Here is a 225383-nt window from a genome sequence, read left to right on the forward strand (position 1 = left end):
CCCCAAGAAGGACAGCGCGCTTTCGGTGATGATCGCGGTGGCAATCCCCAATGTCGCCGACACCATGATCGGAGACAGCACGTTCGGCAGGATGTGCCGCGTGATGATCTGGCTGTTGCTGGTGCCGATGGATCGGGCTGCCAGAACGAACTCTCGTTCCTTGATGGCCAAAACATCGCCCCGAACGATCCGGGCTGTCGGCATCCACGAGGTGATGCCGATGGCGCAGACGATCAGGATGAAAATCCCGCGTTCCAGCCCGAATGCGGCAGACAAGGGCTCGCGGAACAGCAGCATCATGACCAGCAGCAAGGGCAGCAGAGGTAGGGCCAGAAACAGATCGGTCAGGCGCATCAGCGGCCCGTCGAGCCGTTTGAAGAACCCAGCGACCACACCGATGAATGAGCCCAAGAACAGCGCCAGCAGCATCGCGGTGATACCCACCGAAACCGAGGTTTGCCCACCTGACATCATCCGCGCCAGAATATCGCGGCCCAACTGGTCGGTGCCAAAAGGGTGCGCCCAGCTTGGACCCTGATTACGCGACCGGATGTCGATCTGCGTCGGGTCGATGGTCCAGAGATACGGGCCCAGATACACTGCAGCGACGATGAAGATGAACAGGACCGCCCCAATCATCGCGCCTTTGTGTGTCTTGAACTGATCCCACACATCGCGCCACTGGCTGCGGGGGGGGGTGGTCAGATCGTCCATCACGCCTGCAGTTGGCAGGGCAGTAGACGCGGGTGCAATGCCTTCATCCGGGACCAGCGTATCGGTACGATCATGATCAGTCATAGCGAATCCTCGGGTCCAGGATGCCGTACAGGACGTCGGCGATCAGGTTGAACAGTACGATCAGCACGGCAAAGATGAAGGTCAGGGTTTGAACCATCGGCAGATCGTTGGCCTGAATGGCCCCGATCAGCAACTGGCCGATGCCGTTCACCTTAAAAACCTGCTCGGTGATGATGGCGCCGCCAAAGATGGCCGGGATACCCAGCGCGATCACTGTGACCACAGGGATCATCGAATTGCGCAGGACGTGGACCATGACGACGGTGTATTCGCTGAGGCCCTTGGCGCGGGCGGTGCGGACGTAATCCTGATTGAGGTTGTCCAGCATCGAGGCGCGCATAAACCGACTCAGCTGAGCGGTGATCTGAAGCGCCAGAACCATGACTGGCATGATCATTTGCTTGAGCTGCACGACAAAGCTGTCCCAACTGTTGACCACCAGCGTGGTGTCATAGATCGAAGGGAACCAGCCAAGCTGGACTGAGAAGATCACGATCACCAGAACGCCCGAGAAGAAGGGCGGGACCGAGAAACCAACCATCGACACGAATGTGCCCATTTGGTCGAACCAGGAATACTGGCGATAGGCCGAATAGATACCGATGGGCAGGGCGATCAGGATCGCAACTACATAGGCAGTGCCAACAACCCACAGGGTCTGTGGGATGCGCTGAACGACGATGTCCATGACCGGCGAACGGGTCTGCCACGAAATCACACGTAGATCACCTTCGGAAAAGGTGGTGCCGAACATGTGGTCAATCAGAACCTGCGGTTCGATCCAGAAGAACTGAACGATCCATTTCCAGAACCGGATATGCATCGGCTGGCCGAGACCAAGCGCTTCGCGCATCTTCTCTTTGACTTCGGGAGGAACGGTGAGCGGAACCTGTGCCATCGGATCGCCAGGTGCGAGTTCGAGGAGCAGGAAGATGACGAGGCTGATGAACAGCAGTGTAGGCACCGCCAATATCAGTCGTCTGATGGTAAAATTAAGCATTAAGAGGCGCCTTTATATGCGTCTTCTTGTTGGGGTGGTGTGCAAAGCACCGCGCCCCGAAGATCGGGGCGCGGCTTTGCAAGGCTAACGCTTAGGAACCGGTCTTGCGGTACCAGTCAGCGATATTCCAAAGTTCGCTGTCCCAAACGTTCAGGACAACGCCACCCAGGGTGTTTGCATGTGCCGACAGGCGACCACGGTGCACAAGCGGGATCATACCGCCGTTTTCAACCATGATGTCGTTCAGCTGTTTCGCGATCTCGGCACGCTGTTCCAGACCGGCAGTTTCGGCCAGCTGCGCATGCAGCGTATCGAACTCTTCGTTGCAGAAGCGGCTGATGTTTTCACCCTGCCACTGTGTATCGGGACGAGGAGCCTTGTCGCATAGACCGTTGCCCAGATAGGACTGAGGGTCGGTGCCGTTGAAGGTGTTGGCGTACATTTCAACGTCGGCATAGAACTTCTGGAATGTGTCGGGCGAGCCCGGGTCACCACCGAAGAAGACCGACGCGTTGATGTTGCGCAGTTCAGTTTCGATACCGATCTGGCTCCACCATTCCTTGATCAACGCCTGGAAGTCCTGACGGACGGCGTTGGTAGACGTTTGATAGACGACTTTCAGCGGAACACCGTCTTTTTCACGGACGCCGTCGCCATTTGTGTCAACGATGCCTGCTTCGTCCAGCAGGGCGTTTGCGCCCGCGATATCCTGCGTGTCACAGGTCATCGAGGTCGAGTTGAACGCAGCCGGGGCCGGAACCCAGTTACAGGTCACTTTGCCTGCCTGACCATAGCCGATCTCAACCAGTAGCGGGCGGTCGATGGCCATGGACATGGCTTTGTAAACGGCCGGGTCCTGCAGGAACGGGTGCGGATGCGTTGCGGTCGACCGCTCGCCTTCCGGCAGGTCAGGCGACGGGTTGGTCTGGTTCAGCATGATACGCTCGACCAGAGGACCGAAGCCCGCAACCGGGGTACCTTTGCCACCTTCTTGCATCTGCGCGATCACTTCGGGCGCCAGCTGCAGGTTCCAGGCATAGTCAAACTCGCCGGTTTCCATAACAGCACGACCAGCCGCGGTTGCATCGCCGCCACCTTTGAAGGTGACTGTCGCAAAGGCAGGTTTCGCCGGATCGCGATAGTTGTCGTTGGCCTTGAAGGTGATCACGTCATTTGGCTTGAATTCGGTGACAACAAATGGGCCAGTGCCGATGGGGTTAAAGTTCTGTTCGGTGCATTCGGGGGCCTTCGCGCCCATGCAATCCGCGAACTGAGCGGCCTGAATGATCGGGCTTTCACCACCCACAAACGGTCCGTAGGGGAAGGGGGTCGGTTTGTCGAAGGTGACTTTGACGGTCAAGTCATCCACCGCTTCGACATTGGTGACGCCTTCAAACTTGGTGACTTGCGCACAGCCACCTTCGGGGTCCATGCAATAGTTCGCGGTAAAGACCACATCTGCCGAGGTAAACGCCGAGCCATCCGACCAAGTGATTCCCGGTGCGATCTTCCATGTGATCGAGGTCAGGTCCTCGCTAACTCCACCGTTTTCAACGGTCGGAATCTCTGACGCCAGATAGGGCACCATGTTGCCATCTTGGTCGTAGCGCGCGAGTGGCTCGATCACCAGCGATGCGGATTCAACGTCCTTGGTTCCGCCCGACAAAAAGGGGTTCAGGATCGACGGAGCCTGCCAATAAATGATGCTGACATTGCCGTCCGATCCACGCTCGGCCAAGGCCATCGGGGCCATCGCCGTGCTTGCGATCGCACCGAGCAAAAGGGTTTTGATCTTCATAATAAACTCCCGAAAAGGACACTTCCGTGTCTCGATTATCTCCGCAAGGCCTGCGGATTTGGCGTTGCCGCTTTGGGTAAGGGTCTGAATTGTTGCCGCAAAATCTGCTAAGACCCACGGAATCCATGATCTCCCCATCACGGTTACGCGAGGTATCGAAACAGAACTCTGGAAAAAAGCAAGGGTTGCCGTCGGGAAAAATGGCAACGGGTTTGACTTTTCCTGCCTTGCCGCCTTAGCGTCGGGCATCCGAACAAAAAAAGACTACCAACGGGAGCGCGTGCGTGCTGGATCAACCTATTGCACAGATCAAGAAACTGCGGGTCGAGTTTCAAACGAAAGATGGCCCTGTAGTGGGTGTCGAGGATGTCTCGTTCGAAGTAAATCCCGGCGAAACTGTTTGTATCGTTGGCGAATCTGGCTCAGGGAAATCGGTTTCCTCGCTGTCGTTGATGCGCTTGGTCGAGTTCGGTGGCGGCGAAATCGCGGGTGGAGAACTGCTGTTTGACCGCCGCGACGGCGAAGAGATGGACCTGTCAAACGCCGATCAGGATCTGATGAAACAGATTCGCGGCAATGAGATTGGGATGATCTTTCAGGAGCCGATGACCGCGCTGAACCCGGTTTTCACCGTCGGACGTCAGCTGACTGAAGGGCTGCGCATCCACAAAGATATGTCCAAGGCGCAGGCCGAGGAGCGCGCGCTTGAGTTGCTGCGTCAGGTTCGAATCCCTGAACCTGAGCGCCGTTTGAAACAGTATCCCCATGAATTGTCGGGTGGCATGCGACAGCGTGTTGTGATTGCGATGGCGATGGCGTGTGAACCGCGCCTGCTGATCGCGGACGAACCCACGACCGCGCTGGATGTGACCATTCAGGCCGAGATACTGGCGTTGATGGACCGATTGAAGCGGGAAACAGGTACGGCGGTGATGTTTATCACCCATGACATGGCCGTGGTGGCGCAGATGGCGGATCGGGTTGTCGTCATGTTCCGTGGCAACAAGGTTGAAGAGGGCACCGTAAAGGAAATCTTCGAGAACCCGCAGCATGATTATACCAAAGCGCTGCTGGCGGCGGTGCCGAAGCTGGGTGAGATGCGCGGCAAATCTGCGCCTGAACCCATGAAACTGCTGGGGGTCGAAGGACAGAACATCGCCCCCATCCCGGGCACCGAAGAGGTTCTGCTGACCGTCAACAACCTGACAACGCGGTTTCCGGTCAAGGGTGGTTTGCTCCGTCGTACTATCTCGAACGTTCATGCGGTTGAGGATGTGTCCTTTACCCTCAACAGGGGGCAAACGCTGAGCCTGGTGGGCGAATCGGGGTGTGGAAAATCCTCGGCTGGACGCTCGATCCTGCGGTTGGTCGAGCCTATGGCCGGCGAGATCAATCTGGACGGCGTCGACATTATGAAACTGGATCCTTCCGGCCTGCGTAAGGCGCGGCTGGACATGCAGATGATCTTTCAAGACCCGTTTGCCTCGCTCAATCCGCAGATGCAGCTGGTCGATCAGGTGGCCGAGCCGATGCGCAACTATGGCGTCGCCTCAGGGTCGGAATTGCAGGACCGCGTCGCGCAACTGTTCGACAAAGTACAATTGCCTCGCAGCTTCATGCGTCGCTTCCCGCACGAGATGTCAGGCGGTCAACGTCAACGGATTGCCATCGCCCGTGCATTGGCCCTGAACCCTAAGCTGATCATCGCGGATGAGGCGGTCTCGGCCCTTGATGTGTCTGTGCAGGCGCAGGTTCTGAACCTGATGATGGAACTGCAATCTGAACTTGGCCTGTCCTACCTGTTCATCAGCCACGACATGGCTGTGGTCGAGCGTGTCAGCCATTATGTGGGCGTTATGTATTTGGGTCGGATCGTGGAACTTGGACCGCGTGCGCGGGTATTTGAGAACCCACAGCACCCCTATACACAGGCGCTGATGAAGGCGGTTCCAATTGCTGATCCAAATCAGCGAAAGTCGGAAAAAGACTTGAATTTCAAACCGATCCCGTCGCCCATTCATCCGATTGACTACAAGCCGGAACCGTCTGAGTACCGCGAGGTCGAGCCGGGGCACTTTATCCTGACCACGGATAGCGGATACTGACCCACATGGCACAGCGTCTGACGCCGCTTGAGATCATGACCGAACTGATCTCGTTCCCAACCGTAAGCCGTGAAAGCAACCTGCCGCTGGTCGATTGGGTCGAAGGGTATCTGGGCGAGCATGGGATCAAGGCGCATCGCTGGCCTGACCCGAACCAACCGCACAAGGCAGCGATCTTTGCGCATGTGGGTCCTTGGGAAGAAGGCGCGGTCGTTCTATCCGGTCACACCGATGTGGTGCCAGTCGACGGGCAACCTTGGGATACCGACCCTTTTGTTGTGACCGAGAAAGACGGCAAGTATTTCGGTCGCGGCACCTGCGATATGAAAGGATTTGACGCGCTGGCAATCTGGGCCCTGGTCGAGGCTCAATATGCCGATCTCAAACGCCCTCTGCAATTGGCGCTGAGCTTTGATGAAGAGGTCGGTTGCACCGGAGCACCGCCCATGATTGAGGCGATGCAGAAGGTTTTGCCCAAAGGGTCGGCTGTGATCGTCGGTGAGCCATCGGTGATGCAGGCTGTCACGGGTCACAAGGGAGGGTTCGGTTATGACACGCATATGATCGGGTTCGAGGTCCATAGCTCAATCATGCATACAGGCGTCAATGCGATCATGGAGGCGGCGCCTCTGATCAATTGGGCCAACGAACAGAACGCTCGCAACCGGGCCGCGACGCCAAGTGACACAGCGGCGGTGTTTGATCCGCCCTGGACCACCGTTCATGTGGGCATGATCGAAGGCGGTACAGCGCATAACATCACGGCCAAGGATTGCCATTTCATGCTGGATTTCCGCACAGTCCCGGATGAAGCTAAGGCCGAGTGGCGAGATGCGTATTTCCAGCAGGTGCGCGCGGTTGAGGCGCAGATGCAGGCCGTGCACCCTGAAGCCCGGATTGAGATTTCCGAGAATTTCTCGATCCCCGGTCTGGTGCCGGAGCAGGATGGTGAGGCCGAAGCTCTGGTGCGCGCTCTGACCGGTGACAATGCCAGCCATGTGGTCAGTTACGGCACCGAAGCGGGTCAATTCCAGGAAGCAGGGTATTCCGCGGTCATCTGTGGTCCTGGCGACATCGCGCAGGCCCATCAACCGAACGAGTTTATCTCGGTTGCGCAGTTCGAAGCAGGGCACGCGTTTATGCAGCGATTGGTCGAGAAACTGTCTGGCTGACCAGTCCTTTGGAAGGAGACATCAGATGCCGGTAAAAAACAGACTTGCCGAGATGCAGGATGAGATCACTAAATGGCGCCGCCACCTGCATATGCATCCCGAACTGATGTATGACGTCCACGAGACGGCGGGTTTTGTGATCGACCGCCTCAAAGAGTTCGGTGTCGATGACATCTCGCCGGGCATCGGTAAAACCGGCGTTGTTGCTGTGATCAAGGGCCGCACGGATACCAAAGGTCGCGTGATCGGGCTGCGCGCAGATATGGATGCTTTGCCGATCGAAGAGGCGACGGGATTGGATTATGCTTCGACAGTTCCCGGCAAGATGCACGCCTGTGGTCATGATGGCCATACCTCGATGCTGCTAGGGGCGGCGCAATATCTGGCAGAGACGCGGAACTTCGATGGTACCGTGGTGCTGATCTTTCAACCGGCCGAGGAGGGCGGGGCTGGGGGATTGGCCATGTGTCAGGACGGGTTGATGGACCGTTGGGCCATTCAGGAAGTATACGGGATGCACAATATGCCCGGCCTACCGGTGGGCGAGTTCGCGATCCGGCCCGGTGCGTTGCTGGCGTCGTCCGATGAGTTTGAGATCGTTGTCACAGGCAAGGGCGGCCATGCGGCAGCTCCGCATGACGCGGTGGACACAACACTCGTCGCTTCGCATATTGTTGTTTCTTTGCAGTCGGTTGTGGCGCGAACTGTCGACCCGATTAAACGCGTTGTTCTGACCGTCGGTACGTTCGAGACAGACAGCGTCGCATCGAATGTCATTGCGCATACAGTCAGGCTGAAGGGTACTGTGCGGACGCTTGATCCCGAATATCGCACCATTGCCGAAGAACGTGTGCGCCGGATCGCCGAAGACACGGCCTCGGCCTTTGGCGCGACTGCGCAGGTAACATGGACGCCTGGGTATCCGGTGACCGTGAATTCCGAGGTGGAAACGGGTTATGCCGCCGAAGCCGCCGCAGCCGTGGCAGGCAAGGTGAATGACAGCACCGATCCGATTATGCCATCTGAAGATTTCGCCTACATGCTTGAAGAACGACCCGGAGCCTACATCTTTGTTGGAAACGGGGATACGGCCATGTGCCACCACCCGGAATACAACTTCGATGACGACGCGATTCCGGCCGGCTGCAGCTGGTTTGCCGAGCTTGTGGAACGACGATTGCCCATCGCCTAACAAAGGGAGAATGCCATGCCGATCAGAAACCGCCTTGCAGAGCTGCATCAAGAGATCACCGGTTGGCGGCGTGACATTCATAAACACCCCGAAATCCTCTACGACACCCACCGCACCAGCGCTTTGGTGGCTGACAAGCTGAAAGAATTCGGTTGTGACGAGGTGGTCACCGGCATCGGTCGTACCGGTGTGGTTGGCGTAATTAGGGGCAAGACTGATACGCAAGGTCGGGCCATTGGGTTGCGGGCGGACATGGACGCGCTGCCCATGCAGGAGCAGACCGGGCTGGATTACGCCTCAAAAACGCCTGATGCGATGCATGCCTGTGGGCATGATGGTCATACAGCGATGGTTCTTGGGGCTGCGAAATACCTGGCCGAAACACGCAATTTCGACGGCACAGCAGTTGTGATCTTTCAACCCGCGGAAGAGGGTGGCAATGGGGCCGAGGCCATGTGTCAGGACGGGTTGATGGACCGGTTTGGCATTCAGGAAGTCTATGCGATGCACAATGTGCCCGGCCTGCCCACCGGCCAATTTGCCATCCGCTCGGGCCCGTTGCTGGCGGCGGCGGACGAGTTTGACATTCATTTGGAAGGTCATGGCGGGCATGCGGCCAAACCGCAGGAGACGGTGGATACTACGGTAATGCTGTCTCAGCTGATCGTGGCGCTGCAAACGGTTGTCGCGCGCAACGCGGACCCGATTGAACAGGGTGTTTTGTCTGTGACCTCAGTTGAGACATCATCGAAGGCGTTCAACGTGATCCCGCAATCGGCTCGTGTGCGAGGAACAGTGCGCACCCATTCCAATGAGATGCGCGCCATGATCGAAAAGCGGCTGACCGAAGTTGCGACCGGGATCGCAGCAACGATGGGCGGCACGGCGACCGTGACGTACAACAAAGGCGTTCCGGTCACGATCAACGCCGAAGAACAAACAGGCTATGCCGAGGAGGCCGCGATTGCCGTTGGTGGCAGCTGCGGCGAGGCTCCCATGGTGATGGGGGGTGAGGATTTCTCTTTCATGCTCGAAGAACGCCCCGGAGCCTTCATCATTCTGGGCAACGGCGACAGCGCCGGGCTGCACCACCCCGAATACAATTTCAACGACGAGATCATCCCGATTGGATGTTCGTGGTTTGCCGAAATGGTCGAGCGCCGGATGCCGGCGGCTTGAAATAGGAGAGAGAAGAGATGCCAGTTAAGAACCGCTTTGCCGAATTGCAGGCCGAAATCACCGAATGGCGACGGGATTTGCACGAGAACCCCGAAATTCTGTTCGAAACGCATCGTACCAGCGCAATGGTTGCGGAGAAGCTGAAAGAGTTCGGCTGTGATGAGGTGGTCACCGGAATTGGCCGCACCGGCGTTGTGGGTGTGATCAAGGGCAAGTCTGACAGCAAGGGAAAGGTCATTGGCCTACGCGCGGATATGGATGCGTTGCCAATCCACGAGGCGACAGGTCTGGACTATGCCTCAAAAACAGATGGAGCCATGCATGCCTGTGGGCATGACGGTCATACGGCGATGTTGTTGGGGGCTGCGAAGTACCTGTCGGAGACGCGAAACTTCGACGGCACCGTTGTCGTAATCTTCCAGCCCGCCGAAGAAGGCGGTGGCGGTGGGCGCGAGATGTGCGAAGACGGCATGATGGACCGCTGGAACATTCAGGAGGTCTACGGAATGCACAACTGGCCGGGTAAACCGGTTGGTAGCTTTGCGATCCGTCCGGGCTCGTTCTTTGCCGCAACTGATCAGTTCGACATCACTTTTGAAGGGCGCGGCGGACATGCGGCGAAACCGCAGGAAACCGTCGATACAACCGTGATGACAGCGCAGGCGGTGCTGGCCTTGCAAACCATCGCATCGCGCAATGCGGACCCGATTGATCAGGTGGTTGTGTCGGTGACCTCGTTTGAAACCTCGTCGAAGGCGTTCAACGTGATCCCGCAGACGGTGCAGATCAAAGGGACTGTTCGCACGATGAGCAGCGACATGCGTGATCTGGCCGAAAAGCGGATCAATGAGATCTGCAACGGGGTTGCGGCGACGTTTGGTGGCACCGCGGACGTGACCTATATTCGCGGCTATCCGGTCATGGTGAATAGTGACGAGCAGACTACGTTTGCCGCAGAAGTGGCCCGGTCTGTTTCTGGCGATTGTGAGGATGCACCTCTGGTGATGGGCGGCGAGGATTTCGCGTTCATGCTCGAGGAACGCCCGGGGGCGTATATTCTGGTTGGCAATGGCGATACGGCCATGGTTCATCACCCGGAATATAACTTTAATGACGAGGCCATTCCCGCCGGGTGCAGCTGGTGGGCTGAGATTGTCGAGCAGCGGATGCCGGCGGCCTGATGGCGAGGGTGGGGGCCCTGCCCCCACACCCCCGGGATATTTTTAGCCAGATGAAGAGGGATCCTGCGCCTTTGGTGCAAGGTTCAGGTGCGTGCAGAGCGTTTCGGCGACCTGGTTCAGCGCGTCTTTTTGAGTGCTGACGCAGGTTTGGGCAGCGCTGCGCGCGGTGGTCAGGGTGCTGTCATCGGATAGCCAGGTTGCAACAGCGTTGGAGAGCCCTTGTGCGGTTTGGATTTCGATTGCGCCTCCGCTCTTGATCAGGGGCGCGAAGGTTTCGGCGAAGTTGAAATAGCCCGGGCCGGTGAGGATGGCGGCCCCGGCTTGGGCGGGTTCGAATGGGTTATGGCCGCCGATCTCTTTCAACGATCCGCCAAGGAACACGATGGGGCAGAGCGCGTACCACGTGCCGGTTTCACCTAGCGTGTCGGCGACGTAGGTTTGAGTTTGCTCCGTGACCGGTTCACCCGTCGTGCGGAAAGCGGCTGTGAGATTGGCCTGATGTAGAAGTTTGGCGACTTCGTCACGGCGTTCCGGATGGCGCGGGATCAGAAGCAGGAGCAGATCGGGCCAGCGTTCAAGCAGCGTCTTATGCGCCGCGAACACGGTTTCCTCTTCGCCTTCATGGGTAGAACTGGCGATCCAGACGGGGCGGCCTGCGATTTGCGTGCGGATGTCGGATAGCGCCTGTTCGTCGATGTCCAACGGATCGGACATCGCTTTGAGGTTGGTGCCGGGTTTCACGTCCTCGGGTTTGGCACCCATCTCGATCAGATTGGCTGCGGTTCGGTCATTCTGGGTCAGGAAGAGATAAAAACTGTCCAATATGAAACGCGCAGTTTTGGGCCGCTTTTTCCAACCCTCGACAGATTTCTGCGAAAGACGGGCGTTCAGCAGGGCCAGTGGCACGCCGCCCCTGGCGCTTTCGACGATCAGCTGAGGCCAGATTTCACTTTCGACAAACACGCCTGCATCGGGTTTCCAGTGTGAGAGAAAGCGCTGTACCGGGCCATGCGTATCCAGCGGTGGGTATTGGTGTCGTGTCCGGGGGGGCAGGCGTTTCTCAATTAGCGCGGCAGATGTCGGCGTGCCGGATGTGATCAGAAACTCGGCGTCGGGCAAAAGCGTGCCCAACCGCCTGATCAGGCTGAGGACCGACAGGCTTTCGCCAACGCTGGCCGCGTGAAACCATATCAGACGTCCTGAGGGTCGCGGTAGGCTGGCATGACCCAGCCGTTCCTGCTGTCTTTTGTTTGGAACACCTGCAGATTCAAGTTTGCGGCGCACGGTGCGCCAGAACAAGGGCGCTGCCACAGCAATGATCCCGCAGTAGAGATGATACAGCAGTGTCGGACGACCGGGGCGATGGTCGGGCATCCTAGCCGCCCGTATGGCTCATATGGCGGGTCATCTGGCCATCAACGGCTTGGCGGGAATAGTCGAAATCATGGCCTTTGGGTTTCAGGTTGATGGCGGCGCGGATCGCATGCTCCAAGGGCGCTTCGCTGTCGGGGTGGTCACGCAGCGGGGCGCGCAGGTCAGCCATGTCTTCCTGACCGAGACACATATAGAGCTCACCCGTGCAGGTCAGGCGCACCCGGTTGCAGCTTTCGCAGAAATTATGGGACAGGGGTGTGATGAACCCAATCTTCTGCCCGGTTTCTTCCAACCTTACATAGCGCGCGGGTCCACCGGTCCGTTCGGCCAGATCGGTAACGCTGTAGTGGTTCTCATATTCCTTGCGAACGTCCTTCAGCGACCAGTACTGATCCAGACGATCCTCGTTGCCGATATCGCCCATGGGCATCACCTCGATCCAGGTCAGGTCCATATCGCGTTCGGCACACCATTCGGTGATGCGGGGCAGTTCGGGTTCGTTGAAGCCTTTAAGAGCAACCGCGTTGATCTTGACCCGCAAACCGGCCTTTTGCGCCGCATCAATCCCGTTCAACACCTGTTTCAGGCGGCCCCAACGGGTGACTTTGGCGAATTTGTCTTCATCCAGCGTATCCAGAGAGACGTTCACACGCCGCACACCGGCGGCATAGAGTTCGTCGGCAAAGCGATGAAGTTGCGAGCCGTTGGTTGTCAGCGTCAGTTCCTTGAGCGCGCCGCTGTCCAGATGCCGCGTCATGGAGTGGAAGAAACTCATGATGTTGCGACGCACAAGAGGTTCCCCCCCGGTGATCCGCAGCTTTTGAACGCCCAGCTTCACAAAGGTCGAACACATCCTGTCCAACTCTTCCAAGGTCAGAAGATCTTTCTTCGGCAAAAAGGTCATGTTCTCGGACATGCAGTAGACGCAGCGGAAATCGCAGCGATCCGTTACCGAGACGCGGAGATACGTGATGGCACGTGCGAAGGGGTCTATCAGCGGAGCAGTCATGCGTAATAGGTAAATCGGTAACCAGTCCGCGACAAGGGGCTAACATGCTTTGGGCTGGAACAGATCGATGCGTGGCTGTAAGTTTCGGGTATGAAATACGTTCTTGTTTTCCTGTGTGTTCTGCTTGCCGGCTGCGAAACGGTGCGGTCGACGACGGATCGTGTGTTTGGGCGCAGCGAGGCCGCGCCCGAGACAGAGGCCAATGCAGAACCCGAAGCCGCACCCGAAACTGAGCCGGTCACGACGCGACCGAACTGGGACGGCGCCAAATCCACTACCGCTGTTCTTGGGGACCCCTCAACGCCAGGGCGCTGGATGCAAACGCCGCTTGTGGATACCGAGGTTACGGCCCGCGTGGTGGTGCCCCGGACCGGGGCACAGGCGTATATCACGCTTATTCCGTCGCGCGGACCAGAAGGCGGCGGCAGCCAGTTGTCACTGGATGCGATGCGTACACTTTTGGTGCCTTTGGATGCGCTGGTTGAGGTTGACGTCTACGCCAACTGATCTTTCAGGTACTTCCCGGCTTCCCGCCGCGCAAAGGGTTTCATCGCCGGGCCATGCTGCTCCAAAAACGCGACAACGCGCGGGGCATCGTGTTTTGACAATTCGCGCAGCCACCAGGCAATGGCTTTCTGGATGAACCAGTTGCGATCTGGCACATACCTGGCAGCCCAGCCCAGTATGCGATCTCGGCGGTGCAGATCATCAGGTTTGGGATGGTTTTGCTTGGTCCAGGGCAGGGTGGCCACCAAGGCGGCGCGGCGTGTCCACATGTGATCTGATGTTGTCCAAACCTCGACCTGATCCAGCCGGGCGGGATCAGCCGTCAGCCGTTTTTGCATCGCCATAGCCGCATGATCGGCCACGGCCCATGCATCGAAATCCGGCAGCCAGCTTTGCAGCAGTTCCCAGACGGCGTCATCCGGTCTGATACGCGCCTGAGTGAGGAGTTTTGAGGCGGCGAGCCGGGTTTCGTGGGTGTTGAGTTGCCACAGCGCATCCGCCAACTGCACGCGTTGCGGCACGTCCAGCTCTTGCCGCCAAGCTTTGGTCAAATCATTCAGAACGGGGTTTGCGACGCCCAGATACGGGCGGTCAGCCTTGTGATAGGCTGCCATCTGGGCACCGCGTTCAGGATCGGCATGGGCCTTGATCTGGGCCAGATAGGGATCAACCAGTGGCATCTCAGGCAGGGACTCCTGTGGGTTTGCTGTCAATCGTCTGCTGGTTCTTGTCTGCCCAATAGGCGCGGATGTCCTCATCGGACTTGCCATCTACCCATTTCTGCATGGTGTCGCGTTCCGACGTGTATTCCATGAAGGGTACCGCGTAGCCGCAGGAGGTTTGAACCATATCGATGCTCAGATCATAAATCTGCCTCGCGCTACGATGGGCGGGGAAATGCTGGGCCAACCCCTCCCAGCCCGCATCGCCTGTGTGGAGTGTTTTGGCGGTACCATAGGCGCGCAGGATCAAAGGGCGGGTGGTGAAGGAACACCACATCAAAGTCATGCGATTGACGTCCAGTAGATGCCCAGCCGTTTCATTGCCGCTGCCGGTCAGGTTCATCCAGATGATCCGGTTCGGGCCCAGAACACGCAGGGAATCCATCCCCTTGGGCGAGATATTGACTCGCCCCTCAGACCCAGCGGTTCCGACAAAGAACATGTGCTGATCTTCTATGAAGGTCTGATGCGGCGGGTCGAGTTGCGGGAATTGCTTGGCCATGATGCGCTCCGAGTAAGGGGTTGCGGCAAAACTAAGCGCGTACGGATGGGCCGTCCAGCACTCAGGAGATTGAGCGCCGTTCTGCGAGCAGGGCATCCAGATGCCTGGGATAGGTTTTGTACCCTGTGAATATGAATTCGTCCTCATCCGCCGGGGCGCGCAATTTGGCCTCGTGATCCCAGATTCGGGCCCAATCCCGCAAATGCTCTTGCAGGTCTTCCAGCGCTGACATCAGTTCAGGGGCGGCTTTGAATGGAGTGTCTTCGATGAAATCCAGCACCTGTTGGTTGGTCGCGCGCAATGCCTGCGCCGGACCAAAGGTCTTGCCTTGTGCCAAATAGCGTTCGTACTCTGTGCGCGAAGCACGCATCAAGGACATCAGTTGCGCAATAGCGTCCTGCTGAACCATGTTCCCGCCTATTCCACCGTCACCGACTTCGCCAGATTGCGCGGCTGATCCACATCCGTGCCCTTGGCCACCGCTGTGTGATAGGCCAGCAGCTGTGCGGGGACAGAATACAGGATCGGGGCAAGGCTAGGGTGGATATGCGGCATTCGGATCGTGCTCCAAACCCCGTCCTCGGCCTCGGCGATGCCATCATCGTCTGAGACCAGGATGACCTTTCCCTTGCGCGCCATGACCTCTTGCATATTGGACACGGTCTTGTCGAACACGGTATCTTTCGGTGCCATCACCACAACCGGCATATGCTTGTCGATCAGCGCGATGGGGCCGTGTTTCAGCTCACCTGATGCATACCCTTCGGCGTGGATATAGCTGATTTCCTTCAGCTTTAGCGCGCCTTCCATGGCCAGCGGGTACATCAGGCCGCGCCCCAAGAACAGGACATCGCGCGCCTCGGACAAGCGCTGGGCGGATTTGCGGATGGCGCGATTTTGATCCAGCGCCGAGTTCAGAACCGAGGGCAGACCACGCAAGGCGGCGGCGTGATCGGCCAGTTCCTCATCGGTCAGGGTGCCCCGGTCGGCGGCGGCTTTGAGCGCCAGCATCAGCAAGACGCTGAGTTGGCAGGTAAAGGCCTTTGTCGAGGCCACGCCGATCTCGATACCTGCGTGGATGGGCAGTGCCACATCGCTTTCCCGTGCGATCGAGCTTTCGGGGACGTTAACAACAGAGACGATCTTGTCAGCCTTACCTTCGCAATAGCGCAGTGCAGCCAGCGTATCGGCGGTTTCGCCCGATTGGCTGACAAACAGGGCCAGGGTGCGGTCGCTGATCGGAGGTTCGCGATAGCGAAACTCGCTGGCGATATCGACCTCGACCGGCATTTTGGCCAGTTGTTCGAACCAGTACTTCGCCGTCAGGCAAGCGTAAAACGCGGTCCCGCAGGCGACCATGGTTAAGCGGTCAAGCTTGGTGAAATCCAGATCGATATCTGGCAGAACCACCCGATCCCCGCCGGTAGGCAGGTAAGACCGGATCGCTTCGGCCACAACAACCGGTTGTTCTGCGATTTCTTTGGCCATGAAATGTTTGTGCTCGCCTTTGTCGGCCCGCGCATGATCCAGCTTGATCTTGCGCATTTCCCGATTGGCCAATTCACCGGCCTCATTGCGGATTTCAAGCGAGGTGCGGGTCAATACAGCGCGGTCGCCTTCCTCTAGATAGGTGATCTTGTTTGTCAGAGGGGCTAATGCGATGGCGTCGGAACCCACAAACATCTCTCCATCCCCGTGCCCGATGGCCAAGGGTGAGCCCTTGCGCGCGGCGACGATCAGGTCGTCTTGCCCGTCGAACAGAAAAGCCAGCGCAAATGCGCCTTCCAACTGATCAATGGTCTTGAACGCCGCTTCGACCGGGGACAGGCCTGAATTCAGCAAATGTTCGGCCATCAGAGCCACGGTCTCGGTGTCGGTCTCGGTTTCAAATCCGATCCCGTTTTCGGCCAATTCGGCGCGCAGTTCGCGGTAGTTTTCGACGATGCCGTTATGCACAACGGCGACCGGGCCGGCCTTGTGCGGGTGGGCATTGTTGACCGATGGCGCACCATGGGTGGCCCAGCGAGTGTGGCCAATCCCGGATTTGCCAGGCAGCGGGTCATGGACCAGCAGGTCACTCAGGTTGACCAGCTTGCCTACCGCCCGGCGACGCCCCAGCGCCCCGTCATTCACAGTGGCAATGCCGGCGCTATCATATCCGCGATATTCCAGCCGTTTCAGGGCTTCAACCAGAATAGGGGCGACCTCATGCTGCCCCAGAACACCTACAATTCCACACATAAACTCAGGCCTCTTTATCGCGGCGAGCTTTTTTCGCCTTTAACATATCAAACAATTTGCGCGCATAGCCGGGTTTGTTTTCTTGTTTGGCCCGCGCAACGGCCAAGGCATCAGCTTCGACATCTTTGGTCACCACGGTGCCGGTCGCCGTCATCGCCCCATCGCCCACTGTCACCGGCGCAACCAGCATGGTATTCGAGCCGATAAACACGTTGTGACCAATCGTGGTTTTGTGCTTCATCACGCCGTCATAGTTGCAAGTGATCGTGCCCGCACCGATATTCGTTGCGGCCCCAACTACAGCATCACCGACATAGCTAAGGTGATTGACCTTCGCGCCCTCGGCAATCTCAGCGTTTTTGATCTCAACGAAATTGCCGATTTTCGCGTTTTCTGCGAGTTCCGCACCCGGGCGCAGGCGGGCATAGGGGCCGACGACGGCGCCTCGGCTGACATGGCAGCCTTCCAGATGCGAATAAGCTCGGATCGTCGCGCCGCTTTCTACGGTCACGCCGGGGCCAAAGACCACGTTGGGTTCGATTACCGTATCGCGCCCGATGACCGTATCGGCGGCCAGATAAACCGTTTCCGGCGCCATCAGAGTCACGCCCAGATCCAGCAACTCGGCGCGCGCCTGCGTCTGAAACACAGCATCCGCCGCAGCCAGATCAGCGCGAGAATTCACACCCAGTGTCTGGGCTTCGTCACAAGCTACGGCGGTTACGCTCAGACCACGGTTGCGAGCGATTTCGACCACATCCGTCAGGTAGTACTCGCCCGCGGCATTGCCATTGCTCACCGCATCAATCAGCGACAACAGTGTTTCTGCGTTACATGCTAAAAGCCCTGAATTGCAGAAACTTATCGCGCGTTCTTCATCTGATGCTTCTTTGAATTCGACAATCCGCTCCAGCGTGTCACCATTCATGACCAGACGCCCATAGCGTGCGGGATCTGCGGCCTTAAAGCCCAGGATCACAAGATCATTCTGCACGCGGGCCTCGATCATGCGTTCCAGCGTATCGGGCTTCAAGAACGGAGTGTCACCGTAGAGAACAACGACATCACCGTCGAAACCTTCGAGCGCGTCGCGCGCTTGCGCAACCGCATGCGCGGTGCCCAGCTGCTCCTCCTGAACTGCGATCTGCGCCGTTTCATCTTCGGCCTGCGCGACCTTGGCGACGGCTTCGGACCCGTGGCCTGTGACGATCACGGTGCGCTCGGGCGACAGCACCGACCCGGCGCGCATGGCGTGGATCAGCATCGGAACCTGGGCGATGGGATGCAGTACCTTTGGAATATCCGAATTCATCCGGGTGCCTTTTCCAGCGGCAAGGATGACAAGGGCAGTGGTCATGAAATCGTTTTCTCTTTGTGTTTTCTTGCCGACCGTTTTATCCGCTGAGGTCAAAGGCGCAAGCCGTACGGCCATCAAACAAGATTGCCGATTGCAACATGGTATGGCGGAAAACTGCCGAGCAAGGAGGCGCGATGCGCACGGTCATCTTCGATTTGGATGGGACTTTGGCGGATACATCCGGGGATTTGCTGGCCGCCGCAAACCATTGTTTTCGCGCGATGGGACACGGGGATGTGCTGGTTCATGGGCAGGATGCGGGTATCGCCGTGCGGGGTGGTCGAATGATGTTGACCCACGGTCTGAAACGGGTCGGAGCCTTTGATGAGGGCACAGTAGACGCCTATTATCCCGTGCTGCTTGAGGCGTATTCCAAAGACATCGACACCCATACACAATTCTATCCGGGCGCGTTGGACGCGGTCGAGTCGTTGAAAACCGCAGGTTATGGAGTTGGAATCTGCACCAACAAACCGGAACGGCTGGCAGATCAATTGCTGAGCCAGATGGGCGTGCGGGATCAGTTTGCCTCGCTGGTTGGTGCGGACACATTGTCGGTGCGCAAACCTGACCCTGAACCCCTGCGCGAGGCGGCGCGGCGGGCAGGTGGGCATCCCGACCTGTGCGTTCTGATCGGGGACTCTGATACTGACCGCAACACAGCCAAGGCCGCAGGCGTGCCATCTGTGTTGGTTACCTTCGGTCCTTCGGGGGACGATATGGCAGCGTTGCAGCCCGAGGCTTTGCTGCATCATTTTGCCGATCTGCCGGGTGTTGTGACCGATCTGATCGGTGCGGCGGCATGATCTCTTGACCCGACGCGGATAGAGCCCCAGAACTGAGCCATGACTGAGACATTCACTGGCAGTTTCACCCAGCAAGAACCGATCCCCGACGAGGCGATCGAGGCCGCGCTGGCCGTCCTGCGCCATGGGCGTCTGCATCGCTATAACGTCGCACCGGGTGAGCTGGGCGAGACCGCATTGTTGGAACAGGAATTTGCCGCCCAGATGGGGGCGAAATACTGTCTAGCGGTGTCCTCAGGCGGTTACGCTTTGGCGACTGCCTTGCGCGCGGTGGGTGTTCAGCCGGGTGACCCGGTTTTGACGAATGCCTTTACCCTTGCACCGGTGCCGGGGTCGATTGCATCTGTTGGGGCTAAACCTGTGTTTGTAGGCGTCTCGGAAAATCTGACGATTGATCTGGACGATCTTGAGACCAAGCTGGATCAGGCGCGGGTTCTGATGCTCAGCCATATGCGCGGTCACCTATGCGACATGGATCGGTTGATGCAACTTTGTGATGCGGCTGGTGTGGTCGTGATCGAGGATTGCGCACATACGATGGGCGCGGCTTGGCGGGGGCAATTGTCCGGTCGGCAGGGGGCAATCGGCTGCTATTCCTGCCAGACGTACAAACATGTCAATTCCGGTGAAGGCGGACTGCTGATCACTGATGATGAGGAGCTTGCCGCCAAGGCCACGATGCTGTCGGGCTCTTACATGCTCTATGAACGTCATCTGGCAGCCCCGTCGCCCGAGGTTTTCGAGCGCGTCAAATACACCACGCCCAATGTCTCGGGTCGCATGGACAATTTGCGCGCTGCCATCCTGCGCCCGCAATTGCGCGATCTGGATCGGCAGGTTGGGCGTTGGAATGAAAGATACCGGGCCATCGAGGCTGGCTTGCGCGGAACACCGGGGCTGACAATTGTGGACCGGCCAGAGGAAGAAACCTATGTCGGTTCGTCGATCCAGTTCCTGCTTCTGGACTGGGTTCCCGATCGGATCACCGAGGTTATTGATAGGTGCGCAAAACGGGGGGTCGAGTTGAAATGGTTTGGTGGGGCTGAACCGACAGGCTTCACCTCTCGCTATGACAGCTGGCGCTATGTCGAAAGCGAATGTATGCCGGGATCGGATCGTATCCTTACGGGTATTTTGGATATGCGTGTCCCGCTCACGTTCTCTTTGCAGGACTGTGATCTGATTGCTCGAATAATTCGGGAAGAAGTCGCGCGGATCCACAATCTGGCGACGGCCTGAAACAGCAAAATCCGTTGTCCGGACACGATTTCGCTTGCGTACGGACGTTATCATGCTGGCAAATTGAGGTGTCTTTGCTTCTTTGAGCGGGCACACCATCAGATATCATTGCGGAACCATGACCAAAGAGAAAAAATCTGAATCTCTGGAAGTCAGGCTAAGCCTGTCGGAAAAAAACGCGTTCGCCGCAAGGGTTGCTGCGCGCGGGGAAACCATGAGCGCGGCTTTGCGCCGCTTGATCGCTGAAGATGGAGTGCCTCATTCAAACTCGAAGGAGGTTTCGACCATGAAAAAGACTGTAGTTGCGGCGTCTCCAGTAATTCTGACGATCGCTATCTTAGCCGCTGTATCGATGTCTGGAGCATCTGCAAAAACCGATTTCGCTGGCAATTTTCGTGCCAAGGATACCAACGGCGATGGATTTGTCGATCGGATCGAAATGCTGAGTTACATGACGCAGCAGGCCGAGCAGGTGAACTTGCCTAGCGATTGTGATGGAACCGAACTGGCGAAAGTTTGGTCAATGTCGCCGGAAGAACTGGCAGATGATGCAATTGGCTTCTCAGATGCTGACAATGATGGCCGCATTACCTTGTCTGAAGTCGTAGCGGCAAACGAACGCTACCGGGCTGACGATTTCACATCCGCCGATACCAACGAGGACGGATTTGTGACCTTGGCAGAGTTGGAGTTCGGCTTTCGTGAAGACGAAGCCAAGGTCAGCGCGGAATGCAGAGCGGCCATTGGTATGCACAGCGCCGCCCGCGCTTCTGAGATTCTGGAGCAAATAGATACAGATGGTGATGGGCGGATCAGTTTGGGTGAGTTCGTAAACCACTAGACTGCATTCCAACTGGACAGACACTCTTCGCCTCGCTATAAATGAACGTGTGTTCAATTACTGAAGTATAGCGCAGAGGCAGACCTAATGTTCCAGGCGGCAATGACATTCGATCTCGGCGAAGATGTAAACGCGCTGCGCGAAATGGTGCATCGTTGGGCGCAGGAACGGGTCAAGCCGATGGCGGCCGAGATCGACGCATCCAATGCTTTTCCCAATGAGCTATGGGCCGAGATGGGGGAGCTTGGCTTGCTGGGCGTAACGGTACCCGAAGAATATGGCGGCGCTGGAATGTCCTATCTGGCTCATACAATTGCGGTGGAGGAGGTGGCGCGTGCCTCGGCCTCGGTTTCGCTGTCATATGGTGCGCACTCGAACCTGTGTGTGAATCAGATCAAGCTGAACGGCAATGAGGAACAAAAGCAAAAATACCTGCCACGCCTGATCTCTGGGGCGCATGTGGGCGCATTGGCGATGTCCGAATCTTCGGCAGGTTCGGATGTGGTTTCGATGAAACTGCGCGCGGAAAAGCGCAACGATCACTATCGGCTGAATGGCAACAAATACTGGATCACCAACGGGCCGGATGCGGATACGCTGGTCGTCTACGCCAAGACCGACCCAGAGGCCGGGTCTAAAGGGATCACCGCATTTCTGATCGAAAAAGAGATGACGGGTTTTTCGACCTCGCCCCATTTCGACAAGCTTGGAATGCGTGGGTCCAATACAGCAGAACTGATCTTTGAAGATGTCGAAGTGCCGTTCGAAAATGTTCTGGGCGAAGAAGGCAAGGGCGTTGCCGTTCTGATGTCAGGTCTTGACTACGAACGGGTCGTGCTGGCCGGGATCGGAACCGGGATCATGGCAGCCTGTCTTGATGAGATCATGCCCTATCTGGCCGAACGCAAACAGTTCGGCAAACCCATCGGCAGCTTCCAACTGATGCAGGGCAAGATCGCGGATATGTATACCTCGATGAACTCTGCCCGGGCTTATGTCTACGAAGTTGCAAAGGCCTGCGATCGTGGGGATGTGACGCGGCAGGATGCAGCGGCGTGCTGTCTCTATGCCTCAGAGGCTGCGATGACGCAGGCGCATCAGGCGGTTCAGGCGATGGGCGGGGCCGGGTTCCTGTCGGACGCGCCGGTCAGCCGGATTTTCCGAGATGCCAAACTAATGGAGATCGGTGCAGGCACCAGCGAAATTCGCCGGATGCTGATTGGCCGCGAGCTGATGAACGAGATGCAGTGAAGAAAACGCCCCGCTGACTTTGGGTCGACGGGGCGCTTTGGATTGGATCAGAACCGATGGACGTAGGACACACCGACCAGCCAGGGATCGATTTCGGCGGTGCCGATATCGGCGCCATCCAGGGTCACGTCCGAGTCGATGTCGAACCAGCGCACATTCAGTCGGACTGCCCCGTTTTGGGTGACCTGATAGTCCAGCCCGGCCTGCAGCGCGACCCCGAACGAGTTATCGACCTTGAGATCCCCCAGCGGAGAGCTTTCGTCGAAGAAGATCGTGTAGTTCAGACCGGCCCCGACATAGGGTTTCCAAGCGGTGTTGGTCGGGAAGTGATAGTTCAGCGACAGGGTCGGGGGCAGGTGCTTGACGCTGCCCGCATCAGTGCTGCCTCCCAGAGTGATGTCGTGGCTGAAGGGCGTTGCAGCCAAGAGCTCGATCCCCAGATTGTCGCGGATAAAGTATTCGGCGGTGAAGATCGGGCGGGTATCCGCGTCGATATCTGCGCTAAGCCCCGCAAGCGTTCCGTTGTCGGATTTCGGGTCCAGATATCCCACACCTACGCCAAGGGTCCAGTCGCCCTGCGATTGGGCAAATGCGGGCACGGCCAAAGCGGCCAGTGCGGTCGAGAATGTCAAAGCGGCGAGCGTTTTCATCATGATCTTGCCTTTGGTTTTGTTGATGCCCCTTGTGTGGCGGCAAAGGCCAATCCGCGCTCTGATCTGTATCAAGTTTTGCTTGGTTCTGGTTGCCTGCGTCCGGCGGGAAAATTCAATGAAAAAAGAGGCCTAGCAGATGCTTGACCCTAGGCGCATACCTGGTTTGCGCCCAGAGGGTGGCTGGGACCTGCCCGATCAGTTGAACATGGCGCGTCAGTGTCTGGTTCATCCCGATGATCGTGTTGCCGTGATTGATCTAACCGGTCCCACTGAACAGCGTGTGACTTATGAGCAGCTACATCATATGACCGACGGGATTGCTCGTGCTTTGCAGCAGAAGGTACAGCCAGGTGATCGGGTCGGTGTCCTGCTCAGCCAATCCCCATGGTGTGCCGCCGCGCATCTGGCGATCTGGAAGATCGGCGCGATCTCGGCTCCCCTGTTCAAGCTGTTCAAACAGGAGGCATTGCTGTCTCGTGTCAGTGATGCGGGCGCCAGTATTGTGCTGACCGATGTCGAGGGTGCCGGGCTGCTTGAAGGGATCGCAAAGCCTCTGATCGCATCTGAAGTAGGGGTGGCCGGCGCTCCACTTCCCTTTGCCGAGACTGGGCCGGATGATCCGGCGGTGCTGATCTATACGTCGGGCACAACCGGCAGCCCCAAGGGGGCCCTGCACGGGCATCGGGTGCTGACGGGCCATTTGCCCGGCGTTTCAATCAGCCACGATCACCTGCGCGACGGAGACTGCCTGTGGACCCCTGCCGATTGGGCCTGGATCGGCGGGCTGTTCGACGTGCTAATGCCCGGTCTGGCGCTGGGCATTCCGGTGGTTGCGGCGCGGCTGGATAAGTTTTCGGCTGAGGCCTGCGCGGACGTGATTGCGCAGGGTGGGGTGCGAAACGTGTTCTTCCCTCCGACCGCGCTGCGGATGCTGAAAGCAGCGGATCAGAGCATACCCGGCTTGCGCTCGGTCGCCTCGGGTGGGGAGCCTCTGGGGGCCGAGATGCTGGCCTGGGGACAGCAGACGTTTGGCCTGACGATCAATGAGTTTTACGGCCAGACCGAATGCAACATGGTCGTCTCTTCCTGTGCCGAGGATTTCCCGGTTCAGCCCGGTTGCATCGGCAAACCAGTGCCGGGGCATGAGGTGGCGGTGATCGACGACGATGGCAATCCGACCGGGGACGAGGGCGACGTGGCCATCCGGCGCGGCTCGGCCTCGATGTTGCTGGAATATTGGAACCGCCCTGACACAACTGCTGAGAAATTCCGGAGCGACTGGCTGATCACCGGCGATCGCGGCGTGTGGGAGGGAGACTATCTGCGCTTTGTCGGTCGTGATGATGACGTGATTACCTCCGCCGGGTATCGCATCGGCCCGGCTGAGATCGAGGATTGCCTGCTGACCCACCCGGCGGTGGCAACGGTGGGCGTGGTCGGCAAGCCCGATCCGCTGCGGACCGAGATTGTGAAGGCCTATGTGGTGTTGAAACCGGGTGCTGAGGCTGCGGAACGGGAGTTGCAGGAGTGGGTCAAGGATCGTCTGGCGCAGTACTCCTATCCGCGCGAGGTGGCGTTTTTGGAGGAACTGCCAATGACGGTCACGGGGAAGGTGATACGCAAGGAATTGAAGGCCCGAGCGGCCACAGAGGTGTTATGATACGTTTTATCGCCGTCTTGTCTCTGCTGCCCGTTCAAGCGGTGGCTGATTGGGCTCCTGACCCGGTAGCCGAGGCTGATATTTGGCATTGTGTGGCCGAGGCGGGTGAAGGCTGGCATGCTGGTGCAACGTGTGTCCGGAACTTTGCGAATGCCTGCATAGAAGAGGGCGGTTCCTATGACAGCATAGCGGTTGCACAGTGCATGGACGCAGAGACCAAAGCTTGGGATGCAGTGATGAACACAGCATACGGATCTTTGCGCCAAGATTTATCAGATCCAGAACTGCCGCCCGTTGCAGCTGAGGCTCTCAGGGACGCACAGCGCGCCTGGATCGCATTTCGAGACGCTGAATGCCTGTCGCGGGGAAATCTGACAACCGGAACGGGCCACTTCGAAGATGGGGCGGATTGTATGTTGCGGGTAACAGCAACGCGCGCGTTGGATTTGATCGGATATGGGGGCACACAATGAGTAAATTGAAATCCGCGTTCCTTCCTAGTTCGGAAGCCGCACAAACAAACCGCACCGCCCATCTCGACGCGCTGGCGCAAATCTCCGAAGCTGCTGAAGCAGCCCGTATCGGAGGCGGCGAGAAATCTCGCGCGCGGCACGTTTCTAGGGGCAAGATGCTCCCGCGGCGTCGGGTGGCGAACCTGCTCGACCCGGGCTCTCCGTTTCTTGAAATCGGCGCGACGGCGGCGCATGGGATGTATAGCGATGCCGCGCCCTGTGCCGGGGTCATCGCAGGCATTGGGCGTGTGCAGGGGCGCGAGGTCATGGTGGTCTGTAACGACGCCACCGTGAAGGGCGGCACCTATTACCCGATGTCGGTGAAGAAACACCTGCGCGCGCAGGAGATCGCCGAGGAAAATCAACTGCCCTGCATCTATCTGGTCGACAGCGGCGGTGCGAACCTGCCCAATCAGGATGAGGTCTTTCCTGATCGCGATCACTTTGGCCGCATCTTCTACAATCAGGCGCGTATGAGTGCGAAGGGGATCGCTCAGATCGCCGTTGTGATGGGGTCATGTACCGCGGGCGGGGCCTATGTGCCCGCGATGTCTGACGTCACGATCATCGTGAAGGAACAGGGGACGATTTTTCTGGCCGGGCCGCCTCTGGTGAAGGCTGCGACCGGCGAGGTCGTGAGTTCCGAAGATCTGGGCGGCGGTGACGTGCATACCCGCCTGTCAGGTGTGGCGGACTACCTAGCGGAAGATGACGCCCACGCTCTGGCTTTGGCGCGACGGGCTGTTGGCTCGCTGAACCTGCGCAAACCGCAGACGGTGGATTGGGCCAGCCCCGAAGACCCTGCCTATGACCCAGAGGAAATCCTCGGCGTTGTTCCGGCTGACTTGCGCACGCCCTATGACATCCGCGAGGTGATCGCGCGGCTGGTCGACGGCTCTCGGTTCGATGAGTTCAAGCCCAGGTTTGGGGAAACGCTGGTGACCGGCTTTGCCCATGTCAAAGGCTGCCCGGTGGGCATCATCGCCAACAATGGGGTACTGTTTTCCGAGGCCGCGCAGAAGGGCGCGCATTTTGTCGAGCTGTGCTCGCAACGCAAAACCCCGCTGGTGTTCCTGCAAAACATCACCGGCTTTATGGTGGGCCGTAAATACGAAAACGAAGGCATCGCGCGGCATGGGGCCAAGATGGTGACGGCGGTGGCAACAACTTCGGTGCCGAAGATCACGATGCTTGTCGGAGGCTCATTCGGGGCCGGAAACTATGGCATGGCCGGTCGGGCCTATCAGCCTCGGTTCCTGTGGACTTGGCCGAATTCACGGATTTCCGTGATGGGTGGCGAGCAGGCAGCGGGTGTTCTGGCCACCGTCAAACGCGACGGGATCGAGCGGCAGGGCGGCACTTGGTCGGTTGAGGAAGAGGCCGAATTCAAACGCCCGACACTGCAGATGTTCGAGGAACAATCGCATCCGCTCTACGCCTCGGCCCGCCTCTGGGACGACGGTATCATAGACCCGCGCAAATCGCGTGATGTGTTGGCCCTATCGCTCAGCGCTGCGCTGAATGCCCCGATTGAGGAGACACGTTTCGGCGTGTTCAGGATGTAAGATGACCGATCTGGAACAGCTAAAAAACCGCTACCCGGGCGCGCAGACCTTTAAGTTTGGGGACAACGCGGCACTGAGTGACGAACTGCTGGCCCTTGTGCGTGCTGGAAAGAAAACGGCGACCTGCGATGCATTGCGAAACTATCCCGAGGGCTCTCTCGACATGCCCGTGGTCGGGCGGCGCGATATTGCTCTGAACTGGGATGATCACCCGGTACTGGTGATCGAAACGATCGAGGTTACGATTTGTCGCTATTGCGATGTGACCGAAGGTTTCGCGCTGGCCGAGGGCGAGAATGAAACGCTTGCGGGGTGGCGCGATGATCACCGCCGCTATTTCGAGCGCAATGGCGGCTTCGATCCTGAGATGGAGTTGGTCTGCGAGCGTTTTCGTCTTGTCGAAGATCTGGCGGGCAAGCGGTAAATGGGGATGCTTACGGAAACGCGCCGCTCAGTTTGGTTTGGTTCCAGAAAACCGAACAGCGCTGCCACCTACATAGTAGGTCATTTCGACGTTCAGCCCTGCGGATTTAAGGGCTGTCAAAACGGTCTCACCTTTTCCGAAATTCCGTGTGTATTCACCGATCATGGTGAAGTCTTGCGCACCATTCAGAAAGAAACGCTCAACTTGCGGAAGCACTCCGTCAAGATAGAAACGGTAAACAGGCCGCAAAAACCAATCCACAGGGTCCGTTGCCTCGATCAACGAAAACGGAGCGCCGGGCTTGAGAATACGACAAAGCTGGTTGGCGAAAACCTGATGCTGCTGAGCGTTAAAGGTTTTCAATCCAAAGGTAGAAATTGCAAAATCCGCCGAGGCGGTTGGAAGGTCTGTCGTCAACATATTGGCACAGAGGTGGGTGATGCGGTCATCCCGGCTTTTGTGCAAACGGCTCATAGCATGCTTGTGCATCCCCGGGCTTATGTCGACCGCAGTAACGTTCGCGATTCTAGGAAACTCGGCAAGCAGATGAGGCCAAGCTTCTCCGGTGCCGGACATGAGATCGACTCCGGACGCTTGCGTGTCCTCGGACAAGGTCAGCCCTTTCACACATGCTCTGCGCCATGCGCGAACCAGGCCGAAGGAAGCGACTGCGCTCCAATTTCGGTAGGAATCCGAACACCTGTCGAACACGCCTGCCACAAAGTCGGGGTCATAGATGTCATTGCTCATGGTCTGGACCCTGCGGAGAGGAGAACCGGATTACAAGGGGTTACCAATGTTCAATAAAATCCTGATTGCCAACCGTGGCGAGATTGCTTGCAGAGTTATGGAGACGGCTCAGAAACTGGGCGTGTCCTGTGTTGCTGTTTACTCCGATGCGGATGGGTCAGCCAAGCATGTGCAGATGGCGGATGAAGCGGTTAATATCGGCGGCGCGGCTCCGTCAGAGAGCTATCTGAAGGGCGATGTGATCATTCAGGCGGCGCTGGATTCCGGCGCGCAGGCGATCCATCCGGGCTATGGGTTTCTATCCGAAAACCCGGAATTCGTGGATGCGGTTGAGGCTGCGGGCTTGACGTTCATCGGACCATCGGCAGATGCGATCCGGAAGATGGGCCTCAAAGACGCAGCAAAGGTTCTTATGGAACAGGCGGGCGTGCCTGTCGTGCCGGGTTATCATGGGGACAATCAGGACCCCGAGCATCTGGCCGAGGCGGCCGAAACTATTGGCTATCCTGTGTTGATCAAGGCCGTGGCAGGCGGCGGCGGCAAGGGGATGCGGCTGGTCGAAAATCCCGAGGATTTTCTGTCCGCTCTGGACAGCGCACGCGGCGAGGCGAAAACCGCCTTCGGCAATGATGCTGTGCTGGTTGAGAAATTCGTTGCGAAGCCTCGGCATATCGAAGTTCAGGTATTTGGCGACGGCACGCACGCAGTTCACCTATTCGAACGGGACTGCTCGTTGCAGCGACGGCATCAGAAGGTGATCGAAGAGGCTCCGGCCCCTGGCATGACAACTGAAATGCGCGACGCGATGGGACATGCAGGTGTCCGCGCGGCTGAGGCGATTGGCTACAAAGGGGCGGGGACGGTTGAGTTTATCGTCGACGCGTCCGAAGGACTGCGCCCGGATCGGTTCTGGTTCATGGAAATGAACACGCGCCTGCAGGTTGAACACCCTGTAACCGAGGCGATCACGGGCGTCGATCTGGTCGAATGGCAGTTGCGTGTGGCAGCGGGTGAGAGCTTGCCGAAACAGCAAAGAGACCTTTCGATCAACGGCCACGCGTTCGAGGCGCGGCTCTATGCCGAAGATGTACCCAAGGGATTCCTGCCAGCAACAGGTACCCTGACCCATCTGCGCTTTCCTCAAGGGTGTCGGGCAGATAGTGGCGTGAGGGCGGGGGATACAATCAGCCCCTGGTATGACCCGATGATTGCAAAGGTGATTGTGCATGGGCCGACGCGGTCGGTCGCTCTCGAACAGTTACACCGCGCGTTGCAAGGGACTGAGGTCGCCGGAACGGTTACCAACCTGTCATTCCTGGGGGCCTTGACCCGGCATACTGGCTTTGCCTCGGGCGATGTCGATACGGGGCTGATCGGGCGCGACCTTGACGAATTGGTGCAGGCGGTACCGCCACGGCCCGAGACCCTTGTGGCGGCAGCCATGCGGGCATCGAACTTGGTGGACATGCAGGCAGACGCTGGTTTCTCGCTTTGGGCGCCTCTGCATCGGGCGGTTCAGCTGATATCCGGTGAGGATCATATCGAGCTTGATGTTCAAGTTATTGGCGCCGAGCGGCAGGAGTGGCACGTGGGTGAGACGGTCGTCACGGCACAACGCCAGGACGGGCGCTGGCTGATCAACGGAAAACCGATGCCCTATGTCGTGGTCACTGGTCCCCGGATCACGGTCTTCGAGGATTATGGACAGAGTTTTGACCTGGTCGACCCACTGGACCGCGAGGCCAGCGCGGCTGGGGATACCAACCTGATCGAAGCGCCGATGCCGGGGCTTGTCAAAGCGGTCTTTGCAGTGGCCGGTCAGCCGGTCAATGAAGGCGACCGCTTGGCGGTGCTGGAGGCGATGAAGATGGAACATTCCCTGCTTGCTGCTCGGGATGGTGTTGTCGCAGAGGTTCTGGCCGAAGAAGGCGCTCAGGTCGAAGCCGGTGCCGCCTTGGTCCGGTTGGAAGATAGCTAGGCTGTTCGAAAGTCTGTGCATGTGTCACGATCAGTTTGGACACCTAAGGGAGATGAGGCATGGGCGAACGGGTCGAAATTTTTGAAGTCGGGCCTCGGGACGGGTTGCAGAACGAAACGCGCGACATTCCGGTGGCCGAGAAGATTGCGCTTGTCGATTGCCTGTCGGATGCCGGGTTCAACCGGATCGAAGTGGCCAGCTTTGTTTCACCTAAATGGGTTCCCCAAATGGCGGGAAGCGCCGATGTTCTGGCCGGCATAGCGCGCGCAAAGGGTGTGCGATATGCAGCCCTGACCCCCAATATGCGGGGGTATGAAGATGCATTGGCAACCAAAGCGGATGAGATCGCGGTTTTTGCCTCGGCTTCCGAGGGATTCTCGAAAGCGAATATCAATGCCACCATTGCCGAGTCGATTGAACGGTTCACGCCGATCCTGGACGCCGCGCGCCACATCGACCTGCCAGTGCGCGGCTATGTCTCTTGCGTGACCGACTGCCCGTATGATGGGCCGACACCGCCCGAAAAGGTGGCCGAGGTCGCGGATCTTTTGTTCTCTCACGGCTGCTATGAGGTGTCTTTGGGCGATACGATCGGGCAGGGCACGCCGGACAAGATCGCACGGATGTTGATGGCGGTGCGAGAGCGTGTTCCCGTGACCCGGCTGGCCGGTCATTTTCACGACACGAATGGCCGGGCGTTGGACAATATCGATGCCTCGCTTTCACTGGGCGTCCGTGTATTCGATGCCGCCGTTGGTGGCCTTGGTGGTTGCCCTTACGCACCCGGTGCAGCGGGCAATGTCGCGACCGAAGCCGTTGCGGCGCATCTGGAACGGTTGGGATATGCCACCGGCCTGGATGCCAAAGTGTTGGATAAAGCCGCGCAGATGGCGCGCGCCATGAGGGGCTAAGATGTACGAAACGATCTCGATCGTCACAGATGCACGCGGCGTTGCCACCCTGTGCCTAAACCGCCCGGAAAAACACAACGCGATGTCGGCCACGATGATCGCCGAACTGACGCGCGCAGCGCAGGATTTGGGGCAAGACCCCGCTGTTCGGGTCGTCGTGCTGACCGGGACTGGTAGATCCTTTTGCGCGGGCGGGGATCTGGTTTGGATGCAGGATCAGATGACAGCCGACCCTGCAACGCGTTTCATCGAAGCACGCAAGCTTGCGGAAATGCTGCAAGCGCTCAACACGATGCCGAAACCCCTGATCGGAGCGTTGCAAGGCAATGCGTTCGGCGGTGGCGTGGGTCTGGCTGCTGTCTGTGATGTGGCGATTGGTGTTGAAGCCCTGAAAATGGGCCTGACCGAGACAAAGCTGGGCCTGATCCCGGCGACGATTGGGCCCTATGTGATCGCACGTATGGGGGCGGCCAAGGCCCGCCGGGTTTTCATGTCTGCGCGTCTGTTTGATGCGGCCGAGGCCGTGAGGCTTGGGCTTTTGGCCAAAACAGTTGCGGTAGACGGGTTGTATCAGGCCATCGAGGACGAAGTTCTTCCCTATCTGAACTGCGCACCAGGGGCGGTTGCCTCGGCCAAGGCGCTGGTTCAGGATCTTGGGCCTAAGATTGACGATCAGGTGATTGACCATACGATCAATGCGCTGGTTTCTCGCTGGGAAACAGAAGAAGCGCACGAGGGAATTAACGCTTTCTTTGAGAAACGTAAGCCCAAGTGGATCAACGACGTTTAATTCTGAGACGGAATGCGGCGCTGTGCAGAATGACATGCGAAATTTCAGGATGGTCAACCCCAAGGTTGATGCCCCTGCGCGCTTGTGATCGGTTGACCCTCTGACCCCGCAGAGATAGAGAATGTCCAGTCAACTCGCCAATTGACCGCGCGCTCAATATGGATCGCGCAGGAAAGGAGCTACTCTTGGAAGAGCTGTTGCGGGAATATCTCCCGATCCTGGTGTTTCTGGCCGTGGCCGTGGGCCTTGGAATAGTGCTGATTCTGGCGGCTGTCGTTTTGGCCGTCCGCAACCCCGATCCGGAAAAAGTCAGCGCATATGAATGCGGCTTCAACGCATTTGATGACGCGCGGATGAAATTTGATGTCCGATTCTACCTGGTCGCGATTCTCTTCATTATCTTCGATCTGGAAATCGCCTTCCTGTTCCCCTGGGCCGTTGGCTTCAAGGACATCAGCGATGTGGGTTTTTGGTCCATGATGGTGTTCCTGGGCGTTCTGACCATCGGCTTTGCCTATGAATGGAAGAAAGGGGCGCTGGAATGGGAGTGATGACGGGTGCAAACACCGCTGGCGTCGACAAAGAAATCGCCACCCAGGCCTTGAATGCCGAGCTTCAGGACAAAGGGTTCCTGCTGACTTCGACCGAGGACATCATCAACTGGGCGCGCACTGGCAGCTTGCACTGGATGACCTTTGGTCTGGCTTGCTGCGCGGTTGAGATGATGCACACCTCGATGCCGCGCTATGATGCGGAACGGTTCGGCATCGCTCCCCGCGCATCCCCGCGTCAGTCAGACGTGATGATCGTGGCTGGAACCCTGACCAACAAAATGGCCCCGGCGCTGCGCAAAGTTTACGATCAGATGCCCGAACCGCGCTATGTGATCTCGATGGGCTCCTGCGCGAATGGCGGTGGCTACTACCACTATTCCTATTCAGTCGTGCGCGGCTGTGACCGCATTGTGCCCGTGGATATCTACGTACCCGGCTGCCCTCCGACCGCCGAGGCGCTGCTCTATGGCCTGATGCAACTGCAACGTAAGATCCGCCGCACCGGCACGATTGTACGCTGAGGGAGGGGCAGATGAGCGAAGCACTCAAAGAACTCGGCACACAGCTTGAACTGAAACGCTCAGATTGTGTTCTGTCCTGGGACGTGACCCATGAAGAATTGAACGTCGATGTTGCGCTGTCGAACCTTGTCGAATTCATTGAATTCCTGAAAAGCGACCGGTCCTGTCAATTCTCTACCTTGGTGGATATCACCGGCGTGGACTATCCCGAACGAGCCAAGCGGTTCGACGTGGTCTATCACTTCCTGTCGATGTACCAGAACCAGCGTATTCGCCTGCGGGTCTCGATCCGCGAGGAAGACATGGTGCCCTCGATCGTTGACGTACACCCCTCGGCCAATTGGTTTGAGCGTGAGGTGTTCGACATGTTCGGCATCCTGTTCTCAGGCCATCCGGACCTGCGGCGTATCCTGACCGACTATGGCTTCCGGGGCTATCCGCTGCGCAAGGATTTCCCGACCACAGGCTATACAGAAGTGCGCTATGACGAGGCGCAAAAGCGAGTGGTCTACGAACCCGTCAGCCTCGTGCAGGAATACCGTCAGTTTGATTTCATGTCCCCGTGGGAAGGTGCGAACTACATCCTGCCGGGGGATGAGAAGCAGGAGGCCGAGTGATGGGGGGTATCTGGTGGCTGATCCTTTCCGCGCTGACCATCATCCCGATGGTAAAGATTTTGCCATTCTTCGGGATCAACAAGGTCTGGTGCCTGCTATGTCTGGTCCCTTTTGGCACGATTGCCCTGCTCTGGTGGGTCGGGATCAAGCTACAGGAAATGGAGCGCCGTTAAGATGCTGACGATGTTGGGCGAACTGATCACATTGGGCGCGCTGGGTGTTTTGCTGGCCGGGGCTGCTGCCAAAGCCGTTGAGGCAAAAAAGGTCCGAGTTCGGGCTGAAGCAAAGAAAAGACGGGGGCGTTGATGGACGGCTCAAGATATGATGACGGCAGCACGGACGCGCTGAGCGGCGAGCAGAAGATCCGTAACTTTAACATCAACTTCGGCCCGCAACACCCTGCAGCGCATGGGGTTTTGCGCTTGGTTCTTGAGTTGGACGGCGAGATCGTGGAGCGTTGCGATCCGCATATCGGCCTGCTGCATCGTGGTACTGAAAAGCTGATGGAAAGCCGGACGTATCTGCAGAACCTGCCGTATTTCGATCGTCTGGACTATGTGGCGCCGATGAACCAGGAACATGCCTGGTGTCTGGCGATTGAGAAACTGACTGGTGTTGAAGTGCCGCGTCGCGGCTCGCTGATCCGGGTTCTGTATTCCGAGATTGGTCGTATCCTGAACCATCTGCTGAACGTGACCACACAGGCGATGGATGTTGGCGCGCTGACTCCGCCGCTTTGGGGATTTGAAGAGCGCGAAAAGCTGATGGTGTTCTACGAGCGTGCCTGCGGGGCCCGCCTGCACGCTGCTTACTTCCGCCCCGGTGGCGTCCATCAGGACCTGCCGCCGGAACTGCTGGACGACATCGAGGCTTGGAGCCACGAATTCCCCGCCGTTCTGGATGATATCGACGGTCTGCTTACTGAAAACCGCATTTTCAAACAACGCAACGCCGATATTGGCGTTGTGACCGAGGATGACATTCAGAAATACGGCTTCTCGGGCGTGATGGTGCGCGGATCGGGCCTCGCATGGGATTTGCGCCGTGCGCAGCCCTATGAATGCTATGACGAGTTCGAATTCCAGATCCCCGTAGGTAAGAATGGCGACTGCTATGACCGTTATCTCTGCCGCATGGAAGAGATGCGCCAATCGCTGCTGATCATCCGTCAGGCCATCGCCAAGATCCGCGAATGCCCCGGCGACGTGCTTGCTCGGGGCAAGATCACTCCGCCGACACGGTCGGACATGAAAACCTCGATGGAAAGCCTGATCCATCACTTCAAGCTTTATACCGAAGGTTTCCACGTCCCCGCAGGCGAAGTCTACGCCGCCGTCGAGGCCCCCAAGGGAGAGTTCGGCGTCTATCTGGTCGCCGACGGCACCAACAAACCCTACCGCGCCAAACTGCGCGCGCCGGGGTTCCTGCATCTGCAAGCCATGGATCACGTCGCCGGAGGGCACCAACTGGCTGATGTCGCTGCGATTATCGGTACCATGGATGTGGTTTTTGGGGAGATTGACCGGTGAGTCTTGTCTCCCTTTCTCTGATCTTTGCCGGAATTGGCGCAGTGTTTCTGCTGCTCTTGGGGTATCTGTTCTGGACTAAACCCGAGTTTGGTCTTGCTCAGACGGGACATCATAAGGAGAATCTGCCCAGCGTTATGGCAGATCGCTACTTTGCGTTTGCTCTTATTGGTGTGTTCGCCGCTCTGTACCAAGATTTGTACGTCATACTTGCCTTCTTTGCAGCATGCTCGGTTATGGCGTTTGTAGATGCGCTTATCTACTCGCGTGCTAAGAAAAACACCGCAAAACACCTGATAGCTGGCCTACTGTCGATGGTTGCCTTTGCAGTCACGGTTGTCGCCAAACTGACCGAAGGAGCCGCGTGATGCTGCGCCGTCTTCACCCCGAACAACCCGAGAGCTTTGCCTTCACCGCTGCCAACCAGCAATGGGCCGAAGCGCAGGTTACCAAGTACCCCGAGGGTCGTCAGGCCAGCGCTGTTATCCCGCTGCTCTGGCGAGCGCAAGAGCAAGAGGGCTGGCTGACCCGTCCGGCGATTGAATCCGTCGCCGACATGCTGGGCATGGCCTATATCCGCGTGCTCGAAGTGGCCTCGTTCTACTTCATGTTCCAGCTGCAACCGGTTGGTTCTGTGGCGCATATTCAGGTCTGCGGCACGACCTCTTGCATGATTTGCGGGGCCGAAGACCTGATAGCGGTCTGCAAGGACAAGATCGCCGCCAAGCCGCATGAACTGTCTGCCGATGGCAAGCTGAGCTGGGAAGAGGTCGAATGCCTCGGGTCCTGCGCAAATGCTCCGATGGCGCAGATCGGCAAGGACTACTACGAAGACCTGACGGCTGAAAGCTTTGGCAAGATCATCGACGATCTGGTAGCGGGCAAGGTGCCAACACCGGGCCCTCAGAACGGACGTTATGCAGCTGAACCGCTGGGCGGATTGACCAGCTTGACCGAGCATGACGCCGGAAAGCCAGAGCATAATGCCAGCGTGGCTTTGGCCACTGATCTGGGCGACACGGTCAAGCGCATTGACGGGACCGAGGTTCCGATCCTGACCCCATGGCTGGGCGAGGATGGTAAGGCCGCGGCGACCAAGTCGGCCCCGAAACCGCCCAAAGCGCCGAAACCGGCCAAACCTGCTGTGAAGCAGGCGGAGGAGGCGAAGGCCGCCAAGGAAGATCAGCCAGAAACGCTGACCGCAGCGCGGGGTGGTAAGGCAGATGATCTGAAAATGCTGAAAGGTGTCGGCCCGAAGCTTGAGCAGACGCTGAATGAGCTGGGTTTTTTCCATTTCGATCAGATCGCAGCCTGGACGCCCGAACATGTGGCTTGGGTTGATACACGGTTGAAATTCAAAGGCCGGATCGAACGTGACGGTTGGATCGCACAGGCGGCCAAGCTGGCGACGGGGGAAGAGACCGAGTTTGCCAAGCGCGCCAAGAAAGACGGTATGTACGAAGACTGAGATGGACACGGATAAGGAACAAGCTATCGCCCGCAAGGGTCGACATATTGGCATCGTCATTGCCGTGACGATGGCGATCTGGCTTGCCATGAACCTGTTCATTGGCCCCGCGTTGGGGCTGACCACGCGCCACGCATTGTTTTTTGACCTCGCCGCCCTGGCCGGGTTCATCTATGCGGGCGTCAACATATTTCAACTCTGGCGCATGCGTCAGGAAAGCCGAAGGTAACACGCGATGCTGAAGGATCAGGACCGGATCTTTACCAACATCTACGGGATGCATGAGCGTACGCTGCGCGGTGCACAAGCTCGCGGGCATTGGGATGGCACCGCTGGATTGATCGAAAAGGGGCGCGACTGGATCATCCAGACGATGAAGGATTCCGGGCTGCGCGGGCGTGGTGGCGCGGGTTTCCCCACCGGTTTGAAATGGTCCTTCATGCCCAAGGAAAGCGATGGCCGTCCGGCCTACCTGGTTGTAAACGCAGATGAATCCGAGCCGGGCACATGCAAGGACCGTGAGATTATGCGCCACGATCCGCACACTTTGATCGAGGGGTGCCTGATCGCATCCTTCGCGATGAATGCGCATACCTGCTATATCTACCTTCGCGGCGAATACATCCGCGAGCGTGAAGCCCTACAGGCTGCGATTGACGAAGCCTATGACGCCGGTCTTCTGGGCAAGAATGCTGCCGGTTCGGGCTGGGATTTCGATCTGTTCCTGCATCACGGGGCGGGCGCCTATATCTGCGGCGAGGAAACCGCGCTGATCGAAAGCCTTGAAGGAAAAAAGGGCATGCCGCGGATGAAGCCTCCGTTTCCAGCAGGCGCTGGCCTGTATGGTTGCCCGACAACTGTGAACAATGTGGAATCGATTGCGGTCGTGCCGACCATCCTGCGCCGGGGGGCCGACTGGTTCGCTGGCTTCGGTCGCCAAAACAACGCGGGCACCAAGCTGTTTGCGATCTCAGGCCATGTGAACAACCCCTGCGTCGTGGAAGAGGCAATGTCGATTTCCTTCGAGGAGCTGATCGAGACCCATTGCGGCGGCATTCGCGGCGGTTGGGACAATCTACTGGCTGTGATCCCCGGCGGTTCCTCGGTGCCTTGTGTGCGCGGTGAGAACATGCGCGATGCGATCATGGATTTCGACTATCTGCGCAACGATCTGGGCTCGGGCCTTGGCACGGCGGCGGTGATCGTGATGGACAAGTCCACCGACATCATCAAGGCGATCTGGCGTCTGTCCAAGTTCTACAAGCACGAAAGCTGCGGTCAGTGTACGCCCTGCCGCGAAGGCACAGGTTGGATGATGCGCGTGATGGATCGTTTGGTGCGCGGCGAGGCCGAGCTGGAAGAGATCGACATGCTGTTTGATGTTACCAAACAGGTCGAAGGTCACACGATCTGCGCCCTTGGTGATGCGGCGGCCTGGCCGATCCAGGGCCTGATCCGCAATTTCCGGGACGAAATCGAAGATCGCATTAAGGCCCAGAAATCAGGTCGTTCAAGCGCGATTGCAGCGGAGTAGGAAACATGGACCTATTCACAGATTATTCTCATGCTGTCGCTTCGGTTGTGATTTTCACACTGGTCGTGTTGTTGTTGTCGCCCCTCACGGCGATGGCGAAACAGAGCAAAGGGTTGGCACCGGGGGCGACGCCTGATCAGGACTATGCCGACCGGGCCTATCGTCTGAACCGGGCCTATCTGAATGGAACAGAAACGCTGCCTGCTTTTGTCGCGGTAACGTTTGCTGCGATTTTGTTGGGGGCGAGCCCGTTTTGGGTGAACCTATTGGCTTCGGTCGCTCTGGTCGCGCGGTTGGCGATGCTGGTGGTCCATATTCGCGGAACGGGTAAGCCAAATTCAGGCATCCGTTCGATCTTTTATGTGCTGAGCTGGGCCTGCATGTTTGTGATTGGGGTCATGGCTTTGGTGGCGGCGTTCTGATGGGGAGCAAGGATAAAGTGAACTGGTCGACGGTTGGGCGCATTCGTTCAGGTACCTGCGTTGCTATTGCAGCCGTAGCGCTTGTGTCGGCCTGTGGTACGATCACAAAGTCAAGTGACCGGGTTCAGTTCGAAGGCAATTTCTTCCGTGCCAAGGCCAAGCCTGTGGACAAGAAAAAGGCCCCGACAGATTTTACTGTTGTCGTGAACGGCGTCTCTAAGTCCCTGAACGGCGCGCGTGAAGCCGGGCGCTATGAGGGCACGAAGTACTGTATCGAGCAATTCGGCTCCTCCCGTATTGAATGGAAGGTCGGGCCTGATACCGAGCCAGATCAGCTTCAGATCAGCGACGACAAACTGTCTTTTGCAGGAACGTGCCAGCGACCATGATCTGTGTTTTTGCATATCAGCGCGTGAAAGCGTGTTTGCTATCGCATAGCAGGCCGTCAGGCCTTTGTTTTGGGGAACCCAAAACAAAAGGAAATAACATGTCTGTAGCAAAATCTTTAAGTCTGGCCGTTTTGTTTACATTGCCAGTTGCGGCCGAGGCAAAACCGCCCCTGCGCGATGTTCAAGAGATCGACAACGAGCTGTACTATATCGCCATCGCCAATGAGATTTCTGAATATTGCCCCTCGATCAGTGGTCGGCGCCTCAAGGCGATCAACGTGATGTGGGGGCTGCGGTCCAAAGCCCACAAGCTGGGATATTCCGACAAGGAAATCCGCGCTTATGTGGAATCGGACGCGGAAAAAGACCGGATGCGTACCAAGGGCGAGGCTTATCTGGCGCAAAACGGAGTGTCTTATGACACACCGAACTCATTTTGCACCTTGGGTCAGGCCGAAATTCAAAGAAATAGCGCCATCGGCGTCTATCTGAGGGCGAATTGAGGATGCGGTTCAGGGTAGCGCAAACGAATCTACTTGGCGGATTGCTTCTGCTTGTTGTGGCAGGATGTCAGACTACCACCAGCGAGTCCCCAGAGGTGGCGGCTGCACGTGCGCCGTTCCGTACTGAGATGCCGGAGAACCTGTATAATGTTGCCTTTGCCAATGCGATGGCCGAACAAATTTCAACTGGGTGCCCTTCGTTGTCGATGAACCGGCCACAGATCGCGAACAGCATGAAAGCGGTGGCTGACGATCTTGAAGCCAAAGGGTATCAGGAAAGCGACTTTAAATATCTTGAACAAAATCTGCCTCGGAAACGGATTCAGGACGATGCAATCCGGTACATCCAAAGCAACGGGATCGTCATCGGTGTGCCTGAAACCATGTGTTCGGCGGGCCGTCGCGAGATCGCCAAAGGCTCTGCCATTGGCACATTCCTAAAAGGGTAACGTCACAATGTCTGACCTCCGCAAGATCAATATCGACGGCCAGGAAATCGAAGTCGATGGCGCGATGACCCTGATCCAGGCTTGTGAGCAAGCCGGGGTCGAGGTGCCGCGCTTTTGCTATCACGAGCGTCTGTCGATTGCCGGAAACTGCCGGATGTGTCTGGTCGAGGTCGTGGGCGGTCCGCCGAAACCTGCGGCATCTTGCGCGATGCAGGTGCGCGATCTGCGCCCCGGTCCGGAAGGTCAGGCGCCTCAGGTCAAGACGAACTCGCCCATGGTGAAAAAGGCCCGCGAAGGGGTGATGGAGTTTTTGCTGATCAACCACCCTCTGGACTGCCCGATCTGTGACCAAGGCGGTGAGTGCGACCTGCAAGATCAGGCCATGGCCTATGGCGTCTCGGGGTCGCGCTTCAAGGAAGCGAAGCGTGCGGTGGATGATTTGGATCTGGGGCCGCTGGTTGGCACCGCGATGACCCGCTGTATCAGCTGCACCCGCTGCGTGCGCTTCACCACCGAGGTTGCTGGGATCACTCAGATGGGTCAGACCGGGCGCGGGGAAGATGCTGAAATCACGTCGTATCTGAACCAGACGCTGGAATCGAACCTTCAGGGCAACATCATCGATCTTTGTCCGGTTGGGGCACTGACCTCGAAGCCTTACGCCTTCACCGCCCGTCCGTGGGAGCTGACCAAGACCGAGAGTATCGATGTGATGGATGCTCTGGGCTCGAACATTCGCGTGGACACTAAGGGTCGCGAAGTTATGCGGTTCCTGCCGCGCAACCATGATGGCGTGAACGAGGAATGGATCAGTGACAAGACCCGTTTTGTCTGGGATGGCCTGCGCCGTCAGCGTCTGGACAAGCCCTATATCCGTGAAAACGGCAAGCTGCGGCCTGCATCGTGGCCCGAGGCGCTGAACAAGGCGACTGAGGCGTTGAAGGGCAAGAAAGTTGCGGCCTTAGTGGGTGATCTTGTACCGGTAGAAGCTGCCTTTGCGCTCAAGCAGCTAGTCGAAGGTCTGGACGGCAACATTGAATGCCGCGTGGACAATGCGCGTTTGCCTGCCGGAAACCGCTCGGGATATGTCGGGACGGCGTCAATCGAAGATGTCGATGACGCAAAATACATCCTTCTGATCGGAACCAACCCACGTGACGAAGCGCCGGTTCTGAATGCACGCATCCGAAAGGCCTGGTTGAACGGGGCCAAGATCGCCAATATCGGACCTCAGTCTGATCTGACCTATGACGTCTTCCAGATGGGCGACGGGCGCGGTGCATTGATTGATCTTCAAAAGCACGAGTTCGACGATATTCTGGAAAAACCCTCGGTGATCATCGTCGGAATGGGCGCTTTGCGTGAAGCAGATGGTGCAGCGGTGCTTGGACATGCCATGGAGGCAGCGGCCCGGACCAACGGCAAACTGATGATCCTGCATACTGCTGCGGGCCGTGTCGGAGCAATGGACGTAGGTGCTGTGACGGAAGGCGGGCTCGAGGCTGCAATTGACGGAGCAGAGGTGATCTATAACCTCGGTGCGGATGAGGTCGAAATCGATGATGGGGCCTTCGTCATCTATCAAGGCAGCCACGGTGACCGGGGTGCGCATCGTGCCGATGTGATCCTTCCGGGCGCGGCCTATACCGAAGAAAACGGTCTGTTCGTAAACACCGAAGGTCGCCCGCAATTGGCGATGCGCGCTGGGTTTGCACCGGGCGAGGCCAAGGAGAACTGGGCTATCCTGCGGGCCCTTTCCGCAGAACTGGGCGCAACGCTGTCCTATGACTCGTTGGCGCAACTGCGTACGGCCCTGATAGAAGCGGTTCCACATCTGGCCCGCATCGACGAGGTGATCGAAAACGAGATGCAGCCGCTGGAAGCCGGTGCATTGGGCGACGCGACATTCCGCAATGCGGTCAAGGATTTCTACCTGACCAACCCGATTGCCCGCGCCTCGCAACTGATGGCCGAGCTTTCGGCGCAAGCCAAAGCTCTAAAAACCGACAGGATCGCCGCAGAATGATCCGAACCGCTGAAATATCCCCGACGACCCACGGTGTGAGGACCAATGGCTGACTTCTTTAACACCCCAGGTGGCATCGCCCTGATCATCCTGGCCCAAGTGCTTGCGGTTGTGGCCTTTGTGATGATCTCGCTGTTGTTCCTTGTCTATGGCGACCGCAAGATTTGGGCCGCCGTCCAAATGCGCCGAGGCCCTAACGTTGTGGGCGCTTACGGCCTTTTGCAAACGGTGGCAGATGCGCTGAAATATGTGGTCAAAGAGGTCGTGATCCCGGCGGGCGCGGATCGCACGGTCTTTATTCTTGCGCCGCTGACATCCTTTGTATTGGCCATGATCGCCTGGGCGGTGATCCCATTCAACGATGGCTGGGTCCTGTCGGATATCAACGTCGCTATTCTCTATGTCTTCGCTGTCTCCTCGTTAGAGGTTTATGGCGTGATTATGGGTGGTTGGGCGTCGAACTCAAAGTACCCGTTCCTTGGGTCGCTGCGGTCAGCCGCGCAGATGATTTCCTATGAAGTCTCCATTGGCCTGATCATTATCGGCATCATTATCTCGACCGGGTCGATGAACTTTGGCGACATCGTGCGCGCACAGGATGGGTCCTTCGGCTTCTTCAGCTGGTACTGGCTGCCGCATTTCCCGATGGTCTTCCTGTTCTTCATCTCTGCACTGGCCGAGACCAACCGTCCGCCGTTCGACTTGCCCGAGGCGGAGTCAGAACTGGTCGCAGGCTATCAGGTCGAATATTCCGCCACGCCCTTCTTGCTGTTCATGGCCGGTGAATACATCGCCATCTTCCTGATGTGTGCCTTGACCACGCTGCTTTTCTTCGGCGGCTGGCTGTCGCCGATCCCGGGCCTGCCGGATGGGGTGCTGTGGATGGTCGCCAAGATGGCGTTCTTCTTCTTCCTCTTCGCGATGGTCAAAGCGATCACACCGCGCTACCGCTATGACCAACTGATGCGGCTGGGTTGGAAAGTGTTCCTGCCGTTCTCGCTGGTCTGGGTGGTGTTCGTGGCCTTTGCGGCGAAATTCGACTGGTTCTGGGGCGCATTTGCGCGTTGGAGCGTAGGAGGCTGATATGACCCAAATCGACTACACTCGCGCTGCCAAGTACTTTCTTCTGCAGGACTTCTGGGTCGGCTTCAAACTGGGCATGAAGTACTTCTTTGCCCCCAAGGCCACCGTGAACTATCCACACGAAAAAGGCCCCCTGTCCCCACGCTTCCGGGGTGAACATGCCCTGCGCCGCTATCCGAATGGGGAAGAACGCTGCATCGCCTGCAAACTGTGTGAGGCGATTTGCCCGGCGCAGGCCATCACCATCGACGCTGAACCGCGCGAAGACGGCAGCCGCCGCACCACGCGCTATGACATCGACATGACCAAGTGCATCTATTGCGGTTTCTGCCAAGAGGCTTGCCCGGTCGATGCCATCGTCGAAGGCCCGAACTTCGAATTCGCTACTGAAACCCGCGAAGAGCTGTTCTACGACAAGGAAAAACTGCTGGATAACGGCGAACGCTGGGAAGCCGAGATTGCCCGCAATCTGGAAATGGACGCACCGTATCGATGACTTCGACTGATCCAAAGACCAGCACTTACGCGCGCGGAAAGGCGTTGTCCGAACAGGTCAACCCAGGCATGGAGGATGCTCTGCGCGCCCGATATGATGAACTCGTGCCGGGCCTTTCACGTACGGTTGTGGATGTGGCCTATGGGCAGTTCTATGATCGCGGGGTTGTAGACGAAAAGACCCGATTGCTGGCGACCGTCGCAGCGTTGACTGCACTTGGCGGGCAGACCCGGCCGCAACTCAAGGTCAATATCGCAAGCGCGCGCGCTGTGGGTGCGTCACGCGAGGAGATCAGTGAGATCATCTTTCAGATGACCCTCTATGGAGGGTTTCCGGCGATGATTAATGCAATGAACGCAGCGATCGAGGTGTTTGAAGCGGAAGAGGCGACGGATGAATGACAGCCCGACAAATCCGTTCGAGCTGATGATGAAGCAGGCTCAGGACATGGCCAAGGCGATGAACCCGGCGATGGAAAGTTTCTCGCCCAAAGGGTTCGAGGCGCTGTGGCCGACCATGCCGAAAGAAGTCATGGAGATGATGTTCGGCAATACCGTCAACAAAGACGGGCTGGATGCCAAAACCCGCCTGCTGCTGACGCTGGCCGGGCTGACCTGTCAGGGCGCGCAGGCGGACCCAGCGGTGCGTCAGACCGTGCGCCACGCGCTGGAAGCGGGTGCCAAGAAACAAGAGATCGTGGAAACGATCGGTCAGATGTCGGTCTTCGCCGGCATCCCGGCCATGACCCGCGCGCTGGATCTAGCGCAAGAGGTCCTGGGCGACAACGAGGATGAGGATCAATGACCGTCTTTGCCTTCTACCTGTTTGCCATCAGCGCCATCACCGGCGGGCTGTTTACGGTGATCAGCCGTCAACCGGTGCATTCTGTGCTGTGGCTGATCCTGTCCTTCCTGTCTTCGGCAGGGCTGTTCGTGCTGCTGGGGGCCGAGTTCGTGGCGATGCTGCTGATCATCGTTTATGTTGGCGCGGTCGCGGTGCTGTTCTTGTTCGTCGTGATGATGCTGGACGTGGATTTTGCCGAGCTCAAGGCCGAGATGGCGCGCTATATGCCGCTGGCCCTGCTGATCGGTCTGGTGATCCTGATGCAGTTCGTCATGGCTTTCGGCGCTTGGGATAGCGCACAAGGTGTCGAGGCCAATCTGGCCCAGCCGGTTCCGGCAGACCGCCACAATACCGAGGCGCTGGGTGTCATCCTTTATGATCAATACTTCCTTCTGTTCCAATTGGCGGGCCTGATCCTGCTGGTGGCCATGATCGGCGCAATCGTGCTGACGCTGCGCCACCGTCAGGACATCAAGCGTCAGGACATCATCGGCCAGATGATGCGCGACCCGGCCAAGGCGATGGAGTTGAAGGACGTGAAACCGGGGCAGGGGTTGTGATGCGTGGAATATTCTTAGCATTTGCTTTTGTTCTGTTTGCCGGTAGCGCCTTTGCTTGTAGTCTTGAGGAAGACCCCACATGGAGAGATCAACCAATCTCGGTAGCACCGGATGGGAGCTTTCAGCACGCTGAAGACTATAAGTATCATAAGTCGTTCGGTGGAAAGATCGTTGATCTGGGCGGTAAACTAGTTGCCCAACGAGTCACCCTCACGACCACGTGCGGTGGCGTTTTTGAGAGTATTTTGTTTGCCGACTGCCATCGGGCAGAAGTCGTGTCGATCTTAGGAGCAGAAAATCTAGACCAGCCTTACGGATGGCGTGACGAACTCGTGGATTTGATACAAGTTCCCATTGGAGCTATCGACTTGCGGAAAATTACTTCTGCAGCTGAACTCGTATCGTTTGCTTACGAAAACGACTACAAAGTTTCTCTTAATGTTGAGCAAAGAGTCGCAAACATGAAGCGCCGCAACCGCTATGACCCATTTAACGGCTGCAAAATCTACTACCCAGAGTCCCGAGGAGCAGGTCTATGATCGGACTTGAACACTATCTTACGGTCGCGGCGACGCTGTTCGTCATCGGCATCTTCGGTCTCTTCCTGAACCGTAAGAACGTCATCATCCTGCTGATGAGCATCGAGCTGATGCTGCTGGCGGTGAATATCAACCTTGTGGCGTTTTCCAGTTTCCTGGGCGATCTGGTCGGGCAGGTGTTCACGCTGTTTGTGCTGACCGTTGCGGCGGCTGAGGCGGCGATTGGTCTGGCCATTCTGGTCTGTTTCTTCCGCAACCGTGGCACCATCGCGGTTGAAGATGTCAATATGATGAAGGGCTAAGAGAACTATGGAAACCACCATCCTCTTTGCCCCGCTGGTGGGCGCGCTGCTCTGCGGGTTTGGCTGGCGCTTTATCGGCGAGAAAGCGGCCATGTGGACCGCCACCGGCCTGCTGTTTCTGGCCTGTCTGCTGTCGTGGATCGTGTTCCTGTCCTTCGACGGGCAAACCCAGCAAATCGAGATCATGCGCTGGATCGAGAGCGGCTCGCTGTCAACAAGCTGGGCCATTCGCCTGGACAGGCTGACGGCTATCATGCTGATTGTGGTGACGACCGTCTCGGCGCTGGTTCACCTCTATTCTTTCGGCTACATGGATCACGACCCGCAATGGCGCGAGGGTGAGAGCTATAAGCCGCGCTTCTTTGCCTATTTGTCTTTCTTCACCTTCGCGATGCTGATGCTGGTGACGGCGGACAACCTGGTTCAGATGTTCTTTGGCTGGGAAGGCGTGGGCGTGGCGTCTTATCTGCTGATCGGGTTCTACTATCGCAAACCTTCGGCCAACGCGGCAGCGATGAAAGCGTTTATCGTCAACCGAGTGGGTGACTTTGGCTTTGCACTTGGCATCTTCGCGCTGTTCTTCCTGACGGACAGCATCAACTTTTCCGACATCTTCGCGTCGGCTCCAGCGCTGGCAGAAGAAAAGCTGCACTTCCTTTGGGGTGAGTGGACTGCCATCGAAGTGATCTGCGTACTGCTGTTCATCGGCGCGATGGGTAAGTCGGCGCAGTTGATCCTGCACACATGGTTGCCCGATGCGATGGAAGGCCCGACACCTGTGTCGGCGCTGATCCACGCTGCGACCATGGTGACTGCAGGTGTATTCCTGGTCTGCCGTATGTCGCCGCTGATGGAGTTCGCGCCGGGTGCGACCGGGTTCATCACCTTCCTCGGCGCTTCGACTGCGTTCTTCGCGGCAACTGTGGGGCTTGTACAGACCGACATCAAACGCGTCATCGCCTATTCGACCTGTTCTCAGCTTGGATACATGTTCGTGGCGGCCGGCGTCGGTATGTACTCGGCGGCGATGTTCCACCTGCTGACGCACGCATTCTTCAAGGCGCTGTTGTTCCTGGGCGCAGGCTCGGTGATCAATGCGATGCATCACGAGCAGGAAATGACTGAATACGGTGGTCTGCGGAAGAAGATCCCCTACACATTCTGGGCGATGATGATCGGAACGCTGGCCATTACCGGCGTTGGTATCCCGCTGACCACCTTTGGGTTTGCTGGCTTCCTGTCCAAGGATGCCATCATCGAAAGCGCCTTTGCAGGCGGAACGGGCTATGCCTTCTGGATGCTGGTGATCGCGGCGATGTTCACGTCGTTCTATAGCTGGCGGCTGATCTTCCTGACATTCTATGGCGAGCCGCGCGGGGACAAGCATACCCACGATCATGCGCATGAAAGCCCGATGACCATGCTGGTGCCGCTGGGCGTTCTATCGCTGGGCGCGGTGTTCTCGGGGATGGTGTGGTACAGCAGCTTCTTTGGTCACGCAGATAAGGTCGGCAAGTTCTACGGCATTCCGGTGGCTGAGGTGCATGCGGATGGGCACGATGCCGCCACCCATGCAGAGCATGTGGCCGATGGCACAGCAGAAGCTCATCACGGTGAGGAAGGGCATGGCGACGAAGCCCATGCCGATACCGCCCATGCAGATGATGGACACGCAGAAAAACCCGCGCATGGAGAGAAAGACGCTCATGATGGCGACCATCACTATGTCTTTGCCGGTCAACCGGGTGAGGGCGCGCTGTATATAGCACCGGACAACCATGTGCTGGATGATGCACATGCGGCCCCGAAATGGGTCAAGGTCTCGCCATTCGTGGCGATGTTGCTTGGGTTCATCGTGGCCTATTGGTTCTACATCGTGAACACCTCGCTTCCCGCGCGGTTGGCGGCGAACCAGCGTCCACTTTACTTGTTCTTGCTGAACAAATGGTACTTTGACGAGATCTACGACGCGATCTTCGTCAAACCCACCGTTGCGATTGGCCGGTTCCTGTGGAAACGCGGCGACGGCAACACAATCGATGGCTTCCTGAACGGAATAGCAATGGGCGTTGTTCCCTTCTTCACCCGCCTCGCAGGCAAGGCGCAGACCGGGTACATCTTTACCTATGCCTTCTGGATGGTGCTGGGCATCGCGGCCCTTGTGACCTGGATGTCGATCGGCGGAGGGGCGCAGTAATGGACAATATCCTTTCCATCGTTACCTTCATCCCGGCGATTGCAGCAGGCATTCTGGCGCTGTTTCTGCATGGCGATGATGCGGCGGCACAGCGGAATGCCAAGTGGATTGCGCTTCTGGCGACGACTGTGACCTTCCTTGTGTCCATCGGCATCTACACGGGCTTTGACCCCTCGAATACCGGCTTCCAGATGGTGGAAGAGGGTGAGTGGCTTATGGGTCTGAAATACAAGATGGGCGTGGATGGCATCAGCGTTCTGTTTGTCCTTCTGACCACATTCATCATGCCGCTAACCATTCTGGCCAGCTGGAACGTGACCGATCGCGTCAAGGAATACATGGTGGCCTTCCTTTTGCTGGAAACGCTCATGCTGGGCGTGTTCATGGCGCTGGACCTGGTGCTGTTCTACCTGTTCTTCGAGGCCGGTCTGATCCCGATGTTCCTGATCATCGGCATCTGGGGCGGAGCGAACCGCATTTACGCCAGCTTCAAGTTCTTCCTTTACACCTTCCTCGGCTCTGTGCTGATGCTGGTGGCGATGGTTGCCATGTACGCAGACGCGGGCACCACGGATATCGAGGCGCTGATGACCCACCAGTTCTCGTCCGAGGGGTTCAGCGTACTGGGTATCTATATCATCGGCGGTATGCAGACGCTGATGTTCTTGGCGTTCTTCGCCTCGTTCGCTGTGAAAATGCCGATGTGGCCGGTGCACACCTGGCTGCCGGATGCACACGTTCAAGCCCCGACCGCTGGTTCGGTGGTACTTGCGGCGATCCTGCTGAAGATGGGTGGCTACGGCTTCCTGCGCTTCAGCCTGCCGATGTTCCCGGTGGGCTCAGCAGTGATGACCGATCTGGTGCTGTGGATGTCAGCCATCGCTGTCGTCTACACCTCGCTGGTGGCGTTGGTGCAGGAGGATATGAAGAAGCTGATCGCCTATTCCTCGGTCGCGCATATGGGCTTTGTCACCATGGGCATCTTTGCGGCGAACCAGCAAGGCATAGATGGCGCGATCTTCCAGATGCTCAGCCACGGGTTCATCTCGGCGGCTCTGTTCCTGTGTGTCGGCGTGATCTACGATCGTATGCACACCCGTGATATCGAGGCCTACGGGGGCTTGGTGATCCGTATGCCCGCATATGCGTTGGTCTTCATGCTGTTCACTATGGCCAATGTCGGTTTGCCGGGTACATCGGGCTTCATCGGCGAATTTCTGACCCTGATGGGAGCCTTCCAAGTCAACACCTGGGTGACCGCAGTGGCGGCGACCGGCGTGATCTTTTCAGCCGGTTATGCGCTGTGGTTGTACCGCCGGGTTGTGTTTGGCGACCTGATCAAGGAAAGCCTGAAGGCGATGACGGACATGAGCTCACGCGAGCGACTGATCTTTGCTCCGCTGATCATTATGACCATCCTATTGGGCGTCTACCCATCTCTGGTAACCGATGTGATCGGGCAATCCACCGCCGCGCTGATCTCGAACTATGACACGGCTCTGGCCGCGGCAGAGGCCGCGACCCAGACAGCCGCCTCGCATTAAGGGAGCTTTGGAGACATGATCCAAGCTGATCTGACAATAATCCTGCCAGAGATCGTTCTGGCCGTGTATGCGATGGTGGCTCTGATCGGAGCCGTCTACACGACGAAAGACGGGCTGGCCCCGGTGCTGGTCTGGACAACGGCGGGCCTGATGGCGCTGTTGTCCTTCTGGATCGCCACCAATGGTGACGGCATGAATGTCGCCTTCAACGGCATGTTCATCGACGATGGCTTTTCGCGGTTTGCCAAGGTCGCGATTTTACTTTCTGCCGCCGCCGTTCTGGTCATGAGCCAGGACTACATGGCGCGCCGAGACCTGTTGCGGTTCGAATACCCGCTATTGGTCGCATTGGCGGCTGTTGGCATGATGATGATGGTCAGCGCGGGCGATCTGATGTCGCTCTATATGGGGTTGGAGCTGCAGTCTCTCGCGCTCTACGTCGTAGCTGCACTGCGCCGCGACAGTGCAAAATCAACAGAGGCGGGCTTGAAATACTTCGTCCTGGGCGCGCTCAGTTCAGGCCTGCTGCTGTATGGGGCCTCGCTGGTTTATGGCTTCACCGGAACAACCCTGTTCTCGGGTATCATCGGAACCGTGCAGGCCGGAGAGGTCTCAATCGGTTTGCTGTTCGGTCTGATCTTCCTGATCTCGGGGCTGGCCTTCAAAGTCTCTGCCGTGCCGTTCCATATGTGGACCCCAGATGTGTACGAGGGCTCTCCGACCCCGATCACCGCATTCTTCGCGACCGCACCCAAAGTGGCCGCCATGGCGCTGTTTGCGCGGCTGTTGCATGACGCCTTTGGTGGCATTGTAAAAGACTGGCAGCAGGTGATCGTGCTGCTGTCGGTTCTGTCAATGCTGTTGGGTGCAGTCGCGGCCATAGGTCAGCGCGACATCAAACGCCTGATGGCTTTTTCGTCGATCGCTCATATGGGTTACGCGTTGATCGGTCTGGCCGCAGGGACCGAGCTGGGTATCAAAGCCATGCTTATGTATCTGGCCATCTACGTGACGATGAATATCGGTACCTTTGCCTTTATCCTGATGATGGAGCGGGACGGTAAGCCGGTCACGGATATTGATGCCCTGCGACAGTATTCCAAACGTGATCCGGGCAAGGCGCTGGCGGTTCTGATCTTGATGTTCAGCCTTGCTGGCGTGCCGCCGATGCTGGGTTTCTTCGCCAAGTTTGGCGTTTGGCAAGCGGGTGTCAGCGCGGGGCTGACCGGTCTGGTCATCGTCTCGGCCATCGCCTCGGTCATCGGGGCGTTCTATTATCTGCGGATCGTGTTCTACATGTATTTTGGGGCGGAAAACGAAGAACCGATCGAGACGCGTTCGACGCCTGTTCTTTGGGTGGCCCTGATGGGCTCGGCCGCGTTGATGCTGGTGGGCGTATTCTACCAGTTCGGGGTTGAAGGCGCAGCGGCTGCCGCTGCGGCGACGCTTGTCAACTGATCCCTTCCGCAAGACCGGGCCTTTCCTGTCATGAGCAATTGGCCAGACGGATACGGCCTGCATGTTGTGCAGGAGGTCGACAGTACCCTGAACGAGGCTGCCCGTTTGGCACTGCAGGCGCGGGGATCCGTTTGGATCATGGCACATCACCAGACCGCCGCGCGTGGTCGGCGGGGCCGGGCCTGGACGCACCCAAAGGGTAATCTGGCGGCGACGCTGCTGATGCGTCCCAGTGGTGATCCCGAGCAGGCCGCATTGCGGAGCTTTGTGGCCGCGTTGGCCCTGTTTGATGCCTGTGTTGCGGTGACAGGTCGTGCGGCGGGTCTGGCGTTAAAATGGCCCAATGATGTGTTGCTGAATGGTGGCAAACTGGCGGGTATTTTGCTGGAAAGCACGGGGCAGGGTCGCAGTGTCTCTCATCTGTCGATCGGGATTGGCGTAAACCTTGTGGACGCTCCGGGCACAGATATGGTCGAGCCTGGCGCGGTACGCCCGGTCTCGCTATTGTCCGAGACCGGGGCACAGGTCTCGCCCGAGGATTTCCTGACCGAACTCGCCGCCGCTTTTGCAACCTTAGAGGCGCAATTCGTGACCTATGGGTTCGAACCCATCCGCAGCGCATGGCTGGCGCGTGCAGCCCGGTTGGGCGAGGTCATCACTGCTCGCACCGCAACGTCCGAAACAGTGGGAACCTTTGAAACGGTAGACGCGGGGGGCAACCTTGTCCTAAACACCGCGAAAGGCCGCGTCAGCATTCCCGCGGCGGATGTGTTTTTCTGAAGGGGGCTCAGATGCTTCTGGCCATCGACTGCGGCAATACGAACACTGTGTTCTCGATTTGGGACGGCGAGAAGTTCCTGTGTACGCTGCGCACCTCGACCCATCATTCGCGCACCGCTGACGCCTATTTCACCTGGTACTCGACGCTGGTGAAACACTATGGGATCGAGGCCGAGATCAGTGACGTCATCATCGCGTCGACTGTGCCGCGTGTTGTCTTCAACCTGCGTATCTTTGCGGATCGGTTCTTTGGTTGTCGTCCGCTGGTTGTGGGTAAACCCGATTGCCTGCTGCCCGTGCCTCCGCGTATCGACGAAGGCACTGTTCCGGGGCCGGACCGTTTGGCCAACGCCGTTGGTGCGTTTGACCGCCACGGCGGCAATGTGGTTGTCGTGGATTTCGGCACGGCCACCAATTTCGATGTTGTAGCCGCAGATGGCGCCTATGTCGGTGGTATCATTGCACCGGGTGTGAACCTCAGCCTTGAAGCATTGCACCAAGGCGCCGCGGCCCTACCGCATATCGACATCACGCGCCCGGACAAGGTGATTGGTACGAATACGGTTGGCTGTATCCAATCGGGCGTGTATTGGGGATATTCCGGTCTGATCGAAGGGCTGATTGCCCGCATCAAGACCGAATACGGAATGCCGATGAAAGTCGTTGGAACCGGAGGGCTTGCACCCTTGTTCGACCAGGCCGACGTAGGGTTCGACGCAATCGAAGATGATCTGACGATGCACGGGCTGACCGTGATCCATCGCTATAACAAGGAAAATGGCTCAACATGAGCAGCGAAAGACTGATCTACCTGCCGCTGGGCGGGGCCGGTGAAATTGGGATGAACGCCTATGTATACGGCTACGGCAAACCGGGAAACGAACGTCTCATCCTTGTCGATCTGGGTGTGACCTTCCCGGATATGGACACTACGCCTGGGGTGGATCTGATCCATGCCGATATCTCATGGCTGCGGGAACGTGCCGATCGGCTTGAGGCCGTGTTTGTCACCCATGCGCATGAGGATCACGTTGGCGCCGTTGCTCATTGCTATGAGGCGCTGGGGGCACCCGTTTATGCGCGCGCCTTCACGGCCAATATCGCGCGCCGCAAGATGGAAGAGCATGGCCACCCAGAGGACGCGGTCCATACGGCTTCGGCCTGGCCAGAACAGGTCTCGGCTGGCCCGTTCACGGTTGGCTTTCTGCCTGTTTCACACTCGATCCCTGAAAGCGCGGCACTGGTGATAGACACACCCGCAGGTCGGATTGTGCATTCAGGCGACTTCAAACTCGACGCGAACCCGGTGGTGGGTGAGGCGTTTGATCCGGACCTGTGGGCCGACGTCGCCAAATCGGGCGTCAAAGCGCTGGTCTGTGACAGCACGAATGTGTTCTCGACCCATGCCGGGCGTTCGGAATCCGAAGTGGGGCCCGAGATCACCAAGCTGGTCGAAAGCGCCGAAAGCATGGTTGTGGCGACCACCTTCGCGTCGAACGTGGCGCGGGTGAAAACCTTGGCTGAGGCCGGGCAGCGGGCCGGGCGCTCGGTTGTGCTGCTGGGCCGCGCCATGCGCCGGATGATTGAAGCGGCGACGGAAACCGGCATTCTGTCGGACTTTCCTAAAGTGATCAGCGCTGAAGAGGCGGTGGACCTGCCACGCCAGAACCTGATGCTGATCGTGACCGGCAGTCAGGGCGAACGCCGCGCTGCCAGTGCGCAGCTGGCACGCGGCAAGTATCGCGGTATCGAGTTGAAAGAGGGTGATTTATTCCTGTTTTCATCCAAGACCATCCCCGGCAACGAGCGTGGCGTGATTTTCATCATGAACCAACTCAGCGAAAAGGGCGTCGATGTGGTGGATGACAGCTCGGGGCTCTACCACGTCTCGGGCCATGCAAACCGGCCTGATCTTGAGAAAGTGCATGCGTTGGTTGATCCACAATTTGTGGTTCCGATGCATGGGGAACACCGTCATCTGCGTGAACATGCCAAGCTGGCTGAAGCTGGCGGACGGACGGGTGTTCTTGCTGTGAATGGCACCATGCTGGACCTGACTGGCAACGCGCCCAAAATAGTGGACTATGTCGAAACCGGACGCACTTATCTTGACGGTACCGTGAAGATAGGCGCGTTGGATGGGATCGTGCGTGACCGCATCCGTATGGCGCTGAACGGACATGTGACAGTGACCGTTATTCTGGATGAAGAGGATGAACCGCTGGGTGAGCCCTGGTGCGACACGATGGGTCTACCCGAGATTGGAACATCACGTGCGGCGCTGGTCGAGGTGCTGGAAGAAGACTTGAACCAGTTCCTGATGCGGGCCGAAGCGAAAACGCTGCGGGATGACGACAAGCTAGAAGAGGCGATGCGCCGGATCGTGCGCCAGACGGCAAAAACCGAGATCGGCAAGAAGCCCGAAGTGACGGTTGTGATCAGCCGGATGAAGTAAGCCGGGCGTCAGTCGACATCCGGCATCGGAACGCCCCTCAGGCGGAAAAACAGGCTCGCCTCGTCATTGTTGCTGTAGAATGGCACCGACGCGGGCGGGCTGGGGTCAGCGACACGGGTTTCGATTTCGGCCAGCACGACCTCGGTGATGAAGGGCAGGTCCAGATCGCGGGCGCGGTTCAGTTTGACCCATTGCAGATGCGACAGCTCATCCGAGGCGCGGCTGAAATCATCCAGATCTCCTTGAATCTGATCTGCATCCACCAGGAAGAACCGCGCATCGAACCTGCGTGGTCGACCCGGCGGGGTGACCGCGCGAAACACAAACTGCAGTGCATTGGCCGATGGCAGGAAACCGGAGCGGGCAAAGCCGGACCAGTCTGCGGGTACGTCGCCTTGCCAGTTGCCGGGCTGACCCAATATCAGCCCGGTTTCCTCCCACAGCTCGCGGATCGCTGCGGCGGCCAGCGCCGTTTGCAAACCGGGGTCGGAATGCTCGGCCAGGCGATTATGGCAGAGGGCAGGCAAGGCATTTGCAAGCGTAATATCGGCGTCTGCCGGATCAACCGCCCCACCTGGAAACACGAACTTGTTCGGCATGAACACCGCATTCTTGCCGCGCTGCCCCATTAGGATCGACGGATCAGACAGCCTGTCGCGCAACACGATGACCGTTGCGGCGTCTCGTATCGGGGTCTTGTCGATGCTCATGCGTGGGTGGTTCCGGCGGTAGGCGTCATCAGGCCTTTTCAAACCCGTTCATACGACGGGCCCATTGATAGGCCACGACTGCTCCTTTCAGCCGGGGCAGCAGGTACAAAGACAATGCCACACAAGCGATTGAGAGGCTGATCGCCATGGTCCAGGGATCCGGTCGCCAATGCACATACGACACATGCAGAACAGGTGCCAGCAGGTGACCAACCAGAAGGATCGTCAGATAGGCCGGGCCGTCATCGGCGCGGTGATGAAACAGCTCCTGCCCGCAATTTGCGCAGTGGTCGTTCACCTTCAGATAGCTGTGCAGCAGCTTGCCTTCACCGCATTTGGGGCATTTGCAGCGAAATCCCTTGACCAGCGCGGGCCAAGTCTCGCGCTCATCTGCGGTTTCAGTCGATTTGTCGATTGTCTGGTCCATAGCAATACTCATGCGTTCGCCTTTCGCAGATATTGCGCCCGAATGGTGCGAGTTAAAAGGGGGGTGCGTCGCTTTGCGCCGATGTGATTTTTAGGGCCCGCGCAAAAAATATGCGATCCAAGCGACGGAAATACCCGCGGGGTGCGTTTGAATGGGTATGAGCAGCGGTGATGAGGCCGCTTCAAAAAGGGGAAAGACCTATGAAGAACTCAATATTTATTTCGGGGATCATTCTTGCCGCGGTTGCAATCACAGGCACATCCGTTTTGGCAGCGGGTCCCAAAGATCGCCAGCCAGCTTCGTTCCAAGAACTGGACGCGAATGGGGATGGTCAGATCACCAAAGATGAAATGACGGCCCATCGCAACGCACGGTTTGCAACCGCTGATACCGATGGCGATGGTCAGCTGAGCGTGGATGAAATGCAGGCCGTAGCGCAGCAGAGATCCAGCGATCGTGTAACCAAGATGTTCGAAAAGCATGACGCAAACGGGGATGGTTTTCTGAGCGATGATGAGTTGCCGAAACCGCGCCGGGCTGACAAGATGTTTGACCGGATCGATGCCGATGACAGCGGCGGCATCTCGGAACAGGAATTTGCTGATGCAAAAGACAAAATGGGTCGACACAAAAAGCGCCAGAAGGCGGACGCCGACGATAGCTGATGCAGGATGGAGGATCTGACCTCCCACTCACAGACCGGTTGCGGTGGCACCTCCGCCGCAACCGAACTTGGCGACGATGCGTTGCTAAGGCGCTTTGCTGATGGCGATGCGGGCGCGGCACGGATTTTAACCGACCGTCTGGGCCCGCGCTGCTATTCGGTGGCATTTCGCGTGTTGGGAAACCGGGCCGAGGCTGAGGATGTCACGCAGGATGCGATGATGCGCCTGTGGCAGATGGCGCCCGATTGGGTGTCCGGCCAGGCCAAGGTTTCGACCTGGCTCTATCGGGTGACGCTGAACCTGTGCACGGATCTTCGGCGCAAGAAACGGCCCGAGCCTTTGTCAGATGTGCCGGAGCCAGAGGATGACAAAGTCGATGTTGTCGATCAAATGCAGGACGCGGCGCGCAAGGATGCTTTGCAGGCAGCTTTGGATATGTTGCCAGATCGACAGCGGCAAGCAGTCGTGCTGCGCCATATCGAGGAATTGTCCAACCCCGAGATTGCCGGGATCATGGAGATTTCGGTAGAAGCGGTTGAAAGTCTGACCGCGCGGGGAAAACGCAGTCTGGCCGCCTTTCTGGCCGAACGACGGGATGAACTGGGGTACAAGAATGGCTGATATGGATATGGAATTGGATCACCTGTTCGCCGAGGCCCGACAACGCCGGGATGCGTTGCCGGATGATCTGGTCGTACGGATACAGACGGACGCCGAAGCGGTTCGGCTGGAACGTCTTTCGAAATCATCGAGGCCGACGCAAGGCTTCTGGTCTCGCGTCACGGGTCAGCTTGGAGGCTGGCAGGGTTTGGGCGGTTTGGTCGCTGCAAGTGCAGCCGGGGTCTGGATCGGATTCTCAGCGCCTGCATTTCTGCCTGATACGGTCAGCTTTGTTGGGGGGCAGGATGCGGCCTATCTGGTTTCGGATCTGGGATTTGACACAAGTTTTCTGGAGGCTGCGGAATGAGCGCGGAAACCAAACCGAAGCGGCGTTGGATGCCGATTGTTCTGGTCATCTCGCTGGCCTTGAATCTGCTGGTCATTGGAATGGCCGCAGGGACTGCTTGGCGCCTGAAAGGAAGCGATCACGCCAAGGCGCCGCCGGGCTTCGGGCCTGCCTTGTATCGCGCATTGCCGAAAGGCGAGCGCAATGCCATGTGGCGGGAACTGTCTGTGCTGCACAGGAAGGGTGCCAAGGATCGGGCCGAGGATTTCGCCACCATGTCGCAAGCCTTGCGGGCTGTTCCGTTTGACCCGGCTGCGGTTGAGGTTCTACTGCAGCAACAGACCCGCTCGATGGTTGAAATTCAGGACGAGCTGAAAACTCGCTGGCTGGCCCGTGTGGCTGCGATGACGGATGCCGAACGTCAGAAATACGCCGATCGCCTGCAAGAGGTGGTCGCGCGTGGCCAGAAGGATAAAAAGAGGGGGGGCTAGGCCGCGCTTTGCCTGATCCGGACCTGGTTCCGCCCAGCCTTCTTTGCGGCATACAGCGCTTTGTCCGCCGATTTCAGAAGCCTGTCCACAGGTTCGGGCTGTGTGTCCCCGGATAGGTCTGCCGGCAACGCATGTTTAAGGCCGATGCTGATCGTGACTGAGACCGGGTGCTTGTGGTCGGGCAGGTGAAAGGGCCGGTCGCAGATACTGTCGCACAGGGCTTCGGCAAGCTTAAGCGCGCGGGCGCGCGACATGTTTGATGCGCCGATCATGAATTCCTCGCCGCCGATACGGGCGACAAAGCCTGCGTCGCCCAGCACCTGCTGCATACGCTCGGCAGCCTGCGTCAGTACCAAATCACCGCTGGCATGGCCAAAACGGTCATTAATGGTTTTGAAATGATCAAGATCGGCCAGCATCACGACAAACCCGCGCCCGGATTTGGAACATTGGCGCGCCATTTGCGCCATCGCGTGCATCCCATAGCGGCGGTTGTGCAAGCCGGTCAGAGGATCGATCCACGAATCCGCGATGCCGCGTTTCAATGAAGCGCGCATCTTGTCGATACGGGTTTTACGGGCCAGTTGATTGGCCAGCCGCAACTGGATCTCTTGCGCGCAATATCCTCCGAGGCAAACGGCATCTGCTCCACGATCCAAGGCCTCGGATGCCATGGCAGCGTTCTTGTCGGTCAGAACCCCGATCAGAACCGTATGACGCGTTGCACCGCGTGACCTGAGATCAGCCAGGATGTTCAACCCCGATGGGCTGGTATCCAGTTCGATGATAATCGCGTCAGACGGGGGGGCGGACAAAAGCGTCTGCAAACTTGATTGCGTGTGCCAGCCAACGGAATGCGGTGACTTGTCTGCAAGGTCTTTACACCAAGTGGCACCGGTCCGAGGGGACAGGGACAGAATGTCAACCCGCGCTGGTTCGAACGGTGAGAGGAAGGCGCTCGTTTCTTCTGCAAAGCCAATGCTTTGCGTCCCGTGATTGACGCGCAGATCCTGGGTGTCCGCGCGCGCGCGCAACAGGCTTCGAACGCGGGCCAGCAGCAACGTGTCCTTGAACGGGTGGGTCATGACGTCATCAAGACCGTCCTCTAGCGCGCGCAGGCGGACGGCTTTGTCATTCTGTGGGGCAAGGGCAATCACCGGCACATCGCCCAGGTCGGGTTCGCTCAGGATCAGTTTCTTCACATCTGCCGCCGTCCCATCTGGCAGGGAATGCGCAGTCAGCACCAGATCAGGCCGCGTCCGCCGCAAGAGTGCCCCAAGTCCTTTAAGCCGTTCCCCTTGTACTACATGGTACCAGGCCGCTGTCAGCTGAACCTTCAGCATGATGCGGTTGGTTGATACCCCGTCGAGGACAAGGATGGTTCCCTGCACGGACATTGTTGCTCACCCATTGATTGCATGCGTCAACAAAGTGTTTATGAGTCTGGTTAACAAACCCTTTCCAAGATCGTTTTCAGGGCCTGTTCATGTCACTTTCCGCCGATTCCGCCGAAACTCTGGCCCTAACCGTCTTGGGTTGGCTGGTCGGAAATGAGGAGCTTTTGCCGGTCTTTTTAGGCTCAACCGGCGCTGCATCCGAGGATTTGCGCGCCAGTGCGGGCGATCCGGCCTTTCTGACGTCAGTGCTGGATTTTCTGCTCATGGATGATTCGTGGATCGTTGCGTTTTGTGACTCGCATTCAATTCCCTATGAGCATCCAGCCCAGGCGCGCGCCGCGCTTTCGGGTGGCGAAATCCACTGGACTTGATCCCATCCCTGCAGGAGCATCTGATGCCAATTGACGCTATTGTCTTCGACAAAGACGGTACTCTGTTCGATTTCGCCAACACTTGGGGCGCGTTTGGGCGATCCCTTGTGATGCGCCTGACAAACAATGATGAAACACGGGCGGCTGCGCTGGGCGATGTGATCGGCTACGATCTTGCACAGGATCGATATGTTGAGGATAGCATCGTGATTGCCTCAACTGTCGAAGAGATTGCGGAATTCATGCTGCCACATGTCGATGGCTTCACGTTGACTGGGCTCATCGACGTTATGAATGTCGAAGCCGCCGCTGCCACGCAATCCCCAGCCGTGCCGCTCAAACCATTTCTAGAAGGCCTTCGAAAATCTGGGCTCAAACTTGGGGTGGCCACAAATGACAGTGAACACCCAGCTATGCAGCATCTGACGTCGGTCGGAATTCAGGATCATTTTGACTTTATCGCGGGCTATGACAGCGGCCATGGCTATAAGCCGGGGCCAGGTCAGTTGTTGGCCTTTGCCACGCATGTCGGGATCGATCCGTCGCGCATCGCGATGGTGGGGGACAGCCTGCATGACTTACAGGCCGGGCGCGCCGCTGGTATGGTCACCATTGGTGTGCTTACCGGGGTTGCCAAGACCGAGGCGTTGGCCCCGATGGCGGATGTCGTCTTGCCGGATATCGGGCATATCCCGGCCTGGTTGGAAAGAAACTGACAACACCAATTAGAAATTCGGCACATCGGGACTAAAAACCGACAACTTCTGTCGCAGATAGAACGGCTGAGATGCGGTCTTCAAGGCTTGCTTAGAAACTAGCAAAGCAGGAGAGGACTATGGCCGATACCAATACACGCAGACGTCGTGGCGGCGGTCGCGCAGGTGCAGCGGCTCGTCGTGGTAGTGCTGTGATTGATCAGATGCCATGGAATCCGCCGGTTAATATCGACCGCCCGACCGAACCTTTGGGTCCAGAGGGAGTGGAAGCGATCCATGATGGCGCGATGCGCATCCTCGAAGAGATCGGGATCGAGTTCTACAATGATGAGGCCATCGGCATCCTGCGTGAAGCCGGGTGTACCATCGATGGTGACAATGTGCGCATGGGCTGCGATTTCGTCATGGAGATGATCGCCAAAGCCCCCAGTCAGTTCTCGATCACGCCCAGAAACCCGGACCATACGATTCAAATTGGTGGCAAGAACCTTCTGTTTGGAAATGTATCGTCCCCTCCGAACTACTGGGATATGGAGATCGGCAAGAAGGTTCCGGGCAATCGCGAGATGTGCCGAAACCTGCTGAAATTGACCCAGTATTTCAATTGTATTCACTTTGCCGGCGGGTATCCGGTTGAGCCGGTCGATCTGCATGCCAGCGTCCGACACCTGGACGTGCTCTATGACAAGCTGACGCTGACAGACAAGGCGATGCACGCCTATTCGCTGGGCAAAGAGCGGGTCGAAGACGTGATGGAGATGGTGCGGATCGCGGGTGGGTTGAGCCACGAGGAGTTCGAGGCGACTCCGCGGATGTACACCAACATCAACTCGACCTCACCGCTGAAGCATGACTATCCGATGATCGACGGGTGCTTGCGTCTGGCACGGCGTGGTCAGGCGATTGTTGTGACGCCGTTCACCTTGGCTGGTGCTATGGCGCCGGTGACAATGGCGGGCGCTGTAGCTCAGTCGCTGGCAGAAGCCCTGTGCGCAATTGCGCTGTTCCAATATGTGCGTCCGGGCACGCCCTGTGCCATTGGAACATTCACGTCAAATGTTGACATGAAAACAGGTGCGCCTGCCTTTGGTACGCCAGAGTACATCCGTTCAACCCAGATGACGGGGCAGATGGCCCGGTACTACGATCTGCCGATGCGGTCTTCGGGTGTTTGTGCCGCCAACGTCCCGGACGGGCAGTCGGTTTGGGAGACGTCGAATTCCCTCTGGGCAGCTGTGCAGTCGGGTACGAATATGGTTTATCACGCGGCAGGTTGGCTAGAAGGGGGGCTAATCGCCAGCCCCGAAAAATTCATAATGGATTGTGAGGTTCTACAGCAAATTCAACGCTATATGGACCCCCAACTTGTGGCCACGGGCCCGGATGAAATTGCGCTGGACGCCATTCGTTCTGTCGGAAATGATGGCCACTTCTTCGGTATTCAGCACACCCAGGACCGCTATACCACGGCGTTCTATCAACCCTTCCTGAGCGATTGGAAAAACTACGAAGGCTGGGAGGTTGCCGGAGGTATCTGGACGGCTGAGCGTGCGCATCACATGTTCAAAGAGATCATTACCAGCTTTGAACCCCCGGCTTTGGACGATGGCATCCGGGACGAACTGGCCGATTTTGTTACCCGTCGTAAGGCCGAAGGCGGGGCGCCGACTGATTTCTGACTTGAAAACTATCGCTTTGATACTCGGTTGCATTCTCCGCAAACAGCGGTGGATTTTGGGTAATTGTTAAGATTTATCCGACCAAAGTGAGATGGAACCAAATGGGGCATCTTATGCATGGTCTGATAAATCGGGCGATCCAGTCTTTTGTTTGCGCGACCTATGGTCAATCGTGCTGGCTGCGTGTGACCGAGGCTGCGCGATTGGGCTTTGTCGAGTTCGAGGCCATGTTGACCTATGAAGACGATGTCCTGTTCCGGGTTCTGGAGGCGCTAAGCGCTGAACTTGGCCGCCCGCAGTCCGAAATACTCGAAGATGTCGGGACCTATCTGGTCTCGCATCCCAATATGGAAGGGCTGCGGCGCCTGTTGCGGTTTGGGGGTGTCAGCTATGTCGAATTCCTACACTCGCTGGATGATCTGCCTGATCGCGTCCGCTTGGCCGTCTCAGACCTGACCCTGCCCGCGCTGGAATTACGAGAGCTTTCGGTGACTGAATATCAACTGCTCTGCCATCCCGGTCTACCGGGCTATGCCAGCGTCATGGTTGGGGTACTGCGGGCGATGGCGGATGACTATGGCGCTTTGGTGATGCTGTCGGAGGATGGTCAACAGGACAGAGCTGAGGTCATATCCATCATGTTGGTCGAGACTGCTTTTGCCGAAGGACGTCACTTTGATTTGGGGGCGCGAAACGAATGACTAAGCCTCAGGATCTCGCACAGCTGCTCGAGACCCTTTGCCCGATGTTCATGCTGCTGGATGACAAAGGTCTTATCCAGAAGGTCGGACCGACATTGCAAAAGCTGCGACCAGATACGCCCCTGATCGGCAAAAGCTTTCTGGATGTGTTCCAGTTGATCCGACCACGGACCGTCACGACCATTCCGGCGCTGATGTCCATGGCCGGTGCCAAGCTGCATCTGAAGTTCCATGATGAGCCACGCACCGCTTTGAAGGGCCTGGTCGCCCCATTGCCGGATGGCGGCGGGGCAGTGATCAATCTGTCTTTCGGGATTTCAATTCTGGATGCGGTGCGGGATTATGCCCTGACTAGTGCCGATTTCTCGGGCACCGATCTGGCGATCGAACTGCTGTATCTGGTCGAGGCAAAATCTGCCGCGATGGAGGCGTCACGCTCGCTGAACCTGCGGCTGCAGGGGGCGATGCTTGCCGCTGAAGAGCAGGCGTACACCGACACATTGACTGGCCTGAAAAACCGCCGCGCGATGGATCACATGTTGGCGCAGCTCAGCGCGGCAAATGCGACATTTGCACTGATGCATTTGGATCTGGATTTCTTCAAATCCGTCAATGATCGCTTGGGGCATGCAGCCGGGGATTATGTGCTGCAGCAGGCCGCCCAGATCATGGTCGAGGAAACCCGGTCGAACGATATGGTGGCGCGAGTTGGGGGTGATGAGTTCGTCATCATCTTCAAGGGTCTGACCCAGGAAGAAATTCTGTCATCCATAGCCGATCGTCTGATCAAACGTCTTAACGAACCGATGATGTTCGAGCAACAACCCTGCCGTATATCCGCAAGCATCGGAACTGCGCTATCGACGCAGTTCGAGACGGTAAAGGCGGCTGACATACTGCATGCCGCCGATCTGGCCTTGTATCAGGCCAAACGAGAAGGGCGGTCACGTCATCGGTTGTATTCTAGCCTGTCACAGGCCCGCACCTGATCTGTGCTACGCTGCTGCAAAGACCGCTTCGAGCTTGCGGGCGATCTGGCGTTGAATGGGTGGAAGCTCTCCGACCACCGGCAGGGTTGCGCCTTGAAATCCTGCGCGATCCAGCTCCTGTGGGACATCTTCCAGCACATGGCCTCCGGTGCAGGCGAAAAAGGGCAGACAAAGAGACTGCGCACCGGCACCGCTTGCCGCATCTGCGATGGATGGGGGTTCTTCAACAAACCCGGCTTTCAGGGTCCTGAAAGGCAGCAGCCCGCCCAAATTTTCGGCGAACTCCAATGTCACAGCGGATGGATTGCGGCTGCGCCCAGATCCATGGGCGGCGATCACCAGATCTGTATCTTCGGTGACCCAGTCCTTTGACGTCAAAGCCTCGCGCAGGGCGGTGCACACCAAAGTTGGCAACTCAGGATCGACGCCAAGCGGGTCCAGAATCCGAAGCCCACGGTTGCCGACGCGTTTGGGCAAGACACTGGTCACAAACCAGCCTTTGGCCATGAACAAAGGATAGATCACCGCATCAGATGGCAGTTCGTCCATCACCGCCTCAAGCCGGCCAGGGGCTGCCAAGGTGGCCGAATGCACCGAGACAGTCTGGGTCAGAGCATCGACCTGAGCCGCAAATCGGGCAAGAGACGCCTCTGCCGGATCCGGGTCCGAGGGTTGACCATGGGCAACGATAATGGCCTGCGGCATATGTGGTTCCTTCTGTTTGCCCGATAGGTGTCGCGCCGGACGTGTAAGTCAAGGCGGGGATTATCCCAAAAGGGTCAGCCAAAGCCAGACGGTTATGATGGACGCTGCAGTTCCGATCAGTACAGATGACGCGGCGACCCGCTTGGCCCGGCCATACATATTGGCAAAGATATAGGCATTAAAACCCGGCGCCATCGCTGCGTTTAACACGCCCGAGCGAAACAGGTCCTGTGGCAGGCCTGTGGACGCGCCAAAGATCCAAACCAGACTAGGATGCAGCATAAGGGAAATGCAACAAACGTAAGCAATCGTCCTTAAATCGCCCTCGGGTTTGTACTTAACCAGCACGCCCCCCAGCGCAAACAAGGCGCCGGGCAAGGCCGCACGGGTCACAAGGCCAAGGGCCTCATCGACCACCCGAGGTATGACAATACCCGACAGGTTCACGACAAACCCAAGCGCGATACCCAGAATCAGGGCATTCTTGAACATCGCAGACAAAACCGACCGCGCCATGCGTATGCCGCCATGACCGCGATTTCGAACAATCTCCATCACCGTGATGCCGACGCCGTAACAAAAGGGCGAGTGGAAGGCGATGATGGCGTAATTGCCAGTCAGATTGTCAGGCCCGTAGGCGCGTTCCGTGATGGGCAGGCCCAACAGGACCGAATTCGAGAACAGGCAGCAGAAGCCGATGGCAACGCAATCCTCCCAATCGCGCCCAAAGACCAGCCGCGCGCCGAACAGCCCTGCGGTAAAGCACAGGGCAGCGGCAGAGTAGAAGCTGATCAGCAGGCGCGGATCGAAACTGGCGCTGAGGTCCAGATGCGCAATGGCTAGAAATAGCAGGCAGGGGATGGCAAACCCCTGCGTAAATTTCATCAAACCGTCGACATGAATTTCTTTGAAATAGCCAGACCGTGTTGCTGCATAGCCTGCGCCGATGACCAGAAAGACCGGAAGGATGACGTCGATCAGGCTTTGAAGCATATCGCCCCGCGGCTTGACGATATCTGGCTCGCGCAGAGCAGCGGCTTACAGCGCCTGTTCGATCACCATCCCGTCATAGGCGGGGGTGATATTGTCAGGTGTCTCGGCCTCGACCGTCGCATAATCCAGATCGATATGCATATTGGTCAGAACCGCGCGTTTCGGGCCAAGCCGCTCGATCCAACCCAGTGTCTTTTCGAGATGCGCATGGGTGGGGTGAGGTGACCGGCGCAGGGCGTCGATGATAAGGCAATCCAGCCCCTCCATCTTTGGCCATGCGTCGTTATAGATTTCCGCGACATCCGGTAGGTAGGCGAGGTTACCCATCCGGAAGCCCAGCGAGTCGATCGAACCGTGGTTCACCTTGAATGGCTCAAACGGGATCGGGCCGCCGGGACCGTCGATTTCGAACGCGCCATCAATGGATTTCAGATCGAGGATCGGCGGATAGGGTGAGCCTTCGGGCTGGATGAACGCATACCCAAACCGACCCAGCAGGGCGTTTTGCGTATCACCATCGGCCCAGACTGGAACGCGGGTTCGCATGTTGAAGACGATCATTCTCAGATCGTCGATCCCATGCATGTGATCCGCGTGCGAGTGGGTATAGACGACCCCGTCCAATCGCCCGGTTCCCGTGTCCAGCAACTGGCTGCGCATATCCGGCGTGGTGTCAATCAGAACCGATGTGGTGCCATCCGGCCCGTCCCGTTCCACCAGCAGAGAGCAGCGGCGGCGGATGTTGCGCGGGTTCGCAGGGTCGCAATCGCCCCATTGTCCGCCCAGGCGTGGCACGCCGCCCGAAGATCCGCAGCCCAGAATGGTGCAACGCAGCAAGTTCATGCAGCGGCCTTAAACTGGCCGACCTTGGAAAATAGGCGGTCAAAGTTCAACTGAGTTTGTGCGGCGAATGCGGCGTAATCCATGCCGAACACCTCGGCCCCTTTGCGGGCTGTATGCGCGGTATACGCGGGTTCGTTGCGCTTGCCGCGATAGGGTGGTGGGGCCAGATAAGGCGCGTCGGTTTCCACCAGAATGCGATCGACAGGGGCTGCAGCAAAGATGTCGCGCAGCTCCTGGCTTTTGGGGAAGGCAACGATGCCGGACATGGACAGGTAGAACCCCAAATCCAAAGCGGCGCGGGCCAGTTCGGCTGAGGATGAAAAGCAGTGCATGACGCAGGAATAGGGCGCGTTGCGGTATTCCTCAGTCAGGATGCGGGCCATGTCATCATCGGCGGCGCGGGCGTGGATGATCAGCGGTAGGCCCGTGCGCTGCGCGGCCTCGATATGGATGCGCAGCGATTGTTTCTGCACCTCGGCACTGTCGGCGGTGTAGTGGTAATCCAGTCCGGATTCACCGATGCCTACGAATTTCGGGTGCTGTGCAAGCGCGACCAGTTCGTCAACTTTTGCCATCGGCTCATCCGCCGCGCTCATCGGATGAGTGCCTGCGGCGTAAAAGACCGGCACGTGGGCCTCGGCTATGGCGCGGACGTTGGGTTCATTGCGCAGGCGGGTACAGATCGTGATCATCCGGGTTACGCCTGCATCGGCGGCGTTGGCGATGATCTGGTCCAGCTGCCCTTCGAAATCGGGGAAGTCCAGATGGCAATGGCTATCGGTGATTTCGGGCGTATCGCTCATCTGCTCTGACCGGCGGTTTCCTGTATCTTGAAAACCGTATCTAGAACCAAAGCGGCAGGGTCAAGGTTAACGGCCTGACCATGACGTGCGCGGGCTGTAATCGTCGCGGCAACCTCGGCCCAGCGGCGGGCCTGATCGGGTGACGCAGACAGGTGCGCGAGCGTTGCGGCTTCGTTTGGGGCAGCTTCAGGCGCGGGCGGCGCCCCGGTTGCCCCGGTCAGAGTCAGGCGGGACAGGGCGATGTCGATCAGAGTCAATAACAGTTCGAACCGCTCGGCCGCGCCGCGCTGGGCGGCGGTTTCGGCCAGCTTCAAAGCGCGTTGGCGATCCATGCGGGGCAGCGTGCCCAGAATAGCGATCAGTTCTGTATAGAGGTCCAATCCGCCGAGGTTGATCAGACGCACCGCATCGCCGACCGATCCCGCGGCCAGTGCGGCCAGATGATCCGCCTGCGATGGCGGTTCCGCCCCGGTCTGCGCCAAGGCGGCCTGCATGTCTTCAGGTCTCAGCGGTGACAGGCGTAAGGTTCGGCAGCGCGACCTTATCGTCGGCAACAGGCGCGAAGGCTGGTGCGAGATCAGCAGAAGCGTGGTTCGCGCGGGTGGCTCCTCAAGCATCTTCAACAGAGCATTTGCGGCGCTGACATTCATCTCATCAGCAGAGTCGACAATGACCACGCGCCGCCCGCCATCTGCCGAGGACAGGCCGAAGAACTTGCCCAGCTTTCGGATGTCATCCACAACAATCTCACCGCGCAACCGCCCTTGATCGTTCAGCGAGCGTGTGATCGCCGCCAAACCGGGCTCTGCCCCCACCATGATACGATGCGAGACCGGATGGTCCGGATCAATATCCAGTGTTTCAGGGGGTGGAGGTGCGCCGAATAACCCACCGTCCTCAGCCGGAGGCGTTGCCAGAAGAAACCGCGCAATCCGCCACGCCAGAGTGGCCTTCCCAACCCCGCGCTGGCCGGTCAGAAGCCAGCCGTGGTGCAACCGGTCCGAGGTATAGGCAGTTAGAAACGCCTGTTCCGCCGCGTCTTGTCCGAAAAGGCACAAGGTTTCACGCGGATGCGGCGCGCCGGGCGCCTGATCTGGGGTTGGGGTGTCGTCGCTCATCGTCTATCGCAAAGCTGCCTGGACGATGTCTCTCACATCCTGTGCGACGCTGTCCATGTCGCGATTGCCATCGACGACGCGGAACCGGTCGGAAAACTCGTCGGCCAAAGCCAGAAACCCGGCGCGCATCTGTTTTTGCAAGGCAGGGCCAAAATCTTCAAACCGTTCCTCGGTGCCCTGGCGGCCTTTGGCGCGGGACAGGCCGGTTTCCGGGTCCATATCGACCAGCAGGGTCATGTCGGGTTCGCGCCCTATCATGAGACTGTGTAACTGGTCGACAATGCCCCTCAGATCACCGCGCGAGAGGCCCTGATACATGCGGGTGCTATCGGCAAAACGGTCGCAAATCACCACCTTGCCATCGGCCAGCGCTGGTTCGATGGTGCGTTCCAGGTGGTCGCGGCGGGCGGCGGTGAACAGCAGAATTTCGGTTTCAGCCGACCAACGATCCGGGTCGCCTTCCAGCACCAGCCTGCGGATTTCCTCAGCTCCGGGCGATCCCCCAGGTTCGCGCGTCAGAATAACCTGGTGGCCCATCTCGCGCAGAAACTCGGCCAACATCCGGGCCTGAGTTGATTTACCTGATCCGTCAATGCCTTCAAAGGTCAGGAATAACCCACGTTTCGTCACATCGACTCCAGCGGGTTATTGATCACGTCTTTCAGAACAATACCGCCCACGGTCATCATGCGCACCATGAAACCACCCAGAGGCACATCTTCGGCTGCAACCAGCGGGCGGCGAATTTCGGGCAGGCCTTCGGGTTTGATGACCAGTTCCGCCAGTTGATCACCCTTGGCAACAGGGGCGTTGATCGGGCCGTCATAAACGACCTCTGCCTGAACGTTCTGAGTGCCCAAAACCGGGAACAACACGTTCAGATCACCCTCGGGCATCAGTCCAACGGTCTTCTTCTCACCCATCCACAGTTTGGCTTCGGCTATCGGCGTTTCTTCGGTGGCAACTGTCCTCTCGACAAAATTTCGAAACGACCAGTTAACCACGGCCTCAGCCTCCTCTGCCCGCTGCGCGGTGCTATCGAGACCGGTGAGGACAAAGATTACCCGGCGGTCGCCTTGTTTGGCCGATCCGACCAGACCGTATCCCGCTTCTTGTGTGTGGCCGGTTTTGAGCCCATCGGCCCCGATGTCCAGCCGCAGCAGAGGGTTCCGGTTGCGTTTGTTCGACGGTGCGCGCCCGTCGAATTCGAATTCTTCTTCTGCAAATAGCGGGTAGTATTCCGGGAAGTCGCTGATCAGGCGATCCGCAAGAACCGCCAGATCATGCACCGACATCATATGCCCTGCGGCGGGCCAGCCGTTTGAATTGGCAAAGTTGGAATTGTCCATGCCCATCTGTTTGCCGCGTTGGGTCATGTAACGGGCAAATCCCGCCTCGGTCCCATCGGGGCTCAGCGCTTCGGCGATCACTACACAGGCATCATTGCCCGACAGAACGATGATACCGCGCAACAGGTCCTCGACCGTCACGCGATCTTGTGTGTTCAGGAACATGGTCGAGCCGCCATAGCTCATCGCGTGTTCAGATACGGGCAGAGTTTCCTGCAAAGTCAAACGCCCATCGCGCAGCGCCTCGAACGCGACATAGAGCGTCATGAGTTTCGACATCGACGCGGGCGGCAGCGGTTGATCAGCGTCTTTCGACAGAAGTACAGTTCCGGTTGACTGATCGATCACATAGGCGGCACGCGCCGTGGTATCAAACGCGTGTGCGGGCAGGGCCAGGACAGCCATCCCGAGGGTAAATACGGATGTGCGAATTGCGGATAGCACGAGGCGCCTCCTGTTATCAGTTGGACACGGTGAATGCGTCGGTAAAGCCTAGGTCTTTGACATCGGTCTGAATCGCCTTGCGATCAGCGCGTGTAGCGGCAGGGCCGACTAGAACGCGCCAGACGGTTTTGTCTTCAGCCTCAAGCGCACGGACCTCGGCAGCCATACCATTCTTACGGATTTTTTCTGCGGCTGTGTTTGCATTGGCTTCAACACTAAACGTGCCGATCTGAACATAGGGCTTTGTCAAGTTCGATGCAGCAGGGGCGGCAGCTGCGGCCGCTGCCGGAGTGGCCTCGGCCGCGTCAATCGCGGCGGCTGCCCCTTCGATCGGGTCCAGCGGTGTGGCTGTTATCTCTTCGGGTTGCTTTTTCTGCCACCATTTGCGTTTGGCGGGCTTATCAGCCGGGGCTTCTACAGGGGCGTCTGAAAGGCCCGGTGCGGCGGCGCCAGCGGCTGAGGCGCTGTCTACCCCAGCTTCCGCAGCCTCTTCACTGGCCGAGCTAGCCGCCGCTGCAGCAGCGCCCGCTGCGCCCGCGGCAGCAGCCGGTTCTTTCTTTTGCCACCACTTGCGCTTGGCCGGCTTTTCCGGTGCAGCAGCCTCGGTTTCTGTTTCAGGCGCAGCGGCTGCAACTTCGGTTTCTTCTTTCGGAGCTTCGGCCTCGGGCGTCTGTTCCTCAGCGGGTGGTTCTTCTTTAGGTTCTTCCCTGCGCAGGGCTACAACGCTGACCCGCGTCGGCGCACCGGCCAGCATTCCCAGTTTTTCCGCCGCGGCAGAGGAAACCTGCAAGGCAGGCCCCGGCAAGTTCGCCTGACGCCGGAACAGGGCGCCAGTGACGCTTTTGTTGTTCGCGGTGTTCTTGATCAAAACGCGTTCTGGTTGGTTAACATCAGGATGCGCCACCCAGATGCCGCCCAGCGAAGGCCGCCCATCCCAAAGCCCAGCTTCGGTTACCGAAAACACATCCGGTGCCTCAACGTCGCGCTGCGAGCTGTTGGTGACCTGAGGTACGAGTTCGATTGTCGAATTGTCCGCGCTGTCGCTCCTGGGCTTCGTTGATCCGTCCTGAGATTGAAGAACGTCGTCACACCCGGACAAAACTGTCAAAGTCACAGCTAGTACAGCCAGTCCTCGCGGATTTGCGCGTGTCTGTGTCGCTCGCTTCATCTCTTGTTCCCTTGCCTGAAAGGGCTTCGTTTTTTTCCAGCCCCGCCGAATGACCGGTTCTAAGCGCCAGTCTGCTGCGATCTTAAGGCCAGATCATAACGTGGCTGAAGGTCCAAGGAAAGGCTGCTGCGCAGGCTTGAGCAAGATTTCCCGATTTCGGCTTGCCTCTGATCTCAGTTGGGCTTAGACCGGGCCTCCGACGGGGAGGTGGCAGAGTGGTCGAATGCGGCGGTCTTGAAAACCGTTGAACGTGAGAGCGTTCCCAGGGTTCGAATCCCTGTCTCCCCGCCACTTGGCCTTTGCAATCCAATCACTCCAAGAACGGTTCTGGCAACTATTGCGACTTCAGGTCACGCGACCTGAGCCGAGAGTTGAAGCTGCGTGAACTCCGCATGGCCCTGAGTTTATCAGTTTGAGGGAAGCGTAAAATGAAGCGAGTTTTGCCTCCACCGGATACAACTGTGCTCGCTGTGTCGAAGCACCTTTCCCATCGTCGCACAATGATTGCAATGACAAGGACGTTCACTACATTCTAGGTAACTAGGATTCGCGACAGCCAGCGCGACGACTGTTTGTTTTGGTGTGCTGACTAGCTCCAGGATTTGACAGAGACAACAACTCTGCCGTCTGGGCCGTCATCCAGTTCCACGCCAAGCGCTTCGCCGACATTCACCATCCCAAGTCCTGTTTTTGCCAGAGTGTTCAAGTGTAGAAAACAATCGCGGGGATCATCAAACACATTTACGAACCCGTATTGCTTTTTCTCGCAGAACCATTTGACGCGTGCGGGCAGGTAAGTTCTACCTTCCCGTTCGCTGGTTCCGTCAGGCAAAAAATCTGGCACCGGTTCAGCCTGCAGCTCAAGGATCTCGACGATTTGTGTGCCCTTGGATGTGCGGCGCGCAAGCGCCTTGATTTCGCATCCGGGTGCTATGGATGTTTGGCCAAACTCGTTGAGCGTGTTCTGATGGAGCAGTGCATCTTTGCCAGTCTCGTCGCAGGTGACAAATCCGTATCCGTGTTTGGCAGCAAACCATTTCAAAACACCTGAAAACTGGACCAGAGCGGGATCGCCAAGCGTCGAACCATCCATAACAAGCAAACCTTTGAACATCACTGTCTTGAGCTAAACCCTTCATAGTAAATATGGTATTTATTAGTCATGTTTTAGGAGACTTGTGGTAAACCACAGATTAACACCCGCGGCGTTCGCAGCTGTGTATCTACTAAGATCAATGGCGCCTCAGCCCGCCACCACCATCTGTCGTTGAACGCCTAAGCCTTCGACACCAAGTTCAAGGATGTCTCCGGGTTTCAGGTAGACGGGAGGATTTTGCCCCATGCCAACACCGGGGGGGGTGCCGGTTGAAATCACGTCACCCGGTTGCAGCGACATGAACTGAGACAGGTGAGATACCACCGCCGCCACGCCAAAATGCATCGTTCGGGTTGAACCATCCTGATATCGATGGCCGTTCACCTTAAGATAGATCGACAGGTTTTGTGGGTCTGGAACCTCATCCCGGGTGACCAGCCACGGGCCAATGGGGCCAAAGGTGTCGGCTGATTTGCCTTTGGTCCATTGGCCCGAGCGGTGTAGCTGAAAATCACGTTCGGACACGTCGTTGACCACGCAATATCCGGCAACATAGTCTAATGCATCAGCCTCCGAGACATACTTGGCTTCTTTGCCGATGACGACGCCCAATTCGACTTCCCAATCGGTTTTGGTCGACCCGCGTGGGATCTCGACCGAGTCATTGGGCCCTGAGATGGCCGAGGTCGCTTTGAAAAAGATCACCGGTTCGGCGGGCAAATCCATCCCGCTTTCCGCCGCGTGATCGGCATAGTTCAGGCCGATGCAGATGAATTTTCCAACCTGGCCGACGCAGGCCCCAATGCGCGGATTGCCGGTAACAACGGGCAGAGTTGATACGTCAAGCGCACGCAGCCGGTCGAGGGAGGCTTTGTCCAGCATCTCACCCGTGATGCCATCGACCATGGCAGATAGGTCCCGAATGGCACCGTCGTCATCCAGCATCCCCGGTTTTTCTGAGCCCTTTGGGCCGTAGCGAAGCAATTTCATAGTTTGCGGATATCCTGATTGGTAGTGGCGTCGAGCGTCGGCTTTCGAAGCCTGCAGCCTGTAGGACTTTGGGTCAACCGCTCAGTACGCTTTGAAACCTTACAGGCTTAGGGGTGAGATCCCCCCTGCAAAAGCCGCAAGAATGGGCGCGGCCAGCGCGATGCCCGCACGCATGAAATCGCCGGGCCCATCTGACAGACCGTGTGTGGATCGCCAGTCATCGACATCGAAGTCGTCCTCTGTGTCGTCTACCTGCCGGGCCGCAATGGCCAATTGTGTCACCCGACCATCCAGGATCAGTGCCACCGGCAGATAGAAGCTGAGCATCAGCAGACAGAAATAGGTTCCGGTGAACAAAGCCGATGCTGTGACCAAAGAGCTGAATGCGGCCTTTTCGGCCTCTGCAATGACGGGTAAGGGCCAGTACATCCAACTTGACGCAAAGAACATCCCAAAGGTCAGGATCAGACTGGACAGATACAGCTGTTGCTTCATTTGGCGGATGCTGCGGGCCAGGCTGGCGGCCGTATCTTCGAGATCGTCACCGCCGCCAAATGACAGGCACAAGATCATCCCAGCAATCAGCGCGCCTATGGCCAGACCGGCCAGTGCGGTGACAATATCCATCACCCGCCGAAAAAGCGAGAAGACGGGGATATCTCCACAGGTGCCCAGGGCCCAAAGATCATCAGGGCCATCGCAGCCCGGCAACGTGCCTTTGGACAGGGCCATCTCAAATAACTCTTTGCCGACTTGCCCATAAATCTGCGGTGGCGTGCCGGTCATATGCTGCTGAATGACCGGGATCATCGCAAGGCAGAAAACCGTGATAACCGTCAGAATTGCGGCCAGTCTGGTAGCACGCTCCATCGGTCTCCTGAGGTTGCGTACCAATACCGCGACCGGAAGAATAGCCAGCGCGACAAAGAACCATGACGCGGCAAGGAACCGGTACCGGCCAACGGTTTCCAACCAATCCTGATCTGCGATCAGAATGCCAACAGACAGGTCCAGGTCTTTTGGCAGCATGTGAGTCTGGACAAACTCATGGACCAGAAACACGCAAATCGGCAGCGCGACGATCGAAAAGTAATGTAGTTCTACGCGACGTTCGGACACGAGGGCGCCCCCTTGCGAGAAAATTCCATAAAAAACTTAGCATAGCATGGAATGAGGTTGGTTTCACTGGGTGGATGGATGCTGGCCGCAGAACCCCCGCATCCGAGGTGCCCGGCCAAACTGCGCTGGATGGCGGTTTTTAGCCAACAGAGACGTGGGATGTGATAAGATCAGGCGCAAGAGATGTTTTGGTGGGGCCATGATTAACCCAGTTCAGAACTATCACTACAACCAACAGCGCCGCGCCGGACCCCGGCCTTTGTTATGCTACAGCCCGTCGACCAGCCTGTATTTTGGGACCGAAGGCAAGGTTTCAAGCTGTTGCTATAATCGTGAACCGCTGGGCCGATATCCGGATCAATCCATCCGCGAAATCTGGCAAGGGCGTCCAAGGCAAACTCTGTGCCAGCGCGTGGCGCAGGGTGATCTGGGCGGCGGGTGCAATGGGTGCGGGTCGCAGATTGAAACCGGGAACTATGGCGCTGTCGTCGCACAGCATTTCGATCGCTGGAGCGTTGATCCCGATCACCCAACCTCGTTTTCATTCGAGCTCCACAATGCGTGCAATCTGGAATGCATCATGTGCAACGGGGAACTGTCTTCGCGTATCCGGCGCTACCGCGAGCTGCGCCCGGCGATGCCGCAGGCCTATGGGGGCGAATTTGTTGAGGAATTAGAAGATTTTATTCCGCATCTTGAAGGCACAACCTTCTATGGGGGCGAGCCCTTTGTGATGCGGCTCTATTATCAAATTTGGGAGAGGTTGATCGCCCTGAACCCAGAGTGCGAGATTACCATTCAGACCAATGCAAGTCTGCTGCCGGATCAGGCCCTGTCTGTGCTTGAGCGGGGCAATGTGCATATTGGCATATCTCTCGACTCTGTCCGGCGTGAAACCTATTGCTCGATCCGTCGCAACGCGGATTTTGATGAAGTGATTAAGAACACCCGCTGGCTGGCCGAATATTCGCAGTACCATGACCGCCCATTCGGCATTTCGGCCTGCATCATGACGGTGAACTGGCAGGAACTGGCAGAGCTTATGGCTTTTGCCGACGATCTGGGGGCGGTATTATATTTCAATACGGTCTGGGAGCCTGAGCACTTGTCGCTGGCCTATGCTGCACCCACTATGATTCATCAGGTAATCGACCTGTATGGCAGGCTTGCCGTTGAACGGGGCTTGCACGGACCAATGAATGCGGCGGGTGCTGTGACATCGACCAATTTGGCGGGGTATATCGCCTTGCTGGGCACTTGGTATCAGGCCGCAATTCGCCGGGAAAGCGAAGCGAAATTGGCGAAATTCAAGAGTTTGGTGTAAGCTGTCCGCAACAGTGACCGAAGCGAAACCGCAGCACAAAAGGGGCTGAGATGGCTAAGGCAACCCGCAAACAACCCGCAAAACGCGCGCGCCCCAAGGCGAAACCAGCAACGCCAAAGCCGCAGCCAGAACCCGTTGAACCAGTCCAGGAGGTATATGACAACAGGGCCAGCTCTACGGGCGGGCAAGGTACGCCCCATGGCCTGGGCAAGCAGGCCGAATTGCAGGCCGCGATGGAGGAAAGCTATCGCCAGTTGCAGTCCATCTACACGGCCTTCACGCAACAATACACGGATGCTGGGACCCAGTATCAGCACCTGACTGAACAGGGCTATGTGCCGGAAATGGCCGATCTGTACAAAGAGTTCACCGAGACGCGGGGGGCCGAGATCGCGCAGGAGGGTCTGCAGCTTGCGATCCGTTATGCAGCATCAGCTCAGGTTCTGTCGAAGCGCTATACGGATGAGCTGTTTCAGTTTCTCAACAGTCGTGGCGTGAACGGATATGCAGCCGAAGGGGCAACCACCCCGCAAGCCGCCGCAATCACATTATCCGGGCCTGCTGGCAGCACGCTTTCAGCCAGTTTCGAGGTCGAGAACAGCACGGCGGTTAGCGTCAGCCCGCGTGTGTCGACCACGCCGGTTCTGGATGAAGATGGCGTTGCGATAGAAGGGGCCATGATCGATGTGATCCCGGACCTGATCAATCTGGCGCCGGGGCAGAAACAACTGGTCAAGGTGATGGTGCCTGTCGATGCTGATCTGTACCGCGCCGGGCATTGCTATTCGACGGCGCTGGTCATCGTTGGATTAGGACAGGCGCGTAATCAATTAATAACGCTGGAAATTGATATCAGTTGATCGGGCGTTTCAAGCGCCATATCCGATAGCTCCATTCACCGGATTTCATGGATTCGTAGACCGCTGATCCAGGGGTTGCCAGGAAATTGCTCATCTCCTGATCGCCTCCGAACGCGCCCAGACGCGAGGCCGCGATTTCATCGCAAGACAGCAGCACGTTCTGCGTGATATCACGCTCGTCTTCGAGCTTAAAACCTAGGTCCTTCAACAGTTCGAGACATTGGTTCAGCTTTCCCAAAGGTAAAAGGTCGGTGTACAGAAACGCCCCGCCGGGTTTGAGGACCCGCATGACCGAGGCATAGAAGCGCTGTATCGCGGGGTAGGTGTGTGAGCTTTCGATATTGGTTACCGCGTCGAATTGCCCATCATCGAAGGGCAGGTTTTCTGCATCACCCTGAACAAAATTCAAACGCGGATCTGTATGCGTCTTGCGGCAAAACTCGATTGCCGCGCCGGACAGGTCCAACCCGGTGACAGCGGCGGGATCGAAGAACTCAACCAACGTGCGGGCAGTGCCGCCGCGCCCGCAGCCCACATCCAGAACCGACGACCCATCAATGGGGTGGGCACCAATGACCTCAAGCGCCAGTTTGACCGAATTCCGGTTCATCATCTTATCGCTCAGGGGAACATCAGACGCCTCGGGCGCTCCGTTCGGTGTGTAGCCATAGTTCAGAAAATGCGCGAAGGTTCCGAAGCCTGAGCTGTCCAGCTGCTTGGTGACACCATCATACATGTCCTGAAAGCTCTTCTTCGTGCCCTCTAGGTTCAGGTCGGGCTCTGGCGGCGGTGGTGGTTCAACCTCAGCTTTGACCGTTTCAACAGTGGATGCCCCCATATTGGCCTCGATAATCGGGGCTAGCCCCGCAATGGTCGGAGTGTCGAAGATCTGGCCAACCTCGGGGTTGTAGCCAAACCTCTCTTCGATCCGCATGGTCATTTCAATGGCCAGCAGGGAATGCCCGCCCAGCTCAAAAAACTTGTCGTTTATGCCAACCGGGGACAGGCCCAGCAGGTCTTCCCAAATCCCGGCAAGGATGGTTTCCATGTCCGTTTTCGGTGCTTCGAACGGATTGCTCAGGTTGGGGCGGCTGTGGCCTGTTGGTGTGGCTTCCGTGGCTTTGGGGGTGGCGGTGAATTCGACCCATTCCGCAAGCCTAGTGTTCAGCGGTGTGGTCGATATGGCGATCTGATCGGTATCCAACGCGGATAGGCGGTTCAGCGCCTCAACCCCATCTGCGGGAGAGATCGCATCTTCCCCATGCGTCTGATCGGCAAAGGCCCATTGATCCCAGTTCACGCTGATCCAGCGCGTTGGTGTCGGCTGCGACGCGGCAAATGTGTCCAGCATCTGGTTTGCCACCGCGTAGTAGCCAAGGTTCAACCCGCCCAGAACAGCCGACAGGGATGAGCCCAGCAGGACAAAATCCGGGGTATGGTCCTGCAAGACATGTGCAAGTGCGCGGGCACCGTTGATCTTTGGGGCGATATGGCTGTTTAGGTCTTCGGTCGTCAGGTCGCTGAGTTTGCCAAACCCGCTACCCACATTTCCAGCCATATGGAAGATGCCGTCTATGGGGCCGAAGGCTTTGGTGGCTTTCGACATCGCCACTTGCAGGGCGTTTGCGTCACAGACGTCGGTCTTCAGAACCAAGAGATCTGTCTTTCGATCCAAATCCAGCAACCTGCGTGCCAGCATCGCCGTTTTATCGAACTCATTGGGACCGGCGGCCAGCGCCTTCCAGTCGGGTTTTGCAGGCGCACCCGAGCGAGACAGAAGTACCAGCTTGGCCTTGTAGCGCTCCGCCAACATATCAGCCATCGCCAGCCCGATATTGCCTAAACCGCCAGTTATGACGTAGACGCCACCGGGCTTGAACAAAGTGGAGGTTTCGACCGGTTCCAGTGGTTGCGCCTGATAACTGAGGCGATGCCGTTTCCCTTTGATGTAAGCAACCGAAGGAACGAACTGTTGCGCTTGCAGCTCGTTTATAAGCCAGCCTGCAAAGTGGTCCGCTGAGGGCTTACTTCGATCGCTTTCCGCGATGTCGACCGAGGTGACGCGCAGCGAGGGAACCTCCTGTCCCAACACCTTCGCCAGCGCAAGGGTGGCCGAGCTTTCCACCCCCATCGTCTTGTCGGACCGTCCGGGCTGCGCCTGCGCAGTCACCGAAATCATCCGAAGCTTGGCAAGCCCACTGGCTTTGGTGACAGCCATGGCCGCATTCTGCATCGCAACCACGTTGGCCTCGGCGTCCTCAAGCGCGAGAGGCCACAGGTAAACGATGTGCGAAATAGGGTTGTTATCGTCCCGCAGCGCGCTGGCGAGACGGGTGAAATGCTCTGAAACTGTTGGATCGACCGAGAATGCGCCATCCTTGCGGTGCATGAACCGTGATGAGGCCGTGATGGTGGTAGCTGCGATGCCCTTGTCCCTAAGCGTTTTTTGCAAAACTCGGGCTGCTGGGCTCTTGTCGCTCAAAATCAGAACGCGCGCGTTTGCGGGCAGGTCTTCGATGTCCCTAATCGGAGCGTTTTTCCACTTTGGTACGTAGCCCCAATCGACCATCGCCTTGCGTGATGCTGCGGCGTCCACGCTGGGATCTTCCGCGCCGCCGACCCAATAGCTGTCCCGCTCAAACGGGTAGAGGGGCACCGGGACTTTGCGTCTCACCTCCTCGGCATAGTATCGATGCCAATCGATCTCAGCCCCATGCGCCCAAAGCTGGCCCAGCGTATCGGTCGCCAAATCAGCCTCAACCTGCGGGCCAGACTTGCTGTCTATTGAGGGCAGGGCGACCGAACCGCTCCCACTCAATTGCAGCCCGGCAAGATTGGTAAGCGATCGACCGGGGCCGACTTCAAGGAAAATCGCATCGGGCAGATCCAGCCCAGCTTTGACGCAATCGGCAAACCGCACCGCGCTGCGCAGATGCATCGCCCAATAAGCGGGATCGGTTGCGGCGGTTTTGGTCAGGACGGTGCCGGTGAGGTTCGAATAGATGTCGATCTGCGGTGCGCGCAGGCGAATGCCCTGAAATGCACTAATGAAGTCGTCCAAAATTGGATCCATCATCGCCGAATGGAAGGCGTGCGAGGTGCGCAGAAGCGTGGCTTTGATCTTCTGGTTTTCCAGCCGCTTTGCCAGCCGTTTGATTGCCGGGCTTGGTCCGGCCACAACTGTCATTCCTGTGGCGTTCACAGCGGCGATCGCGATGTCATCCGGCAGCAGCGGGCGCAGATAGGCTTCCTCTTTCGGAACGGCGAGCATCGAGCCCGGCTTACATGAGGCCATGAGCGCCCCGCGCTGCGCCACCAGTTTTGCGGCGTCCTTAAGTGTCATCACTCCCGCCATCGCGGCCGCAACATATTCGCCAATGCTATGCCCGATCATGGCTCTGGGTCGTACGCCCCACGACATCCACAGCTGCGCCAAGGCATATTCGACAGCAAACAGTGCGGGCTGTGTGAACTGCGTCTGTTTGAGCTTCTCAGCCGCGCGTTCACGATCCACTTTCTTGGGAAAAACTATCGGTTTCAGGTCTAACCCGCTGCCATCCCGAAAGGCGCGGCAGCACCGGTCAAAGGCCTTGCGGAAGACGGGCTCTGATCGATAGAGACCCCAGCCCATATCCGGATATTGGGCACCTTGGCCCGAGAACATGAAAATGACGGGCCTATCCTCGCCACTGGCTTCTATGGTGCGCACCTTGTCGCTGTTATGCGCCAGCAAGGCCAACGCGCTGCCTGCGGGGTTGTCGGCGTCTACGCGCACGTAACGCCGATGCGTAAAAAGCGTGCGGGAGGTTTTTGTTGTGAAAGCAATGTCGGCCAGTTCAGACGGCGTGGCAGTCATAACACGACGTGCATGGGAAAGGGCCAACCGGTCCAGCGCAGCCTCATTGCGGGCGGACATAACGATCAGATGCTGCGCGCGCCCCGGCCTGGATGGAGCCGGTTCGGGAGGTTCTTCCAGCAGGATATGCGCGTTGGTCCCACCAACACCGAATGAACTGACACCGGCGCGTCGCGGACCGTCACTTGCCGTCACGTTAGTCGCGTCACGGTTGACGTAGAACGGGCTGGTGGGGAAGTCGATGCCCGGGGCGGGCACGTTAAAATGAGGGTTCGGGGGAATTGTGCCGGTCTCGGTTACTAGGGCGGCCTTGATCAGCCCCGTGACGCCTGCGGCGCAACTCAGGTGGCCCACATTGGCTTTGACGGAACCGATGGCGCAGAACTGCGTATCCTCGGTCGATTTGCGGAATACGCGCGATAGTGCCGCGACCTCGATCGGGTCGCCCAGCATGGTCGCGGTTCCATGCGCTTCGATATAGCCGACCGAGCGGGGCGGGATTCCCGCCATCTCGAACGCGGTCTCAATCGCGCGCGCCTGACCTTCGGCGCTGGGCGCGGCATAGCTGACCTTGTTGGACCCGTCGTTGTTGTGGCCGAACCCCCGGATCACGGCGCGAATGCGGTCGCCATCGCGCAGCGCCTTATCCAGCCTTTTGAGGACAACCAGACCCACGCCGCTGCCAACAATCGTGCCCTGAGCCGCCGCATCGAAGGGGCGGCACTGACCGTCCGGGGACAGGATGCCACCTGCGGCGAACAGGTAGCCGCGCCGCTGCGGAACCTTGACCGTGACACCCCCAGCCAGCGCAATGTCGCAGCTTTCCTCCAGCAGGCTCTGGCAGGCCAGACAAGTTGCAACCAGCGAGGTCGAGCAGGAGGTTTGAACCGTGATCGCTGGACCGGTCAGGTTCAGCTTGTAAGCCACCTGAGTGGCCATGTAGTCCTTGTCATTGGTGATCATCAACTGCATGCCGTCCAGAAAACCCAGGCGGTCAATGTTGCGGTTGATAAGGTACAAATAGCCCGACAGTTCACAGCCCCCGAAGACACCGATATCGCCTTTGTAGCGATCGGGCACATAGCCCGCATCCTCAAGCGCATGCCAAGCGCATTCCAGAAACAGGCGGTGCTGCGGGTCGGTCAGTTCCGCGTCACGGGGGCTGAACCCGAAGAATTCGGCGTCGAACTTATCGACGTCCTCCAGCAGGGTGGCTTTGTTGACGTAATTCGACAGCTCGTGCAGCTCTTTCGGAACCTGCGCGCCTTCCATTTGCTCGGGTGTCAGAGTCGTGACCGCCTCGTGCCCCGTCAGCAGGTTCTGCCATAACTCATCGACACTGGCCGCGCCGGGAAAGCGGCCCTGCATGCCGATAATGGCAATCGACGCCTCATCCGGCGCGATAGAGGTCCTTTGAGTGTTCATTCAGGGCATCATCAACGTAGTCGAAAAGGGTGTCGGCGAAATCCGGGTTGGTAAAAGGAAAGAAATGATCACCTGCAAACAGGCGGCATTCAAAACGGCTGCGCGTGCGGTGTCGCCAACCCAGAATGCTGTGGAATGGCACCTGTGGGTCATTGTCCGAGCCGATCGCAAGGATTGGGCAGGGCAGCGGAGGATGCTTGCTGACGTGGTCAGCCTCATAGGTTTCGAGCAGCGCAAAATCAGCGCGCAAGGCGGGTAGCATGCGGTCCATCAGATCGGTATTGGCTAGCACTTCGGGCGGCGTGCCATTTATGGCTTCAATCTCAGCCAGAAACGCGGACCGAGGCAATCCGGATACATTGCGATCACGCCGTGCCATCTGCGGGGCAGGGCCTGCTACGATCAGCAGGTTGGGCGCATGTCCCTTGGCCGCCAAAACATGGGCAACTTCATAGGCCAGCAGAGCCCCAAAACTATGACCGAAGATGGCAAATGACCGGTCTGTCAAAGGCTGAATCTCGGCAACAATCGACTTGATCAGGTCCGGCCAACTCTCCACGGGCGATTGATCCAAAAGCCGCCCATGTCCCGGCAGGGTGACAGCCCGCACATCCAGAACCGGCGCAAATCCGCTCATCCAGTCGTGAAAGCGCTCAGCCGCGGCGCCTGCATGCGGGAAGCAGACCAACCGACCCGACAGCCCGGCATGGGTAGGGTTCTGCGGAGTCAATGCGATTTCTACACTCACAGCATCTGTCACCTCTGGTGATACCCACATGCGCGGCGCGCACCCAACCACTGATCTGGCCCAATCATAGCATGAAATCAGCGTTTTGGCGTGGCCCGCCCTGTTCCACCCAGGTTCTGGCGTGAATTGGCGGGTAAAATATGCTACCCTAGCGATACTTTTTGCACAGTTTTCGTGCCAAACGCTTACTCAGGTGCAGCCCGCACCAGAATGGATTTGGAGGTGACTATGCCAGGCGGCGGCAAAGGTGGCGGTGGCAGAAGCACCGTAAACGTCAACAACGGACCTATTAACATCGACTCTGACACAGACGCGGATGTCACAATCAATGGTCTGGACGATATCGGTCTCACGCTGAATGGCGGGCAACGCCCGATTAAGACCGAGACGAAGCTGGAAGGTGGCGATCCGATTAAGACGGAGAGCATTCAGGACCTGAAAATCTCGGAGCCGATTGTCAGCGAAAACACCACCGACCTGACGCTTGAGATCAAGCCTCTATCGGTTGATCTGAAACCCGTAGCGTTGGATCTGTGCACGACTGTCAACTACGGTAAGCTTCCAACCGGCATCATCCGGCAGCCCTATCATCACCATATCGGCGTGACCTATATGGGCGTCGAGTATTACGGCGTGACCTATAGCGGCGAAAGCAAACAGGTCTACGAAGAACTGCCCTTCCGCCCCTCGGTACAACTGCCGGCGCAAAGCGCGGCCCCTTCGGGTGGCGCAGCTGCGGCCAAACCGAACCCATCTTCGGGCGGCGTGAAAATCCACATCAAATAGGGATGCAAGATGGCGACGGCTGCAAAGAAAAAGACCCCAGATGTCTCACTTCTAGAGCCGCTTGTTCTGGTAGGCGCACCCAGCGCGCTGCATGGTACCTTAGCTCTGGCGAATACAGGTGCCGAACGCAAAGCCCTGCGGGATTTGAAGCTGATAGAGGTTAAGCCCAAGACGCGAGGCGCGAGGGCCCAGCCACTGCTCTCAGCAGATTTGCCACGGGTCAAACTGCGTGCTGGTGCCACTAAAACTATTCCGGTCACTGCAGCGCTTAACCCATCAACCCCGCCGGGGGTCTATAAGATGTCCCTGCCGGTTGATGGCACAGACCATCCAGTCGAGGTGATCGTCACCGAGGTTGTCGATTTCGAAATCACACCGGATGAGGTGTTTTTGGTCGGCAAGCCGGGGGCCAAGATCAAAAAACTGATGGTGTTCCGAAATCACGGCAACGTTCCGATCGATGTCCCCGCAATCGGCGCGATCCAATTGGATCTGGACCTGCTGCATTGTCGGGCGCAGCGCGAGATGCTCAAGAAGCTGCGCGATACGGACCGGACATTAGACGACGCGATGCGCGCGATGTCGTTGAGCTATGATGCCGAGTTGGAAAGTTTCACGCCGCTGAAGGTCAAGAACGATGCTGCGACCGTTGGCGCGGGAGAGACGGTCTCACAAATCTGGGAATTCTCGATACCGGGCACCATTCCAAAAGGCGTCGATGCCACGGCGATGATCCGGGTTTCGTCAGAAACAGTGACCGTACACATCTTGGCGGTTTGAACGCTCTGCCCGTTACAAGGAGGCAAGACCATGCAAAGGACGATGACACGACATTCCGACGGGTACGGCAAAAAGCCCGAAGTCTTTTACGGGTACTGTTATAAGACGCAGGGTATGCGCATGATGGATTTGGACGACTACTTAGGCAATTTGCGGGAAGGATATGTTCAGCTTCAGGCCTACACGCAGGGATACTATCGGGCGCCGGATGGCCGGTATTCGGGCGTTCCTATGGGGAAAGGCTGCGGTTGCGAATGCGATACCAAGTCTTATGACAGTTGTTGCGATTGCTGCATCTGTGAAGGTGATGTGCTGATCGAAGCCCGCTGTTCGGAACGCCGGGTGATTTCTCTGACTTTCGCCAATGATACACGCCGCACGCGCGAGGTGACGCTATCGCTGAGCAGTTTCACCACCGCCAGTGGGCACGATCTGGGGTGGACGGCCGCCCTGTCTGACACAAAGTTCGAATTGGGCCCCTGCGAAGAAAACGTGGTGCAGTTGGTGGTCAATGTCGATTGCGCTGCCTTCCACAAAAACGGTGGCTCTGGATCCGCGGCGGCGGGGCGAGGCGACAAGAACAAGGAAAGACATCTGGATGTCGATCGATGCGAGGTGGCATATGCCCGGGTCAGTGCGGATGGCTGTATCTCGCGCCCTGTTTTGGTTGCTGTTGCTGTCTTGCCGAACCACTGCGACAGCTATGTCGCTGCATGCAAGTGCGGGTGCTGCTAGGCGGGTATTGCTGGCACCGAACAGGTGCCTTGCCCGTTCGTCGGGCGAAGTCCTACATGTATTTCGGAAAAATCATAGGTCTGTTTGGATAAAGTAGAATCTTACCGATTCCGGCTATGTCGACCTTGAAGCGTGATAGCTTCGCATGTTTGTCTTTTGGAACATGTGTTTTGCTCACAATCAAACGCTAACAATCTGAGAACGCACATGTTGTCAATAGAATAAGCGCGCGCGCCGGGACGCCCTGGAAGACTGCGCGCTACATGTCCAACATGGAGAGACCTGATGAACAAATTTTCGATGCTACTGGGTGGCGCATCTGCAGTGGTCGCTTTGCCCGCATTTGCGGCCGACATTGTGATCGGCGTTCCAAACTGGGCCTCGGTCAACGCAACGGCGCATATCCTTGAGGTTGTGATCGAAGAAAACCTGGGGCTGGATGTCGAGCTTCAGAATGGAACGAACCCGATCGTGTTTGAGGCGATGGACAGTGGGTCCATGCATGTCCACCCCGAGGTTTGGATGCCAAACCAGCAAAACCTGCATGACACTTACGTAAAAGATAACGGCACGGTCGTTATGAACCAAAACCCGGTTCAGGCCGAACAAGGCATGTGTGTCCCAACCTATATTGCCGAACAGCATGACATCAAATCAATCGATGATCTGAGCGATCCGGACAAAATGGCCATTTTTGACACTGATGGGAACGGAACCCCAGAAGTGTGGATTGGTGCGCCTGGCTGGGCCTCAACCGTGGTCGAGAAAATTCGTGCAAAATCGTATGGCTACGACCAGATCTTCGACTTGACTGAGTATGAAGAGACCATCGCCTATGCCAACTTGGCCAACGCCACCAAGGCGGGCGATCCCTGGATCGGCTTCTGCTACAGCCCGCACTATATCTTTGTGACGCAAGAGCTGACCGTTCTGGAAGAGCCGCCGCATGATCCGGCAACCTGGACCATCGTGCAGCCCACGGATGATCCCGATTGGCTGGCTAAGTCTGAGGCGTCCTCGGCTTGGAATGGTGCGACCCTGCACCTGCACTATGCCAAGGAACTGGAAGAGGCATATCCCGAGGTTGCGGCTCTGTTTGCCAACTATCAGATGCAGGGCGATGACCTGAGCGCGATGGGCAAGGCGCTGGCCGTGGATAACGTCGAAGCGGCAGATTTCGCGCGCCAATGGGTGTCTGACAACGAAGACACTGTGATCGGCTGGTTGACCAACTAAGCCAAACACACCCGGGCCGTTGCGAAAAATCGCAGCGGCCCATTTCCTATCTGCCTGGCGCAACGACGCCTTCATGGGGGGCAAATGGACGAATCTGTCGTAAAACTTGAAAATGTCTGGAAAATCTTCGGCAATCGCGCTGCCGAGGCCATGGACGCCGTTCTGAAAGAAGGGCTGACCAAAGCGCAAGTCCTGGAACAATATGGCTGCGTGGTTGGTGTGCAGGATGCCAGTTTCGAAGTCTCGCGCGGTGAGATATTTTGTATCATGGGTCTGTCTGGTTCAGGCAAATCCACTCTGGTCCGGCATGTGAATCGCCTGATCGAGCCCACCGCGGGCAAGATCGAAATTCTGGGTAAGGATGTTTCCGCCATTTCCGAGAACGAATTGCGCCGCATCCGGGCGCAACAGATTGGAATGGTGTTCCAGCATATGGCGCTGATGCCGCACCGGTCAGTGCGCGACAATGTCGCCTATCCGCTGGAAATCCGCAAAGTTTCCAAGTCCAAGCGCTGGGCGGTATCGGATCACGCACTGGGTCTTGTGGACTTGACAGGGTACGAAGACCGCCTGCCCAAAGAGCTGTCAGGCGGGATGCAGCAGCGTGTGGGGATTGCAAGGGCGCTTGCCTCGGACCCTGAAATTCTGCTGATGGACGAACCTTTCTCGGCCCTCGACCCGCTGATCCGGTTGCAGTTGCAAGATCAATTCAAGGCGCTAGTGGCGCAGTTAAAGAAGACAACGCTGTTCATCACGCATGACCTGGACGAGGCCATTCGCATCGGCCATCGGATCGCCATCATGAAGGATGGTGTCATCGTTCAGATCGGCACCCCGGAAGATATCGTGATGAACCCGGCAGACGATTATGTGCGCGAGTTTGTGCAAGGCATCTCGAAACTGAAACTGGTCAAGGCGCATTCAATCATGGAGCCGGTCGCCAGCTATTCGGGGTCGCTGGATGGTGCCCCCCGCGCGGATGAGGGCGCAGATCTCGATCAACTGATTGATCTGGCCGTCAACACCGAGATGCCAGTGGTCATCACAGACGCAGGTGCAGACGTGGGTGTTGTAACCAAACCGCGTCTGCTGCGCGGAATTCAGGGGGGCAAAAATGACTGATACAGCCATGGAAATGAAAGTCACCGCCGCCTCGGATATCGAAGTCGACCGCGAGACGCTGGATCAATCGATCCACGAGTTCGCAGGGCCGAACGGCGACTATTACGTCAATGCGTTTCACAAGATCCACGACGCAACCAGCCCGGTCCCGAATACGTTCAACCTTTGGGCTGCCGTTCTAGGGCCGTTCTGGTCGGCCTCGCGGGCCATCTGGGGTATGTTCTGGACCTTTCTGATCCTTGAGATCATCGCCTGGGTTCAGATCGGACGCGGTGCCTGGGGCAATCCCGGCGCGGATTTCGCCGACCGGGCCGCGCGCCAGCAGGAACGCGCGGACGAGTTGCTTGGTCGGGCCGCTGAAGCGACCGCGCAGGCTGATATCGATCGTTTCACCAAATTGGCTGAGAACATCCAGAAAGCGGCAGACACCAGCCTTGAACGCGCGCTTGCTGCGCAGTCTGAAGCGACGGGTATCCTGTTGACCGGACTTCTGATGCTGCTTGTCTTCAAGGTGGTTCAGGGGTTCTATGCCGACCGTATTTACGAGAAGCAGTATTCCAACTGGCGGATCAATCCGGACAGCGTTGAAAGCGGACGTTCGACCCGAAACATCATAATGGGGGCGATCCTGATTGCCGCGATCGGCCCGCTGATCGTTTATAAGTTCACTGTAAATGCATCGCTGCCATTGCTTGATGCCTTCCCAGAACAGGAAGTGTCCGCTGTGTTCTTGGGTGAGGGCGGAGGCACCTTGTTCTCAGCGCTTGCCAACTGGATGGAGGCGCGGATCGATGCTGCTGCCGCCGCTGGGGGCGATGTGTTTGACGGGATCGTTGCAGGTGTCCGTTCGGTTCTGGATGCGCTGACCATTGCGCTGATCGGATCACCTTGGCCGGTGGTCATGCTGGTCATTTGCGTGACCGCGTGGCGCGCGGCTGGTCCTCGGGTCGCGATCTTCACCGCGGCGTCGTTGGCGTATATCGCACTGCTGGGATACTGGGATGTAGCGATGGAGACGGTTGCGCTGGTGGGTGCAGCGGTGATCCTGTGTGTCGTGTTCGGCATTCCACTGGGCATTTGGTTCGGCAAGTCGAAGCGCGCCTATCGCGCAGCTGAGCCGGTGTTGGACCTGATGCAGACACTGCCCGCTTTCGTCTACCTGATCCCGATTATCGCTTTCTTCGGCACGGGCAATCCGCCGGGCATTCTGGCCACGATCATCTTTGGTATGCCCCCCGTGATCCGCCTGACGGCGCTGGGGATGCGCGGAGTGCCGGACAGTATCAAAGAGGCTGCAGTCGCCTTTGGTGCCTCGAAATGGCAGTTGCTGAAGGATGTGGAAATTCCGCTGGCCTTGCCCTCGATCATGACAGGGGTAAACCAAACCATTCTGATGTGCCTGTCGATGGTCGTGATCATCTCGCTGATCGGTGGCGGAGGTCTGGGCAAGGAAATCCTTGAGGCACTGCAATACGCCGCCAAGGGTCCGGGTCTGTTGGGCGGCTTTGCCATCCTGTTCTGTGCAATGGTCATCGACCGGATCGTACAGGGGGCCTTCCGGCGAGAAGACGAAAAAATCTGAACATGCGCGCCCCCGGTTCCCGCCGGGGGCGTTTTTCTGTGAGGGAGAGCGAAATGGTGGATCGTTACGAACAGTCCATGATGGACAACCTGTATTGGTGGGGCGTGCCAACACTGTTTCGCTGCCCCAATATTGGCCCTGAAGGTCAGGATATCGCTCTGGCGGGTGTGCCCCATTCCACAGGCAATGGCACCACCGAACGGGACCAGCACCTGGGCCCGCGCGCGTTGCGCCATGTCTCGGCCGTACAGCGTAGGGTTCATTCGCTGTTTCAGATCGACCCGTGGACCAGTGCGAAAATCGCAGACGTGGGCGATGTGCCGTTTCCGCGAGCCAATGATAACGAAGCCTGTATCGAGCAGATCACCAAGTTCTACAAAGATATTGATGCAGCAGGTGCGCGCCCGGTTTCGATTGGTGGCGATCATTCGATCACCGGTGGAATTGTTCAGGCGCTAGGCTGTGGCAAGCTGGCGGGGGGCGAGCCGGTGAGCTTTCTGCATTTTGACGCGCATACCGATGTATTTACCAAAGTGGATCACTTCCTGGGCGCCAAGAAATCGGCCGCGCATTGGGGCGCGTATTTGGCTGATCAAGGGCAGGTTGATCCAAGCCGATCCATGCAGATTGGCTTACGGGGGCATCCGCGCAGTCTGGACTGGCTCCAGCCATCTTATGACTACGGCTATAACATCGTGACAATGCGCGAGTTTCGGCAGCGCGGTCTTGCTGATGTGTTGGCGCAAACGCGCGAAGTGCTAGGCGACCGTCCGGTCTATATCACCTTCGATCTGGATTGCCTCGACCCGACCGTTGCGCCTGCGGTATCCAATCTGGAACCCGGCGAGAAGGGTTTCGATATTGATGAGGCTGTGGGCCTTCTGCATGCCGCGCGCGGCTTGAACATTATCGGAGGAGACGTGGTCTGTATGATGCCCACCAAGGACAGCCCGAACAATATCACCGCGCTGACAGCGGCGGCGGTGATGTTCGAGATGATTTCGATGATTGCCGAAAACGTCAGTTAGCGGCGCGCGTCCACGGCCTGTGCCAGAACACAGAGCAATTCGAACATCAGCGAAATCCCCAACCACGCGGTGCCTCCGTTTGGATCGAACGGGGGGGCGACCTCGACCAAATCCGCGCCCATAAGGTTCACGCCGGACATTTGGCGAATGACCTGTTGCGCCTGAAAGCTGTTGGGGCCGCCGATTTCCGGCGTGCCGGTGCCAGGCGCATAAGTCGGATCGACAAAGTCGATGTCATAGGTGCAGTAGGTTGGTGCAGTACCGACAATCTGTCGAACCTCGGCCATGACATCGTCGATGCCACGGTCGAACAGCTCTTCGATGCGAATGATGCGAATACCCTGCGCCTCGCCCCATTCGATATCCTCGGTGTTGTAGGCGGTGCCGCGAATGCCGATCTGCACAAAGCGTTTAGGATCGACCAGACCCTCCTCGACCGCGCGGCGGAACGGGGTGCCGTGGGTGAATTTGTGACCGCCGAAATAGGTATCGAACAGGTCGGTGTGACTGTCGAATTGGACCAGCCCCAGCGGGCCAGACGATGCCAAGGCGCGCAGGACGGGCAGGGTCGTCAGGTGATCCCCACCAGCGGTAAGCGGGGTGATGCCATCTGCCACCAGACGACTGTAGAAGCTGGTCACGCGACCCAGCGTGTCGTCAATGTCCACCGGGTTGGGCGCAACATCGCCCAGATCGGCGCAGTTCACCAAGGAGAACGGGCTGACGCCGGTGACCGGGTTCATGGCGCGGATCATGGTGGAATAGTCGCGCAATTGCCGGGGACCATGCCGCGCGCCGGGCCGGTTTGTCGTGCCGCCATCCCAGGGGATGCCGACCAGTGCCAGATCGACGTCTTTGAATCGCTCGTGTTCGGGTGTCAGGTTCGGCAGGCGCATGAAGGTTGGAACACCCGCAAATCGCGCAAGCTCCATCGCTGATACCGGTTGAAAAAAAGCGTCTGCCATGGTGACCCCTTGATCCTAATCTTCCTGCGACCCTAACCGGCTGGCGGCGTGCCGCCAATCGATTGTTTGGGGTTAGTAGAGAATGTGAAACCGTTTGCGGATCTCCGCGTCCTGCTCGGGCGTCAGATAGGCCGGGCGGTGCGTTTGAAGGGTTTCGATCGCCTGTTCGCGGGCGTTGGTCCAGGCGTCCTTTGCACCGTCCTCTTGCCATGTGCGCGGCTCGGTTCGGTCTGCAAGGGCAGGGTAGAAATAGTCCCGCTCCATCGCCTCATATGTATGAGAACTGCCAAGAAAATGACCGTCGCCCAGAACCGACTGGCAGATCGCCTCGAAGCCAAGGTTTTCTTCGGTGACCTCGATCCCCCGCAGCGCGCGATAGGTGTGAGAGTGCATTTCGTTGTCCAGCACAAAGGCTTCAAAACTCGCGCCCAGCAGCGATGCGGTCATGCCTGAGCTTTCATAGATCAGATTGCCGCCCGCCAAAGCCGCCGCCAATGAGGTCATGCCCTTCTCGACACCATATTGAGCGTCAATCGCCTTCGCATCGGTCATCGAGGCTGCAACGCCCGAGGGCAGGCCCAGCCAATTGATGATCTGGGCCGAGGCGGCGTTCAGGATGGCGGTTTCGCCGCTGCCGCCCGCAAAGGCCCCAGTCCGTAGGTCGACGATGAAGGGCCAGTTTGAAAACACCATGGGAAAGCCGGGCTGGATCGTGTTGACCATCACAAGACTGGCCAGGGTTTCCGCCAGTGATTGTGCCAGAAACCCGGCCAGCGTAGCGGGTGCGGTTGCTCCGGCCTGCGCGGCAGTGATGCAAGACATCGGGATGTTGTGACGGGCGCATTCATAGACAACGTCTACCGCATCTTCACCATATCGCAGCGGAGAGATCACGGGGCTGATATGTGCCTTCAGGAACGGTCGTTTGGAAAACGCACCGGGGCCTCCTGCTGCGATATCCAATAGCGAGACAATCGGGGCCACATGCTCGGCCAGGGTGAATGAGGTTGCGACGGGTTTCGTGGTGTTTTTGACCAGCGCATAAGCGGTGTTCACGTCCAGATCGAACACATCAGGCACATCCGTTGCCACGCAGCATCGGGTGAACCAACTGACATTGGCCAGTGTGTCCTGTAGCCGGGTGAAATCATGCAGGTCGGCAAGAGTTGACGGGCGATAAACACCGCTCTCAAGGTCCAGTGTCTGAACCGCAGCGCCTCCGGTTCCAAAAAACACCCGATCACCACCGACTTCGATAGAGCGGGCCTCGTCCCGCCCATGTAGGGTGAAGGTTTTGGCGGCTGTGCCGATTGCGTTTTCAACCATGCTGCGCGGAAACCGAACGCGGTCTCGTTCAGTCTTCAATGCGCCCGACGCCAGTAGATCCCTGCGCAGCCGATCCGGAACTTCGCCCATTCCGAGTGTTTCCAACAGGCGAAGTGCGGTGTCATAAATCCGGAAAATCTCGCCCTCGGTCAGTGGTTTGTAATACCCCCCAACCTGACCGGGAGCGCAGGGATCAACCTCGGGCTTGGCTGCCCGTTGCGCATGGCGCGCCTTGCGGCCGCTTCTTCTGTTTCCATCCGATGCCATGCGGGGGCGTTCCTTTGTCTTATCTGGACCCACCGTAAAACTCACATATTGTTTCCCGCAAAACCAGAAATCAGCCTTTTGAAATCTAAAACCATAGTTTCGATTTTTTCAAACTCGCAAAACCTGCGTTGCTGACAGGTCGGGTTTGTCGCCACCATCTGAAAGACGCAGGAGGGAGCGCGCGATGAAATCACGCACAAAAGTCGTAGTGATCGGAGGGGGGATCGCCGGATGTTCGACCCTGTACCACCTGACGCAGGAAGGCTGGAGCGATGTGGTTCTGGTCGAGCGGGATGAGCTGACCTCGGGCACCACCTGGCATTCTGCCGCGCAGGTGACGAATTTCGGCATGAACCAGACGATGGTTGGGCTGAAATCCCACTCGATCCGTTTGTACAAGGAATTGGCTGACGATCCGGATTATCCGATCAACTACCACCACGCCGATGGGGGCATTCGGCTGGCCAATACCGAAGCGCAAATGCAAGGCTATCGCCATTTCGCCTCGATGGCGCGGGGTATGGATGTCCATTTCGAGGTGATCGATGCTGAGGAATGCGCCCGCAGGCATCCTTTGATTTCGACCGACAATCTGGCCGGAGGGCTGTGGGATCCGCTGGATGGCGCTATTGATCCGGCGCAACTGTGTCAGGCTCTGGCGCGGCGTGCCCGCAAGGCAGGGGCTGAGGTCTATCGCAATACACCGGTGACAGGGCTGGTCCAGCACAGCGATGACACCTGGACCGTGCAGACAGAACATGGCGATATCGACTGCGACATCGTCGTGAATGCCTGCGGCTATCGCGTGAACGAAGTCGGCGCGATGATGGGGGTTCAGCACCCGGTCGCATCGATGGAGCATCAGTATTTCCTGACAGAAGAGATCGCAGCCATTCGCGATGCAGGCCACCGGATGCCGCTGCTCAGATGTCCGATCAGCGACTACTATTGCCGTCAGGAAAAGAACGGCTTGCTGGTTGGGTTTTACGAACAAGATTGCAAAACCTGGGGCATGGACGGGATTGATCCAAATTTCGTCAACGCCTTATGCCCAGATGATCTGGACCGCGTAACGGACGTTCTGGAGGGGGCCTTCGCCCGGATGCCCGCCCTGATGGAGGTTGGTATTCATACTGTCGTTAACGGCCCGATCACCTACACGATAGATGGTGCGCCTTTGGTTGGGCCGATACCCGGCAAGCGCAACGCATTCTGTATTATCGGCCTACGCGCTGGCCTGGGCGAGGGGGGCGGGCACGGCTGGCTGTTGGCTCAACAGATCGTGCATGGCGAGGCCTGCTATGACACCTGGTGTCTCGACCCGCGGCGCTTCACCGGTCATGCCAATGTCGAGATTACGGCGCTGAAAGCCATTGAGGACTATCAAAACGAATTCCGATTTCATTTTCCACACGAACATCGCCCCGCGGGACGTCCGGCCAAAACCACGCCTTTAACCCCGGTTTTGGCGGCGGAAGGGGCGGAATTCACTGTGGTGAATGGGTGGGAACGCGTCGACTATATCAAACCCCATCCTGAGTTCGAACCGACCCTCGGTTTCGACTTTGACGAAAGCTTCGACATCGTCGCATCCGAAGTCCAGAACGTGCAAACCAATGTTGGACTGGCGGAGGTGAATGGGTTCAACCGGATCGAGATCACCGGATCGGACCGCCATGCCTTTCTGGACCGCATGTTCTGCGGCACGGTGACGAAACGCGAAGGCCGGGTGGGGCTGGGATACCTTCTGAACCATCACGGAATGATCAAAGCTGAGGCGACGGTTGCAAACCTGCCCGCCAGTGATCGCGGCCCTGCGCGCGTCTGGTATGGCTCGGCGGCGGCCAGCGAATATCATGACATGGATTGGCTCAACCAGCATCTGCGCGCGGGCGAAGATGTGCAGATCAGAAGCCTGACCAACGACCAGACGATCCTTGTTTTGGCAGGCCCAAATGCCCGCGCGGTCTTGGCCGGATGTGCCCGGGGTGATTGGTCAGCAGACGCGTTTCCATGGCTCAGCGTGCGGGAGTGTTTTGTCGGTATTGCACCCGCGACGGTAATGAACTTGAGTTTTTCGGGCGAGCTTGCCTATGAAATCCATGTACCCAATTCATCGCTCTATGCCGCATACTTAGCTTTGCGCCAGGCTGGGCGCGCGTTTGATATGCGCCTGTTTGGCGCGCGCGCGGTCGAGTCGATGCGAATGGAGAAAGGCTTTCTGCATTGGAAAGCCGATCTGATCACTGAATTCGATCCTTATGAGACCGGTTTGGCCCGGTTTGTAAAACCTCAGAAAGGTGATTTTATCGGGCGAGAGGCCTTGGTAGAGCGGCGCGAAAAAGGGCCGTCCAAATGCCTCGTGACGCTTGCTGTGCAAACCGACCAAGCGCCAGCACATGGCGGGGCCTCCGTGATGCAAATGGGGCGTGTGGTCGGGACGGTGACGTCGGGCGAATGGGGGCATCGGACAGGGCTGAACCTAGCCTATGCCTTTGTCGAGCCCGACTGTGCCGACATCGGCACCAAACACGAAATCGACATGTGTGGAACGCGAGTTGACGCAATGATCATCGCGCCTTCGCCCTATGATTCACAGTTTGAGCGAATGCGGAGCTAGGCACTAAATTGCGCAATTTGGCAATTTAAGCCGCCTTCTTGCCCTCAAATTCAACTTCCGCATTGCCGTCTCTGCGATTCTCTGTTTCGGTTTTTCCGAAACAGAGAGGCGGGAGGAGACACGCGGATGTCGAAATCGCTAAGTTTGCGCTGGCTGGAGGTGTTCCAGTTGATCGCCAAGTCCGGATCCATCCAGCAAACGGCGTCTGAAACGGGGTTGTCGATCAGTACCGTTTCGAACCATCTGCGCAGTCTGGAAACCGCGCTGGGGATCGATCTGGTTGATCACGGGCGCCGCCCGATGGGCCTTACCCCTGCAGGCGAAGTGTTCGCGCGATATGTGCGTGAGGGGCTGACCGTACTGAAACGGGGCGAGGCGGAAATCCGGTCTGGGAACTGGCTGCACGCCACATCTCTGCGATTGGCGTTGGTTGATGATTTTGACAACCAGGTCGCGCCGGAACTGTTCCGCTATCTGGCGCAGACGCTTCCCCGGTGTAACTTTCGGCATTTCACCCGTCCGAGCCATGAAATCATTGTTAAGTTGCAGGAGCATAAGCTGGATGCCGGTGTTGCCACACGCCCACCGGGCCGGACAGACGGGCTGATCGAATACCCGTTGCTACGCGATCCGTTCCTGGTCATCCTGCCAAAGACCTATTCCGGCACGGTAGAAGACGTTCTGAAACCAGATGCTGATTTACCGTTCCTGCGGTATTCCCGCGACTACACGATCGGAAAGCAGATCGAAATTCAGCTGACGCGCAGTAAAATTAATCTGCCCAACCGGTTCGAGCTAGAGTGCAACCAGTCCATCGCCGGTCTGGTTGCCGAAGGCAGTGGATGGGCCGTGACCACCGCCGCCAGCTTTCGACGTGCGCGCAGGTTTCACGACAACATCAACGTGCAGCCCTTTCCCGGCAGAAACTTTGCGCGCACCGTGTCTTTGTTCACGACCGAAGTCTATCCGTCCTCAACGTCGATGCTGATACACCGCGTGCTGAGCAAACTGATCAAGCAAAACTATTGTGACCCAATCTGCACCAGATATCGCTGGATCGAACAGGACTTTCGCGTTTTGCCGCTCGAATCCGCATAGCAAGAGCAGGCGCAGAACCGAACAATCCCTTTGTCCACGGCTTGGTTCGTGCCAGACTGACACGCATACGCAGCGGGATGGCGCAGATGTCTGAACCGAAGTTGAAAGGCTGGAACCATATCCCAGAGGTTCCGATACAGGTTTCCCCCTTTTTCAGGTGGCCGCTCAGACCGCTTTCTATGCTGCGCTGGGTTTGGGGATCCTGGCTTCTGATTTCTTAGAAGCTCATCATCCTTGCAATCTCCTGTGCCTGCTATCTGTGGCTCAGCCCCAGCTTGGAGGATGCGGCGCAGCTAGAGATCGGGTGGATCGCGCAGATTTATGTTCGAAATCTGGTTCTGATCTTTTGTATCGCGGGGCTGCTGCATTTGTGGTTCTACAAATACTCGGCGCAGGGGGACCAGCTAAAATATGATCCTCGGCCTTTGATGCTGAAGGGTAAGCAATTTACCCTGGGCGGGCAGGTGCGCGACAACATGTTCTGGACGTTAGGGTCAGGAGTGTTCTTCTGGTCTGCCTACGAAGTGTTGATGTATTGGTCGCTGGCAAATGGCTATGTCCCGCTGGTGACATGGGGGGCAAATCCGATCTGGTTTGTGGCGATCTTCCTGCTGATCCCGCTTTGGGAAAGCTTCTATTTCTATTGGATTCACAGGCTGATCCACATCCCTTTTCTGTACAAACACATCCATGCGGTCCACCACAGGAACGTCAATGTAGGGCCATGGTCCGGGCTGTCTATGCATCCGGCGGAACATGCGATCTATCTGGGCTCGGTGCTGATCCATTTTGTGGTTGGCGCGCATCCGCTGCACATCATCTTCCACCTGCAATACTACACGCTGACAGCGGTGACGACGCATACGGGCTTTCAGGGGTTGGTGATCAAAGACAAAAACAGGCTGGCCCTGGGCACGTTCCACCACCAAATGCACCATCGATATTTCGAATGTAACTACGGCTCGCTTGAGATACCTTGGGATAAATGGTTCGGATCGTTCCATGACGGCACGGTTGAGGCCAATGAGCGTATGCAAGAACGCCGCAAGTCGATCATGGGCAAATAGTCAGACAGCCGGGCCCAATGACTCGCGGTTGATCACATTGGTTTCCAACCGCAGCGATTGGCCGGTTGAGCCTGTTTCGATCATATCAATCAGTTCGATTGCCGCTTTGCGACCCATTTCACGATGGGGGACATGCACGGTGGTCAAAGATGGGCTTATGATCCGCGCCAATTCGATGTCATCGAACCCGGTGATCGAGACTTCATCCGGTATAGAGATGCCCATCTTTTCTGCCTGACGTACTGCACCGACGGCCAGAACGTCATTGCCGCAAAGAACGGCGGTCGGGCGTTGGGGCAGGGACATCAGCTGTTCGAAAGCAGCAGCACCATTTTCGATTTCATAGGTGGTTTCGATCACGGACAACGACGCCTCGGGCAGGCCCTTTGCCTGCATTGCGTCCCTTATCCCATCGATCCGGAACCGCGCGCGGTCATTGCCTTGCGTAAACGCAGATATCGCCGCTAAGCGCGTGTGACCAAGTTTTATCACCTGTTCTGCGAGGGTTTGCATTGCCTCACGGTTGTCGAATCCAACCGATGGGGCGCTTTGGTTCGGGGCAAAAGACCAGGCGACAACGACCGGAATTTTCTGCCGATCCAGATAGTCGAATATGCGCGGATCACGATCATGGCCGATCAACAAGAGCCCATCTGCCCCGCGCGCGACGAGGGTGCGAATTTGCTCTTCTTCAGCCTCGGGCTGATAGGCCGAACTGGACACCAGAAGGGTATAGCCCTGGTTGTGAATTTCTTCCTGAAAAGCCTGTAACCCTCTGGCGAATATTGCATTTTCCATCGTTGGGATGATAGCGCCGATGGTGAAAGATCGTTTTGCGGCCATCACCCGTGCTGCGAAATTTGGGGTATAGCCCAGTTCTGAAACCGCAGTCATCACCCGGGTGCGCGTCGCCTCAACCACGCGCTTTGGGTCGTTCAGGCATCGGGACACCGTGGCCGTAGAGACGCCTGCCTTTTTAGCGACATCATCCAAGGTAGGCGCTGACCGGGTTTTTGGCATTTTCAAACTCAAACTTCGATTTCTTTGAACTTTATCCTGTTCGAGGGTCTGGGGGAAGCATCAATGTAAGCGCTTGCATTTGCGATGTAAGCGCTTACAAATGAAGATGGGCCGATTCTATAGGGAGTCCCGGAAATGTTCCTTGCAGCCTCGATTGTCGTGTTCGTCATCTATTTTGCGAACGTTGCCTTGGGGGCCTTCGCCAATGCTGCAGTTTTCGGAGATGTCGGAGAAATGTTGGTCCTGTTCGCGGCGTCGATCCTGTTCGTTGTCGCAATTCTGAAAAAAGAGGCTGACCGCGATACCGAAAACGGCGGCTGAATTTTCTGCTTGGGAGGGCACTTAATGCACAACGACAAAAACGATCTGGCGTCCGCGGAGCGCCGCAATTTCCTGAAACTGAGCGCCAGTGGCGCATTCACAGCCGCCCTCGTCGCGGGCGCTGGCGGGGTGCTTTGGTCATCCGAGGCCGCAGCACAAACCGCCAAGGAAGAAAGCGAGCGTGAAAAGGCGGCCGATCATGTGATGACCGTTGCAACCGCTTATGTGCTGGGCGCGTCGCGCAGCTATCCGATCATGCAGTTGGACCTGAAGGAAAACATCCAAAATGCAACCAACGGCAAAGTCTATGTCAAATTGGCGCCGGGTGGTCAGCTGGGCGCAGGTGGCTCACTTGTACAGAAAGTGCAGGGTGGAACCATTCAGGCCGCGCAGCATTCGCTGTCGAACTTTGCGCCGTTTGCCTCGACGGTTGACCTGATCAACATGCCGTATCTTTGCGGCTCGAACCAGCGCTTTACCAATCTAGTACACTCTGACACCTGGAAGAATGAGGTTCACCCGAAAGTCGAGGCTGCGGGCTTTAAGGCGCTGTTCTATGTCGTCATCGATCCTCGCGTGGTTGCAGTGCGTCAAGGCGGCGATGCCGTGATCACGCCCGGCGATATGAGTGGGATCAAGTTCCGCGTGCCAGGCTCGAAGATGCTGCAGCAATACTACCGAATGGTCGGTGCCAACCCGACGCCTGTCGCCTGGGGCGAGACCCCCTCGGCCATCAAGCAGGGCGTGGCCGATGCGCTTGACCCATCGGTGGGCGCGCTGTTTGTCTTTGGCTTCAAGGACATCCTCAGCCATGTGACCTTTACGCAGGCAGTTCCGGACAGTCAGGTTTATTCTTGTAACCTGGAATGGTTCAACTCGATGCCCGCCGATGTGCAGGAAGGCATCATGTGGGGTTCGGAAATGACCAGCCACCAGAACCTGTCCAAGGTTCCTTCAGCGCGCGCCTATGCCATGGCCGAGCTGAACAAGGCGGGCGTTCAGTTCCACTCACTCAGCGACGATCAACTGGCCGAATGGCAGGACGCAGGCGGCTATCAGAACGCCGACTGGGATCCGTTCAAGACCGAGCTGGCCGGATCGATGGACAACTTCGAGAAACTGGTCGAAGCAGCCGGTACGCAGGGCAAATACTACGTCCACGACGCCTAAGGCGATCTAAACGGGTGCGCCGCAGCGCACCCGTTTGCACCACAATAAGCAGCATATTGAAGCGGTTATCGTGACCGCATTCTGAAGTGCTGCCAAGAATTGGAACCGGACATGACTGTACTTCAGAAAATAGACCGGGACGCCGAGCGTTGGCTGTTGCTGGTGTTCTACGTGATGCTGGTCATCACCATGGCAATCGAGGTGCTAAGACGCGAGATTTTCGCCTATTCCTCGATCTGGGGCGAAGAGATCGTCCGGTATTCCTTTATCTACCTCGCATGGATCGGAGCCGCCGCCGCAGTGAAGGAACGCGCGCATATCCGCATCGATGTGATCATGCATTACCTCGGGCCGCGCCCTAAGGCATTACTGTATATCTTCGGCGATCTGGTGATGTTCGTTGTGGCGATCATCGCCCTTTATTGGTCATACGAGGCGGTGCATGTCTCGGCGAAGTTCGGCTCGGTCACTGATGGGCTGCGTATATCGAAAGTCTGGTTCCTGATGGCAGTGCCAACCGGATTTGCGCTGATGATCTGGCGTCTGATCCAATCCCTGATGCGCGACCTGAAATCCCTTCGTGACGGTACGCCCGTCTTCGAAGGCGACAAGCTGTTTGACTGAGGAGATCTGAGATGCTTTGGAATACCCTCAATCAAACGGTCGAATTGGGCTGGGATTTTTATCTGCCCGTGATCCTGTTCGTGGGTCTGATCGCCATGGCAGTGCCCGTCTGGGCGGCGATCGGGTCTGCTGCGATCCTGATGCTTGTCATGTCCGGCGACCTGCCGCTGAGCCTCGTGGGCGAAAGCCTGTTCACCGGCATTGATGCCTTTGCCCTGACTGCTGTGCCCTTGTTCATTCTAACCGGGGATGTGCTCGTGCGCACCGGGTTATCGCGCAAGTTTCTGGACGTGGCCGAGGCGCTGACCTGTTTCGCCAAGGGCGGCTTCGGCTCGGCCACCGTGCTGGTCTGCGGCATGTTCGCGGCGATCTCGGGCTCGGACGCGGCAGGTGCTGCTGCCGTGGGCCGGATGACGATCAACCGTCTGGTCGAAAGCGGCTACCCGCGTCCCTATGCCTGTGCGCTGGTTGCGGCGGGGGCCTGTACCGGCATCCTGATCCCGCCGTCGATTGCCTATATCATCATTGGCCTTGTGCTGGGTATATCTGCCTCGACATTGTTCCTGGCTGCGCTGATCCCCGGTCTGGCCATTCTGGTTTCGATCCTGATTACCAATATCATCATGAACCGTCTTTACGGCTACGAGGGCGGCGGCATGATGACGATGGGTGAGTGGCTGACCAATCTGGGCAAGGCACTGAAATCCGGCTGGTACGCCTTCATCGTGCCGGGCATCATCTTCTACGGCATCTTCTCGGGCCGTCTGACCCCCACCGAGGCCGGGGCGACCGCCGTTGTCGTTACCATCATCATGGGCTTCATCCTGCGCACGCTGACACTGGCCGATTTCCCGTCAATGCTGGTCAGCTCGGCCAAGGTCAACGGGGTGATCCTGCCGATCATCGCCTTTTCGGCCCCATTGGCCGAGGCGCTGGCGATCATGGGTGTGCCGCAGGGATTTGTGACATCTGTTACCAATCTGACCGATGACCCGTACTTGCTGATCTTGCTGATGATCGGCATCCTGATCGCGGCAGGCTGTGTGATGGAAACAACGCCGAACATCGTGATCCTTGCGCCGATCCTGAAACCTCTGGCCGACAATATCGGCATGAACGAGATTCAGTTCTGCATCATGATGATCACCGCCCTGGGCGTGGGCTTCATCACCCCGCCGCTTGGCCTGAACCTGTTTGTTGTTTCCGGGATAACCGGAGAATCAATCCTAAAAATCGCAGCCCGTGCCGTTCCCTTTGTCTTGACCATGCTGATTGTGGTTCTGTTGATCGCGTATGTACCCGCAGTTTCAACCACATTGCTCCCTGAAATCTACCAATAGGATTTGCTGAATATGCCGCGTGACTATCTGAAAAAGGCAACCCTGACGGCGCAATCTCATGCGTCCGAGGTGCACGATACGGTCAAAACCATCCTGTCCGATATCGAGGCCGGGGGTGACGCCAAAGCGCTGGAATATGCCGCCAAATTCGACAAGTTCGAAGGCAATGTCCTGATGACTCAGGACGAGATCGACGCGGCCATCGCCTTGGTGCCCGAGAAACTGAAGGCCGATATCCGATTTGCCCATGACAACGTGCGCCGCTTTGCTGAAACGCAAAAAGCCACCGTGTCGGATGTGCAGACCGAGATCGTGCCGGGCGTTGTCGCGGGGCAAAAAGCCATCCCTGTAGATGCGGCAGGGTGCTATGTGCCTGGTGGACGCTACAGCCATATCGCCAGTGCGATTATGACGGTAACCACAGCCAAAGTAGCAGGGTGTCGCCATATCACCGCGTGCTCTCCGCCCCGTCCGGGCGAAGGCGTCGCACCTGCGATCGTCTACGCCGCGCATATCTGCGGAGCCGACAGCATCTTGGCGATGGGTGGTGTACAAGGCGTGGCTGCCATGACCTATGGCCTGTTCGGATTGCCACGCGCGAATATTCTTGTCGGGCCTGGCAACCAGTTCGTGGCCGAGGCAAAGCGTATTCTCTACGGCAAGGTCGGTATCGACATGATCGCGGGCCCGACGGACAGCTTGATCCTGGCCGATGGCAGCGCAGATGCACATGTGGTCGCGACCGATTTGGTCAGTCAGGCCGAGCACGGGTATAACTCGCCCGTCTGGCTGGTGACCGATGATCGGGAGTTGGCAGAAAAAGTGATGGAGCTTGTGCCCGCGCTGATTGAGGACCTGCCCGAACTTAACCGTGAAAACGCATCTGCTGCTTGGCGTGACTATGCCGAGGTGATCGTTTGTGCGGATCGTGAAGAAATGGCCGCCTGTTCCGACGACTATGCGCCTGAACACCTGACCGTTCAGGCTGAGGATCTGGATTGGTGGCTGAACCGGCTGACTTGTTATGGCTCGCTGTTTCTGGGTGAAGAAACCACCGTGTCCTACGGTGATAAAGCCACCGGGACCAATCATGTTCTGCCCACTTCAGGCGCGGCCAGCTATACCGGTGGCCTGAGTGTTCATAAATATATGAAAATCGTGACATGGCAGCGGGCAACGCGTGAAGGGTCCAAGCCTATCGCAGTCGCAACGGCGCGTATTTCGCGTCTGGAGGGGATGGAGGGTCATGCCCGTGCCGCTGATGTGCGTCTGGCCAAGTATTTCCCGGATGAGCAATTCGACCTGACCGCAGATGGATGACCCACGCGCGCTCTTTGATCTGACAGGGCGCGTGGCCTGTGTCACTGGTGCAAGCTCGGGACTGGGGCGACGGGTGGCTTTGGTTCTGGCGCATGCCGGGGCCAGAGTTGTGGGTGTTGCACGGCGGGCCGATGCGCTGTCTCAACTATGCGATGAGATCGGGGCAAATGCCGCCGCTGTGACGGGCGATGTCGCGGATCGTGAGAATATGGGCGCGTTGGTGGGCGAGATTTCATCCCATTTTGGTGCACCCGATATCATCGTCCACGCCGCAGGTGTGAATACCCGTGAGGCGGCCGATGACGTGACCGGGCAGGGGTGGGACGCGACATTGGCCCTGAACCTGAGCGCGCCGTTCTTCTTGAGCCAGGCGATGGTGCCCGCGATGAAGGAAAAAGGCTGGGGTCGGGTTGTGAATTTTGCCTCGCTGCAAACCACACGCGCCTTTCCCGGCGGCATCGCTTATGGCGCGACCAAGGCCGGGATCGGGCAATTGACCCGCGCGATGGCCGAGGCATGGTCGCCCTACGGCATCACCGCCAATGCGATCGGGCCGGGGTTCTTCCCGACTGAGCTGACGCAGGCTGTGTTTGATGACCCGGATCGTGCCGCCCGAAACGCCGCTCAAACCTGCATCCAGCGCAACGGCCGGATGGAAGATATGGACGGGCCGATCCTGTTTCTGTGCTCGAAAGCCTCGGATTATGTCACTGGGCAGGTCCTCATGGTTGATGGGGGGTTCACCGCGAAATGAAAGCGCTTGTGTATGAGGGGGTCGAAGAGGTTGCGTATCGGGATATGCCCGACGCTGTACCCGGCATGGACGAGCATCTTATCCGTGTCCAGGCGGTTGGCATCTGCGGCTCGGATATGCATGCCTATCTCGGGCATGATGCCCGGCGTCCGGCACCGCTGATCCTCGGCCACGAGGCCGCGGGTGTAATCGTCGGCGGCCCGCGTGATGGTACGCGCGTGACGATCAATCCGCTTGTGTCCTGCGGGCTGTGTTCGGCTTGCATCTCGGGCCGGGAAAACCTTTGCCCGCAGCGCCAGATCATCTCGATGCCTCCACGCGAAGGGGCCTTTGCGCAATATGTGTCGATGCCCAACCGAAATCTGGTTGAAGTGCCAGATGGTGTGCCATTGGACAAAGCCGCCTTGGCCGAACCCTTGGCCGTTAGCTGGCACACCGTTCGACTGGCCGTTGAAGCATTGCATCCGACCAGCGAAAAACGCGCATTGGTTTTGGGCGGCGGCGCCATTGGTCTGGCTGCGGCATTGGCTTTGAGAGCGATGAGCATTGAGGATGTGACGCTGGTTGAGCCGAACTCTGGACGACGCACATTCTTGCAAGGGCTAGGATTTCGCGTCCTAGATGAAGCCGCGGGAACCTATCCGATTGTGATTGATGCGGTCGGTTATGCAGCCACGCGCGCGACGGCGTCGGCCTGTGCAGAACCTGGTGGGGTGATTGCGCATGTCGGCTTGGGTGAGGATACAGGCGGGCTAGATATCCGTCGCATGACATTGCAGGAAATCACCTTTATCGGCACGTATACCTACACCGCCGAAGATTTCCGCCAAACGGCGCAGGCCATATTCGATGGGCGTTTGGGTGCCTTAGACTGGACCGAAGCGCGCCCTCTGTCCGAAGGGGCGCAGGCGTTTCGCGACCTGCGCTCTGGCGTGGTTACCGCGCCAAAGATTATCCTGGACCCGTGGGAATAGACCGGGCTGAAAAGGAGATTGATATGTATAAGAAAGTTCTTGTTCCTATGGCGCTGGATCACGGCATCTCGCAGCACACGCTGGAGGTTGCCCGCGCCCTGTCTGAAGACGGGGCCGAGATCGTTGCCTTGCATGTCTATGAGATGCCTCAGGGCTCGGTCAGCGCCTATCTGGACAAAACACTGGTCGCCGAAGGGTTCGAGCGTGCCCGCCGCCAGTTGCTGGACAAGGTCGAAGGGCTGGATGATGTGACTGCCGAGATTGTCAAAGGACACACGGCACGCACCATTATCGACTATGCCGACAGCAACGGTATCGATTGCATCGTGATCGGCTCGCACAAGCCGGACCTGAGCGACTATTTTCTTGGATCGACCGCCTCGCGCGTCGTTCGCCACGCACACTGTGCAGTGCATGTGCATCGCAGAACCTGAATATCGTCAATCGCGCATACCGCGCCCTAAACAGGACCAAAAGCTGGACCATGAACATAGACAAGAAGATCACTGACGATCTGGTGGCGAACGACATCTCGTTCGTGACCACCGTCCCCTGCAAGCAATTGGCTGGAGTGATAGAAGAAATCGACCAGCGCGATGAGATTTTTCACATCCCGTCGAACAAGGAAGACGAAGGCATGGGCCTGTGCGCCGGTGCCTGGATGGGCGGCAAACGCCCTGCCATCATCATGCAGAACACGGCCATTGGTGTGACCATCAACACGCTGGCAACGCTGATACAGTACTATCGGATGCCGCTGCCCATGCTGATCTCATATCGTGGGGAATTGCGTGAACCGGTGGCCTGTCAGGTCGAAATGGCTGTGCACACCAAGGCGTTGTTGGCACAGATGAACATCCCTACCTACCACTTCCACAAACAATCTGATGTCGAAGAACTCGACATGATCCTGAAATACACATTCATGTGCAACAAACCGGTTGCCATTCTAACCGATGCGAACTTCTGGGGAGGCTATGGCGACCAATGATCCGTTCCGAGATTCTGAAAGAAATCGCCCCAATCTTGCGCGACCAACTGGTGGTCTGCAACATTGGCATCCCCAGCCAGGAACTGCACGCCATCGATGACCAGCCGACGAATTTCTACATGCTGGGCACCATGGGTCTGGCTTCGTCCATTGGTCTGGGGCTTGCACTGGCGCAGCCAAAACCGGTGATAGTGATTGATGGGGATGGCTCGGTCCTGACCAATCTGGGCACGCTTCCGACCATCGCCAATAACGTGGCGGATAACTATATCCTGCTGATCGTCGACAACGGCTCTTACGGCTCGACCGGAGACCAGCCAACCTATGCGGGCCAGAAAACCTCGCTGACGAAAATGGCGCAAGCTGCCGGGTGTGAGCGGGTAATCGAATGTGCCGCGGAAGATACCGGTCGCGTCTTACAAGAAGCGCTGGACAGCAAACAGATGACCATTATCGTCAGCAAATGTGAAAGCGGCAACGCCAAGATGCCAGTTATCACAATGGACCCGGTGGTGATCCGTGACCGCTTTATGAAAGCTGTCGAGGCCTGATGGCCGCAAGCGACATTCACAGCGCAGAAGACGCCCGCCGCCTTGCGCGGCGGCGTTTGCCGTGGATGGTGTTCGACTATATCGATGGTGCTGCGGGGGCTGAGGTCGGGGCCACGCGCAATCGGGACGCCTTGGATGCGATGACCCTTCGCCCGCGTATTCTGCGGGATGTGAGTGAGCGGTCATTGGCAAGCTCTGTCTTTGGCAAATCCACACAACGTCCCTTTGGCATTGCGCCCATGGGGATGTGCAACCTGTCGGGCCCGGGGGCTGATCTGATGCTGGCGCGTCTGTCTGCGCGCTATTCCGTACCGTTGGGCGTATCGACTGTGGCCTCCACCCCGATGGAAAAGATGCTGGAGGTGTCTGAGGGCAATGCCTGGTTTCAGCTATATTTCAGCGGGGATGGATCAGGAACCTCTAAGCTTGTGGATCGGGCGAAGGCTGCGGGATACGACACACTTGTTCTGACTGTCGATGTCCCCGAGGTTGGGCGCAGGCCCCGAGAGTTGCGGCACGGGTTCCGCATGCCGTTCCGGTTGGGTCCACGTCAGTTTCTGGACTTCGCGCTGCATCCGCGCTGGTCCTTGTCGACCCTCGTGCACGGCAAGCCGCAAATGGCCAATTTCCTGATGGACGGGTACGAGTTTGACCGAACCGAAAGCCGCGCCAAAGCAAATTGGGACACGTTGGCAAGCCTTCGGGATCGGTGGTCGGGGCATCTGGTGGTCAAAGGTGTATTGGATGTCGAAGACGCGGTTGCTCTCAAGGCTGCCGGGGTGGATGCCATTCAGGTCTCCAGCCACGGCGCCCGGCAACTTGAAAGCGCGCCCGCCCCATTTTCCATCCTGCCCGAAATCCGCGCCGCAGTCGGAGAAACACTTCCGCTGTTCTATGATAGCGGCCTACGTTCCGGCGAGGATGCGTTGAAAGCCCTTTTCACAGGCGCGAACTTCACTTTCTTCGGCCGGATCCTGCAATTCGCCATTGCAGCGGGGGGTGAAGAGGGGCTGCACCAGCTGTGGCAGGTTCTCAGCGATGAGATGAGCATCGCCATGGCCCAGATCGGTGCCACTCAGATCGCACAAGCGGCAGGTCAGAACGCCCGTCAGCCTTAGATCAAAGGGCGGTCGTTCTTAAGGTGTCGCTGCACCATATTGCGAACTTGCCGACCTTTGGATGGAATGTGTCGCGCGGATCTTACCATATACCCAGGCAGCCTAAGGTCGGGGAATAGCTCAAGAATCTCGTCGCGCGCAGCTTGGGGTAAGCAGTCCATGGCCTGCGGGCCCGTAAACAGGCTTTCTGACGGAGCTCCTTCAGCAAACACAACCTCATGGCGGTCAAATAGCATGTGGTAGTAAGTGACCGACTGGGCGTTGTCTTCACGGTTGATACCCGGCAGGTCGGTTAGCATATGAGCCGGCACCAGAACCTCTGTGGCATCGAACATCCGGGTGGCAATGGGCGAACGCACCAGCATTCTGTGTTGAGGCGACACCAAGAGGTCGCGATGTGGCAACCCTCGGCCCAAAGCACCAGCCTCAATCCGTATCGGTTTGAGCTTGGGTTTAGCCGCCAGCGCTGCCCGATCCAGTTGAGTTGACCCAATCCAGCGAATGATCTGATCCCCGTGATCAGCCGTGTAAACCAAATCACCAGCACTTAGGGAGTCGATCAGTTTCAGCCCCGACGGCGTTGCAATCAGAGTGCCAGCGGCAAAACAGGGCACATCGATAATGGAGGTTGGGTCGGTCGTGTCAGGCGCGTTTGTCGGCGTGACATTGACGACCTGGATGTTGTAGGTCAGGCCCGGGTCCAGTGGCTCAGACGTGATGTATCCGACCAGAGTGCCCTCTACTTCAACGGCATAGACGGTGATGCTGCCGCCACCGGGCACCGTCAGGATATAGGATTCCTCGAGATAGATGTCACCGCTGGCAAAGGTGGTCGACCCGTCCAGATTGGTAACAACGCCTGTTTGCGTCGCGTCATCCCCGTTTTCGTTGCTGAACCGATCGCCGTTAAACACGGTTCCCGTGTCGGGCAGCGGGTTGCCCCCGTTCAAAATGGTGCCACCTGCCGCGTCCTCGACATCAAAGATCCTGCGATCAGTTGCCGGGTCATAGCTTGTGGATAAGGTGATGGTATCCTGACCAAAAAAATTTACTGAAATGACACCCGGCGCGTAGCCGATATATGAATAGTTCGCCATGACTAAACCTGAAACTCATCCACTGGGTAAAACTTTGTCATTGTTTGGCTCTCTAAGATGTTGCGGGATGACATCCAAAAGCAACCAAGCAGCGCCACGCTTACAGCTTGTTTAAGGCGAATTATAGGCGGCGCTCCTTAAAAATTGGGCGGGTCGGTCAGAAATCCCATAACAATTTGTAAACAAATTGAGATCGACGACTGCGATCCTGGACCCTCGAGTGGGATGGACTGGGTAGAAATCACTCACGCGTCACACGCTGGCGTAAAAACCTCACACTGAGGGTTCGGATTGGAATTTGTGTTTCACATCGCTGGTGTTTCGGAACACGATTACAAAACCGCAATAACAGGACGGGACCTTGGCCGAGACTTCTGCACGTGAGGCAATATTTCTGAACGGCAGTCTGATGCGCCACGTGACGCGCATGTCGCTGACCACCAGTATCGGATTGATGGCCATTTTCGCCGTTGATTTCGTCGACATGATCTTCATTTCAATGCTGGGAAATGACGCCTTGGCTGCGGCGGTGGGATATGCGGGTACGCTGCTGTTTTTCACCAACGCGATCAATATCGGGCTGTCTATTTCAGCAGGCGCGCTTGTCGCGCGTGAGCTTGGTGCTGGTCAGCCTGAACAAGCCCGCAATTATGCCTCCAGTGTGGCTGTGATTGGTCTGATCCTGGGGTTGGCAGTCTCTGCTCTGGTGCTGTTAAACATCAGCTTTCTGCTATCTTTGCTTGGAGCCGAGGGCGAGGTTCTAAGGCTGGCAACCCGCTATGTCTCGATCATTCTGCCCACGATGTGGGTGATGTCGATTGCGATGGCATCCATGGCGGTTCTGCGAGCGCACGGGGATGCGCGCCGGTCGATGATGGCGACGATCTATGGCGGCGTGGTGAACGCGGTTCTTGACCCGATCCTGATTTTCGGGGTCGGGCTTGGGCTGGATGGTGCGGCGATTGCATCCGTGATCGCGCGTGTTTGTATGCTGGCCGCCGCCTTGTGGCCCGCCTTGCGCGTGCATCAGGCCTTTGCGCGACCCTCATTGAGACAAGTGGTACAGGATATCCGGCCTGTTCGGGCCATTGCGATCCCGGCGGTGTTGACCAATGTGGCCACACCAATCGGCAATGCCATTGTCGTGCGCGAGATTGCACAATACGGAACAGACGCCGTCGCCGGTATGGCAGTGATCGGGCGGTTGCTACCCGTGGCGTTTTCGGTGATTTTTGCGCTGTCGGGCGCCATTGGTCCCATTATCGGACAGAACTACGGGGCCGAGAAATTCGACCGTGTTCGTGCAGCTTATCTGGCGGGTATCAAATTTACTGCGATCTATGTTCTGGGTATGGCTGCGATCCTGTTTCTGCTGCGCGCACCGATTGCGGATTTGTTTGCAGCCCAGGGTGAAACCCGCACGCTGATTTACCTGTTCTGCGGCCCGCTGGCCCTCGCATCGTTCTTCAACGGGGTCATCTTTGTCGCAAACGCCAGCTTCAACAATCTGGGTCATCCGGTTTATTCAACCTGGATCAACTGGGGTCGTCACACGGTGGGCACCTGGATATTCGCGACGCTGGGGTCAAGCCTTGCCGGGGCATCTGGTGTTCTGCTGGGCCAAGCATTCGGTGGTGTCATTTTCGCTGTGATCAGCTGGGGTCTGGTCATGCGCGTGGTGTCCGGCCTGCAGCGGACACAAACGGCCGAGCCCTTCGCGGATCAGAACCGCATCCATTCGCTATTTGGTCGACGGGGCTGGTAGCGGGGTCTCAGTTCCCCTGATTGCGCGCTTGCAGCCGTTCTAGGTTCACAACGGTCGACAGCATCAGCCGATCATGGCTCCAGTCGTGCCTTTGCTGAACGGACGCCGACCCAACGGCTAGAAGACTGGCAAAGATCAGCGTCATACCCAGGAAGAAAACGGGCAGGGGGGCCACGGCCTGCGGCGCTTCGGTCAGGGCCAGAACCCTCTGACGCAACACATGTTTGGCTTTGCCGCCGCTGACCAGGGCAACGTTCAGGACACGTGGGTGGCCGACTGACACGGTGCGGGCACAATAGTCCAGCAAACAGGTGGTGTATTCGCGCGAGTCGATCCGTTTGCGTGCGACCACGGACTGATCACAGGCCAGCTCGCGCAGGCGATCAAACTGGTATTTCAGGACCAGATAGGCCGGGTTCCAGAACAGAAGTGGACGCAGCAGTTCGAACCCAAGCTCCCACTCTACATCTCCCGCGCGGATGTGCTGAAATTCGTGTGCCAACGCAAAGCGTAACTCGCGGGGGGTATCCAGTAGATGGCTGGGAAGCACCACGTGACGACGGCGCAGGCCGCGCACGGCGAACGGAACGGTGATACGATCAGATAGGCGGATATCAACCTTGTTTGACTGCCGCCAGAGAAAGCTGGTCTCGACCGTGGCGCGAATGGCAAGCGCGTCACGTGTGACACGCAGCGCCAGCACAACTGCTACACAGGCCAATACGGACAACACAAAGGTGATGGCGGTCGATTGACCGGACAGGACCTGATCCAACCAACGCTCGCGGGTGTTCAGCAACGCTTCGAATTGGGTAGCGGGCATTGCAATCTCGCCGCGCAGATAGGCGGCTACCGCAATATCGCCGAGTGCTACAGCCCGATCCGGCCAGATGAGGCTGGCCATGGCGGACACGCCAAACGCCAGCAGCGGGCTGGCCAGAACGCAGAGACACAACACCTTGAACGCGCGCAGCTGAGCGATATGGCCGCCGCGCAGCGATGTGCGGGCCAAAGCAGCGCGTGCGATCACCCAGATCACAGCGGACAGGCCCAAAACGATATTCATTTCTAGATAAGCGTCGAGTACCGGTTTAACCGCGGTCATGTTGCAGTCTCCTCTCTACCAGTGCTCGAATCTCCTCCAGATCGGTTTCGCTCAGACCTTCATCATCCACCAGTCGCGCGACCAGTGAGGCGGGCGTGTTGTCAAACAACGTCCGCGACAGGTTTTGAAGTGAGCGTGCCTGATACCTGTCCTTGTCCAGAAGCGGCCGGTAGATCAGGGTCTTGCCATCCTTGCGACTTTCAACAAATCCCTTTTCGTCGAGAATGCGCAGGATCGTGGCGCCTGATGTATAGGCCAGATTCCGTTCCGGGGGCAGGCGACCTAAAACATCACGCACCGAACCTTGCCCAAGCGCCCAGAGCTCGTTCATGAACTCCAGTTCAACCTCGGTCAGCAGGTTTGTCGTCTTTTTCTTACGCATTGATCTCGGTGTCGTCATGTTTGGTCTGCCTGTCAGACAAGCATCCTTTCGCTGTTTCGCAAAGCTTAAACTTTCCAGAAGACGAAGATGCCCCAGCCAATAGAGAGGAAAAGCGGGGTCCAGACGGGCTGACCGACCAGCCCGAGCCAGGCGAGGAAGATATAGGCCGAACCTAATAGCGTGATGAACAGCCTATCGCCCAGCGTGGTTGTCAGGCCCAACACGCCACGCCGTTCGATCCCATCGCGGTACTTGAACCCTTCGAGCAGGCCGATCAGCGCGATGGCCGAAAAGATGCCGACGAACAGGGCCAGAGTGGCCGGTGTCCAGGCCATCCAGAAATCGGGCCACAGGGGGTCGGTCCAAGAGAAGCCTTTTTCCTCTTGCTGGCCGACGCTGCCCCAGCCAGCTTGCTGGGCGACGGCTATAGTTGGGAAGAAGGGGAGGGCAAGAAGAAGTTTGCGCATATCGAACCTCACACGCGTCCCATCGCGAAACCACGCGCGATATAGTTGCGGACAAACCAGATGACGATGGCACCGGGGATGATGGTCAGTGTTCCGGCGGCGGCCAGCAGGCCCAGCTCATACCCCGCGCTCGAGGCGGTGCGGGTCATCACGGCGGCGATGGGTTTGGCCTCGACCGCGGTCAGCGTCTTGGCCAGCAGCATCTCGACCCACGAGAACATGAAGCAGAAGAAGGCCGCGACACCCACGCCCGCTTTGATGTTGGGCAGGAAGATCGTCACGAAGAAGCGCGGGAAGGAATAGCCGTCGACATAGGCGGTTTCGTCCAGTTCCTTCGGGATGCCGCGCATGAAGCCTTCCAAAATCCATACCGCCAGCGGCACATTGAACAGCGTATGCGCCAGAGCCACGGCCAGATAGGTGTCGAACAGATGGATCGACGAATAGAGCTGAAAGAAGGGCAGCGCAAAGACTGCCGCCGGGGCCATCCGGTTGGTCAGCAGCCAGAAGAACAACTGCTTGTCACCCAGGAACCGATAGCGCGAGAACGCATAGGCGGCAGGCAGAGCCACACAGACCGACAGCACCGTGTTGATCGTCACGTAGATGATCGAGTTGATGTACCCCCAATACCATGTTGGGTCAGTGAAGATGGTGATGTAGTTCTCCAACGTAAAGGTCTGGGGGAACAGGGAAAAGCCCGACAGGATCTCGTTCGTGGTCTTGAAGGACATCGCCACCAGCCAATAGATCGGCAGCATCAGGAACGCGATATAGAGGATCGGGATAAGGGACCGCTTCTTCATTGCGCGTCATCCTTTGTCATCAGAGTGTAGAAGACCCAGCTGACCAGCAGCGTGATGGCGAAGTAGATCAGGCTCATCGCAGCCGCTGGACCGAGGTCGAACTGTCCCAGCGCGATCTTCACAAGATCGATCGACAGCAAGGTGGTTGAGTTGCCGGGGCCGCCGCCAGTCAGAACGAAGGGCTCGGTATAGATGTTGAAGCTGTCCATGAAGCGCAGCAGAACGGCGATGGTCAGGACGGTTTTCATCTTGGGCAGTTGGATATAGCGGAACACCGACCATGGGCTGGCACCGTCGATCTTCGCGGCCTGATAGTAGGCATCCGGGATCGATACGAGGCCCGCATAGCACAGCAGGACAACCAGCGACGTCCAGTGCCAAACATCCATGACGACGACCGTGATCCAAGCCGACAGAGGCTGTTGCGTCATGTCATAATTGATGCCCAGAACGTCATTCAGAAAGTAGCCAAGCAGGCCGATCTTGGGCAGGGTAAAGATGTTCCACATCGAGCCGACCACGTTCCACGGGATCAGCATCGGCAGGGCCATCAGGACCAGACAAACCGGCACCCAGAAGCCTTTGCGCGGCATCGACAGGGCGACGATGATGCCCAAAGGCACCTCGATCAGCAGGATCAGGAAGGTGAACAGGAATTGCCTTCCCAGCGCGGCCTGAAAGCGGTCGGACCGCAGGATTTGCTCGAACCAGCCCAGCCCTTCCCAGAAGAACTGGTTGTTGCCGAAGGTTTCCTGCACCGAGTAGTTAACCACCGTCATCATCGGCACCAGCGCGTTGAACGCGACCAGCGCCAACACAGGCAAGACAAAGAACCAGGCTTTTTGGTTTTCCGTTCTCATCAGCTGCGCTCCTCGGTTGCGATCCAGCCGTCGCGGTAAACGCGGGATTGTTCTGGTTTGAATTGCAGGAAGACCTCTGAGCCCGGTTCAGGCACACTATGTTCGGTCACGGCCTTGAGGGCCGTATTGCCGACCATCGCGCTGACCACATAGTGGCGGCCGATATCGGACACTTTGGTAACGTGCGCCGGAATACCTGTATCGCCGAAGCCCACATATTCCGGGCGAATGCCCAGATCGGTGCGTCCTCCGTCGCCATTGGTAGGGCCTTCCAGCACCACTTCATGGCCCTCAAACACGGCCCGGTCGCCCTTGGCCTCGCAGGGTAGAACATTCATGCCGGGGGAGCCGATAAAGTGGCCAACAAAAGTGTGCTGTGGGCGCTCGAACAGCTCAACAGGTGTGCCGATCTGCACGACCTCGCCGTCTTGCATCACGACCACCTCATCCGCGAAGGTCAGGGCTTCCGTCTGGTCGTGGGTCACGTAGATCATCGTCGCTTTGACGCGCTGGTGCAGCTCTTTGAGCTTCGAGCGCAGCTTCCATTTCAGATGCGGGTCAATGACGGTAAGCGGTTCGTCGAACATCACCGCGTTCACGTCATCACGGACCAGACCGCGCCCCATCGAAATCTTCTGCTTATTGTCCGGGCTGAGGCCGCTGGCGCGGGTGTTCAGCATATCCTTGACGTCCAGCATCTCGGCAATCTCATCGACGCGGCGCTTGATCGTCGCGGCATCGACGCCTCGGTTCTTCAGCGGAAAAGCCAGGTTTTCGCCCACGGTCATCGTGTCGTAGATCACCGGGAACTGGAACACCTGCGCGATGTTGCGCTGATCGGGTGGCAGGGCTGTAACATCCTGACCGTCAAACAGAATCTGCCCCTCAGACGGCGTCAGCAGCCCCGAGATGATATTGAGCAGAGTGGACTTGCCGCAGCCCGAGGGGCCCAGTAGCGCATAGGCTCCGCCATCACGCCAAGTCACGTCGATCTCTTTCAGCGCATAATCCTCGGGGCCTTTCGGCGATGGCATATAGCTGTGTCGCAGGTTGGAAAGCTTGATCTGTGCCATGTCAGGCCACCCTTTGGCCGTCTTGGCCGAAATACCGGCAATGGGCCGGGTTCATGTAGAAACTGTGATCTTCGCCAACTTCATAGGGATGCACACCTGCCGCGAGCGAAACCCAGTCATCCGAGCCATGCTGGAAATGCGCGCTGGAGTCGGAACCCGACAGTTCTGTCACGATCACGCGACCCGTCAGTTCCACATCAGCATCCGATGTGCGGAACGGTGTCACTCGATGTGGGCGCACGGCGACCATGTAGTCTCCGTCGGCCATGTCCGAGACCGTCCAGCCTCCGCCGCCTGCCAATTGTGCCTGCGCTCCTGATACGGTGATGTGGGCAACATTGATCGGCGGGTCCGAGAAAACGCGGGCGGCCGCGATGTTTTCGGGATTGCGATAGATGTCTGCGGTCGGACCGAATTGCCTGACGCGACCGTCTTCCATCAAAGCCGTGTAACCGCCCAAAAGCAGGGCTTCCTCGGGTTCCGAGGTCGCGTAAACGACTACGGCACCGCGTCCTGCAAACAGGTCAGGAAGCTGTTCACGCAATTCCTCACGCAGCTTGTAGTCCAGATTTGCCAGTGGTTCATCCAGGAACACAGCCCGGCTCTCTTTCGCAATCGCACGCGCCAGGGCGGTCCGTTGTTGTTGGCCACCCGACAGCTCATGCGGGCGGCGGTGCAGCATCGGGAGCAGTTGTAAGAGGTCAGCAGCCTCTTCCACGCGGCCTTCGATTTCGGATTTCGCCATGCCAGCCACGCGCAAAGGCGAGGCGATGTTTTCAAAAACGGTCATATGCGGGTAGTTCACAAAGAACTGATGAACCAAGCTGATCTGCCGCTTTTGCGTGTTCAGCTTAGTGACGTCCTGCCCATCCATAAAGACCTTGCCCGAGGCAATTGGGTCCAGCCCCGCCATCATCTTGATCAGAGAGGTCTTGCCCGATCCGGTCGCCCCCAAAAGCACATTGAAATGGCCGGTGCGCAACGTCAGGGTGGTGGGCTTGATATGGATGTTGTTGCCAACCCGTTTGGTGGCGTCTTGTAGTTCGATCATGTCCGTGGATTCCGGTCCTTCAGTGCACGCACTGGTCTTGGGAAGGAGGTGCCGAAAACGGCACCTCCAGTTCTTTCGAGCTTACTGAGACTGCCAGCGCTGAACCAGTTCGTCATAGTTGACGGTCTGGCCTTGCGGCTTTTCGTTCTCAAGCTTGGCCTTGGGCGAGCCCGGCTTTTCCAGCCAGAAGGCAGCATCCTGCGGCTCGTTCAGGCGTGGACCACAACCGCCATAGACGTTGGCGGCCTCATCTGCGGCCTGCATGCGGGACATGGTGATGTCCATCTCTTCGGCCAGACGATCCATCGCCTCTTGCGGCGTAAACGCGCCCGAGTTCACGTCACCGATCTGCTGCCACCAGATTTGGGCCAGCTTCGGATAATCCGGAACGTTGATGCCGGTCGGCGACCATGCCACACGGTCAGGCGAGCGATAGAACTCGACCAGACCACCCAGCTTGGGTGCGCGTTCTGTGAACGACTCGTGATTGACCGAACTGTCGCGGATGAAGGTCAGACCCACATGGGACTTCTTCACGTCAACAGTCTTGGATGTCACGAACTGAGCATAGAGCCACGCGGCCTGAGCACGATCCTCGGGGGTTGATTTCAGGAAGGTCCACGAACCCACGTCCTGGTAGCCAACCTTCTGACCGTCTTCCCAATACGGGCCATGCGGGCTGGGCGCCATGCGCCACAGCGGCGTGCCTTCGTCGTCGACAGTGTTATTGCCTTCGGATTTCGGCTTCACCATGTCTGCGGTAAAGGCGGTGTACCAGAAGATCTGCTGGGCCACGTTGCCTTGGCTAAGTGCCGGCAGCGACTGGTAGAAGTCATAAGACGCCGCACCCGGAGGCGCGTAGGCCCGCAGCCATTCATCCCACTTGCGGATCGCATAGACCGCAGCCGGACCGTTGGCCGCACCACCGCGCGAGACGGAGGCCCCGACAGGGTTACAGGTGCCCGCTTCCATGCGGATGCCCCATTCATCAACGGGTACGCCATTCGGTTCACCCACGTCACCAGCACCGGCCATTGACAGCCAGGCGTCGGTCATACGCCAACCCAAGTCAGGCGCACGCTTGCCGTAATCCATGTGACCATAGATTGTCACACCATCGACTTCCTTGACGTCATTCGTGAAGAATTCGGCGATGTCCTCGTAAGCGGACCAGTTGACAGGAACACCCAGATCATAGCCGTATTTCTCTTTGAACGCGGCCTTGTTGGCTTCGTCATCGAACCAGTCCTTGCGGAACCAATAGAGGTTCGCGAACTGCTGGTCGGGCAGCTGATACAGCTTGCCATCCGGACCGGTGGTGAACTGAATGCCCATGAAGTCATCCAGATCCAGCGTCGGCGAGGTTGTCGCCGCCCAGTCGCCGCCCATCATGTCGGTCAGCGGGTAGGCCAGCTGCAGGCGCGAATGCGTGCCGATCAGGTCGCTGTCGTTGACATATCCGTCATACAGGTTCCGACCGGTTTGCATTTGGGTCTGAACGGCCTGCACCACTTCACCTTCACCCAGGATCTGGTGGTTGACCTTGATACCGGTGATTTCCTCGAACGCCTTGGTCAGAACCTCGGATTCATACGAGTGGGTGGGGATGCCTTCGGACAGGACGTTAATCTCCATGCCCGCATAGGGTTGTGCAGCTTCGATGAACCACTGCATCTCGGCCATCTGTTCGTCTTTCGACAAGGTCGATGGCTGGAATTCGTCGTCAATCCAACGTTGTGCTGCGGCTTCGTCGGCCCAAGCAGGACCGTGCCCCGCAATGACGGCAGCCGCCGCCACTGCGGAAAGTAGATGTCTCCGCATCTGTCTCCTCCCAAAGATTTTGGTTGCGTCCGGCGCAAACCGGATGAGGGGAAGCATCAGCGATTTCTTGCGTATGTGTCAAACTAAATTTTTAGTAATTGATCTACGGGCATTCTGAGATGTGAAAAATGATGAGGTTGGAATGGTAAAGAGGTGCATATAATTCATTGATTATAAATTGAAAAACCTGGTATTTTGCTTCCGGCTGGATGGGAGTGGAGACGCATTCCTACGATACTACCCAGCAAGGTCGGTGCACGCTATCAACCACGACCCTCGTTGATCCTGCTGTTGCCAAAACAACCAAGGCTTGAGCCTAGAATGATCAAAAAAGCCAAAATGCTGGATTTACCAACCCCGATTTGTAGTTTGTGCGCCAGTTCGATTCTTCGGAGCGGAATGTGAAAAAACACGCACTCAACACCCATCGGGAACTTGAATTGCTTGAGGCGTTGAAGCGTCTTGGTGGCACCGCCCGAAACACTGAACTGGCCACAATGCTGGACGTATCGGAAGAGACCGTGCGCCGTACGATCAAAGCCCTGTCAAAGGCCGGTACTGTCGAGCGCGTCCATGGCGGCGTGTTTTTGGCCGGAGCGCAGGGCGATCCGGGTTTCTTTCGTCGTATTTCGCAGCACGCCGATGAAAAGCGCGCTATTGCTCGGCATGTTGCGACCATGGTCGAGAATCAAATGACTGTCTTCCTGGATGTCGGATCAACGACCGCCTTTGTCGCGGAAGAATTGCGCCAGGCCCAGAACCTGACAATCGTTACAAATTCAATCGTCGTGGGGCTTACATTGGTTGGGGTCAACGGTAACCGGGTTCATCTGTTAGGCGGTGAGATGCAAAGCGATGAACGCGGCACGTTCGGGCATGTCGCGCACAAGCAGGTGCAGCGCTACGCGTACGATTTGGCGGTCCTCAGCACCGATGCGATCTCGGACAGTAAAGGGTTTTTATACCAAAGCGCGGCTGAGGCTGATTTAGCGTCCACAGTTGCCAATCATGCCGATCACGTTGTGATGGCAGCGGATCAGCACAAATTCGATGCGTCCGCGCCTTATGTTGGGCCAGACCCACGGATGGTTCATGTGTTGGTCACGGACAGCGCGCCGAAGCAGGCATTTGCTGACCAGATCGCGAAATGGGGGATCAAGCAACAGGTTGCATCGTCGGGATAGCCTGCGTGGCAAGGTGCCTAAACTAGGTCGAAGAAGTTTCACCGATTGGTAGCCCGTAGGGGAATCGAACCCCTCTTTCCAGGTTGAAAACCTGGCGTCCTAACCGATAGACGAACGGGCCATTTGGTATCTGGCGCAAGCACAAGTGGTAGCCCGTAGGGGAATCGAACCCCTCTTTCCAGGTTGAAAACCTGGCGTCCTAACCGATAGACGAACGGGCCACGCTGGCTTGTGGAGGGCCTTTTACGGTTTCACCCCGACCCCCGCAAGCCGAAAAATGCAGGGATGTGAAAGTTTTTGAACGGCTGAAAGGGCAGACAAAATCCTTATCAGTTGGCTTCGGCTGCGTCCTCCAGCCGAAGCTGCACATTTTGCCGTCCGCCCCAAGTGTTCACCTCGAGCCGACCGGCAAAGTGAAACCGTGCACCGCCATGATTTGACAGCCGTTCCCCAAGCGGTCCGTCGAAGGCGCCAAAGGCGATGGCATCCAGCCCGCCGCCCATTCCATCCGACAGGGATAGTTTCAGATGCGTCTCGCCTACACGCTTGGCAAAGCGCACCTGCAGATCAGGCAGAGCATAGCGTGGGGCAGGAGCGCTGGCCCCGAAAGGCCCTGCCTTTTCAATCTGTTCAATCAACTCCACCGTTGCTGCGCCGGGCATCAGGGCACCATCTAGCCTGACATCAGCTAGTCCACCTTGCCCTGCACCCTGCTTTTCAAGCAACTCCGAGAGGCGCGTCATTGCAGGCTCCAACTGATCCCGCATCACCGTCAGGCCTGCCGCCATCTTGTGCCCGCCGCCTTTGATCAATAGCCCTTCGGCTACCAGACGCTGGATGGAAGCCCCTAGATCAACGCCCGAGACTGACCGGCCTGAACCCTTGCCCTCGTCACCGTCAAATCCGATCACAATCGCTGGCCGGTTTGCCGCCTCTTTCAGCCGAGAGGCGACGATACCGACCACGCCGGGATGCCAGCCTTCGCCAGCCGCCCAGACCAAAGGCGCATCCAGACCACGATCCTCGGCCTGTTCCAAGGCGGCGGTACGCACGGCGTTTTCGATGTCGCGCCGCTCGGTGTTCAGTGCGTCCAACCGTTCGGCCAGTGCTTCGGCCTCGGACGTCGAGTCGGTGCTGAGCAGCCGGGCGCCCAGATCGGCCTGACCGATGCGCCCTCCGGCATTGACCCGAGGGCCCAGCAGAAACCCAAGATGATAGCTGTTTGGGGCGGCATCCATTCGGGCGACATCGGACAAGGCCACCAAGCCGGGCCGCTGCCGCTCGGCCATAACCTTCAGCCCCTGACGCACCAGCGCCCGGTTGGCCTCGATCAACGGGGCAACGTCGGCCACGGTGGCCAGCGCGACCAGATCGAGCAGAGAGATCAAATCCGGCCCCTTGAGGCCCGTCTCGCGCATTTGGCGCCCGGCCTCGACCAGCATCAAAAAGACTACCCCAGCCGCACAGAGATAGCCCAGATCACCGCTTTCATCCTGCCGGTTTGGGTTCACGACAGCGACGCAATCCGGCAGCGTTTCCGCGCCCAGATGGTGATCCAGCACGATCACATCTGCACCCTTGGCTGCTGCGATGGGTTCGTGGCTGAGGGTGCCGCAGTCGACGCAGATGATCAGGTCATGTGCTGCCGCCAGTTCCTGCATGGCAGGCACATTCGGCCCATATCCTTCGTCGATCCGGTCCGGAACATATAGCGTCGCTTGCAATCCCATCTGATGCAGCCAGACCAGCAGCAAAGCCGCTGAACTGCCGCCGTCTACGTCATAATCTGCGAAAACCGCGATCCGCTGCCTTTCGCGCACCGCAGTCAGAAAGCGCGCCGCCGCGACCTCCATGTCTTTCAGGCTACGCGGGTCAGGCAACAGCTCCTTCAGCTTTGGTTCCAGAAACCCTGCTGCTTCCATCGGAGGCACGCCGCGTCGTGCCAGAACCTGGCAGACTGCGCGCGGCAAGTCGGCCTGCTGCACCAGCATTTCAGTCGCGCGCTCAACCTCGGGCGAGGGGCCGACCCATCGGCGACCTGTCAATGACTGCTCAACCCCTAGAAAGCTCATCCTGCCCCTCATATGCCAAGGCCGGATCCGCTTGGATCCGGCCTCTTAGGCTCTTTACAGTTACTCTTGTCGAATGTCGCGGCGCAAGCCGCTTAGGCGTCGGCGTGTGACCACATTGGTGTGCGGTATGACATGCGGCGCACTGATCCGGTTTTGGATCGCATCAGCAAGGTTGTTGTCTCAAGCCAGCCTGGCTCGCGCTTGATACGCGGCAGAAGCGATCCGCCGGTCACGCCAGTCGCGGCAAAGATCACATCCGCTGTCACCATCTCATCGCGGGTGTAGATGCGGTCTAGGTCAGAGATGCCTGCCTTGGCGGCGCGACCGCGTTCGTCGTCATTGCGGAACAACAAACGACCAAAGATCTGACCGCCCATACATTTCAGTGCAGCCGCGGCCAAGACACCTTCGGGTGCACCGCCTTGACCCATATACATGTCGATGCCTGTGGTTTCGCTTTCGGCGCAATGCATCACGCCGGCCACATCGCCATCAGTGATCAGGCGGATCGAAGCGCCGGTTTCACGGACTTCGGCAATCATCGCCTCATGGCGCGGACGTTCCAGAATACAGACTGTGATGTCAGCTGGCTCACAGCTTTTGGCTTTGGCCAGGGCTTCCACACGCTCACGCGGGGACATATCCAGCGAGACGACGCCTTCGTCATAGCCCGGACCAACGGCCAGCTTGTCCATATAGACGTCGGGTGCGTGCAGCATCGAGCCGCGCGGGCCCATGGCGATGACCGTCAGCGCGTTGGGCATGTCTTTGGCGGTCAGTGTGGTGCCTTCCAGCGGGTCCAGTGCGATATCAACGCCGGGGCCATTCCCGGTGCCAACCTCTTCACCGATATACAGCATCGGAGCTTCATCACGCTCACCTTCGCCAATAACGACGACACCTGCGATATCCAGCAAGTTCAGCTGTTCACGCATTGCATTAACAGCGGCCTGATCTGCGGCTTTCTCATCGCCGCGCCCCACCAGCGAAGCCGAGGCAAGCGCTGCCTGTTCTGCGACACGCGCAAGCCCCAATGACAGCAGGCGGTCGTTAAAATCGGTTTTGGCAGCGTTCATGCGATGTATTCCTTTGGTCGGCAATGACGTTACGTCTGGCATAGCCTGCACTAGGCGCAGGCTGCAAGGGGTCAGACCTGTTCGATCCGCAGTGCGACGGGCTCGCCCGCAACAACATCGGTTGCCCGGAACCCATCCAGGGCCACGTCCAGTGTCGCCCGCGTTGTCTTGTGCGTTACAATCAGAACTGGTGCGGTGCTTTCACTGTGCCCATACTGGCGCATCCGATCGATCGAGACACCCGCATCGCCCAGAATGGCGGCAATCTTGGCCAGCGCACCGGGTTTGTCCAGCAGGGCCAGGCGCAGATAATAGGGCGCAGGCAGGCCGGTAACGGCGGGGGTTGCGGCCTCAAGCGAGCTTGCGGGTCGGCCAAAGGTCGAAATCTGAAGGCCGCGTGCCAGATCGCAGATATCGCCCATCACTGCACTGGCGGTAGGGCCTTCACCGGCACCGGGCCCGCGCAGGACAACCTGATCCACTGCGTCGCCTTCAATCACCACCATATTGGTGCCGCCTTCCAACTGACCCAAAGGCGAGTCGCTGGGGACCAAGCAGGGCTGCATCCGCTGTTCAAGACCGCGCGCGGTGCGTTGTGCCACACCCAGCAGTTTGATGCGGAAGCCCATGTCATGTGCCTGATCTATGTCATCCAGGCTGATCTGTTGAATACCTTCAATCTCGATCCCGTCGAAATTCGGCTTGGTGCCAAACGCAATTGACGACAGCAGCGCCAGTTTATGCGCCGCATCGATACCGCCCACATCCAAGTTTGGATCGGCCTCAAGATAGCCCAGTTCGGCACATTCATCGAACAGCGCGTTATAGCCCTGACGCTGAGACTGCATCCGGGTCAGAATGTAGTTGCAGGTGCCGTTCATAACTCCCATAACGCGTGTAATCTCATTGCCCGCCAGACCCTCGGTCAGGGATTTGATAACGGGAATACCACCAGCAACAGCCGCTTCAAAACGGATCACACGACCTGCAGTTTCGGCCTGTTCGGCAAGCGCCTGACCATGGATGGCCAGCAGGGCCTTGTTTGCGGTGACAACGTCTTTGCCACCGGCCAAAGCGGCCTCGACCGACGCTTTTGCCGGGCCGTTTTCGCCGCCCATCAGCTCGACATATACATCGATATCATCGCGCTGGGCCAAGGCGACCGGATCGGTCTCCCATGCATAGTCAGACAGGTTCACGCCCCGGTCTTTGTTCGGGTCGCGTGCGGCAACAGCCACGATTTCGATCCGACGCCCCGTGCGTGCCTCAAGCAGATCGGCATGACGACGGATGATCTTGACGACACCCACGCCAACTGTTCCCAAGCCCGCAATTCCAAGCCGCAGCGCCTGTGTCATTCCGTGGGTTCCTTTCCGCTCGATCTATTCTGAAACCGGACGTTCATCCGGTCAGCGCTGCCTTAGCGGGTTCGGGCCGAGGGTGCAATCCGTCACGGCGGCGCCACGGCACCGGGTGTCAGTTGGTTGGCGCGTTTTGAAGCGCTTCGGCCTTTTTCCTGAGCGCTTCGGCGCGCGCGTTTAGGTCTTCCTCGACCTCGGTGGCTTCGCTGGCCGGATCAATTGGCGTACCAAGCGAGTCCTGCAGCGGGATCAGGGGCGGATAAGCGGCCTTTTGCACCGAACGCGACTCAGAGCCGTCCAACTCAGGAATATCCGCGCAACCCATCAAGGTCAGCGTCAGGATCAGCAAGGGCAGGGCTTTGGTTGGCATAGGGTCTCGCGGTCACAGTGTGATCCTGTGATGCACGTTTTAACGCATTGGTTCAAGCGGGCTTCTATCTGAACATTTGTTCAGATACGGTGTTTGCCATGGCACGTACCCAGGGTTCTCATTCCGATATTACAGGCCCGCTTATTCGCAGCGCGGCGCTCAGGCTTTTTGCCCGCCACGGCTATGCGGCGGTGTCGATGCGCCAGATCGCCAAAGAGGTCGGCGTGCAGGCCGGGGCGCTGTATAACTATACGCCGGATAAGCAGAGCCTGCTGTTTCGTCTGATGCGCGAGCATATGCAGGACCTGTTGCAGGCCTATGCCTCGTTGAATTCATCCTCTGATCCGCAAGAGGCATTGCGCGGCTTTGTCGGCTTCCATATCCGTTTCCATCTGGAGCGCCCGGATGAGGTTTTCATCGCCTATATGGAGTTGCGCAACCTGACCCCTGAGAATTTTGCAGAGATCGAAGATTTGCGCCGAAGCTATGAGAACGCTGTGGAAAAGATCCTGCGTGATGGGCAGCAGGCCGGGCTTTTTGCCATTTCGGACACCAAGATCGCCACACTCGCTGTTATCGCCATGCTGAACGGTGTGATGACGTGGTATCGCGCTGGTGGGCGCTTGTCGCTTGATGAGGTCGAGCAGGTCTATTGGGATATGGTTCGCCGTGCGGTGACGGCCTGACGGGGATCAGGCCGCCCCATTGATCAATGCGCCGGACGAATGAAGGTTCCGTTGCGCAATTCCTTGAAAGCCTGTTCCAGCTCGGCCCGCGTATTCATCACAATGGGCCCATGCCAGGCGACTGGCTCACCAATAGGCGCGCCTGAGATCAGCAGAAAACGTACACCCTCAGGCCCGGCCTGAACTGTGACTTCGTCTCCTGTGCCAAAGCGGACCAGCGTACGATCTCCGGACATGTCGCGGATGTTTACTTCTTCCCCGGCGACCTCTTTCTCTAGCAACACGCCAGTTGGCTGTGAGGCATCGGCAAAGGCAGCTTGTCCTTGAAACACATAGGCAAAAGCGCGGCGATAGGTGTCTATGCGAAAGGTCTTTTTGACGCCGGCCGGTATCTGGATGTCCAGATACTGAGGGTCCGCCGCGATGCCATCCACCGGCCCGGTTTTGCCCCAGAACTCTCCGACAATCACCCGCACGATTGTGCCGTCATCATCGATGACCTCGGGGATATCCTTGCTTTGCACATCCTGATAGCGGGGCGCGGTCATTTTCTGGGCCGAGGGCAGGTTCCCCCAAAGCTGGAAACCGTGCATCTGGCCTGTGCTGTTTCCGTGTGGCATCTCCTGATGCAGAATACCGGACCCGGCAGTCATCCACTGCACATCTCCTGCGCCTAGCGTGCCGCTATTGCCCAGCGAATCTGAATGCTCGACCGATCCGGCCAGCACATAGGTGATCGTCTCGATCCCGCGATGGGGATGCCAGGGAAAACCGGCCTGATAGTCCTGTGGGCGTTCGTTGCGGAAGTCATCAAACAACAGAAACGGGTCCAGTTCGGACGGATCCTGAAAGCCAAACGCGCGGTGTAGTTTGACGCCAGCGCCCTCCATTGTTGGCATGGCTTTGCGGGTTTCCAATGTGGGTCTCAGGGACATGGGTGCCTCCTATTCCTTTGCCCAGCATGTAACCTCTGCTCGGTAGTGGTCAATTCGCATGGATTCACCGGCTTTGTGCAATTTTGTTTAGAGGTTTCAGCCCCTGTTGTTCAGCGAAGAAAGCGGATAAACGAAGGCCCAGGCTGACAGGAGACAAGAATGCAGGACGAAGTACTGGCCACAATTGAGGCCTCAGCGCCAAGACGTTGGATCGGGGTTCTTATGCTTGGTACGGTTGGCGTTTTGGTTCTGTACGTTGCGCTGTCCACGCCGCCTGAGCTGGTCTGGCAGGTGTTTTTGATTGTTGTCGGTGGGGCGGCGCTCTGGCTGGCCTATAGTGTCTGGCAGGCGACCCAAGATCGGATCGAGCTGACGCGCACGGAACTGCGCACAGGGGCAGGGTGTCTGATTGCGCTTGTCGAAGAGATTGAGGCTGTCGACCGGGGAGTGTTTGCCTTCAAACCGTCGAACGGGTTTCTAGTGCGTACGCGGGCAAAAAAATCGAACAGCTGGGCGCCGGGACTTTGGTGGCGCCTCGGACGCCGCGTTGGCGTAGGCGGCATGACTGCCGCCTCTGAGGCCAAGTTTATGTCAGAGATACTCTCGGCCCTATTGCTTGAGAGGGACGAGGCTTAGCAGTCGTCTGGGTCGGCCACTGTGATATTGGTCAGCCCACGCGGCTGAGTGAACATGAATTTGTTAATCGCAAAGGAATGGTCTCCGTAGCCGATCTTGAACGGACGAGTGTACCAGTCTTTTGTTTCAACAAGGATCATCACCGCTCTGTCGGCCATGACAGGTATTCTGTCTTTGTATTCGTTCAGCAGTGTCGCATTGTCGAGTTTCTCAAAGCTCTCGCCGCGCGGGCAAGTCCAAAGCACAAAATGGCGATCTTGGTCCTGATCATACCGTACGAATGAGATACGCATCGATACTGCCGAGCGGTCAGAGATCATGAACTTTTGAAGTTCGTACAGGTTTGTAATGTACTGCTTCGTGATCTGCTGATCTTCACGAGAGATAATATCCGCAACAGCAAATGCAGCTTTGAGGTTGCTGGCGCTTTGCCGATAGCTGTCAAAATAGGTGTAAGATGTCCACATCGACCAGAACAGAAGCGGGAAAACCATGACCGCTTCAATACTGACGACGCCATCTTCCTTACGCCAAAAGCGACCAAGCCAACTGGCGGCGGTACGGGGCAGGGATAAGTTAAAACGGTTCATGGACAAACACCGTTGCTACATGCAGTTCATACTGGTCATCAATCGGATCAAACCGGGTCAAACGGCCCAAAGTCGTTCCAAAGAACAAAGGATCGATTTCAGCACAGGCCCGGATGATCATCAGCTGGTTTGAGGTCCCGGGATCAAAAAATGGCTCATCATCATCACCACCACGAATTTCTTCGGGCGTATCGACGCAATAGGGCTGCTGAAAGCTGCCGTTTAGAACCGTGCTGGCGGCGAATGGATTGATCGAGGTCATCTCGATTGCCAAATTGTCAAAGCACTTCGGGATCGCGCCGGCCTTATCACAAACGACCTGCTTCAACAGAGTATGAGTCCACTGCGCGCCGGGCGTTTGATCATAGACTTCGATCCGATTCATGCGGACATCTTGGATGGTTTCATCCAAAGCACGCTCAAGGTTTGCGTGGTTGTAGGCCACGATGCCGATTTCGACGCCTGAATAGGTGGTGATCATGAAGATCGGGAACCAGAACACGAACTCGATCGTGGCCATACCATCTTCGTTACGGCGAAACCGGCGCAGTTTTTGGGTCAGGCGTCTGATCATTGCGTCAACCTCAGATTCCGGATGCTCGACGTAATCGAAGCAAAGACATCAGGCAAATCGTCTGGGCTGGCCTCGTAGTAGGTCGCGTCGGTTGTTTTGCAGTGTTGCATGATAGCGCGGCCAGCGGATGGCGCTTCCAGCGAGATCGTAAAGATCACGACACCCATCTGCTGTTTTGCATAGTCGCACATCGACCTTACGCGCGGGTCCTTGATGCTACGACCGGCTGACTCAACGGCATCATAGTAGAAGTCATACGCCCAGCTTGAACCGTAGCGGTCATAGAACTGCTGATAAAGCTCGTAGCGCGTGGTCCGCTCCCAAAGATCCGCCCATGTCAGGTGTTCAGAGGGTTCTACGTCCAGCTCCAGATAGGTTTTGACGCGTTTGGTATCCCGATCAACGTTGTAGCAGGTACCAGAAGAGAACGACAGGCAACGATATTGAATGTACCCGCGCACATAGTCACCTGTCGGGTCGCCAACCAATGCCTCGTCGACGCTGGCGACGTTTTCGTAGGTGACGGTGGCGTTGTTGACAATCGTGTTGCCATACCCGCTAGGTTGGAATTGGTCTCTGACCCAGTAGTTCCCGCCATCCGACGAGTCCCACTCGATCATGTCCACATCTGGCCAGATGTAGTCGGTACCAAACTCGATTGTGATTTCATCATTGGAATCAAGCTCGGCGTAAGACACATAGTCGTTGATGCGCTCATTCCACCAAACCCCAGACTTACCGTCGCGATACGGGTCATTGGTCCAATACTGAGTCGTATTCGCACCATCAGTCATCAGGATCATGACTTTCAGTGTGTCGCCGCTGTGCGGGTTGTCCGGGCGCGTGGCGAACTCGGCTGGTACGTCACCCGCGGCTGCCATCTGGGCGATCACAGGCTGCATACTGTCATCAAGCAACGCCATGCCCCACTTAACGCCCAGGTCAATCGACGTGTTGCCCGCCGCTTGGAACGACGCGATTTTGTCTTTCAGAAGATCGGCGTCCTTCTGAAACACCATTGCTTCGCGGTTCTCGTCAGACTCACAGATTTCGCTATAGACGAGGTTGTCGTTTACCGGACGCTGGTCGTAGTCGCCCCAAGCGGTGAAGTGAAGCGTGCGATCATAGACAAGGTTCAGATCAAATTCGCCGTCCTGGAACTGGCTGCTAGTAAAGTTGATGCAGTTGGCATGCGGGTTCACACCGGACGTGTTGATATAGTCCATCATCGAGTCGGGCAGGGCGACCTGTGTCGCGTAAGGGACGATCGAGATCGACATTTTGCCGTCTTCGGATTTGTCGACCATTTCTTGCACGAATTCCTGCGCGGCAAGCTTCAGTGTGGTCAGTCGGCTGTTGCTGTTCATCGAGCCCGAAACGTCAAGAACCATCGAGATCTCGACATTGCCCAAGGCTTCTTCTGCTGCGCTGAATACCGAGGTCGTGATGAAGTCTACATCCCACCACTGCATGAAGTGCATCGCCACGTCCATTTCCGCACGCGCCTGCACACGGCGGAAGCCTTCGATGGTCACGGCACTCGAACCACACAGATTGGCAGGTTCGATAACAATTTCGTCCTCGATCAGATATTGAGCAAGGTTCTCTTTCTCGAGATAATCTTTGATAACGACTGTCGGACAAAGATCTTGCCGAAGATCGGTGGCCGCAAGCACCGCACGGTCTAGGGAATATTGCAGTCGTGCGCGTTCATGATCAAAGCGCTGGATATCTACCGCGAAACCACCGACCGCAAAAACGACCATAATCAAGCCTAAGGTAAAGATGGTCATCGTGCCATCCTCGGACCGGACGAAACTGTGTGACGGCAAACGACACGCGTCTGCTCGCTTTGATTTTCCCAGAATCGACTTCGCTTTAAATATCTTCATACCGCGTTCCTCTACCGGTCAGGCACACTGATTCCAGTCGTTCCCAACTTTATTTTTTTAGACGTGGAACGTGGCGAGATTTGGGCACCTTCGTCACTATGATGCTATTATTGAATGAAAATCGGCCTCAGTTTTGGGGTGTCGTGAGGCTTTGTTTCGCCCGTGTGGACAATTTGGCCAAAAGTCTTAACGGGCCGACTCAGGGGCGGGCTCGGTAATCCTGCGTTCATAAAGTGGTGAAAAAAAGTGCACTTGAAGATTGCAGCCCGCTGCAAGTGGTGCGACAAAACGTCATGACGTTTGTCAGTTCCCGGTATGGAGGATTTTATGACCGGTATCAAAGAACCCAGCTTTCGTGAAAGTGTTGATCTGATGTTCAACAGGGCGGCGTCCCTGATGGATTTGCCCCCGGGGCTGGAAGAGAAGATACGGGTCTGTAACGCAACCTACACAGTTCGCTTTGGTGTGCGCCTACGGGGCGACATCCATACCTTCACCGGCTATCGCTCGGTCCATTCCGAGCATATGGAGCCGGTGAAAGGCGGTATTCGCTATGCTTTGGCGGTGAACCAGGACGAGGTCGAAGCGCTGGCGGCGCTGATGACGTATAAATGCGCGCTGGTCGAAACGCCGTTTGGTGGTTCGAAAGGTGGGCTTTGCATCGATCCGAGAAAATACGAAGAGCATGAGTTGGAACAGATCACCCGTCGTTTCGCCTATGAACTGGCTAAGCGTGACCTGATCAACCCATCCCAAAACGTACCCGCGCCTGACATGGGCACGGGCGAGCGTGAGATGGCTTGGATGGCCGACCAATATGCGCGGATGAATACGACTGACATCAACGCGCGGGCCTGTGTGACAGGCAAGCCCTTGAACGCTGGTGGGATCGCCGGGCGTGTCGAAGCCACTGGGCGCGGTATCCAATATGCGCTGCGCGAATTCTTCCGTCATCCCGAAGACGTAGCCAAGGCGGGTTTGACCGGTAAACTGGACGGCAAGCGTGTTGTGGTTCAAGGGCTCGGCAATGTGGGTTATCACGCGGCTAAATTCCTGAGCGAGGAAGACGGCTCGACCATCGTGGGTATCATCGAATGGGATGGGGCGCTCTACAATCCCGACGGCATTGATGTTGAGGCGGTGCGCCAGTGGATCATCAAGCACGGTGGTGTGAAAGACTATCCTGATGCGACGCACTCGGCCGAGGGTGGTGACGTACTGGAAGCGGAATGTGACATCCTCGTCCCGGCGGCTTTGGAAGGCGTGATCAATCTTGAGAATGCCGAGCGTATCAAGGCCCCGCTGATCATTGAGGCCGCGAATGGCCCCGTGACCGCTGGTGCAGATGAGATCCTGCGCAAAAAGGGTACGGTAATCATCCCCGATATGTATGCCAACGCCGGTGGTGTGACAGTGTCGTATTTTGAGTGGGTCAAGAACCTCAGCCATATTCGCTTTGGCCGGATGCAGCGGCGCCAGGAAGAAGCGCGGCATGAGCTGATCGTCAGTGAATTGGAGCGGCTGGACCGCTATCTTGGTGATGCCTGGACGATGTCTCCGGACTTCAAAACAAAATATCTCAAAGGGGCGGATGAACTGGAGCTGGTCCGGTCTGGCCTAGATGACACCATGCGGATTGCCTACCAGTCGATGCGCGAAGTCTGGCATAGCCGCGATGATGTCGAGGATCTGCGGACTGCGGCCTATATAGTTGCGATTGACCGCGTTGCGAACAGTTATAGGGCCAAAGGTCTTTGAATGTATTTGGATGGGGCGGGCTTCTCGCCCCATCCTGTCGGACCGGCCCGAAATGGGCAATGGCAGGTCCGGAGCAGGGCGGGTAAGCTACCGCCAGTTCAACGATTCCCCGGAGACTTCAATGTTGCGTATCGCCATCGCTGCCGCCGTTCTTGCCACACCTCTGGCTGCGGCAGAAACCAAAGAACAAAGCTGCCAGTATCAGGCAGATGTGGTGGCCGCGATCCAGCAGGCGCGCCTTGATCGGGTGAAAGAGCGAGACGTTCCACAGGCGGTTGCCGATAGCAGCCCCACCTGGCCTGAAAACTACAATGCAGCGGTCCCATTGATCACGCCGTGGGTATATGAACAGAAGATGCGCGATGTCCGCAAAAAGGACCTTGGTGCGGCTTGGCTGGAGCTGTGCCTGCAGCAATAATCCACAGCCGGATCATTTCGCTGTGGAAAAGCGCGCCATCCCCTTGGCGCGCGTTTTCATTTCTGGCAGGTTTGGTGAATGTCTTTGCCCCCCGGATTTCTGGATGAATTACGCACCCGGCTCAGCCTGTCTCAGGTCGTTGGGCGCAAGGTCATGTGGGATCAGCGCAAGTCCAATCAGGGCAAAGGGGATATGTGGGCGCCATGCCCGTTCCATCATGAAAAAACGGCCTCATTCCATGTAGATGATCAGAAGGGGTACTACTACTGCTTTGGTTGTCATGCCAAAGGTGACGCCATCACCTTTGTAAGGGAGACTGAAAACGTATCCTTTATCGAAGCGGTTGAAATACTGGCGCAAGAGGCCGGGATGCCCATGCCCGAGCGCGATCCAAAAGCGCAGGAAAAGCAGGACCGCCGCGCGGAACTGGCCGAGGTGATGGAACAGGCGGTGAAGTTCTTCCGTTTGCAACTAAAGACCGGGGCAGGTGGCGCGGCACGCGATTACTTGTCCGGTCGCGGGCTGGATGCACAGGCGTTGGATCGTTGGGAGATTGGGTTTGCACCTGACGGCTGGCAAGCGTTGTGGGATCACCTGCGTGGTAAGAACGTGGCCGAAGACTTGATCCTGGACTCCGGGCTGGCCAAACCATCAAACAAGGGCAAAAAGCCCTATGATACGTTCCGCAACCGCATCATGTATCCGATCCGCGACCCGCGAGGGCGGTGTATCGCTTTTGGCGCTCGGGCGATGGACCCGAATGACAACGCGAAGTATCTGAACTCACCCGAGACTGCGTTGTTCGACAAAGGCCGCAGCCTCTACAACCACGGCCCCGCGCGGCAAGCGGCGGGCAAGGGGCAGTCTTTGATTGTGGCCGAAGGCTACATGGATGTGATCGCGCTGGCTGAGGCCGGGTTCGGCGCGTCTGTGGCTCCGCTGGGAACCGCGATAACCGAACATCAATTGCAGCTTCTCTGGCGCATTTCCGACGAACCGATCATCGCGTTGGATGGGGATACGGCGGGCCTGCGTGCCGCGATGCGGGCAATTGATTTGGCCCTTCCTTTGTTGGAGGCCGGGAAATCCCTGCGTTTTGCGCTGATGCCCGAGGGCATGGACCCGGATGATCTGCTGCGCGCCGAAGGGGCAGGGGCGGTTCAAAAGGTGTTGGATGGCGCCATTCCGATGGTCAAGCTGCTGTGGCAACGTGAGACCGAAGGGAAGGTCTTTGACAGTCCAGAACGCAAAGCGGCATTGGATAAGGTGCTGCGCGACAAGATCAAGCTGATCCGCGACACATCGATCCGCTCTCACTACGGGCAGGAAATCAAGGACCTGCGTTGGCAACTGTTCCGCCCGCAGCGTCAGACGCAAAGCCGGACCTGGCAACCGCGCGGCAAGTGGCAGCCGCCGAAACAGCCTGCGTCAGCGGGTGCAAGATCGTCATTCCTTGCGTCCTCAGACAATGCCGATATCCACCTGCGCGAAGCGGCCATACTGGCCATCTCCGTTCTGAATCCACAGGTCGTGGTTCAGTTTGAAACGCAGCTGGAAGACATGGATTGCCATGACCCGGATCATGCGGCGCTGCGCCAGGCCATTCTGCGCCATGCAATCAACGACCCGGACAACCTGAAAGACCACATCGTTGAAACTTTGGGACCCGAGCCCCTTGAAAACCTTCTGGGCCTTCGCCATGTCGCTGTGATCCCCTGTGTGTTCAAACCAGGCGACGTTGAAAAGGCTCAGATGACGCTGGCCGAAGAACTCGCAAAGATCAAAGCGCTCCGGGGGCTGGATGCTGAGATTGCCGAAGCGACCGAGGAGATGTCCGACTTGGCTGACGAGTCATTGACGTATCGGGTGGGTCAGGCCGCCGAAGAGCGTAACCGCGCAAGCCGCAGCCAGAACGAGGACAAAGCCCTTTTCGACATCGCCGACAACGGCGCGCGAATCAACCGCGACGAGAAGGACGCGTTCGAGGCAATCATGTCCGGGATCAAATTCGAGCGGAAACGTCGATAAAGTGATGTTTTCATAAAGCACTGGAAAAGAAAAACGGGTAAACGGGTGGCCGAATCACTTTCACGCGCTAATGATTCGGTTCCAACGAATCACCCATCCCTGCAGGAGCATTGAATGGCCGCCAAGGATACAAACGAAGATCGCAAATCCGACGAGCAGGAACAGGAAATCTCGCTGGACATGAGCCAGGCCAACGTCAAGAAGATGATCGCCGAGGCCCGCGAGAAAGGTTACATCACTTACGATCAGCTCAATCAGGTTCTGCCGCCTGATCAGGTCAGCTCGGAACAGATCGAAGACGTGATGTCGATGCTGTCCGAAATGGGCATCAACATCATCGAAGATGAAGAGGCCGAGGAAGAAGAAAACAAAGGCTCGACCGAACTGACCACGACAGACAGCAACCGTGAGGTCGCGCTGGCCGGTGCCGCCACCGAAAAACTGGACCGTACCGACGATCCCGTCCGCATGTATCTGCGTGAGATGGGCAGCGTCGAGTTGCTGAGCCGCGAGGGCGAGATTGCCATCGCCAAGCGGATCGAGGCAGGTCGAAACACGATGATCGCAGGGCTCTGCGAAAGCCCGCTGACCTTCCAGGCGATCACCATCTGGCATGATGAATTGCTGTCCGAAGACATTTTGCTGCGCGACGTCATCGATCTGGAAACCACCTTTGGCAACCAGTTGGACGAGGACGGCGATGTTGAGGAACCCGTCGTTGATACCGCTGTAGTACAGGCTGCCAAGCCAAAAGAAGATACTGGCCCGGAACTGGATGCGGACGGTAACCCGATCGCCAATGACGACGATGATGACGAAGACGATCAGGCCAACATGTCGCTGGCCGCTATGGAAGCGGCGCTGAAAGATCAGGTTCTGACCACGCTGGAGCGAATCTCGACCGACTTTGCGATGTTGTCGGAAATGCAGGACAGCCGGATTTCGGCCACCCTGAATGAAGACGGCACGTTCAGCGCCAAGGACGAAGAGACTTATCAGAAGTTGCGGTCCGAAATTGTTGAGCTCGTGAATGGCCTTCACCTGCACAACAACCGGATCGAGGCGCTTATTGACCAGCTTTACGGCATCAACCGCCGCGTCATGTCGCTGGACAGCTCGATGGTGAAACTGGCGGATCAGGCGCGGATCAACCGTCGTGAATTCATCGACGCCTATCGTGGTCGCGAATTGGATCCGAACTGGATGGCGGATATGGCCGAAAAGCCAGGCCGGGGCTGGCAGATGTTCATCGAACGCTCGACCGACAAGGTGGAAGAACTGCGCAACGATATGGCTCAGGTCGGTCAGTATGTCGGTCTTGATATCTCAGAATTCCGCCGCATCGTACAGCAGGTTCAGAAGGGCGAAAAAGAGGCGCGGCAGGCCAAGAAAGAAATGGTTGAGGCCAACCTGCGTCTGGTGATTTCGATTGCCAAAAAGTACACGAATCGCGGCCTGCAATTTCTTGATCTTATTCAGGAAGGCAACATCGGGCTGATGAAGGCGGTAGACAAGTTCGAATACCGCCGGGGCTATAAGTTCTCGACCTATGCGACATGGTGGATTCGCCAGGCGATCACACGCTCCATCGCTGATCAGGCGCGGACCATCCGTATTCCGGTTCACATGATCGAGACGATCAACAAGCTGGTTCGGACCGGTCGCCAGATGCTGCACGAGATCGGTCGCGAACCGACGCCCGAAGAACTGGCCGAAAAGCTGCAGATGCCGCTGGAGAAGGTCCGCAAGGTGATGAAAATCGCCAAGGAGCCGATCAGCCTAGAAACACCCATCGGCGACGAGGAAGACAGCCAGTTGGGCGATTTCATCGAAGACAAGAATGCCGTGCTGCCACTGGACAGCGCCATTCAGGAAAACCTCAAGGAAACGACCACTCGGGTTCTGGCCTCGCTCACTCCGCGTGAAGAGCGCGTTCTGCGGATGCGCTTTGGCATTGGGATGAATACGGACCACACACTGGAAGAGGTGGGTCAGCAGTTCAGCGTAACGCGCGAACGAATCCGTCAGATTGAGGCGAAGGCGCTGCGGAAACTGAAACATCCCAGCCGGTCGCGAAAACTGCGATCATTCCTGGATCAGTAAAGTGAAAGGCGCCGGGCACACGGCGCCTTTTTTCTTTGTCCGTCAGTTGAGTCCGAGCGGGAACGTTCGGTTTTCTTTCATGTCGCATTGCCCAGCAGTAAGATGCATGACACCGTTACCTTGCGCGGTTTGACTGAGAGAAACCAATCTATGCAAGCGTCTGAAATTTCAAATGAATGGGATGCTGGAAACCTGATCGTCTTCGATGGGGAATGCGTTTTGTGTTCCAGTTTCTTTCGGTTCATGCTGCGGCATGACCGGGCGCATGTGTTTCAGTTTGCGACGGCGCAATCACCTTTAGGGCAAAGGCTGTACCGACAGCTTGATCTGCCGACACAGGATTTCGAGACCAATCTGGTGATCATCAACCAAAAGGTGCATCAGCGCCTGGATGCGTTTGCCGCGGCGATGGCGCAGCTACGGGGCCCTTGGCGCGCCATGTCGCTATGCCGCTATCTTCCGCGCCTCATCAAAGACCCGCTCTATCACGCCATCGCGCGCAATCGCTATGCGATCTTTGGACGGACGGACAGTTGCATGGTTCCGGATGCAGAGGTTCGGTCACGTTTTGCGACGCAGGGGTTCTGACGCGAATGGACCCGTTTCTGCAGGCGTTGCCGCCGCAATCAGACCTGCCACAAGCAGTGCAGATCTTGCATAGCGACCCGGGCGTTTATGAGGGGCGCTGCAATGTTCAGCGGGGGCAGGGGCGTTTAGTGAGCTTTATATTAAACTTTGCCGGGTTTCCTCGGACCGGACATGACGTACCGGTTCGGATGACGGTGGTACGCGACGGTCAGCATTGGTTTTGGATCCGTGAATTTGCGGGCCATGTCACGCGCTCTCGCGTGTGTTATGACCCCAAGACGGGGTGCGTGCGAGAGAGGTTCGGCCTTGTGTCCATCTGGCTGAAACCCGTGATTGTTGAGGACAAGTTGCAGATCGACATCCAACGTTTGGCTCTGTTGGGGCTGCCCGTACCGACCATTCTTTTGCCGCGCTCGTCGACGTTCGAGATGCAGGATGATCGGGGAAGGTACGTCTTTGATGTGTCCGCTGAGGCCCCATTTCTTGGGCTGCTAATCCGATATCACGGCTGGCTGACGCCTGTTCACGACGCAGATGAAATCGACTAAATTGATCGTGAACCCAGCAGCTATTGGTCCACCGGGGCCTATCTTAAGCCCATAGGCAACAACGAAAAGATAAAACGATGAAACAGACGATCTTATTTGCACTGTCGGTGGCTGCAACCCTTGGCTTGGCGGCTGAGACAAGTGCGGCGCCGAACGGGTATCGGACCGAGCCGATCAACAGCACCGATTTCGAAGTCATACCGCGCGCTCAACAATTCACAGATGGCTATTGGTGCGCGGCGGCAGATTTTGCGCGTCGAAAGCTGGGCTTGGGCTGGCAAGACCGCATTTATGTTCTGCGTGGCTATGGCCCCAGCGTCACCACCGGACGCAGAACAGCGGTACAGTTTACAATCAAAGAGCCATCAGAGACCCCAGTACAACCCAGCTTTGTCTTATCAAGCTTTGCCGTAGGCTCCAGCATGTCCGTCCAAGGGGCAAATGCGAAATGCGATATCCGCCCGTTCTTTAGATAATAAGGTCTGAGCCAGTTTCGATGCAGACTGAATTCACGATGCAAACTCAAGGGGCAGGCCTCTATGAATTCACCGACAACGTGCATCGCTGGCTTGGCCCATCTTTGAGGGATGGCGTTCTGACGCTGTTCGTGCGCCATACTTCATGTTCGCTGCTGATACAGGAGAACGCTGACCCCGAAGTTCAGACCGATCTGAAGGCTTTTTTTGAAAGGCTGGTGCCGCCCTCGGATCATCCGGCGATGTCGTATCTGCGCCATACCTATGAAGGGCCGGATGATATGCCCGCGCATATAAAATCCGCGCTTATGCCCGTCTCACTGTCGATCCCTGTCTCGGCGGGTCGCATGTCTCTTGGGACATGGCAGGGGATTTATCTCTTCGAACACCGCTCTGCACCGCATTGTCGCTCGATCGCAGCGCATCTTGGGTAACCCTTTATCTAGGGGTTGAAAATTCCGACTACCCAAATCCTAGCGGCTGCCCTATAGTTGTGGATAAGTAAGCCGAAGTGCTTACAAAAGAGGCCGAACAAGGGACGAGGAGACGGCGGATGCGCTGCCCGTTTTGCGGAAATATCGACACTCAGGTGAAAGATTCACGCCCGGCAGAGGATCACGTTGCGATCCGCCGACGCCGGTTTTGCCCGGCCTGCGGGGGCCGGTTTACCACCTACGAACGCGTGCAACTGCGCGATCTGGTTGTGATCAAGACCAACGGAAAACGCGAAGATTTCGACCGCGACAAGCTGGAGCGTTCGATCCGTATCTCGATGCAGAAACGGCCCGTTGATCCCGAACGGATCGATCAGATGATCTCGGGCATCGTGCGCCGGCTGGAAAGCATGGGCGACACCGATATTCCGTCCAACAAAATCGGCGAGATCGTCATGGAAGCTCTGGCGCGGATCGACACCGTTGCCTATGTTCGCTTTGCAAGCGTGTACAAGAATTTCCAGGCGGCCGATGATTTCGAGGAGTTTGTCCACGAGTTGCGCCCGCCGCAACCTCCGACGGACGAGTGAGCGAAACAGATAAGCGATTTATGGCGCTGGCCCTGTCATTGGGGCAGCGTGGTCAAGGGTCGTGTTGGCCCAACCCGGCTGTCGGGTGCGTTATCGTGCGCGAAGGGCGCATTGTTGGGCGGGGCTGGACCCAACCGGGCGGGCGTCCCCACGCCGAACCTGTTGCATTGGCGCAGGCCGGATCGGCCGCCAAAGGCGCCACGGCCTATGTAACGCTGGAACCTTGTTCCCATCATGGCAAAACCCCCCCCTGCGCGACCGCTTTGATCGAGGCCGGGGTGTCGCGCGTCGTGGCCGCGCTTGAGGACAGCGACCCGCGTGTGTCAGGGCAGGGTTTCGCGATGCTGCGTGAGGCCGGGATCGAGGTCGATACAGGTGTTTTGGCCGATCAGGCCGCGCAGGAGCTGGCCGGTTTTTTTCTGAAAACGGAACAGAGCCGTCCCTTTGTCACCCTGAAACTGGCCAGCAGTTTCGATGGGCGGATTGCAACGCAAACCGGCCATAGCCAGTGGATCACAGGCCCAACCGCCCGCCGCGCTGTGCACGCAATGCGCGCGCGCCATGATGCGGTGATGGTTGGCGCAGGAACGGCGCGTGCGGATGACCCCTCGCTGACAGTGCGGGATTTGGGCGTCTTACATCAGCCCGCACGGATTGTCGTATCGCGCCATCTGGATTTACCTCTGATGGGCCAATTGGCACGCACGGCTAAGGATATTCCCGTCTGGATATGCCATGGTCCGAGCCCCGATCCGGATCGCGCTCGCACGTGGGAAGGGCTGGGCGCCCGTCTGATCCCTTGCGCGCTGCGGGATCACCATATCGATGCAACCGATCTGTTGCTGCAATTGGGTCAGGCCGGTCTAACGCGGGTGTTCTGCGAAGGCGGTGCGGCCCTTGCCGCATCACTGCTTGAGGCGGACATGGTGGATGAACTGGTCGGTTTCACCGCTGGTCTGACCATTGGCGCCGAAGGGCTTGCTGCGGTCGGCCGATTGGGTCTTGAGACACTTGAGGCCGCACCACGGTTTGAACTGATCGAAACACGCACGATTGGTCCGGATATCCTGCACCGCTGGCGACGATCCACACAGTGACTTAGCGCCATAAGCGCGCATGCGTGGCAAAAACACCCTGCAGTTTTGACAGAAGGCGGTTCAGCGGTCCTGTTGCTGCTGGTACGCCATCCGCCAGACGCTCAACCGCGACTTCGACGGGGCAGGGTTGCCCTGTCAGCGGGTCCATATAGCGCGGATAGTCTATCAGCGTTGCGTGAACCAAGCCCATCAGCGATGGCCGTGCGCCCCTACGCGCCGGGACCGTACCAAGATCATGAGTCAGACCCCATCCGGCATAAAAAGGTGCACCCAATGTCGTGACCTTGACGCCACGAAGCAGGGCCTCGAACCCCAGCAGCGAGGTCATGGTCCAGACCGCTTGCACATGCGGCAGTAGCGAGGCCGGATCGCAATCGTCCAGAATCAGATCGGCCAGACCTTCAGCCTCAATCTTGCCCTCTCGCAGCCCCGCCTGGACGTCTGGGTGGGGTTTGTAGACTAAGACGGCGTCCGGATTCGCATCCCTCGCGGCGCGCAGCAGTTCAAGATTGGTGCGAATGTTGCTGGTGCCCAACAGGATTGAGGCGTCGTCCTCCACCTGCCCAGGCACCAGAATGCGACGCCCCTCGGGCAAGGTCGGAGCTGGTTGTCCGATGTTGTATTTGCTGAGACCACCCGAGAGCAACTGCGCCACCAAATGCTCTGCTCGCAGTTCCTGATCTGGACGCAATGTCTCGCGTTCGGAAATCAGTTCTTCCAAACGGCTCGGGCACGTGGGGTCATAGTAAATTCCCAGATCATCGGTCACCAGCGACAGGGGAGGGATCAGCTCTGCGCCCAACCCGCGTGAACGCAAAAAACCGTCTTCAACGCGAATGACCCGTTCGATATCTCTCGATTGACTGGCCCAGACCATATGCGGCTGATCGGGGGCCGTCGGCATAGTGGTTTTGAATTGAACCTTGCGATGTCTGCCGAACATCTGTTGAAGATGTTTGCGCTTCCACAGCCGCATGCCCGAGGCTGTCCAGCCAAGCCGATCCTGACGCCAGGCGCGGGTCGTGGCCTCCAGCGTGTCGAGAACGGTTTCCAACTCGCACAACCTATCGCGATAGGGGTCGTACCATGTGGGATAGAGCAGCATGGCCGCTGCAAATAGCTGCGCGCGCGTCAGGTTCCGGGATCGGCGCGAGATTGGCACCTCATCTTGGGTCAAACCCCAACCGGCATAAAAGGGCTGCCCGAAAACGCGGGGTTTATGACCGGCCAGGATTGCCTCGAACCCGAGTTGCGAGGACAACGTGTAGACCCCAACCGCCCCATCCAACAAAGTCCACGGGCTGTGCGCATCGTGCAAAAACGAGACACGATCAGAGAGGTCCTGATCAGTGAAGTATCCCGGACGATGGCCCGCTTGTGTTTCAGGATGTGCTTTGATCAGGACGCGCGCGCCCGGGTTCTCCTCCTGCGCGATCACCAGCATTTCGCGGAACCTGGCATAGTCGCCTCCGCTCGCCGTAACGGCGGCATCACCCTGCGTTTGATCAACGACCAGAACATAGCCGGGATCAGGCGCCGCGATGTCAGTGTCAAAAGCCGAGTACTTGCTGAGATGCAGGTCCTTTATCCGCGCAATAGCACCGCGTGCGCGGTTTATCAGCGCCGTATCGTCCAGCGGGTGGGTCGCCAGGAGCGTTTCAAGGTCCGATGGGGTGGACGGGTCGAAATGCAGCTCGGTTTGATCCAGTAGTAACCCCAAAGGTGCCTCGCCCGCGCGCCCGGGATGGAGAGAGCGTAGAAACGCGTCTTCGACCCTCAGGATCGGGGTGCCGTATTTTTCGGCTATGCTCAGGCCGCGATGGGCGGTTGGGCTGTTGCCCCAGACCCCAACGGTATCGCCCTGTTTGGGCAGGCCAAGGCGCATGTCATAGCCGGCCAATGACAGGATGCGCCGTATGCGACGGTTGGTCAGAAAACCCCCATTATAAACAAACAGCCGAGTGCGATCTGCCCCGGCTGCTGTGTCCGCTTCTGGATACACGGGTTAGTTTCCGGTCAGTGTAGCGACGTTTGCGACCGGTGTAAGACCACCCGCAATAAGCGAGATCGATTTGCTCCACTGCGCATAGGGGGCTTCGGTCACATAGATCGTGTCATCATCGCGGATGACAAAGTCGCGGGCAATGAACAGACCGTTGGGCGCGGTCAGATTCAGCAAGTAGATCATGCGCTGATCCCCTTGCAAACCCGCACGACCTGTTACGCTGCGGGCGATGTCCTGACCTTCTTTCCGAAGGATGAAAATCCCTGTCGGATCCGAGGAGAGACCTTGCAAACCACCCACCTGCGCCAGCGCTTCCAGCGCCGATAGATCCTGACTGTCAAACGCAATCCGCGATTGTCCGCCCGTCGCACCCAGCGCGATGTAAGAGCGGCTGTCAGCCTCAACCAGGATGCGGTCACCACCGCGCAGGGCGACATCGAGATTGGGGTTTTTGAACAGGTCTTCATACCAAACGGTGCCTTTCTGGTCTCCTCGAATCAGGGTCACCAGTGCGATGTCCGATCCAACAGCTACCCCCCCCGCCTGGGACAACATACCCAGCAAGGTGCGAGTCGGACGTTCGATCGGGTAAATACCGGGCGCGCCGATTGTGCCAGTCAGCGAAACCGTCGAACCGTCACCGGCAACGCGCCGCACTTCGACTTGTGGATCAGGGGTCTGTTCTTTCAGCTCGTTTGTAATCAGCACACGCAGTTGTTCTGGCGTATTGCCTGCCGCGCGCAAGCGCCCGGCATAAGGGACGAAAATGAACCCGTCACTGTCGACCTGAACCTCTTCCAAGGCGGTGGCGGCACCGGTTTCGCCCGACAGCAAGCCATCATCCACGTTTTCCCAAACCGTCAGGCCCAGAACGTCACCGGGGCGCACGGTATCTGCCGCAACACTCGATGCGCTGCGGAAGGATGAGGAAAACCCAAATTGCGGGATGCTGGACGTGGCTTTGGTGACGCGGTCATCCACTTCGACCACGAAGGCGTTACCACCATTTTCGACCGATCCGGCCAAAATCTCTGATTTATTCGGTCCGGATTTGGGAAGCTGGCACGCGGCAAGAAGGCCGCAAAGAGCCAAAATGGTAACTCCCCGTCGTGCTCGGGTAGAAAAGCGCTGCACTGCCTCTGATCCTCAAACTTCTTTTTTGTTGGGGGCAAAGTACCCCGATTGGGCAGCAACATCCAGCAGAGGATGCCTTATTTCATTCGACAAGTCGCAACTGTGGCGTGCGTGCCTCGTTGTTTTTCAACACCGCCTGATAGGGGTCATGAGCACGCAGGACCATATCTGCCGCGCGTCGCAGTAATTGTCGGCGTCCCCTTCGCGAATAAAATCCGCCGGGAACTTGGCTGGTTTCAAGAAGGAACTGACGGTAGATGCGATAGGCTTTTGCATCCGGCATTTCGGGTTCGGCAAAAAACTCATCAATCGGCTGCTGAGAGACAAATTCGGGCTTATCGTACACTGATCTGCCGAAAATCCGCAGCGGAATGCCCCGCCACAGTACCTGCTGACCTGCGGTTGAATTGATGGTGACGGCCGAGTTCGCTTCATCCAGCAATTTGGCCAGTTTGCCACCGGGGACGTAATGAACGCGACCCTCGATCCCGTACTTGCGGCACAGATCGCGGACTCGGCGGCGCAGCGGTTCGCGGTGGTTTTCCAGCGGGTGTTCCTTGATCACCAAGCGGTGATGGCCCGGTGCACCCTTGGCGAAGCCTTCGACCATCTGTTCCAGAAACGCACTCATGCTATTGTAGTCGGAATGCGATTGGACCGAGCTGTCGTGACCCAGTTGAAGCAGTACCAAATGGTATGGGAACGCGCCGCGGCGTACCCGCAAAGTGGACCAGCCGCGCTGGAGCCGGTGAAACGGCATCAGGGCCAAGCGCTTGAAATACAGTTTGAATTCCTTGGCGACCGAAAGATCACGATGTGGGCGGAAGTTGCGGTAGCGGCGGTTCATGAACAGAACGAACCAATGGTATAGCGCGCCATAAAAGATGTGCTGGCGCATATCTCCCCAATGTGACGGTGGAGGCGGAGATGCCGTATCAGACTGCTCGAGCGCCTGATGCATTTCCGCGACATCCAGTGACATCAGTTGAGAGTTTCCGTTGGACCCCCAACGCTCATAAGTCACCCACCAGGGCCGCAGATACCCTTCCTCGAAGACATGGATCGTTATGCCACGGGATCGCGCGATTTCAACGGCGCGGGCATGAACCGGGCGTGTGTCACCGTACAGAACGATATCGGTTACGTCCTTGCGGATGATCAGATCGATCAGCGTTTCAGGCCAAAGTTCTGGCTTGTCGCGAAACGGAATATAGGTGGATGTGTCAGACCAGAACGCCCGATCCCCGGCATTGAACCCGACCCGCCAGACCTGCGCGCCGGCCTCTTGCAGCATACGCCCCAGCGCGCTGAAGAATGGGCCATGTGGCCCCTGTAGGAACAGAAAGACGCGATCGCTTGATGGGGTGGCAGAGTGGGTCATCCTCGTCATCTTATCCAATCTTCTGGGCGAAACTATGCCTGATTGTCTCAGTTTTTTACTCATTTATGCCTTAATTTAGCTGCCGGTCCTTGCCCACGCTTGGTGAAGGTCGTACCCCAGCGAATAAAGTCAGGATCAGGTTAGGGATCGAGGGTTAACAGAATGTTTACAGGGATCGTCACGGATATCGGCACCGTTACCGAGTTAGAGCAGCAAGGCGATCTACGAGCGCGCATTCAGACAGCCTATGAAACCGCTGGCATTGATATCGGTGCCTCTATTGCCAGCGACGGTGTCTGCCTGACAGTGATTGCACTGGGCGATGACTGGTATGATGTGCAAGTCAGCGCCGAGACGGTGTCGAAAACAAATCTGGACAGCTGGACGCCTGGCAAACGTGTCAACCTGGAACGCGCTCTGAAGGTTGGCGACGAACTGGGTGGCCATATCGTTTCGGGCCATGTGGATGGCGTGGCCGAGGTTGTAGCGGTTCAGGATGAGGGCGACAGCACGCGGGTCACATTGCGCGCGCCCAAGGAATTGGCACGCTTCATAGCCCCCAAAGGGTCGGTTGCGCTGAACGGAACATCTCTGACCGTGAACGATGTTGAGGGGTGCGAATTTGGCATCAACTTTATCCCTCATACCAAAGAAGTGACCACCTGGGGCGATGTCACCGTTGGGGATCAGGTCAACCTTGAGATCGACACGCTGGCCCGCTATGTCGCGCGCCTGGCCGAGATGTCCTGAGGCAAATATTCGTCGCGTCCTGACCCGTGCACGCCGTTTGCGCTCTGGCCTTTGGGCGCGGTGTGGTCTATCCCGCGTTGCAGAAATGCTCTTGTGAAAGGCTGCCCCATGAGCTTTGAAACCCCCGGTCCGGTCGAGGCCCAGCTGCGCGATGCGATCAGCCCGATTGAGGAGATCATCGAAGAGGCGCGCAAAGGCCGGATGTATATACTTGTCGATCACGAGGATCGCGAAAACGAAGGCGATTTGGTGATTGCCGCTGAATTCGCGGATGCCGAGGCGATCAATTTCATGGCCACCCATGGGCGCGGGCTGATCTGTCTGCCGATGACGGCGGAAAGGATCGACAATCTGGGCCTGCCGATGATGGCGGTGAACAATTCATCGCGTCACGAAACTGCGTTCACCGTCTCGATTGAAGCGCGCGAGGGAGTTTCGACGGGTATCTCTGCCGCCGACAGGGCGCTGACCGTGGCCACCGCGATCAACGAACAGAATACGATGGCCCATATTGCCACCCCGGGCCACATCTTCCCGCTGCGGGCCAAGCGGGGCGGGGTGCTGGTGCGCGCAGGCCATACTGAGGCTGCTGTCGATATCTCGCGCCTGGCGGGGCTGAACCCGTCGGGCGTGATCTGTGAGATCATGAAGGCTGACGGCACCATGGCGCGCCTGCCGGATCTGGTCGAATTCGCGCAAGAACATGATATGAAGATCGGCACCATCAGTGATCTGATCGCGTACCGGTCGCGCAATGATAATCTGGTGGTTGAAACCTCACGCGAAACCGTAACCTCGGAATATGGCGGCGAATGGGAAATGCGCCTGTTCACCGATCAGCTTTACGGCATCGAGCATGTCGTCATGATCAAAGGTGACATCACCACGCCTGAGCCCGTTTTGACCCGCACCCACGCTTTGCACGAAGCGCCGGATATTCTGGGCCTCGGACCCAAATCTTCGCGCGAATTGCCGCGCGCGATGGAGAAGATCGCGGAAGAGGGTCGGGGGGTCGTCTGCCTGTTCCGCCAGCCGCGCAATTCGCTCTATGCGGTCGAAGATGAAGGCCCGCGCACCATCAAGCAAACGGGTCTCGGGTCTCAGATCCTGTCCAAGCTGGGCGTTCAGGAACTGGTTCTGCTGACAGATTCACCTGAAACCGTATATCTGGGGCTCGACGCGTTTGGCTTGTCCATCGTCGGCACCCGCTCGATCCTGAAGGAAGACTGATCATGGCTGCTCAAGACGAACATGGCATCCTGCCGACACCCAAATTTGACAAGCCGGTGAAACTGCTGATCGTGGCGGCCCCGTTCTATCGCGCCATTGCCGACAATCTGATCGCAGGTGCTAAGGCTGAAATCGAAGCGGCAGGTGGCACTTTCGAAGTTGTCGAGGTTCCCGGCGCGCTGGAAATACCAACCGCCATCGCCATGGCTGATCGCCAGTGCAATTTCGATGGTTATGTTGCACTGGGTTGTGTCATTCGGGGCGAGACCACGCATTATGAAACCGTCTGCAACGACTCCAGCCGCGCCATTCAGCTGATGGGTCTTCAAGGCCTGCTGATCGGCAACGGTATCCTGACGGTTGAAAACAACGAACAGGCCGAAGTCCGCGCCAACCCCGAAAAGATGAACAAAGGCGGCGGAGCGGCTGCTGCGGCCTTGCATCTGATCGCACTCGGCCGTAAGTGGGGCTCTTCCAAAAAGGGCGTGGGCTTCAAGCCGCCGTCCGAGTCCATCCTTGTGGCGGGCGACAGCAACGGATCCACGACAGTATGACCCACACAGATGCGCCGAAACCGGCCAACCAGAAACGCCTGATGAAATCCGCCGCCCGGCTTTATGCCGTGCAGGCGCTGTTCCAGATGGAGCAATCGGGGCAGACCACTGAGGCGGTCGTGAATGAGTTTCTGGATCACCGGTTCGGTGCCGTCTATGAGGGCGAGGAAATGCTGGACGGCGATATCAGCGTCTTCCGGTCGCTGGTCGACAATGCGGTGAACTATCAAGCGCCAATTGATCAGATGACGGACCGTGCGCTGGTTGCGAAATGGCCGATTGCTCGGATTGACCCGACCTTGCGGGCGCTGTTCCGCGCGGCAGGTGCCGAGCTGACCCAAAGCGATACGCCGCCCAAAGTGGTCATCACTGAATTCGTCGACGTGGCGCGCGCCTTTTTCCCAGACGGCAAAGAGCCCAAATTCGTCAACGCCGTGCTGGATCACATGGCGCGCGAGGCCCAGCCCGAGGCGTTCTGACGCCTTTACCGCAGGCTGAGAGGCGCTAGACTCACGTCCGTAGCGCAAGGAGGTCTGCCATGCCCAAATTGATCCGTTTGTATATCACGCAGGTTGCCTGGGGGTTCGTTATCTCGGCGGTGTTTGTCGGGGTGTTACTGGTCTTCAACGTGGCCAATCTGCGCAGCCTGATGATCGGATCGGATGTCGGTCTGATCGCGTTGCTGATGATCTGGTTCATGAACGGGATCGTCTTTGCGGGTGTCCAGTTTGGCTACAAGATCATGTGCATGGCCGAGAAGCCCAAAGGCCCACGCGGGGGCACGCCGGCCGTACATGAAATTGAGCCGGTCGTGATCAAGCAAGAGGCGAGTGTTTCACGCTGAATCGGGTGTTAGGCCAGATCACCCGGAGCCCCTCATGATCTTTCTGATCGAGAGGTAACGATGGCACTGGAATTGTCCGTTCTGAGCCCAAATTACCCTATGCCGCGACCCGAACGAATGTCGGTGAAACGTGTGAAAGCAGACCGTGGACGCGCTGGTGACAACAGAAAAGGTGACATGATGCTGTGTCAAAGGCTGTTGTGCGGCGTTCTCGAATGCGAATCTCGGTGAAGTGAAGGCGATCAGGCAAGATCAGCGGTCATCATTGTCAAAATATAACCCAACAAACTCAAGATGCCTCAAAATAGCCTTCAAAGTACTGCAGCCCTTGCCACGTCCATGGCGTATACACGACCCTGAGGAGCATTCATGTTTAAACGATACCGGCTGAAGGCGCTTGAATATCTGTTCTATGTGATGGCGGGCATTGCTGCTGTCGAGTTGATACGAATCCAGTCAACTCAACCCGATAGGGCCAATGATCTGATAGCGATTATCTTCATGCTGGTTGGTACCGGCATCTTGTTGCCCCGGATCATTGCCTATGCGCGTTGGCAGACCGTAACTGCCAAAGTAAGCGCATATAAGAGTGATTGGGATGGCGATCGATCTGCCTCTTACAGTTATGAATTCCGCAACCAAACGTATCGAGGTAGCATTCGTTCGCTTCACGGTGGACCGACGCATTCCAGTCTGCAAGTATCCGTGAACCCGTCGGCTCCCTCGGTCAAATATGCAGTTTTGGGGAACGTTTGGTTTGTTGGAGCGGCCATGCTCGGCGTTGGTATATTCGTTATTCTGAGTGAGCAGAACATCTTTGGGTGACATCCAAAGAGACGCCCCCTACACATTTCCGGGTCGATGTGTCCAAAATGCAAACACCGCGCTTGGCGCCGTACGCAGCGTCCGCTGGACACGCTAAGCGGACTGCGTTCGCCGATGTGTGAACGGCAGCTTCGTCCCGAAAGCGGTTGTTGAAGTAGGAAGTACCAGGCGATCAGAGTGGAATCGTTGAACCTGTCGCTAATTCAGCCTGAAATCCGAGCCCTAAGAGGCGAACGTGAGTGGCGTTCTTAGCCAGTTCTGGAATGCGGCGGGACCACCAGTCAACCGTGCGGTTTGATTCCCGAGGACCTGTATGTACAGGTGGGCGCCAGATAATCAGGCCAGGACCTGAACAGAGCCAGCCCCCTCGGAATTGCTTAAGGCCACCAGAATGCTACCAGTCACAAGAAGGGCAGAACCCGCCAAGCGCTTAGTTAGGGCGTCGGGCGGGTTCGTACAAGGGGTTTGTCGACAGATCAAGCGTCGACCGGCTCGTGCAGGGCAGCGCGCATCTTGCCGAAATGCTCGTCCCAGCCATTGTCCAGCGCCAGGATCAGGCCAAAGGCCTCGGCGGTTTGGGGCAGGCCTTCATGTAGCAGGCTCAAGCGTGTGCCACCCGCTACGGGTGTCAGGGTCCATTTGACTACGCTGACAGCGTCGCCCATCGGTTTGACGGTGAACGTGTATTCCAGATATTCTGGCGCGCGCGCTTCCCGGACTTCACCCCAGATCAGCAGATCGCCGCTGGTGGTTCCGAACATCTCAAGCTTCTGGCCTTTGGCCAGTTTTCGTTCGGGTTTGTGAAACCACTCGGCAAGCCGTTCGGGCTCGGTCAGGTAGGCCCAGACCGTGTCCGGCTCGGCCCGCAGGAAAATGGATTTTTGCAACACAGCATTGCTCATTTGTTTTTCCTTTCAATTGCTTCTTTAAGAGAGCTAAGGCGATCATCCCAGAACTGGTCAAAATAGCTGAACCAGTCCAGAACAGGCGCCATGCCCTGTGGTTCTATTCGGTTGATGCGTTCCCGGCCGCGAGCTTCCACCGTGATCAACCCGCCATCAGACAGGACTGTCAGGTGCTTTTTCACGGCGGCGCGGGTCATGTCGAACCGGTCGGTCAACTGGCCGATCGTCATGTCCTCGGACGCCAGCAGTTTGACGATGTCTCGACGGGTTGGATCGGCCAGCGCACGAAACGCGTTTTGAGTTAGGTTCTCCATCGGTGCCTCATAAGTAGTACCTTTCGGTGTCATATTTATTGAGTACCAAAAGGTATCATGTCAAGCCTGGATCTGTGCTTTACATTTGTTCACTGATTGTTCACATTTTCTCATGACCTTGGATTTGCAACCTGGACAGAAACTCGCACGCGGCGTCGCGCGCCACCTTGCGGCGCATGGGTTTGTTTCTGTTGAGGAATTCGTGCCAGCCCGTGGTTTGCGGGTCGATGTTATGGGGCTGGGCCCCAAAGGTGAGCTTTGGGTGATCGAGTGCAAGTCCGGCCGCGCGGACTATCAGTCAGACGCAAAGTGGCAGGGGTATCTGGAGTGGTGTGATCGATTCTTTTGGGCTGTCGATACCGATTTCCCGACGGAATTACTGCCGCAGGAAACCGGTCTGATCATTGCCGATGCCTATGATGCCGAGATCATTCGAATGGCGCCCGAGGACAAACTGGCCCCGGCGCGGCGTAAGAAGATGATCCAGAAATTTGCAACCGATGCGGCACGGCGTCTGCACATGCTGCGTGATCCACGACTTTAGAAAGGCTCAGGTTCCGACGGCGCGAGCGGCTTGCGCTGCGGCGCGAATTTCTTCGGCGATTTCTTCGGCTTCTTCCGGGTCGAAATCCATCGGGACTTCAAGGCCATCAGCCTCGATGAACAGACGCACCATACCCTGATCAGTTGGGCCGATCTGCAGGTTGGCCTGAATGTCGCGTTCGGTGTTGATACCCATATTCGCCTCCGGGACTGAGCGTTTGTGCTAGCGTGCAAAGGGTTGAGAATCAAGCCGCCTTTGCGTTCAGATAGGGTATGGATGATGTAGTTCTCAGATCGTTTCGGGCCGATGATGCGCCCTGGCTGGTCGAACGTCACGGCACGCTTTATGCACGTGATGAAGGGTTTGATGACAGTTTTGCTCCGTTGGTGGCAAGCATCCTTCGAGAGTTCATTGCGGACCATGATCCATCCTGCGAACGCGGTTGGATCGCTGAGCGTGTAGGTGAAAGGCTGGGCAGTATCTTCTGTGTCAGGCTGGATGCACAGACTGCGAAACTGCGGCTGTTCCTGTTGGTGCCTGAGGCGCGCGGGCTGGGGTTGGGCAAGCGTCTTTTGGAGACCTGTATGGGCTTTGCCAAGCGGGCCGGATACCAGCAAATGCAGCTGTGGACCCATGAAAGCCACCGTGCGGCCTGTGCGCTGTATCGGGCCAATGGATGGCAGCTTACGGGTAGCAAACAGGTGCATTCTTTTGGGGTCGATCTTGTCGAGCAAAGCTGGAAAATTCAGCTTTAATCCTCTTGCAATCCCTGGACGCGTTCGGTACATCGCCCTTCACGAGTGCCGCCTTAGCTCAGTTGGTTAGAGCGCTGGATTGTGGATCCAGAGGTCCCCTGTTCAAGCCAGGGAGGCGGTACCAAATCCCCAACATAGCAATCGAATAGATGAGCTATTGTGGCGTGATCAAACCTGTTTGATCTGCTGAACGTCGCGCGCGGGATCAGCGCGCGAGGTTCAGTCTGAATTTCATCTTGCTTTGTCTTGCGGCCGGCAGATGGCGGTTCAGGCGCTTGTTCACCTGCCCAAAGGCCCACACGATGACTAGGGTCAACAGGATGAAATAAAAGGCCAAAATCGGGTAGGGCACAAACGGGTTGAAGGTTTTGTCCGCAAAATAGCTGGCATAGTACAAGGCGTCTCCGCGCTGCTGCCAGGCCGGGAAGGCCGAGAAAAAGACCAGCGTTGTAGACTGGAACACAAAGATCGCTTCGTTTGTGTAGGCGGGCCAGGCCAGCCGCAGCATGGTCGGCCAGACGATGCGGCGGAACCGCGCCCAGCCGGACATGCCATAGGCATCGGCAGCCTCAAGATCGCCCTTGGGGATCGAGCGCAGCGCGCCATAGAAGATCTCACCCGAATAGGCGGAGGTGTTCAGGAACAGTACGATAAGCGCCCCCAGCCAGGCCGAGGTGAACGCGTCGAACATCGGATAGGGTTTCTTCAACGACAGGAAGAAGAAATAGGCAAAGAAGAACTGGATGAACAGCGGCGAGCCCCTGAACAGAAAGATGAACCATTCGGACGGTTTGCGCAGCCATTTGTTGGGTGATGCTTTTCCGACCGCCAGTGCGGTGGCCAGAAAGAAACCCGTGACCATTGCCATGATGCCGAAATAGATATTCCAGATCATGCCTGAACCGATCAGGGTGAAGTGCTCGCACAGGGTAAAGTCAGTTTTGGGCAGAAGCCGTTCGCCATAGCCCAGAGACCGCAGGCCGTAATCTTGAATAGTTTGCAAGCAGCTCATGCCGTGGTCTCCTTGCGCAGAAGCTCTCCGCCCGAAGTGGCCTGACCATGCGACAAACGGCGCATCAGTTTCTCCAGCCCGATCTCAGACACACGGGTCATGCCAAGGTAAAAGACCAGCAGGGCCAGAAAGTACCACATGCGCCAGTCGCCATGAGGGTAGTCGGTGAAGCGCGATGTCTTGGTGCCACCCAGTTCGCGGGCCCAATAGACGATGTCTTCGACTCCCAGCAAGAACAGCAGCGGCGTGGCCTTGATCAGAACCATCCAAAGGTTTGACAGGCCGGGCAGAGCGTAGACCCACATTTGCGGCACAAGGATGCGCCAAAAGGTCTGGCTGCGGGTCATGCCATAGGCCTCGGCCGTTTCCAGCTGCGCATGTGGCACGGCGCGCATTCCGCCGAACAGGACATTGGCAGCGAAAGCGCCAAACACGATAGAGAATGTGATCACTGCAAGGAAGAAGCCGTAGGTCTCATGCACCCATTCTGGCGAGGTCCCAAGCGGCAGCTTGGCGGCCTGACACACCAGAAAATCGTTGCCCTGACGGATCGGATCTGTCCAGTCCGGGCAGAGGATCTTGTGGCGGATCCATTCAAACCCCTGATCCAGAGCGATGACGAAGAACAGGAAAAAGGCAATGTCGGGCACGCCGCGCACAATCGCGATATAAGCCTTGCCCAGCCAACTGAGAGGTAGAAAGTGCGACCGTGCGGCCATCGCGCCTGCAAAGCCAAAGCCGAGCGCGACGGGCGCAGTCACGGCCAGCAAGGCCAGAACCTTGATGAAAGACAGGTAGAACGACCAGTGGACGCCATTGGTCAAATAGCACGAGAACCAGCGGAACGTGCCCAGCGTGTCAGGATCAGCGCAGTAGGAGAACATAAGGCGTCTTTCGAACGTCTGGTCCGGCAAGGCCGGAACGGGCCCGGCGCAAGGACGCCGGGCCGGGACAGGTCAGTATCAGTTGGTGACGACCGAACCGTCAGCGCCGTATGTAGCGGTGCCTTCACCGAACCACTTGATCAGCATCTCGTTAAGCGTGCCGTCAGCTTTCATCGACGTGATGGCTTCGTCGAACTTGCCGCGCAATTCACCGTCGCTTTCACGCAGGCCCATGCCGACGCCACCGCCCAGCGGAACCGGATCGCCGACAAAGACCAGCTCACCGCCCGATTCTTCGACCAGCGGCACCAGATAGTCGCGGTCGGCCAGAACAGCATCGGCTTCGCCGTTGCGGACGGCTGCGATGGTTTCTTCCGGGGTCGCGAATTCAACCAGAGTCGCGCCGGTTTCGGCGACGTGGCCCGCCTGAATGGTGGCGGTTTGCGCAGCAACAACACCACCGGTGACATCGGCTGCGTCAGAGGTCGCGACATAGGCCGACGCGGTTGGCGGATAATAGTCCTGTGTAAAGTCGATGACTTCATCACGTTCGTCGGTGATCGACATGCCCGCGATGATGGTGTCGTAGTTACCCGATACCAGGTTCGGGATGATCGAATCCCAGTCGTTCTTAACCCACTCGCATTCCAGCCCGGCGCGTTTGCACAGCTCGTCACCTACGTCCCGCTCGAACCCGTCGATCTCACCGGCATCGTTGATGAAGTTATACGGAGGGTAGGCGCCCTCGGTGCCCATGCGCACGGTGTCGGCCATGGCCATCCCGGCGGTCAAAGCCAGCGCTGCAGTGGTCAGAATCAGGTTTTTCATTGGTTACTCCCCAGTTTGGTTCTGTTCTTTGAAATTATGCCGCTTTGGTAGCGGACAGAAAACCCTGAAGTCGCTTAGACTCAGGGGCGGTAAAGATGTCTTCGGGCGTGCCTTCTTCTTCAATCAGTCCTTGATGCAGGAATACGACATGGCTTGAGATATCGGCGGCCATCTGCATGTCATGGGTCACGATGATCATGGTCCGGCCTTCTGCGGCCAGGTCCTTGATCACTTTGATCACTTCCTGTTCCAGCTCGGGATCCAGGGCCGAGGTCGGCTCGTCAAACAATAGCGCTTCGGGCTCCATGCACAATCCACGCGCTATGGCGGCGCGCTGTTGCTGACCACCAGACAGTTGCGCGGGGTAGACGTCGCATTTGTCGCCAATGCCAACCTTATCAAGATACCTGCGGGCGCTGTCTTCCACTTCGGCCTTGTCACGGCCCAAAACGGTGACCGGAGCTTCCATGACATTCTGCAGGATGGTCATATGTGCCCAAAGGTTGAATTGCTGGAACACCATAGACAGGTTAGTCCGAATGCGCAGAACCTGCTTGGGGTCCGCGGGGTGGCGGCCATGACCTTTGCCAGCCCATTGTACGGGTTCGCCTTTGAATAGGATCTCGCCTTGCTGGCTGTCTTCCAGCAGGTTGCAGCAACGCAGCAGGGTTGATTTTCCCGATCCGGATGATCCTATGAGCGACACCACATCCCCGCGCCTTGCAGTGATGTCGACACCCTTGAGCACCTCGAGATTGCCGAAGCTTTTGTGAAGGTTCTTGATCTCGATGACGGCTGATGGGTCTGACACGAAGGATCCCGTTGTTGCTGGTATTGATGCGCTAATAGGACGGAAAATCCGGCACAATGCAATGCGCAAATCACAGAATCAGGGATCGAATCTGCCGAATTGACCAGAGGTTATTGTCAAAATGAGTAGAGACTGTGCAATCAGGCTCCAGGTGGAGGAGGGGTAGGAACGGCCAGATATTCTTCGGCGGGAATACTGATCAACCCACGGATGTGAAGGAGGCGCTTGTCTTCTTCAGAGAGAGCGGTGATGGCCGTATGAACGGCATCTGCAATTTGATCCGGGTCCTGGGTTTGCGCAGTGATGTAGGGCAGCGCGGGGGTTGGCGTTGTGCGGGCAACCTCGCGCAGGTACTGGCCCAGATCCGTATGCTCCTTCAACAGCGCCCATGTCAGCGCATCCAAAGCGGCAAAATCTGCGTCGTGGTCGGCAACGGCCTGGGCGGAGAAGGCGTGACCGCCGGTTCGGATAAGTTCGGCGGGTTTCAAACCCAAATTTTCCAGATGTGTGATCGGCGCAGCCCAACCGGATTGCGACAGCGCCTCGTTATAGGCGAACCGTCCCATCGCTAGATCGGCAAGCTCGCGTGGGTCGTCGCATCGCGCCACAAAGACCGAGCAATAGTGACCAGCCGGACACCCCGGTAGTCGATAGTCTGGCGTTCCGACCAGTTGAACGTGGCCATGAAGGCGGGTGCGGTAGGGCATGCCACAGGTCTGGGCGAAAACAAGATCGGGGTCTTGCCAGATATCCCAAACATCTCGATGTCGATCCAGTTGCGCCGGGCCAAATCCAAGATGGCTGCGGATCAGTGACCAGAATCGATTATTGGCGGCCTCCAGGGCAGGCATGTCATACATGCCCAGCATCGCTGTCACGATTGTGCAGCCTTTTGCCGGGCCAGCGCCGAATCCACATCGCTAACGCCCAGCAAGCTAACCACAAGGCGCAGCAGGGAATCTTCTTCACCTGTCCGCTGCCCATCCGCCAAGGCGACCGACCACATGGCCTGCACGACGGCCAGCCGATCCTCGTAGGCAACGGCCTCCTTAATGGCGCGGGTAAAGCGGACGGTATCGGGGGCCTCAGCCTCAAGATCTTCGGCACGTGCGCGCAGTCCGGCTGCTTCGAACGGAGACAGTCCATAGCGTTGGGTCGAGATCTTATCGATACGCGCCATCTCGGAATCGGCATAGTCATTGTCGGACCGCGCGATGCGCACCAGCAAGGCAGTCAGCGCCAGGCGTGCGTCACCATCAGGAAGCGGGTCGGGAGCGGGCTGTGTCAGCCGGGACAGAAAATCACTAAACATGACACAGATATAGACGCGGGCTAGCTGGCTTCCAAGCGGCTTTGCACCCGTTCACGCGCAGCCTTGCTGTCATTGAAGCTAAGGCCCATCGCAGCGCGCGCCTCTTCAACGATCTTAATCTCACCCTCATCCGAGTCGCCATCGGCCAGAACGACCTCCCACAACGCATCCAACGCGGCAAGGCGTTCCTGAAGGTCAGTGGTTTCTCGGATCAGTTTGCCAAACGTATCCGTTTCTGGTGCGGCGGCATGTAGTTTCTCGCAGGTGGCGCGCACTTTGGCGGCCTCAATAGCATTATGCTCGTACAAACGTGCCAAAATCCGGTCGATCAGGCTGATTTCTTCCAGCTTATAGTCCCGATCCGCCTGCGCCACGCGGACCATCAAAGCGCCCAACGCCAGTTCGGCATCAGGATCGGGCAAATGCTCGGTCTGTGGCGGTCGAAACGCCTGAAAGAACTTCTTCAACATAAGGGCAGATTATCCCATATTTTGTGGCGCGCCAAGCTACGACTACCCGTCATAGCCCTGAATGATCACAAGATCGCCATTCGATACCGGATCACGCAGGCTTTTGGCGTATTGATAACCCTCACTTTCATAGCAGGCCAGCGCGTCTTCGTAGCTGGGAAATTCGATTACCACTGTGCGGGCACGCGCGGCGCCTTCCTTAAGCTCTCGCGTGCCGCCGCGCACCAGAAAGCGAGCGCCAAAGGCGGCGAATGCCTCACCATTTGCTGCGATATAGTCTTTGTACCTCTCCATGTCGTCTACATCGACATGGGCCACCCAATAGCCTTTGGACATCAAAGCCTCCTGCCCAGTTTCCCGGGCAAGGTGCTTAGAATTGACGAAAATAGCAATCCCGATCCGTAAGGGGGTCAGCCGTAGTTGATTGCCGCGCGCGCCTGTTCCGTGAGCCACGCGATCATCTGCCGGTAGGGCACGGGCCCATAGCTGACCCGCGCGACCCCAAGCTCTGCAAGGCGTGGGGTGTCCGGCGTGCCGGGCAGGGCGATGATGTTGACGGGCAGGTCGGTTGCTGCGCAAAGCTGTCCGATCATCGCCTCATCCTTCAGGCCGGGGGCAAAGAAGCCGCTGGCCCCTGCGGATTGATACGCGGCGGCACGTGCAATCGCATCGTCAAGCATGGCTGCGTCATGGGTTTCAGCCGGGGCTTTCAGGAATATATCGGTGCGGGCGTTGATATAGGCCGGAATGCCAGCCTGATCGCAGGCTTTGCGTACAGCTTCGACCCGCGCGGCTTGGTCCGCAATAGGGTAAAGACCATCTCCGCCAATGATCTGATCCTCAAAGTTGAACCCAACCACGCCGCAGTCCAGCGCGCGGACAACGTTGTCGGAAATTGCTTCCGGATCAACGGCATAGCCGGATTCGAAATCCAACGTCACGGGCAGGTCAACCGCTTTGACAATGCGTCTGACATTGTCCAAGGCGGCTTCCATAGGGAAATCCTGCCCATCGGAATAACCCCGCGCCATGGCGACAGGGGCGCTGCCCGTTGCGATGGCTTGCGCGCCTGCGTCGCGCACCGCACCGGCGCTGCCAGCGTCCCAGATGTTGAAAAGAATGACGGGATCACCCTTTTTGTGCAGGCTGGTAAAGGTTTCGGCGCGTTGGGATTGGGTGGTCATGGGGGTTCTCCTGTCGAAGCTTGTTCAACAGTTAACCCCATGCCACGCAATCGCTAAGCGCTTAATTGTGTCGGTACATCACTTTGCAGAGGTCAGCTCAGACCAGGCGTGAGGTGTCCTTGGCCGCGCGTACAAAGTCGCGGAACAGCGGATGCGGATCGAAGGGTTTGGACTTCAATTCAGGGTGGTACTGAACCCCGATGAACCAAGGGTGATCCGACCACTCGACGATTTCCGGCAGACGCCCATCCGGCGACATGCCCGAGAAGTTAAGCCCCGCGCCTTCAAGCTGTTTGCGATACTTGATATCCACCTCATAGCGGTGACGGTGACGCTCCTCGATCTGAGTGCCGCCGTAAACCTCGGCCACTTTCGAGCCTTCAGCCAGAACCGCGTTATAGGCCCCCAGACGCATGGTGCCGCCCTTGTCGTCGCCGACTTTGCGTTCCACCTTGTGGTTGCCCTGAACCCATTCTTTCAGATGGTAAACCACCGGCTCAAAACGTTTTTTCCCGGCCTCGTGGTCAAATTCCTCAGAACCGGCCTCTGTGATGCCCGCCGCATTCCGCGCCGCTTCGATCACCGCCATCTGCATGCCAAGGCAAATACCCAGATAGGGCACTTTATGCTCGCGCGCATATTGCGCTGCCTTGATCTTGCCTTCGGTGCCACGCTCACCAAATCCGCCCGGCACGAGGATTGCGTGGAAGCCTTCCAGATGGGGCGCTGCGTCTTCGGTGTCGAAAATCTCTGCATCCACCCACTCGACCTTGACCTTGACCCGGTTGGCCATGCCGCCATGAGTCAGAGCCTCAGCAATCGACTTATAGGCGTCTTCCAACTGCGTGTATTTGCCCACGATGGCGACTTTCACCTCGCCTTCGGCATTGTGGATACGGTCGCTGACGTCTTCCCATTTCGCCAGATCGGGCTTCGGGGCAGGGCTGATCTGAAACGCGTCCAGAACTGCTTGATCCAGACCTTCACGGTGATAGGCCAGCGGGGCGTCGTAGATTGTGGACAGGTCTTGGGCCGCTATCACGCTATCGGGGCGGACGTTACAGAACAGCGCCAGTTTCTCGCGTTCCTTGGTCGGGATCGGCCCTTCGGACCGGCAAACCAGAATGTCAGGTGCCAAGCCGATTGAGCGCAGCTCTTTCACCGAGTGCTGGGTTGGTTTGGTTTTCAATTCACCCGAGGCCTTGATGTAGGGCAGCAATGTCAGGTGCATGAAAATACACTGGCCGCGCGGCTTATCCTGGCTGAACTGACGGATGGCTTCAAAGAACGGCAGGCCTTCGATGTCACCCACGGTGCCGCCGATTTCGCACAGCATGAAATCAACCTCATCCTCACCAATGGCGATGAAGTCCTTGATCTCGTTGGTGACGTGCGGGATCACCTGAATGGTCTTGCCCAGATAGTCGCCGCGACGCTCTTTCTCCAGCACGTTGGAGTAAATCCGCCCGGAACTGACCGAGTCGGTCTTGCGGGCAGCCACTCCGGTGAAGCGTTCGTAATGACCGAGGTCCAAATCGGTTTCGGCGCCATCATCCGTGACGAAAACCTCGCCATGCTCGAACGGAGACATCGTGCCCGGATCGACGTTCAGATAAGGGTCCAGCTTACGCAGACGCACCGAATACCCGCGAGCCTGCAACAAAGCACCCAAAGCCGCCGAAGCCAGCCCTTTGCCCAAGGATGAAACCACACCACCAGTGATGAAAATAAATCGCGCCATGTTTTTCGGCTGCTCCCGTGAGACGTCATTATCAGCTGCCCGGCGGTTTGAAAAAACCGCAGCACCACGGGACTTCACATATAAAGGATTCGCGCCCATAGCGCAAGAGAACCGCAAGATGCTGTTGCAGTTCTCTTTCAGATTTCTAGGTTTTGTGTATCAGTCGGCTTGCGGGATCAACGGTGCGTTGTCGCCCTGCGCCGGAGGCAGCAGGTCATCCGCCGACGGAACGGCCGGTGTGCTTTCTTCGGTCGCGGCCGGTGCCGGAACACCCAAACGGTCAATCACCGAGCTGCCTGAAGACTTCTGCGCTGCTAGAATCGTCAGCGTGATCGAGGTCACGATAAAGCACGCGGCCAGAATCCAGGTCAGTTTACCCAGCGCCGTTGCCGCTGCGCGCCCGGTCATAGCGCCACCACCGCCGCCGCCCATCCCAAGGCCACCGCCTTCGGACCGCTGCATCAGCACAACGGCGATCAGGCCCAAAGCCAGAAGAAGATGGATGATGAGAACGACGTTTTCCATGGTGGTCCCGAACAGCGTAGCGTGTATCGCGTGGTACTTATGCAAGTTTGTCAGCGGGGGCAAGTCAGGAGTTCGCATCACCCTGCGTGATGTCTCATATCACAGCAAAGGGACTGGACAGAACGCCAATACGTGACGCAGGCTGCGGCCTATGCCTCATGACGATCCTGACCACCCGCATGCTTTGCTCCCGCCTGAACCCGCATTGCGCGTCAAAGCGCTGGAAACGATTCTGACCCGTAAGGGGCTGATAGATCCGGCTGCGCTGGATGAGATCATTGATACATATCAGAATAAAATCGGTCCCCAGAACGGTGCGCATGTTGTGGCGAAAGCCTGGAGCGACCCGGCATTCAAGACAGCACTTCTTGCGGATGCAACGTCGGTCGTTGCGGATCTCGGTTACTATGGGCGGCAGGGCGAACATATTGTCGTGGTCGAAAATACGCCCGAGCGGCACAACATGGTCGTGTGCACCTTATGCAGTTGTTATCCATGGCCGTTGCTTGGCATTCCGCCGGGTTGGTACAAATCCGACGCCTATCGTGCTCGCGCCGTACGCGAACCCCGTAAAGTGTTAGCTGAGTTCGGTGTTGCCTTACCTAAAGACACCGCAGTGCGGGTCTGGGATTCAACCGCCGAGATTCGCTATCTCGTGCTGCCCATGCAGCCCGAAGGTTCGGATGGTTTGGAGGAACAGGAACTGGCGGCGCTGGTCACACGCGACAGCATGATCGGCACAGGATTGCCCAAGGTGCCATCATGACCCGTGTTCACGATATGGGCGGGCGCTTCGGCGACGGCCCTGTACAGCCTGAAGGTGAAGACGCGCCGGTATTTGCTGAAGACTGGCACGCACGGGCCTTGGCGGTCACTTTGGCGGCAGGGTTTCTGGGGCAGTGGAACATAGATATCTCGCGCCACGCGCGTGAGCGGCTCTCGCCCAAGGACTACGCGCGGTTTTCTTACTATGAGAAATGGATATCCGGCCTGACCGATCTGTTGGTTGAACAAGGCGTGCTATCCTTGGACGATCTGAAAAGCGCGAGCGAAGACCAACCGCATTCTCTTGCCTCGAAATGCCTGCGGGCGGACGCCGTCGCAGAGGCGCTCGCCAAGGGCGGGCCCGCGGACCGCCCTTCGACCATCGCCCCCCGCTTTGCGCTGGGGCAGGATGTTGTCACTGCGCATCCATTTGCGAATCGTCTGGTTGAAGGCGGCCATACCCGTCTGCCTGCCTACGCTACTGGAGCTCGGGGACGAATCCTGCGCCTGCACGGGGCCCATGTCCTGCCCGATTCAAATGCGCATGGGTTGGGTGAGGCACCAGAACCGCTTTATGCCGTTCTGTTTCCCGCATCAGAACTGTGGGCCAATCCAGAGCATCCCGAGGATGAGGTGGTGCTGGACCTCTGGCAAAGCTATCTGGAGCCCACATGAGCACATGTCTGGACGTCACGGCTCCCGAACCGGTCTTTGCGGAACCGTGGCACGCACAGGTCTTTGCGGTGACCGTGGCGCTGAATGAAGTCGGCTGGTTCGATTGGCCCGACTGGGCGGGGCGCTTTTCGGATACACTGAAACGCAACGGTCTGAGCCGCGAATTGGATGGTGGGGATGACTATTTTCACGCCTGGCTTGAAACACTTGAAGCTTTGCTGGCCGAACGCGGTGCTGCCACGCCAGATGTGGTGCAAACCCTTCAGCAGGAGTGGGAACAGGCCTTTCTGACCACACCCCATGGGCAGCCGGTGCATTTGCGACAAGGCGGGTAGGGGGCGCTGCCCCCGCCGCCCGTTCCGGGCGACTCCCCCGGGATATGTCTGGCCAGATGAAGCAGGGGACCCGATCTTCATCTGGCTACAAATATCCCCGCCGGAGGCATCGCGCGGCAGCGCGATTTCCGTCTGCGGCGAAATACCAGTTTCCCTGCCGCCAGAGCCCCGCTATACGAGCCGAGTTTGATTACTCAGCACGAAAAGGACCGGATATGGCCAACGTGGTTGTTGTCGGCGCCCAGTGGGGTGACGAAGGAAAAGGCAAGATTGTCGACTGGCTCAGTGAACGAGCGGACGTCATCGCGCGTTTTCAGGGCGGGCACAATGCCGGGCATACTCTGGTCATTGATGGTGAAGTCTACAAACTGCATGCTCTGCCTTCGGGTGTCGTGCGTGGCGGCAAGCTGAGCGTCATTGGCAATGGCGTCGTGCTGGACCCCTGGCACCTGCTCAAGGAAATCGGGACGATCCGGGCACAAGGTGTTGAGATCACGCCAGAAACGCTGATGATCGCCGAGAATACGCCTCTGATCCTGCCGATCCACGGTGAATTGGACCGCGCGCGCGAGGAAGCGGCGAGCAAGGGCACCAAGATCGGGACCACCGGTCGAGGTATCGGTCCGGCGTATGAAGACAAGGTCGGACGGCGTTCTGTACGCGTCGCTGATTTGGCGGATGAAGCGACGCTAGAGGCTCGGGTAGATCGCGCGTTGCAGCATCATGATCCGCTGCGCAAAGGCTTGGGCATCGAACCTGTCGACCGTGATGCGCTGATTTCGCAACTGAAGGAGATCGCGCAGGAGATTCTGCCGTTTGCGGCACCAGTCTGGAAGGTGCTGAACGAAAAGCGCAAAGCGGGTAAGCGCATCCTGTTCGAAGGCGCCCAAGGCGCCTTGCTGGATATTGACTTCGGGACCTATCCGTTTGTGACCTCATCGAATGTGATCGCAGGGCAGGCGGCCACGGGTGTGGGCATCGGGCCGGGTTCGATTGATTTTGTGCTTGGGATTGTCAAAGCCTACACCACCCGTGTTGGCGAAGGCCCGTTCCCGACCGAGCTCGAAGATTCAGATGGGCAACGCTTGGGTGAACGTGGTCATGAATTCGGAACGACCACAGGCCGCAAGCGCCGTTGCGGTTGGTTCGACGCCTGTTTGGTGCGTCAGACCTGCGCTACCAGTGGGGTCAATGGTATCTCGCTGACCAAACTGGATGTTCTTGACGGGTTCGAGACGCTGAAGATTTGCACCGGCTATGAGTTGGACGGTGAGCACTTGGATTATCTGCCAACTGCGGCCGATCAGCAGGCCCGCTGCAAACCGATCTACGAAGAAGTGCCGGGATGGAGCGAATCCACCGAAGGTGCGCGCAGCTGGGCGGATTTGCCCGCCAATGCCATCAAATATGTGCGTCGCGTTGAAGAACTGATCGAATGCCCTGTGGCCCTTTTGTCCACAAGCCCGGAGCGGGATGACACCATTCTGGTGACCGACCCGTTTGCAGATTGATGGGCGGCGACAAAAATACCGGCCTCAGCTACAAGGCCCGCCGCCGCTGGTCTCTGGTGATTCTACTGGTGGGATTGCCGCTTTACATCGTCGCGGTGGTGACCGTTGTGAACTGGCTGGATCGCCCCTCTATTCTGGTCGAGCTGCTGGTCTACATCGTCCTTGGCATCGTCTGGGCCTTGCCCTTCAAATTTGTCTTCCGAGGGGTCGGCAAAGAAGACACGCAAGATGACTAAAAAAAAGGGCCGAGACATGTCTCGGCCCTTTGCGTCTATAGTTGATTGATCAGCCTGCCGCGCGTTCATTGTCGGGGCGGAACCCGATCAGGTTCGAGGCGGCAAATCGACCGCCACCGGCTTTCTGGATTTTACCATCGCGCAGCAACTGACCGAAGGAACGCAGGCTTTCTTCGCGATTGAACTCATCCTGTTTCAACGAACGGACCTTGTTCATCAATTGCGGGCGCGAGAACTGTTCCTGACCCTCGATGAAGGACAGATAAGATGCCGCAGCTTCGAGCAGGTCCAGAAGAGACTGTGCGCCTTGTTCCTGTGCGAACTGGGCGAACCCGCTTTCCTCTGCCGCGCTATCCTCTTGATCAGTTTTGACTCGGCGGGGGGCAATCGGGCCTGAAATCGCGTCGCTCTGATCGACGCGCTGTTCAGCAACAAGCTTCAAAGGCGCCGCCGCATCGGATTCGGGGCGCATGCTGGTGACCTGAATTTCAGGGCGGCGTGGGCTGACAGCCGAGGCCAGATCACCGCGATAGGGCTGATCCACCGAGGCAGTGTCGGTCTTGCCATCAACTTCGGCAGCCGCAACAGCATTGCGCAGATGCGAATAGGTTTCGCGCGTGTCGCTGGCCGAAGGATCGCCCATCTGCTGGTCGGCTTTTTCCATCAGGCGAAGTACGTCCTGATCCAAGGTGCTTGCTTCGTTGGGCGTTTCATCAGTGCCGCCAGCCATCTCGGCTTCGACACTTGAGATATCATCCAGAAGGTTCTTTTCATCCTCGGCGGACAGAACACCCAGCGCAATCGACTCGTCTGCTTGCTCCGACGCACCCTCATCTTTCATGATGTTCAGGATGCCATCGGAGACTGTGTCGTCCTGGACGGTGGTTTCGGGTTCGGTTGGCAAGGCGTCATCGGGCTGAATATCTGCTTCTGCCTCATCTTCGAAGAACTCAGCAACCGTGGAAAGACTATCTTCTTTCGCCTCAGGTTGTGCTTTCTCTGGCGCTGGATTCAGATCTTCCGCCTTCAGCGCACCGGCTTCAAACGCAGCTGCGACTGCATCGATAGGGGCCGGTTTTGCGCCAAGCAGAGAGGTATCTTCATCTTCCGCGTCGGTGATCGGAGCCGTGTTCGAATGCGTGACCACCGCGCGAATGCGCTGCAGCTTGGCTGAGATGCTGTCAGCCGCAAGTGGCTCGGCTTTAGCTGCGGGAGGTTCAACCGAAGAGGGGGTGGCAACGGTTGAAGGGGATGGGGGGCGGTGCGAGGACATGGCTGCATCCTTTGTGGCAGTCTCGGGCGCGGTGTCCGGCGCGGTTCTTGTCGCACGCAGCAGCAGACCGGATTCGTCTTGCCGGGCCTCTACGTGTTGGGCGTTGTCGCCCTGGGCAATGCGCGACAGCATTTCAGCATCCAGTCGTGGGGGTTCCGAACCGAAGTACCGATCATCTGCTGCGATTTCGCGGAAGTAGTCTGCAATGGCTTTGAGTGTTTCAAACGAATTGTCGAACCCTTCTAAAGTGCAGGAAAAGGCCCCATAAGAAACAGTTAACACCTTCTTATTCTGTACCATCAGACACACGTCCTCTACAAACTAACAAAGCCAACTTACCCAGAATCGAGCGCACACATTGGCTTACAGCTCTACATGAACCTATCAATTTGTGGTCTCAATGTGTCCAAATCCGGAAAAAATGATCAATCTGAGAAAAAATAAGCCAATTGTGCGTTCAAACGGCCCAATTGGCCTGGTTGGAGGGGGGCAAATTGGGGTTTCCGACCTGAGTTTGGTGCTGAAACGTGTCAATTCAGTGGTCGCTGCGGATGGCGGCGCATCGATTCTGGTTGATTCGGGCGTTATGCCCGAGGCCGTGATCGGTGATTTTGATTCGATAAGCATGGCTACGCGCGGGCATATACCCGCGGACCGTCTCTTTCAGATTGATGAACAGGACAGCACGGATTTTGATAAAGCCCTGCGCAGCATCGACGCCCCGCTTGTGATTGGGGCTGGTTTTCTGGGCGGGCGTCTGGATCACCAACTGGCGGTGCTCAATGCTCTGGTCACACGACCCAGCCCGGTTTGTATCTTGTTGGGGGAACATGAGGTGGTGTTTCACGCGCCTCCATCGATCATTCTGGATCTGACGCCGGGCGAAGTTATCTCTCTGTTCCCGCTGCGCCGGGTGACGGGACAAAGCCAGGGTCTGAAATGGTCCATCGATAAGCTGGTTTTTGAACCGGATGGGCAAGTTGGAACCTCGAACCAAGTGGTGTCGCAGGTTCAGCTGAGCCTGGATGGGCCCGGGCTGCTGGTCATGGTGCCGCGCGCCGCACTGGATCAGGTCATGCAGGCGTTTCTGTCGGGGCAGACCGGGCGGTGGCCCTCTCTCGCAAAATGACATACAGCCCGGCGGCCATGGTGATCAGAATGCCAAGCGCTGCGATCCCGTTGGGCAGATCGTAAAAGATCAGCCAACCAAACAGGGTTGCCACCGGGATTTCCAAATATTGCATTGGGGCCAGCGTTGCCGATGGCGCAAAGCGCAGAGACCATGTCATCAACAAATGGGCGACGGTTCCTAGAATGCCGATGGCCAGTAAAAGCCAATGGGCGTTGCCGGTTGGCATGACCAAAGACAGCTCCCAAATTCCGGATTGGGTTCCCCACAGGATGAGGGGGAGCAGAAAGATCGTAGCCATCACTCCGGACACCGCCTGCAAGGATACCGGATCGGTTTCCTTGGCAATCTGCCGGGTGACCAGCATGAACAGCGCAAAAACCACGGCCACGATCAGTGGTAGTAGGGCGGGCAACCCGACCTCGGCAAAGCTGGGCTGGATCACCAGCAAAGTGCCAGCAAATCCGACAACACATGCGATCAGACGCCGGTGGCCGACCTCTTCATTCAACACATACTTTCCAAGCAGCAGCATGATGAAGGGCATCACGAATGCTATAGCGACCGCATCTGCCAGTGGCAGGAATTGCAGCGCGCTGAACATCGCTGTGATGCCGATGATATGAAGACCGGTGCGGAACACGGTCAGACGAAGCACGCGCCCCCGCATGCGCCAGGGTCGTCCCGTTGCGGCCACCAGCGGGATCAGGATCACCGCTTGAATCGCAAAGCGGACCAGCACCAGCAGCCCTAGTGGGGTGGATTCGCCCAGCAGCTTGGCGATTGAATCGCCAAGCGGTGCGAGCACGCAGAAACCAAGCATCAGAACGATGCCGAAAACGGGGCGATCCTGTGTCATGGGGCGACGCTAACCGTTTCGGATCACGGTGGAAAGCGCTGTTCTCAGCTGTCGGGCAGCGGCTGAACTTTTGTGTAATCCGGTCCGATGCAGGTGGGCAGATCATCACCAAGCTTGAGCCAGCTCAGCTTTTCCTCATGCGCGACATGCAGGGTCGGCTGCAATGCCTCGGGGTTGTCCAGGGTTGCAACATATAGATGCAGCACGTCTGACATCTTGTTTGACCGAAACGAGATCGGGGTTCCGCAATGGGGGCAAAAGCTGCGCTCGACTCCGGGAGAAGAGTTAAAGCGTTTGGGCTCTTCACCGGTCCATCGCCACTGCCCGTCGCGGACCCCGAAATAAGTGGTCATCGGCGCAGCGCATTGACGGCGGCAGCTGTCGCAATGGCAAGTGACGCAGGACAGAACCGGAGGATCGACGTGGTAGCTGATTTTGCCGCACAAGCACTGTCCGCGCATAGTGTCCCCTCCGATACTCCGTCAGCAGTTTGGCACGTTGACGGCCAGGCCACCAAGCGATGTTTCCTTATACTTTTCGTGCATATCCTGGCCGGTCTGGCGCATCGTTTCGATCACCGAGTCCAGCGGTACAAAATGCTGCCCATCACCGCGCAGGGCTAGAGAGGCGGCCGAAACCGCTTTGATCGCCCCCAACCCGTTTCGTTCGATACACGGCACCTGCACAAGGCCTGCTACGGGATCACAGGTCATGCCCAGATGATGTTCCAACGCGATCTCAGCCGCGTTTTCCACCTGCTCGGGTGTGCCACCCATCACTGCGCATAGCCCGGCAGCTGCCATGGCGGAGGCGCTGCCGACCTCGGCCTGACAGCCCGCTTCCGCGCCCGAGATCGAGGCGTTGAACTTGACCAATCCACCGATCGCGGCGGCGGTCAGTAGGAAATCCTGGATATGGCTTTCCGATGCGCCCGGCACGTGGTCAAGATAGTAGCGTATGACCGCAGGCAGCACGCCTGCCGCACCGTTGGTGGGTGCGGTAACAACCTGGCCACCGGCGGCGTTTTCCTCGTTCACCGCCATAGCGTAAACGCTCATCCAGTCATTGATCGTATGCGGCGCGGTCAGGTTCATGCCACGCTCGGCCATGAGCGCATCATAGATGCCTTTGGCACGTCTTCGTACCTTAAGGCCGCCGGGAAGAATGCCATCGGTCGTCAGGCCGCGCTCGATGCAGTCGTTCATGACCTGCCACAACCGGGCGGATCCCTTGGCAAAGCTGTCTGGACATCCGCGCGCGACTTCGTTGTCGCGCTTCATCTGCGCGATGGTTTTCCCACTGGTCTTCGACATCTCCAGCATTTCAGCGGCGGATTTGAAGGGGAAGGGAACGGGCGGGGCACCCTCATCCGTGGCCTTGCCTTCGGCCAGTTCCTCCTCGGTTAGAACAAAGCCACCGCCGATGGAATAAAACACCTGCCGCAAGATCACGTCGCCTTGCGCATCGGTGGCCATCAGGATCATTCCATTGGCGTGGCCGGGCAGGGTGTGGTCATAGTCAAAGACCAGATCAGCCTTGGGGTCGAACGCCAGGGGCGGCAGGCCGTCAGGCGAAACCGTATGGGTTTCGGCAATTGAGGCGAGTGCAGCTTCTGCTTTTTCATTGTCATAGGTCTCGGGTACGAACCCTGCAAGACCCAGAATGGTGGCGCGGTCCGTGGCGTGGCCAACCCCGGTAAAGGCCAGTGACCCGTGCAGTGACCCGCGCAGGCCGGAGAATTCGAAGGGCGATGCGCGCATCATGTCCAGAAAACGCGCCGCGGCCACCATCGGGCCCATCGTGTGCGAAGAAGACGGGCCAATGCCCACCTTGAACATATCAAAAACCGAGAGGAACATGTCAGACAGCTGAGCCTTCTGGAGGAGTGGCATAGGTGGGCGAGGTAAACGGATTAGCCCCAAGCCCTTCGGCGGCGATGGCGGTGCGGGCTGCAGGGCGCGATTCCAACTGCATCAGTATCCTCTGCAAATAGGGCGTATCTGCCAGCTGATACCAGCTGCGATCCGCTTGTGCAGGATAAATCGCCATCCAGCGCATCATGCATCCCACGTAATATGTCAGGACCGAGGGTTTATCTGCGTTCAGCCAATCGGGGGCTTCTTTTGCGACAGCATCCAGCTTTTGCAGATGCATCCGCAAGCGAGGCCGCATCCCGGCACGCAGGGCCTCGGCCTGCGACGGGTCGATGTATTTCTCGGCATAGAACAGAATGCGCAGATCAGCGTGCAATGTGTTCGACGCAAAAAACAACCATTTCAGAAATGGCGCGCGATCCGGATGATCGGCGGCTGGGGCAAGGTGGGCGTGGGTATCGGCAAGCCACAGCAGAATGGCGGCGGTTTCGAAAATAGCCCCCTGCGGTGTTTCCAGAACCGGTATCAAACCGTTTGGGTTCAGCGCACGATAGGCAGCGCTGTCCTGTTCGTTCTGGCTGCGATCGACCAGCACGGTTTCATAGGGCAAGCCCATCTCTTCCAACACCAACCGGATCACCAGTGAGGCGTTGTCGGGGGCGTAGTGCAGGCGATAGGGCTGTGTCATGGCGCGTACTTATGATGCGAGGTCAAATTGGGAAGGCAAGATTGCGACGTATCCGACGGGAAACGCGTAGTCTAAGCGACTTTCATAGCGGTCTCGCATGAATTGGGTCTCGCCGTTGCGTTTTGCATTCCGTATAACTCAGAAAAACCATTCCGGGAAAGCTGCCGATGACCACAGAGATGTCGCCAATCGATACCGCAAAATATGTCGCGGCAAGGCGCGCCGCTGAAATGGTCGAAGATGGAATGCGCGTTGGATTGGGAACCGGTTCAACCGCCGCCTGGCTGGTGCGTCGATTGGGCGAGCGGGTGGCGCAGGAGGGTTTGCGGATCAAGGGTGTTCCAACCTCGACCCGCACGGCGCAGCTGGCACGCGAGGTCGGGATCGAGGTCGTCTCGCTGGATCAGGCCGGATGGCTCGACCTTACGATTGACGGGGCGGATGAGTTCGACGGTGATCTGAACCTGATAAAAGGCGGTGGTGGGGCGCATCTTCAGGAAAAGATCGTCGCAACGGCCAGCGATCAAATGGTAGTGATTGCCGATGCAGGCAAAGAGGTCGAAACCCTAGGCGCGTTTCCCCTGCCGGTCGAAGTGATCCCCTTTGGCTGGCAGACCACGCGCACCCTGATCGAAGAGGTTCTGGATACGATGGATGTGCTGGGCACCAATTGTGCGCTGCGTATGAATGGAGAGGCCCCCTATGTGACCGATGAGGGCAACCATGTCCTGGATCTGCACCTGCAACGGATCGGCAATGCCCGCCAGATGGCGCTGGTGCTCAATCAGGTGCCCGGTGTTGTCGAGAATGGTCTGTTTATCGATATCTGCGATAAGGTCGTCGTTGGCCATGGGGATGGCCGGGTCGAGTTGCGGGACATCAACGCAGGCACGATCGAGATGGATCAGCTGTCGAGTGGCGCGCGCGAGAACCTGTTTTCGGATCTGACGGATTGATCCGAACCCTTACGAAACTTGGCCCTATGAATGAAAAAACCGAGATTTGCGCGGCAAGGGGTTGGCAGCTGACTTTTTGCGCCCAGATATCCAAAGACTTTTTTAGACCGAACGAAGGAACCCGGCATGAGCTTTGACTATGATCTGTTTGTCATCGGAGGCGGCTCTGGCGGGGTGCGCGCGGCGCGCGTGGCAGCAGGAGAAACCGGCGCCAAGGTGGCGCTGGCCGAAGAGGATCGCTATGGCGGCACCTGCGTGATCCGCGGCTGTGTGCCGAAAAAGCTGATGGTCTTTGCCAGCGAATATTCGGGCATGGTCGGGGATGCGCAGGCTTATGGCTGGGACATTCAGCCGGGTGCCTTCGAATGGAACACCTTCCATAGCAAGCTGGTTACCGAACTGGATCGACTGGAAGGCATCTACCGCAACATCCTCAAGAACAACGGCGTCGAAAGCTTTGATCAGCGCGCGCATGTGGTCGACGCGCACACGGTTGAGCTGGCCGATGGGACCCGCAAAACCGCAAAGCACATTCTGATTGCAACAGGCGGTCGTCCGGTAGTGCCGGACTTCCCGGGCTCGGAACTGGCGATCACGTCGAACGAGATTTTTCATCTGCCGAAACTACCCGAAAGCATTCTGATCGTCGGTGGCGGCTACATCGCCAGTGAGTTCGCCGGGATCATGAACGGTTTTGGGGTCAAGACCACGCAGTTCTATCGCGGCGCGCAAATCCTGCGCGGGTTCGACGAAGAAGCGCGCGGGTTGATTTGTGAAGAGATGCGCCAGAACGGCATCGACGTGCGTCTGGGCACCAATGTGCTGGAGATGACGAAAGAGGGCGACAAAATCCGCGTCAAGGCTACGGATGGCACTGAGGATCAGTTTGACGTCGTGATGTACGCCACCGGTCGTGCGCCGAACGCGGACAATCTGGGTTTGGAAGCCGTAGGTGTCGAGCGCGGCCGCAAAGGTGAGATCATCGTGGATGAATACAGCCAGACCGGTGTGCCCTCGATTTACGCGATTGGCGACGTGACCGACCGGGTGAACCTGACCCCGGTAGCCATTCGCGAGGGCATGGCCTTTGTTGAAACCGTGTTCAAGGGTAACCCGACACCGGTGGATCACGACCTTATTCCCACTGCGATCTTTACGCAGCCTGAATTCGGAACGGTCGGTCTGAGCGAAGAAGAAGCGTCGGCTCAGGAACCAATTGAGGTCTATGCCACCTCGTTCAAACCCATGCAGAAGGCCTTCGCTGGTGGCACGCAGCGGGTTCTGATGAAGCTGATCGTCAGCCAGGCAACGCGCAAGGTGCTGGGTTGTCATATCGTAGCCCCCGGCGCGGGTGAGATGATTCAGTTGGCTGGGATCGCCGTGAAAATGGGCGCCACCAAGGAAGATTTTGACCGCACGGTTGCCGTTCATCCGGTGATGGCCGAGGAATTGGTGACAATGCGGCAACCTGTACGCACGGCTTGATTTGCAACTGCGCGCACACAAGTTACAAGGGACTCCGTGATCACACGGGCCAAGATAAAGGAATTGAGACATATGGCGGGCAACAGCGGTGGCCCCTGGGGGGGCGGAGGCTCCTCAGGTGGTGGAGGAAATCGGGGAAATAACGGGGATGGTCGAAAACCACCCGAAGGCGACGGCCCGCAGATCCCCGAGATCGATGAGCTGATGAAAAAAGGCCAGGAGCAGCTGCGCGTTCTGATGGGCGGTCGTGGCGGCGGTGGCCGTGGCTCCAATGGTTCAGGCGGCGGTGGCGGTGGCCCGTTGTTTACCAAAGGGACTGTGGCGATTGGTGCATTGGTTGCCGTTGGCCTTTGGGCGGCTGCCAGTTTTTACACCGTGAAACCCGAAGAACAGTCTGTAGAGCTGTTTTTGGGTGAGTTTTCCGCTGTCGGGAATCCGGGTCTGAACTTTGCACCTTGGCCGCTTGTGACCGCCGAAGTCATTCCGGTCACACGCGAACAGAACGAAGACATGGGTGGTGCTCGTGGCAGCGACGATGGCCTGATGCTGACAGGCGATGAAAATGTCGTCGATATTGACTATCAGGTCGTGTGGAACATCAGTGACCCTGCCAAGTATCTCTTTAACCTGCGCGACCCACGCCAAACGATTCGCGCCGTTTCGGAATCGGCGATGCGTGAGATCATTGCACAAAGCGAGCTGGCACCGATTCTGAACCGGGATCGTGGTGTCATTGCCGACCGCCTGCAGGAGTTGATTCAGTCAACGATGGACAGCTATGATTCCGGTGTGAACATCGTCCGTGTGAACTTCGACAAGGCCGACCCGCCGCAGGACGTTATCGCAGCCTTCCGCGATGTTCAGGCCGCCGCGCAGGAGCGTGACCGTCTGCAAAACGTCGCTGACGCTTATGCCAACCGGGTTCTCGCTGAGGCGCGTGGTGAAGCCGCGCAGGTTCTGGAAGAGGCCGAAGGCTATCGCGCCCAGCAGATCAACAGCGCGCAGGGTGAAGCCAGCCGTTTCAGCGCGGTTTTGGAAGAATATAGCAAAGCCCCTGATGTGACACGAAAACGTCTGTATCTGGAACGTATGGAGCAGGTACTGGGCGATGTTGACAAGATCATCCTTGACGAGAACTCGACCGGCTCAGGGCAGGGCGTTGTGCCTTATCTGCCGCTGAACGAACTGCGTCGCAGCCCTGCAGGGGAGAGCAACTGATGCGTAAGTCACCTATAATCCTGATCATCGTTGCTATTCTGGCCGTTGCCGGTTTGTCATCGATTTTTATCGTGGACGAGCGTGAACGGGCGCTGGTTCTGCAATTCGGCCGCGTTGTTACGGTGAAAGAAGAACCGGGCCTTGCGTTCAAAATCCCCCTTATTCAAGAAGTCGTGCGTTACGACAACCGCATCCTTTCGATCGACGTGCAACCGCTTGAAGTGACACCTCTGGATGACCGTCGTCTTGTTGTCGACGCTTTCGCGCGCTACCGGATTTCGGATCTGGAGCAGTTCCGTCAGGCCGTTGGTGTCGGTGGTATCCCCGTGGCCGAGGATCGTCTGGATCGCATCCTGCGGGCCGAAACCCGCGAAGTGCTGGGTTCGGTTTCGTCGCGTGATATCCTGAGTTCGGATCGTGCGGCACTGATGCTGCGTATCCGCAACAGCGCGATTGCCGAAGCGCAGGCGTTGGGTGTCAGCGTGATCGACGTCCGCTTGAAAGCCACCGATCTGCCGCAGGCCAACCTTGAGGCCACATTTGACCGGATGAAGGCCGAGCGGGAACGTGAAGCCACCGACGAACGTGCACGCGGTAACGAAGCGGCGCAGCGAGTTCGTGCGCAGGCCGACCGGACTGTGGTCGAATTGGTTTCGGACGCCAATCGTGAGGCCGAGATCATTCGCGGTGAAGCTGATGCCGAACGCAACGCGATCTTTGCCGAAGCGTATGGTGCGGACCCAGAGTTCTTTGAATTCTACCGCTCTCTGACCGCCTACGAGAACGCCTTGCAGGGCAGCAACAGCTCGTTGATCCTGAGCCCGGATTCCGAGTTCTTCAACTACCTGTCGTCGCCCACCGGGCGTCCGGCACCGGCTGCTCCGGCGTCTGAGTAATGGGGATGATCCTTCTGGCCCTTGGGCTGGTGCTGATCGTTGAGGGGCTGGCCTATGCGCTGGCCCCTTCGCTTATTGAACGGATGCTAGAGGCACTCCGGTCCCTTCCAGAACAGGCGCGACGGTTATCCGGATTGCTCTGTGTGGTCAGTGGGCTGGTCCTGATTTGGGGTGCCTATCAGGTCGGGTTTTGACTTCAGGGCTTCACGTGGCGGTGATTTCCCCGCGATCCTGAGTTGCGGGTTGCAGCAAACCGACTACATTGGTTGCCAAGAGGGCGGCCCAAGGGCGGTCCGCAGATAGTGACGACAAGGAGTTCCCAAGTGCAGGTACAAGCACGCAGTATGTCCGTCCGTCAGGACGAAGGGTTTAGTTTCATGCGGCTGATGTGGCTGGCATTTGCGGGAATGGTTCTGATCGTTGCGCAGACAGTGGCGGCATATGCGCGTGGCGAAAGCTTGGCACCGCTGGCGGAACAGATCAGCCCGGCTGTGGTGAACATCACCACATCGACCCTGATCGAAGGTCAAACCGGCCCGCAAGGCATTGTTCCCGAAGGGTCCCCGTTCGAAGACTTCTTTCGCGAGTTCCAGGATCGCGGCGACAATGGCGAAAACGTCCCTCGCCGTAGCAATGCCCTTGGCTCGGGGTTTGTGATCTCGGAAGATGGATTCATCGTCACCAACAATCACGTCATTGCCGAAGCGGATGAAATACTGGTGGAATTCTTCCCGGGCGATGGTCAGCCCAAGAAAGAGCTGCCCGCCAAAGTGATTGGCACCGATGAAAAGACCGACATTGCTCTGCTCAAGGTCGAAGCTTCTGGCCCGTTGAAATACGTCCAATTCGGTGACAGCGATATTGCGCGGGTTGGGGATTGGGTGATTGCCATGGGCAATCCGTTGGGCCAGGGATTCTCGGTCTCGGCCGGGATCGTATCTGCCCGCAATCGCGCGCTGAGCGGATCTTATGATGACTACATCCAGACCGATGCGGCGATCAACCGAGGCAACTCGGGCGGTCCGCTGTTCAACATGGATGGCCAGGTGATAGGCGTGAATACCGCGATTCTTTCGCCCAATGGTGGGTCCATCGGGATTGGCTTTTCGATGGCTTCCAATGTGGTGGTCAAAGTTGTCGATCAGCTGCGCGAGTTCGGGGAAACCCGCCGAGGCTGGCTGGGTGTCCGTATTCAGGATGTGACCGAAGACATGGCCGAAGCCATGGGCCTTGAAAAACCCGGTGGTGCGCTGATCAGCGATGTGCCCGAAGGTCCTGCGAAAGAGGCTGGCCTGCTGGCGGGTGACGTCATTCTCAGCTTTGACGGCGTCGATGTCGAGGATACGCGCGGCCTTGTCCGTCAGGTCGGTGAAACAACGGTCGGCAAAGCCGTCCGCGTCGTGGTCAGCCGGGATGGTAGCACCCAGACCGTCTTGGTCACGCTGGGCCGCCGTGAGGATGCGGAGCGCGCCGAGAATGGCGAAGAAGAAGCTGAAGACACGCCTGCTGATGAAAACACGGATATTCTGGGTCTGACTATTTCACCGCTCACCGACACGCTGCGCGAAGAACTTGGTCTGGACGCGGATGCCGAAGGGCTGGTGGTTTCGGATGTGGATCAGGCTTCGGAAGCCTATGCCAAGGGCCTGCGTGCTGGTGATTTGATCACCGAAGCGGGCCAACAGAAGGTTGCCACAATCGAAGACCTGGAAGACCGGATGGAAGAGGCAACAGTGGCTGGGCGCAAGTCTCTGCTGTTGCTGGTGCGTCGTGGCGGTGACCCACGGTTTGTAGCGCTCAGCCTGGAAGAATAGCACCGGTTTTGAACTTCCAAGCACTGATCTAAGAGGCTCCGATCCGGAGCCTCTTTTTTTGTCTGCTAAGCGGTGGTCAATCTTTCTGAACCGGGGCTGTAATCAATGTCTAACATCATGTCGCAAACAGAGCGGACCTGATCCGAAACCCGTGTTAGGGGCCGGATGAAAGGGAATATTGTGTCAGAAAACAAGATTTTACAAAACCCTACATTGGCTATCGTCTTTATCCTGATCGGAATGCTGGGGATTTCTCTCAATGACATGCTGATCAAGTTTCTGTCGGGCGGGTATCCTTTGCACCAAATGGTATTCACCCGTTCTCTGATTGGGATCGGCTTTAGCCTTGCTCTGGTTCAGTTGGAGGGGGGATGGAGTATCCTGAAAACCGATCAGCCGGGCCTGCATGTTCTGCGGGCGACGTTTCTGGTGATTGCAAACCTGACATTTTTCACCGCGCTTGCGGTTATGCCTCTGGCCGAAGCGACGGCTGTGTTTTTCGTGGCCCCTTTGATGATCACCTTGCTCAGCATCCCGATCCTGGGCGAAAAGGTCGGACCGATGCGCATTGGCGCGGTTCTGGTCGGGTTTGCAGGCGTGATCATCATGACACGTCCCTGGGAAAGCGGAGCAGAGCGCACGATTAGCCTGTGGGTTTATGTCCTGCCCATTGCAGCCGCATTCACCTATGCGCTGAACAACGTCATGACGCGATATCTGGGCGCCAAATCCAAGGCGTCTGCCATGGCGGTCTATATTCAATCTGCCTTTATTTTTGTCAGCATTATCTTCTGGCTCGTCGCCGGAGATGGACGATTTACTGAGGGTGTCGAGAATGAAAGCTTACTGTTCCTATTCCGTGCCTGGGTCTGGCCTGAAGGTCATGACCTCTGGTTGTTCGCAGGTTTGGGGTTGAACGCAGCTCTTATCGGGTATTGCCTTGGGCAGGCCTATCGCATCGCGGACGCGGCCACCGTGGCCCCTTTCGAATATGTGGGCCTGCCGCTGGCGATTTTTTGGGGCTGGGTGATCTGGGGCGAGCTACCGGGTTTGCCGGTTGTTTTTGGAATACTCTTGATCCTCGGTTCGGGTCTGTTTGTCTTCCTGCGGGAAAAGCAAAAGAACCGAATGGTTGTTCGTGGTAAACACGTGCATCGCAGGTACTGATACGCGCGAGCAAGGCCCGAGTTTGCAAAGAAAATGAGCCATATGTCGGGATGACATATGGCTCAGATACAGGGAGAGATCAGTGGACAGATATCGGGGATGATTCTCTGACCTCCTACGGTAACAAGCTCACCTTAGGTTAGGTTCGGCCTGTTCTTCTGTGAACCAGATCACACCAAACGACGAAATCGTCAGATCAGGTCGGATTCGGCTAATTCACGCAGGGCTTCGAAATCCTGAATCAGCAAACCTCCGCGCGAGGCTTCGACCACGTTGTCGCGCTTCCAGGTTGAGATGGTTTTTGACACCGCCTCGCGCGTGGCGCCGACAAATTCGGCCAATTCGCTTTGCGATAGCGTGATTCGTGCCGATGGGTCGTCCTGAAGATTGGACAGATGAAGCAATTTGCGGGCCAGGCGGATCGGCATGGGCAGAAAGACCTGCTCGTTCAGCTGGGAATCCATCCAGCGCATGCGTAAACCGGCCAAACGCACCATATCAACGGCCAGATCGGGATGCTGGCGGATTTGGTCCATCGCATCACGGCGGCGCACGCGCAGAACACGCGACGGTTCGGCTGCGGTGACCGTGGCGGTGCGCGGGCCACTGTCAAACAAAGCAATCTCGCCAAACACTTCGCCGGGGCGCATCAGAGTCAGCGTCAGCTTTCGCCCGCTCATGGCCAAAAACGACACTTCGAGCGTGCCTGAGAGTATCGCGTAAAGCGCGTCGCCCTCGTCACCCTGTTCAAACAGGGTTTCGCCCTGTTCAAGAGTCAGTTCAGAGGCAAGATCAGAGAGCATCTCTCGAAGCTCGTCAGAGGCTTCGGATAGAAAGCCACTAGAAGGAAAGGCCGTCATACGGGCGGTGAACTCCGGATTTAGGTGATGAGTGGTGCTTTAACCTTTCATAGCTTCGGGCTTAAGCCAAGTTCTTTTGCAGCGAGCGGATCACTTGGGCGGTGTGATGGTGGTGCATCAACGCAGCGCTGGCGCTTATTGCTGATCCGGATCTTCCATATAGTTTTGCAGTAGGCTGAATTGCAGCATCAGAAACGCCATCAAGGCAATCGGGAAGGCAAAGGTTTCGATCTTCACCCACAAGTCCGTGGACATGGTACGCCAGACGAGTTCATTGGCGATGGCCAGAACGGCAAAACAGGCACAGAGCCGACGGGTTAGTATCATCCAGCCTTCGTGTTTCATGGGCAGCATCTCATCCAGCACGTATGCCAGATAGGATTTTCCCTGAAGCAGACCGATCCCAAGGATGGTCGAGAAGACGCCGTAAACCAGCGTGGTTTTCATCTTAAAGAACCGCTCGTCATTGAACCAGGCGGTCAGGCCACCGAAGAAGATCACCATGAAGGCGGTGAAAATCTGCAATCTGCTGAGTTTACCGGTCAGAAACCACAGGATGCCCATTGCGGCCAGCATCAGGGGCACAAAAATGATCGTCGCGACGATAAAGCCGGAATATTCTGTACCGCCGATCAGGAAGCTGTCATCGCGCAGGCGCAGGTAAATGAAGAAAAAGGCCAGTGGCGGGCCAAGCTCCAGCACCTGTTTCAGAAACGGGTTGATGTCTTTTTTGCCTGTCATCGTATCTTCCTGCTGCTTACCCGCCCATTTCAACGATTACGGCGCCCAATGCAATCAATGCCATCAACGCAATGCGTCTGGGGCCGACAGTTTCTTTCAGAACAAGCCAACCGATCAAGGCTGCAAAGACTGTTGAGGTCTCGCGCAGAACGGCGGCTTCGCCCACTTTGTCGAGCCGTGTGGCCAGCATGATCGCCCCGAAGGACATGGGCGCGATGATACCGCCTGCAAGCCCACGCAGCATAAGGGGGCCAATGGCAGGAGGGTTGATCATGGCGCGCCATCTGAGGAAGGCGTAGATCGGCATGGCCGCGCCATCGATCATGAAAAACCACGCCAGAAAGGTGAACGGATCGGCGGTGGCACGGATGCCATAGGCATCATAGGTGGTGTAGAGCGCCACGAAGAGGCCGGTTGTAACCGCCAGCGCCAGCGCGATCCCAAGCGTTTCCCGGTTGGTTTCCAGAAAGCGCAGGTTGTAGAGGGCAAGGCCGAATATCCCGGCCAGCAGGACCGCAACACCAAACCACTGAGTGCCTTTGAAGGTTTCTCCGAACAACAGATAGGCGCCGATCACTGTAAACAGCGGGCCGGTACCGCGCACGACGGGGTAGACGACCGTGTAAGATCCTTTGGTATAGGCCATCGCCTGTAGTGTTTTGTAGGCGATGTGGATCAGCCAGACGACGGCAAAGATCGGCCACATATAGGGTTCGGGCCATGGCACGACGAAGAACGCAAAAGGGGTGGCCATTAGGCAATAGCAGGCGTCGATCGCTCCGCGCGAAAGCCAAGGATCGTGGCGGCCTTTCTGAAGTGCCCCGAAGACCGCGTGCAAAAAGGCGGCCATGAGAGCCAGTCCAAGGGCAAGCTGGTGGCCCGCTTCGGTGCCTTCAAGTGAGATCAGCCAGTCGCTCAAGTATCAGATCTTTTCGCTGGAGGGAGAGGCTGGGGGCTGTCTGCCCCCAGACCCCCGAGGATATTTATGGCCAGATGAAGGTTTGGATCAGCTTTGGTCCAGGCCCGTCAGGGCGGCGGCGAATTCTTCGGGGTCGAAGGGGGCGAGGTCATCAATTTGTTCGCCGACGCCGATGGCGTGGATCGGCAGGCCAAACTTGTCCGCAAGCGCCACCAGAACGCCGCCCTTGGCGGTGCCGTCAAGTTTGGTCATCACAAGGCCTGACACATCGGCGAGATTGCGGAAGGTTTCCACCTGGCTGAGCGCGTTCTGACCCGTGGTAGCGTCAAGCACAAGCAGGGTGTTGTGCGGGGCCGTGTCGTCGACCTTGCGAATAACGCGGACGATCTTGGCCAGTTCCTCCATCAGATCTGCTCGGTTTTGAAGGCGGCCTGCCGTGTCGATCATCAACAGATCGGCGCCATCTTCCTGGGCTTTGGAGAGGGCATCGAAGGCGAGGCTTGCGGGGTCCGAACCTTCTGGCGCGGTTAAAACCGGGACACCGGCGCGCTCGCCCCAGACCTGGAGTTGTTCAACGGCGGCGGCGCGGAAGGTGTCGCCGGCGGCGATGACAACCCGCTTGCCTGCGGCTTTGAACTGGCTGGCGAGCTTACCGATGGTCGTTGTTTTGCCCGAGCCGTTAACGCCGACGACCAGAACCACCTGCGGGCGTTTGGCATAAATCGGTAATGGGCGGGCCACAGGCTCCATGACGCGGGCGACTTCCTGTGCCAGCAATTGTTTGATTTCGCTCGTCGAGAGTTTGCGGCCAAAGCGACCCTCGGCCATGTTTGCGGTTACGCGCAGGGCGGTGTCGACGCCCATATCCGAGGCGATCAGCAGCTCTTCAAGCTGTTCCAGCATGTCGTCATCCAGCGTGCGGCGGACTACGGTTTGGGCATCGCCGCGGCTGAACAATCGGCCCAGCAGGCCTTTTGACTCCGGCACCTCCGGCGGCGTTGGTTCAGGCGTGGGGTCTGCAGGTGTAGGAGCAGGAGGCTCGGATGGCACGGGGTTGGGGGCCGGGCTGGGTACCTCTGGAACGGGTTGCGTTTCGGGCTCGGGCTGCGGGATCACCGGGTCGGGTGCGGTTTCCTCGCCGCCATCCTCGACAATCGCATCCAACCCCTCTTCGAGGCGCGAGGAGGATTTGAACAGCTTGTCCTTGAGCTTTGAAAAAAACGCCATTTTGGTCTCCGCAGGTGATCCTTTCACCTAATGCGGATTTAAGGCAGTTGCAAAGGGTCAGGTAAAGGCGATCAGGAACCCGGCTTGTGCGCCCCAATAGAGCGGCCAGATCAGATAGGGCGTGAGTTTCAGAGCCGGGTGGTTGGCAGGTAACAGGAATTTTTCAGTTGCGAGGATCAGATCTGAGGCGATGAAGGCCATCGCAGCGGGCATGGCCCAACGAAGGGCGCCTGTATCGGGCAGAGCGAGGACTGTGATGCCCATCCCGAGGATGATGGGGATATAAGCCAGCACCGGCACCTTGAGGTCTTCGGCGCGGGGGGCAAGGAGGGTGGCGGCGACAATGCCCAGCAAAATGAGGGGCCAGACATATCCGGGATGGTCGAAGATAAGTGTCGCATCGCTGCTGGGATGAGACAGGAAGAGAGCGACATAGGCAAGGTGGCCTGCCGCAAATGCGCCAACACCGGCCATAAAGCTGGTCTCGGACTCGCGGGAAAGTAGTGCGTCCCCGATAGCGCAAAGGGCCAAAGCAAGGATCAACAGGGTTGCGGACCCGCTGAGAGCCGCGAACAGGGCCAATAGGGCGACAGAGGCAGTTTTAAGCGCAGTGCGTATTGTGCTGGCCGGGCGTGGGGACAGGGGCAGATAGGCCAGGGCGCATGTGGCTGCGATCCAAATCAGGCTGTTCACTCTGGTTTCCTCCCACTCTCGTGGGTTTACTGTCGTTCGAAATCAGCAATTGGCACAACAGGTGACGTGGAGGCATGCGAACGTGCAGCACGCATAGCTTTGACCGCATGTATCTGACACTATGGCGCCATGCTGAAGTTCTTTGCGATTCTTCTTGTGCTTTCGGCCCATCCTGTGGGGGCGCAAACGGCGTTATCTGGGGCGGAATTCGATGACTATACGCGCGGAAAAACCCTGTTTTACGGCTATAGCGGCGAGGTCTACGGGGTAGAACGCTATTTGCCCAATCGTCGCGTGATCTGGTCGTTTCTTGATGGCAACTGCAAGGAAGGTGTGTGGTATCAGCGCGAAGATCAGATTTGCTTTGTCTACGAAGACAGGTCAGACCCGCAATGCTGGGTTTTCACGCGAATGGGCGGTGGTTTGGTTGCCCAGTTCGAAGGCGACCCACAGGCGACGCAGTTGTATGAGGCCGAAGATCTGGGTGAAGAGATGATCTGCCTTGGGCCAGAGGTTGGGGTTTGATCTCAGCTCACCCTTAGGTCTTCGTAGCTGATCATGACATGCTGTCTGAACGCGGGTCTTGCTGTGAGTTGAGTATAGTAGCGTTTAAGATTGGGGAACTGCGCGTGCGAAATCTCGATGTCGTAGTATCGGTACAGGATGTGGCCGAACTGGATGTCGGCCAGGGTCAGGTCAGGGCCGGTGAGGAATTCGCGGCTCTCCAAACGTCGATCTGAAATTTCTAGTTTTGTTTCAAGCTGTTCAATGGCGTTCCTGATGTTAACCTTGTCTCTATCGGCAGGTGCGGTTCGAACCACATGCCAGAACACCGGGACCGTGAAACCCATTGCAACATTGATCTTCGCCCATTCAGCCCATTTGTCCACGTCGGCGCGCTGAACCGGGTCTTTGGGCCAAAACGTGTCGGGCCCGTAGCGGTCGGCGAGATAGCGCAGAATGGCCCCTGTTTCCCATAAGGGTGGGTTGGTGCCATCCTGCAGGACGGGGATGGTGCGGTTTGGGTTCAGCTTGCCGAAGGCTTGCGTGTCCAAACCGCCAAAGTGATGGCCAACATCATGGCGGTGATACTCCAGTCCCAACTCTCCGACACACCACATGAGGGCTTGCACATTCGATGATGTTTTGCGCCCCCAAATCGTCAGCATGGTTTAGAAGAGAGAGCCCTGAGCGGGAGCATCTGTCTTAGCCTTTTTGGGGGGCGATTTGCTGGAACCTCCGGTCGTCAGGCGACCATCGGTGAACTCGATTTCCAGCACCAGGTGCTTGGAGGCTTGTGACTTGGTGGTAATCACGTCGCCCTCGGCCCGCACAACGGCATAGCCGCGTTCCAGCGTGGCTTTGTAGCTAAGCGTTTCGCGCAGGCGGTCTGTGGCATCCAGCTGTTGGCGCAGGCGATCCAATCGGGTGCTTTGAGCGGTGTCTAGTCGTTCGGCCAGTCTGTTGGTGGCTTGGCGCTGCTGGTCAATCTCGCGTTGGATCGGACGCACGGATAGGCGCGAAGACAGGTTGCGCAGGCTTTCCTGCCGAGATGCGACAACGCTGCGCAAGGTTGAGGGGCGCAGATGGGCCGACATCTCAACCAGTTGCAAGCGTCGGTTTTGCACGCCTCTGGTCAAAGCGGGTGTCAGTCGTTCTGCAATCAGATCAAGCCGTTGCCGGGGAGTGTTCAACAAACTATCCGGGCGCGGTAGGGCGCGGGCAATATCGCGCAAACGCTGGCTGCGGCGCTGGACCGCATCGCTGGCCGCACGGGACAGGCGTGCACCCTGTTCATTGGTCCAAGCCAGCAGCTCCATCCGGACGGGGACAGCCAGCTCAGCGGCAGCAGTCGGCGTGGGTGCCCGGCGGTCCGAGACAAAATCGATCAGCGTTGTATCCGTTTCGTGACCTACAGCCGAGATCAACGGGATGTCCGAGGCGGCAGCAGCACGCGCAACGCTTTCCTCATTGAAGCCCCACAGATCTTCGATCGACCCGCCGCCGCGCGCAACGATGATCAGATCAGGTCGAGGCAACGCGCCCCCGGGTGTGAGCGCGTTAAACCCTTCGATGGCGCGGGTCACTTCAGGCGCGCAATTGGCCCCTTGAACGGCAACCGGCCAGATCAGAACCTTACGAGGAAAGCGATCCCGTAGCCGGTGCAGGATATCGCGGATTACTGCGCCGGAAGGTGACGTCACCACGCCTATGATCTGAGGCAAATATGGCAGTTGCTTCTTGCGTTCGGGCGCGAACAGTCCTTCGGCTTCCAACTGCTTTTTGCGCTTTTCCAGCAGCGCCATCAAAGCACCTTGTCCGGCGACGGCGACCTCATCCACGTTCATGTTGTATTTGGACTGTGCGCCAAAGGCGGTGAGACGTCCGGTGACAACAACCTCGAGCCCTTCTTCGGGAACCACCGACAGACCCGAAATCTGACCTTTCCACGTGGTGCAGGCCAGCACGTTCCGATCATCTTTGATGTCGTAATAGAGGTGTCCTGAGCGCGCTTTGAACACCCGCCCGACCTCACCACGCACACGGATTCGGCCAAACGACCCTTCGAGCGTGCGTTTTACCTCTCCCGAGAGCTCGGAAACCGAATATTCGGGAGTGTTTTGGCCAGGAATGGGCTCGTCGAGCAGGTCAGACATTTCAGCGCCTTGTGTCAAATGCCCACCCAGCTTAGAACGCCGCGCAGGCAAGGCCAAGCAGATCGGAGAGCTTTCATGAACATCCTTATTCTCGGCAGCGGCGGGCGCGAGCACAGCCTGGCCTGGGCGGTAATGCAGAACCCCAAATGCGACCGCTTGATCGTTGCGCCGGGAAATGCCGGGATCGCTCAGATCGCAGATTGTGCTGCACTGGATATCGAGGATGGTGGCGCAGTGGTCAGTTTCGCCGAGGAAAACGCGATTGATTTTGTCATCGTCGGACCCGAAGCGCCATTGGCCGCAGGCGTTGCTGATCGGTTGCGAGAGGCTGGCGTACTGGTCTTTGGCCCCTCGGCCGCAGCGGCGCAACTTGAGGCCTCAAAAAGTTTTACCAAAGAGATCTGTGATGCAGCTGCAGCACCGACAGCGGCCTATGCAAGGTTCACCGAGGCGGAACTGGCAAAAGCCTATATCCGAGAGCAGGGCGCGCCCATCGTGGTCAAGGCCGACGGGTTGGCCGCAGGCAAAGGCGTGATCGTTGCGATGGACGTGCAAACCGCTTTAGAGGCGATCGATGACATGTTCGGCGGCGCTTTTGGGGGGGCGGGGGCCGAAGTTGTGATCGAGGAATTCATGGAGGGTGAGGAAGCTTCTCTCTTCGTGTTGTGCGACGGAGAGAACATCTTGTCGATTGGCACAGCACAGGACCACAAACGGGTGGGCGAAGGCGATACCGGGCTGAACACGGGTGGGATGGGCGCTTATTCACCCGCCCCGGTTCTGAGCGCTGAGGTTGAAGCCCGTGCGATGGATGAGATCATCCGCCCGACCATGGCTGAGATGAAGCGACGCGGGATGCCGTTTCAGGGGGTGCTTTATGCCGGTTTGATGATCAAGGACGGGCAACCACGTTTGGTGGAATACAATGTGCGGTTCGGCGACCCCGAGTGTCAGGTGCTGATGATGCGTCTGGGCGCGCAAGCTATGGATTTGATGCATGCAGCGGCCGAGGGGCGGCTGGAGGAGACCCGAGTAAATTGGGCTGAGGATCATGCAATGACGGTGGTCATGGCTGCACAGGGCTATCCCGGGGTGTATGAGAGAGGCTCTATCATCAAAGGTTTGGATGACCTGCCCGAAGACAGCAGCAACATGGTGTTTCATGCAGGCACCAAGGCCGTTGAGGGGCAGGTGCTGGCTTCTGGCGGTCGGGTGCTAAACGTCACTGCACGCGGGGAAACGCTGCACAAAGCGCGGGATCGGGCCTATGCGATGGTGGATGGTGTGGACTGGCCGGAGGGGTTCTACCGCCGCGATATTGGTTGGCGGGCGCTTTGAGCGACGGGCGGGCTAGGGGGCTTTGCCCCCTCGGCCTGCGGCCTCACCCCCAGGATATTTGTAGCCAGATGAAGTAGGGATCAGCATTTTAGGGCTTGGGTGAGGCTGTTGGGGCCGTTGAACGGGCCGAGAACGGTTTGGGTCCAAACGGATTGGTGCGAGACGCTGATGATCCGCGACCAATCGGCGTTGACAACGATCAGCTCCGCCTGGCCGTTGCAGAGGCGCAGGCCGCCCGAGATAAAATCCTCACCGATCTTGTGATTGGTCAGGCCCGGGATTGAGGCGATCTCGGTCAGCTGATCATCCTTGAAGCGCCAGATACGCAGGGTTTTTGCGAGGTGAGGGCGGTCGATATAGGCAATCTCGACATGGTCGTCGCCATCCAAATCAGCAGCTCCGATTGGGGCCAGCCAACGGAAGCGGGTGCCGATATGCGGGGTGGCGGCGATTTTTGTTCCGGTTGCATCGTAGATTGCGAGTTGTGCACCGCGCTGGTCTTGAGACTCAACGACGACAGCTTCGACATCGCCATCGGTATCGACGTCCCAAAGCCTGGGCACCAAGTCTTCGAAAACGCGATCTTCTGGCAGGGTAATGGTCGTGACCTTGGTGCCATCTTCACCTTTGACGCTTAATTCTAGCGCGCCGTATTCGATGTTGTCACCCAGGACACCATGCGCATAGCGCGTGGTTGGTTCCGTAAACCGGGCTGAGGTTATTGTGTTTGCGGTTACAAAGCTTGCTCCGGCAAGCCACATGCAACACGCTGACAGAGCGCCGCGGGCCCGAAAGTGCCAGAAGCGAGCGGGCGGGCGCGGCGCTTTGGTTGGCATCAGATCTGCTTTTCGGGCATTTGTACAACCAGACCATCCAGGGCATCCGTCACCTTGATCTGGCAGGTTAGGCGCGAACGGGCAGGGTCGGGCTCGTAGGCGAAGTCCAGCATGTCTTCTTCCATATCATCCTTGGCGGGGATTTTCTCGACCCAGTCAGGGTGGATATAGACATGGCAGGTTGAGCAGGCGCAGGCACCGCCGCAATCGGCCTCAATGCCTGGAATATTGTTGTCACGGGCCCCTTCCATGACCGTCAGTCCGTTGGCAACCTCGACTGTGTGTTCGATACCGCCATGCTCGACATAGGTGATCTTTGCCATTGCGTGCGTCTTCCTTCTGCAAGTGTCGAATTCTTCATTAGTGAAGGGAGCTATGCGTTTCCAGTGGCAATTGCGACGCATCGCGCCGCAGATCGGCACTAGATACCAAAGTTCAACTCGGATTTGAGGACGCCAACACGTGGGCGACCCAATTCAGATGAGTCAAAGAGCAAGCAAGGGCTTGCGCATCTGATGCTACCAGCGTCCGGATGCTCCGCCACCCCCGGATCGGCCCCCTCCGAAACTGCTGCTGGTGCCGCTGGATACTTTTGGAATAGTGTACGAAGTTTCTTCGGAATAGTCGCAATTAAGGCACTCAATCCGGCGAATTCCCGAACCGGGCATTGTTTTGTTTGCCGCGATTCTGACCCGACGGCTCTGCCTTAGGCTGCGTTTCCCACATTTTGGGCAGGTTTGAAATCGAGCCAAACCATCGCTTATTGTGCTGCGGAGATTGAACAAAAGCATCGCCAGCGCAAACGCTGCAAAAATCCAAAGACCGGGATCATCACTTGTTTTCTTGGCGGGCGCATCTTCTCCGGCGCGGAACGGGTATACCAGCTTTTCTATGATGGCTGTGGTTCCGAGTTTGATCCCGTTTGAATAGCTGCCTGCTTTGAATGCCGGAATGAACTTGCTGTCGACAATTTGTTTCGCCCGGTCATCCCAAGCGCGCCCATATGCAGCCCCAAGCTCTATTCGCATTGCCCTATCGTCACGCAGGACCATTACAAGGACACCATCATTTCGCGATGAGGCGCCAATCCCCCAATGATTAAAAAGTCCTGTGGCAAATTGCTCGAGCGTCCGGTTTGGCGCATAGTTGTTTTGAGTGTGCAGAGTGAGAATAGTCATCTCAACCCCGGTCTCCCTTTTGAGTTTCTGCAGTTGTTGTGAAACAGCCTGCTCATCCAGCGGGCTAAGCAAATCAGCGAAGTCGTTGACGGTCGTGTTTTTGTATTCTGGATAGGTCTGTCCCAGTGCGGCACTGGCCCAAGCCATCAATAGGATAAAGGCAATTCTCATGGTTGCTCACAGGTTTTTGTGAATCCTACAGCAGGATAATGGAACAGCAATTGCTAAATACTTAGTCCCCAATTTGGTGGGTTTATTATTGACTGATGTGGGTCTCTTGTCATGTTTAACGTTTGAACAAAACGCTTTGCGCTGTTTTGTCCTGATGGTCGCCTCGTAGCTCTGCATATAGGGCGCGACCTGCCTGTACCGCCGGGCGGGCACCGACTGCGTTGAGCCAGCGTGAGAAATGCGGTTTGTTTTCAAGCTGCTGCTGCTGGCCTTCCCATAGGCTGGCCCAACCCCAGATCGCCATATCGGCGATCGAGTAGAAGTCGCCTGCGACGTATTCATTTTCGGCCAGTCGTCGATCGAGCACGCTGTAAAGGCGCCCAACCTCGGCGCGATAGCGATCCTTGGCATAGGGCAGGTCTTGGGGTGGGTTCATCTGAGGGGCATATTTCAGGAAGTGATGCGCTTGCCCGGCCATTGGGCCAACTCCGCCCATCTGCCACATCAGCCACTCTTCGACGGTGATCCGGTCCCGTTCGGATTCGCCATAGAAACGCCCGGTCTTGCGCGCCAGATACATCAATATCGCGCCGCTTTCGAAGACCGAGACCGGCGCGCCATTCGGGCCGTCAGGGTCAACGATGGCAGGCATCCGATTGTTGGGCGAAATCTTCAGAAAGCCAGGATCGAACTGGTCGCCCTTGCCAATATTGATCAGATGGGTGGTGTAAGGCAGTTCCATCTCTTCCAAGGCGATGGATACTTTCCAGCCATTTGGCGTGGGCCAGAAATACAGATCGATCATGCTATCTCCTCAAGCTGAGGGGATCATGATGCTTTCTGAGCAAACGGCAAGAGGGCCTGCGGACGGGGGAGTGCAAAAAGCCGTGACCAACGCTTGTGCGGTGTTTGGGGGATACCGCGCTTAAGCGTATGTAGGCACAAGCGCTCGGTGTCGCGCAGCAAGGCATTATAGACCCGCAGCACCCCGGGGCGTGTATAACTGGACCAATGGCAGATGCGCCGCTCGGGCGATGCGACTGGGAATATCAGAGCCGACAGGTGGTCTACCGTTGCCGGGCAATCGATCTGCAATGTAACAGCGTTTGGCGCCGTCAGGCCCGCGCCAATGCTGAGATCCCCGCGACAGGGCGGCTGAATGAAGGTTTCGAACAGAAAGTCGAACAGGTCGTTCTCGCGGCTGATGATATTGATGAACTCGGCCTCGCGCCCGGCGGGCGTTGTCAGGGCTGCGGCTGTGCGGGATTGATAGGCGGCCCCGGTGAGGGAAACGATCCGGCTGAGCGCGCCCGATGGAATGTGATGAAGCGCCTCAAGCGCCAGTTCGGTACCCATCGAGTGGCCGATGAAATGGATCGGACGCCGAGGGTTCAAGTGATGGACGTGACGAATCACCTCTGCCAGGACCTTGCCTGCTTCAACAGCGCGACGTTGCGCCGACCAGAGCGGGCCGCGCGCATCCCAGCCAAAAGCGATGGCCAGACCTTCGTCTTCGAACCCGCTGCCAAAGCCCAGATGTTGCGGCCAGCTGGGGCTGTACCAGGGCATCGTCTTGGGATGCAGCGACAAGATATGACGGTGAGGGCAGGCATCGGCATCATCCGGCCGGTACTTGTACCCGTGGGTCATGATAATGACAGGTCCGTCTGACTGCTGGCTCTGCTGCAAAGCCCCGATCAGGGGGCGGGAACTTCCGTGCAACTCAGCACGTCCATTGACAGCATTGATCCTGACTATTGGCATATGCTCTGACTCACACAAGATGTTGTGGTGCCGCTTTGTCATAACGCTATGACGCTTCCGTGAATGAACGATTACAGAACCGTGACGTTGCAGGTGTCGGGCTTGACGAATTCGCAACTGCGGCGTATGGGCAACAACACCACGTGGCGATTTGTTACCGGATTGCGGGCCACGCTAAACAACACCGCTAAAAGGTCAGGATGAAAGGCCCCTTTCGCTTGACCGCGTCTGGGGGTTTTTTATTCGCCTCGGGGGTCGAGGCCGAAAGGAATGACATGAACGAGAGCTGGAACAAACGCACTCAGGCCGTCCATGGCGGCATTCGTCGCAGTCAGTATAATGAGGTGAGTGAGGCGATCTTCCTGACCCAGGGATTTGTCTACGACAGTGCCGAGCAGGCCGAGGCCCGGTTTCTGGAATGCGGCCCCGATGAGTTTATCTATGCCCGTTACGGCAATCCGACCGTGTCCATGTTCGAACAGCGCATCGCCGCGTTGGAAGGGGCTGAGGATGCCTTTGCCACCGCGTCTGGTATGGCTGCTGTCAATGGTGCACTGACCTCGATGCTGAAGGCTGGGGACCATATCGTTTCGGCCAAGGCGCTGTTTGGGTCCTGTCTGTATATTGTTGAAAACATCCTGACCCGGTTCGGGGTTGAGGTGACTTTTGTGGATGGCACAGATCTTGAGCAGTGGGATGCTGCAATTCGGCCAGACACCAAGGCGGTGTTCTTCGAATCCATGTCGAACCCGACACTTGAGGTGATCGATATCGAGGCGGTCGCCAAGCTGGCACATGCGGCAGGTGCTTTGGTCGTGGTGGACAATGTGTTCTCGACCCCCGTATTTTCGCGTGCGATCGAGCAAGGCGCGGATGTAGTTGTGTATTCGGCCACCAAACATATTGACGGACAGGGACGCGCCTTGGGCGGTGTCATCATCGGCACACGAGACTTTATTCGAGGCACGGTCGAACCCTATCTGAAACACACCGGTGGTGCGTTGAGCCCATTCAATGCTTGGGTCATGCTGAAAGGTCTGGAAACCATGGCGTTGCGCGTGAACGCGCAGGCGGCCACAGCCCAACACATCGCCGAAGCGTTGGAAGGACATCCTGCTTTGAAGCGGACGCTTTATCCAGGGCTGAAAACCCACGCGCAGAACGCACTGGTGCGGTCGCAATTGGGCGGAAAAGGTGGCACAGTTCTGTCGCTTGACATCAAAGGCGGCAAAGAGGCTGCGTTCAAGTTTCTTAATGCTATGACGATCCCCGTGATCTCGAACAATCTTGGCGATGCGAAATCCATTGCCACCCATCCGGCGACCACCACACATCAGCGCTTGAGTGACGAGCAGAAGGATGAGTTGGGCATCACCCCCGGTTTGATCCGGTTTTCGGTGGGGCTTGAGGACGCAAATGATCTGCTGACGGACATCCGCAACGCTTTGAAGGCGTCACAAACCTGAGGAGATTGGGGGCGAAAATACCTCCAACTTTTGGATAAGACGCGGCGTATCCCCGTGCTCGCCGTCGGTATCGGCCTAAAAACGCCGGTATTTTTCATTTCATTTCAATCCGGAATGGTATCGCGTCCGTAAAACGCTACACTGGCAAATGAACTGCAGTCATCTATATCAAGGATGACCAATTGAGGACCCTCAGCCAATGAACGTTCATCCGCGCGATATTGATACTCCGGACCGTGACGAGGCCGCCGCCGCCCTGAAGCTGCTGCGCAAATGGGCCGAAACTGCATCGTCTCTTGAGATTTCGCAGCTTGATCCGGCTGTGGCGCGGCTGATCCCGGGGTTCAATGCACAGAATTATCCGGCGCTCGCGCGGGAGTATCCCGAAGAATTTGCGGTGGATGCCGCCTATCGCGCCTCGCTACCCGATCTGCAAAACGGTCCCTCTAGTTTGATCCGTGGTGCAAAGCAGCAGATCCAGCACGTCGGAATTTCCAACTTCCGCCTGCCAATCCGCTTTCATCGCAAGGGCGGCGATTACCTGACGCTTGAGACCTCGATCACAGGCACCGTAAGCCTTGAGGCCGAGAAGAAGGGCATTAACATGTCCCGCATCATGCGCTCGTTCTACAAACATGCGGAAAGGACGTTCAGCTTCGAGGTGATTGAGGCCGCGCTGAGCGATTATCTGACCGATCTCGACAGTTTCGATGCCCGCATCCAGATGCGGTTTTCCTATCCGGCGAAGGTCGAAAGCCTGCGTTCGGGGCTGGAAGGCTATCAGTATTATGACATCGCGCTGGAATTGGTCGAACAGAACGGTGTGCGCCAAAAGATCATGCATCTGGACTATGTTTATTCCTCGACATGCCCCTGTTCGCTGGAGCTGAGCGAGCATGCGCGGTCGCAGCGGGGGCAACTTGCAACGCCGCACTCTCAGCGTTCGGTCGCGCGGATTTCCGTCGTGGTGGATTGCGATGCAGATTGCCTGTGGTTCGAAGACCTGATCGAGCTGTGCCGCCGCGCCGTGCCGACAGAAACGCAGGTCATGGTGAAACGTGAAGATGAACAGGCCTTTGCCGAATTGAACGCGGCCAATCCAATCTTCGTCGAAGACGCCGCGCGTCTGTTCTGTGCTGAACTGTTGGCCGACCATCACGTCGGTGACTTCCGTGTGATCGCAAGCCATCAGGAAAGCCTGCACAGCCACGACGCGGTTTCGGTTTTGACCGAGGGGCCCACCTTCGAGTCGGTCAGTCTGGACCCAAGACTGTTCACAACCCTGTTCCACGTCGGGTAACGACAGCGCCTAAGCGCCTGGATTTTCATCACAAAGAACGCGTATCAGCGCCCTATCGCCGCATTGCAGCAAAAATGCTGCACTTGCGTGATGTTGTAGTGTAAAAATGTTCGGGAATGCAGCTGCCGCATGATGGGCTTTGACCTGCGTGCTGCCCCGGAAGGACACCGAGACGTGCCACGCCTTGGACTGCAATACCCAAAGCTCTGCCCAGATGATCTGGGCGGACAGGGACACTCACCCTCAGATTTCAGGCTGCTTCGCTGTTACAGGAGAGACATGTAATGAATCCAATTACCCAACCGCTGGAGTTTCAGGCAGCGGCATTTCGCGTGGCTGGTTACGCCATGGTGAGCCAAATCAAGATCATGCAAATCGTTGCCCGCTCGGCAATGGAATTTCCATTGGCTCAGGTTCAGGCAGTGCAGACGACGGCACTGGGTTCGACCCCGGTAACCAAAACGCCTGCACCCAAGAAACCTGTCGCAAAACGCGCCAAAGCCACCCCGGCAAAAAAACCCGCTGCATCAAAGCCTAAGGCGGCAGCAACAGCGACGCCCAAAGCAGCAGCAGCGAAGTTCAAGGCCAAACCGCGCACAGCAGCTAAACCTGCACCTGCAGCAAAGCCCACAATAGTGGCCAAATCCGAGCCGGTGGCGAAGCCTACAGCTGCAGCCAAAGCGCCTGTCAAAGCGGAAGCTGCAATCCCCAAACCTGCAGCGCCCGTAACAAAGACTGCAACGCCAAAGCCCGCCGCTGCCAAACCCGTCGCGGCGAAACCAGCGCCGAAAGCGCGAGCTTCAAAACCGGTTACTCCTAAGCCCGCGCTCGCAAATGCCACTGCTACAGCAGCAAAAACGGCGACTGTCCCTAAAACTGCGTCCAAACCGCGGAAGGCGACTGCGGTGAAAACAGCGCAGGCGGCCGAAACACCGATACCTCAAGCCCGCCGTACACGCGCGCCGTCAAAACCGCCTGCAATGCCCAAGGCGACCCAGAGTTCCGACGAATAATCGCGGATCATCTGCTTGACACGGTCGGGTCGGCGCGCCAACGCTGCGCCTCATGATGGATCTTCGCCCGGTCGGATATGTGATTGGCTTGCTGGTCGCCATTCTTGGGGCGACCATGCTGCCGCCTATGGTTGCCGACCTGATCGAAGGACGCGGCGAATGGCATGTCTTTCTGGAAAGCGCCATTATTACCATGCTGGCAGGTTCGGTTCTGGCCATCAGTTGCTCGAACGGGGTGGGCGAAGGTCTGACTATTCGTCAGACCTTTTTGTTAACCACGGGCGTCTGGGTTGCCTTGCCAGTCTTTGGGGCGATCCCGTTTCTGTTTGGTGAAACCGAACTGCGCTTTGTCGATGCGTATTTCGAGGCGATGTCAGGGCTGACCACCACCGGTTCAACGGTTATTTCAGGCCTGGATGATCTGCCCCAAGGTTTGTTGCTTTGGCGTGGCATTTTACAGTGGCTGGGCGGCATCGGTATCATCGTCGTTGCCATGGTGTTCTTGCCCGAGCTACGCGTGGGCGGAATGCAAATCTTCCGTTCGGAAGGGTTTGAAACCATGGGGAAAATCCTGCCGCGCGCGCAGGAGATTGCGGGCCAGATATCCCTGATCTACGTGTTCCTGACGGTTGCCTGCATGTTGGTTTATGCTGCACTGGGCATGGGTTTTTTCGATGCGCTGGTGCACGCCTTCACGACAATCTCGACGGGCGGGTTTTCGAACTATGATGCTTCATTTGGGACGTTTACAGGGCCGTCGGAATATGCCGCATCGGTTTTCATGATTTTGGCGGCTCTGCCTTTTGTGCGCTACGTGCAACTTGCCAACGGGCATACGCTTTCACTGTGGCGTGACAGTCAGATCAGAGCATTTATAGCCACGATATTGGTTCTGGTCGTCGTCATGTCAGTGTTCCTGACATCTGTGTTTCCACACCATTGGGAACAGGCCTTCCGGGAATCCCTGTTTAACATCACGTCGATCATTTCAGGGACAGGCTATGCCAGCGTTGACTATATGAACTGGGGCAGCTTTGCTATCATGTTGTTTTTCTTGATCGGCCTGATCGGCGGTTGCGCGGGCTCGACCGCCTGTTCGATCAAAGTGTTCCGATATCAACTTCTTTTTGCGTCGATCAAAACGCAAATCCGGCGCATTCGATCACCACATGGCGTGTTTGTACCCTTATATGACGGCCGCCCTGTCAGCCGGGATGTTCTGACCTCGGTCATGAGCTTTTTCATGTTCTTTGTGCTGTCTATGGGCGTACTGTCTTGGGCGCTGGCTTTGACAGGGTTGGATTTTATTACCTCGGTTTCTGGCGCGGCCACCGCACTGGCCAATGTTGGCCCGGGCCTGGGTGATCAGATCGGGCCGGCAGGCAACTTTTCCGGGCTGAACGATACGGCGAAATGGTTGTTGATCATCGGCATGCTCGTGGGACGGCTTGAGCTGTTGGCCGTTTATGCAATCTTTACCGTTCAATTCTGGAGAAGCTGATGAAAAGACCCCTTGGCGCGCAACTCTCGCACATGCTCAGGGATCGAGGCGTTGATGTGATCTTTGGCATTCCCGGTGTGCACAATCAGGAACTGTACCGGGGTATCGAAGAGGCGGGGATCACCCATGTTCTGGCGCGGCACGAACAAGGGGCGGGGTTTATGGCCGATGGCTATGCCCGTGCGACCGGTAGACCGGGTGTGGCCTATGTGATCACCGGGCCGGGGCTATGCAACATCATGACGCCCATGGGGCAGGCCTACAGCGACTCGGTGCCGATGCTGGTTCTTTCATCCTGTCTGGATGAGGCGCAGGAGTATCGCGGCCAGTTGCATCAGATGAAGGATCAGCAAGCGGCGGCGGGAACTGTCGCAGACTGGTCCGCACAGGCGAATACGGCACAGGCTGCCTATGGGCTAGTGGAACGCGCGTTTGAGGAATTTGAGCTCAATCGCCCCCGGCCCAAGCATATTCAGGTGCCGATTGCCAAGTTGGAAGCAGATGCCGATCCAGCCCCGTTTCCCAACCAAACAGCGCTGCGCACCAAGGCACAGCCGCCCGATGTCGCGCCAGTTGTTTCGCTGCTGAACCTTGCCAAACGACCGTTGTTCATTCTGGGGGGCGGTTGCCGCTCGAACGAATGGCGGCAAATCCTGACACAGCTGGGCGCGGCCTGTTTCACCACCTATGCCGGGCGTGGGTTGGCGGGGGTGAACTATCCGCTGGATTTCGGGGCGATGCTGCCCCGACCCGGCAGCGCCGATGTCATCGCCTCGGCTGATCTGGTAGTCGCGGTTGGCGCAGAGCTTGGAGAGGTCGATCTTTGGCGGCGCGAGCTTGGGCACAAAGCCATCCTGATCCGCGTTGATCTGGACCCCGAGGTGCTTTCGGATCATCACCGGGCCGCCGTCAAAATTCAGGCGGATAGTGCAAGTTTCGCACGGACGCTATGGGCGGTCACCGAAGATGCCAAACCCGCCACGAGATGGACCGCGGAGGAGGTCGCCGAAACGCGCGCCCGCTGGCGGGCTGAGGTGGATGCCGAACGACCAGGCATTGTGCCGGTCGTCGACGCCCTGCGCGCCGCGATGCCTGCCGATACGATGATCTATTCTGACATGACCCAGTTCGCCTATGTCGCGAAAGAGGTCTGGGATATGGCTTATCCTCACCATTGGCACCACCCCACAGGCTTTGGCACGTTGGGATATGCTTTGCCTGCCGGGATTGGCGGGGCGATTGGGCGCAGGGGCAAACCAACCGCTGTGATCGCCGGAGACTACGGGTTCCACTACACGATGCAGGAACTGGGGGTTGCGGTAGAACTGGGTCTGCCTCTGCCCATCATCCTGTGGGACAATGGAAGGCTGAAAGAGATCGAGGACAGCATGGTCCGCAGCCAGATCGCGCCAAACGCAGTTGAGGCGCGCAATCCCGTTTTTTGCAAACTGGCCGAGGCGTTTGGCGCGCGGTCTGCTGCGCCCGCTACGCTGGATGGGCTGCAGGATGCGGTACGCGCTGCGTTTCAGGCCGAAGGGCCAACGCTGATCCACGTCACGCCCGATATCCTGTGAAACAAAAAGCGCCGCAGGAAACCGCGGCGCTTTCAGATTTACCAATGCGGTAAGCTTAGTCCCAGCAATGGACCAGAACAGTCATGCCAGTCGCCCGGCGGTTCAACTCATTGGGTGAGATTTGTGTGCTTTCCTGACTGGGCTGCCCGGACACACCGGCCTGGGTCAACACATCTGTCAAACGCGCGGCGGTTGCGGCCAGGCTGACCGAGGCGGGCAGGGTGCGCCCCTCGGTCGGGGTTGGCAGCAGCATGCCCACAACATTGCCGCTGTCGTTGAAGACAGGGCCGCCCGCATCACCAGGCTGGGCGTTCAGGGCCAGACGTTTCACACCTTCTTCTCCGTTCAGGCCACGGATATCTGCGATCTGCCCATAAGTCAGGGTCGGGGCGCCAAGTGCACCCTGATAGGAAAAGCCGGATACCGCGACCTCGGATTGAATGCGCGGGGTGTCCGCGCTGAAGGCGGCCACACTTATGGGCGCAAGGTTCTGGTTGGGGCGCAGCACCGAGACGCCCAGATCGGCATCGGTCCAGGCCACCTGAACCTCCTGATCGCCGTCCAGCGTAATCCGGGTGCAGTTATCTGCCGCCTCGGACACGGTCAGAACCGCCCCGCTGGTATCGGCAAAGAAACCCGAACGCGACAGGCGCGGTTTGCGCACTTGCAGGCCCGAAATCAGGTCGATCCGCTGATCCGCGGATGCGCCTGCTGCTGAGTCCAGAACCGCATCGGTGGTCGCAAAGCTCTGCGCCATGGCGGCCAGAACACGCAACCGACGCGCCTCGTCCCCTTCGGGCCAGACCAGAGTGAACCCTTTGATCTGCCCATCTTTCAGTGTCGCCTGTGTGAACGAGACAACGCCGTTGCCGCGCCCTTCCAACGAGAACCGATCACCGCGCAGTTCGCGCGGGCCATCAAGTGGTACGATTTCCAGTGACTGCATCACTTCATACAGCGCGCGCAGGGTGGATTTGTCGCCTTCCTGCGAGATCAACAGCGCCTGAGCCCCGATATCATCGCTTGATTTGAAATGGACAAACGGCGCCTCGTAGCGGTCAAATTCCAGGGCACCCAGCGGCATGTCCAAAGACACGCCCGCCTGATCGTCAGTATACGATCCCATCCCGACACTGATCAGCGGCGCGTTATAGTCATCCATCAGGGCCTTGCGCTGCAATGTTGTCAGAACGCCCGTCGGCTCATAGCCGTTGAAACGCTGCCAATCGCCCATCGAGCGGCGGGTTCCCTGACCAAATGCGCCATCGATGGACGAGTTATAGAACCCAGCGGCCTGCAAGGCGGTTTGCAGGTCTTTGCGTTCCTGTGCAGTTAGCAATCGTTCGGACTGTAGCGCTTCGGCGCGTGTTTCGTCTGCGTCCTGCGGGGTGACCTCTGACAGGTTCTGTTCCGGCTGTGGTTCCGATTCAACCGGGGGCGCAACTACCCCACGATCCAGAAGATTAACGCCTATAGGCCAAAATTGCTGACCCAGATCATTGGAAAACGCAATGAAGCTGTCGCGCGGGATTTGCCCCTCGGCGCGATAGACTCGAAGAACCTGTTCCGCGTCGCTGCGGGCATAGGGGCCGATCACAATGGCGTACCAGCCACTGTTCAGGCGGAACCCGTTCACATCGGGCAGGGCGCTGGCATAGGCCTGCGCACGATCCTGCGCTTCACGCAGCGATGGTTGGGCTTCAACCTGTACCCAGACGCCTTGGTCTTGCTGTGCAGATGCGGTGTGCACTCCCAATATAAAAAACAAAAGAAATGCCGTCAAAACTCGTGTCATATTCTGCCCGTTTTATGCAGTGTTGAACATTTCGCGCAGAATACGCGATTTCGCGGTCTAAATACCATGGCGCGAATACGCAGATTTCACTGTGTGGCTGTGCAGATACAGGATGTGCCGATTGGCCCGTTGACGCCCCTTGGCCCCTTGCATAGGAAGGGCGAAACCGACCGGAACCGGGTGCATGCAGCGCCCAAAGGGAATGTCATGACCGAACCGTTCAGCGCACCGCGTTCTTTTCAGGAAATAATCCTGCGGCTTCAGACCTATTGGGCCTCGAAAGGCTGCGCGATTCTGCAGCCTTATGACATGGAAGTCGGGGCAGGGACGTTCCACCCTGCGACCACATTGCGGGCGCTGGGGTCCAAACCCTGGGCTGCAGCCTATGTTCAGCCGTCGCGCCGTCCAACGGATGGACGTTACGGTGAAAACCCCAACCGGCTGCAGCATTACTATCAGTATCAGGTGCTGATCAAACCCAGCCCGCCGGACTTGCAAGAGCTCTATCTGGGCAGCTTGCAGGCCATCGGCATCGACATGGAGCTGCATGACATCCGTTTTGTCGAGGACGACTGGGAAAGCCCGACCCTTGGAGCATGGGGTCTTGGGTGGGAGGTCTGGTGCGACGGTATGGAAGTCAGCCAGTTCACCTATTTCCAACAGGTGGGTGGCCATGACTGTACGCCGGTCTCGGGCGAGCTGACCTATGGTCTTGAACGACTTGCGATGTATGTGCTGGGCATCGACCACGTGATGGACATGCCGTTCAATGACCCTCAGTCGCCCAGCCCGTTGACCTATGGCGATATCTTCAAGCAAACCGAAGAAGAATACGCCCGTTGGAACTTTGACGTGGCCAATACCGAGGTCTTGCTGCGCCATTTTGAAGAGGCCGAGGCAGAATGCGCCACCATTCTGGCGCAGGAACATGATGATCCCAAGACCGGCAAGCGTATCGTCATGGCACATCCGGCCTATGACCAGTGCATCAAGGCCAGCCACATCTTCAACCTGTTGGACGCACGGGGGGTGATCTCGGTCACGGAACGCCAAGCCTATATCGGCCGGGTTCGTGCGTTGGCAAAGCAATGTGCCGATGCCTTTGTCCAGACCGAGGCCGCCGGGTTCGGGGTCTGATGTGCGGCTCAGGCCAATCCGGGCAGCAACACCTTAAGGCCGTCGGCGATCATACTGATGGCGATGGCCGACAGGATCATGCCCATGAAGCGGCTCATGATCACGCGGGCATTGTCCGACAGCCGTTTGGCCAGCGCCGATGCGTTCCAGAACGTAATGAACAACATCGCAACGACGACCAGAAATACACCAGCATAAGCAATGGCTTCAATGGGTTTCTTTATGTGGCTTGCGTACAGGATCAGCGTGGTGATCGTGCCTGGGCCAACCAAAATTGGAAAGGCCAGCGGATAAAACGCCACAGTCTCGGGCGCCGGGTAAGATTTCTTTTCTCCTTCGGTCCCGTGGTGCGAACTGCTCTCGTTCCCGTTCAGCATGTTCAGCCCGATCATCAGAACCACCAGCCCGCCGGCCACGCGCAGGTCATCAACACTGATGCCAAACAGCCCCAGCGCCTGATTTCCGATCAGCGCAAAGGCCGATCCCAGGATCAGGCAGTAGGTCGCTGTTTTCGCGGCAACTTTGCGCTGGTCCGCAACGGGAAGATCCTGCGTGACACTCAGAAACACGGGCAGGTTTGTGACCGGGTTCATGATCGCAAACAGTGCGCCAAAAAAACCGACGGCAAGGGTGGTATCCATGCGGGTTGCCTCGTTTCGTCCTGTACAGCTGCGGACCCTGTCCTATTTTCTGCCAATATGAAAGAGGCGTCGTAGATGACCGGAAAATTGCTCGCTCTGATCCTATTGTTGTCGGCCGCTTTGGCTGGCGGAGGGATGTATTATCTGCAGGTCTATGGCTTCTATTACGAGGTCGCGCCGCAGCCCGGTCAGGATGTGCTTTTACTGGCGAAGGGGGCGGATCAACCCCAAGCGATTGCCTATAGCGCGTTTCAGGCAATCGATGCCGATAGCTCTCCGATTCGCTACCGGGCGTGTTTCGAGACGAACCTGACGCCAGATCAGATGACCGCTTTCACTCAGGTGGAAGACCCTGAACCACTGACAGCACCGGGTTGGTTCGATTGCTATGACGCGCTGGCCTTGGCGGATGCGCTGAAAGACGGGCGGGCGCAAGCGTTCATGGGCGCCAAGAATATCCACTATGGCGTTGATCGCATCGTCGCCGTGACTCAAGACGGCAAGGGCTATGTCTGGCACGCGCTCAACAATTGCGGCGAAAAGGCCTATGACGGTACGGTAGTGGGCGAAGAATGCCCGCCCAAACCGCAGGAATAGGGGAACGCTGTGAGCCATGTCGTCGAAATCCCCGATTTTCTGACGGCCACGCTGGGCTTTGCCGTCTATCTGATCGGGGCTGAGATCAACGCCCGGGTCGCTGCGTTGCGCAGCTTCAACATACCCGAGCCCGTGACAGGGGGGCTGCTGGCATCAATCGTCGTGCTGCTGCTCTATCTGCTGTTCGGGGTCGAGCTGTCCTTTGGCCTGACAGCCCGTGATTTCCTGCTGGTACTGTTTTTCGCTGGGATCGGTCTAAACGCACGCCTGTCGGATCTGATCGCTGGCGGCAAGCCTTTGCTTTTGTTGTTGATCCTGACATTGGCGACCATCGTGTTCCAGAACGTCATCGGCGCGGCAGGCGCGGTGCTGTTTGGTTATCCTGCACAGGCGGGGGTTCTGTTTGGGTCTGCTGCGCTGATCGGGGGGCACGGAACCGCGATTGCTTGGGCCCCCGAAGTGGCCCAGGCGACAGGGCTGGACGGTGCGACCGAACTGGGCGTTGCCGTTGCGACTTTGGGTCTGGTTCTGGCTGCCCTTGTAGGCGGCCCCATTGCGCGCCTTCTGATCGAAGGGCGAAACCTCAGCCCCAGTAGGCCCGAGGAAGAACACAGCGTCGGCCTGCCCGATGACGCCACTGATGCAAAAACCCAGATCAACCACCTGACGATCATGCGGGTGTTGCTGTATCTGAACCTGGCAATCATCACGGGATATGGGCTGGATCAGGTGATTAGCGCCGCAGGCCTAAAACTGCCCCTTTTTGTGCCTTGCCTTATCATGGGCATTGTCATCGCCAATCTGCGCTCAGCTGTCTTTCCGGGCGCGCCGAAAGTGTCACGGACCCCGTCGCTGGCACTCATCTCGGAATTCGCGCTGGGGGCCTTTCTAGCCATGTCGCTCATGAGCCTGCAACTCTGGACAATCGCCGAGCTGGGGCTTGCCATAGCAGTGATCATGACCGCCCAGACGCTGTTTGCGGTGCTGTTCGTGCTTTGGGTCCTGTTCCCCGTCATGGGCTCGAACTACCGTGCCGCAGTTCTGGCCGCCGGTTTCGGTGGCTTCGCCCTGGGGGCAACCCCCACCGCAATTGCAAATATGACAGCCGTAACCAAGCGATATGGTCCGTCGCCTATTGCCTTTATTGTGCTGCCCCTTGTATCCGCCTTCTTTGTGGATATCGCCAATGCCATCGTCATTCAGACGATTGTGAATTTCTAAGGACCGACTATGCCCGACCTGTTGATCGAACTGTTCTCTGAGGAGATCCCCGCGCGCATGCAAACCCGCGCCGGAGATGAGCTGAAAAAACGGATCACCGATGGTTTGGTCGAGGCCGGTCTGACCTATGCTGGGGCCGCCGCCCTGACCACGCCGCGCCGCCTGACGCTGGCGGTCGAAGGGGTGCTGTCCGAGAGCCCGACGATCCGTGAGGAACGCAAAGGCCCCAAGGTTGGCGCACCCGACAAAGCCATCGAAGGCTTCCTGCGTGGCGCGGGCCTGACGCGGGATCAGTTGGAGGAACGCGACACGCCCAAAGGCGCTGTTTATTTCGCTACCATCGAAAAAGCTGGGCGTCCTGCGGCCGAGATCGTGGCCGAAGTGCTGGACGCAACCATCCGCAACTTCCCATGGCCCAAATCGATGCGCTGGGGCAGTGGCCCGATGCGCTGGGTGCGGCCGTTGCACTCGATCCTTTGCATCCTCAGCGATGAGGCGGGCGCGCAGGTTGTGCATTTGGAGATCGAGGGGATCAAAGCCGGTGACACCACGGCTGGCCACCGTTTCATGGCGCCGAACCGGTTCTCGGTCACATCGTTCGAGGATTACGCAGCCCAGTTGAAACGCGCCTTTGTGGTCTTGTCGCCCGAAGAACGCGCCGAGCATATCTGGAACGACGCCCAGAACATGGGTTTTGCCGCCGGTCTTGAGGTGGTCGAAGACAAGGGCCTGCTGGCCGAGGTCGCCGGTCTGGTCGAATGGCCCGTTGTCCTGATGGGTCAGATCGACGAGGGGTTCCTGGAACTGCCGCCCGAGGTGCTGCAAACCTCGATGAAAGAACATCAGAAGTTCTTTTCGGTAAAGAACCCTAAAACGGGCCGGATCGAACGGTTCATCACCGTCGCCAACCGCGAAACCGCCGACAATGGCGCAACCATTTTGGCGGGGAACCAAAAGGTGCTTTCGGCCCGTCTGGCTGATGCGAAATTCTTCTGGGAGAACGACCTGCGCGTTGCCAAATCGGACATCGCCCAATGGACCCGCGCGCTGGAGAATGTGACCTTCCACAACAAGCTGGGCACGCAGGCCGAGCGGATCGACCGCATCGCCGCACTGGCCCGCGAATTGGCCCTGGTGACCGGCGCGGATGCGGATCAGGCCGAGAAAGCCGCGCGTCTGGCCAAGGCCGATCTGAGTTCCGAGATGGTCTATGAATTCCCCGAACTTCAAGGTCTTATGGGCCGCTACTATATTGAGGCCGCAGGCGAAAATGCCGCCGTGGCCGCCGTGGCGCAGGAACATTACTCGCCACTGGGACCGTCAGATGAGGTGCCGACCGCACCGATTTCGGTGACCGTGGCGCTGGCCGACAAGCTGGATACGCTGACCGGCTTCTGGGCGATTGACGAGAAACCGACCGGATCAAAAGACCCATTTGCGCTACGCCGCGCGGCGTTGGGGGCTATTCGACTGATCTTGGACAACGATTTGCGTATCAATTTGGACCGTTTCTTTGACAGCCAGTTGGTTCGCGCGGAGAGCGCTATTAATGAGGCGCTGCCGGATGCGAGTGTCCGCGACCTTTTGGAGGAGATCGCCGATCATGGCGTCTTTGGTGCTGCATTCCAGACAGTTAAGGACAAGGTCGGAGGATTGCCTGCGGCTGCTTTTCTGGAGCTTGAGAATAAGGTTCCTGACGCATCCGACGATCTCCTCTCCTTCTTCCACGACCGCCTCAAGGTCTTCCTCCGCGTTGAAGGCATCCGCCACGACATTATCGACGCCTGTATCGCGATGGACGGCAATGATGACCTCAACCTACTGGTCAAGCGCGCCCGCGCTCTGAATGCGGTGATCGTGACTGAGGATGGCGAAAACCTCGTGCAGGGCTTCAAGCGCGCCAACAACATCCTGACGCAGGCTGAAGAGAAGGACGGGGTCGAATACTCCTACGGCGCGGATGTGAAATTTGCCGAGACCGACAGCGAAAAGGCGCTGTTTGCGGCCTTGGATCAGGCGCAAAAGCAGATCGATCCGGCGTTGAAGGCTGAGGATTTCCCGACCGCCATGGCCGCCATGGCAAGCTTGCGCGGGCCTGTGGATGCGTTCTTTGAGGATGTGCAGGTCAACACCGACAATGACATCCTACGCCGCAACCGTCTGAACCTGCTAAGCCAAATCCGCACGATCTGTTCCAGCGTTGCCGATCTGACCAAGATCGAAGGATAAGCCAGATCGCCCTTGCGCCATTGGTGCAAGGGCTTATGCTGCGGCGAAGCTAAAAGGTGCCGCAGTGCAGAATAACCCGCATACCACGCTCATCACGTCCCAAGCACCCGTTGCCGCCAGCACCCATGGCGGGCGGGCCAAATGTTTGCAACGTCTGGTCCGGCTGGACCTGCCAGTACCCCGCACCGTGGCACTGTCCTTTGATCTTGTGCAACAGATTGCCGATGGTCAGGTGCCAGACATTACCGCGATTTTGGAACAGTTTGACGACACGGCGTTGCTGTGTGTGCGACCCAGTTCCGAAGACCCCGATTGGGGCGGGCCGGGTGCGGTTCTGAACATCGGGATGAACGATGCGCGCTATGTGGACCTGTCTGATCAGATGGGGGCCGAAGCCGCCGCCGCGCTGTATCTGAGATTTGTTCAAAGCTACGCCATCCATGTCGCGCGGCTGGATGCGGATGTGTTTGATGACATCGAAGCCGATGGCAGCGAAGGGTTAAAACTGTCTCTGCGCGCCTATGAGGAAGAGACCGACGAGGCCTTTCCCCAGGATCGCGGAGAGCAGTTGGTCGGTGTCTTGCGATCTATGGCGCGGGCGTGGGATGGTACGTCGGCTCGATTGCTGCGTCAGGCTAAAGGGGCCCCTGCAGATGCGGGGCTTGGGTTGGTCATTCAGGAAATGATACCCGGTGTCGGGCAGGGCGAATGCGGCTCGGGTGTATTGCAACTGGTTGATATCACAACCGGAATGCCACAGATCACCGGGCGGTATCTGAGCCAGAGCCAGGGGCGCGATGCGTTGGGCGAAGGTGTTGCGGCGCTGTACTTGGAAAAAGATCCGCGCGGGCAGTCGCTGGAAGAACTGGCACCCAAAGCCTTTGCCGATCTCAAAGCGCAGGCCGCGCTGATGCGCGAGAAACTACGCGAGGAAATGCAGGTCGAGTTCGTGATCGAAAACGGCCATGTGCATATTCTGGATGGCGTGCGGGTGCAGCGGTCCGCCCGCGCGGCGATGCGGATTGCGGTGCGGTTGGCCGAAGACGAAATCATCCCGCCGCAAGAGGCGGTGATGCGCGTCGATCCGCACGCGTTGAACGAGCTGTTGCACCGTCAGGTCCACCCAGATGCAAAGCGCGATATCCTGACGACGGGTATCGCGGCCAGCCCCGGAGCGTCAACGGGCAAGATTGTGTTCACCGCGGCTGAGGCACAGGCCAGCGCCGCGCGGGGCGAGGCTTGTATCCTGGTCCGCCGCGAAACCTCGCCTGAGGACGTGCGGGGCATGCATGCGGCAGTCGCGGTTCTGACGGAAAAGGGCGGTATGACGAGCCACGCGGCGGTGATCGGGCGCGGGTTGGGCCTGCCTTGCATCGTCGGGGCGTCGGGGATGCGCTTCCAGACCAAGAAAAAGCTTCTGACTGCGCCGGATGGACGGATGTTCAAAACCGGGGATGTTCTGACCATCGATGGGACGTCAGGACAGGTTCTGGCAGGGCAGCCCGCGATGCTGGAAGCGGCTTTGGACGATTGTTTTCAGACGCTTATGGGCTGGGCAGACGCCGAGCGGGATATAGCGATCCGGGCCAATGCGGATACACCGGCAGACGCCCAGACCGCGCGCAATTTCGAGGCGCAAGGAATCGGACTGTGCCGGACCGAGCATATGTTCTTTGACCCCGGCCGCCTGATCGTCATGCGTGAGATGATCTTTGCGCAGACCCCATCGGGGCGGTCTGCGGTACTAGAACGACTGCTGCCCATGCAGCGCGAGGATTTCATCCAGCTGTTCCGGATCATGGAAGGCCAGCCGGTTTGCATCCGCCTGTTCGACCCTCCGTTGCACGAGTTTCTGCCGACGACCCGCAGCGGCCAACGCGAACTGGCCGAAGCCTTGGACTTACCTGTTTCTGACGTCGAACGCAGAGTCGAGGCGATGTCGGAATACAATCCGATGCTGGGCATGCGCGGCGTGCGGCTTGGGGTGACCGTACCTGAGATATACGACATGCAGGCCCGCGCGATCTTTGAAGCCACGTTGGAGGCCAGCAAAAACGGCGCGCCGGTGGTGCCCGAGGTGATGATCCCGCTGGTCTCGGCCAAGCGCGAGGTTGAGCTGGTCAAATCCCGCATCGACTCGGTGGCTGCGGCAGTCGCGTCCGAAAAAGGCCACGAGTTTGAGTATCGGCTTGGGGTGATGGTTGAAACGCCGCGCGCCTGTTTGCGGGCGGAAGAGATTGCGCCACATACGTCTTTCCTGAGCTTCGGAACCAATGACCTGACCCAGATGACCTATGGCCTATCGCGCGATGATGCGGGCCGGTTTATGTCGGCCTATGTTCGGCAGGGGGTGTTTACCGAAGACCCATTCCATGTTCTTGACCCGGATGGGGTAGGCGAATTGCTGAAACTTGGCGCTGAACGCGGGCGTCTGGCCAAGCCTGATGTCACCCTATCGGTCTGCGGTGAACATGGGGGTAACCCCGAATCAATCGCCATTTGCCGTGATCTTGGGTTTGACTATGTTTCCTGCTCGCCGTTCCGGGTGCCCGTCGCTCGGCTGGCTGCCGCTCAACTGGCGATTTCGTCCAGACTTGGGGGTTGACAGCGGGCTGAAACCCAAGAAATGGTGGGTTACAGGCACTCTTGTGGAGAATTTTTTCTTCTCCACGAGCGATTTTCCACTTGCTTTTTCTTCTGATCTGGACGTTTGCGCCAGACTGCGCTAAATGCCTCGTCGCGCCCGCCGGGGGAGGGTTTGGTGCGTTAAGTGCCTGTGCGAGGTTATCTGATGCTACGTTACATAATGGCTGTTGCCACATTGGCAGCAACCATGCTGCCAAGTGCTTCCTTCGCCGAGAGGGAAGCAACCGATTCTGCTAAGCAAGAACTTGTCGCCCGCAATGAATTGCCGGCGCAAAGTTTCCGTGACTATTTCAAATTGTTCAAGCCGCGTAAGTCGGCCGAACCAATTCAAGTCTCCTATTCCAAGGACTGGCTGGACCAGCAACCGAAAGCCACCGGAGATGAGAACTGGCAATGCCTGGCTGAGGCGCTGTATTTCGAAGCCCGTGGTGAAAGCGTGCGCGGTCAGTTTGCCGTGGCCGAAGTGATCCTGAACCGGGTCAAAAGCAGCCGCTTTCCTGACAGCCTGTGCGGTGTGATCCGCCAGGGCACGGGCAAAAAATACCAGTGTCAGTTCACCTATACCTGTGATGGCCGCAAAGAGGTGATCCACGAACAGAAAGCGTTCGAACGTGTATCAAAAGTGGCGCGCGCGGCGATTGACGGGATCTCGAAGGAACTGACCGAGGGGGCGACCCATTATCACACAACCGCTGTGCGTCCGTCCTGGGCGCGGGTTTACAAACAGACGGCCAAGATCGGTGTGCATATCTTCTATCGCCACAACTACCGGACGGCGAGCAACTGATTGACGCACCCGCGCTGGAAGCTTGATGGCGCGGGGCGTGTTGCAGTCTATATTGCGGGTCAGGAGGCCCGCAATGCCATTCAATCGAAGACAATTCCTGCAAGCCGCGGCAGCAGTGTCGCTGCTACCGGGTGCGGCGAAGGCTGAGTTCCTGCAGCTTGAAGCGCGTGTTGCCCGCCAGCGCCTTGCACCAGAAGGGTTTCCTGAAACGGAAATCTGGGGCTTTGAGGGTACGGTTCCGGGCCAGACGCTGAAGTTCCGGCAAGGAGATCGAGTTCAACGCCGCTTTGTAAACAAGCTTCCTCAACCGACGTCGATCCATTGGCATGGTATTCGTATAAACAATGCGATGGACGGGGTGCCGGGCTTGACGCAAGAGGCTGTCGCGCCCGATGGAACCTTTGACTATGACTTTGTCGTCCCTGACGCTGGCACCTATTGGTATCATGCGCATAATCGCTCGGTTGAACAGGTTGCGCGCGGGCTCTATGGGCCCCTGATCGTCGAGGAAGCCGCCGGCCCCAAAGTAGATCAGGACTTAATCCTGATGCTGGATGATTGGCGTCTGGACCCGGAAACAGCGCAAATTACCGATGATTTCAACAATGGCCATGATCTGAGCCATGCGGGCCGTCTTGGGAACATCGTCACCGTCAATGGCGTGTTTGATCCGGCCTTCTCGGTGGGCCGAAACCAGCGCCTCAGGCTCCGCCTGATCAATGCATCAAACGCCCGGATATACGATCTGGACATCGACGGCCTGGCCGGATGGATCGTGGCGCTGGATGGGATGCCTCTGGAATTCCCGCTGAGGGTCGCGGACACTTTCCCGTTGGCCCCCGCGCAAAGGGTTGATTTGATTGTCGATGTACTTGCCGCGACCACAGCAAGTCTGGTCAGTGTCGAGCGAGACGGCGGCTTTGGTCTGGTGCGGTTCGATGTGAAAGAAAGCGCGGCCCGTGCCCCGCGCGATGGCATAGCATCCCTTCCACCCAATCCCGTGCCTGAGGTGACGCAGATCAGCACTGCCCCGTTGCACCAGATGGTTTTACAGGGCGGGGCGATGCGGTGGTTGCAAAGCGCGCAGCTTGGCGGTGCGGACTTGTCAGGGCGTGAACTGGCGCAGCTTGGGCGGTTCTGGGCGTTAAACGGTATCGCCGAGCGCCCATATGATCCGTTTCTGGATGCCGCGCGGGGCAGCATTCACCGGATTGCGTTCGTAAACGAAACCGCTTTCCCACATGCCATGCATCTGCATGGTCATCACTTCCGTCTGGTATTGGAAGATGGGTCGCTGGGTCCCTGGCGTGATACGGTTCTGATTGAACGCGGGCAGACCCGGCAGGTGGTACTGGTCGCGGATAATCCGGGTGATTGGCTGCTGCATTGCCACATGCTGGGCCACGCCGCCGCTGGCATGATGAGCTGGTTCCGCGTTACTTGACGCCGCAATCAGTGGTTGGAATGGCGTTTGCATGAATGTTATAGGCCCTCGAAACGCCTAGACTGGGCGAACTGTTTTACGAGCCGGAAAAGGCCTGATCCATGAGTTCTGAAATCCGCCTTGCCTTTGCGCACCCGTCTGAACGGTCCGAGGCGACCTCGCCCCGAGGGCCGCTGGATCGCATTTCGCTTCGCGATCACACCGTCGAAGTTGAGATCGGAGCTTTTCAGGCCGAGCGCGGCACGACCCAGCGCATCTGCTTTAACATCGTTGTCGAAGTCCGCCCGCTGACGGCGGATATTGACGATGATGTGGATCGTATCCTGTCGTATGACCGCGTGACCGAAGCGATTGCCTATGAATTGGCGGCAGAGCGTCTGAACCTTCTTGAAACGCTGGCCGAACGAGTAGCCGAGCGTATCTTGTTGGAACCGCAGGCAGTGCGCGTGTTTGTCCGGATCGAGAAGCTGGATCGCGGACCCGGAGCGCTGGGGGTCGAGATCGTGCGCGGCAAGGATGCGATTCACCACGATGTGGTCGAAGAAGAACGCCCGCATCCGCGTCTGGTTTTCCTGTCCAATGACGCCATTGCATCTGGCAACCTGAAAGGCTGGATTGACCAATTGGAAAACCGCCAGCGGCCATTGATCCTGTGTGTTGGCGCCTCTGATCTGGAAGTGCCGCAAACCGGCCACGCCATGACTCAGCGCCGGATCGACCTGCTGTCCATCGAACAAAACGCATGGGTTTTGGCCGCACGGGATCACCGCTGTGTCGTTGTTTCAACTCGAACCGAGTTGGATTGGGCGATGAAAAACGGCCAAATCTGCGTTTGGGCCCCGTCCAAGATCGTGTTGGATGCGGTTGACGGTCCATCAGCTGCGCCTTCGGACGCGGTTGCACTAGCCGCGTGGTTTGCCGCGACATTCGAGGCCAGCGAGATGATGGTCATCGGAGGCGAGTTGCCGAAAGAACCCAAGACGCCGCTGCGCTCGGTTGCCGTCGATCAGGCACAATTGTGAGGGATTACTACCGCCCGCTCGTTCAACATGGCGCGGCCCGGCCCGAGGACGCTGTGCCGTTGGCGGGTCAGGCGCTCTGGTTTACCCATGTCGAGGTTCTGTTGCGGGGTCGCGAGCCAAGTGTCGTCATGGCGGCAGAGGTCCCGGCTGATCAGTTGGACCGCCTCAGCCGTCCGCGCGCAGCTATTGCGGGCCTCGACATGGCACAACCTCAGATCATGGGCATTCTGAACGCCACGCCAGACAGTTTCTCGGATGGGGGTGTACATAGCACCGTCGACGCGGCGCGGGCAGGCGCGGTTGAAATGGTCGCTCATGGCGCAACCATTCTGGACATTGGTGGCGAATCCACGCGACCCGGCGCAGATTTTATCCCAGAAGACGAAGAAATAGCCCGGACACGCCCGCTGATCGAAGCGATCCGGGCCGAAACAGATGCTTTGATTTCAATCGACACCCGCAAGGCGGCGGTGGCCAAAGCGGCCTGCGCAGCCGGGGCGGGTTTGGTCAACGATGTGTCTGGCTTTACCTTCGACCCCAAGCTTGCCCCGTTCTGCGCCGGGCTCGGCGCGCCGGTTTGCGTGATGCACATGCAGGGCGATCCGGCCACGATGCAGGATGATCCGCAATACGATGACGTCGTGCTGGACGTTTACGATTTTCTGGAAAGCCAAATCGCTCGTCTAGAGGCGATGGGCTTGAGCCGCGACCTGGTCATCGTTGATCCCGGCATCGGTTTTGGCAAAACCGAGCAGCACAATCTGGCCCTTCTACGCAATCTCAGCGTGTTTCACGGGTTGGGCTGCCCGATTCTGTTGGGCGTGTCGCGCAAGGGCTTTATTGGATCAATCGGGAAAGAGCCGCAAAAAACCGCCCGCGCGCCGGGATCAATCGCCCTTGCTCTGGACGGATTGTCCCAAGGTGTGCAGATCATCCGGGTGCATGACGTGGCCGAAACTGCTCAGGCCTTGCGTCTATGGGCTGCGGTCCGGTAATCCGGTCTCAACGATTTTGGTGAGGGGTCATTGATGCGCAAGTTGTTCGGAACAGATGGTGTGCGGGGCACGGCCAATACCCATCCGATGACAGCCGAAATGGCCTTGCGTATCGGGGCAGCGGTTGGGCGGTATTTCCGCCGTGACGCCTCAGGCGTACACCGTGTGGTTATCGGTAAAGATACGCGACTGTCCGGCTATATGCTGGAAAACGCGCTGACAGCAGGTTTGACCTCAACTGGAATGAACGTGCTGCTGTTGGGCCCTGTGCCGACACCCGCAGTGGGTCTGATGACCCGGTCCATGCGCGCCGATCTGGGGGTCATGATTTCGGCCAGCCACAACCCGGCCATCGACAATGGGATCAAGTTTTTTGGGCCTGATGGATTCAAACTGTCCGATCAGGCCGAGATCGAGATTGAGCGCTTGATTGAAGAGGGCGTCAGCCCGGCCCAAGCACAGAATATCGGCCGCGCCCGCCGCGTCGACGATGCGCGTTTTCGCTATGGCGAGCGGATCAAATCCTCTTTGCCACGCGATGTGCGGCTGGATGGCCTGAAGGTTGTGATCGATTGCGCCAACGGGGCCGCGCACCGCACCGCGCCGGAAGTGCTGTGGGAGTTGGGGGCCGAGGTGATCCCGGTTGGCATTGCGCCGAACGGCAAGAACATCAACCTCAACTGCGGATCGACACAACCGCAATTGGCCGCAGAGACGGTGGTGGCGCATGGTGCGAATGTGGGGATTTGCCTGGATGGCGACGCGGATCGGGTCGTCGTTATCGATGAGACTGGAAAAGTAGCGGATGGCGATCAGTTGATGGCCTTGCTGGCCTCGGCCTGGGCTAAGTCTGGCCAGTTGAAAGGCGGCGCTTTGGTCGCCACCGTTATGTCTAACCTTGGGCTAGAACGGCATTTGCAATCGCAGGGTTTGCAGCTGGAACGCACCGCGGTTGGCGACCGATATGTGGTCGAACGCATGCGAGACGGTGGCTTCAACCTGGGTGGGGAACAATCCGGCCATATCGTGATGAGCGACTATGCCACCACCGGTGACGGGCTTATGGCAGGTCTGCATTTTCTGGCCGAAATGGTTCTGTCGGGCCGTAAAGCCTCGGATCTCGCGCGGCAGTTTGAGACCGTGCCGCAACTGCTTAAGAACGTCCGCTATGCTGCCGATCAGGCCCCACTTGAGGCGCAAAACGTTAAGGCAGCTATTGCCGATGCCGAGGCTCGCCTGAGCGGGCAGGGGCGTCTGTTGATCCGAAAATCAGGCACCGAACCATTGATCCGCGTGATGGCGGAGTGCGAGGATGACGCGCTTCTGTCTCAGGTGGTCGATGGCATCGTGGCCGAGGTCGAAGCGGCGGCCGGCTAGCGGCCGATCAGCAATTTACGCAGGCTGAACCACTGGCTGATCGCCAGCCCGGTCAGGATCATCGCCAGAGCGATGAAGAACCGCAGTGGCAGAGCCTCGGACAGAACCCATGCGCCGAACACCATCGACCAGATCGGAACCTGATAGTTCACCAGCGTCAGAAAGACTGACCCCGCACTGCGAATGATCGAGACCCGCAGAAGCGTTGCAAAGGCGGTCGGAACCAGCCCTAGGATGATGATGGCAAGACCCGAGCGCGCGCCTTCCCATTCCGGCAGCCCTTCTATGACCAGCATAAGCGGCAGCAAGCAGATTGCGCCGACCACAAGCGTTAGCGCGGCCAGAGTCACCGGGTCGATTGGCGGGCAGCGCCGGGTGAAGATCGAGGCCACAGAATAGCACAGCGCAGCTGTGATACAGGCAAGCTGGGCCAAAGGCTCGGCCCCTTGTCCGATCTGGGCAAGCCCCGGACCTATCAGGACCAAAGCGCCAGCAAACCCCAGAGATACCCCCAGCATTCTGCGCGCATTCAGCGGTTCGTCGGAAAAGAAATGGGCCAATGGTAGAACCATCAGCGGGATCGCTGCCATGGAAAGGCCTGCGAAAGCCGATGGAACATATTGTTGACCCCAACTGAGCAGCATGAAGGGCAGAGCGGTCGACAGCAACCCGATGATGACAATCGTCCCCCAAAGGCTGCGATCCGGTCCGGGCATCCGACGACCAGTGACAGCCATCAAACACAGCAGGGTGATCGCACCCAGCGTCGTCCGTGCCGTTGCGACGGTCACGGGTCCATATCCCTCTAGCGCCATGGCGACCACCATGAACGTACCACCCCAGATGAGGCCGAGTGAAATCACACCACTCCAATCGCGGTAGTTGGGGTCTTGAACCATAATTCCCCCTTATCCTTTGATTTTACAGATGTCACGTGGCTGAATTTGACAATACGTAAGTTGTAACTTACGGTAAGTTATGACTTACCATGATACATTTTCAGCCCTAGGTGATCCAACTCGCCTTAGGGTTTTCGAAGCGGTAGCGGCCCGGCCTTCTGCGGTCGGGGCCTTGGCGGAAACGCTACCCGTCAGCCGCCCAGCGGTATCGCAGCATCTGAAGGTTTTGTCTGACGCCGGATTGGTCGAATGCCGATCAGAAGGGACGCGTCGTATTTACTATGCACGTCCAGACGGGTTGGACAGCATTCGGGCATGGCTGGAAAGACACTGGTCGGACGTGCTGGGTAGTTTTGCAGAAGAAATCAATCGGGAAAGGCACGATGTATGACCAATCCAATTGTCAAATCTATTACCGTGAACGCTGCGCCGAGTAGGGCTTTTGATGTTTTCGTTCATCGCGTTGCAAACTGGTGGCCGCTGGACGGCCATGCAGTGTCGGCCTCCAAGGGAAAACCAGCGCTGGCGGTCATGATCGAGCCTTGGGTTGGAGGTGCGGTGTATGAAACGATGTGCGATGGCGAAAGGGCCGACTGGGGCGAGGTGCTTATCTATGAAGACGGGCGGCGCGTGGCGTTCACTTGGCATCCTGGCACGAACAAAGACTTTCCCACTCAGGTTGAAGTGCTTTTCGAAGAGAGCGATCCCGGCAAAACCCTTGTGACATTGACCCACTCGGGGTGGGAAGTCTGGGCTGCAGAGGCGCCGGAGAAACGTGGCGGATACGATACAGGCTGGGATTTTGTTCTAGGCGAGTGTTACGCCAACGCATTCACGAAATAAAAAGGGCGACCACTTGGGTCGCCCCAACTCTGACATCTGTCAGGCTTAGTTCTTTTCTTTGTCGACCATTTTACCGGCCGAGATCCAGGGCATCATGGCGCGCAGTTTTGCACCGGTTTCCTCGATCATGTGCTCGTCATTTGCACGGCGCGACGCTTTGATGGTCGGCTGGCCAACGGCGTTTTCCAGCATGAAGTCGCGAACGAATTTACCCTGCTGGATGTCGTTCAGAACCTCTTTCATACGTGCTTTGGTCTCGTCGTATTTCAGGATACGCGGGCCGGTGACGTATTGGCCGTACTCAGCCGTGTTCGAGATCGAGTAATCCATGTTCGCGATACCGCCTTCATAGATCAGGTCAACGATCAGCTTCACTTCGTGCAGACACTCGAAGTAAGCCATCTCGGGCGCGTAGCCCGCTTCGACCAGAGTTTCAAAGCCGCAGCGGATCAGCTCAACCAGGCCACCGCACAGTACGGCTTGTTCGCCGAACAGGTCGGTTTCGCATTCTTCGCGGAAGTTGGTCTCGATGATGCCCGAGCGGCCGCCACCGATGGCCGAGCAGTAGGACAGGCCGATTTCCAGCGCTTTGCCGGTTGCATCGTTGTCTACAGCAACAAGGCAGGGCACGCCGCCGCCTTTGGTGTATTCGCCGCGAACGGTGTGGCCGGGGCCTTTGGGGGCCATCATGATCACGTCGACGCCTTCTTTCGGCTCGATCAGGCCGAAATGCACGTTCAGGCCGTGAGCGAAGGCAATGGCCGAGCCCGGCTTGATGTTGTCATGCACGTATTTCTTGTAGGTTTCAGCCTGCAGTTCGTCGGGCATGGTGAACATGATGACGTCGCACCATGCGGCCGCTTCGGCGATACCCATGACCGTCAGACCTTCACCTTCGGCTTTCTTGGCCGAGGGCGAACCTTCGCGCAGGGCGACGACCAGGTTCTTCGCACCCGAGTCGCGCAGGTTCAGTGCGTGCGCGTGGCCTTGGCTGCCATAGCCCAGGATGGCCACTTTTTTGTCTTTGATCAGGTTGATGTCGCAATCGCGATCGTAGTAGACGCGCATTTCGCTGGTCCTTTCTGTTTCGATTGCTGTGCTTTTAGCCGGAGCTTTTGGTATTGGCGAGCGCGTCGGCATCAGATATTCACAAAAAACAAGAAGAAGTATTCGTGTTGGTGAAAGATTCTGGAAAATTCATGCTTGATGAGATTGATCGACGTATCTTGCGCCATTTTCAGGCCGAGCCCAGCCTTTCGACCGCTGAATTGGCCGAACGGTGTCGGATCACGCAAGGTGTTTGTTGGCGACGTATCGAAAAGATGCAGGCCGCAGGAATTGTCGAGGGCCAAGAGGCAGTGATTGACTGGACCGCTTTGGGCTACGCGGTCGAGGTGTCATTGCGTGTGACACTGGATAAGACACAGCCGCGCGCATTTGATGAGTTCACCGCTGCAGCCCGACAGGTGCCAGAAGTGATCGAGATACAGACCTTTCTGGGTAGGGTGGATGTGCGCCTGTCCATTCTGGCAAAGGATATGGCGCATTATCAGCAGCTGTATCGGGATCGCATCCTGACCCTGCCGCATATCGCTGATATCGAAGCGTTAATGCATATCGCGCGGGTCAAGCGGGACGAGGTGCTGCCGGTATGATCGAACTCGACGAAACTGATCGACAGATCCTGCGCGCCCTATGTCTGGACGCAACCCAAAGCGCGGGTGCCCTTGGTCGCAAACTCGGATTGTCACAGCCCGCCACGTGGCGGCGTATTCGCAGGCTCGAAGAGGCCGGCGTCATCAAGGGCCGCCGGCTGCGCCTGAATGCCGAGGCTTTGGGGTTCGGCGTTACGGTTTTCCTGGGTGTGAAGCTGGCCCGCAAAGGACAGGTCAGTCTGGAAGATTTCGAACGCGCCGTCAGTGCTATCCCCGAAGTGCAGACTGTCGAACATGTGTTGGGGCTGTATGATTACCGGTTGCGCGTTGTGGCGCGGGACTTGTCCGATTTCGAACGAGTGCTGCGCCGCCGGATCATGACCCTGCCGGGTGCAGGCGATGTTGAGGCGAATGTTCTGCTCAGCGAGGAACGGCTGCCCTGGCCGATTGGCTGACGGCGTCTAGTACTTTGTCCGGATGCGATAGCTCGGGTGATGCGTGATCCGCGCAAAACTTAACGGGGTGTCATCTTTCCATGTCGTCTTTTCCATCTGGATCATCGAGGTTCCCGCCGTCGTACCCATGAACTCAGTAAGGCGACTGTCAGCCGAGACTGCGCTGAACGAAACTTCAGCTTCGTTAAACGGCGCGGCGTTCAACAGCCATTCATGCGGACCACTATCGGTTAGGTTGGCATCTTCGATCTCGGGAACGGCTTCGATATTGATCCACCGCTCTTCCAACTGAAAGGGGCGGTTATCGGCATAGTGCATGCAGGTCAGATTCAGAACACGTGCGTCGCATGCTACGCCGAGCTGCGAAGCCAGCCATCCCGGGCTTAATTCTACATTCCGCTCGACCAGCGCATACCGATAGTCAGCGTTTTGGTTTTGCACCATCTGCCGGGCCAGCAAAAGCTCTAGCTTTGCATGACGGCTTGGTTCCTTTTTAACCCGCGTCCCGCTTTTGCGCTTGCGTTCGACAAAGCCCTGATCGGCGAGTTCGCGCAGCGCCCGATTCACAGTTGCACGGGCGCAGTTGAACTCTTCAGCCAGTTGCGTTTCTGTCGGTAAAAGCGAGCCCTGAGGCCAGATGCGGCTTTCGATACGGCGTTTGACTTCGTCACGAACGACCTGGAAGCTGATCCGCTTTTGAACATTCACCTGTGAAATTATCCCTTCAAGCAAAAAGTGTATGCATCTGGTCAGAAGCAAGCAAAAGTGTAAAGGGGAGCTGATACTAATTGGCGTCATTTTTGCTGTATTTGAAGCCTTTAGTACTGAATCCCAGGGATTGTTTCACTTGACCTTGGGTCAGTTTTGTCGCGCCGTTTTGACTTTACCCGCCCATGTAATCCCGCCAGTCTTTCAACCAAATGCTGAAGGGAAGGATTCGAAATGCCTGCATTGCTGGAAACCGTGGATCCAGACGGTCTTGAAGAGTTCTCGGTTGTCTTTACCGATCGCTCGTTGAATCACATGTCGTCTAGATTTCAGCAGGTCATGCGCGATATCTCTGACATGCTGCGCGAGGTATACAACGCCGATGGCGTCGCCATCATACCCGGTGGCGGCACCTATGGGATGGAGGCTGTTGCCCGTCAATTCGCCCGCAACGCCGAGGTTCTGGTCGTGCGAAATGGCTGGTTCTCCTACCGGTGGAGCCAGATCATCGAAAGCGGTGCTTTGACCAAAGCGGTGACTGTCCTGAAAGCCCGGGAAACCGGGAATTCCAGCCCATCGCCTTTTGCACCTGCGCCTATCGAGCATGTGATTGCCACCATTCGTGAGATCCGCCCAGATGTGGTCTTCGCGCCGCATGTGGAAACCTCGGCCGGGGTGATCCTGCCCGATGACTATGTGGCCGCTATGGCTACTGCTGCGCATGAGGTCGGGGCCTTGATGGTTCTGGATTGCATCGCGTCTGGCTGTGCCTGGGTGGATATGAAAGCAACCGGTGTGGACGTCCTGATCTCGGCCCCACAAAAGGGCTGGAGCGCATCGCCCTGCGCCGGTCTTGTCATGCTGTCCGAGCGGGCCGAGGCGCGGTTGCAAGAGACCGAGTCCGACAGTTTTGCAGTGGATCTCAAAAAGTGGCGTCAGATTATGCAGGCCTATGACAATGGGGGACATGCCTATCACGCCACCATGCCCACGGATGCGTTGACTGCGTTTCGCGATACGATGCTTGAGACGCAAGGTTACGGGTTCGAGAAGTTGCGCGATGCGCAATGGGCATTGGGCAATGGCGTGCGGGCGCTGTTGAAGGAAAAAGGTGCTGTCTCGGTGGCCGCGGATGGCTTTGGCGCGCCAGGCGTTGTTGTCAGCTATACGGCTGATCCGGACGTTCAGAATGGAAAAAAATTCGCAGCGCAGGGAATGCAGATCGCGGCTGGCGTGCCGCTGCAATGTGACGAACCGGCTGGGTTCAGCACGTTTCGGCTTGGTCTGTTCGGCCTCGACAAGCTGTATGATGTCGATGGCACCATCGCCCGCTTGAAACGCGTTCTGGATCAGGTTCTATGAACCTGTTGGGCCTTAGCGAACGCCGAGGCCCATCTGCATCAGCGTCTTGCGTACTGGTGCCATCGAATACAAGGCGTTCAGCCCCATAGCGCGGGCATCGCGCAACGGGCGCGCCTCGATCATCGAGGCGCGGTTCAGCAGGTCAATGCCTTTAACCCGCAGGTCAATCTCGGCGTGTCGCGCCTTGTGATAGGCATCCAGCATTTGCGCGTCGCCCAAACCATCGGGTCGGGCTTGCGCCAGATCCAGCAGCGACCGCAGATCACCCAGCGACATGTTCAGGCCTTGCGCGCCGATAGGGGGCACCACATGGGCGGCCTCGGCCATCAGCGCGATGCGCTCGCCCGACAGGCGCGCAGCAGATTGGCTGATGATTGGCCAGATCGTCCGGCGCGAGGCCAGTTTCAACGGCCCGAACAAACCGCAGGACCGCTCGGTCATCGCGGTTTCGAATGCATCGGTATCCAGGTTCAGCAACTCAATCGCACGTGGCCCGCGTTCCATCCAGACGATTGCAGATGAAGGTTGACCCTGCCAATCGGGCAAAGGCACCAGCGTGAAGGGGCCACCGGACAGGTGTATCTCGGTCGAGACGTTTTCATGCGCTATGGGATGTGTGACGGCAAAGGCAAGCGCTTTCTGGCCATAGCGTGTGGTGTGAACTGTAATTCCCGCGGCTTCGCGCATGGGAGAATTCCGACCGTCTGCAGCGATGATCAGTTTGCACTGGAGCCGGCTGCCATCACTCAGGCCGACACGCGCCTCAGCGGTGCGGGTGAACAGGCTGACGGTACCTGTTCCGGGGCGGAAATCGACGTTGGGCAACTCGGCCAGCCGAGCCACCATCTCGCGTCGCAGCAGCCAGTTGGGCAGGTTCCAGCCAAATGGCTGATCCGAGATGTCAGAGGCGTTGAAATCCCGCACCACGCGCGGTTCAGGGATGTCACCGCCCGCGTCAACGATACGCATAATCTGCAAGGGAGCTGCGTACGATTTCAGCCGGCCCCACAATCCACACTGTTCCAACAACGCCTGCGCGGGCTGAAGAAAGGCCGTGGTCCGCAGGTCTGACCCATCAACATCGCGTTCAGTGATCGGAGGGGTCGGGTCAACGCAGACCACATTGTACCCAGCTGTGCCAAAGGCCGCCGCCGCAGTCAGGCCCGCGATTCCTCCGCCGGAAATCAGAATGTCACAGCTGTTGATCATGGCGCTTACTCCGTTCCCGGCAGACCCTAGTGCGGTTCCGCCGCCTGCGCCAAGTGACATCCTGTCTCGTGCCCTATCCGCGTGAAATCAGGATGAGGATCAGGAACATGATTGGAACCATCAGTACCGCTGGGATGTAAAGACCCGGCAGACCGAATAGCAAAGCCGAGCACCCCCACATGCTGAAGATCGCCGCCGCGGTGTACACAAGGTCCTCAGGTTCGCCCTCTGCGGCGTCTCGTGCCAGCCAGCCAAGCAGGGGAATTCTATAAAACAAGCGCTGCCAAATCGGCAGGCGCCGAGGCATCTCGATCGCGGTCATCGGGGTCTCCGTTCTGTTCGTCGCAAAACGGGATATAGGGCTGATGCTGCAGGTGCAGAATGTGCAGATCGTCGCAGTGTGACAGCCTATCGCAGGCGTGCCAGAAAGGCGGTCAGATCATCCGTGTGATGGTGGATATGGTCGGCCTCATGCGGGTCTGGCGCGACGTGAACGGTGCGCATTCCCATCTCGTGCGGGGCGGCCAGATTGCGGGGGTCATCCTCGAACATGGCAGCCTTATCGGCCTGAATGCCATCCTGCACAAAGATCGTCTCGAAAGCTGCCTTTTCCGGTTTCGGGCGATAGCCTGCATGTTCGACGCCGTAGATCGCATCAAACAGTCCTGTCAGTCCACGCGCCTCAAGCACACGTTCCGCATAGGGCGCGCTGCCATTGGTATAAACGATGCGCCGACCGGGCAGGGCGCGGATATGGGCAGCCAGTTCGGCATCGGCGTCCATATGGCTCATATCGACCTGATGGACCGCATGCAGATAGGGATCAGGGTCCAGGTCGTGTTCTGCCATCAACCCTGCCAGCGTGGTGCCATATTCGCGCCAGTAATGGTTGCGCAGCCGGTCAGCCTCGGCCCGGTCCACGCCGATGGCCTGCACGACGTAATCCGTCATCAACACCTCGATCTGGTCGAACAGGCGCATGTGCGGCGGATAGAGGGTGTTGTCCAGATCGAACACCCATTGGGTGACGTGGCTAAAGGCAGGTTTGACCATGATGTGGGTTTAGGCTGCAATCTGGTGCTTTTCAATGCCGGGCTTGATTGCACGGCCCGGACACGGATAGACATGTCCGAACGAGGAGACGTAAGACACATGCCCCAATCCCGACAATCCAACAAGGACGCCTATAGCTTGATTTTGGAAGCGATTGACGTGGGTGTCTACAAACCCGGCAATCGTCTGGTCGAAAGTGAGCTGGCCGAGCGGTTTGGTGTCTCGCGTACTCCGATCCGCGAGGCGCTGCAGCGGCTTGAGACGCAGTCTTTGTTGGAACGGGACGGACGGTCGCTGATCGTGGCGTCTTTGGATCACAACCAGATGGCCGAGTTATATGTGGTACGGCGTGAGTTAGAAGGTCTCGCCGCCCGTCTGGCCGCCAAGCATGCGACGGAAGAAGAGATCAGAGTTCTGCAGGAAATGGTGGCCGAGGATGATGCTTTGGTCGATGACCCAACCGCCTTGGCGCGGGCAAACCGTCGGTTTCATGAGCAGATACATTTGGCCTCGCACAACCGGTATCTGGTGCAGCAATTGGATCTGGTGCACCGCACGATGGCCTTGATGGCAACGACGTCCCTGGCGGTTCAAGGGCGGGGTGAGATTGCGCAGAGCGAACACAAAGCCATTGTCGATGCCATAGCCGCACGGGATGAAGAAGCCGCAGGCCGCGCCCTGAAAGAGCATATCTCCGTCGCGTTTATGACACGCCTCAAACAGGATGCCGTGCGGCGGGAAAACTGACGCTCAGATCTGTTGCAGGTCCTCGGCAGCTTGGCCGTGTTGGGTTTTGTCCCAGAAAAACGGGTTGAACACCAACTCCCACAACGCCTTGTAGGCCGCAACGACGCCCAAGGGAAAATACAGCCCCATCGTCGGCACCCATGGCAGAAGGAACCGCCGCTCGCGTGCGGCGACGGCAAGCATCCCAACCGCAATGTTGATCGCTTCGGTTACAATGAACAACACCAGCAAAGGCGTGATGAGAGAAGGTGGCATGATGGTTTGCATCGGGTTCGACATTCCTAGTGTCGACAGCCAGAAAACCCATAGAACCGGGGCCAGCAGAAACTGGCCTAGCGTGCCCAGAAAGAATGCCTGAATCCCGGCAAACCTGATCGGGCCGAGATCCTGATAGAGTTTCGCAGGGCTGCGCATATGCACCAGATAGGTGACCATAAATCCCTTCAGCCAGCGCGAACGCTGTTTGACCCAGGGCCAGGCGCGGAAATTGGCCTCTTCATAGGTGGTGGTATCAACCATCTCAGTGCGGTATCCGGCACGGCTGAGGCGCACGCCCAGGTCTGCATCTTCGGTCACATTATGGGCATCCCAGCCGCCCAGTTCGACCAGCTTGTCACGGCGAAAGAAAAACGTGGTTCCACCTAATGGCACCACAAGGCCCAACCGGGCAATCCCCTGCAAAATAACGCGAAACCAGCTATTGTACTCAATCGCAAAACAGCGCGAGCGCCAATTGGTGCGAGGGTTGTAATAGTCCAGAACCCCTTGCAGGCAAACCACATCCGGTGCGGCTTGGGTGAAGTGTTCGACAACGCGTTCGATCTGATCCGGTTGAGGCGCATCTTCGGCATCCCAAACGCCCAGAATGTCGCCCCGGCAGAAATCCAGCGCATAGTTCATCGCGCGCGGCTTTGTGGTCAGGCCGTTCAACTCGGGAACTTCGACGGTTCTGATCCAACTGGGCAGATGGGCCTTGGCAACGGTTTCGCGCGTGACTTCGTCACTTTCTTCCAGCACCAGGATCACATCCAGCAGCGCCTTGGGATAGGTCAACCGTTGCAAGCGTTGGATCAAAGCGCCTGCAATCTCGCGCTCTTTGTACAGCGGGACCATGATAGAGACACAGGGTTGTCGCAGGGAAATCGGGGCGGATTTGGGATCAGCCTCGCGTGGTCTGATCCGCGACACCAGAAAGGCCAACGCGCCTGCCACTCGCAAGATCATGAACAGGATCAACGTGGTAACGGCCGCAATCAGAAGAACGGAAAGCCCCAACTTCGGCATCAGCGCAAAGAGGGTCGTCACCCCAATTGCACCCAAAACCGGAACGGCGCGCGAAACCGGTGTCCAGGTGCGGCAGCTTTGCGACTCATCAACGCGTGCTTCGGCAGCATGGGCCAAAGGCATCGCAAATTGCTGCGATATCACCCGGTCAATCTGGTCTGGCGCGGCCAGAACCGGGATGATGGCATAGGGGCAGTCCTGCATTTCAGCGGTGACAGTTGGAAACCGGTCAGGCCGGGCAGTGGCGACCAGAAGAAGGGGGCCGATGCGCATCCACGGGATGACATTATGCGCCAGCCAGAATTCCACCGGCTTGAACTCGGACAAGCCCGGGGCGGGCGGGATTTCTTCAAGGTCGGCAATTTTCCAGCCGCTTTGTGTGGACAGGGCCGTCAGAACATCAGCGCGACTGACCCACCCCTCGCCAACCAGAATTTCGCCCAAAGAGGCTTTCTGTCGCGTTTGGAGGTCCAGCGCTTGCCTCAATTGATCCGCCGTTATTGCGCCTTGTTCAATGAGACAGGCCCCAAGGGGTTTGCGCAAACCTTGCGGCGGGATCGGTGCTGCAGAGGTGAAATTCTGAAGATTCAATTCAACCATTAAAAAAACCCTGACGCAGCGACCTGTCGTCAGGGTTGATCCATTTAGGTTAATAGCGGGTTAACCTTGGGCAGTGGGCGATTATGCCTGCGCTTTACGGCCCGCCATGGCGTCAGCGAAACGCTCGAACAGGTAGAAACTGTCCTGCGGTCCGGGTGACGCCTCAGGGTGGTATTGAACCGAATAGACGGGGCGATCCGTCATGCGGATGCCGCAGTTCGATCCGTCAAACAAGGATCGATGGGTTTCTACAATGCCCTCGGGTAGGGTCTCGGCATCCACCGCAAAGCCATGGTTCATCGAGGTGATCTCGACCTTGCCGGTCTCCAAGTCCTTGACCGGGTGGTTCGCACCATGATGGCCGTGGTTCATCTTGATGGTCTGCCCGCCAAGCGCCAGAGCCAACATCTGGTGGCCAAGGCAGATGCCGAAGACCGGCAGTTCTGTCGTCTCAAGAATTTCTTTAATCATCGGCACGGCGTACTCACCAGTCGCGGCCGGATCGCCCGGACCGTTTGACAGGAACACTCCGTCGGGATTGTGAGCCAGAACCTCGGCGGCGGTGGCGGTTGCCGGCAGCACGGTCACATCGCAGCCCGCCGAGGCAAGACAGCGCAAAATGTTGCGCTTGGCGCCATAGTCGATTGCAACGACCTTGTGAACAGGCGCTTCCTGACGGGCATAGCCCTCGGGCCAGGCCCACCGCATTTCATCCCAGCGATAGCTTTGCGCGCAGGTGACTTCTTTGGCCAGGTCCATGCCTTCCAGACCGGCAAACCCACGCGCCGCTGCAATCAATGCCTCAATATCGAACTTCCCTTCCGGGTCATGGGCCAGCGCCACATGCGGCGCGCCTTGTTGACGGATCGCTCGGGTCAGGCGGCGGGTATCAACGCCGCCGATGGCGATCCGGCCACGGCGAGCCAGCCAATCCTTCAACTCTTCGGCGGAACGCCAGTTCGAGGGTTCGGTCGGATCCCATTTGACCACCATACCGGCGGCCACCGGATCGTTGGTTTCGTCATCTTCGGGGTTCACACCGACGTTGCCGATATGCGGGAAGGTGAAGGTGACGATCTGTCCGGCGTAAGAGGGATCAGTCATGATTTCCTGATACCCTGTCATCGCGGTGTTAAAGCACAGCTCGGCCACAGTTTGGCCTGTTGCGCCGAAGCCTACGCCATAAAACAGGGTTCCGTCGGCCAGAGCCAGACATGCGGTGGGCTTGGACGGGGCATTCTGGACCATGGCGCAACTCTCCTAAAGGGTAAATCGGCGCATAACTAAGGGGGTTATGCCTTCGGGTCAAGTGTGTTCAAATTTTTGGCTATCGTTATTTATCAATAGGTTAAATGGTTTCGCACCCTGTTGTATCATGCTTTTTGTTTGGATATGTTCGGGGTTCCTTTGTCATGGGGATGGACAAACCAAATGGACATGCGATCACGGGTGAACACCGCCCTGAAGCAAGCAATGAAAGACAAAGCGGTCGAACGTCTATCGACACTGCGTCTGATCAACGCCGCAATCAAGGATCGGGATATCGCCTCGCGCGCTTCCGACAATGAAGAGGCGAAAGGGTGCGGCGATGCCGAGGTTCTTGAAATTCTTGGTAAAATGACCAAGCAGCGCAAGGAAAGCGCGCGCGCTTATGAAGAGGGCGGACGCCTGGATCTGGCCGAACGTGAAATGCGTGAGGTTGCGATCATCGAGGAATTCCTGCCCAAACAGCTGGATGACGATGAGGTCACACAGGCAATCCAATCGGCGATCACGTCCACTGGTGCCGGTTCGATCCGGGATATGGGCAAGGTGATGGGTGAGCTTAAGACGCGCTATACCGGCCAGATGGATTTTGGCAGGGTCGGCCCCATGGTCAAAGACCACCTCTGTGCCGCATCAAGCGACGGCTGCTGAGCATCCAACCAGATGTGAACTTAGCTACTGCGCGGCAGGACCGCGCAGTCGTTCCACCAGCTCATCATATAGGCTGATACGTTCCTCTTCAGACAGGAACGCGCCAATCTCTACCTCGCGCCCGTCACCGACAAGGGTGACGTAGTAAGGAACCGGTCCGCCTTTCCTGTGCATCTCTGGACGCGCCCAATAGCGGTTGCAGGACCATTCCTGCTGTTGCCTACCCGGTGTGCGATGGATCAGCTGGGCGCGGGTCCCATTCAGTGTGAGCACCTCAAACACGCTGCGTGCCTTGTAGTTCGTTTGGATTGCCAGCCACAGGCCCAGAACTGTCAGCAACAAGAAGGGCAGCAGACCCCAAAGTACGACCGATCCCAGCATCGCCAGGATCGGGATCAGCCCAAACAGAAATACCGAAAATATGACGATCATTGCCCCACGTGGTGGCAACGAATTGTGTGGCCACAAGCGTAGCTCTTGTTCCGTGTCCGAGGTTTGGGTCCATTGGTAGGGCATGGCTGAAACCTAGCGTATGAGCCTGCTGTGTCGATGGCAAAGTTTAGACGACATGTCCAACGCGAGCCCAGGACAAAGCGTCGTCCAACCTATCATCGCCCCAGAACACTTCATCGCGCACAACAAAGCTGGGTGCACCGAAAACGCCGAGTTTGGTCGCGCGTTCGGTTTCGGCCTCAAGCCCGGCAATACAATCTGCGTTGCGGGCACGCGCAAGTGTCAGGCGCGGATCCTGCTGACAACGCAACAAGGCTTCGGACAAGGCGGATTCGCTACCAGCTTCAACGCCCTCTTCAAACCAGATCCGGTAGAGGTTCTGAGTGAAATCCTGCCCCCAACCGTCCTGCATCCCCAGAAACGCGACCTGATTGGCAAGTCCCAGGTCCGAGATGGGGTAGGGTGCAGGCAGTTTTGCGTGGATGTGATACTTGGCGGCCCGACGCTCAATATCCCGCCACATATATGCGGTCTTTTGGGGTTTGCCTGCAAACGGCGTGTTCTGCTGCGCCATCATGACCGTGCGCACGTTAAAGGGGCGCCAATGCACGGTTGCATCGGTTTCGGCGCACCAGTCATCCAACCTCATGACGGTCAGAAAGCTGTAGGTGCTGCCGATCGAATACCAAAAGTCGATTTCAGGCATATGAACCCTCCGGGTTGCCGGAACAGTTGCCCGGACGAGAATAGCTTATTTTCGAGTGTTTGGCGAATTGAAGGGGCTGCGGAGTTTTTGGCAAGCGGTTCGGAGCGGGCGGGCTTTTTGTTTCAAAACGACCTGGCGTCGTGCTTCGTCGTATGGAAAGTGGACATCTCGGTGTGTCCCTATAGTCTCTGCTCATGTCTTTGTTGAGCGATCTAGATCACGTAGTGACGACGGTATTGTCGACCGATCCCAGTTTCAACAAGGTCAAGCCCAACGCGTTGGATCAGTGTATCGCTGACGCTCGACGGGATGCGCTTGCCGATGCAAAGGACGACTTTTTGATGTCCTTGATGCGCTTGCTCGCCCTTCCGGGGAATGGGCATACCCGGCTTGTTCCGAACAATGCAATCTCAGTGCTGCCCTTGCGGTTCGTTGCCATCGGTAGCCACGTGAACCTGGTGGGAAGTGCGCCAGGCCTTGGTGCCGTACCGGGTGCGCGGTTGATCGCTGTGAACGGTGTCTGCGTGAAAGACATCGAGGCGCGTGCTGTCGACTATTTGGCGGGAACACGTCAGCGTAAACGTGTAGTTGGCCCGATGCTATTCGCATGGCCGCACGCCTTGAAACGCTTGGGTGTTTGTAAAGAGGTCGGTTTGCTCGAATACGAACTCCGCACGGATACGGGGCAAACAACCTATCTGAGAATGCACGCCGAAGACACGGTTTCTGGATCAATCTGGTATCCAAGAAACGAACACGGAAAATCCGATGCGGCATGGGTCCCAACGGAGTTTCTGAACGTTCGGGATTTTCTCGAAGACGGGCTCTTGCTTGCGTTTCCTAGTTTCTTTGACCTGAGTGAAAAGAAGCTGCCTGATGCGATATTTTCGGCCGCCGAACACGTAAGGTCGTGTGCGAGCACACCTCTTCTTATTGATGTCCGAGGGAATACCGGCGGCGATTTTCTTAAAACGATGCCTCTTATCGATGCGATATCGGATGGTGCAGAAAATCGAAAGGTTGGATTGCTCGTCGACAAGTTTACGTTCTCTGCCGCGATTGTGTTCGTGGCGATTGTCAAACACCGTTTGGGAGCCAGATGCCAAATCATAGGTGAGGA

At 57.8% G+C, this 225383-nt stretch carries 230 protein-coding genes, 4 tRNA genes, 1 pseudogene and 1 riboswitch (2 of these 236 cut by a window edge); of the genes and pseudogenes, 138 read left to right on the plus strand and 97 right to left on the minus strand.

Going from position 1 to position 225383, the window contains the following annotated elements; all coding sequences use genetic code 11:
- The 3 genes from ACR0DH_RS05475 to ACR0DH_RS05485 form a co-directional block, all read right to left on the minus strand.
- Positions 1 to 798: the 5' portion of an ABC transporter permease gene (locus ACR0DH_RS05475; protein ID WP_170532225.1), read on the minus strand. 183 nt of this gene lie to the left of the window's left edge; the window shows 798 of its 981 coding nt (coding positions 1–798); the start codon lies at positions 796 to 798; its stop codon lies beyond the left edge, outside the window.
- A complete protein-coding gene (locus ACR0DH_RS05480) occupies positions 791 to 1798 on the minus strand; it encodes an ABC transporter permease (RefSeq protein ID WP_170532227.1) in 1008 nt (335 codons plus the stop codon). Before ACR0DH_RS05480 ends, ACR0DH_RS05475 begins: the two co-directional genes overlap by 8 nt.
- A gap of 91 nt (positions 1799 to 1889) precedes the next feature.
- Positions 1890 to 3596 (minus strand): peptide ABC transporter substrate-binding protein, encoded by a 1707-nt coding sequence (locus tag ACR0DH_RS05485; RefSeq protein WP_480540766.1) that lies wholly within the window; start codon positions 3594 to 3596, stop codon positions 1890 to 1892.
- A gap of 284 nt (positions 3597 to 3880) precedes the next feature.
- Here ACR0DH_RS05485 and ACR0DH_RS05490 point away from each other — a divergent pair, with 284 nt between their 5' ends.
- The 5 genes from ACR0DH_RS05490 to ACR0DH_RS05510 are packed head-to-tail and all read left to right on the plus strand — an operon-like array spanning position 3881 to position 10425.
- Positions 3881 to 5701, plus strand: a complete 1821-nt coding sequence (locus ACR0DH_RS05490; protein WP_480540768.1) for an ABC transporter ATP-binding protein — start codon at positions 3881 to 3883, stop codon at positions 5699 to 5701.
- Between the two features lie 5 nt (positions 5702 to 5706).
- Positions 5707 to 6873: an acetylornithine deacetylase gene (argE, locus tag ACR0DH_RS05495; RefSeq protein WP_480547745.1), complete on the plus strand. Its 1167-nt coding sequence runs from the start codon at positions 5707 to 5709 to the stop codon at positions 6871 to 6873.
- Positions 6874 to 6898: 25 nt separating this feature from the next.
- The gene (locus ACR0DH_RS05500; RefSeq protein ID WP_480547746.1) at positions 6899 to 8065 is read left to right on the plus strand and encodes a M20 aminoacylase family protein; all 1167 of its coding nucleotides are present in this window, start codon (positions 6899 to 6901) and stop codon (positions 8063 to 8065) included.
- Positions 8066 to 8080: 15 nt separating this feature from the next.
- Positions 8081 to 9244, plus strand: coding sequence for a M20 aminoacylase family protein (locus tag ACR0DH_RS05505; RefSeq protein WP_480547747.1), 1164 nt, complete (start codon positions 8081 to 8083; stop codon positions 9242 to 9244).
- 17 nt (positions 9245 to 9261) lie between these two features.
- Positions 9262 to 10425, plus strand: a complete 1164-nt coding sequence (locus ACR0DH_RS05510) for a M20 aminoacylase family protein (RefSeq protein ID WP_480540775.1) — start codon at positions 9262 to 9264, stop codon at positions 10423 to 10425.
- 42 nt (positions 10426 to 10467) lie between these two features.
- Here the strand turns inward: ACR0DH_RS05510 and ACR0DH_RS05515 are convergent, their stop codons facing one another.
- On the minus strand, positions 10468 to 11799 hold the full coding sequence (locus ACR0DH_RS05515; protein ID WP_480547748.1) for a 3-deoxy-D-manno-octulosonic acid transferase: 1332 nt from the start codon (positions 11797 to 11799) through the stop codon (positions 10468 to 10470).
- 1 nt (position 11800) lies between these two features.
- On the minus strand, positions 11801 to 12808 hold the full coding sequence (moaA, locus tag ACR0DH_RS05520; protein WP_480547749.1) for a GTP 3',8-cyclase MoaA: 1008 nt from the start codon (positions 12806 to 12808) through the stop codon (positions 11801 to 11803).
- A gap of 90 nt (positions 12809 to 12898) precedes the next feature.
- On the opposite strand from moaA, the gene ACR0DH_RS05525 reads away from it, so the two are divergent.
- Positions 12899 to 13315 (plus strand): hypothetical protein, encoded by a 417-nt coding sequence (locus ACR0DH_RS05525; RefSeq protein WP_480540781.1) that lies wholly within the window; start codon positions 12899 to 12901, stop codon positions 13313 to 13315.
- On the opposite strand, the gene ACR0DH_RS05530 is transcribed toward ACR0DH_RS05525, so the two are convergent.
- The 5 genes from ACR0DH_RS05530 to glmU form a co-directional block, all read right to left on the minus strand.
- A complete protein-coding gene (locus ACR0DH_RS05530) occupies positions 13303 to 13995 on the minus strand; it encodes a DNA alkylation repair protein (protein ID WP_480547750.1) in 693 nt (230 codons plus the stop codon). The two genes, ACR0DH_RS05525 and ACR0DH_RS05530, sit on opposite strands and share 13 nt — an antisense overlap.
- A 1-nt stretch (position 13996) precedes the next feature.
- Positions 13997 to 14539 (minus strand): pyridoxamine 5'-phosphate oxidase family protein, encoded by a 543-nt coding sequence (locus ACR0DH_RS05535; protein WP_480547751.1) that lies wholly within the window; start codon positions 14537 to 14539, stop codon positions 13997 to 13999.
- Positions 14540 to 14600: 61 nt separating this feature from the next.
- Positions 14601 to 14948, minus strand: a complete 348-nt coding sequence (locus ACR0DH_RS05540) for a hypothetical protein (protein WP_480547752.1) — start codon at positions 14946 to 14948, stop codon at positions 14601 to 14603.
- A gap of 8 nt (positions 14949 to 14956) precedes the next feature.
- The gene (gene glmS, locus ACR0DH_RS05545) at positions 14957 to 16780 is read right to left on the minus strand and encodes a glutamine--fructose-6-phosphate transaminase (isomerizing) (protein WP_170532251.1); all 1824 of its coding nucleotides are present in this window, start codon (positions 16778 to 16780) and stop codon (positions 14957 to 14959) included.
- 4 nt (positions 16781 to 16784) lie between these two features.
- Positions 16785 to 18137: a bifunctional UDP-N-acetylglucosamine diphosphorylase/glucosamine-1-phosphate N-acetyltransferase GlmU gene (glmU, locus tag ACR0DH_RS05550; protein WP_480547753.1), complete on the minus strand. Its 1353-nt coding sequence runs from the start codon at positions 18135 to 18137 to the stop codon at positions 16785 to 16787.
- A gap of 134 nt (positions 18138 to 18271) precedes the next feature.
- On the opposite strand from glmU, the gene ACR0DH_RS05555 reads away from it, so the two are divergent.
- The 4 genes from ACR0DH_RS05555 (at position 18272) to ACR0DH_RS05570 (ending at position 22274) form a co-directional block, all read left to right on the plus strand.
- Positions 18272 to 18943, plus strand: coding sequence for an HAD-IA family hydrolase (locus ACR0DH_RS05555; protein ID WP_480547754.1), 672 nt, complete (start codon positions 18272 to 18274; stop codon positions 18941 to 18943).
- A 39-nt stretch (positions 18944 to 18982) separates the two neighbouring features.
- Positions 18983 to 20182, plus strand: coding sequence for a DegT/DnrJ/EryC1/StrS family aminotransferase (locus tag ACR0DH_RS05560; protein WP_480547755.1), 1200 nt, complete (start codon positions 18983 to 18985; stop codon positions 20180 to 20182).
- Between the two features lie 226 nt (positions 20183 to 20408).
- Positions 20409 to 21023 (plus strand): EF-hand domain-containing protein, encoded by a 615-nt coding sequence (locus ACR0DH_RS05565; RefSeq protein WP_480547756.1) that lies wholly within the window; start codon positions 20409 to 20411, stop codon positions 21021 to 21023.
- A gap of 87 nt (positions 21024 to 21110) precedes the next feature.
- Positions 21111 to 22274: an isovaleryl-CoA dehydrogenase gene (locus tag ACR0DH_RS05570; RefSeq protein ID WP_480547757.1), complete on the plus strand. Its 1164-nt coding sequence runs from the start codon at positions 21111 to 21113 to the stop codon at positions 22272 to 22274.
- A gap of 47 nt (positions 22275 to 22321) precedes the next feature.
- Here the strand turns inward: ACR0DH_RS05570 and ACR0DH_RS05575 are convergent, their stop codons facing one another.
- Positions 22322 to 22927 (minus strand): OmpW/AlkL family protein, encoded by a 606-nt coding sequence (locus ACR0DH_RS05575; RefSeq protein WP_480547758.1) that lies wholly within the window; start codon positions 22925 to 22927, stop codon positions 22322 to 22324.
- A 136-nt stretch (positions 22928 to 23063) separates the two neighbouring features.
- On the opposite strand from ACR0DH_RS05575, the gene ACR0DH_RS05580 reads away from it, so the two are divergent.
- From ACR0DH_RS05580 to ACR0DH_RS05595, 4 genes are read left to right on the plus strand one after another with little or no spacing between them, the layout of a single operon-like run.
- Entirely contained in the window at positions 23064 to 24587 is a 1524-nt protein-coding gene (locus tag ACR0DH_RS05580) for an AMP-binding protein (protein WP_480547759.1), read from the plus strand.
- Positions 24584 to 25060 carry a lysozyme inhibitor LprI family protein gene (locus tag ACR0DH_RS05585; RefSeq protein WP_480540803.1) on the plus strand — a complete coding sequence of 159 codons (477 nt, stop codon included), beginning with the start codon at positions 24584 to 24586 and terminating at the stop codon, positions 25058 to 25060. The genes ACR0DH_RS05580 and ACR0DH_RS05585 overlap by 4 nt, the downstream gene beginning before the upstream one ends.
- Positions 25057 to 26664, plus strand: coding sequence for a carboxyl transferase domain-containing protein (locus tag ACR0DH_RS05590; protein ID WP_480547760.1), 1608 nt, complete (start codon positions 25057 to 25059; stop codon positions 26662 to 26664). The genes ACR0DH_RS05585 and ACR0DH_RS05590 overlap by 4 nt, the downstream gene beginning before the upstream one ends.
- A 1-nt stretch (position 26665) precedes the next feature.
- Positions 26666 to 27088: an ASCH domain-containing protein gene (locus ACR0DH_RS05595; protein ID WP_480547761.1), complete on the plus strand. Its 423-nt coding sequence runs from the start codon at positions 26666 to 26668 to the stop codon at positions 27086 to 27088.
- A gap of 27 nt (positions 27089 to 27115) precedes the next feature.
- On the opposite strand, the gene ACR0DH_RS05600 is transcribed toward ACR0DH_RS05595, so the two are convergent.
- Positions 27116 to 27838: a class I SAM-dependent methyltransferase gene (locus ACR0DH_RS05600; RefSeq protein WP_480540809.1), complete on the minus strand. Its 723-nt coding sequence runs from the start codon at positions 27836 to 27838 to the stop codon at positions 27116 to 27118.
- Between the two features lie 46 nt (positions 27839 to 27884).
- Here ACR0DH_RS05600 and ACR0DH_RS05605 point away from each other — a divergent pair, with 46 nt between their 5' ends.
- The 31 genes from ACR0DH_RS05605 (at position 27885) to ACR0DH_RS05755 (ending at position 53783) form a co-directional block, all read left to right on the plus strand.
- Positions 27885 to 29816, plus strand: coding sequence for an acetyl/propionyl/methylcrotonyl-CoA carboxylase subunit alpha (locus ACR0DH_RS05605; RefSeq protein ID WP_480547762.1), 1932 nt, complete (start codon positions 27885 to 27887; stop codon positions 29814 to 29816).
- 59 nt (positions 29817 to 29875) lie between these two features.
- Complete coding sequence (locus ACR0DH_RS05610; protein WP_480540813.1) at positions 29876 to 30727, plus strand: hydroxymethylglutaryl-CoA lyase; 852 nt, start codon at positions 29876 to 29878, stop codon at positions 30725 to 30727.
- Position 30728: 1 nt separating this feature from the next.
- Positions 30729 to 31517, plus strand: coding sequence for a crotonase/enoyl-CoA hydratase family protein (locus tag ACR0DH_RS05615; protein WP_480547763.1), 789 nt, complete (start codon positions 30729 to 30731; stop codon positions 31515 to 31517).
- Positions 31518 to 31702: 185 nt separating this feature from the next.
- Entirely contained in the window at positions 31703 to 32068 is a 366-nt protein-coding gene (locus ACR0DH_RS05620; RefSeq protein ID WP_170532281.1) for an NADH-quinone oxidoreductase subunit A, read from the plus strand.
- Positions 32059 to 32592, plus strand: coding sequence for a NuoB/complex I 20 kDa subunit family protein (locus ACR0DH_RS05625; protein WP_480540817.1), 534 nt, complete (start codon positions 32059 to 32061; stop codon positions 32590 to 32592). Before ACR0DH_RS05620 ends, ACR0DH_RS05625 begins: the two co-directional genes overlap by 10 nt.
- Positions 32593 to 32603: 11 nt before the next feature.
- The gene (locus ACR0DH_RS05630; protein ID WP_170532283.1) at positions 32604 to 33209 is read left to right on the plus strand and encodes an NADH-quinone oxidoreductase subunit C; all 606 of its coding nucleotides are present in this window, start codon (positions 32604 to 32606) and stop codon (positions 33207 to 33209) included.
- Positions 33209 to 33382 carry a hypothetical protein gene (locus tag ACR0DH_RS05635; protein ID WP_170532285.1) on the plus strand — a complete coding sequence of 58 codons (174 nt, stop codon included), beginning with the start codon at positions 33209 to 33211 and terminating at the stop codon, positions 33380 to 33382. Before ACR0DH_RS05630 ends, ACR0DH_RS05635 begins: the two co-directional genes overlap by 1 nt.
- 1 nt (position 33383) lies before the next feature.
- Entirely contained in the window at positions 33384 to 33515 is a 132-nt protein-coding gene (locus ACR0DH_RS05640) for a hypothetical protein (RefSeq protein WP_480540819.1), read from the plus strand.
- Positions 33515 to 34738: an NADH-quinone oxidoreductase subunit D gene (locus ACR0DH_RS05645; RefSeq protein WP_170532287.1), complete on the plus strand. Its 1224-nt coding sequence runs from the start codon at positions 33515 to 33517 to the stop codon at positions 34736 to 34738. Before ACR0DH_RS05640 ends, ACR0DH_RS05645 begins: the two co-directional genes overlap by 1 nt.
- Positions 34735 to 35103, plus strand: coding sequence for a hypothetical protein (locus ACR0DH_RS05650; protein ID WP_480547764.1), 369 nt, complete (start codon positions 34735 to 34737; stop codon positions 35101 to 35103). The genes ACR0DH_RS05645 and ACR0DH_RS05650 overlap by 4 nt, the downstream gene beginning before the upstream one ends.
- A complete protein-coding gene (nuoE, locus tag ACR0DH_RS05655) occupies positions 35103 to 36203 on the plus strand; it encodes an NADH-quinone oxidoreductase subunit NuoE (protein ID WP_480547765.1) in 1101 nt (366 codons plus the stop codon). Before ACR0DH_RS05650 ends, nuoE begins: the two co-directional genes overlap by 1 nt.
- A gap of 1 nt (position 36204) precedes the next feature.
- On the plus strand, positions 36205 to 36432 hold the full coding sequence (locus tag ACR0DH_RS05660; protein ID WP_170532293.1) for a DUF5337 domain-containing protein: 228 nt from the start codon (positions 36205 to 36207) through the stop codon (positions 36430 to 36432).
- Positions 36433 to 36438: 6 nt separating this feature from the next.
- Positions 36439 to 37737: an NADH-quinone oxidoreductase subunit NuoF gene (gene nuoF, locus ACR0DH_RS05665; RefSeq protein WP_480547766.1), complete on the plus strand. Its 1299-nt coding sequence runs from the start codon at positions 36439 to 36441 to the stop codon at positions 37735 to 37737.
- Between the two features lie 5 nt (positions 37738 to 37742).
- Complete coding sequence (locus ACR0DH_RS05670) at positions 37743 to 38159, plus strand: MAPEG family protein (RefSeq protein ID WP_480547767.1); 417 nt, start codon at positions 37743 to 37745, stop codon at positions 38157 to 38159.
- Positions 38159 to 38548: a hypothetical protein gene (locus tag ACR0DH_RS05675; protein ID WP_480881609.1), complete on the plus strand. Its 390-nt coding sequence runs from the start codon at positions 38159 to 38161 to the stop codon at positions 38546 to 38548. The genes ACR0DH_RS05670 and ACR0DH_RS05675 overlap by 1 nt, the downstream gene beginning before the upstream one ends.
- Positions 38549 to 38646: 98 nt before the next feature.
- Positions 38647 to 39051 carry a DUF5333 domain-containing protein gene (locus ACR0DH_RS05680; RefSeq protein ID WP_480540830.1) on the plus strand — a complete coding sequence of 135 codons (405 nt, stop codon included), beginning with the start codon at positions 38647 to 38649 and terminating at the stop codon, positions 39049 to 39051.
- Positions 39052 to 39146: 95 nt separating this feature from the next.
- Positions 39147 to 39500, plus strand: a complete 354-nt coding sequence (locus ACR0DH_RS05685; protein WP_480540832.1) for a DUF5333 family protein — start codon at positions 39147 to 39149, stop codon at positions 39498 to 39500.
- A gap of 7 nt (positions 39501 to 39507) precedes the next feature.
- Positions 39508 to 41526 carry an NADH-quinone oxidoreductase subunit NuoG gene (gene nuoG / locus ACR0DH_RS05690; protein WP_480547769.1) on the plus strand — a complete coding sequence of 673 codons (2019 nt, stop codon included), beginning with the start codon at positions 39508 to 39510 and terminating at the stop codon, positions 41524 to 41526.
- 45 nt (positions 41527 to 41571) lie between these two features.
- Complete coding sequence (gene nuoH / locus ACR0DH_RS05695) at positions 41572 to 42609, plus strand: NADH-quinone oxidoreductase subunit NuoH (RefSeq protein WP_480547770.1); 1038 nt, start codon at positions 41572 to 41574, stop codon at positions 42607 to 42609.
- A gap of 1 nt (position 42610) precedes the next feature.
- A complete protein-coding gene (gene nuoI / locus ACR0DH_RS05700; RefSeq protein WP_353008116.1) occupies positions 42611 to 43105 on the plus strand; it encodes an NADH-quinone oxidoreductase subunit NuoI in 495 nt (164 codons plus the stop codon).
- Positions 43102 to 43506: a carboxymuconolactone decarboxylase family protein gene (locus ACR0DH_RS05705; protein ID WP_480547771.1), complete on the plus strand. Its 405-nt coding sequence runs from the start codon at positions 43102 to 43104 to the stop codon at positions 43504 to 43506. The genes nuoI and ACR0DH_RS05705 overlap by 4 nt, the downstream gene beginning before the upstream one ends.
- A complete protein-coding gene (locus ACR0DH_RS05710; protein ID WP_480547772.1) occupies positions 43499 to 43909 on the plus strand; it encodes a carboxymuconolactone decarboxylase family protein in 411 nt (136 codons plus the stop codon). The genes ACR0DH_RS05705 and ACR0DH_RS05710 overlap by 8 nt, the downstream gene beginning before the upstream one ends.
- The gene (locus ACR0DH_RS05715) at positions 43906 to 44508 is read left to right on the plus strand and encodes an NADH-quinone oxidoreductase subunit J (RefSeq protein ID WP_480547773.1); all 603 of its coding nucleotides are present in this window, start codon (positions 43906 to 43908) and stop codon (positions 44506 to 44508) included. The genes ACR0DH_RS05710 and ACR0DH_RS05715 overlap by 4 nt, the downstream gene beginning before the upstream one ends.
- The gene (locus ACR0DH_RS05720) at positions 44508 to 45047 is read left to right on the plus strand and encodes a hypothetical protein (protein ID WP_480547774.1); all 540 of its coding nucleotides are present in this window, start codon (positions 44508 to 44510) and stop codon (positions 45045 to 45047) included. The genes ACR0DH_RS05715 and ACR0DH_RS05720 overlap by 1 nt, the downstream gene beginning before the upstream one ends.
- Positions 45044 to 45349, plus strand: coding sequence for an NADH-quinone oxidoreductase subunit NuoK (gene nuoK, locus ACR0DH_RS05725; RefSeq protein WP_005984024.1), 306 nt, complete (start codon positions 45044 to 45046; stop codon positions 45347 to 45349). Before ACR0DH_RS05720 ends, nuoK begins: the two co-directional genes overlap by 4 nt.
- Positions 45350 to 45356: 7 nt before the next feature.
- Positions 45357 to 47546, plus strand: a complete 2190-nt coding sequence (gene nuoL, locus ACR0DH_RS05730; protein WP_480547775.1) for an NADH-quinone oxidoreductase subunit L — start codon at positions 45357 to 45359, stop codon at positions 47544 to 47546.
- Positions 47546 to 49090: an NADH-quinone oxidoreductase subunit M gene (locus tag ACR0DH_RS05735; protein ID WP_480547776.1), complete on the plus strand. Its 1545-nt coding sequence runs from the start codon at positions 47546 to 47548 to the stop codon at positions 49088 to 49090. Before nuoL ends, ACR0DH_RS05735 begins: the two co-directional genes overlap by 1 nt.
- 15 nt (positions 49091 to 49105) lie before the next feature.
- Positions 49106 to 50548 (plus strand): NADH-quinone oxidoreductase subunit NuoN, encoded by a 1443-nt coding sequence (gene nuoN / locus ACR0DH_RS05740; protein ID WP_480547777.1) that lies wholly within the window; start codon positions 49106 to 49108, stop codon positions 50546 to 50548.
- Positions 50549 to 50578: 30 nt separating this feature from the next.
- Complete coding sequence (locus ACR0DH_RS05745; protein WP_480547778.1) at positions 50579 to 51328, plus strand: biotin--[acetyl-CoA-carboxylase] ligase; 750 nt, start codon at positions 50579 to 50581, stop codon at positions 51326 to 51328.
- 11 nt (positions 51329 to 51339) lie between these two features.
- A complete protein-coding gene (locus ACR0DH_RS05750) occupies positions 51340 to 52119 on the plus strand; it encodes a type III pantothenate kinase (protein ID WP_480547779.1) in 780 nt (259 codons plus the stop codon).
- Positions 52116 to 53783, plus strand: coding sequence for a ribonuclease J (locus tag ACR0DH_RS05755; protein WP_480547780.1), 1668 nt, complete (start codon positions 52116 to 52118; stop codon positions 53781 to 53783). The genes ACR0DH_RS05750 and ACR0DH_RS05755 overlap by 4 nt, the downstream gene beginning before the upstream one ends.
- 8 nt (positions 53784 to 53791) lie before the next feature.
- Here ACR0DH_RS05755 and ACR0DH_RS05760 read toward each other — a convergent pair whose 3' ends face one another.
- The gene (locus ACR0DH_RS05760) at positions 53792 to 54493 is read right to left on the minus strand and encodes an NUDIX hydrolase (protein ID WP_480547781.1); all 702 of its coding nucleotides are present in this window, start codon (positions 54491 to 54493) and stop codon (positions 53792 to 53794) included.
- Between the two features lie 28 nt (positions 54494 to 54521).
- Positions 54522 to 54920 (minus strand): DUF983 domain-containing protein, encoded by a 399-nt coding sequence (locus tag ACR0DH_RS05765; RefSeq protein ID WP_480498836.1) that lies wholly within the window; start codon positions 54918 to 54920, stop codon positions 54522 to 54524.
- A 200-nt stretch (positions 54921 to 55120) separates the two neighbouring features.
- On the opposite strand from ACR0DH_RS05765, the gene ACR0DH_RS05770 reads away from it, so the two are divergent.
- Genes ACR0DH_RS05770 through ACR0DH_RS05785 form a run of 4 tightly spaced genes read left to right on the plus strand, consistent with a single transcriptional unit; the run spans position 55121 to position 57022 of the window.
- Positions 55121 to 55585 (plus strand): EF-hand domain-containing protein, encoded by a 465-nt coding sequence (locus ACR0DH_RS05770; protein ID WP_480547782.1) that lies wholly within the window; start codon positions 55121 to 55123, stop codon positions 55583 to 55585.
- 6 nt (positions 55586 to 55591) lie between these two features.
- Positions 55592 to 56206 carry an RNA polymerase sigma factor gene (locus ACR0DH_RS05775; RefSeq protein ID WP_480547783.1) on the plus strand — a complete coding sequence of 205 codons (615 nt, stop codon included), beginning with the start codon at positions 55592 to 55594 and terminating at the stop codon, positions 56204 to 56206.
- Positions 56199 to 56552, plus strand: a complete 354-nt coding sequence (locus tag ACR0DH_RS05780; protein ID WP_480498833.1) for a hypothetical protein — start codon at positions 56199 to 56201, stop codon at positions 56550 to 56552. The genes ACR0DH_RS05775 and ACR0DH_RS05780 overlap by 8 nt, the downstream gene beginning before the upstream one ends.
- Positions 56549 to 57022: a periplasmic heavy metal sensor gene (locus tag ACR0DH_RS05785; RefSeq protein WP_480547784.1), complete on the plus strand. Its 474-nt coding sequence runs from the start codon at positions 56549 to 56551 to the stop codon at positions 57020 to 57022. Before ACR0DH_RS05780 ends, ACR0DH_RS05785 begins: the two co-directional genes overlap by 4 nt.
- Here the strand turns inward: ACR0DH_RS05785 and ACR0DH_RS05790 are convergent.
- On the minus strand, positions 57019 to 58419 hold the full coding sequence (locus ACR0DH_RS05790) for a diguanylate cyclase (protein ID WP_480547785.1): 1401 nt from the start codon (positions 58417 to 58419) through the stop codon (positions 57019 to 57021). The two genes, ACR0DH_RS05785 and ACR0DH_RS05790, sit on opposite strands and share 4 nt — an antisense overlap.
- Before the next feature lie 89 nt (positions 58420 to 58508).
- Here ACR0DH_RS05790 and ACR0DH_RS05795 point away from each other — a divergent pair, with 89 nt between their 5' ends.
- The 5 genes from ACR0DH_RS05795 to ACR0DH_RS05815 all read left to right on the plus strand — a co-directional run bounded on the left by ACR0DH_RS05795 (position 58509) and on the right by ACR0DH_RS05815 (position 62875).
- Complete coding sequence (locus tag ACR0DH_RS05795) at positions 58509 to 58790, plus strand: DUF3572 domain-containing protein (RefSeq protein ID WP_480547786.1); 282 nt, start codon at positions 58509 to 58511, stop codon at positions 58788 to 58790.
- A gap of 23 nt (positions 58791 to 58813) precedes the next feature.
- A complete protein-coding gene (locus tag ACR0DH_RS05800; protein WP_480540866.1) occupies positions 58814 to 59506 on the plus strand; it encodes an HAD family hydrolase in 693 nt (230 codons plus the stop codon).
- 119 nt (positions 59507 to 59625) lie between these two features.
- Positions 59626 to 61185, plus strand: coding sequence for a trimethylamine methyltransferase family protein (locus tag ACR0DH_RS05805; RefSeq protein ID WP_480540868.1), 1560 nt, complete (start codon positions 59626 to 59628; stop codon positions 61183 to 61185).
- A 113-nt stretch (positions 61186 to 61298) separates the two neighbouring features.
- Entirely contained in the window at positions 61299 to 61886 is a 588-nt protein-coding gene (locus tag ACR0DH_RS05810; protein ID WP_480547787.1) for a heme NO-binding domain-containing protein, read from the plus strand.
- Positions 61883 to 62875, plus strand: a complete 993-nt coding sequence (locus ACR0DH_RS05815) for a GGDEF domain-containing protein (RefSeq protein ID WP_170532363.1) — start codon at positions 61883 to 61885, stop codon at positions 62873 to 62875. Before ACR0DH_RS05810 ends, ACR0DH_RS05815 begins: the two co-directional genes overlap by 4 nt.
- A 6-nt stretch (positions 62876 to 62881) precedes the next feature.
- Here ACR0DH_RS05815 and ACR0DH_RS05820 read toward each other — a convergent pair whose 3' ends face one another.
- The 8 genes from ACR0DH_RS05820 to ACR0DH_RS05855 are packed head-to-tail and all read right to left on the minus strand — an operon-like array spanning position 62882 to position 70298.
- Entirely contained in the window at positions 62882 to 63580 is a 699-nt protein-coding gene (locus tag ACR0DH_RS05820) for a CbiX/SirB N-terminal domain-containing protein (RefSeq protein ID WP_480547788.1), read from the minus strand.
- Between the two features lie 60 nt (positions 63581 to 63640).
- Positions 63641 to 64573, minus strand: a complete 933-nt coding sequence (locus ACR0DH_RS05825) for an AEC family transporter (RefSeq protein ID WP_480540874.1) — start codon at positions 64571 to 64573, stop codon at positions 63641 to 63643.
- A gap of 45 nt (positions 64574 to 64618) precedes the next feature.
- The gene (locus ACR0DH_RS05830) at positions 64619 to 65416 is read right to left on the minus strand and encodes an MBL fold metallo-hydrolase (RefSeq protein ID WP_480547789.1); all 798 of its coding nucleotides are present in this window, start codon (positions 65414 to 65416) and stop codon (positions 64619 to 64621) included.
- Complete coding sequence (locus tag ACR0DH_RS05835; protein WP_480547790.1) at positions 65413 to 66219, minus strand: TatD family hydrolase; 807 nt, start codon at positions 66217 to 66219, stop codon at positions 65413 to 65415. The genes ACR0DH_RS05830 and ACR0DH_RS05835 overlap by 4 nt, the downstream gene beginning before the upstream one ends.
- Entirely contained in the window at positions 66216 to 67337 is a 1122-nt protein-coding gene (locus ACR0DH_RS05840; RefSeq protein ID WP_480547791.1) for a DNA polymerase III subunit delta', read from the minus strand. Before ACR0DH_RS05840 ends, ACR0DH_RS05835 begins: the two co-directional genes overlap by 4 nt.
- 3 nt (positions 67338 to 67340) lie before the next feature.
- Positions 67341 to 67967, minus strand: coding sequence for a dTMP kinase (tmk, locus tag ACR0DH_RS05845; RefSeq protein WP_480547792.1), 627 nt, complete (start codon positions 67965 to 67967; stop codon positions 67341 to 67343).
- Positions 67964 to 69091, minus strand: coding sequence for a D-alanyl-D-alanine carboxypeptidase family protein (locus ACR0DH_RS05850; protein WP_480547918.1), 1128 nt, complete (start codon positions 69089 to 69091; stop codon positions 67964 to 67966). Before ACR0DH_RS05850 ends, tmk begins: the two co-directional genes overlap by 4 nt.
- 55 nt (positions 69092 to 69146) lie before the next feature.
- Complete coding sequence (locus ACR0DH_RS05855) at positions 69147 to 70298, minus strand: SPOR domain-containing protein (RefSeq protein WP_480547793.1); 1152 nt, start codon at positions 70296 to 70298, stop codon at positions 69147 to 69149.
- Between the two features lie 201 nt (positions 70299 to 70499).
- On the opposite strand from ACR0DH_RS05855, the gene ACR0DH_RS05860 reads away from it, so the two are divergent.
- Positions 70500 to 70589, plus strand: a tRNA-Ser gene (locus ACR0DH_RS05860).
- Positions 70590 to 70887: 298 nt separating this feature from the next.
- On the opposite strand, the gene ACR0DH_RS05865 is transcribed toward ACR0DH_RS05860, so the two are convergent.
- The 3 genes from ACR0DH_RS05865 to ACR0DH_RS05875 form a co-directional block, all read right to left on the minus strand.
- Entirely contained in the window at positions 70888 to 71391 is a 504-nt protein-coding gene (locus tag ACR0DH_RS05865) for a cold shock domain-containing protein (protein ID WP_480827624.1), read from the minus strand.
- A gap of 150 nt (positions 71392 to 71541) precedes the next feature.
- Complete coding sequence (locus tag ACR0DH_RS05870; protein WP_480547795.1) at positions 71542 to 72384, minus strand: fumarylacetoacetate hydrolase family protein; 843 nt, start codon at positions 72382 to 72384, stop codon at positions 71542 to 71544.
- Between the two features lie 99 nt (positions 72385 to 72483).
- Positions 72484 to 73503 carry a hypothetical protein gene (locus tag ACR0DH_RS05875; RefSeq protein WP_480547796.1) on the minus strand — a complete coding sequence of 340 codons (1020 nt, stop codon included), beginning with the start codon at positions 73501 to 73503 and terminating at the stop codon, positions 72484 to 72486.
- A 199-nt stretch (positions 73504 to 73702) separates the two neighbouring features.
- Between ACR0DH_RS05875 and ACR0DH_RS05880 the strand changes: the two genes are divergently transcribed.
- Together ACR0DH_RS05880 and ACR0DH_RS05885 are read left to right on the plus strand one after the other, a co-directional pair.
- Positions 73703 to 74827 (plus strand): radical SAM protein, encoded by a 1125-nt coding sequence (locus tag ACR0DH_RS05880; RefSeq protein ID WP_480547797.1) that lies wholly within the window; start codon positions 73703 to 73705, stop codon positions 74825 to 74827.
- 50 nt (positions 74828 to 74877) lie between these two features.
- Positions 74878 to 75687, plus strand: a complete 810-nt coding sequence (locus ACR0DH_RS05885) for a hypothetical protein (protein WP_480547798.1) — start codon at positions 74878 to 74880, stop codon at positions 75685 to 75687.
- Here ACR0DH_RS05885 and ACR0DH_RS05890 read toward each other — a convergent pair.
- Entirely contained in the window at positions 75680 to 80968 is a 5289-nt protein-coding gene (locus ACR0DH_RS05890; RefSeq protein WP_480547799.1) for a beta-ketoacyl synthase N-terminal-like domain-containing protein, read from the minus strand. The genes ACR0DH_RS05885 and ACR0DH_RS05890 overlap by 8 nt on opposite strands.
- Positions 80934 to 81716 (minus strand): thioesterase II family protein, encoded by a 783-nt coding sequence (locus tag ACR0DH_RS05895; protein WP_480540897.1) that lies wholly within the window; start codon positions 81714 to 81716, stop codon positions 80934 to 80936. The genes ACR0DH_RS05890 and ACR0DH_RS05895 overlap by 35 nt, the downstream gene beginning before the upstream one ends.
- A 228-nt stretch (positions 81717 to 81944) precedes the next feature.
- Here ACR0DH_RS05895 and ACR0DH_RS05900 point away from each other — a divergent pair, with 228 nt between their 5' ends.
- From ACR0DH_RS05900 to ACR0DH_RS05930, 7 genes are all read left to right on the plus strand, one after another.
- Positions 81945 to 82502, plus strand: a complete 558-nt coding sequence (locus ACR0DH_RS05900) for a hypothetical protein (protein ID WP_480547800.1) — start codon at positions 81945 to 81947, stop codon at positions 82500 to 82502.
- Between the two features lie 9 nt (positions 82503 to 82511).
- A complete protein-coding gene (locus ACR0DH_RS05905; protein ID WP_480547801.1) occupies positions 82512 to 83282 on the plus strand; it encodes a COG1470 family protein in 771 nt (256 codons plus the stop codon).
- A gap of 30 nt (positions 83283 to 83312) precedes the next feature.
- A complete protein-coding gene (locus ACR0DH_RS05910) occupies positions 83313 to 84017 on the plus strand; it encodes a hypothetical protein (protein ID WP_480547802.1) in 705 nt (234 codons plus the stop codon).
- 285 nt (positions 84018 to 84302) lie between these two features.
- Entirely contained in the window at positions 84303 to 85253 is a 951-nt protein-coding gene (locus ACR0DH_RS05915; protein ID WP_170532402.1) for an ABC transporter substrate-binding protein, read from the plus strand.
- Between the two features lie 84 nt (positions 85254 to 85337).
- On the plus strand, positions 85338 to 86375 hold the full coding sequence (locus ACR0DH_RS05920; RefSeq protein WP_353008051.1) for a quaternary amine ABC transporter ATP-binding protein: 1038 nt from the start codon (positions 85338 to 85340) through the stop codon (positions 86373 to 86375).
- Positions 86368 to 87957: an ABC transporter permease gene (locus ACR0DH_RS05925; RefSeq protein ID WP_480540904.1), complete on the plus strand. Its 1590-nt coding sequence runs from the start codon at positions 86368 to 86370 to the stop codon at positions 87955 to 87957. Before ACR0DH_RS05920 ends, ACR0DH_RS05925 begins: the two co-directional genes overlap by 8 nt.
- A gap of 53 nt (positions 87958 to 88010) precedes the next feature.
- Positions 88011 to 88985, plus strand: a complete 975-nt coding sequence (locus ACR0DH_RS05930) for an arginase family protein (protein WP_480547803.1) — start codon at positions 88011 to 88013, stop codon at positions 88983 to 88985.
- On the opposite strand, the gene speB is transcribed toward ACR0DH_RS05930, so the two are convergent.
- Both speB and ACR0DH_RS05940 read right to left on the minus strand, forming a co-directional pair.
- A complete protein-coding gene (speB, locus tag ACR0DH_RS05935; protein WP_480547804.1) occupies positions 88982 to 89950 on the minus strand; it encodes an agmatinase in 969 nt (322 codons plus the stop codon). The genes ACR0DH_RS05930 and speB overlap by 4 nt on opposite strands.
- Positions 89951 to 90022: 72 nt before the next feature.
- Complete coding sequence (locus tag ACR0DH_RS05940) at positions 90023 to 91543, minus strand: trimethylamine methyltransferase family protein (RefSeq protein ID WP_480547805.1); 1521 nt, start codon at positions 91541 to 91543, stop codon at positions 90023 to 90025.
- A gap of 184 nt (positions 91544 to 91727) precedes the next feature.
- On the opposite strand from ACR0DH_RS05940, the gene ACR0DH_RS05945 reads away from it, so the two are divergent.
- From ACR0DH_RS05945 to ACR0DH_RS05955, 3 genes and pseudogenes are all read left to right on the plus strand, one after another.
- Complete coding sequence (locus tag ACR0DH_RS05945; RefSeq protein WP_480547806.1) at positions 91728 to 94163, plus strand: GcvT family protein; 2436 nt, start codon at positions 91728 to 91730, stop codon at positions 94161 to 94163.
- A 126-nt stretch (positions 94164 to 94289) separates the two neighbouring features.
- Positions 94290 to 95261 (plus strand): LysR family transcriptional regulator, encoded by a 972-nt coding sequence (locus tag ACR0DH_RS05950; RefSeq protein ID WP_170532415.1) that lies wholly within the window; start codon positions 94290 to 94292, stop codon positions 95259 to 95261.
- An 86-nt stretch (positions 95262 to 95347) separates the two neighbouring features.
- A pseudogene (locus ACR0DH_RS05955) lies at positions 95348 to 96328 on the plus strand (sterol desaturase family protein).
- Here ACR0DH_RS05955 and ACR0DH_RS05960 read toward each other — a convergent pair.
- On the minus strand, positions 96329 to 97348 hold the full coding sequence (locus tag ACR0DH_RS05960) for a LacI family DNA-binding transcriptional regulator (protein WP_480547808.1): 1020 nt from the start codon (positions 97346 to 97348) through the stop codon (positions 96329 to 96331). It lies immediately after the preceding pseudogene.
- A gap of 135 nt (positions 97349 to 97483) precedes the next feature.
- Here ACR0DH_RS05960 and ACR0DH_RS05965 point away from each other — a divergent pair, with 135 nt between their 5' ends.
- The 11 genes from ACR0DH_RS05965 (at position 97484) to ACR0DH_RS06015 (ending at position 106511) form a co-directional block, all read left to right on the plus strand.
- Complete coding sequence (locus ACR0DH_RS05965) at positions 97484 to 97669, plus strand: hypothetical protein (RefSeq protein ID WP_170532418.1); 186 nt, start codon at positions 97484 to 97486, stop codon at positions 97667 to 97669.
- Between the two features lie 24 nt (positions 97670 to 97693).
- Positions 97694 to 98839: a TRAP transporter substrate-binding protein gene (locus ACR0DH_RS05970; RefSeq protein ID WP_480540916.1), complete on the plus strand. Its 1146-nt coding sequence runs from the start codon at positions 97694 to 97696 to the stop codon at positions 98837 to 98839.
- Between the two features lie 111 nt (positions 98840 to 98950).
- Positions 98951 to 99463 carry a TRAP transporter small permease gene (locus ACR0DH_RS05975; protein WP_170532422.1) on the plus strand — a complete coding sequence of 171 codons (513 nt, stop codon included), beginning with the start codon at positions 98951 to 98953 and terminating at the stop codon, positions 99461 to 99463.
- Between the two features lie 11 nt (positions 99464 to 99474).
- Positions 99475 to 100803 (plus strand): TRAP transporter large permease, encoded by a 1329-nt coding sequence (locus ACR0DH_RS05980; RefSeq protein ID WP_480547809.1) that lies wholly within the window; start codon positions 99475 to 99477, stop codon positions 100801 to 100803.
- 12 nt (positions 100804 to 100815) lie between these two features.
- A complete protein-coding gene (gene hisD / locus ACR0DH_RS05985; protein WP_480547810.1) occupies positions 100816 to 102123 on the plus strand; it encodes a histidinol dehydrogenase in 1308 nt (435 codons plus the stop codon).
- Positions 102116 to 102877: an SDR family NAD(P)-dependent oxidoreductase gene (locus ACR0DH_RS05990; protein ID WP_480547811.1), complete on the plus strand. Its 762-nt coding sequence runs from the start codon at positions 102116 to 102118 to the stop codon at positions 102875 to 102877. Before hisD ends, ACR0DH_RS05990 begins: the two co-directional genes overlap by 8 nt.
- Positions 102874 to 103851: an alcohol dehydrogenase catalytic domain-containing protein gene (locus ACR0DH_RS05995; RefSeq protein ID WP_480547812.1), complete on the plus strand. Its 978-nt coding sequence runs from the start codon at positions 102874 to 102876 to the stop codon at positions 103849 to 103851. The genes ACR0DH_RS05990 and ACR0DH_RS05995 overlap by 4 nt, the downstream gene beginning before the upstream one ends.
- A gap of 23 nt (positions 103852 to 103874) precedes the next feature.
- On the plus strand, positions 103875 to 104285 hold the full coding sequence (locus ACR0DH_RS06000) for a universal stress protein (RefSeq protein ID WP_480547813.1): 411 nt from the start codon (positions 103875 to 103877) through the stop codon (positions 104283 to 104285).
- 50 nt (positions 104286 to 104335) lie between these two features.
- Complete coding sequence (gene comD, locus ACR0DH_RS06005) at positions 104336 to 104842, plus strand: sulfopyruvate decarboxylase subunit alpha (protein WP_439109786.1); 507 nt, start codon at positions 104336 to 104338, stop codon at positions 104840 to 104842.
- Positions 104839 to 105393, plus strand: coding sequence for a sulfopyruvate decarboxylase subunit beta (gene comE, locus ACR0DH_RS06010; protein WP_480547814.1), 555 nt, complete (start codon positions 104839 to 104841; stop codon positions 105391 to 105393). Before comD ends, comE begins: the two co-directional genes overlap by 4 nt.
- Entirely contained in the window at positions 105393 to 106511 is a 1119-nt protein-coding gene (locus ACR0DH_RS06015; RefSeq protein ID WP_480547815.1) for an alpha-hydroxy acid oxidase, read from the plus strand. The genes comE and ACR0DH_RS06015 overlap by 1 nt, the downstream gene beginning before the upstream one ends.
- Here ACR0DH_RS06015 and ACR0DH_RS06020 read toward each other — a convergent pair.
- On the minus strand, positions 106508 to 107608 hold the full coding sequence (locus tag ACR0DH_RS06020; RefSeq protein ID WP_480547816.1) for a Hint domain-containing protein: 1101 nt from the start codon (positions 107606 to 107608) through the stop codon (positions 106508 to 106510). The genes ACR0DH_RS06015 and ACR0DH_RS06020 overlap by 4 nt on opposite strands.
- Before the next feature lie 361 nt (positions 107609 to 107969).
- Here ACR0DH_RS06020 and ACR0DH_RS06025 point away from each other — a divergent pair, with 361 nt between their 5' ends.
- The gene (locus tag ACR0DH_RS06025; protein WP_480547817.1) at positions 107970 to 109373 is read left to right on the plus strand and encodes an MATE family efflux transporter; all 1404 of its coding nucleotides are present in this window, start codon (positions 107970 to 107972) and stop codon (positions 109371 to 109373) included.
- Between the two features lie 7 nt (positions 109374 to 109380).
- Here ACR0DH_RS06025 and ACR0DH_RS06030 read toward each other — a convergent pair whose 3' ends face one another.
- The 8 genes from ACR0DH_RS06030 to ACR0DH_RS06065 form a co-directional block, all read right to left on the minus strand.
- Entirely contained in the window at positions 109381 to 110478 is a 1098-nt protein-coding gene (locus ACR0DH_RS06030) for a M56 family metallopeptidase (protein WP_480547818.1), read from the minus strand.
- Positions 110465 to 110860 (minus strand): BlaI/MecI/CopY family transcriptional regulator, encoded by a 396-nt coding sequence (locus ACR0DH_RS06035; RefSeq protein ID WP_170533094.1) that lies wholly within the window; start codon positions 110858 to 110860, stop codon positions 110465 to 110467. The genes ACR0DH_RS06030 and ACR0DH_RS06035 overlap by 14 nt, the downstream gene beginning before the upstream one ends.
- A 65-nt stretch (positions 110861 to 110925) precedes the next feature.
- Entirely contained in the window at positions 110926 to 111327 is a 402-nt protein-coding gene (locus ACR0DH_RS06040) for a DUF2160 domain-containing protein (RefSeq protein WP_480547819.1), read from the minus strand.
- Positions 111328 to 111335: 8 nt separating this feature from the next.
- Positions 111336 to 112133 (minus strand): carbohydrate ABC transporter permease, encoded by a 798-nt coding sequence (locus ACR0DH_RS06045; protein ID WP_058280831.1) that lies wholly within the window; start codon positions 112131 to 112133, stop codon positions 111336 to 111338.
- Entirely contained in the window at positions 112130 to 112993 is an 864-nt protein-coding gene (locus tag ACR0DH_RS06050; protein ID WP_085807799.1) for a carbohydrate ABC transporter permease, read from the minus strand. Before ACR0DH_RS06050 ends, ACR0DH_RS06045 begins: the two co-directional genes overlap by 4 nt.
- A complete protein-coding gene (locus ACR0DH_RS06055) occupies positions 112993 to 114066 on the minus strand; it encodes an ABC transporter ATP-binding protein (RefSeq protein WP_480547820.1) in 1074 nt (357 codons plus the stop codon). The genes ACR0DH_RS06050 and ACR0DH_RS06055 overlap by 1 nt, the downstream gene beginning before the upstream one ends.
- A 1-nt stretch (position 114067) precedes the next feature.
- On the minus strand, positions 114068 to 115117 hold the full coding sequence (locus tag ACR0DH_RS06060) for an ABC transporter ATP-binding protein (RefSeq protein WP_480547821.1): 1050 nt from the start codon (positions 115115 to 115117) through the stop codon (positions 114068 to 114070).
- Between the two features lie 81 nt (positions 115118 to 115198).
- Entirely contained in the window at positions 115199 to 116938 is a 1740-nt protein-coding gene (locus ACR0DH_RS06065) for an ABC transporter substrate-binding protein (RefSeq protein WP_480540943.1), read from the minus strand.
- 401 nt (positions 116939 to 117339) lie between these two features.
- Here ACR0DH_RS06065 and ACR0DH_RS06070 point away from each other — a divergent pair, with 401 nt between their 5' ends.
- The gene (locus ACR0DH_RS06070) at positions 117340 to 118122 is read left to right on the plus strand and encodes a DeoR/GlpR family DNA-binding transcription regulator (protein WP_480547822.1); all 783 of its coding nucleotides are present in this window, start codon (positions 117340 to 117342) and stop codon (positions 118120 to 118122) included.
- Positions 118123 to 118168: 46 nt separating this feature from the next.
- On the opposite strand, the gene ACR0DH_RS06075 is transcribed toward ACR0DH_RS06070, so the two are convergent.
- The 6 genes from ACR0DH_RS06075 to ACR0DH_RS06100 all read right to left on the minus strand — a co-directional run bounded on the left by ACR0DH_RS06075 (position 118169) and on the right by ACR0DH_RS06100 (position 123001).
- Positions 118169 to 118243 (minus strand) — tRNA-Glu (locus tag ACR0DH_RS06075).
- 25 nt (positions 118244 to 118268) lie between these two features.
- Positions 118269 to 118343: transfer RNA gene (locus ACR0DH_RS06080), tRNA-Glu, on the minus strand.
- A 108-nt stretch (positions 118344 to 118451) separates the two neighbouring features.
- On the minus strand, positions 118452 to 120194 hold the full coding sequence (recJ, locus tag ACR0DH_RS06085; RefSeq protein WP_480547823.1) for a single-stranded-DNA-specific exonuclease RecJ: 1743 nt from the start codon (positions 120192 to 120194) through the stop codon (positions 118452 to 118454).
- Positions 120195 to 120286: 92 nt separating this feature from the next.
- Positions 120287 to 121270, minus strand: a complete 984-nt coding sequence (gene glpX / locus ACR0DH_RS06090) for a class II fructose-bisphosphatase (protein WP_480540949.1) — start codon at positions 121268 to 121270, stop codon at positions 120287 to 120289.
- A gap of 71 nt (positions 121271 to 121341) precedes the next feature.
- Complete coding sequence (locus ACR0DH_RS06095; protein WP_480547824.1) at positions 121342 to 122628, minus strand: homoserine dehydrogenase; 1287 nt, start codon at positions 122626 to 122628, stop codon at positions 121342 to 121344.
- A gap of 118 nt (positions 122629 to 122746) precedes the next feature.
- On the minus strand, positions 122747 to 123001 hold the full coding sequence (locus ACR0DH_RS06100; protein WP_480547825.1) for a hypothetical protein: 255 nt from the start codon (positions 122999 to 123001) through the stop codon (positions 122747 to 122749).
- Positions 123002 to 123099: 98 nt separating this feature from the next.
- On the opposite strand from ACR0DH_RS06100, the gene ACR0DH_RS06105 reads away from it, so the two are divergent.
- On the plus strand, positions 123100 to 123687 hold the full coding sequence (locus ACR0DH_RS06105; RefSeq protein WP_480852342.1) for a TetR/AcrR family transcriptional regulator: 588 nt from the start codon (positions 123100 to 123102) through the stop codon (positions 123685 to 123687).
- A 23-nt stretch (positions 123688 to 123710) separates the two neighbouring features.
- Here ACR0DH_RS06105 and ACR0DH_RS06110 read toward each other — a convergent pair whose 3' ends face one another.
- Positions 123711 to 124622 (minus strand): pirin family protein, encoded by a 912-nt coding sequence (locus ACR0DH_RS06110; RefSeq protein ID WP_480547827.1) that lies wholly within the window; start codon positions 124620 to 124622, stop codon positions 123711 to 123713.
- A gap of 159 nt (positions 124623 to 124781) precedes the next feature.
- On the opposite strand from ACR0DH_RS06110, the gene ACR0DH_RS06115 reads away from it, so the two are divergent.
- Positions 124782 to 125258, plus strand: a complete 477-nt coding sequence (locus ACR0DH_RS06115) for a hypothetical protein (RefSeq protein WP_480547828.1) — start codon at positions 124782 to 124784, stop codon at positions 125256 to 125258.
- Here ACR0DH_RS06115 and ACR0DH_RS06120 read toward each other — a convergent pair.
- The 3 genes from ACR0DH_RS06120 to ACR0DH_RS06130 are packed head-to-tail and all read right to left on the minus strand — an operon-like array spanning position 125255 to position 128215.
- Positions 125255 to 125848, minus strand: coding sequence for a hypothetical protein (locus tag ACR0DH_RS06120; RefSeq protein WP_170532461.1), 594 nt, complete (start codon positions 125846 to 125848; stop codon positions 125255 to 125257). The two genes, ACR0DH_RS06115 and ACR0DH_RS06120, sit on opposite strands and share 4 nt — an antisense overlap.
- Positions 125835 to 126422 (minus strand): TadE/TadG family type IV pilus assembly protein, encoded by a 588-nt coding sequence (locus ACR0DH_RS06125; RefSeq protein WP_480540960.1) that lies wholly within the window; start codon positions 126420 to 126422, stop codon positions 125835 to 125837. Before ACR0DH_RS06125 ends, ACR0DH_RS06120 begins: the two co-directional genes overlap by 14 nt.
- Positions 126419 to 128215, minus strand: a complete 1797-nt coding sequence (locus ACR0DH_RS06130; protein ID WP_480547829.1) for a Tad domain-containing protein — start codon at positions 128213 to 128215, stop codon at positions 126419 to 126421. The genes ACR0DH_RS06125 and ACR0DH_RS06130 overlap by 4 nt, the downstream gene beginning before the upstream one ends.
- Before the next feature lie 426 nt (positions 128216 to 128641).
- On the opposite strand from ACR0DH_RS06130, the gene ACR0DH_RS06135 reads away from it, so the two are divergent.
- The 10 genes from ACR0DH_RS06135 (at position 128642) to ribD (ending at position 138354) form a co-directional block, all read left to right on the plus strand.
- On the plus strand, positions 128642 to 130072 hold the full coding sequence (locus ACR0DH_RS06135; protein ID WP_170532467.1) for a Glu/Leu/Phe/Val family dehydrogenase: 1431 nt from the start codon (positions 128642 to 128644) through the stop codon (positions 130070 to 130072).
- A gap of 121 nt (positions 130073 to 130193) precedes the next feature.
- Positions 130194 to 130490, plus strand: coding sequence for a hypothetical protein (locus tag ACR0DH_RS06140; protein WP_170532469.1), 297 nt, complete (start codon positions 130194 to 130196; stop codon positions 130488 to 130490).
- A 78-nt stretch (positions 130491 to 130568) separates the two neighbouring features.
- Complete coding sequence (gene dnaG / locus ACR0DH_RS06145; RefSeq protein ID WP_480547830.1) at positions 130569 to 132518, plus strand: DNA primase; 1950 nt, start codon at positions 130569 to 130571, stop codon at positions 132516 to 132518.
- Between the two features lie 114 nt (positions 132519 to 132632).
- Positions 132633 to 134621, plus strand: a complete 1989-nt coding sequence (gene rpoD, locus ACR0DH_RS06150) for an RNA polymerase sigma factor RpoD (RefSeq protein ID WP_480547831.1) — start codon at positions 132633 to 132635, stop codon at positions 134619 to 134621.
- 150 nt (positions 134622 to 134771) lie between these two features.
- A complete protein-coding gene (locus ACR0DH_RS06155; RefSeq protein ID WP_480547832.1) occupies positions 134772 to 135209 on the plus strand; it encodes a thiol-disulfide oxidoreductase DCC family protein in 438 nt (145 codons plus the stop codon).
- Positions 135210 to 135214: 5 nt separating this feature from the next.
- Positions 135215 to 135757, plus strand: coding sequence for a DUF4166 domain-containing protein (locus ACR0DH_RS06160; RefSeq protein ID WP_480547833.1), 543 nt, complete (start codon positions 135215 to 135217; stop codon positions 135755 to 135757).
- Between the two features lie 77 nt (positions 135758 to 135834).
- Complete coding sequence (locus ACR0DH_RS06165) at positions 135835 to 136233, plus strand: hypothetical protein (RefSeq protein WP_480547834.1); 399 nt, start codon at positions 135835 to 135837, stop codon at positions 136231 to 136233.
- Positions 136234 to 136253: 20 nt separating this feature from the next.
- Positions 136254 to 136667 carry a secondary thiamine-phosphate synthase enzyme YjbQ gene (locus tag ACR0DH_RS06170; protein ID WP_480547835.1) on the plus strand — a complete coding sequence of 138 codons (414 nt, stop codon included), beginning with the start codon at positions 136254 to 136256 and terminating at the stop codon, positions 136665 to 136667.
- Positions 136668 to 136786: 119 nt separating this feature from the next.
- Complete coding sequence (gene nrdR, locus ACR0DH_RS06175) at positions 136787 to 137257, plus strand: transcriptional regulator NrdR (RefSeq protein WP_050602693.1); 471 nt, start codon at positions 136787 to 136789, stop codon at positions 137255 to 137257.
- Positions 137254 to 138354 carry a bifunctional diaminohydroxyphosphoribosylaminopyrimidine deaminase/5-amino-6-(5-phosphoribosylamino)uracil reductase RibD gene (ribD, locus tag ACR0DH_RS06180; RefSeq protein WP_480540973.1) on the plus strand — a complete coding sequence of 367 codons (1101 nt, stop codon included), beginning with the start codon at positions 137254 to 137256 and terminating at the stop codon, positions 138352 to 138354. Before nrdR ends, ribD begins: the two co-directional genes overlap by 4 nt.
- Before the next feature lies 1 nt (position 138355).
- On the opposite strand, the gene ACR0DH_RS06185 is transcribed toward ribD, so the two are convergent.
- The 3 genes from ACR0DH_RS06185 to ACR0DH_RS06195 form a co-directional block, all read right to left on the minus strand.
- Positions 138356 to 140356, minus strand: coding sequence for a capsular polysaccharide biosynthesis protein (locus ACR0DH_RS06185; RefSeq protein ID WP_480547836.1), 2001 nt, complete (start codon positions 140354 to 140356; stop codon positions 138356 to 138358).
- A gap of 3 nt (positions 140357 to 140359) precedes the next feature.
- The gene (locus ACR0DH_RS06190; protein ID WP_480547837.1) at positions 140360 to 141493 is read right to left on the minus strand and encodes a polysaccharide biosynthesis/export family protein; all 1134 of its coding nucleotides are present in this window, start codon (positions 141491 to 141493) and stop codon (positions 140360 to 140362) included.
- An 82-nt stretch (positions 141494 to 141575) separates the two neighbouring features.
- Complete coding sequence (locus ACR0DH_RS06195; RefSeq protein WP_480547838.1) at positions 141576 to 142874, minus strand: capsule biosynthesis protein; 1299 nt, start codon at positions 142872 to 142874, stop codon at positions 141576 to 141578.
- Positions 142875 to 143036: 162 nt separating this feature from the next.
- Here ACR0DH_RS06195 and ACR0DH_RS06200 point away from each other — a divergent pair, with 162 nt between their 5' ends.
- From ACR0DH_RS06200 to ACR0DH_RS06225, 6 genes are all read left to right on the plus strand, one after another.
- Complete coding sequence (locus ACR0DH_RS06200; RefSeq protein WP_480547839.1) at positions 143037 to 143624, plus strand: riboflavin synthase; 588 nt, start codon at positions 143037 to 143039, stop codon at positions 143622 to 143624.
- Between the two features lie 108 nt (positions 143625 to 143732).
- On the plus strand, positions 143733 to 144854 hold the full coding sequence (gene ribB, locus ACR0DH_RS06205; RefSeq protein WP_480547840.1) for a 3,4-dihydroxy-2-butanone-4-phosphate synthase: 1122 nt from the start codon (positions 143733 to 143735) through the stop codon (positions 144852 to 144854).
- A gap of 2 nt (positions 144855 to 144856) precedes the next feature.
- Complete coding sequence (locus ACR0DH_RS06210) at positions 144857 to 145408, plus strand: 6,7-dimethyl-8-ribityllumazine synthase (RefSeq protein ID WP_480540983.1); 552 nt, start codon at positions 144857 to 144859, stop codon at positions 145406 to 145408.
- A complete protein-coding gene (gene nusB / locus ACR0DH_RS06215; protein WP_480547841.1) occupies positions 145405 to 145887 on the plus strand; it encodes a transcription antitermination factor NusB in 483 nt (160 codons plus the stop codon). The genes ACR0DH_RS06210 and nusB overlap by 4 nt, the downstream gene beginning before the upstream one ends.
- Positions 145888 to 145946: 59 nt before the next feature.
- Positions 145947 to 146252 (plus strand): hypothetical protein, encoded by a 306-nt coding sequence (locus ACR0DH_RS06220; RefSeq protein ID WP_480547842.1) that lies wholly within the window; start codon positions 145947 to 145949, stop codon positions 146250 to 146252.
- A 369-nt stretch (positions 146253 to 146621) separates the two neighbouring features.
- Positions 146622 to 147077 (plus strand): DUF3592 domain-containing protein, encoded by a 456-nt coding sequence (locus tag ACR0DH_RS06225; protein WP_480547843.1) that lies wholly within the window; start codon positions 146622 to 146624, stop codon positions 147075 to 147077.
- Between the two features lie 476 nt (positions 147078 to 147553).
- Here the strand turns inward: ACR0DH_RS06225 and ACR0DH_RS06230 are convergent, their stop codons facing one another.
- Positions 147554 to 147979, minus strand: coding sequence for an SRPBCC family protein (locus tag ACR0DH_RS06230; RefSeq protein WP_480547844.1), 426 nt, complete (start codon positions 147977 to 147979; stop codon positions 147554 to 147556).
- Positions 147976 to 148296, minus strand: a complete 321-nt coding sequence (locus ACR0DH_RS06235; RefSeq protein ID WP_480547845.1) for an ArsR/SmtB family transcription factor — start codon at positions 148294 to 148296, stop codon at positions 147976 to 147978. The genes ACR0DH_RS06230 and ACR0DH_RS06235 overlap by 4 nt, the downstream gene beginning before the upstream one ends.
- 112 nt (positions 148297 to 148408) lie before the next feature.
- On the opposite strand from ACR0DH_RS06235, the gene ACR0DH_RS06240 reads away from it, so the two are divergent.
- Entirely contained in the window at positions 148409 to 148840 is a 432-nt protein-coding gene (locus ACR0DH_RS06240; RefSeq protein WP_480547846.1) for an MmcB family DNA repair protein, read from the plus strand.
- A gap of 6 nt (positions 148841 to 148846) precedes the next feature.
- Here the strand turns inward: ACR0DH_RS06240 and ACR0DH_RS06245 are convergent, their stop codons facing one another.
- Positions 148847 to 149035 carry a DUF6324 family protein gene (locus ACR0DH_RS06245; RefSeq protein WP_170532508.1) on the minus strand — a complete coding sequence of 63 codons (189 nt, stop codon included), beginning with the start codon at positions 149033 to 149035 and terminating at the stop codon, positions 148847 to 148849.
- Positions 149036 to 149112: 77 nt separating this feature from the next.
- Between ACR0DH_RS06245 and ACR0DH_RS06250 the strand changes: the two genes are divergently transcribed.
- Positions 149113 to 149595 (plus strand): N-acetyltransferase family protein, encoded by a 483-nt coding sequence (locus ACR0DH_RS06250; protein WP_480547847.1) that lies wholly within the window; start codon positions 149113 to 149115, stop codon positions 149593 to 149595.
- Between the two features lie 47 nt (positions 149596 to 149642).
- A tRNA-His gene (locus ACR0DH_RS06255) sits at positions 149643 to 149719 on the plus strand.
- An 81-nt stretch (positions 149720 to 149800) separates the two neighbouring features.
- On the opposite strand, the gene ACR0DH_RS06260 is transcribed toward ACR0DH_RS06255, so the two are convergent.
- From ACR0DH_RS06260 to secG, 11 genes are all read right to left on the minus strand, one after another.
- Positions 149801 to 150607 carry an ABC transporter permease gene (locus ACR0DH_RS06260; protein ID WP_480547848.1) on the minus strand — a complete coding sequence of 269 codons (807 nt, stop codon included), beginning with the start codon at positions 150605 to 150607 and terminating at the stop codon, positions 149801 to 149803.
- Positions 150604 to 151491 (minus strand): ABC transporter permease subunit, encoded by an 888-nt coding sequence (locus ACR0DH_RS06265; protein WP_170532514.1) that lies wholly within the window; start codon positions 151489 to 151491, stop codon positions 150604 to 150606. The genes ACR0DH_RS06260 and ACR0DH_RS06265 overlap by 4 nt, the downstream gene beginning before the upstream one ends.
- 78 nt (positions 151492 to 151569) lie before the next feature.
- On the minus strand, positions 151570 to 152319 hold the full coding sequence (locus ACR0DH_RS06270; RefSeq protein WP_170532516.1) for a transporter substrate-binding domain-containing protein: 750 nt from the start codon (positions 152317 to 152319) through the stop codon (positions 151570 to 151572).
- Between the two features lie 34 nt (positions 152320 to 152353).
- A complete protein-coding gene (locus ACR0DH_RS06275) occupies positions 152354 to 153130 on the minus strand; it encodes an ABC transporter ATP-binding protein (protein ID WP_480541003.1) in 777 nt (258 codons plus the stop codon).
- Between the two features lie 140 nt (positions 153131 to 153270).
- Entirely contained in the window at positions 153271 to 154008 is a 738-nt protein-coding gene (locus ACR0DH_RS06280) for a phosphate/phosphite/phosphonate ABC transporter substrate-binding protein (RefSeq protein WP_480547849.1), read from the minus strand.
- Positions 154005 to 154442: a tellurite resistance TerB family protein gene (locus ACR0DH_RS06285; RefSeq protein ID WP_480541005.1), complete on the minus strand. Its 438-nt coding sequence runs from the start codon at positions 154440 to 154442 to the stop codon at positions 154005 to 154007. Before ACR0DH_RS06285 ends, ACR0DH_RS06280 begins: the two co-directional genes overlap by 4 nt.
- A 20-nt stretch (positions 154443 to 154462) precedes the next feature.
- A complete protein-coding gene (locus tag ACR0DH_RS06290; protein WP_170532523.1) occupies positions 154463 to 154912 on the minus strand; it encodes a tellurite resistance TerB family protein in 450 nt (149 codons plus the stop codon).
- Positions 154913 to 154954: 42 nt separating this feature from the next.
- The gene (locus tag ACR0DH_RS06295) at positions 154955 to 155248 is read right to left on the minus strand and encodes a DUF1330 domain-containing protein (RefSeq protein ID WP_353007966.1); all 294 of its coding nucleotides are present in this window, start codon (positions 155246 to 155248) and stop codon (positions 154955 to 154957) included.
- Between the two features lie 74 nt (positions 155249 to 155322).
- Positions 155323 to 156096: an isocitrate lyase/PEP mutase family protein gene (locus ACR0DH_RS06300; RefSeq protein ID WP_480547850.1), complete on the minus strand. Its 774-nt coding sequence runs from the start codon at positions 156094 to 156096 to the stop codon at positions 155323 to 155325.
- A gap of 97 nt (positions 156097 to 156193) precedes the next feature.
- A complete protein-coding gene (locus ACR0DH_RS06305; protein ID WP_480547851.1) occupies positions 156194 to 157837 on the minus strand; it encodes a CTP synthase in 1644 nt (547 codons plus the stop codon).
- Positions 157838 to 157996: 159 nt separating this feature from the next.
- Positions 157997 to 158362, minus strand: a complete 366-nt coding sequence (gene secG, locus ACR0DH_RS06310; protein ID WP_170533101.1) for a preprotein translocase subunit SecG — start codon at positions 158360 to 158362, stop codon at positions 157997 to 157999.
- 151 nt (positions 158363 to 158513) lie between these two features.
- Here secG and nthA point away from each other — a divergent pair, with 151 nt between their 5' ends.
- From nthA to ACR0DH_RS06335, 5 genes are all read left to right on the plus strand, one after another.
- Entirely contained in the window at positions 158514 to 159128 is a 615-nt protein-coding gene (gene nthA, locus ACR0DH_RS06315; protein ID WP_480547852.1) for a nitrile hydratase subunit alpha, read from the plus strand.
- Positions 159125 to 159802 carry a nitrile hydratase subunit beta gene (gene nthB / locus ACR0DH_RS06320; protein WP_480547853.1) on the plus strand — a complete coding sequence of 226 codons (678 nt, stop codon included), beginning with the start codon at positions 159125 to 159127 and terminating at the stop codon, positions 159800 to 159802. The genes nthA and nthB overlap by 4 nt, the downstream gene beginning before the upstream one ends.
- A complete protein-coding gene (locus tag ACR0DH_RS06325; protein ID WP_480541017.1) occupies positions 159799 to 160137 on the plus strand; it encodes a nitrile hydratase accessory protein in 339 nt (112 codons plus the stop codon). The genes nthB and ACR0DH_RS06325 overlap by 4 nt, the downstream gene beginning before the upstream one ends.
- Before the next feature lie 215 nt (positions 160138 to 160352).
- A complete protein-coding gene (locus ACR0DH_RS06330; RefSeq protein ID WP_480541019.1) occupies positions 160353 to 161648 on the plus strand; it encodes an adenylosuccinate synthase in 1296 nt (431 codons plus the stop codon).
- Positions 161648 to 161884, plus strand: a complete 237-nt coding sequence (locus tag ACR0DH_RS06335) for a DUF2842 domain-containing protein (RefSeq protein WP_480541021.1) — start codon at positions 161648 to 161650, stop codon at positions 161882 to 161884. The genes ACR0DH_RS06330 and ACR0DH_RS06335 overlap by 1 nt, the downstream gene beginning before the upstream one ends.
- A gap of 49 nt (positions 161885 to 161933) precedes the next feature.
- On the opposite strand, the gene ACR0DH_RS06340 is transcribed toward ACR0DH_RS06335, so the two are convergent.
- Positions 161934 to 163457, minus strand: coding sequence for a hypothetical protein (locus tag ACR0DH_RS06340; RefSeq protein WP_480547854.1), 1524 nt, complete (start codon positions 163455 to 163457; stop codon positions 161934 to 161936).
- Between the two features lie 121 nt (positions 163458 to 163578).
- On the opposite strand from ACR0DH_RS06340, the gene ACR0DH_RS06345 reads away from it, so the two are divergent.
- The gene (locus ACR0DH_RS06345; RefSeq protein WP_480547855.1) at positions 163579 to 164286 is read left to right on the plus strand and encodes a thiamine diphosphokinase; all 708 of its coding nucleotides are present in this window, start codon (positions 163579 to 163581) and stop codon (positions 164284 to 164286) included.
- On the opposite strand, the gene ACR0DH_RS06350 is transcribed toward ACR0DH_RS06345, so the two are convergent.
- The 4 genes from ACR0DH_RS06350 to ACR0DH_RS06365 are packed head-to-tail and all read right to left on the minus strand — an operon-like array spanning position 164231 to position 167707.
- Entirely contained in the window at positions 164231 to 165145 is a 915-nt protein-coding gene (locus ACR0DH_RS06350; protein WP_480547856.1) for a DMT family transporter, read from the minus strand. The two genes, ACR0DH_RS06345 and ACR0DH_RS06350, sit on opposite strands and share 56 nt — an antisense overlap.
- Before the next feature lie 44 nt (positions 165146 to 165189).
- A complete protein-coding gene (locus ACR0DH_RS06355) occupies positions 165190 to 165606 on the minus strand; it encodes a GFA family protein (RefSeq protein WP_480547857.1) in 417 nt (138 codons plus the stop codon).
- Positions 165607 to 165627: 21 nt separating this feature from the next.
- The gene (locus ACR0DH_RS06360; protein ID WP_480547858.1) at positions 165628 to 167004 is read right to left on the minus strand and encodes an L-serine ammonia-lyase; all 1377 of its coding nucleotides are present in this window, start codon (positions 167002 to 167004) and stop codon (positions 165628 to 165630) included.
- A gap of 1 nt (position 167005) precedes the next feature.
- Positions 167006 to 167707, minus strand: coding sequence for a glutathione S-transferase family protein (locus ACR0DH_RS06365; protein ID WP_480547859.1), 702 nt, complete (start codon positions 167705 to 167707; stop codon positions 167006 to 167008).
- Between the two features lie 167 nt (positions 167708 to 167874).
- Between ACR0DH_RS06365 and rpiA the strand changes: the two genes are divergently transcribed.
- From rpiA to ACR0DH_RS06400, 7 genes are all read left to right on the plus strand, one after another.
- Positions 167875 to 168663 carry a ribose-5-phosphate isomerase RpiA gene (gene rpiA / locus ACR0DH_RS06370; RefSeq protein ID WP_480547860.1) on the plus strand — a complete coding sequence of 263 codons (789 nt, stop codon included), beginning with the start codon at positions 167875 to 167877 and terminating at the stop codon, positions 168661 to 168663.
- 126 nt (positions 168664 to 168789) lie between these two features.
- A complete protein-coding gene (gene gor, locus ACR0DH_RS06375) occupies positions 168790 to 170148 on the plus strand; it encodes a glutathione-disulfide reductase (RefSeq protein WP_480547861.1) in 1359 nt (452 codons plus the stop codon).
- 72 nt (positions 170149 to 170220) lie between these two features.
- A complete protein-coding gene (gene hflK, locus ACR0DH_RS06380; protein WP_480547862.1) occupies positions 170221 to 171366 on the plus strand; it encodes an FtsH protease activity modulator HflK in 1146 nt (381 codons plus the stop codon).
- The gene (hflC, locus tag ACR0DH_RS06385; RefSeq protein WP_480547863.1) at positions 171366 to 172262 is read left to right on the plus strand and encodes a protease modulator HflC; all 897 of its coding nucleotides are present in this window, start codon (positions 171366 to 171368) and stop codon (positions 172260 to 172262) included. Before hflK ends, hflC begins: the two co-directional genes overlap by 1 nt.
- Complete coding sequence (locus ACR0DH_RS06390) at positions 172262 to 172456, plus strand: DUF2065 domain-containing protein (RefSeq protein WP_480547864.1); 195 nt, start codon at positions 172262 to 172264, stop codon at positions 172454 to 172456. The genes hflC and ACR0DH_RS06390 overlap by 1 nt, the downstream gene beginning before the upstream one ends.
- A 150-nt stretch (positions 172457 to 172606) precedes the next feature.
- Positions 172607 to 174076 carry a Do family serine endopeptidase gene (locus ACR0DH_RS06395; protein WP_480547919.1) on the plus strand — a complete coding sequence of 490 codons (1470 nt, stop codon included), beginning with the start codon at positions 172607 to 172609 and terminating at the stop codon, positions 174074 to 174076.
- A gap of 165 nt (positions 174077 to 174241) precedes the next feature.
- Positions 174242 to 175243, plus strand: coding sequence for a DMT family transporter (locus tag ACR0DH_RS06400; protein WP_480547865.1), 1002 nt, complete (start codon positions 174242 to 174244; stop codon positions 175241 to 175243).
- Between the two features lie 191 nt (positions 175244 to 175434).
- Here the strand turns inward: ACR0DH_RS06400 and ACR0DH_RS06405 are convergent, their stop codons facing one another.
- The 5 genes from ACR0DH_RS06405 to ACR0DH_RS06425 form a co-directional block, all read right to left on the minus strand.
- Positions 175435 to 176103 (minus strand): Crp/Fnr family transcriptional regulator, encoded by a 669-nt coding sequence (locus tag ACR0DH_RS06405; protein WP_480541044.1) that lies wholly within the window; start codon positions 176101 to 176103, stop codon positions 175435 to 175437.
- Positions 176104 to 176238: 135 nt separating this feature from the next.
- A complete protein-coding gene (locus tag ACR0DH_RS06410; RefSeq protein WP_480541046.1) occupies positions 176239 to 176844 on the minus strand; it encodes an inner membrane-spanning protein YciB in 606 nt (201 codons plus the stop codon).
- 16 nt (positions 176845 to 176860) lie between these two features.
- Positions 176861 to 177763 (minus strand): EamA family transporter, encoded by a 903-nt coding sequence (locus tag ACR0DH_RS06415; protein ID WP_480547866.1) that lies wholly within the window; start codon positions 177761 to 177763, stop codon positions 176861 to 176863.
- 87 nt (positions 177764 to 177850) lie between these two features.
- Positions 177851 to 178990: a signal recognition particle-docking protein FtsY gene (gene ftsY / locus ACR0DH_RS06420; RefSeq protein ID WP_480547867.1), complete on the minus strand. Its 1140-nt coding sequence runs from the start codon at positions 178988 to 178990 to the stop codon at positions 177851 to 177853.
- A gap of 57 nt (positions 178991 to 179047) precedes the next feature.
- The gene (locus ACR0DH_RS06425) at positions 179048 to 179683 is read right to left on the minus strand and encodes a lysoplasmalogenase (RefSeq protein ID WP_480547868.1); all 636 of its coding nucleotides are present in this window, start codon (positions 179681 to 179683) and stop codon (positions 179048 to 179050) included.
- Positions 179684 to 179812: 129 nt separating this feature from the next.
- Between ACR0DH_RS06425 and ACR0DH_RS06430 the strand changes: the two genes are divergently transcribed.
- The gene (locus ACR0DH_RS06430) at positions 179813 to 180208 is read left to right on the plus strand and encodes a hypothetical protein (RefSeq protein WP_480547869.1); all 396 of its coding nucleotides are present in this window, start codon (positions 179813 to 179815) and stop codon (positions 180206 to 180208) included.
- 2 nt (positions 180209 to 180210) lie between these two features.
- Here ACR0DH_RS06430 and ACR0DH_RS06435 read toward each other — a convergent pair whose 3' ends face one another.
- Positions 180211 to 180852, minus strand: a complete 642-nt coding sequence (locus ACR0DH_RS06435) for a glutathione S-transferase family protein (protein ID WP_480547870.1) — start codon at positions 180850 to 180852, stop codon at positions 180211 to 180213.
- Positions 180853 to 180855: 3 nt separating this feature from the next.
- Positions 180856 to 182340 carry an exodeoxyribonuclease VII large subunit gene (xseA, locus tag ACR0DH_RS06440; protein ID WP_480547871.1) on the minus strand — a complete coding sequence of 495 codons (1485 nt, stop codon included), beginning with the start codon at positions 182338 to 182340 and terminating at the stop codon, positions 180856 to 180858.
- 75 nt (positions 182341 to 182415) lie between these two features.
- Between xseA and purD the strand changes: the two genes are divergently transcribed.
- Positions 182416 to 183678 carry a phosphoribosylamine--glycine ligase gene (gene purD, locus ACR0DH_RS06445; protein ID WP_480547872.1) on the plus strand — a complete coding sequence of 421 codons (1263 nt, stop codon included), beginning with the start codon at positions 182416 to 182418 and terminating at the stop codon, positions 183676 to 183678.
- Between the two features lie 80 nt (positions 183679 to 183758).
- Here purD and ACR0DH_RS06450 read toward each other — a convergent pair whose 3' ends face one another.
- From ACR0DH_RS06450 to ACR0DH_RS06470, 5 genes are all read right to left on the minus strand, one after another.
- A complete protein-coding gene (locus tag ACR0DH_RS06450) occupies positions 183759 to 184514 on the minus strand; it encodes an FG-GAP repeat domain-containing protein (protein WP_480547873.1) in 756 nt (251 codons plus the stop codon).
- Complete coding sequence (locus ACR0DH_RS06455) at positions 184514 to 184837, minus strand: 2Fe-2S iron-sulfur cluster-binding protein (RefSeq protein WP_480541064.1); 324 nt, start codon at positions 184835 to 184837, stop codon at positions 184514 to 184516. The genes ACR0DH_RS06450 and ACR0DH_RS06455 overlap by 1 nt, the downstream gene beginning before the upstream one ends.
- 195 nt (positions 184838 to 185032) lie before the next feature.
- The gene (locus ACR0DH_RS06460; protein ID WP_480547874.1) at positions 185033 to 185863 is read right to left on the minus strand and encodes a TPM domain-containing protein; all 831 of its coding nucleotides are present in this window, start codon (positions 185861 to 185863) and stop codon (positions 185033 to 185035) included.
- Positions 185864 to 185978: 115 nt separating this feature from the next.
- Positions 185979 to 186668 (minus strand): glutathione S-transferase N-terminal domain-containing protein, encoded by a 690-nt coding sequence (locus tag ACR0DH_RS06465; protein WP_480547875.1) that lies wholly within the window; start codon positions 186666 to 186668, stop codon positions 185979 to 185981.
- Positions 186669 to 186691: 23 nt separating this feature from the next.
- Positions 186692 to 187627 carry an alpha/beta hydrolase gene (locus ACR0DH_RS06470; RefSeq protein ID WP_480547876.1) on the minus strand — a complete coding sequence of 312 codons (936 nt, stop codon included), beginning with the start codon at positions 187625 to 187627 and terminating at the stop codon, positions 186692 to 186694.
- A gap of 133 nt (positions 187628 to 187760) precedes the next feature.
- Positions 187761 to 187838, plus strand: a riboswitch (SAM riboswitch).
- 64 nt (positions 187839 to 187902) lie between these two features.
- Between ACR0DH_RS06470 and metZ the strand changes: the two genes are divergently transcribed.
- On the plus strand, positions 187903 to 189093 hold the full coding sequence (metZ, locus tag ACR0DH_RS06475; RefSeq protein ID WP_480547920.1) for an O-succinylhomoserine sulfhydrylase: 1191 nt from the start codon (positions 187903 to 187905) through the stop codon (positions 189091 to 189093).
- 199 nt (positions 189094 to 189292) lie between these two features.
- On the plus strand, positions 189293 to 190393 hold the full coding sequence (gene folE2, locus ACR0DH_RS06480) for a GTP cyclohydrolase FolE2 (RefSeq protein WP_480547877.1): 1101 nt from the start codon (positions 189293 to 189295) through the stop codon (positions 190391 to 190393).
- A gap of 415 nt (positions 190394 to 190808) precedes the next feature.
- Here the strand turns inward: folE2 and ACR0DH_RS06485 are convergent, their stop codons facing one another.
- Complete coding sequence (locus tag ACR0DH_RS06485) at positions 190809 to 191234, minus strand: hypothetical protein (RefSeq protein WP_480547878.1); 426 nt, start codon at positions 191232 to 191234, stop codon at positions 190809 to 190811.
- A 224-nt stretch (positions 191235 to 191458) separates the two neighbouring features.
- Here ACR0DH_RS06485 and ACR0DH_RS06490 point away from each other — a divergent pair, with 224 nt between their 5' ends.
- Both ACR0DH_RS06490 and ACR0DH_RS06495 read left to right on the plus strand, forming a co-directional pair.
- Positions 191459 to 192907, plus strand: coding sequence for a TrkH family potassium uptake protein (locus ACR0DH_RS06490; RefSeq protein WP_480547879.1), 1449 nt, complete (start codon positions 191459 to 191461; stop codon positions 192905 to 192907).
- Positions 192907 to 194481 carry a 5-guanidino-2-oxopentanoate decarboxylase gene (locus ACR0DH_RS06495; RefSeq protein ID WP_480547880.1) on the plus strand — a complete coding sequence of 525 codons (1575 nt, stop codon included), beginning with the start codon at positions 192907 to 192909 and terminating at the stop codon, positions 194479 to 194481. The genes ACR0DH_RS06490 and ACR0DH_RS06495 overlap by 1 nt, the downstream gene beginning before the upstream one ends.
- 55 nt (positions 194482 to 194536) lie before the next feature.
- On the opposite strand, the gene ACR0DH_RS06500 is transcribed toward ACR0DH_RS06495, so the two are convergent.
- Positions 194537 to 196276 carry a serine protease gene (locus tag ACR0DH_RS06500; protein WP_480547881.1) on the minus strand — a complete coding sequence of 580 codons (1740 nt, stop codon included), beginning with the start codon at positions 196274 to 196276 and terminating at the stop codon, positions 194537 to 194539.
- A gap of 207 nt (positions 196277 to 196483) precedes the next feature.
- On the opposite strand from ACR0DH_RS06500, the gene ACR0DH_RS06505 reads away from it, so the two are divergent.
- Positions 196484 to 197413 carry a glycine--tRNA ligase subunit alpha gene (locus ACR0DH_RS06505; RefSeq protein ID WP_480547882.1) on the plus strand — a complete coding sequence of 310 codons (930 nt, stop codon included), beginning with the start codon at positions 196484 to 196486 and terminating at the stop codon, positions 197411 to 197413.
- 8 nt (positions 197414 to 197421) lie between these two features.
- Here ACR0DH_RS06505 and ACR0DH_RS06510 read toward each other — a convergent pair whose 3' ends face one another.
- Positions 197422 to 198054 carry a MarC family protein gene (locus ACR0DH_RS06510; protein WP_480547883.1) on the minus strand — a complete coding sequence of 211 codons (633 nt, stop codon included), beginning with the start codon at positions 198052 to 198054 and terminating at the stop codon, positions 197422 to 197424.
- Positions 198055 to 198129: 75 nt separating this feature from the next.
- Here ACR0DH_RS06510 and ACR0DH_RS06515 point away from each other — a divergent pair, with 75 nt between their 5' ends.
- From ACR0DH_RS06515 to glmM, 9 genes are all read left to right on the plus strand, one after another.
- Positions 198130 to 198651, plus strand: coding sequence for a DUF6446 family protein (locus ACR0DH_RS06515; RefSeq protein WP_480547884.1), 522 nt, complete (start codon positions 198130 to 198132; stop codon positions 198649 to 198651).
- A gap of 9 nt (positions 198652 to 198660) precedes the next feature.
- Positions 198661 to 199872, plus strand: a complete 1212-nt coding sequence (gene gltS, locus ACR0DH_RS06520; RefSeq protein ID WP_480547885.1) for a sodium/glutamate symporter — start codon at positions 198661 to 198663, stop codon at positions 199870 to 199872.
- Positions 199873 to 199881: 9 nt separating this feature from the next.
- A complete protein-coding gene (glyS, locus tag ACR0DH_RS06525; RefSeq protein ID WP_480547886.1) occupies positions 199882 to 202101 on the plus strand; it encodes a glycine--tRNA ligase subunit beta in 2220 nt (739 codons plus the stop codon).
- A 64-nt stretch (positions 202102 to 202165) separates the two neighbouring features.
- Positions 202166 to 204706, plus strand: coding sequence for a putative PEP-binding protein (locus tag ACR0DH_RS06530; RefSeq protein WP_480547887.1), 2541 nt, complete (start codon positions 202166 to 202168; stop codon positions 204704 to 204706).
- A 186-nt stretch (positions 204707 to 204892) separates the two neighbouring features.
- On the plus strand, positions 204893 to 205534 hold the full coding sequence (locus ACR0DH_RS06535) for a cell wall hydrolase (protein WP_480547888.1): 642 nt from the start codon (positions 204893 to 204895) through the stop codon (positions 205532 to 205534).
- 73 nt (positions 205535 to 205607) lie between these two features.
- On the plus strand, positions 205608 to 206978 hold the full coding sequence (locus ACR0DH_RS06540) for a multicopper oxidase family protein (RefSeq protein WP_480547889.1): 1371 nt from the start codon (positions 205608 to 205610) through the stop codon (positions 206976 to 206978).
- Positions 206979 to 207079: 101 nt separating this feature from the next.
- Positions 207080 to 208000 (plus strand): dihydroneopterin aldolase, encoded by a 921-nt coding sequence (locus ACR0DH_RS06545; protein WP_480547890.1) that lies wholly within the window; start codon positions 207080 to 207082, stop codon positions 207998 to 208000.
- Positions 207997 to 208995 (plus strand): dihydropteroate synthase, encoded by a 999-nt coding sequence (folP, locus tag ACR0DH_RS06550; RefSeq protein WP_480547891.1) that lies wholly within the window; start codon positions 207997 to 207999, stop codon positions 208993 to 208995. Before ACR0DH_RS06545 ends, folP begins: the two co-directional genes overlap by 4 nt.
- A 33-nt stretch (positions 208996 to 209028) precedes the next feature.
- A complete protein-coding gene (gene glmM / locus ACR0DH_RS06555) occupies positions 209029 to 210372 on the plus strand; it encodes a phosphoglucosamine mutase (RefSeq protein WP_480547892.1) in 1344 nt (447 codons plus the stop codon).
- On the opposite strand, the gene ACR0DH_RS06560 is transcribed toward glmM, so the two are convergent.
- On the minus strand, positions 210369 to 211271 hold the full coding sequence (locus ACR0DH_RS06560; protein ID WP_480547893.1) for a DMT family transporter: 903 nt from the start codon (positions 211269 to 211271) through the stop codon (positions 210369 to 210371). The two genes, glmM and ACR0DH_RS06560, sit on opposite strands and share 4 nt — an antisense overlap.
- Before the next feature lie 79 nt (positions 211272 to 211350).
- Here ACR0DH_RS06560 and ACR0DH_RS06565 point away from each other — a divergent pair, with 79 nt between their 5' ends.
- Together ACR0DH_RS06565 and ACR0DH_RS06570 are read left to right on the plus strand one after the other, a co-directional pair.
- The gene (locus ACR0DH_RS06565; RefSeq protein WP_480547894.1) at positions 211351 to 211662 is read left to right on the plus strand and encodes an ArsR/SmtB family transcription factor; all 312 of its coding nucleotides are present in this window, start codon (positions 211351 to 211353) and stop codon (positions 211660 to 211662) included.
- Complete coding sequence (locus ACR0DH_RS06570; protein ID WP_480547895.1) at positions 211659 to 212114, plus strand: SRPBCC domain-containing protein; 456 nt, start codon at positions 211659 to 211661, stop codon at positions 212112 to 212114. The genes ACR0DH_RS06565 and ACR0DH_RS06570 overlap by 4 nt, the downstream gene beginning before the upstream one ends.
- Positions 212115 to 212159: 45 nt before the next feature.
- Here the strand turns inward: ACR0DH_RS06570 and ilvC are convergent, their stop codons facing one another.
- Positions 212160 to 213182 (minus strand): ketol-acid reductoisomerase, encoded by a 1023-nt coding sequence (ilvC, locus tag ACR0DH_RS06575; RefSeq protein WP_480547896.1) that lies wholly within the window; start codon positions 213180 to 213182, stop codon positions 212160 to 212162.
- Between the two features lie 131 nt (positions 213183 to 213313).
- Between ilvC and ACR0DH_RS06580 the strand changes: the two genes are divergently transcribed.
- The gene (locus tag ACR0DH_RS06580; RefSeq protein WP_480541110.1) at positions 213314 to 213769 is read left to right on the plus strand and encodes an Lrp/AsnC family transcriptional regulator; all 456 of its coding nucleotides are present in this window, start codon (positions 213314 to 213316) and stop codon (positions 213767 to 213769) included.
- Positions 213766 to 214224 carry an Lrp/AsnC family transcriptional regulator gene (locus ACR0DH_RS06585; RefSeq protein ID WP_480547897.1) on the plus strand — a complete coding sequence of 153 codons (459 nt, stop codon included), beginning with the start codon at positions 213766 to 213768 and terminating at the stop codon, positions 214222 to 214224. The genes ACR0DH_RS06580 and ACR0DH_RS06585 overlap by 4 nt, the downstream gene beginning before the upstream one ends.
- A gap of 6 nt (positions 214225 to 214230) precedes the next feature.
- On the opposite strand, the gene ACR0DH_RS06590 is transcribed toward ACR0DH_RS06585, so the two are convergent.
- A complete protein-coding gene (locus tag ACR0DH_RS06590; protein ID WP_480547898.1) occupies positions 214231 to 214932 on the minus strand; it encodes a GntR family transcriptional regulator in 702 nt (233 codons plus the stop codon).
- Between the two features lie 234 nt (positions 214933 to 215166).
- On the opposite strand from ACR0DH_RS06590, the gene ACR0DH_RS06595 reads away from it, so the two are divergent.
- Positions 215167 to 216294, plus strand: coding sequence for an aminotransferase class V-fold PLP-dependent enzyme (locus ACR0DH_RS06595; protein WP_480547899.1), 1128 nt, complete (start codon positions 215167 to 215169; stop codon positions 216292 to 216294).
- A 12-nt stretch (positions 216295 to 216306) separates the two neighbouring features.
- Here ACR0DH_RS06595 and ACR0DH_RS06600 read toward each other — a convergent pair whose 3' ends face one another.
- The 3 genes from ACR0DH_RS06600 to ACR0DH_RS06610 all read right to left on the minus strand — a co-directional run bounded on the left by ACR0DH_RS06600 (position 216307) and on the right by ACR0DH_RS06610 (position 218556).
- On the minus strand, positions 216307 to 217503 hold the full coding sequence (locus ACR0DH_RS06600; protein WP_480547921.1) for a UbiH/UbiF family hydroxylase: 1197 nt from the start codon (positions 217501 to 217503) through the stop codon (positions 216307 to 216309).
- Between the two features lie 73 nt (positions 217504 to 217576).
- Positions 217577 to 217825 carry a hypothetical protein gene (locus tag ACR0DH_RS06605; RefSeq protein WP_480498700.1) on the minus strand — a complete coding sequence of 83 codons (249 nt, stop codon included), beginning with the start codon at positions 217823 to 217825 and terminating at the stop codon, positions 217577 to 217579.
- 86 nt (positions 217826 to 217911) lie between these two features.
- Positions 217912 to 218556: a pyrimidine 5'-nucleotidase gene (locus tag ACR0DH_RS06610; protein WP_480547900.1), complete on the minus strand. Its 645-nt coding sequence runs from the start codon at positions 218554 to 218556 to the stop codon at positions 217912 to 217914.
- Between the two features lie 99 nt (positions 218557 to 218655).
- Between ACR0DH_RS06610 and ACR0DH_RS06615 the strand changes: the two genes are divergently transcribed.
- Positions 218656 to 219303, plus strand: coding sequence for a GntR family transcriptional regulator (locus ACR0DH_RS06615; protein ID WP_170532641.1), 648 nt, complete (start codon positions 218656 to 218658; stop codon positions 219301 to 219303).
- Positions 219304 to 219306: 3 nt separating this feature from the next.
- Here ACR0DH_RS06615 and ACR0DH_RS06620 read toward each other — a convergent pair whose 3' ends face one another.
- Positions 219307 to 221187, minus strand: coding sequence for a glycosyltransferase (locus ACR0DH_RS06620; protein ID WP_480547901.1), 1881 nt, complete (start codon positions 221185 to 221187; stop codon positions 219307 to 219309).
- Between the two features lie 81 nt (positions 221188 to 221268).
- A complete protein-coding gene (gene carA, locus ACR0DH_RS06625) occupies positions 221269 to 222435 on the minus strand; it encodes a glutamine-hydrolyzing carbamoyl-phosphate synthase small subunit (protein WP_480547902.1) in 1167 nt (388 codons plus the stop codon).
- A 183-nt stretch (positions 222436 to 222618) separates the two neighbouring features.
- Between carA and ACR0DH_RS06630 the strand changes: the two genes are divergently transcribed.
- Positions 222619 to 223104, plus strand: a complete 486-nt coding sequence (locus ACR0DH_RS06630; RefSeq protein WP_170532647.1) for a GatB/YqeY domain-containing protein — start codon at positions 222619 to 222621, stop codon at positions 223102 to 223104.
- 24 nt (positions 223105 to 223128) lie between these two features.
- Here the strand turns inward: ACR0DH_RS06630 and ACR0DH_RS06635 are convergent, their stop codons facing one another.
- Both ACR0DH_RS06635 and ACR0DH_RS06640 read right to left on the minus strand, forming a co-directional pair.
- On the minus strand, positions 223129 to 223620 hold the full coding sequence (locus ACR0DH_RS06635) for a DUF2244 domain-containing protein (protein ID WP_480541130.1): 492 nt from the start codon (positions 223618 to 223620) through the stop codon (positions 223129 to 223131).
- A 43-nt stretch (positions 223621 to 223663) separates the two neighbouring features.
- Positions 223664 to 224263 carry a DsbA family protein gene (locus ACR0DH_RS06640; RefSeq protein WP_480547903.1) on the minus strand — a complete coding sequence of 200 codons (600 nt, stop codon included), beginning with the start codon at positions 224261 to 224263 and terminating at the stop codon, positions 223664 to 223666.
- A 224-nt stretch (positions 224264 to 224487) separates the two neighbouring features.
- On the opposite strand from ACR0DH_RS06640, the gene ACR0DH_RS06645 reads away from it, so the two are divergent.
- A protein-coding gene (locus ACR0DH_RS06645; RefSeq protein WP_480547904.1) for a S41 family peptidase crosses the window boundary here: on the plus strand, positions 224488 to 225383 show its 5' portion. It continues 256 nt past the right edge of the window; the window shows 896 of its 1152 coding nt (coding positions 1–896); its start codon is at positions 224488 to 224490; its stop codon lies beyond the right edge, outside the window.

This window comes from Ruegeria sp. I1, assembly GCF_056532675.1.

Coding starts and splice junctions, on each gene's coding strand:
- ACR0DH_RS05480 (WP_170532227.1), bottom strand. CDS start 1,798: ATGCTTAATTTTACCATCAGACGACTGATATTGGCGGTGCCTACACTG.
- ACR0DH_RS05485 (WP_480540766.1), bottom strand. CDS start 3,596: ATGAAGATCAAAACCCTTTTGCTCGGTGCGATCGCAAGCACGGCGATG.
- argE (WP_480547745.1), top strand. CDS start 5,707: ATGGCACAGCGTCTGACGCCGCTTGAGATCATGACCGAACTGATCTCG.
- ACR0DH_RS05500 (WP_480547746.1), top strand. CDS start 6,899: ATGCCGGTAAAAAACAGACTTGCCGAGATGCAGGATGAGATCACTAAA.
- ACR0DH_RS05505 (WP_480547747.1), top strand. CDS start 8,081: ATGCCGATCAGAAACCGCCTTGCAGAGCTGCATCAAGAGATCACCGGT.
- ACR0DH_RS05510 (WP_480540775.1), top strand. CDS start 9,262: ATGCCAGTTAAGAACCGCTTTGCCGAATTGCAGGCCGAAATCACCGAA.
- ACR0DH_RS05515 (WP_480547748.1), bottom strand. CDS start 11,799: ATGCCCGACCATCGCCCCGGTCGTCCGACACTGCTGTATCATCTCTAC.
- moaA (WP_480547749.1), bottom strand. CDS start 12,808: ATGACTGCTCCGCTGATAGACCCCTTCGCACGTGCCATCACGTATCTC.
- ACR0DH_RS05525 (WP_480540781.1), top strand. CDS start 12,899: ATGAAATACGTTCTTGTTTTCCTGTGTGTTCTGCTTGCCGGCTGCGAA.
- ACR0DH_RS05530 (WP_480547750.1), bottom strand. CDS start 13,995: ATGCCACTGGTTGATCCCTATCTGGCCCAGATCAAGGCCCATGCCGAT.
- ACR0DH_RS05535 (WP_480547751.1), bottom strand. CDS start 14,539: ATGGCCAAGCAATTCCCGCAACTCGACCCGCCGCATCAGACCTTCATA.
- ACR0DH_RS05540 (WP_480547752.1), bottom strand. CDS start 14,948: ATGGTTCAGCAGGACGCTATTGCGCAACTGATGTCCTTGATGCGTGCT.
- glmS (WP_170532251.1), bottom strand. CDS start 16,780: ATGTGTGGAATTGTAGGTGTTCTGGGGCAGCATGAGGTCGCCCCTATT.
- glmU (WP_480547753.1), bottom strand. CDS start 18,137: ATGACCACTGCCCTTGTCATCCTTGCCGCTGGAAAAGGCACCCGGATG.
- ACR0DH_RS05555 (WP_480547754.1), top strand. CDS start 18,272: ATGCGCACGGTCATCTTCGATTTGGATGGGACTTTGGCGGATACATCC.
- ACR0DH_RS05560 (WP_480547755.1), top strand. CDS start 18,983: ATGACTGAGACATTCACTGGCAGTTTCACCCAGCAAGAACCGATCCCC.
- ACR0DH_RS05570 (WP_480547757.1), top strand. CDS start 21,111: ATGTTCCAGGCGGCAATGACATTCGATCTCGGCGAAGATGTAAACGCG.
- ACR0DH_RS05575 (WP_480547758.1), bottom strand. CDS start 22,927: ATGATGAAAACGCTCGCCGCTTTGACATTCTCGACCGCACTGGCCGCT.
- ACR0DH_RS05580 (WP_480547759.1), top strand. CDS start 23,064: ATGCTTGACCCTAGGCGCATACCTGGTTTGCGCCCAGAGGGTGGCTGG.
- ACR0DH_RS05585 (WP_480540803.1), top strand. CDS start 24,584: ATGATACGTTTTATCGCCGTCTTGTCTCTGCTGCCCGTTCAAGCGGTG.
- ACR0DH_RS05590 (WP_480547760.1), top strand. CDS start 25,057: ATGAGTAAATTGAAATCCGCGTTCCTTCCTAGTTCGGAAGCCGCACAA.
- ACR0DH_RS05595 (WP_480547761.1), top strand. CDS start 26,666: ATGACCGATCTGGAACAGCTAAAAAACCGCTACCCGGGCGCGCAGACC.
- ACR0DH_RS05600 (WP_480540809.1), bottom strand. CDS start 27,838: ATGAGCAATGACATCTATGACCCCGACTTTGTGGCAGGCGTGTTCGAC.
- ACR0DH_RS05605 (WP_480547762.1), top strand. CDS start 27,885: ATGTTCAATAAAATCCTGATTGCCAACCGTGGCGAGATTGCTTGCAGA.
- ACR0DH_RS05610 (WP_480540813.1), top strand. CDS start 29,876: ATGGGCGAACGGGTCGAAATTTTTGAAGTCGGGCCTCGGGACGGGTTG.
- ACR0DH_RS05615 (WP_480547763.1), top strand. CDS start 30,729: ATGTACGAAACGATCTCGATCGTCACAGATGCACGCGGCGTTGCCACC.
- ACR0DH_RS05625 (WP_480540817.1), top strand. CDS start 32,059: ATGGGAGTGATGACGGGTGCAAACACCGCTGGCGTCGACAAAGAAATC.
- ACR0DH_RS05630 (WP_170532283.1), top strand. CDS start 32,604: ATGAGCGAAGCACTCAAAGAACTCGGCACACAGCTTGAACTGAAACGC.
- ACR0DH_RS05635 (WP_170532285.1), top strand. CDS start 33,209: ATGGGGGGTATCTGGTGGCTGATCCTTTCCGCGCTGACCATCATCCCG.
- ACR0DH_RS05640 (WP_480540819.1), top strand. CDS start 33,384: ATGCTGACGATGTTGGGCGAACTGATCACATTGGGCGCGCTGGGTGTT.
- ACR0DH_RS05645 (WP_170532287.1), top strand. CDS start 33,515: ATGGACGGCTCAAGATATGATGACGGCAGCACGGACGCGCTGAGCGGC.
- nuoE (WP_480547765.1), top strand. CDS start 35,103: ATGCTGCGCCGTCTTCACCCCGAACAACCCGAGAGCTTTGCCTTCACC.
- ACR0DH_RS05660 (WP_170532293.1), top strand. CDS start 36,205: ATGGACACGGATAAGGAACAAGCTATCGCCCGCAAGGGTCGACATATT.
- nuoF (WP_480547766.1), top strand. CDS start 36,439: ATGCTGAAGGATCAGGACCGGATCTTTACCAACATCTACGGGATGCAT.
- ACR0DH_RS05670 (WP_480547767.1), top strand. CDS start 37,743: ATGGACCTATTCACAGATTATTCTCATGCTGTCGCTTCGGTTGTGATT.
- ACR0DH_RS05675 (WP_480881609.1), top strand. CDS start 38,159: ATGGGGAGCAAGGATAAAGTGAACTGGTCGACGGTTGGGCGCATTCGT.
- ACR0DH_RS05680 (WP_480540830.1), top strand. CDS start 38,647: ATGTCTGTAGCAAAATCTTTAAGTCTGGCCGTTTTGTTTACATTGCCA.
- nuoG (WP_480547769.1), top strand. CDS start 39,508: ATGTCTGACCTCCGCAAGATCAATATCGACGGCCAGGAAATCGAAGTC.
- nuoH (WP_480547770.1), top strand. CDS start 41,572: ATGGCTGACTTCTTTAACACCCCAGGTGGCATCGCCCTGATCATCCTG.
- nuoI (WP_353008116.1), top strand. CDS start 42,611: ATGACCCAAATCGACTACACTCGCGCTGCCAAGTACTTTCTTCTGCAG.
- ACR0DH_RS05705 (WP_480547771.1), top strand. CDS start 43,102: ATGACTTCGACTGATCCAAAGACCAGCACTTACGCGCGCGGAAAGGCG.
- ACR0DH_RS05710 (WP_480547772.1), top strand. CDS start 43,499: ATGAATGACAGCCCGACAAATCCGTTCGAGCTGATGATGAAGCAGGCT.
- ACR0DH_RS05715 (WP_480547773.1), top strand. CDS start 43,906: ATGACCGTCTTTGCCTTCTACCTGTTTGCCATCAGCGCCATCACCGGC.
- ACR0DH_RS05720 (WP_480547774.1), top strand. CDS start 44,508: ATGCGTGGAATATTCTTAGCATTTGCTTTTGTTCTGTTTGCCGGTAGC.
- nuoK (WP_005984024.1), top strand. CDS start 45,044: ATGATCGGACTTGAACACTATCTTACGGTCGCGGCGACGCTGTTCGTC.
- nuoL (WP_480547775.1), top strand. CDS start 45,357: ATGGAAACCACCATCCTCTTTGCCCCGCTGGTGGGCGCGCTGCTCTGC.
- ACR0DH_RS05735 (WP_480547776.1), top strand. CDS start 47,546: ATGGACAATATCCTTTCCATCGTTACCTTCATCCCGGCGATTGCAGCA.
- nuoN (WP_480547777.1), top strand. CDS start 49,106: ATGATCCAAGCTGATCTGACAATAATCCTGCCAGAGATCGTTCTGGCC.
- ACR0DH_RS05745 (WP_480547778.1), top strand. CDS start 50,579: ATGAGCAATTGGCCAGACGGATACGGCCTGCATGTTGTGCAGGAGGTC.
- ACR0DH_RS05750 (WP_480547779.1), top strand. CDS start 51,340: ATGCTTCTGGCCATCGACTGCGGCAATACGAACACTGTGTTCTCGATT.
- ACR0DH_RS05755 (WP_480547780.1), top strand. CDS start 52,116: ATGAGCAGCGAAAGACTGATCTACCTGCCGCTGGGCGGGGCCGGTGAA.
- ACR0DH_RS05760 (WP_480547781.1), bottom strand. CDS start 54,493: ATGAGCATCGACAAGACCCCGATACGAGACGCCGCAACGGTCATCGTG.
- ACR0DH_RS05765 (WP_480498836.1), bottom strand. CDS start 54,920: ATGGACCAGACAATCGACAAATCGACTGAAACCGCAGATGAGCGCGAG.
- ACR0DH_RS05770 (WP_480547782.1), top strand. CDS start 55,121: ATGAAGAACTCAATATTTATTTCGGGGATCATTCTTGCCGCGGTTGCA.
- ACR0DH_RS05775 (WP_480547783.1), top strand. CDS start 55,592: ATGGAGGATCTGACCTCCCACTCACAGACCGGTTGCGGTGGCACCTCC.
- ACR0DH_RS05780 (WP_480498833.1), top strand. CDS start 56,199: ATGGCTGATATGGATATGGAATTGGATCACCTGTTCGCCGAGGCCCGA.
- ACR0DH_RS05785 (WP_480547784.1), top strand. CDS start 56,549: ATGAGCGCGGAAACCAAACCGAAGCGGCGTTGGATGCCGATTGTTCTG.
- ACR0DH_RS05790 (WP_480547785.1), bottom strand. CDS start 58,419: ATGTCCGTGCAGGGAACCATCCTTGTCCTCGACGGGGTATCAACCAAC.
- ACR0DH_RS05795 (WP_480547786.1), top strand. CDS start 58,509: ATGTCACTTTCCGCCGATTCCGCCGAAACTCTGGCCCTAACCGTCTTG.
- ACR0DH_RS05800 (WP_480540866.1), top strand. CDS start 58,814: ATGCCAATTGACGCTATTGTCTTCGACAAAGACGGTACTCTGTTCGAT.
- ACR0DH_RS05805 (WP_480540868.1), top strand. CDS start 59,626: ATGGCCGATACCAATACACGCAGACGTCGTGGCGGCGGTCGCGCAGGT.
- ACR0DH_RS05810 (WP_480547787.1), top strand. CDS start 61,299: ATGCATGGTCTGATAAATCGGGCGATCCAGTCTTTTGTTTGCGCGACC.
- ACR0DH_RS05815 (WP_170532363.1), top strand. CDS start 61,883: ATGACTAAGCCTCAGGATCTCGCACAGCTGCTCGAGACCCTTTGCCCG.
- ACR0DH_RS05820 (WP_480547788.1), bottom strand. CDS start 63,580: ATGCCGCAGGCCATTATCGTTGCCCATGGTCAACCCTCGGACCCGGAT.
- ACR0DH_RS05825 (WP_480540874.1), bottom strand. CDS start 64,573: ATGCTTCAAAGCCTGATCGACGTCATCCTTCCGGTCTTTCTGGTCATC.
- ACR0DH_RS05830 (WP_480547789.1), bottom strand. CDS start 65,416: ATGAACTTGCTGCGTTGCACCATTCTGGGCTGCGGATCTTCGGGCGGC.
- ACR0DH_RS05835 (WP_480547790.1), bottom strand. CDS start 66,219: ATGAGCGATACGCCCGAAATCACCGATAGCCATTGCCATCTGGACTTC.
- ACR0DH_RS05840 (WP_480547791.1), bottom strand. CDS start 67,337: ATGAGCGACGACACCCCAACCCCAGATCAGGCGCCCGGCGCGCCGCAT.
- ACR0DH_RS05850 (WP_480547918.1), bottom strand. CDS start 69,091: ATGGCTGTCCTGGCCCTGCCCGCACACGCGTTTGATACCACGGCGCGT.
- ACR0DH_RS05855 (WP_480547793.1), bottom strand. CDS start 70,298: ATGAAGCGAGCGACACAGACACGCGCAAATCCGCGAGGACTGGCTGTA.
- ACR0DH_RS05865 (WP_480827624.1), bottom strand. CDS start 71,391: ATGGATGGTTCGACGCTTGGCGATCCCGCTCTGGTCCAGTTTTCAGGT.
- ACR0DH_RS05870 (WP_480547795.1), bottom strand. CDS start 72,384: ATGAAATTGCTTCGCTACGGCCCAAAGGGCTCAGAAAAACCGGGGATG.
- ACR0DH_RS05880 (WP_480547797.1), top strand. CDS start 73,703: ATGATTAACCCAGTTCAGAACTATCACTACAACCAACAGCGCCGCGCC.
- ACR0DH_RS05885 (WP_480547798.1), top strand. CDS start 74,878: ATGGCTAAGGCAACCCGCAAACAACCCGCAAAACGCGCGCGCCCCAAG.
- ACR0DH_RS05890 (WP_480547799.1), bottom strand. CDS start 80,968: ATGAACACTCAAAGGACCTCTATCGCGCCGGATGAGGCGTCGATTGCC.
- ACR0DH_RS05900 (WP_480547800.1), top strand. CDS start 81,945: ATGCCAGGCGGCGGCAAAGGTGGCGGTGGCAGAAGCACCGTAAACGTC.
- ACR0DH_RS05905 (WP_480547801.1), top strand. CDS start 82,512: ATGGCGACGGCTGCAAAGAAAAAGACCCCAGATGTCTCACTTCTAGAG.
- ACR0DH_RS05910 (WP_480547802.1), top strand. CDS start 83,313: ATGCAAAGGACGATGACACGACATTCCGACGGGTACGGCAAAAAGCCC.
- ACR0DH_RS05915 (WP_170532402.1), top strand. CDS start 84,303: ATGAACAAATTTTCGATGCTACTGGGTGGCGCATCTGCAGTGGTCGCT.
- ACR0DH_RS05920 (WP_353008051.1), top strand. CDS start 85,338: ATGGACGAATCTGTCGTAAAACTTGAAAATGTCTGGAAAATCTTCGGC.
- ACR0DH_RS05925 (WP_480540904.1), top strand. CDS start 86,368: ATGACTGATACAGCCATGGAAATGAAAGTCACCGCCGCCTCGGATATC.
- ACR0DH_RS05930 (WP_480547803.1), top strand. CDS start 88,011: ATGGTGGATCGTTACGAACAGTCCATGATGGACAACCTGTATTGGTGG.
- speB (WP_480547804.1), bottom strand. CDS start 89,950: ATGGCAGACGCTTTTTTTCAACCGGTATCAGCGATGGAGCTTGCGCGA.
- ACR0DH_RS05940 (WP_480547805.1), bottom strand. CDS start 91,543: ATGGCATCGGATGGAAACAGAAGAAGCGGCCGCAAGGCGCGCCATGCG.
- ACR0DH_RS05945 (WP_480547806.1), top strand. CDS start 91,728: ATGAAATCACGCACAAAAGTCGTAGTGATCGGAGGGGGGATCGCCGGA.
- ACR0DH_RS05950 (WP_170532415.1), top strand. CDS start 94,290: ATGTCGAAATCGCTAAGTTTGCGCTGGCTGGAGGTGTTCCAGTTGATC.
- ACR0DH_RS05960 (WP_480547808.1), bottom strand. CDS start 97,348: ATGCCAAAAACCCGGTCAGCGCCTACCTTGGATGATGTCGCTAAAAAG.
- ACR0DH_RS05965 (WP_170532418.1), top strand. CDS start 97,484: ATGTTCCTTGCAGCCTCGATTGTCGTGTTCGTCATCTATTTTGCGAAC.
- ACR0DH_RS05970 (WP_480540916.1), top strand. CDS start 97,694: ATGCACAACGACAAAAACGATCTGGCGTCCGCGGAGCGCCGCAATTTC.
- ACR0DH_RS05975 (WP_170532422.1), top strand. CDS start 98,951: ATGACTGTACTTCAGAAAATAGACCGGGACGCCGAGCGTTGGCTGTTG.
- ACR0DH_RS05980 (WP_480547809.1), top strand. CDS start 99,475: ATGCTTTGGAATACCCTCAATCAAACGGTCGAATTGGGCTGGGATTTT.
- hisD (WP_480547810.1), top strand. CDS start 100,816: ATGCCGCGTGACTATCTGAAAAAGGCAACCCTGACGGCGCAATCTCAT.
- ACR0DH_RS05990 (WP_480547811.1), top strand. CDS start 102,116: ATGGATGACCCACGCGCGCTCTTTGATCTGACAGGGCGCGTGGCCTGT.
- ACR0DH_RS05995 (WP_480547812.1), top strand. CDS start 102,874: ATGAAAGCGCTTGTGTATGAGGGGGTCGAAGAGGTTGCGTATCGGGAT.
- ACR0DH_RS06000 (WP_480547813.1), top strand. CDS start 103,875: ATGTATAAGAAAGTTCTTGTTCCTATGGCGCTGGATCACGGCATCTCG.
- comD (WP_439109786.1), top strand. CDS start 104,336: ATGAACATAGACAAGAAGATCACTGACGATCTGGTGGCGAACGACATC.
- comE (WP_480547814.1), top strand. CDS start 104,839: ATGATCCGTTCCGAGATTCTGAAAGAAATCGCCCCAATCTTGCGCGAC.
- ACR0DH_RS06015 (WP_480547815.1), top strand. CDS start 105,393: ATGGCCGCAAGCGACATTCACAGCGCAGAAGACGCCCGCCGCCTTGCG.
- ACR0DH_RS06020 (WP_480547816.1), bottom strand. CDS start 107,608: ATGGCGAACTATTCATATATCGGCTACGCGCCGGGTGTCATTTCAGTA.
- ACR0DH_RS06030 (WP_480547818.1), bottom strand. CDS start 110,478: ATGACCGCGGTTAAACCGGTACTCGACGCTTATCTAGAAATGAATATC.
- ACR0DH_RS06035 (WP_170533094.1), bottom strand. CDS start 110,860: ATGCGTAAGAAAAAGACGACAAACCTGCTGACCGAGGTTGAACTGGAG.
- ACR0DH_RS06040 (WP_480547819.1), bottom strand. CDS start 111,327: ATGCGCAAACTTCTTCTTGCCCTCCCCTTCTTCCCAACTATAGCCGTC.
- ACR0DH_RS06045 (WP_058280831.1), bottom strand. CDS start 112,133: ATGAAGAAGCGGTCCCTTATCCCGATCCTCTATATCGCGTTCCTGATG.
- ACR0DH_RS06050 (WP_085807799.1), bottom strand. CDS start 112,993: ATGAGAACGGAAAACCAAAAAGCCTGGTTCTTTGTCTTGCCTGTGTTG.
- ACR0DH_RS06055 (WP_480547820.1), bottom strand. CDS start 114,066: ATGGCACAGATCAAGCTTTCCAACCTGCGACACAGCTATATGCCATCG.
- ACR0DH_RS06060 (WP_480547821.1), bottom strand. CDS start 115,117: ATGATCGAACTACAAGACGCCACCAAACGGGTTGGCAACAACATCCAT.
- ACR0DH_RS06065 (WP_480540943.1), bottom strand. CDS start 116,938: ATGCGGAGACATCTACTTTCCGCAGTGGCGGCGGCTGCCGTCATTGCG.
- recJ (WP_480547823.1), bottom strand. CDS start 120,194: ATGAGCTTTCTAGGGGTTGAGCAGTCATTGACAGGTCGCCGATGGGTC.
- glpX (WP_480540949.1), bottom strand. CDS start 121,270: ATGAACGCTGCCAAAACCGATTTTAACGACCGCCTGCTGTCATTGGGG.
- ACR0DH_RS06095 (WP_480547824.1), bottom strand. CDS start 122,628: ATGACACAGGCGCTGCGGCTTGGAATTGCGGGCTTGGGAACAGTTGGC.
- ACR0DH_RS06100 (WP_480547825.1), bottom strand. CDS start 123,001: ATGCCAACCAAAGCCCTGCCCTTGCTGATCCTGACGCTGACCTTGATG.
- ACR0DH_RS06105 (WP_480852342.1), top strand. CDS start 123,100: ATGGCACGTACCCAGGGTTCTCATTCCGATATTACAGGCCCGCTTATT.
- ACR0DH_RS06110 (WP_480547827.1), bottom strand. CDS start 124,622: ATGTCCCTGAGACCCACATTGGAAACCCGCAAAGCCATGCCAACAATG.
- ACR0DH_RS06115 (WP_480547828.1), top strand. CDS start 124,782: ATGCAGGACGAAGTACTGGCCACAATTGAGGCCTCAGCGCCAAGACGT.
- ACR0DH_RS06120 (WP_170532461.1), bottom strand. CDS start 125,848: ATGAACCGTTTTAACTTATCCCTGCCCCGTACCGCCGCCAGTTGGCTT.
- ACR0DH_RS06125 (WP_480540960.1), bottom strand. CDS start 126,422: ATGATCAGACGCCTGACCCAAAAACTGCGCCGGTTTCGCCGTAACGAA.
- ACR0DH_RS06130 (WP_480547829.1), bottom strand. CDS start 128,215: ATGACCATCTTTACCTTAGGCTTGATTATGGTCGTTTTTGCGGTCGGT.
- ACR0DH_RS06135 (WP_170532467.1), top strand. CDS start 128,642: ATGACCGGTATCAAAGAACCCAGCTTTCGTGAAAGTGTTGATCTGATG.
- ACR0DH_RS06140 (WP_170532469.1), top strand. CDS start 130,194: ATGTTGCGTATCGCCATCGCTGCCGCCGTTCTTGCCACACCTCTGGCT.
- dnaG (WP_480547830.1), top strand. CDS start 130,569: ATGTCTTTGCCCCCCGGATTTCTGGATGAATTACGCACCCGGCTCAGC.
- rpoD (WP_480547831.1), top strand. CDS start 132,633: ATGGCCGCCAAGGATACAAACGAAGATCGCAAATCCGACGAGCAGGAA.
- ACR0DH_RS06155 (WP_480547832.1), top strand. CDS start 134,772: ATGCAAGCGTCTGAAATTTCAAATGAATGGGATGCTGGAAACCTGATC.
- ACR0DH_RS06160 (WP_480547833.1), top strand. CDS start 135,215: ATGGACCCGTTTCTGCAGGCGTTGCCGCCGCAATCAGACCTGCCACAA.
- ACR0DH_RS06165 (WP_480547834.1), top strand. CDS start 135,835: ATGAAACAGACGATCTTATTTGCACTGTCGGTGGCTGCAACCCTTGGC.
- ACR0DH_RS06170 (WP_480547835.1), top strand. CDS start 136,254: ATGCAGACTGAATTCACGATGCAAACTCAAGGGGCAGGCCTCTATGAA.
- nrdR (WP_050602693.1), top strand. CDS start 136,787: ATGCGCTGCCCGTTTTGCGGAAATATCGACACTCAGGTGAAAGATTCA.
- ACR0DH_RS06195 (WP_480547838.1), bottom strand. CDS start 142,874: ATGACCCACTCTGCCACCCCATCAAGCGATCGCGTCTTTCTGTTCCTA.
- ACR0DH_RS06200 (WP_480547839.1), top strand. CDS start 143,037: ATGTTTACAGGGATCGTCACGGATATCGGCACCGTTACCGAGTTAGAG.
- ribB (WP_480547840.1), top strand. CDS start 143,733: ATGAGCTTTGAAACCCCCGGTCCGGTCGAGGCCCAGCTGCGCGATGCG.
- ACR0DH_RS06210 (WP_480540983.1), top strand. CDS start 144,857: ATGGCTGCTCAAGACGAACATGGCATCCTGCCGACACCCAAATTTGAC.
- nusB (WP_480547841.1), top strand. CDS start 145,405: ATGACCCACACAGATGCGCCGAAACCGGCCAACCAGAAACGCCTGATG.
- ACR0DH_RS06220 (WP_480547842.1), top strand. CDS start 145,947: ATGCCCAAATTGATCCGTTTGTATATCACGCAGGTTGCCTGGGGGTTC.
- ACR0DH_RS06225 (WP_480547843.1), top strand. CDS start 146,622: ATGTTTAAACGATACCGGCTGAAGGCGCTTGAATATCTGTTCTATGTG.
- ACR0DH_RS06230 (WP_480547844.1), bottom strand. CDS start 147,979: ATGAGCAATGCTGTGTTGCAAAAATCCATTTTCCTGCGGGCCGAGCCG.
- ACR0DH_RS06235 (WP_480547845.1), bottom strand. CDS start 148,296: ATGGAGAACCTAACTCAAAACGCGTTTCGTGCGCTGGCCGATCCAACC.
- ACR0DH_RS06240 (WP_480547846.1), top strand. CDS start 148,409: ATGACCTTGGATTTGCAACCTGGACAGAAACTCGCACGCGGCGTCGCG.
- ACR0DH_RS06245 (WP_170532508.1), bottom strand. CDS start 149,035: ATGGGTATCAACACCGAACGCGACATTCAGGCCAACCTGCAGATCGGC.
- ACR0DH_RS06250 (WP_480547847.1), top strand. CDS start 149,113: ATGGATGATGTAGTTCTCAGATCGTTTCGGGCCGATGATGCGCCCTGG.
- ACR0DH_RS06260 (WP_480547848.1), bottom strand. CDS start 150,607: ATGAGCTGCTTGCAAACTATTCAAGATTACGGCCTGCGGTCTCTGGGC.
- ACR0DH_RS06265 (WP_170532514.1), bottom strand. CDS start 151,491: ATGTTCTCCTACTGCGCTGATCCTGACACGCTGGGCACGTTCCGCTGG.
- ACR0DH_RS06270 (WP_170532516.1), bottom strand. CDS start 152,319: ATGAAAAACCTGATTCTGACCACTGCAGCGCTGGCTTTGACCGCCGGG.
- ACR0DH_RS06285 (WP_480541005.1), bottom strand. CDS start 154,442: ATGTTTAGTGATTTTCTGTCCCGGCTGACACAGCCCGCTCCCGACCCG.
- ACR0DH_RS06290 (WP_170532523.1), bottom strand. CDS start 154,912: ATGTTGAAGAAGTTCTTTCAGGCGTTTCGACCGCCACAGACCGAGCAT.
- ACR0DH_RS06295 (WP_353007966.1), bottom strand. CDS start 155,248: ATGTCCAAAGGCTATTGGGTGGCCCATGTCGATGTAGACGACATGGAG.
- ACR0DH_RS06300 (WP_480547850.1), bottom strand. CDS start 156,096: ATGACCACCCAATCCCAACGCGCCGAAACCTTTACCAGCCTGCACAAA.
- ACR0DH_RS06305 (WP_480547851.1), bottom strand. CDS start 157,837: ATGGCGCGATTTATTTTCATCACTGGTGGTGTGGTTTCATCCTTGGGC.
- secG (WP_170533101.1), bottom strand. CDS start 158,362: ATGGAAAACGTCGTTCTCATCATCCATCTTCTTCTGGCTTTGGGCCTG.
- nthA (WP_480547852.1), top strand. CDS start 158,514: ATGCCTCATGACGATCCTGACCACCCGCATGCTTTGCTCCCGCCTGAA.
- nthB (WP_480547853.1), top strand. CDS start 159,125: ATGACCCGTGTTCACGATATGGGCGGGCGCTTCGGCGACGGCCCTGTA.
- ACR0DH_RS06325 (WP_480541017.1), top strand. CDS start 159,799: ATGAGCACATGTCTGGACGTCACGGCTCCCGAACCGGTCTTTGCGGAA.
- ACR0DH_RS06330 (WP_480541019.1), top strand. CDS start 160,353: ATGGCCAACGTGGTTGTTGTCGGCGCCCAGTGGGGTGACGAAGGAAAA.
- ACR0DH_RS06335 (WP_480541021.1), top strand. CDS start 161,648: ATGGGCGGCGACAAAAATACCGGCCTCAGCTACAAGGCCCGCCGCCGC.
- ACR0DH_RS06340 (WP_480547854.1), bottom strand. CDS start 163,457: ATGGTACAGAATAAGAAGGTGTTAACTGTTTCTTATGGGGCCTTTTCC.
- ACR0DH_RS06345 (WP_480547855.1), top strand. CDS start 163,579: ATGATCAATCTGAGAAAAAATAAGCCAATTGTGCGTTCAAACGGCCCA.
- ACR0DH_RS06350 (WP_480547856.1), bottom strand. CDS start 165,145: ATGACACAGGATCGCCCCGTTTTCGGCATCGTTCTGATGCTTGGTTTC.
- ACR0DH_RS06355 (WP_480547857.1), bottom strand. CDS start 165,606: ATGCGCGGACAGTGCTTGTGCGGCAAAATCAGCTACCACGTCGATCCT.
- ACR0DH_RS06360 (WP_480547858.1), bottom strand. CDS start 167,004: ATGTTCCTCTCGGTTTTTGATATGTTCAAGGTGGGCATTGGCCCGTCT.
- ACR0DH_RS06365 (WP_480547859.1), bottom strand. CDS start 167,707: ATGACACAGCCCTATCGCCTGCACTACGCCCCCGACAACGCCTCACTG.
- rpiA (WP_480547860.1), top strand. CDS start 167,875: ATGACCACAGAGATGTCGCCAATCGATACCGCAAAATATGTCGCGGCA.
- gor (WP_480547861.1), top strand. CDS start 168,790: ATGAGCTTTGACTATGATCTGTTTGTCATCGGAGGCGGCTCTGGCGGG.
- hflK (WP_480547862.1), top strand. CDS start 170,221: ATGGCGGGCAACAGCGGTGGCCCCTGGGGGGGCGGAGGCTCCTCAGGT.
- hflC (WP_480547863.1), top strand. CDS start 171,366: ATGCGTAAGTCACCTATAATCCTGATCATCGTTGCTATTCTGGCCGTT.
- ACR0DH_RS06390 (WP_480547864.1), top strand. CDS start 172,262: ATGGGGATGATCCTTCTGGCCCTTGGGCTGGTGCTGATCGTTGAGGGG.
- ACR0DH_RS06395 (WP_480547919.1), top strand. CDS start 172,607: ATGTCCGTCCGTCAGGACGAAGGGTTTAGTTTCATGCGGCTGATGTGG.
- ACR0DH_RS06400 (WP_480547865.1), top strand. CDS start 174,242: ATGAAAGGGAATATTGTGTCAGAAAACAAGATTTTACAAAACCCTACA.
- ACR0DH_RS06405 (WP_480541044.1), bottom strand. CDS start 176,103: ATGACGGCCTTTCCTTCTAGTGGCTTTCTATCCGAAGCCTCTGACGAG.
- ACR0DH_RS06410 (WP_480541046.1), bottom strand. CDS start 176,844: ATGACAGGCAAAAAAGACATCAACCCGTTTCTGAAACAGGTGCTGGAG.
- ftsY (WP_480547867.1), bottom strand. CDS start 178,990: ATGGCGTTTTTTTCAAAGCTCAAGGACAAGCTGTTCAAATCCTCCTCG.
- ACR0DH_RS06430 (WP_480547869.1), top strand. CDS start 179,813: ATGCTGAAGTTCTTTGCGATTCTTCTTGTGCTTTCGGCCCATCCTGTG.
- ACR0DH_RS06435 (WP_480547870.1), bottom strand. CDS start 180,852: ATGCTGACGATTTGGGGGCGCAAAACATCATCGAATGTGCAAGCCCTC.
- xseA (WP_480547871.1), bottom strand. CDS start 182,340: ATGTCTGACCTGCTCGACGAGCCCATTCCTGGCCAAAACACTCCCGAA.
- purD (WP_480547872.1), top strand. CDS start 182,416: ATGAACATCCTTATTCTCGGCAGCGGCGGGCGCGAGCACAGCCTGGCC.
- ACR0DH_RS06450 (WP_480547873.1), bottom strand. CDS start 184,514: ATGCCAACCAAAGCGCCGCGCCCGCCCGCTCGCTTCTGGCACTTTCGG.
- ACR0DH_RS06455 (WP_480541064.1), bottom strand. CDS start 184,837: ATGGCAAAGATCACCTATGTCGAGCATGGCGGTATCGAACACACAGTC.
- ACR0DH_RS06460 (WP_480547874.1), bottom strand. CDS start 185,863: ATGAGAATTGCCTTTATCCTATTGATGGCTTGGGCCAGTGCCGCACTG.
- ACR0DH_RS06465 (WP_480547875.1), bottom strand. CDS start 186,668: ATGATCGATCTGTATTTCTGGCCCACGCCAAATGGCTGGAAAGTATCC.
- ACR0DH_RS06470 (WP_480547876.1), bottom strand. CDS start 187,627: ATGCCAATAGTCAGGATCAATGCTGTCAATGGACGTGCTGAGTTGCAC.
- metZ (WP_480547920.1), top strand. CDS start 187,903: ATGAACGAGAGCTGGAACAAACGCACTCAGGCCGTCCATGGCGGCATT.
- folE2 (WP_480547877.1), top strand. CDS start 189,293: ATGAACGTTCATCCGCGCGATATTGATACTCCGGACCGTGACGAGGCC.
- ACR0DH_RS06490 (WP_480547879.1), top strand. CDS start 191,459: ATGATGGATCTTCGCCCGGTCGGATATGTGATTGGCTTGCTGGTCGCC.
- ACR0DH_RS06495 (WP_480547880.1), top strand. CDS start 192,907: ATGAAAAGACCCCTTGGCGCGCAACTCTCGCACATGCTCAGGGATCGA.
- ACR0DH_RS06500 (WP_480547881.1), bottom strand. CDS start 196,276: ATGACACGAGTTTTGACGGCATTTCTTTTGTTTTTTATATTGGGAGTG.
- ACR0DH_RS06505 (WP_480547882.1), top strand. CDS start 196,484: ATGACCGAACCGTTCAGCGCACCGCGTTCTTTTCAGGAAATAATCCTG.
- ACR0DH_RS06510 (WP_480547883.1), bottom strand. CDS start 198,054: ATGGATACCACCCTTGCCGTCGGTTTTTTTGGCGCACTGTTTGCGATC.
- ACR0DH_RS06515 (WP_480547884.1), top strand. CDS start 198,130: ATGACCGGAAAATTGCTCGCTCTGATCCTATTGTTGTCGGCCGCTTTG.
- glyS (WP_480547886.1), top strand. CDS start 199,882: ATGCCCGACCTGTTGATCGAACTGTTCTCTGAGGAGATCCCCGCGCGC.
- ACR0DH_RS06535 (WP_480547888.1), top strand. CDS start 204,893: ATGCTACGTTACATAATGGCTGTTGCCACATTGGCAGCAACCATGCTG.
- ACR0DH_RS06540 (WP_480547889.1), top strand. CDS start 205,608: ATGCCATTCAATCGAAGACAATTCCTGCAAGCCGCGGCAGCAGTGTCG.
- ACR0DH_RS06545 (WP_480547890.1), top strand. CDS start 207,080: ATGAGTTCTGAAATCCGCCTTGCCTTTGCGCACCCGTCTGAACGGTCC.
- glmM (WP_480547892.1), top strand. CDS start 209,029: ATGCGCAAGTTGTTCGGAACAGATGGTGTGCGGGGCACGGCCAATACC.
- ACR0DH_RS06560 (WP_480547893.1), bottom strand. CDS start 211,271: ATGGTTCAAGACCCCAACTACCGCGATTGGAGTGGTGTGATTTCACTC.
- ACR0DH_RS06565 (WP_480547894.1), top strand. CDS start 211,351: ATGACTTACCATGATACATTTTCAGCCCTAGGTGATCCAACTCGCCTT.
- ACR0DH_RS06570 (WP_480547895.1), top strand. CDS start 211,659: ATGACCAATCCAATTGTCAAATCTATTACCGTGAACGCTGCGCCGAGT.
- ilvC (WP_480547896.1), bottom strand. CDS start 213,182: ATGCGCGTCTACTACGATCGCGATTGCGACATCAACCTGATCAAAGAC.
- ACR0DH_RS06580 (WP_480541110.1), top strand. CDS start 213,314: ATGCTTGATGAGATTGATCGACGTATCTTGCGCCATTTTCAGGCCGAG.
- ACR0DH_RS06585 (WP_480547897.1), top strand. CDS start 213,766: ATGATCGAACTCGACGAAACTGATCGACAGATCCTGCGCGCCCTATGT.
- ACR0DH_RS06595 (WP_480547899.1), top strand. CDS start 215,167: ATGCCTGCATTGCTGGAAACCGTGGATCCAGACGGTCTTGAAGAGTTC.
- ACR0DH_RS06600 (WP_480547921.1), bottom strand. CDS start 217,503: ATGATCAACAGCTGTGACATTCTGATTTCCGGCGGAGGAATCGCGGGC.
- ACR0DH_RS06605 (WP_480498700.1), bottom strand. CDS start 217,825: ATGACCGCGATCGAGATGCCTCGGCGCCTGCCGATTTGGCAGCGCTTG.
- ACR0DH_RS06610 (WP_480547900.1), bottom strand. CDS start 218,556: ATGGTCAAACCTGCCTTTAGCCACGTCACCCAATGGGTGTTCGATCTG.
- ACR0DH_RS06615 (WP_170532641.1), top strand. CDS start 218,656: ATGCCCCAATCCCGACAATCCAACAAGGACGCCTATAGCTTGATTTTG.
- ACR0DH_RS06620 (WP_480547901.1), bottom strand. CDS start 221,187: ATGGTTGAATTGAATCTTCAGAATTTCACCTCTGCAGCACCGATCCCG.
- carA (WP_480547902.1), bottom strand. CDS start 222,435: ATGGTCCAGAATGCCCCGTCCAAGCCCACCGCATGTCTGGCTCTGGCC.
- ACR0DH_RS06630 (WP_170532647.1), top strand. CDS start 222,619: ATGGACATGCGATCACGGGTGAACACCGCCCTGAAGCAAGCAATGAAA.
- ACR0DH_RS06635 (WP_480541130.1), bottom strand. CDS start 223,620: ATGCCCTACCAATGGACCCAAACCTCGGACACGGAACAAGAGCTACGC.
- ACR0DH_RS06640 (WP_480547903.1), bottom strand. CDS start 224,263: ATGCCTGAAATCGACTTTTGGTATTCGATCGGCAGCACCTACAGCTTT.